Origin of the sequence: Streptomyces sp. ISL-10, assembly GCF_018614575.1 — a bacterium.
Taxonomy (GTDB): domain Bacteria; phylum Actinomycetota; class Actinomycetes; order Streptomycetales; family Streptomycetaceae; genus Streptomyces.
This window is the reverse complement of record NZ_JAGGOJ010000021.1, coordinates 1-230,686: the sequence shown is the minus strand read 5'-3', so window position 1 is coordinate 230,686 and position 230,686 is coordinate 1. Positions and strand designations below refer to the sequence as shown.

At 71.0% G+C, this 230,686-nt stretch carries 183 protein-coding genes, 2 pseudogenes and 1 riboswitch (1 of these 186 cut by a window edge); of the genes and pseudogenes, 126 read left to right on the top strand and 59 right to left on the bottom strand.

Features of this window, described 5'->3' with window-relative positions; translation table 11 throughout:
- The 24 genes from nrtL to J7E88_RS25565 all read left to right on the top strand — a co-directional run.
- Positions 1-35, top strand: the 3' end of a protein-coding gene (gene nrtL, locus J7E88_RS25680; RefSeq protein ID WP_215185065.1) for an ArgS-related anticodon-binding protein NrtL. 901 nt of this gene lie to the left of the window's left edge; the window shows 35 of its 936 coding nt (coding positions 902-936); its start codon lies off the left edge, out of view; its stop codon occupies positions 33-35.
- A 14-nt stretch (positions 36-49) separates the two neighbouring features.
- On the top strand, positions 50-1,441 hold the full coding sequence (lysA, locus tag J7E88_RS25675; RefSeq protein ID WP_215185064.1) for a diaminopimelate decarboxylase: 1,392 nt from the start codon (positions 50-52) through the stop codon (positions 1,439-1,441).
- A gap of 98 nt (positions 1,442-1,539) precedes the next feature.
- Entirely contained in the window at positions 1,540-2,829 is a 1,290-nt protein-coding gene (locus J7E88_RS25670; protein ID WP_215185101.1) for a homoserine dehydrogenase, read from the top strand.
- Positions 2,830-2,836: 7 nt separating this feature from the next.
- Entirely contained in the window at positions 2,837-3,907 is a 1,071-nt protein-coding gene (thrC, locus tag J7E88_RS25665) for a threonine synthase (protein WP_215185062.1), read from the top strand.
- Between the two features lie 294 nt (positions 3,908-4,201).
- Positions 4,202-5,122 carry a homoserine kinase gene (thrB, locus tag J7E88_RS25660; protein ID WP_215185060.1) on the top strand — a complete coding sequence of 307 codons (921 nt, stop codon included), beginning with the start codon at positions 4,202-4,204 and terminating at the stop codon, positions 5,120-5,122.
- 391 nt (positions 5,123-5,513) lie between these two features.
- Entirely contained in the window at positions 5,514-7,541 is a 2,028-nt protein-coding gene (rho, locus tag J7E88_RS25655; protein ID WP_215185058.1) for a transcription termination factor Rho, read from the top strand.
- 200 nt (positions 7,542-7,741) lie between these two features.
- On the top strand, positions 7,742-8,878 hold the full coding sequence (locus J7E88_RS25650; protein ID WP_215185056.1) for an LCP family protein: 1,137 nt from the start codon (positions 7,742-7,744) through the stop codon (positions 8,876-8,878).
- A gap of 206 nt (positions 8,879-9,084) precedes the next feature.
- Positions 9,085-9,309, top strand: a complete 225-nt coding sequence (gene rpmE, locus J7E88_RS25645) for a 50S ribosomal protein L31 (RefSeq protein ID WP_187811819.1) — start codon at positions 9,085-9,087, stop codon at positions 9,307-9,309.
- A gap of 104 nt (positions 9,310-9,413) precedes the next feature.
- Positions 9,414-10,493: a peptide chain release factor 1 gene (gene prfA, locus J7E88_RS25640; RefSeq protein WP_215185054.1), complete on the top strand. Its 1,080-nt coding sequence runs from the start codon at positions 9,414-9,416 to the stop codon at positions 10,491-10,493.
- A gap of 41 nt (positions 10,494-10,534) precedes the next feature.
- The gene (prmC, locus tag J7E88_RS25635; RefSeq protein WP_215185052.1) at positions 10,535-11,380 is read left to right on the top strand and encodes a peptide chain release factor N(5)-glutamine methyltransferase; all 846 of its coding nucleotides are present in this window, start codon (positions 10,535-10,537) and stop codon (positions 11,378-11,380) included.
- Positions 11,381-11,639: 259 nt separating this feature from the next.
- Complete coding sequence (locus J7E88_RS25630) at positions 11,640-12,287, top strand: L-threonylcarbamoyladenylate synthase (protein WP_215185050.1); 648 nt, start codon at positions 11,640-11,642, stop codon at positions 12,285-12,287.
- A 28-nt stretch (positions 12,288-12,315) separates the two neighbouring features.
- Positions 12,316-12,966 carry a protein-tyrosine-phosphatase gene (locus J7E88_RS25625; RefSeq protein ID WP_215185048.1) on the top strand — a complete coding sequence of 217 codons (651 nt, stop codon included), beginning with the start codon at positions 12,316-12,318 and terminating at the stop codon, positions 12,964-12,966.
- Positions 12,967-13,083: 117 nt separating this feature from the next.
- Complete coding sequence (glyA, locus tag J7E88_RS25620; protein WP_251023167.1) at positions 13,084-14,343, top strand: serine hydroxymethyltransferase; 1,260 nt, start codon at positions 13,084-13,086, stop codon at positions 14,341-14,343.
- 101 nt (positions 14,344-14,444) lie between these two features.
- Positions 14,445-15,782, top strand: coding sequence for an MraY family glycosyltransferase (locus J7E88_RS25615; protein ID WP_215185046.1), 1,338 nt, complete (start codon positions 14,445-14,447; stop codon positions 15,780-15,782).
- A gap of 355 nt (positions 15,783-16,137) precedes the next feature.
- Positions 16,138-16,575, top strand: a complete 438-nt coding sequence (locus J7E88_RS25610; protein ID WP_215185044.1) for a hypothetical protein — start codon at positions 16,138-16,140, stop codon at positions 16,573-16,575.
- A 275-nt stretch (positions 16,576-16,850) separates the two neighbouring features.
- The gene (gene atpB, locus J7E88_RS25605; RefSeq protein WP_215185097.1) at positions 16,851-17,621 is read left to right on the top strand and encodes a F0F1 ATP synthase subunit A; all 771 of its coding nucleotides are present in this window, start codon (positions 16,851-16,853) and stop codon (positions 17,619-17,621) included.
- A 73-nt stretch (positions 17,622-17,694) separates the two neighbouring features.
- Positions 17,695-17,931, top strand: a complete 237-nt coding sequence (gene atpE, locus J7E88_RS25600; RefSeq protein ID WP_215185042.1) for an ATP synthase F0 subunit C — start codon at positions 17,695-17,697, stop codon at positions 17,929-17,931.
- Positions 17,932-17,972: 41 nt separating this feature from the next.
- Positions 17,973-18,521 carry a F0F1 ATP synthase subunit B gene (locus J7E88_RS25595; RefSeq protein WP_215185040.1) on the top strand — a complete coding sequence of 183 codons (549 nt, stop codon included), beginning with the start codon at positions 17,973-17,975 and terminating at the stop codon, positions 18,519-18,521.
- The gene (locus tag J7E88_RS25590) at positions 18,518-19,333 is read left to right on the top strand and encodes a F0F1 ATP synthase subunit delta (protein ID WP_215185038.1); all 816 of its coding nucleotides are present in this window, start codon (positions 18,518-18,520) and stop codon (positions 19,331-19,333) included. The genes J7E88_RS25595 and J7E88_RS25590 overlap by 4 nt, the downstream gene beginning before the upstream one ends.
- A 137-nt stretch (positions 19,334-19,470) precedes the next feature.
- Positions 19,471-21,069 (top strand): F0F1 ATP synthase subunit alpha, encoded by a 1,599-nt coding sequence (gene atpA, locus J7E88_RS25585; RefSeq protein WP_215185036.1) that lies wholly within the window; start codon positions 19,471-19,473, stop codon positions 21,067-21,069.
- 20 nt (positions 21,070-21,089) lie between these two features.
- Positions 21,090-22,007, top strand: a complete 918-nt coding sequence (locus tag J7E88_RS25580; RefSeq protein WP_215185034.1) for a F0F1 ATP synthase subunit gamma — start codon at positions 21,090-21,092, stop codon at positions 22,005-22,007.
- Positions 22,007-23,449 carry a F0F1 ATP synthase subunit beta gene (gene atpD / locus J7E88_RS25575; RefSeq protein WP_215185032.1) on the top strand — a complete coding sequence of 481 codons (1,443 nt, stop codon included), beginning with the start codon at positions 22,007-22,009 and terminating at the stop codon, positions 23,447-23,449. Before J7E88_RS25580 ends, atpD begins: the two co-directional genes overlap by 1 nt.
- Before the next feature lie 196 nt (positions 23,450-23,645).
- Entirely contained in the window at positions 23,646-24,020 is a 375-nt protein-coding gene (locus tag J7E88_RS25570; protein ID WP_215185030.1) for a F0F1 ATP synthase subunit epsilon, read from the top strand.
- 130 nt (positions 24,021-24,150) lie between these two features.
- The gene (locus J7E88_RS25565; protein WP_215185028.1) at positions 24,151-24,597 is read left to right on the top strand and encodes a DUF2550 domain-containing protein; all 447 of its coding nucleotides are present in this window, start codon (positions 24,151-24,153) and stop codon (positions 24,595-24,597) included.
- A gap of 98 nt (positions 24,598-24,695) precedes the next feature.
- Here J7E88_RS25565 and J7E88_RS25560 read toward each other — a convergent pair whose 3' ends face one another.
- The 3 genes from J7E88_RS25560 to J7E88_RS25550 form a co-directional block, all read right to left on the bottom strand.
- On the bottom strand, positions 24,696-26,462 hold the full coding sequence (locus J7E88_RS25560) for a glycoside hydrolase family 18 chitinase (RefSeq protein ID WP_215185095.1): 1,767 nt from the start codon (positions 26,460-26,462) through the stop codon (positions 24,696-24,698).
- Between the two features lie 252 nt (positions 26,463-26,714).
- Positions 26,715-27,359 (bottom strand): response regulator transcription factor, encoded by a 645-nt coding sequence (locus tag J7E88_RS25555; RefSeq protein WP_215185093.1) that lies wholly within the window; start codon positions 27,357-27,359, stop codon positions 26,715-26,717.
- Positions 27,360-27,490: 131 nt separating this feature from the next.
- Positions 27,491-28,696, bottom strand: coding sequence for a histidine kinase (locus J7E88_RS25550; RefSeq protein ID WP_215185026.1), 1,206 nt, complete (start codon positions 28,694-28,696; stop codon positions 27,491-27,493).
- 152 nt (positions 28,697-28,848) lie between these two features.
- On the opposite strand from J7E88_RS25550, the gene J7E88_RS25545 reads away from it, so the two are divergent.
- Complete coding sequence (locus J7E88_RS25545) at positions 28,849-29,445, top strand: hypothetical protein (RefSeq protein ID WP_215185019.1); 597 nt, start codon at positions 28,849-28,851, stop codon at positions 29,443-29,445.
- A gap of 40 nt (positions 29,446-29,485) precedes the next feature.
- Here J7E88_RS25545 and J7E88_RS25540 read toward each other — a convergent pair whose 3' ends face one another.
- Complete coding sequence (locus tag J7E88_RS25540; protein WP_215185017.1) at positions 29,486-30,058, bottom strand: cob(I)yrinic acid a,c-diamide adenosyltransferase; 573 nt, start codon at positions 30,056-30,058, stop codon at positions 29,486-29,488.
- A 275-nt stretch (positions 30,059-30,333) separates the two neighbouring features.
- On the opposite strand from J7E88_RS25540, the gene J7E88_RS25535 reads away from it, so the two are divergent.
- The 3 genes from J7E88_RS25535 (at position 30,334) to J7E88_RS25525 (ending at position 34,348) form a co-directional block, all read left to right on the top strand.
- Complete coding sequence (locus J7E88_RS25535) at positions 30,334-31,182, top strand: 3-hydroxyacyl-CoA dehydrogenase family protein (RefSeq protein ID WP_215185015.1); 849 nt, start codon at positions 30,334-30,336, stop codon at positions 31,180-31,182.
- A 148-nt stretch (positions 31,183-31,330) separates the two neighbouring features.
- Positions 31,331-31,654 carry an STAS domain-containing protein gene (locus tag J7E88_RS25530; RefSeq protein WP_215185013.1) on the top strand — a complete coding sequence of 108 codons (324 nt, stop codon included), beginning with the start codon at positions 31,331-31,333 and terminating at the stop codon, positions 31,652-31,654.
- Positions 31,655-31,918: 264 nt separating this feature from the next.
- A complete protein-coding gene (locus J7E88_RS25525) occupies positions 31,919-34,348 on the top strand; it encodes an ATP-binding protein (protein ID WP_251023165.1) in 2,430 nt (809 codons plus the stop codon).
- A gap of 694 nt (positions 34,349-35,042) precedes the next feature.
- On the opposite strand, the gene nucS is transcribed toward J7E88_RS25525, so the two are convergent.
- Positions 35,043-35,705: an endonuclease NucS gene (nucS, locus tag J7E88_RS25520; RefSeq protein ID WP_215185011.1), complete on the bottom strand. Its 663-nt coding sequence runs from the start codon at positions 35,703-35,705 to the stop codon at positions 35,043-35,045.
- Between the two features lie 242 nt (positions 35,706-35,947).
- Between nucS and J7E88_RS25515 the strand changes: the two genes are divergently transcribed.
- Positions 35,948-36,340: an SCO5389 family protein gene (locus tag J7E88_RS25515; protein WP_215185009.1), complete on the top strand. Its 393-nt coding sequence runs from the start codon at positions 35,948-35,950 to the stop codon at positions 36,338-36,340.
- A gap of 135 nt (positions 36,341-36,475) precedes the next feature.
- On the opposite strand, the gene J7E88_RS25510 is transcribed toward J7E88_RS25515, so the two are convergent.
- On the bottom strand, positions 36,476-37,507 hold the full coding sequence (locus J7E88_RS25510) for an LLM class flavin-dependent oxidoreductase (RefSeq protein ID WP_215185007.1): 1,032 nt from the start codon (positions 37,505-37,507) through the stop codon (positions 36,476-36,478).
- 214 nt (positions 37,508-37,721) lie between these two features.
- Between J7E88_RS25510 and J7E88_RS25505 the strand changes: the two genes are divergently transcribed.
- Positions 37,722-38,051 (top strand): ATP/GTP-binding protein, encoded by a 330-nt coding sequence (locus J7E88_RS25505; RefSeq protein ID WP_215185005.1) that lies wholly within the window; start codon positions 37,722-37,724, stop codon positions 38,049-38,051.
- Positions 38,052-38,066: 15 nt separating this feature from the next.
- Here J7E88_RS25505 and J7E88_RS25500 read toward each other — a convergent pair whose 3' ends face one another.
- The 7 genes from J7E88_RS25500 to mce form a co-directional block, all read right to left on the bottom strand.
- The gene (locus J7E88_RS25500) at positions 38,067-38,900 is read right to left on the bottom strand and encodes an ABC transporter permease (RefSeq protein WP_215185003.1); all 834 of its coding nucleotides are present in this window, start codon (positions 38,898-38,900) and stop codon (positions 38,067-38,069) included.
- The gene (locus J7E88_RS25495; protein WP_215185001.1) at positions 38,897-40,054 is read right to left on the bottom strand and encodes an ABC transporter ATP-binding protein; all 1,158 of its coding nucleotides are present in this window, start codon (positions 40,052-40,054) and stop codon (positions 38,897-38,899) included. Before J7E88_RS25495 ends, J7E88_RS25500 begins: the two co-directional genes overlap by 4 nt.
- A 138-nt stretch (positions 40,055-40,192) precedes the next feature.
- Positions 40,193-40,972 (bottom strand): ABC transporter permease, encoded by a 780-nt coding sequence (locus tag J7E88_RS25490; RefSeq protein WP_215184999.1) that lies wholly within the window; start codon positions 40,970-40,972, stop codon positions 40,193-40,195.
- A gap of 3 nt (positions 40,973-40,975) precedes the next feature.
- The gene (locus J7E88_RS25485; RefSeq protein WP_215184997.1) at positions 40,976-41,959 is read right to left on the bottom strand and encodes an ABC transporter ATP-binding protein; all 984 of its coding nucleotides are present in this window, start codon (positions 41,957-41,959) and stop codon (positions 40,976-40,978) included.
- Positions 41,960-42,102: 143 nt separating this feature from the next.
- On the bottom strand, positions 42,103-43,041 hold the full coding sequence (locus tag J7E88_RS25480; RefSeq protein WP_215184995.1) for a cellulose-binding protein: 939 nt from the start codon (positions 43,039-43,041) through the stop codon (positions 42,103-42,105).
- A gap of 113 nt (positions 43,042-43,154) precedes the next feature.
- Entirely contained in the window at positions 43,155-47,195 is a 4,041-nt protein-coding gene (scy, locus tag J7E88_RS25475) for a polarized growth protein Scy (protein WP_215184993.1), read from the bottom strand.
- Between the two features lie 167 nt (positions 47,196-47,362).
- Complete coding sequence (mce, locus tag J7E88_RS25470) at positions 47,363-47,791, bottom strand: methylmalonyl-CoA epimerase (protein ID WP_215184991.1); 429 nt, start codon at positions 47,789-47,791, stop codon at positions 47,363-47,365.
- Positions 47,792-47,934: 143 nt separating this feature from the next.
- On the opposite strand from mce, the gene J7E88_RS25465 reads away from it, so the two are divergent.
- Both J7E88_RS25465 and meaB read left to right on the top strand, forming a co-directional pair.
- Positions 47,935-49,137: an acetyl-CoA C-acetyltransferase gene (locus J7E88_RS25465; protein WP_215184989.1), complete on the top strand. Its 1,203-nt coding sequence runs from the start codon at positions 47,935-47,937 to the stop codon at positions 49,135-49,137.
- Positions 49,138-49,162: 25 nt separating this feature from the next.
- A complete protein-coding gene (gene meaB, locus J7E88_RS25460) occupies positions 49,163-50,119 on the top strand; it encodes a methylmalonyl Co-A mutase-associated GTPase MeaB (RefSeq protein WP_215184987.1) in 957 nt (318 codons plus the stop codon).
- A 455-nt stretch (positions 50,120-50,574) separates the two neighbouring features.
- Here the strand turns inward: meaB and J7E88_RS25455 are convergent, their stop codons facing one another.
- Complete coding sequence (locus J7E88_RS25455; RefSeq protein WP_215184985.1) at positions 50,575-51,213, bottom strand: PepSY domain-containing protein; 639 nt, start codon at positions 51,211-51,213, stop codon at positions 50,575-50,577.
- 120 nt (positions 51,214-51,333) lie between these two features.
- On the opposite strand from J7E88_RS25455, the gene J7E88_RS25450 reads away from it, so the two are divergent.
- Together J7E88_RS25450 and J7E88_RS25445 are read left to right on the top strand one after the other, a co-directional pair.
- The gene (locus tag J7E88_RS25450) at positions 51,334-51,999 is read left to right on the top strand and encodes a response regulator transcription factor (RefSeq protein WP_215184984.1); all 666 of its coding nucleotides are present in this window, start codon (positions 51,334-51,336) and stop codon (positions 51,997-51,999) included.
- On the top strand, positions 51,996-53,456 hold the full coding sequence (locus J7E88_RS25445; protein WP_215184982.1) for a HAMP domain-containing sensor histidine kinase: 1,461 nt from the start codon (positions 51,996-51,998) through the stop codon (positions 53,454-53,456). The genes J7E88_RS25450 and J7E88_RS25445 overlap by 4 nt, the downstream gene beginning before the upstream one ends.
- A 49-nt stretch (positions 53,457-53,505) precedes the next feature.
- On the opposite strand, the gene J7E88_RS25440 is transcribed toward J7E88_RS25445, so the two are convergent.
- The 4 genes from J7E88_RS25440 to J7E88_RS25425 form a co-directional block, all read right to left on the bottom strand.
- Entirely contained in the window at positions 53,506-53,982 is a 477-nt protein-coding gene (locus J7E88_RS25440; protein WP_215184980.1) for a MarR family winged helix-turn-helix transcriptional regulator, read from the bottom strand.
- Positions 53,983-54,107: 125 nt separating this feature from the next.
- Positions 54,108-54,890 (bottom strand): AIM24 family protein, encoded by a 783-nt coding sequence (locus J7E88_RS25435; protein ID WP_215184979.1) that lies wholly within the window; start codon positions 54,888-54,890, stop codon positions 54,108-54,110.
- Positions 54,887-55,537: an AIM24 family protein gene (locus J7E88_RS25430; protein ID WP_215184977.1), complete on the bottom strand. Its 651-nt coding sequence runs from the start codon at positions 55,535-55,537 to the stop codon at positions 54,887-54,889. Before J7E88_RS25430 ends, J7E88_RS25435 begins: the two co-directional genes overlap by 4 nt.
- Position 55,538: 1 nt before the next feature.
- Complete coding sequence (locus tag J7E88_RS25425) at positions 55,539-56,177, bottom strand: AIM24 family protein (protein WP_215184975.1); 639 nt, start codon at positions 56,175-56,177, stop codon at positions 55,539-55,541.
- Positions 56,178-56,344: 167 nt separating this feature from the next.
- Here J7E88_RS25425 and J7E88_RS25420 point away from each other — a divergent pair, with 167 nt between their 5' ends.
- The 5 genes from J7E88_RS25420 to J7E88_RS25400 all read left to right on the top strand — a co-directional run bounded on the left by J7E88_RS25420 (position 56,345) and on the right by J7E88_RS25400 (position 60,031).
- The gene (locus J7E88_RS25420; RefSeq protein WP_215184973.1) at positions 56,345-56,689 is read left to right on the top strand and encodes a DUF3817 domain-containing protein; all 345 of its coding nucleotides are present in this window, start codon (positions 56,345-56,347) and stop codon (positions 56,687-56,689) included.
- Positions 56,686-56,979 carry an MTH1187 family thiamine-binding protein gene (locus J7E88_RS25415; protein WP_215184971.1) on the top strand — a complete coding sequence of 98 codons (294 nt, stop codon included), beginning with the start codon at positions 56,686-56,688 and terminating at the stop codon, positions 56,977-56,979. Before J7E88_RS25420 ends, J7E88_RS25415 begins: the two co-directional genes overlap by 4 nt.
- Before the next feature lie 380 nt (positions 56,980-57,359).
- Positions 57,360-57,869, top strand: a complete 510-nt coding sequence (locus J7E88_RS25410; RefSeq protein ID WP_215184969.1) for a MarR family winged helix-turn-helix transcriptional regulator — start codon at positions 57,360-57,362, stop codon at positions 57,867-57,869.
- 53 nt (positions 57,870-57,922) lie between these two features.
- Positions 57,923-58,252, top strand: a complete 330-nt coding sequence (locus J7E88_RS25405) for a DUF3817 domain-containing protein (RefSeq protein ID WP_215184967.1) — start codon at positions 57,923-57,925, stop codon at positions 58,250-58,252.
- Between the two features lie 78 nt (positions 58,253-58,330).
- Positions 58,331-60,031 carry a methylmalonyl-CoA mutase gene (locus J7E88_RS25400; protein WP_215184965.1) on the top strand — a complete coding sequence of 567 codons (1,701 nt, stop codon included), beginning with the start codon at positions 58,331-58,333 and terminating at the stop codon, positions 60,029-60,031.
- Between the two features lie 66 nt (positions 60,032-60,097).
- Here the strand turns inward: J7E88_RS25400 and J7E88_RS25395 are convergent, their stop codons facing one another.
- The gene (locus J7E88_RS25395; protein ID WP_215185089.1) at positions 60,098-60,745 is read right to left on the bottom strand and encodes a TetR/AcrR family transcriptional regulator; all 648 of its coding nucleotides are present in this window, start codon (positions 60,743-60,745) and stop codon (positions 60,098-60,100) included.
- Between the two features lie 217 nt (positions 60,746-60,962).
- Here J7E88_RS25395 and J7E88_RS25390 point away from each other — a divergent pair, with 217 nt between their 5' ends.
- The 4 genes from J7E88_RS25390 (at position 60,963) to J7E88_RS25375 (ending at position 65,199) form a co-directional block, all read left to right on the top strand.
- On the top strand, positions 60,963-61,931 hold the full coding sequence (locus tag J7E88_RS25390) for a tetratricopeptide repeat protein (RefSeq protein WP_215184963.1): 969 nt from the start codon (positions 60,963-60,965) through the stop codon (positions 61,929-61,931).
- 650 nt (positions 61,932-62,581) lie between these two features.
- Positions 62,582-63,238, top strand: coding sequence for a DUF6230 family protein (locus tag J7E88_RS25385; RefSeq protein ID WP_215184961.1), 657 nt, complete (start codon positions 62,582-62,584; stop codon positions 63,236-63,238).
- Between the two features lie 97 nt (positions 63,239-63,335).
- Positions 63,336-63,884, top strand: a complete 549-nt coding sequence (locus J7E88_RS25380) for a DUF6114 domain-containing protein (RefSeq protein WP_215184959.1) — start codon at positions 63,336-63,338, stop codon at positions 63,882-63,884.
- 1 nt (position 63,885) lies between these two features.
- Positions 63,886-65,199 (top strand): hypothetical protein, encoded by a 1,314-nt coding sequence (locus tag J7E88_RS25375; RefSeq protein ID WP_308307602.1) that lies wholly within the window; start codon positions 63,886-63,888, stop codon positions 65,197-65,199.
- A 105-nt stretch (positions 65,200-65,304) separates the two neighbouring features.
- On the opposite strand, the gene pyk is transcribed toward J7E88_RS25375, so the two are convergent.
- From pyk to pta, 3 genes are all read right to left on the bottom strand, one after another.
- On the bottom strand, positions 65,305-66,735 hold the full coding sequence (pyk, locus tag J7E88_RS25370; RefSeq protein WP_215184955.1) for a pyruvate kinase: 1,431 nt from the start codon (positions 66,733-66,735) through the stop codon (positions 65,305-65,307).
- Positions 66,736-66,809: 74 nt separating this feature from the next.
- Positions 66,810-68,027, bottom strand: coding sequence for an acetate kinase (locus J7E88_RS25365; RefSeq protein ID WP_215184953.1), 1,218 nt, complete (start codon positions 68,025-68,027; stop codon positions 66,810-66,812).
- Positions 68,024-70,150: a phosphate acetyltransferase gene (gene pta, locus J7E88_RS25360; protein WP_215184951.1), complete on the bottom strand. Its 2,127-nt coding sequence runs from the start codon at positions 70,148-70,150 to the stop codon at positions 68,024-68,026. The genes J7E88_RS25365 and pta overlap by 4 nt, the downstream gene beginning before the upstream one ends.
- Before the next feature lie 251 nt (positions 70,151-70,401).
- Between pta and J7E88_RS25355 the strand changes: the two genes are divergently transcribed.
- The 4 genes from J7E88_RS25355 to J7E88_RS25340 all read left to right on the top strand — a co-directional run bounded on the left by J7E88_RS25355 (position 70,402) and on the right by J7E88_RS25340 (position 75,994).
- Entirely contained in the window at positions 70,402-71,427 is a 1,026-nt protein-coding gene (locus tag J7E88_RS25355) for an ATP-dependent 6-phosphofructokinase (RefSeq protein ID WP_215184949.1), read from the top strand.
- 270 nt (positions 71,428-71,697) lie between these two features.
- Positions 71,698-72,798: a helix-turn-helix domain-containing protein gene (locus tag J7E88_RS25350; RefSeq protein ID WP_215184947.1), complete on the top strand. Its 1,101-nt coding sequence runs from the start codon at positions 71,698-71,700 to the stop codon at positions 72,796-72,798.
- A gap of 478 nt (positions 72,799-73,276) precedes the next feature.
- Complete coding sequence (locus tag J7E88_RS25345) at positions 73,277-74,827, top strand: M4 family metallopeptidase (RefSeq protein WP_215185087.1); 1,551 nt, start codon at positions 73,277-73,279, stop codon at positions 74,825-74,827.
- 192 nt (positions 74,828-75,019) lie between these two features.
- Complete coding sequence (locus tag J7E88_RS25340; RefSeq protein ID WP_215184944.1) at positions 75,020-75,994, top strand: helix-turn-helix transcriptional regulator; 975 nt, start codon at positions 75,020-75,022, stop codon at positions 75,992-75,994.
- A 21-nt stretch (positions 75,995-76,015) separates the two neighbouring features.
- Here the strand turns inward: J7E88_RS25340 and J7E88_RS25335 are convergent, their stop codons facing one another.
- The 3 genes from J7E88_RS25335 to J7E88_RS25325 form a co-directional block, all read right to left on the bottom strand.
- Positions 76,016-76,627, bottom strand: coding sequence for a helix-turn-helix domain-containing protein (locus J7E88_RS25335; protein ID WP_215185085.1), 612 nt, complete (start codon positions 76,625-76,627; stop codon positions 76,016-76,018).
- Between the two features lie 535 nt (positions 76,628-77,162).
- The gene (locus tag J7E88_RS25330) at positions 77,163-77,843 is read right to left on the bottom strand and encodes a response regulator (RefSeq protein ID WP_215184942.1); all 681 of its coding nucleotides are present in this window, start codon (positions 77,841-77,843) and stop codon (positions 77,163-77,165) included.
- 601 nt (positions 77,844-78,444) lie between these two features.
- Entirely contained in the window at positions 78,445-80,127 is a 1,683-nt protein-coding gene (locus tag J7E88_RS25325; protein WP_215184940.1) for an ATP-binding protein, read from the bottom strand.
- 96 nt (positions 80,128-80,223) lie between these two features.
- Here J7E88_RS25325 and J7E88_RS25320 point away from each other — a divergent pair, with 96 nt between their 5' ends.
- Positions 80,224-81,627, top strand: a complete 1,404-nt coding sequence (locus tag J7E88_RS25320; RefSeq protein ID WP_251023162.1) for a cation:dicarboxylate symporter family transporter — start codon at positions 80,224-80,226, stop codon at positions 81,625-81,627.
- 148 nt (positions 81,628-81,775) lie between these two features.
- On the opposite strand, the gene J7E88_RS25315 is transcribed toward J7E88_RS25320, so the two are convergent.
- Positions 81,776-82,654: an aldo/keto reductase gene (locus J7E88_RS25315; protein ID WP_215184938.1), complete on the bottom strand. Its 879-nt coding sequence runs from the start codon at positions 82,652-82,654 to the stop codon at positions 81,776-81,778.
- Positions 82,651-83,571, bottom strand: coding sequence for an NAD-dependent epimerase/dehydratase family protein (locus tag J7E88_RS25310; protein ID WP_215184936.1), 921 nt, complete (start codon positions 83,569-83,571; stop codon positions 82,651-82,653). Before J7E88_RS25310 ends, J7E88_RS25315 begins: the two co-directional genes overlap by 4 nt.
- Before the next feature lie 85 nt (positions 83,572-83,656).
- On the opposite strand from J7E88_RS25310, the gene J7E88_RS25305 reads away from it, so the two are divergent.
- Genes J7E88_RS25305 through trxA form a run of 3 tightly spaced genes read left to right on the top strand, consistent with a single transcriptional unit; the run spans position 83,657 to position 84,967 of the window.
- The gene (locus J7E88_RS25305) at positions 83,657-84,178 is read left to right on the top strand and encodes an Lrp/AsnC family transcriptional regulator (RefSeq protein WP_215184935.1); all 522 of its coding nucleotides are present in this window, start codon (positions 83,657-83,659) and stop codon (positions 84,176-84,178) included.
- Between the two features lie 54 nt (positions 84,179-84,232).
- The gene (locus J7E88_RS25300; RefSeq protein WP_215184933.1) at positions 84,233-84,625 is read left to right on the top strand and encodes a MerR family transcriptional regulator; all 393 of its coding nucleotides are present in this window, start codon (positions 84,233-84,235) and stop codon (positions 84,623-84,625) included.
- 3 nt (positions 84,626-84,628) lie between these two features.
- Positions 84,629-84,967 (top strand): thioredoxin, encoded by a 339-nt coding sequence (gene trxA / locus J7E88_RS25295; protein WP_251023161.1) that lies wholly within the window; start codon positions 84,629-84,631, stop codon positions 84,965-84,967.
- 9 nt (positions 84,968-84,976) lie between these two features.
- Here trxA and J7E88_RS25290 read toward each other — a convergent pair whose 3' ends face one another.
- Positions 84,977-85,141, bottom strand: coding sequence for a hypothetical protein (locus J7E88_RS25290; RefSeq protein WP_215184931.1), 165 nt, complete (start codon positions 85,139-85,141; stop codon positions 84,977-84,979).
- A gap of 158 nt (positions 85,142-85,299) precedes the next feature.
- Between J7E88_RS25290 and J7E88_RS25285 the strand changes: the two are divergent.
- Positions 85,300-87,551, top strand: a pseudogene (locus J7E88_RS25285) (ATP-binding domain-containing protein).
- A gap of 49 nt (positions 87,552-87,600) precedes the next feature.
- Here the strand turns inward: J7E88_RS25285 and glgB are convergent.
- From glgB to J7E88_RS25260, 5 genes are all read right to left on the bottom strand, one after another.
- Positions 87,601-90,297, bottom strand: a complete 2,697-nt coding sequence (gene glgB, locus J7E88_RS25280) for a 1,4-alpha-glucan branching enzyme (RefSeq protein WP_308307601.1) — start codon at positions 90,295-90,297, stop codon at positions 87,601-87,603.
- Between the two features lie 845 nt (positions 90,298-91,142).
- A complete protein-coding gene (locus J7E88_RS25275; RefSeq protein WP_215184927.1) occupies positions 91,143-92,507 on the bottom strand; it encodes a phosphotransferase in 1,365 nt (454 codons plus the stop codon).
- 177 nt (positions 92,508-92,684) lie between these two features.
- A complete protein-coding gene (gene treS, locus J7E88_RS25270; RefSeq protein WP_215184925.1) occupies positions 92,685-94,457 on the bottom strand; it encodes a maltose alpha-D-glucosyltransferase in 1,773 nt (590 codons plus the stop codon).
- On the bottom strand, positions 94,454-96,451 hold the full coding sequence (locus tag J7E88_RS25265; RefSeq protein WP_308307600.1) for an alpha-1,4-glucan--maltose-1-phosphate maltosyltransferase: 1,998 nt from the start codon (positions 96,449-96,451) through the stop codon (positions 94,454-94,456). The genes treS and J7E88_RS25265 overlap by 4 nt, the downstream gene beginning before the upstream one ends.
- Positions 96,452-96,796: 345 nt before the next feature.
- Positions 96,797-97,744 (bottom strand): SDR family oxidoreductase, encoded by a 948-nt coding sequence (locus J7E88_RS25260; protein WP_215184921.1) that lies wholly within the window; start codon positions 97,742-97,744, stop codon positions 96,797-96,799.
- Between the two features lie 118 nt (positions 97,745-97,862).
- Between J7E88_RS25260 and J7E88_RS25255 the strand changes: the two genes are divergently transcribed.
- The 11 genes from J7E88_RS25255 to J7E88_RS25205 all read left to right on the top strand — a co-directional run bounded on the left by J7E88_RS25255 (position 97,863) and on the right by J7E88_RS25205 (position 122,624).
- Entirely contained in the window at positions 97,863-98,828 is a 966-nt protein-coding gene (locus J7E88_RS25255; RefSeq protein ID WP_215184919.1) for an AraC family transcriptional regulator, read from the top strand.
- Between the two features lie 148 nt (positions 98,829-98,976).
- The gene (locus tag J7E88_RS25250; protein ID WP_215184917.1) at positions 98,977-100,437 is read left to right on the top strand and encodes a 4-hydroxyphenylacetate 3-hydroxylase family protein; all 1,461 of its coding nucleotides are present in this window, start codon (positions 98,977-98,979) and stop codon (positions 100,435-100,437) included.
- A complete protein-coding gene (locus tag J7E88_RS25245; RefSeq protein WP_308307599.1) occupies positions 100,434-101,894 on the top strand; it encodes an MFS transporter in 1,461 nt (486 codons plus the stop codon). The genes J7E88_RS25250 and J7E88_RS25245 overlap by 4 nt, the downstream gene beginning before the upstream one ends.
- Positions 101,895-102,012: 118 nt before the next feature.
- Positions 102,013-103,134 carry a monodechloroaminopyrrolnitrin synthase PrnB family protein gene (locus J7E88_RS25240; RefSeq protein ID WP_215184915.1) on the top strand — a complete coding sequence of 374 codons (1,122 nt, stop codon included), beginning with the start codon at positions 102,013-102,015 and terminating at the stop codon, positions 103,132-103,134.
- Positions 103,135-103,179: 45 nt separating this feature from the next.
- Positions 103,180-104,469, top strand: coding sequence for a flavin-dependent oxidoreductase (locus tag J7E88_RS25235; protein WP_215184913.1), 1,290 nt, complete (start codon positions 103,180-103,182; stop codon positions 104,467-104,469).
- A gap of 325 nt (positions 104,470-104,794) precedes the next feature.
- Positions 104,795-107,464, top strand: coding sequence for an alpha-glucan family phosphorylase (glgP, locus tag J7E88_RS25230; protein ID WP_215184911.1), 2,670 nt, complete (start codon positions 104,795-104,797; stop codon positions 107,462-107,464).
- A 541-nt stretch (positions 107,465-108,005) separates the two neighbouring features.
- Positions 108,006-109,541: a VCBS repeat-containing protein gene (locus J7E88_RS25225; RefSeq protein ID WP_308307598.1), complete on the top strand. Its 1,536-nt coding sequence runs from the start codon at positions 108,006-108,008 to the stop codon at positions 109,539-109,541.
- A 432-nt stretch (positions 109,542-109,973) separates the two neighbouring features.
- On the top strand, positions 109,974-111,524 hold the full coding sequence (locus tag J7E88_RS25220; protein ID WP_308307597.1) for a VCBS repeat-containing protein: 1,551 nt from the start codon (positions 109,974-109,976) through the stop codon (positions 111,522-111,524).
- A 23-nt stretch (positions 111,525-111,547) separates the two neighbouring features.
- Positions 111,548-115,198: a LamG domain-containing protein gene (locus tag J7E88_RS37150; RefSeq protein ID WP_215184907.1), complete on the top strand. Its 3,651-nt coding sequence runs from the start codon at positions 111,548-111,550 to the stop codon at positions 115,196-115,198.
- Between the two features lie 155 nt (positions 115,199-115,353).
- Positions 115,354-122,208 (top strand): polymorphic toxin-type HINT domain-containing protein, encoded by a 6,855-nt coding sequence (locus J7E88_RS25210; protein WP_215184905.1) that lies wholly within the window; start codon positions 115,354-115,356, stop codon positions 122,206-122,208.
- Between the two features lie 23 nt (positions 122,209-122,231).
- A complete protein-coding gene (locus J7E88_RS25205; protein WP_215184903.1) occupies positions 122,232-122,624 on the top strand; it encodes a hypothetical protein in 393 nt (130 codons plus the stop codon).
- 94 nt (positions 122,625-122,718) lie between these two features.
- On the opposite strand, the gene J7E88_RS25200 is transcribed toward J7E88_RS25205, so the two are convergent.
- Together J7E88_RS25200 and J7E88_RS25195 are read right to left on the bottom strand one after the other, a co-directional pair.
- On the bottom strand, positions 122,719-123,465 hold the full coding sequence (locus tag J7E88_RS25200) for a Clp protease N-terminal domain-containing protein (RefSeq protein WP_215184900.1): 747 nt from the start codon (positions 123,463-123,465) through the stop codon (positions 122,719-122,721).
- A gap of 204 nt (positions 123,466-123,669) precedes the next feature.
- Entirely contained in the window at positions 123,670-125,700 is a 2,031-nt protein-coding gene (locus tag J7E88_RS25195) for a M4 family metallopeptidase (RefSeq protein ID WP_215184898.1), read from the bottom strand.
- Between the two features lie 297 nt (positions 125,701-125,997).
- Here J7E88_RS25195 and polX point away from each other — a divergent pair, with 297 nt between their 5' ends.
- A complete protein-coding gene (gene polX, locus J7E88_RS25190; protein ID WP_215184896.1) occupies positions 125,998-127,725 on the top strand; it encodes a DNA polymerase/3'-5' exonuclease PolX in 1,728 nt (575 codons plus the stop codon).
- 17 nt (positions 127,726-127,742) lie between these two features.
- Here polX and J7E88_RS25185 read toward each other — a convergent pair whose 3' ends face one another.
- From J7E88_RS25185 to glgX, 3 genes are all read right to left on the bottom strand, one after another.
- Complete coding sequence (locus J7E88_RS25185) at positions 127,743-129,554, bottom strand: ABC transporter ATP-binding protein (RefSeq protein WP_215185075.1); 1,812 nt, start codon at positions 129,552-129,554, stop codon at positions 127,743-127,745.
- Between the two features lie 380 nt (positions 129,555-129,934).
- Positions 129,935-131,860, bottom strand: a complete 1,926-nt coding sequence (locus tag J7E88_RS25180) for an ABC transporter ATP-binding protein (protein ID WP_215184894.1) — start codon at positions 131,858-131,860, stop codon at positions 129,935-129,937.
- 116 nt (positions 131,861-131,976) lie between these two features.
- The gene (glgX, locus tag J7E88_RS25175; RefSeq protein ID WP_215184892.1) at positions 131,977-134,256 is read right to left on the bottom strand and encodes a glycogen debranching protein GlgX; all 2,280 of its coding nucleotides are present in this window, start codon (positions 134,254-134,256) and stop codon (positions 131,977-131,979) included.
- Positions 134,257-134,472: 216 nt separating this feature from the next.
- Here glgX and J7E88_RS25170 point away from each other — a divergent pair, with 216 nt between their 5' ends.
- From J7E88_RS25170 to J7E88_RS25140, 7 genes are all read left to right on the top strand, one after another.
- Complete coding sequence (locus tag J7E88_RS25170; protein WP_215184890.1) at positions 134,473-135,699, top strand: Ig-like domain-containing protein; 1,227 nt, start codon at positions 134,473-134,475, stop codon at positions 135,697-135,699.
- A 331-nt stretch (positions 135,700-136,030) separates the two neighbouring features.
- A complete protein-coding gene (locus J7E88_RS25165) occupies positions 136,031-137,284 on the top strand; it encodes an Ig-like domain-containing protein (protein ID WP_215184888.1) in 1,254 nt (417 codons plus the stop codon).
- A 93-nt stretch (positions 137,285-137,377) separates the two neighbouring features.
- Positions 137,378-138,145, top strand: a complete 768-nt coding sequence (locus J7E88_RS25160; RefSeq protein WP_215184886.1) for an enoyl-CoA hydratase/isomerase family protein — start codon at positions 137,378-137,380, stop codon at positions 138,143-138,145.
- Between the two features lie 273 nt (positions 138,146-138,418).
- Positions 138,419-138,922 (top strand): ATP-binding protein, encoded by a 504-nt coding sequence (locus tag J7E88_RS25155; protein ID WP_215184884.1) that lies wholly within the window; start codon positions 138,419-138,421, stop codon positions 138,920-138,922.
- A gap of 381 nt (positions 138,923-139,303) precedes the next feature.
- The gene (locus J7E88_RS25150; protein WP_215184882.1) at positions 139,304-140,083 is read left to right on the top strand and encodes a polysaccharide deacetylase family protein; all 780 of its coding nucleotides are present in this window, start codon (positions 139,304-139,306) and stop codon (positions 140,081-140,083) included.
- On the top strand, positions 140,083-141,276 hold the full coding sequence (locus tag J7E88_RS25145; protein ID WP_215184880.1) for a YncE family protein: 1,194 nt from the start codon (positions 140,083-140,085) through the stop codon (positions 141,274-141,276). Before J7E88_RS25150 ends, J7E88_RS25145 begins: the two co-directional genes overlap by 1 nt.
- Before the next feature lie 73 nt (positions 141,277-141,349).
- Positions 141,350-141,967, top strand: coding sequence for an ADP-ribosyltransferase (locus J7E88_RS25140; RefSeq protein ID WP_215184878.1), 618 nt, complete (start codon positions 141,350-141,352; stop codon positions 141,965-141,967).
- 100 nt (positions 141,968-142,067) lie between these two features.
- Here J7E88_RS25140 and J7E88_RS25135 read toward each other — a convergent pair whose 3' ends face one another.
- Positions 142,068-142,706 (bottom strand): GNAT family N-acetyltransferase, encoded by a 639-nt coding sequence (locus tag J7E88_RS25135; RefSeq protein WP_215184876.1) that lies wholly within the window; start codon positions 142,704-142,706, stop codon positions 142,068-142,070.
- Between the two features lie 99 nt (positions 142,707-142,805).
- On the opposite strand from J7E88_RS25135, the gene J7E88_RS25130 reads away from it, so the two are divergent.
- Positions 142,806-143,021 carry an EF-hand domain-containing protein gene (locus J7E88_RS25130; protein WP_215184874.1) on the top strand — a complete coding sequence of 72 codons (216 nt, stop codon included), beginning with the start codon at positions 142,806-142,808 and terminating at the stop codon, positions 143,019-143,021.
- Positions 143,022-143,090: 69 nt separating this feature from the next.
- On the opposite strand, the gene J7E88_RS25125 is transcribed toward J7E88_RS25130, so the two are convergent.
- The 4 genes from J7E88_RS25125 to gcvT form a co-directional block, all read right to left on the bottom strand.
- A complete protein-coding gene (locus J7E88_RS25125) occupies positions 143,091-144,458 on the bottom strand; it encodes an L-serine ammonia-lyase (protein ID WP_215184872.1) in 1,368 nt (455 codons plus the stop codon).
- Positions 144,459-144,614: 156 nt separating this feature from the next.
- Positions 144,615-145,874 (bottom strand): serine hydroxymethyltransferase, encoded by a 1,260-nt coding sequence (glyA, locus tag J7E88_RS25120; RefSeq protein ID WP_215184870.1) that lies wholly within the window; start codon positions 145,872-145,874, stop codon positions 144,615-144,617.
- A 23-nt stretch (positions 145,875-145,897) separates the two neighbouring features.
- Complete coding sequence (gene gcvH, locus J7E88_RS25115; protein ID WP_215184868.1) at positions 145,898-146,272, bottom strand: glycine cleavage system protein GcvH; 375 nt, start codon at positions 146,270-146,272, stop codon at positions 145,898-145,900.
- Between the two features lie 58 nt (positions 146,273-146,330).
- A complete protein-coding gene (gene gcvT, locus J7E88_RS25110; RefSeq protein ID WP_215184866.1) occupies positions 146,331-147,446 on the bottom strand; it encodes a glycine cleavage system aminomethyltransferase GcvT in 1,116 nt (371 codons plus the stop codon).
- A 146-nt stretch (positions 147,447-147,592) separates the two neighbouring features.
- Positions 147,593-147,689, bottom strand: a riboswitch (glycine riboswitch).
- A 147-nt stretch (positions 147,690-147,836) separates the two neighbouring features.
- Here gcvT and J7E88_RS25105 point away from each other — a divergent pair.
- The 10 genes from J7E88_RS25105 to J7E88_RS25060 all read left to right on the top strand — a co-directional run bounded on the left by J7E88_RS25105 (position 147,837) and on the right by J7E88_RS25060 (position 159,530).
- Positions 147,837-148,508, top strand: a complete 672-nt coding sequence (locus J7E88_RS25105) for an AAA family ATPase (RefSeq protein WP_215184864.1) — start codon at positions 147,837-147,839, stop codon at positions 148,506-148,508.
- A 700-nt stretch (positions 148,509-149,208) separates the two neighbouring features.
- Positions 149,209-149,988 (top strand): enhanced serine sensitivity protein SseB, encoded by a 780-nt coding sequence (locus J7E88_RS25100; protein ID WP_215184862.1) that lies wholly within the window; start codon positions 149,209-149,211, stop codon positions 149,986-149,988.
- Between the two features lie 120 nt (positions 149,989-150,108).
- The gene (locus tag J7E88_RS25095) at positions 150,109-150,900 is read left to right on the top strand and encodes an enhanced serine sensitivity protein SseB C-terminal domain-containing protein (protein ID WP_215184860.1); all 792 of its coding nucleotides are present in this window, start codon (positions 150,109-150,111) and stop codon (positions 150,898-150,900) included.
- A gap of 413 nt (positions 150,901-151,313) precedes the next feature.
- Positions 151,314-152,318, top strand: coding sequence for an ABC transporter permease (locus J7E88_RS25090; protein ID WP_215184858.1), 1,005 nt, complete (start codon positions 151,314-151,316; stop codon positions 152,316-152,318).
- Between the two features lie 131 nt (positions 152,319-152,449).
- Entirely contained in the window at positions 152,450-154,225 is a 1,776-nt protein-coding gene (locus J7E88_RS25085; protein ID WP_215184856.1) for an ABC transporter substrate-binding protein, read from the top strand.
- 131 nt (positions 154,226-154,356) lie between these two features.
- Complete coding sequence (locus J7E88_RS25080; RefSeq protein WP_215184854.1) at positions 154,357-155,355, top strand: ABC transporter permease; 999 nt, start codon at positions 154,357-154,359, stop codon at positions 155,353-155,355.
- Positions 155,352-156,476 carry an ABC transporter ATP-binding protein gene (locus J7E88_RS25075; protein WP_215184852.1) on the top strand — a complete coding sequence of 375 codons (1,125 nt, stop codon included), beginning with the start codon at positions 155,352-155,354 and terminating at the stop codon, positions 156,474-156,476. Before J7E88_RS25080 ends, J7E88_RS25075 begins: the two co-directional genes overlap by 4 nt.
- A gap of 17 nt (positions 156,477-156,493) precedes the next feature.
- On the top strand, positions 156,494-157,939 hold the full coding sequence (locus J7E88_RS25070; protein WP_308307603.1) for a dipeptide ABC transporter ATP-binding protein: 1,446 nt from the start codon (positions 156,494-156,496) through the stop codon (positions 157,937-157,939).
- A gap of 42 nt (positions 157,940-157,981) precedes the next feature.
- Positions 157,982-158,653: a trimeric intracellular cation channel family protein gene (locus J7E88_RS25065; protein ID WP_215184848.1), complete on the top strand. Its 672-nt coding sequence runs from the start codon at positions 157,982-157,984 to the stop codon at positions 158,651-158,653.
- A gap of 22 nt (positions 158,654-158,675) precedes the next feature.
- Positions 158,676-159,530: a thioesterase family protein gene (locus J7E88_RS25060; protein WP_215184846.1), complete on the top strand. Its 855-nt coding sequence runs from the start codon at positions 158,676-158,678 to the stop codon at positions 159,528-159,530.
- Positions 159,531-159,680: 150 nt separating this feature from the next.
- Here J7E88_RS25060 and J7E88_RS25055 read toward each other — a convergent pair whose 3' ends face one another.
- A complete protein-coding gene (locus J7E88_RS25055) occupies positions 159,681-160,295 on the bottom strand; it encodes a TetR family transcriptional regulator (protein ID WP_215184845.1) in 615 nt (204 codons plus the stop codon).
- Between the two features lie 94 nt (positions 160,296-160,389).
- Here J7E88_RS25055 and J7E88_RS25050 point away from each other — a divergent pair, with 94 nt between their 5' ends.
- The 3 genes from J7E88_RS25050 (at position 160,390) to J7E88_RS25040 (ending at position 162,123) form a co-directional block, all read left to right on the top strand.
- The gene (locus J7E88_RS25050; protein WP_215184843.1) at positions 160,390-160,542 is read left to right on the top strand and encodes a hypothetical protein; all 153 of its coding nucleotides are present in this window, start codon (positions 160,390-160,392) and stop codon (positions 160,540-160,542) included.
- Positions 160,543-160,574: 32 nt separating this feature from the next.
- Positions 160,575-160,847 carry a DUF4190 domain-containing protein gene (locus J7E88_RS25045; RefSeq protein WP_215184841.1) on the top strand — a complete coding sequence of 91 codons (273 nt, stop codon included), beginning with the start codon at positions 160,575-160,577 and terminating at the stop codon, positions 160,845-160,847.
- Positions 160,848-160,959: 112 nt separating this feature from the next.
- Positions 160,960-162,123, top strand: a complete 1,164-nt coding sequence (locus J7E88_RS25040) for a cysteine desulfurase family protein (RefSeq protein WP_215184839.1) — start codon at positions 160,960-160,962, stop codon at positions 162,121-162,123.
- Positions 162,124-162,157: 34 nt separating this feature from the next.
- Here the strand turns inward: J7E88_RS25040 and J7E88_RS25035 are convergent, their stop codons facing one another.
- Entirely contained in the window at positions 162,158-162,829 is a 672-nt protein-coding gene (locus J7E88_RS25035) for an N-acetylmuramoyl-L-alanine amidase (protein WP_215184837.1), read from the bottom strand.
- 60 nt (positions 162,830-162,889) lie between these two features.
- Here J7E88_RS25035 and mnmA point away from each other — a divergent pair, with 60 nt between their 5' ends.
- Together mnmA and J7E88_RS25025 are read left to right on the top strand one after the other, a co-directional pair.
- Entirely contained in the window at positions 162,890-164,011 is a 1,122-nt protein-coding gene (gene mnmA, locus J7E88_RS25030; RefSeq protein ID WP_215184835.1) for a tRNA 2-thiouridine(34) synthase MnmA, read from the top strand.
- Positions 164,012-164,174: 163 nt separating this feature from the next.
- On the top strand, positions 164,175-164,510 hold the full coding sequence (locus J7E88_RS25025; RefSeq protein ID WP_215184833.1) for a hypothetical protein: 336 nt from the start codon (positions 164,175-164,177) through the stop codon (positions 164,508-164,510).
- An 18-nt stretch (positions 164,511-164,528) separates the two neighbouring features.
- On the opposite strand, the gene J7E88_RS37480 is transcribed toward J7E88_RS25025, so the two are convergent.
- Entirely contained in the window at positions 164,529-165,080 is a 552-nt protein-coding gene (locus tag J7E88_RS37480) for a DUF397 domain-containing protein (RefSeq protein ID WP_251023159.1), read from the bottom strand.
- Between the two features lie 576 nt (positions 165,081-165,656).
- On the opposite strand from J7E88_RS37480, the gene J7E88_RS25015 reads away from it, so the two are divergent.
- Positions 165,657-166,121, top strand: a complete 465-nt coding sequence (locus J7E88_RS25015; protein ID WP_251023158.1) for a hypothetical protein — start codon at positions 165,657-165,659, stop codon at positions 166,119-166,121.
- Positions 166,122-166,560: 439 nt separating this feature from the next.
- On the opposite strand, the gene J7E88_RS37135 is transcribed toward J7E88_RS25015, so the two are convergent.
- Together J7E88_RS37135 and J7E88_RS37130 are read right to left on the bottom strand one after the other, a co-directional pair.
- Positions 166,561-166,734, bottom strand: a complete 174-nt coding sequence (locus J7E88_RS37135) for a hypothetical protein (protein WP_308307596.1) — start codon at positions 166,732-166,734, stop codon at positions 166,561-166,563.
- Positions 166,735-166,771: 37 nt separating this feature from the next.
- A complete protein-coding gene (locus J7E88_RS37130) occupies positions 166,772-167,071 on the bottom strand; it encodes a hypothetical protein (protein WP_308307595.1) in 300 nt (99 codons plus the stop codon).
- Positions 167,072-167,383: 312 nt separating this feature from the next.
- On the opposite strand from J7E88_RS37130, the gene J7E88_RS25005 reads away from it, so the two are divergent.
- The 10 genes from J7E88_RS25005 to J7E88_RS24960 all read left to right on the top strand — a co-directional run bounded on the left by J7E88_RS25005 (position 167,384) and on the right by J7E88_RS24960 (position 179,187).
- Positions 167,384-167,923, top strand: coding sequence for a TIGR00730 family Rossman fold protein (locus J7E88_RS25005; RefSeq protein ID WP_215184829.1), 540 nt, complete (start codon positions 167,384-167,386; stop codon positions 167,921-167,923).
- Between the two features lie 16 nt (positions 167,924-167,939).
- Positions 167,940-168,632 carry an SDR family oxidoreductase gene (locus J7E88_RS25000; RefSeq protein WP_215184827.1) on the top strand — a complete coding sequence of 231 codons (693 nt, stop codon included), beginning with the start codon at positions 167,940-167,942 and terminating at the stop codon, positions 168,630-168,632.
- A gap of 235 nt (positions 168,633-168,867) precedes the next feature.
- Positions 168,868-169,884: a methionine synthase gene (locus J7E88_RS24995; protein WP_215184825.1), complete on the top strand. Its 1,017-nt coding sequence runs from the start codon at positions 168,868-168,870 to the stop codon at positions 169,882-169,884.
- Between the two features lie 66 nt (positions 169,885-169,950).
- Entirely contained in the window at positions 169,951-172,098 is a 2,148-nt protein-coding gene (gene ligA / locus J7E88_RS24990; protein ID WP_251023175.1) for an NAD-dependent DNA ligase LigA, read from the top strand.
- 374 nt (positions 172,099-172,472) lie between these two features.
- The gene (locus tag J7E88_RS24985) at positions 172,473-174,602 is read left to right on the top strand and encodes a bifunctional diguanylate cyclase/phosphodiesterase (protein ID WP_215184821.1); all 2,130 of its coding nucleotides are present in this window, start codon (positions 172,473-172,475) and stop codon (positions 174,600-174,602) included.
- Between the two features lie 231 nt (positions 174,603-174,833).
- Positions 174,834-175,130, top strand: coding sequence for an Asp-tRNA(Asn)/Glu-tRNA(Gln) amidotransferase subunit GatC (gene gatC, locus J7E88_RS24980; protein WP_016642027.1), 297 nt, complete (start codon positions 174,834-174,836; stop codon positions 175,128-175,130).
- Positions 175,131-175,134: 4 nt separating this feature from the next.
- On the top strand, positions 175,135-176,628 hold the full coding sequence (gene gatA / locus J7E88_RS24975; protein WP_215184819.1) for an Asp-tRNA(Asn)/Glu-tRNA(Gln) amidotransferase subunit GatA: 1,494 nt from the start codon (positions 175,135-175,137) through the stop codon (positions 176,626-176,628).
- A 5-nt stretch (positions 176,629-176,633) separates the two neighbouring features.
- On the top strand, positions 176,634-176,867 hold the full coding sequence (locus J7E88_RS24970) for a hypothetical protein (RefSeq protein ID WP_215185071.1): 234 nt from the start codon (positions 176,634-176,636) through the stop codon (positions 176,865-176,867).
- 16 nt (positions 176,868-176,883) lie between these two features.
- Positions 176,884-178,395: an Asp-tRNA(Asn)/Glu-tRNA(Gln) amidotransferase subunit GatB gene (gatB, locus tag J7E88_RS24965; protein ID WP_215184817.1), complete on the top strand. Its 1,512-nt coding sequence runs from the start codon at positions 176,884-176,886 to the stop codon at positions 178,393-178,395.
- Between the two features lie 507 nt (positions 178,396-178,902).
- Positions 178,903-179,187 (top strand): hypothetical protein, encoded by a 285-nt coding sequence (locus tag J7E88_RS24960; protein WP_215184815.1) that lies wholly within the window; start codon positions 178,903-178,905, stop codon positions 179,185-179,187.
- A 16-nt stretch (positions 179,188-179,203) separates the two neighbouring features.
- On the opposite strand, the gene J7E88_RS24955 is transcribed toward J7E88_RS24960, so the two are convergent.
- A complete protein-coding gene (locus tag J7E88_RS24955; protein WP_215184813.1) occupies positions 179,204-180,112 on the bottom strand; it encodes a hypothetical protein in 909 nt (302 codons plus the stop codon).
- A 526-nt stretch (positions 180,113-180,638) separates the two neighbouring features.
- Between J7E88_RS24955 and J7E88_RS24950 the strand changes: the two genes are divergently transcribed.
- The 5 genes from J7E88_RS24950 (at position 180,639) to J7E88_RS24930 (ending at position 188,244) form a co-directional block, all read left to right on the top strand.
- Positions 180,639-182,849, top strand: a complete 2,211-nt coding sequence (locus J7E88_RS24950) for an MMPL family transporter (RefSeq protein WP_215184811.1) — start codon at positions 180,639-180,641, stop codon at positions 182,847-182,849.
- A 15-nt stretch (positions 182,850-182,864) separates the two neighbouring features.
- Positions 182,865-183,428 (top strand): GNAT family N-acetyltransferase, encoded by a 564-nt coding sequence (locus tag J7E88_RS24945; RefSeq protein WP_215184809.1) that lies wholly within the window; start codon positions 182,865-182,867, stop codon positions 183,426-183,428.
- A 174-nt stretch (positions 183,429-183,602) separates the two neighbouring features.
- A complete protein-coding gene (locus J7E88_RS24940; RefSeq protein ID WP_215184807.1) occupies positions 183,603-184,382 on the top strand; it encodes a GNAT family N-acetyltransferase in 780 nt (259 codons plus the stop codon).
- A gap of 463 nt (positions 184,383-184,845) precedes the next feature.
- Positions 184,846-185,022, top strand: coding sequence for a hypothetical protein (locus J7E88_RS24935; protein WP_215185103.1), 177 nt, complete (start codon positions 184,846-184,848; stop codon positions 185,020-185,022).
- A 54-nt stretch (positions 185,023-185,076) separates the two neighbouring features.
- Positions 185,077-188,244 carry a helix-turn-helix transcriptional regulator gene (locus J7E88_RS24930; protein WP_215184805.1) on the top strand — a complete coding sequence of 1,056 codons (3,168 nt, stop codon included), beginning with the start codon at positions 185,077-185,079 and terminating at the stop codon, positions 188,242-188,244.
- Here the strand turns inward: J7E88_RS24930 and J7E88_RS36160 are convergent.
- From J7E88_RS36160 to J7E88_RS24920, 3 genes are all read right to left on the bottom strand, one after another.
- A complete protein-coding gene (locus tag J7E88_RS36160) occupies positions 188,174-188,383 on the bottom strand; it encodes a DUF6191 domain-containing protein (protein ID WP_308307594.1) in 210 nt (69 codons plus the stop codon). The two genes, J7E88_RS24930 and J7E88_RS36160, sit on opposite strands and share 71 nt — an antisense overlap.
- Before the next feature lie 14 nt (positions 188,384-188,397).
- Positions 188,398-189,540 carry a sorbosone dehydrogenase family protein gene (locus J7E88_RS24925; protein WP_215185069.1) on the bottom strand — a complete coding sequence of 381 codons (1,143 nt, stop codon included), beginning with the start codon at positions 189,538-189,540 and terminating at the stop codon, positions 188,398-188,400.
- A gap of 244 nt (positions 189,541-189,784) precedes the next feature.
- Positions 189,785-190,783 (bottom strand): aldo/keto reductase, encoded by a 999-nt coding sequence (locus J7E88_RS24920; protein WP_215184803.1) that lies wholly within the window; start codon positions 190,781-190,783, stop codon positions 189,785-189,787.
- Between the two features lie 84 nt (positions 190,784-190,867).
- Between J7E88_RS24920 and J7E88_RS24915 the strand changes: the two genes are divergently transcribed.
- The 6 genes from J7E88_RS24915 to serA all read left to right on the top strand — a co-directional run bounded on the left by J7E88_RS24915 (position 190,868) and on the right by serA (position 200,575).
- Entirely contained in the window at positions 190,868-191,821 is a 954-nt protein-coding gene (locus tag J7E88_RS24915) for a 2-hydroxyacid dehydrogenase (RefSeq protein WP_215184801.1), read from the top strand.
- Positions 191,822-192,213: 392 nt separating this feature from the next.
- Positions 192,214-195,033 carry a bifunctional diguanylate cyclase/phosphodiesterase gene (locus J7E88_RS24910; protein ID WP_215185067.1) on the top strand — a complete coding sequence of 940 codons (2,820 nt, stop codon included), beginning with the start codon at positions 192,214-192,216 and terminating at the stop codon, positions 195,031-195,033.
- A gap of 223 nt (positions 195,034-195,256) precedes the next feature.
- On the top strand, positions 195,257-197,110 hold the full coding sequence (locus tag J7E88_RS24905) for an acetolactate synthase large subunit (RefSeq protein ID WP_215184799.1): 1,854 nt from the start codon (positions 195,257-195,259) through the stop codon (positions 197,108-197,110).
- Positions 197,111-197,136: 26 nt separating this feature from the next.
- Positions 197,137-197,661 (top strand): acetolactate synthase small subunit, encoded by a 525-nt coding sequence (gene ilvN / locus J7E88_RS24900; protein WP_215184797.1) that lies wholly within the window; start codon positions 197,137-197,139, stop codon positions 197,659-197,661.
- Positions 197,662-197,753: 92 nt separating this feature from the next.
- On the top strand, positions 197,754-198,755 hold the full coding sequence (gene ilvC, locus J7E88_RS24895; protein WP_215184795.1) for a ketol-acid reductoisomerase: 1,002 nt from the start codon (positions 197,754-197,756) through the stop codon (positions 198,753-198,755).
- A gap of 227 nt (positions 198,756-198,982) precedes the next feature.
- Entirely contained in the window at positions 198,983-200,575 is a 1,593-nt protein-coding gene (serA, locus tag J7E88_RS24890) for a phosphoglycerate dehydrogenase (RefSeq protein WP_215184793.1), read from the top strand.
- A 335-nt stretch (positions 200,576-200,910) separates the two neighbouring features.
- Here the strand turns inward: serA and J7E88_RS24885 are convergent, their stop codons facing one another.
- Positions 200,911-202,476 (bottom strand): MFS transporter, encoded by a 1,566-nt coding sequence (locus tag J7E88_RS24885; RefSeq protein ID WP_215184791.1) that lies wholly within the window; start codon positions 202,474-202,476, stop codon positions 200,911-200,913.
- Positions 202,477-202,585: 109 nt separating this feature from the next.
- On the opposite strand from J7E88_RS24885, the gene J7E88_RS24880 reads away from it, so the two are divergent.
- On the top strand, positions 202,586-203,176 hold the full coding sequence (locus J7E88_RS24880) for a TetR/AcrR family transcriptional regulator (RefSeq protein ID WP_215184789.1): 591 nt from the start codon (positions 202,586-202,588) through the stop codon (positions 203,174-203,176).
- Here the strand turns inward: J7E88_RS24880 and J7E88_RS24875 are convergent.
- Positions 203,165-204,421: a CdaR family transcriptional regulator gene (locus J7E88_RS24875; RefSeq protein WP_215184787.1), complete on the bottom strand. Its 1,257-nt coding sequence runs from the start codon at positions 204,419-204,421 to the stop codon at positions 203,165-203,167. The genes J7E88_RS24880 and J7E88_RS24875 overlap by 12 nt on opposite strands.
- Before the next feature lie 184 nt (positions 204,422-204,605).
- Here J7E88_RS24875 and J7E88_RS24870 point away from each other — a divergent pair, with 184 nt between their 5' ends.
- Positions 204,606-205,583 (top strand): proline dehydrogenase family protein, encoded by a 978-nt coding sequence (locus J7E88_RS24870; protein WP_215184785.1) that lies wholly within the window; start codon positions 204,606-204,608, stop codon positions 205,581-205,583.
- A 59-nt stretch (positions 205,584-205,642) separates the two neighbouring features.
- The gene (pruA, locus tag J7E88_RS24865) at positions 205,643-207,274 is read left to right on the top strand and encodes an L-glutamate gamma-semialdehyde dehydrogenase (protein WP_215184783.1); all 1,632 of its coding nucleotides are present in this window, start codon (positions 205,643-205,645) and stop codon (positions 207,272-207,274) included.
- Between the two features lie 153 nt (positions 207,275-207,427).
- Here pruA and J7E88_RS24860 read toward each other — a convergent pair whose 3' ends face one another.
- Positions 207,428-208,261 (bottom strand): DUF1206 domain-containing protein, encoded by an 834-nt coding sequence (locus tag J7E88_RS24860; RefSeq protein ID WP_215184781.1) that lies wholly within the window; start codon positions 208,259-208,261, stop codon positions 207,428-207,430.
- 115 nt (positions 208,262-208,376) lie between these two features.
- On the opposite strand from J7E88_RS24860, the gene J7E88_RS24855 reads away from it, so the two are divergent.
- Positions 208,377-208,781: a hypothetical protein gene (locus J7E88_RS24855; RefSeq protein WP_215184779.1), complete on the top strand. Its 405-nt coding sequence runs from the start codon at positions 208,377-208,379 to the stop codon at positions 208,779-208,781.
- A gap of 186 nt (positions 208,782-208,967) precedes the next feature.
- Here the strand turns inward: J7E88_RS24855 and J7E88_RS24850 are convergent, their stop codons facing one another.
- Together J7E88_RS24850 and J7E88_RS24845 are read right to left on the bottom strand one after the other, a co-directional pair.
- Complete coding sequence (locus J7E88_RS24850) at positions 208,968-209,690, bottom strand: hypothetical protein (RefSeq protein ID WP_215184777.1); 723 nt, start codon at positions 209,688-209,690, stop codon at positions 208,968-208,970.
- Positions 209,687-209,890: pseudogene (locus J7E88_RS24845) on the bottom strand (PadR family transcriptional regulator); the annotation flags it as partial. The pseudogene J7E88_RS24845 and the gene J7E88_RS24850, both read right to left, overlap by 4 nt.
- A 267-nt stretch (positions 209,891-210,157) precedes the next feature.
- On the opposite strand from J7E88_RS24845, the gene J7E88_RS36825 reads away from it, so the two are divergent.
- From J7E88_RS36825 to J7E88_RS24835, 3 genes are all read left to right on the top strand, one after another.
- A complete protein-coding gene (locus J7E88_RS36825) occupies positions 210,158-210,286 on the top strand; it encodes a hypothetical protein (RefSeq protein WP_285427585.1) in 129 nt (42 codons plus the stop codon).
- An 84-nt stretch (positions 210,287-210,370) separates the two neighbouring features.
- Positions 210,371-211,414, top strand: coding sequence for a 3-isopropylmalate dehydrogenase (locus J7E88_RS24840; protein ID WP_215184775.1), 1,044 nt, complete (start codon positions 210,371-210,373; stop codon positions 211,412-211,414).
- 259 nt (positions 211,415-211,673) lie between these two features.
- Positions 211,674-212,762 (top strand): branched-chain amino acid aminotransferase, encoded by a 1,089-nt coding sequence (locus J7E88_RS24835; RefSeq protein ID WP_215184773.1) that lies wholly within the window; start codon positions 211,674-211,676, stop codon positions 212,760-212,762.
- 112 nt (positions 212,763-212,874) lie between these two features.
- Here J7E88_RS24835 and J7E88_RS24830 read toward each other — a convergent pair whose 3' ends face one another.
- Entirely contained in the window at positions 212,875-214,296 is a 1,422-nt protein-coding gene (locus tag J7E88_RS24830) for a cytosine permease (RefSeq protein WP_215184771.1), read from the bottom strand.
- 142 nt (positions 214,297-214,438) lie between these two features.
- Here J7E88_RS24830 and ureA point away from each other — a divergent pair, with 142 nt between their 5' ends.
- The 7 genes from ureA to J7E88_RS24795 all read left to right on the top strand — a co-directional run bounded on the left by ureA (position 214,439) and on the right by J7E88_RS24795 (position 222,632).
- Positions 214,439-215,125, top strand: coding sequence for an urease subunit gamma (gene ureA, locus J7E88_RS24825; RefSeq protein WP_215184769.1), 687 nt, complete (start codon positions 214,439-214,441; stop codon positions 215,123-215,125).
- On the top strand, positions 215,125-216,807 hold the full coding sequence (locus tag J7E88_RS24820) for an urease subunit alpha (protein WP_215184767.1): 1,683 nt from the start codon (positions 215,125-215,127) through the stop codon (positions 216,805-216,807). Before ureA ends, J7E88_RS24820 begins: the two co-directional genes overlap by 1 nt.
- An 8-nt stretch (positions 216,808-216,815) precedes the next feature.
- Positions 216,816-217,832 (top strand): agmatine/peptidylarginine deiminase, encoded by a 1,017-nt coding sequence (locus J7E88_RS24815; protein WP_215184765.1) that lies wholly within the window; start codon positions 216,816-216,818, stop codon positions 217,830-217,832.
- A gap of 93 nt (positions 217,833-217,925) precedes the next feature.
- On the top strand, positions 217,926-218,528 hold the full coding sequence (locus J7E88_RS24810) for a TetR/AcrR family transcriptional regulator (RefSeq protein WP_215184763.1): 603 nt from the start codon (positions 217,926-217,928) through the stop codon (positions 218,526-218,528).
- A 463-nt stretch (positions 218,529-218,991) separates the two neighbouring features.
- Positions 218,992-220,605 (top strand): citramalate synthase, encoded by a 1,614-nt coding sequence (gene cimA, locus J7E88_RS24805; RefSeq protein WP_215184761.1) that lies wholly within the window; start codon positions 218,992-218,994, stop codon positions 220,603-220,605.
- A 45-nt stretch (positions 220,606-220,650) separates the two neighbouring features.
- Positions 220,651-220,839 (top strand): hypothetical protein, encoded by a 189-nt coding sequence (locus J7E88_RS24800; protein ID WP_215184759.1) that lies wholly within the window; start codon positions 220,651-220,653, stop codon positions 220,837-220,839.
- 431 nt (positions 220,840-221,270) lie between these two features.
- On the top strand, positions 221,271-222,632 hold the full coding sequence (locus tag J7E88_RS24795) for a hypothetical protein (RefSeq protein WP_215184757.1): 1,362 nt from the start codon (positions 221,271-221,273) through the stop codon (positions 222,630-222,632).
- Between the two features lie 319 nt (positions 222,633-222,951).
- Here the strand turns inward: J7E88_RS24795 and J7E88_RS24790 are convergent, their stop codons facing one another.
- A complete protein-coding gene (locus J7E88_RS24790; protein ID WP_215184756.1) occupies positions 222,952-223,578 on the bottom strand; it encodes a YceI family protein in 627 nt (208 codons plus the stop codon).
- A gap of 262 nt (positions 223,579-223,840) precedes the next feature.
- Between J7E88_RS24790 and J7E88_RS24785 the strand changes: the two genes are divergently transcribed.
- The 3 genes from J7E88_RS24785 to J7E88_RS24775 all read left to right on the top strand — a co-directional run bounded on the left by J7E88_RS24785 (position 223,841) and on the right by J7E88_RS24775 (position 229,840).
- Positions 223,841-227,683, top strand: coding sequence for an endo-alpha-N-acetylgalactosaminidase family protein (locus tag J7E88_RS24785; RefSeq protein WP_215184754.1), 3,843 nt, complete (start codon positions 223,841-223,843; stop codon positions 227,681-227,683).
- Between the two features lie 318 nt (positions 227,684-228,001).
- A complete protein-coding gene (locus J7E88_RS24780; protein WP_215184752.1) occupies positions 228,002-229,603 on the top strand; it encodes an acyl-CoA carboxylase subunit beta in 1,602 nt (533 codons plus the stop codon).
- Between the two features lie 27 nt (positions 229,604-229,630).
- Positions 229,631-229,840, top strand: coding sequence for an acyl-CoA carboxylase subunit epsilon (locus J7E88_RS24775; RefSeq protein WP_215184750.1), 210 nt, complete (start codon positions 229,631-229,633; stop codon positions 229,838-229,840).
- The last annotated feature ends 846 nt before the right edge of the window (positions 229,841-230,686 follow it).

The following is a 230,686-nucleotide window of genomic DNA, read 5'->3' as shown; positions in this document are numbered from 1 at the left end:
CCCTGCTCGGCATCAGCGCACCCGAATACTTGTGAGATGTGAGAGACAGATGAGCCGATCCGCCCACCCCGCCGGGCCCCGTCACGCCGACGTCCTTCCCGAGGGTCACTACAGCGCCCCGCCCACCGACCTCAATGCCCTCGACGGCAAGGTGTGGTCCAGCACGGTCACCCGTGACACGGACGGTGTCGTGACCGTCGGCGGGATCGATGTCGCCCGGCTCGCCGAGGAGTTCGGCACGCCCGCCTACTTCCTGGACGAGGCCGACTTCCGCGCCCGCTGCCGTGCCTGGGCCGAGGCGTTCGGCAAGGACGCCGATGTCTTCTACGCGGGGAAGGCGTTCCTCAGCCGCGCCGTCGTGCGCTGGCTGAAGGAGGAAGGGCTCAATCTGGACGTGTGCTCCGGGGGCGAGCTGGCGACCGCCCTCGATGCCGGGATGCCCGCCGAGCGCATCGCCTTCCACGGCAACAACAAGTCCGAGGCCGAGATCGAGCGCGCCGTGCGCGCCGGCGTCGGGCGCATCGTGCTCGACTCCTTCCAGGAGATCGTCCGCGTCGCGCACATCGCGCAGGGCCTGGGCAAGCGGCAGCCGGTCCAGATCCGGGTGACCGTCGGCGTCGAGGCGCACACGCACGAGTTCATCGCCACGGCCCACGAGGACCAGAAGTTCGGGATCGCGCTCGCGGGCGGGCAGGCTGCCGAGGCGGTGCGCCGCGCGCTGAAGCTCGACGGGCTGGAGCTCATCGGCATCCACTCCCACATCGGGTCGCAGATCTTCGACATGGCCGGCTTCGAGGTCTCCGCCCGGCGCGTGGTGCAGCTGCTGGCCGAGGTACGCGACGAGCACGGCGTCGAGCTGCCCGAGATCGACCTCGGCGGCGGCCTCGGCATCGCGTACACCCCCGACGACGACCCGCGCGAGCCGCACGAGATCGCGAAGGCCCTCGGCGAGATCGTCACCCGCGAGTGTGAGGCCGCCGGGCTGCGCACCCCCCGCATCTCCGTCGAGCCGGGCCGCGCCATCGTCGGGCCGACGGTCTTCACGCTGTACGAGGTGGGTACGGTCAAGCCCCTGGAGGGTCTGCGGACCTACGTCAGCGTCGACGGCGGCATGTCGGACAACATCCGCACCGCCCTGTACGACGCCGAGTACAGCGTCGTCCTGGTGTCCCGCACCAGCGAAGCCGCGCCGATGCTCAGCCGAGTCGTCGGCAAGCACTGCGAGAGCGGCGACATCGTGGTCAAGGACGCGTTCCTGCCCGCCGACCTGGCGCCCGGCGACCTGATCGCCGTGCCGGCCACCGGCGCGTACTGCCGCTCCATGGCCAGCAACTACAACCACGCACTTCGCCCGCCCGTCGTCGCCGTCAGGGACGGTGAGGCGCGGGTGATCGTCCGGCGTGAGACGGAGGAAGATCTCCTGCGTCTCGATGTCGGTTAATTGAGATAGGTGTCTCGTATTCCGGACGAGGGATAGAAACTTCGGTCCGGTGGGTGAGACTGGTCCAACCGTAGAAGTAAACGAAACGAGGTCGGATGATGCGTACGCGTCCGCTGAAGGTGGCGCTGCTGGGCTGTGGAGTGGTCGGCTCAGAGGTGGCGCGCATCATGACGACGCACGCCGACGACCTCGCCGCGCGCATCGGCGCCCCGGTGGAGCTCGCCGGGGTCGCCGTGCGCCGCCCCTCCAAGATCCGCGAGGGCATCGACCCCTCCCTGATCACCACCGATGCCACCGCGCTGGTCAAACGCGGCGACATCGACGTCGCCATCGAGGTCATCGGCGGCATCGAGCCCGCCCGCACCCTCATCACCACGGCGTTCGAGCACGGCGCGTCGGTCGTCTCCGCCAACAAGGCGCTCCTCGCCGAGGACGGCGCGACGCTGTACGCCGCCGCCGAGCAGCACGGCCGCGACCTCTACTTCGAGGCGGCGGTCGCGGGCGCCATCCCGCTTATCAGGCCGCTGCGCGAGTCCCTGGCGGGCGACAAGGTCAACCGCGTGCTCGGCATCGTCAACGGCACGACGAACTTCATCCTGGACAAGATGGACACGTCCGGGGCGGGCTACTCCGAGGCGCTCGACGAGGCGACCGCCCTCGGGTACGCCGAGGCCGACCCGACCGCCGACGTCGAGGGCTTCGACGCCGCCGCCAAGGCCGCCATCCTGGCCGGGATCGCCTTCCACACGCGCGTACGGCTCGACGACGTCTACCGCGAGGGCATGACCGAGGTCACCGCCGCGGACTTCGCCTCCGCCAAGCGCATGGGCTGCACCATCAAGCTGCTCGCCATCTGCGAGCGGGCGGCGGACGGGCAGTCGGTGACGGCCCGCGTGCATCCGGCGATGATTCCGCTCAGCCACCCGTTGGCGTCGGTCCGCGAGGCGTACAACGCGGTGTTCGTCGAGGCCGAGGCCGCAGGCCGCCTGATGTTCTACGGCCCCGGCGCCGGCGGCTCGCCCACCGCCTCCGCGGTCCTCGGCGACCTCGTCGCCGTCTGCCGCAACAAGCTCGCCGAGGCGACCGGTCCCGGCGAATCCGCGTACACCCAGCTGCCCGTGAGCTCCATGGGCGAGGTCGTGACGCGGTACCACATCAGCCTCGACGTGGCCGACAAGCCGGGCGTTCTCGCCCAGGTCGCGACGGTCTTCGCCGAGCACGGCGTGTCGATCGACACGGTCCGTCAGCAGGGGAAGGACGGCGAGGCATCGCTCGTCGTCGTCACCCACCGCGCGCCCGACGCCGCCCTGTCCGGGACCGTCGAGGCGCTGCGCAAGCTCGACACCGTGCGCGGTGTCGCCAGCATCATGCGTGTTGAAGGGGAGTAAGGGACCCATGACCACCAACGGCACCCACCAGTGGCGCGGCATCATCGAGGAGTACCGGGACCGCCTTCCGGTCACGGACACGACGCCGGTCGTCACGCTCCGTGAGGGTGGCACGCCGCTCGTCCCGGCGCAGGTCCTCTCCGAGCGCACGGGCTGCGAGGTGCACCTCAAGGTCGAGGGCGCCAACCCCACCGGGTCCTTCAAGGACCGCGGTATGACGATGGCCATCACCCGGGCCAAGGAGGAGGGCGCGCAGGCCGTCATCTGCGCCTCCACCGGCAATACCTCCGCCTCCGCCGCCGCGTACGCGGTACGCGCCGGGATGGTCTGCGCGGTCCTCGTGCCGCAGGGCAAGATCGCGCTCGGTAAGATGGGCCAGGCGCTGGTCTACGGCTCGAAGATCCTCCAGGTCGACGGCAACTTCGACGACTGCCTCAACCTGGCCCGCAGCCTGTCCGAGAACTACCCGGTGGCGCTGGTCAATTCGGTGAACCCGTACCGTATCGAGGGCCAGAAGACCGCGTCCTTCGAGATCGTCGACGCGCTCGGCGACGCCCCCGACATCCATGTGCTGCCCGTCGGCAACGCCGGCAACATCACGGCGTACTGGAAGGGCTACAAGGAGTACGCCGCGGACGGCATGTCCTCCCGCACTCCCCGGATGTGGGGTTTCCAGGCGTCCGGTTCCGCGCCGATCGTGCGGGGCGAGGTCGTCAAGGACCCGTCGACGATCGCCACCGCGATCCGGATCGGGAACCCGGCCTCCTGGACGCAGGCGCTGGCCGCGCGTGAGGAGTCCGGCGGCTTCATCGACGAGGTGACGGACCGTGAGATCCTGCGCGCCTACCGGCTGTTGGCGTCGCAGGAGGGTGTCTTCGTCGAGCCGGCGTCGGCCGCTTCCGTCGCCGGTCTGCTCAAGGCCGCCGAGCAGGGCAAGGTCGACCCGGGCCAGAAGATCGTGTGCACGGTCACCGGAAACGGTCTGAAGGACCCCGACTGGGCCGTCGCCGGCGCACCCCAGCCGGTCACCGTCCCGGTGGACGCCTCGGCCGCTGCCGAGCGCCTCGGCCTCGCGTAGCGGGCCGGCCCCGCCTCCGGGATCCGGCCCAACGTCCTCTTGCGGCCGCCTGGTTGCCCTGCGGGAACGCAGGGCAACCAGGACAACGGCACCCGCAGGGGCACAGGGCGCCCGCGACACGCATCGTGCGCCTCCTGTGCGCCCTATGTCGCAGGTGAACTTTCCTTCGATAGGCTGTACCCGAACCCGCCCCGCCGCATATGCCGCGGTGTTGTTGCCATTGAGGCCATCGGGTGTTCGTCCTCTCGAACAAATCTCATCTCACAGTTCAGAACCAAGGAGAGTCGTCGAGCGATGGCCGGTCCAGCGTTCCGCGCCGCCGCCGTCCGGGTGCGCGTCCCTGCCACCAGCGCCAACCTCGGTCCGGGCTTCGATGCCCTCGGGCTGTCGCTCGGTCTGTACGACGACGTCGTCGTCCGGGTCGCGGATTCCGGTCTGCACATCGACATCGCGGGTGAGGGCGCCACGACGCTGCCCCGCGACGAGAGCCACCTGCTCGTGCGCTCCCTGCGCACCGCCTTCGACCTGCTCGGCGGGCAGCCGCGCGGCCTGGAGGTCGTCTGCGCCAACCGCATTCCGCACGGCCGAGGTCTCGGCTCCTCCTCGGCCGCCATCTGCGCCGGCATCGTCGCCGCCCGGGCGGTCACCATAGGCGGTGACGCCAAGCTCGACGACGCGGCCCTGCTGGAACTCGCCACCGAGATCGAGGGCCACCCCGACAATGTGGCCGCCTGTCTGCTCGGCGGCTTCACCCTGGCCTGGACCGAGGCCGGAGCGGCAAGGGCGATCAGGATGGACCCCTCCGATTCCGTCGTTCCGGTGGTTTTCGTCCCCGGGAAGCCGGTGCTCACCGAGACGGCCCGCGGACTGCTGCCGCGCAGCGTCCCGCATGTCGACGCCGCGACGAACGCGGGCCGTGCGGCGCTGCTGGTCGAGGCACTGACCCGGCGTCCCGAGCTGCTGCTCCCCGCGACCGAGGACCGGCTGCACCAGGAGTACCGGGCGCCGGCCATGCCGGAGAGCATCGAGCTGGTGAACCGACTGCGCGCCGACGGCGTCCCCGCAGTCATCTCCGGCGCGGGCCCCACGGTGCTTGCGCTGGCCGAGAACGGTGTGGCCGACAAGGTCGCACTGCTGGCGGGCGAGGGATGGGCGGCCAACCGGCTCGCCTTCGACACCGCGGGAGCGAGCGTTCTGCCGCTCGCACCCCAGTGACACGCGATTGCCGGTGACAGAGAGGGGGAATGTTTGTTGGAGCCGGTAGTGTTAACCTCAAGTCTGCAACCGTCGTCGTCGAGACGCGGTGCTGCGTGTCCCTCATCGGGACCACCATTCTTCCGAGAGCCTCCCACACTGCCTGAGCAGCCTGCCTGAGCAGTTTCGAGCACGCTCCGGAACCGGCACGACACCCCTCGCTTTTCCAGGAGTGGGCCGAGCGGGGGGACCTCGGGCCGGGCCCTGCACGTATGCATGTATATCTCTCCGCCGTTGATTTGCACCGGCGGGACCACCGCTCCGACACGATCCGCTGCGACGGACCGATGCCGGACAGCACAACCGGTCGCCGAGCCAGAAGGCCGACGTCCGCTCCAGGGAAGGACCCTTCGTGAGCGACACCACCGATCTGATGGGCGTGACTGCCGACAAGAACGTCGACACCGCCGCGCCCGCCGCAGGTGCTGCCTCCGGCACCACCGCACGGCGCCGCCGCTCCGGCACCGGCCTCGACGGCATGGTCCTGGCCGAGCTGCAGCAGGTCGCGTCCGGCCTCGGCATCAGGGGCACTGCGCGGATGCGCAAGAGCCAGCTGATCGAGGTCATCAAGGAGGCGCAGGCCGGCTCCGGGGCCTCCCCGGCGAAGAGCGCCGACGCCGCGTCCACCGAGGCGCCGGCGAAGCCGAAGCGCCGTGCCACCGCCAAGACGCGTACGGGTGACGACGCCGCCCCGGCCGAGGAGAAGGCGGACAAGGCGGACAAGACCGAGAAGGCTGTCGCCCAGCAGCAGATCGAGATCCCCGGTCAGCCGGCCAGCGACGACCAGCCGGCCGGTGAGCGCCGGCGTCGCCGTGCCACCGCGCAGGCGGGCACCCCGGAGACGCGTACCGAGGCGCGCGGTGACACCGCCGTCGAGGTCAGGACCGACGTCAGGACGGACGCACAGCCCGAGCCCAAGGCCGAGTCCGCCGTGGACACCGCCGAAGGCCGCCGCGACCGCCAGGACCGCGGCCAGCGCGGCGAGCGCGGCGGTGAGCGCGGTGAGCGCCGTGACCGGCAGCGTGACCGTCGGGGCAAGGGGGACGACCAGCAGGGCGGCCAGCGCACGCAGCGCCAGGGCGGCCAGCAGGGTCCGAGCCCGCAGGGCGGCGGCCCGCAGGACGACTTCGACGAGGACGGCAGCGGCCGGCGCGGACGCCGTGGCCGCTACCGCGACCGCCGTGGCCGCCGTGGCCGTGACGACTTCGCGAGCGGCGAGCCGCAGGTCTCCGAGGACGACGTCCTGATCCCCGTCGCGGGCATCCTGGACATCCTCGACAACTACGCGTTCATCCGGACCTCCGGCTACCTGCCCGGCCCGAACGACGTGTACGTCTCCCTCGCCCAGGTCCGCAAGAACGGCCTGCGCAAGGGCGACCACGTCACCGGTGCCGTGCGCCAGCCCAAGGAGGGCGAGCGCCGCGAGAAGTTCAACGCGCTGGTCCGCCTCGACTCGGTCAACGGCATGGCGCCCGAATCGGGCCGCGGCCGCCCCGAGTTCAACAAGCTGACCCCGCTCTACCCGCAGGACCGCCTCCGTCTGGAGACGGACCCGGGAGTGCTGACGACCCGCATCATCGACCTCGTCGCGCCGATCGGCAAGGGCCAGCGCGGTCTGATCGTGGCCCCGCCGAAGACCGGCAAGACCATGATCATGCAGGCGATCGCCAACGCGATCACGCACAACAACCCCGAGTGCCACCTGATGGTCGTCCTGGTCGACGAGCGTCCGGAAGAGGTCACCGACATGCAGCGGTCGGTCAAGGGCGAGGTCATCTCCTCGACCTTCGACCGTCCGGCCGAGGACCACACCACCGTTGCCGAGCTGGCCATCGAGCGCGCCAAGCGCCTCGTCGAGCTGGGTCACGACGTGGTCGTCCTGCTGGACTCGATCACCCGCCTCGGCCGCGCGTACAACCTCGCGGCCCCGGCCTCCGGACGCATCCTGTCCGGTGGTGTCGACTCGACCGCGCTGTACCCGCCGAAGCGCTTCTTCGGTGCCGCGCGCAACATCGAGGACGGCGGATCTCTGACCATCCTCGCGACCGCCCTGGTCGACACGGGTTCGCGCATGGACGAGGTGATCTTCGAAGAGTTCAAGGGCACCGGCAACGCGGAGCTCAAGCTCGACCGGAAGCTCGCCGACAAGCGCATCTTCCCGGCTGTGGACGTCGACGCGTCCGGCACCCGCAAGGAAGAGATCCTGCTCGGCAGCGACGAGCTCGCCGTCACCTGGAAGCTGCGCCGTGTGCTGCACGCGCTGGACCAGCAGCAGGCGATCGAGCTGCTGCTCGACAAGATGAAGCAGACCAAGTCGAACGGCGAGTTCCTGCTCCAGATCCAGAAGACCACTCCCGGCATCGCCAACGGCAACGACTGAGAGATCTTCGACACGGCAGCGGGGTCCGGCCACGGGTCCCGGCGCTGAACGGCCGCTGTGCCCACCGTGCTGCGATGCGCGGTGGGCACACGTCGTTCCGGCGGACGTTCTCACGGACTTCTCGGACGGCCGTGCAACCCTTCACGACGCTTCACCGTCTGTCATCCCAGGGGCAACGGTCCGACAGAGTCGAGGAGACCATGACCGACACGAGCAGCGGCGGCGGCGACATACTCCCCCTACGCCCAGGGGGCGTGGGGGGACCCCCGAGCGGCAAGCGCCGCAGGCAGCCCGCGACGGGCCGCAGGCTGTGGACGGCCGCCGCATGGTCCGCCGCGGCCCTCGTCCTCGCCGGCGGCTCCGGCCTCGGCTACGTCTACTTCACGGTCAACGGAAACCTCGACGGCGTCGACATCAACCAGGCCCTCGGCACCGACCGGCCGAAGAACATCGACAACGGCTCCATGGACATCCTGGTCCTGGGCTCGGACTCCCGCTCCGGCGCGAACGCCGAGTACGGCACCGACGAAGGCGCAGCCCGCTCCGACACCGCGATGGTCGTGCACGTCTACCAGGGCCGCAAGAAGGCCAGCGTGGTCTCCATACCCCGCGACACCCTCATAAAGCGGCCGGACTGCACCGACGGCAAGGGCCCCGCCGTCCCCGGCGCCTCCCGCGCGATGTTCAACACCGCGTACGAGGTCGGCGGCCCGGCCTGCGCCGTCAAGACCGTCGAGGCGATGTCCGGCATCCGCATGGATCACTACATCGAGGTCGACTTCACCGGCTTCAAGAACCTGATCGACGAGCTGGGCGGCGTGGAGATCACCACGACGCGGCCCATCGACGACCCCAAGAGCCACCTCAGCCTCCCGCCCGGCACCCACACGCTCGACGGCGAGCAGTCGCTCGGACTCGTCCGCACCCGCAAGAGTGTCGGCGACGGCAGCGACCTCGGGCGCATTCAGCTCCAGCAGGCGTTCATCAAGGCGTTCATCGACCAGGTCAAGGACGTCGGGGTCTTCGGCAACCCGAAGAGGCTTCTCGACCTCGCCGACGCCGGCAGCAAGGCCATCACCCCCGACTCCGAGCTCGACTCCGTGAACGAGCTGCTCGGCTTCGCCCGCGGCCTGAGCTCGCTCGGCGCCGAGGACGTCCACATGGTCACCATGCCCGTCCGCTACGACCCCCTCGACCCCAACCGGGTCGTCCCGGTCGAGACGGGCGCCGCGCAGGTGTGGCGGGCGCTCAAGCAGGACCGGCCGATCCCTGCCGCCGCGCTCGAGGACTCCGCGGGCGACAAGGGCGAGGCCGCCGACGTGGTGAGCAGCCAGTAGCCCCGGGGCGATGCGTTCGGTAGCCGCTGCGGTACGGCGCGTGGCGGTAAAAGCCACCCATACCAGCGGACGAGGCCCGGAATACCTGGGGCCCCACCCCGGTTTGGGAGATACGGCCAGTCCTGGCAGACTGGTACGTCGGCCCCGGTTCACGTACGAGCAATCCGCACGTACGACCCGGCGCCCTCCCGAAACTAGGAGACACCTTGAAGCGCGACATCCACCCCGAGTACGTCGAGACCCAGGTCAGCTGCACCTGCGGTGCGTCGTTCACCACCCGCAGCACGATCTCCAGCGGCAACATCCGCGCCGAGGTCTGCTCCGAGTGCCACCCGTTCTACACGGGCAAGCAGAAGATCCTCGACACCGGTGGCCGTGTGGCCCGCTTCGAGGCCCGCTTCGGCAAGGCTGCCGGCTCCGCCAAGAAGTAGCGAGCCACTGCGCCGGTCGCCGGCTGCCCTCTTTGGGGCGGCCGGGACCGGCGCTTTGTCCGTTCTGAGCAGCCACCCCACATGTATGAACCAGGAGCCCGAAGATGTTCGAGGCGGTCGAGGAACTGATCGGCGAGCACGCCGATCTCGAGAAGAAGCTCGCGGACCCGTCGGTCCACGCCGACCAGGCGAACGCGCGCAAGCTGAACAAGCGCTACGCCGAGCTGACCCCGATCGTCGGCACGTACCGCTCCTGGAAGCAGACCGGTGACGACATCGAGACGGCCCGGGAATTCGCCCAGGACGACCCCGACTTCGCCGCCGAGGTGAAGGACCTGGAGAGGCAGCGCGAGGCGCTCACCGAGAAGCTGCGGCTGCTGCTCGTCCCGCGCGACCCCAGCGATGACAAGGACGTCATCCTCGAGGTCAAGGCGGGCGCGGGCGGCGACGAGTCCGCCCTCTTCGCCGGTGACCTGCTGCGCATGTACCTGCGCTACGCGGAGCGCGTCGGCTGGAAGACCGAGATCATCGACGCCACCGAGTCAGAGCTGGGCGGCTACAAGGACGTCCAGGTCGCGGTGAAGACCAAGGGCGGCCAGGGGGCGACCGAGCCCGGCCAGGGCGTCTGGGCGCGGCTGAAGTACGAGGGCGGGGTGCACCGCGTGCAGCGCGTGCCCGCCACCGAGTCCCAGGGCCGTATCCACACCTCCGCGGCCGGTGTGCTCGTCACGCCCGAGGCGGAGGAGATCGACGTCGAGATCCACGCCAACGACCTGCGGATCGACGTCTACCGCTCCTCCGGTCCCGGCGGCCAGTCCGTCAACACGACCGACTCGGCCGTGCGCATCACGCACCTGCCGACCGGCATCGTCGCCTCCTGCCAGAACGAGAAGAGCCAGCTCCAGAACAAGGAGCAGGCGATGCGTATCCTGCGTTCCAGGCTGCTCGCAGCCGCGCAGGAGGAGGCCGAGAAGGAAGCGGCGGACGCCCGCCGCAGCCAGGTCCGTACCGTCGACCGGTCCGAGAAGATCCGGACGTACAACTTCCCGGAAAACCGGATCTCGGACCACCGCGTCGGGTTCAAGGCGTACAACTTGGACCAGGTGCTCGACGGCGACCTCGACGCCGTCATCCAGGCGTGCGTCGACGCGGACTCCGCGGCCAAGCTCGCAGCCGCGCAGTAACCCGCGATCAGTCCCACGAGCGTCACAGGAAGGGTGGGCGCGTGAACCTGCTGCTTGCCGAGGTGGCCCAGGCCACCCAGCGGCTGGCCGACGCCGGCGTGCCGTCGCCACGCTTCGACGCGGAGGAGCTGGCCGCTTACGTCCACGGGGTGAAGCGCGGAGAGCTCCACAACGTCAAGGACGCGGACTTCGACGCCCGTTACTGGGAGGCCGTCGCGCGCCGTGAGGCCCGCGAGCCGCTGCAGCACATCACCGGTCGGGCCTTCTTCCGCTACCTGGAGCTCCAGGTGGGGCCAGGCGTCTTCGTGCCCAGACCCGAGACCGAGTCGGTCGTCGGCTGGGCCATAGAGGCCGTACGGGCCATGGACGTCGTGGAGCCGCTGATCGTCGACCTGTGCGCCGGCTCGGGCGCGATCGCGCTGGCCATGGCGCAGGAGGTGCCCCGTTCGCGCGTGCACGCCGTGGAGCTGTCCGAGGACGCCCTGACGTGGACCCGCAAGAACGCCGAGGGATCCCGGGTCACCGTCCACCAGGGCGACGCGCTCTCCGCCCTGCCCGAGCTCGACGGCCAGGTGGACCTGGTCATCTCCAATCCGCCGTACATCCCGCTCACCGAGTGGGAGTACGTCGCCCCCGAGGCGCGCGACCACGATCCGCAGATGGCCCTGTTCTCCGGCGAGGACGGCCTGGACACCATCCGCGGTATCGAGCGCACCGCGCACCGGCTGCTGCGGCCGGGCGGCCTCGTCGTCATCGAGCACGCCGACACCCAGGGCGGCCAGGTGCCGTGGATCTTCAGCGAGGAATCCGGCTGGGCCGACGCCGCCGACCACCCCGACCTGAACAAGCGGCCGCGCTTCGCGACCGCACGCAAGGCGATGCCATGACGGCGTCGACCCCGAGGGCGCCGAAGGCCCCTGGAGCGAGTGTGTCGAAGGGGCGCGGCGCCGCCGAAAGGGAGTGGGGGCATTCCCGGACGAACTCCCCGGGGGCGCGCAGGGCGCGAGGGCTGTGCCGCACATGCGGCTGCCGCCACGTGAGCGACCGTGCACGGTCGGCCGTCGGCGGAGTCTTCAGTGCTCCGTGGGGGTGTCCCCGCCACAGGTTGGGGGAGAACCGAGTGACCATGAAAAGGGAGGCCCGCTGATGGCTCGGCGATACGACTGCAACGACGCGACGGACCGCACCACCGGGCTGCGCGAAGCCGCCTCCGCGGTCCGCCGCGGCGAGCTCGTCGTGCTGCCCACCGACACCGTGTACGGGATCGGGGCCGACGCCTTCACCTCCGAGGCCGTGGCCGACCTCCTCCAGGCCAAGGGCCGCGGCCGCAACATGCCCACGCCCGTCCTCATCGGTTCCCCGAACACCCTGCACGGCCTCGTCACCGACTTCTCCGAGCAGGCGTGGGAGCTTGTCGACGCCTTCTGGCCGGGCGCGCTGACGCTGGTAGCCAAGCACCAGCCGTCGCTGCAGTGGGACCTCGGCGACACCCGGGGGACCGTCGCGATCCGTATGCCGCTGCACCCGGTCGCCATCGAACTGCTCACCGAGGTGGGCCCGATGGCGGTCTCCAGCGCCAACCTCACGGGACACCCCGCGCCGGAGGACTGCGACGCCGCCCAGGAGATGCTCGGCGACTCCGTCTCCGTCTACCTGGACGGCGGTCCGACCCCGGGCAACGTGCCGTCCTCCATCGTCGACGTCACCGGCAAGGTCCCCGTCCTGCTGCGCGAGGGTGCCCTCTCGGCGGACGAGCTGCGCAAGGTCGTACCCGACCTCGAGGTGGCTCCGTGAGCCGAGCGAACATCCGAGGACAGGCCCAGTGACGGCCCCTGAGGGGCGTGGCATAGCGGAATCCGGCAGAGCGGCCTCGACCTTCCGCATCCTCCACGTCAGCACCGGCAACGTCTGCCGCTCGCCCATCACCGAGCGGCTGACCCGCCATGCCCTGAGCGACCGCCTCGGCGATCCCCTCACGGGCGGCCTCATCGTGGAGAGCGCCGGCACCTGGGGCCACGAGGGAGCCCCCATGGAGGCCAACGCCGAGGTCGTCCTCGCGGACTTCGGCGCGGACGCGAGCGGTTTCGTGGGCCGCGAACTGCTCGACGAGCACGTCATCCGCGCGGACCTGGTCCTCACCGCGACGCGGGACCACCGCGCCCAGGTGATCTCGATGGGGCACTCGGCGGGCCTGCGGACCTTCACGCTCAAGGAGTTCACCCGCCTGGTGCGGGCGATCGACCCGGCCACGCTGCCCGACCCGCGGGAGGACGGCGTGGTCGAGCGCGCCCGTGCGCTGGTGCGTGCGGCCGCCGCTCTACGCGGGTGGCTGCTGGCGCCGAGCCCCGACGCGGACGAGGTCTTCGACCCGTACGGCGCGCCGATCACGTTCTTCCGCTCGATCGGCGACGAGATCCACCAGGCGCTCGATCCGGTGGTCACTGCGCTGACCGGCGTCCGGGCCCGTTCCTGAACGGGGGCGGCCGCCGGCCGCACCCGCTCACGGACTCCGGCGTACACCGCGCGGCCGAGGCGGCCCGGTCCTACATTGGAGGTGCCGCAGCGCTCCCCCCGAGGACCCGGAGCCGTCATGTCCGTCACTCCCGAAGTGCGTTCCGTACCGGCCGTCTACGACAGCCCGGCCTTCGAGGCGCTGCGCCGTCAGGACCCGCAGGCCGCAGACATCCTCTACAGCGAGGCCCGGCGGCAGGCCACCACGCTGCAGCTCATCGCGGCGGAGAACTTCACCTCGCCCGCCGTCCTCGCGGCCCTCGGCTCGCCGCTCGCCAACAAGTACGCCGAGGGCTATCCCGGTGCCCGCCACCACGGCGGCTGCGAACTCGTGGACGCCGCCGAACGACTCGCCGTCGAGCGCGCCATGGCTCTGTTCGGCGCCGAACACGCCAATGTCCAGCCGCACTCGGGGTCCTCGGCGGTCCTCGCGGCGTACGCGGCGCTGCTGAGGCCCGGCGACACCGTACTCGCGATGGGGCTGCCGTACGGCGGGCACCTCACGCACGGCTCGCGTGCGAACTTCTCCGGCCGCTGGTTCGACTTCGTCGCCTACGGCGTGGATGCCGAGACCGGCCTGATCGACTACCACCAGGTACGCCACCTCGCCCTTCAGCACCGGCCGAAGGCGATCGTCTGCGGCTCGATCTCCTACCCCCGCCATCCGGACTACGCGGCCTTCCGGGAGATCGCCGACGAGGTGGGCGCGTATCTGATCGCCGACGCGGCGCACCCCATCGGTCTGGTCGCGGGTGGCGCGGCGCCCAGCCCCGTCCCGTACGCCGATGTTGTTTGCGCCACCACGCACAAGGTCCTGCGCGGTCCGCGCGGCGGGATGATCCTGTGCGGGGCCGAGTTGGCGGACCGCATCGACCGGGCGGTGTTCCCCTTCACGCAGGGCGGCGCGCAGATGCACACGATCGCGGCCAAGGCCGTCGCCTTCGGCGAGGCGGCCACCCCGGCCTTCACGGCGTACGCCCATCAGGTGGTCGCCAACGCACGGGCGCTCGCCGAGGGCCTCGCCGACGAGGGCTTCGCGGTGCTGACGGGCGGAACGGACACGCACATCGTCGGCGCGGACCCGGCCGGCCTCGGTGTCGACGGCCGGACCGCCCGCGGCCGGCTCGCCGCCGCCGGAATGGTCCTCGACACATGCGCCCTGCCGTACGGGGACGGCCGGGGCATCCGGCTGGGGACCGCCGCGGTCACCACCCAGGGCATGGGCCGCCCGGAGATGACGCGGATAGCGGCGCTGTTCGCGGCGGCTGTTCAGCAGGACGGGCGGGTGCTCGACCGGGTACGGGAGCTGGCCGGCCGCTTCCCGCCGTACCCGCGCTGACGGCGTGGAGGGCCGGGGAGGGGAGTGCAACTGTCGGGCGTGCCCGGTCGTCCTATGTCTTAGGGTGTGGAGCGGCGCGTCGTCCAACACATGGGGAATCAGTGCGCGAGTACCTGCTGACGCTCTGTGTCACGGTCGCAGTGACTTATCTGCTGACCGGACCGGTGCGGAAGTTCGCCATCGCCGCCGGCGCGATGCCGGAGATCCGTGCGCGTGACGTGCACCGGGAACCGACACCGCGGCTCGGCGGTATCGCCATGTTCGGCGGCCTGTGCGCGGGGCTGCTCTTCGCGGACCACCTGGCGAACCTGAACGACGTCTTCGAACTGTCGAACGAGCCGCGGGCCCTGCTCTCGGGTGCCGCCCTGATCTGGCTGATCGGTGTCCTCGACGACAAGTTCGAGATCGATGCCCTGATCAAGCTCGGCGGACAGATGATCGCCGCCGGAGTGATGGTCGTGCAGGGTCTGACCATCCTGTGGATCCCGGTGCCCGGAGTCGGCACCGTTTCGCTCACCGCCTGGCAGGGCAATCTGCTGACGGTCGCGCTGGTGGTCCTCACGATCAATGCGGTCAACTTCGTGGACGGCCTGGACGGACTCGCGGCCGGCATGGTGTGCATCACCTCCGGCGCGTTCTTCATGTACGCCTACCGCCTCTGGTACGGGTACGGGATCGAGTCCGCCGCCCCCGCGACCCTGTTCGCCGCGATCCTGATGGGCATGTGCCTCGGCTTCCTGCCGCACAACATGCATCCTGCGCGGATCTTCATGGGCGACTCGGGCTCGATGCTCATCGGTCTGGTGCTCGCGGCCGGCGCGATTTCCATCACGGGCCAGGTCGACCCCGACCGGCTGGGCATCTTCGTGGGCGGCGAACGCGCGGCGACGCACGCGATGCTCCCGGTCTTCATCCCGCTGCTGCTGCCGCTGACGATCACCGCGCTGCCGGTGGCGGACCTGCTGCTGGCGATCGTGCGCCGTACCTGGCGAGGCCAGTCGCCGTTCGCGGCGGACCGCGGGCACCTCCACCACCGCCTGCTGGAAATCGGCCACTCCCACAGCCGCGCGGTGCTGATCATGTATTTCTGGTCGGCCCTGATCGCCTTCGGCACAGTGGCCTATTCGGTGCATTCGGCGTCGATGTGGATCGTGCTGGTGATCGTGGCGCTGAGCGCGGTGGGCCTGGTGCTGCTGCTGCTGCCCCGCTTCACACCGAGGGCGCCGCGGTGGGCGGAGGCCTTCGTCCCGCCGCGCTACCGCCGCCGCAAGCCGGCGAGGACGCCCGCCTTCGCGACGTCGCCCGGCGCCTCGTCCCCGTCGTACGAGGACGAGGCGAGGGTCCCGGTGGGCGTGGGCGTGAGCGGCGCCAACGGGGCGACCGCCATCGGAGGCCGCTCCCGCTTCCGCGAACGCGACAACGCGGGCTCCGCCCGCTGATCGGACCGGCCCGCCGCGTCGTGCGCCGTCCTCCCCGCATGTCCCGCCCGGGGCGGGACATGCCCCCTCGTTACGGTGAAAGCCGGCCGGCTGTCTCATGGGCGTGCCCCAATAGCACTCAATGCCATGGTTTGTCGTGCACACACGGGCGCGGTCACTCTCATGTGTGAGAGTTGGCACACCCCTGGGTAAAGACCTCATCAAATAGTTTGTGATACCGTTCACGAGAACCGGAGACAGCGCCGAAGGACCGTAGTGCGACGGTCCGTTGGCCCCCGAGGCCTATCTCGGGACCGGGCCTACGCTCGTCCATGACGACACCACTTTGCCCCCACCAGCAAGCGGAGATGCCGCCATGCCGTCCAACGACGCACGCTCACTCCTTCCCACCGTCCTGCCCACCGCTGCCGCCGGCGTGATCGCCGCTGTCATCAGTGGGGTGGTCGCCGGTGGAAAGGGCGCGCTGGGCGCGGCCGTCGCCGCGCTGGTGGTCATCCTCTTCATGGGGATCGGCGTTCTCGTCCTGCAGCGGACCGCAAAGCAGTTCCCGCAGCTTTTCCAGGCGATGGGCCTGATGCTCTACACGACGCAGTTGCTCGTGCTGTTCATCTTCGTCGCCGTCTTCAAGGACACGACGCTGTTCCACCCCAAGGCCTTCGCTGTGACGCTGGTCGCGGCCACGGTCGTCTGGGTGGCGGCTCAAGCCCGCGCCCACATGAAGGCCAAGATCCTCTACGTCGAGCCCGAATCGTCTGATTCCCGTCAGGGCGAGAAGGCGGGGTCCTCGACGTGACAGGTAGGGCCGGGATAAATGCCCGTTCACGACCCTGCTATCGTCCGATGCCAACTGCGGCACTGCGGGCGCGGGCATCCGAAGCTGACGCCTGCTCGAACGCGAGGCTTTGATGCCTGAGAGCCGCCCCCACATCCGAAACACCAGTCCGGTGCCGACTCGCGGCTGCGCGCCGCTCCGACACAACGAGGTTGCCGAACCCATGCGTCACGCCGAAGGAGCCCGCGGTGAGTGCTGAACAGACCACGCTCGCCTTTGACTGGAGCTGCCGCATTCTGGCCGACAACGGCTGTGGCTTTCCGGCGCCGGGCCTGCACTCCTTCCTCTTCCAGCCGATCTTCACCGTCGGTGGCTTCGAGTTCAACAAGGTGATGCTGCTCGCGCTGATCACCACGTTGGTCGTCGTCACCTTCTTCACGATGGCTTTCGGGAAGGCGAAGGTCGTCCCGGGCAAGCTGCAGATGATCGGTGAGGCGGGTTACGACTTCGTACGCCGCGGCATCGTCTACGAGACGCTGGGCAAGCGTGAGGGCGAGAAGTACGTCCCGCTGATGGTCTCGATCTTCTTCTTCGTCTGGATCATGAACATCTGGTCCGTGATCCCGCTGGCACAGTTCCCGGTGTCGTCGATCATCGCCTACCCGGCCGTGCTCGCCTTGATGGTGTACGTGACCTGGGTGTCTCTGACCTTCAAGCGCCACGGTTTCGTCGGCGGCTGGAAGAACATCACGGGTTACGACAATTCGCTCGGCCCGATCAAGTGGCTCGTCTCGTTCATCGAGTTCTTCTCGAACCTGCTCGTCCGCCCGTTCACACACGCGGTGCGACTCTTCGCCAACATGTTCGCCGGTCACCTGATGCTGGTGATGTTCACCGTCGCCTCCTGGTACCTGCTGAACAGCTACATGATCCCGGCCGCCGGTGTCTCGTTCGTGATGACCATGGCCATGATCGTCTTCGAACTCTTCGTGCAGGCCGTCCAGGCGTACGTCTTCGTTCTCCTGGCCTGCACCTACATTCAGGGTGCTCTCGCCGAGCACCACTGAGCCTCAGCCCGGAACCCGAAAACGTCCGGTGGTCAAACCCCCACCGGTCCGTAGATGAAAAGGAAGAATCAGCATGGCTGCCACTGAGACCCTCGCCCAGGTCACCGGTTCCATCGGCTCCATCGGTTACGGCCTCGCCGCGATCGGCCCCGGCATCGGCGTCGGCATCGTCTTCGGCAACGGCACCCAGGCCCTCGCCCGTCAGCCCGAGGCTGCCGGTCTGATCCGTGCCAACCAGATCCTGGGCTTCGCCTTCTGTGAGGCGCTCGCCCTGATCGGCATCGTTATGCCGTTCGTGTTCGGTGAGTAATCACTTCTCACTGACGACACTTTTCGACGAAAGGCACTGATGTGATCGCCAACATCGTTCAGCTGGCGGCCACGGAGGAGCAGAACCCGCTCCTTCCGCCGGGCCCCGAGCTGCTCGTCGGCCTGATCGCCTTCGCCATCGTCTTCTTCTTCCTCTCGAAGAAGCTCCTCCCGAACATCAATCGTGTTCTCGAAGAGCGTCGCGAGGCCATCGAAGGCGGCATGGAGAAGGCCGACGCGGCCAAGATCGAGGCCGAAAGCGTCCTGGAGCAGTACAAGGCCCAGCTCGCCGAGGCCCGCCACGAGGCCGCACGGCTGCGCCAGGAGGCCACCGAGCAGGGCACCGCGATCATCCAGGAGATGAAGGCGGAAGGCCAGCGGCAGCGTGAGGAGATCATCGCGGCCGGCCACGCCCAGATCGAGGCCGACCGCAAGGCCGCGGCCGCGGCGCTGCGTCAGGACGTGGGCAAGCTCGCCACCGACCTGGCCGGCAAGCTGGTCGGTGAGTCCCTCGAGGACCACGCCCGGCAGAGCCGCACCATCGACCGCTTCCTCGACGAGCTCGACGCGAAGGCCGAGGTCGCACGATGAACGGAGCCAGCCGCGAGGCGCTGGCCGCCGCGCACGAGTCCCTCGACGCGCTGACCGACAACACGTCGGTCGACGCGGCGAAGCTCGCCGGCGAGCTGGCTGCCGTCACCGCGCTGCTCGACCGTGAGGTGTCGCTGCGTCGGGTCCTGACCGACCCGGCGCAGGCCGGCGAGGCCAAGGCCGAGCTGGCGGGCCGTGTGCTCGGCGGCCAGGTGAGCGGCGAGACCGCCGACCTGGTCAAGGGCATGGTCCGGTCCCGCTGGTCGCAGTCGCGCGACCTGGTCGACTCGCTGGAGGAGCTGGCGAACACCGCAGACCTCACGGCGGCGCAGAAGGCCGGTGCGCTCGACAACGTCGAGGACGAGCTGTTCCGGTTCGGCCGGATCCTTTCGTCCAGCACGGAGCTGCGGTCCGCGCTGACCAACCAGTCCGCCACGGCGGCCGCCAAGGGCGAGCTGCTGAGCAGCCTGCTCGGCGGCAAGGCCGAGGCGGTCACCGAGCGCCTGGTCGTCCGTCTCGTCACGCACCCGCGGGGACGTAGCCTGGAGGCGGGACTCGAGTCCCTGTCCAAGCTGGCCGCGGCGCGCCGGGACCGGATGGTCGCCGTGGTCACCTCCGCGGTGCCGCTGACCGACGTGCAGAAGCAGCGCCTCGGCGCCGGCCTTGCGCGGATGTACGGCCGTGAGATGCACCTGAATCTCGAAGTGGACCCCGAGGTCCTCGGCGGGATCTCGGTGCGGGTCGGTGACGAGGTCATCAACGGCAGCATCTCGGAGCGGCTCGACGAGGCCAAGCGTCGGATCGCCGGCTGACACCGCTCAGTCGATCAACTGAATTGGCAACACCAGCGGCCCGGTTGGGCCGTGCAGAGATTGCAGAAGATTCCTGGGGGTCGGCCCCCAGACCCCCAAAGAAACTTCGGGCCCAACAAGGAGAGCAGGGAACCCAGATGGCGGAGCTCACGATCCGGCCGGAGGAGATCCGGGACGCGCTGGAGAACTTTGTCCAGTCGTACCAGCCGGACGCGGCCTCGCGCGAGGAGGTCGGCACGGTCAGCCTGGCCGGCGACGGTATCGCGAAGGTCGAGGGTCTTCCCTCGGCCATGGCGAACGAGCTGCTGAAGTTCGAGGACGGCACCCTCGGTCTCGCCCTCAACCTCGAGGAGCGCGAGATCGGTGCGATCGTCCTCGGTGAGTTCAGCGGTATCGAGGAAGGCCAGTCGGTCACCCGCACCGGCGAGGTCCTGTCCGTCGCCGTCGGCGAGGGCTACCTCGGCCGTGTGGTCGACCCGCTCGGCAACCCGATCGACGGTCTCGGTGAGATCGCGACCTCGGGCCGCCGCGCCCTCGAGCTGCAGGCCCCCACGGTCATGCAGCGCAAGTCGGTCCACGAGCCGATGGAGACGGGCTACAAGGCCGTCGACGCGATGACCCCGATCGGCCGTGGCCAGCGTCAGCTGATCATCGGCGACCGTCAGACGGGCAAGACCGCTCTGGCCGTCGACACGATCATCAACCAGCGCGACAACTGGCGCACCGGCGACCCGAAGAAGCAGGTCCGCTGCATCTACGTCGCCATCGGCCAGAAGGGCTCGACCATCGCGTCCGTGCGCGGCGCCCTGGAAGAGGCCGGCGCGCTCGAGTACACGACGATCGTCGCCGCCCCGGCGTCCGACCCGGCGGGCTTCAAGTACCTTGCCCCGTACACCGGTTCGGCCATCGGTCAGCAGTGGATGTACGAGGGCAAGCACGTCCTCATCATCTTCGACGACCTCTCGAAGCAGGCCGACGCCTACCGCGCCGTGTCCCTGCTGCTGCGCCGCCCGCCGGGCCGCGAGGCCTACCCGGGTGACGTCTTCTACCTGCACTCGCGTCTGCTGGAGCGCTGCGCCAAGCTCTCCGACGAGATGGGCGCCGGTTCGATGACCGGTCTGCCGATCGTCGAGACCAAGGCGAACGACGTGTCGGCGTTCATCCCGACCAACGTCATCTCCATCACCGACGGCCAGTGCTTCCTGGAGTCCGATCTGTTCAACGCCGGTCAGCGTCCGGCCCTGAACGTCGGTATCTCGGTCTCCCGTGTCGGTGGCTCCGCCCAGCACAAGGCCATGAAGCAGGTCTCCGGCCGCCTCCGTGTGGACCTCGCCCAGTTCCGTGAGCTGGAGGCGTTCGCCGCCTTCGGTTCCGACCTGGACGCCGCCTCGAAGGCCTCGCTGGAGCGCGGTAAGCGCATGGTCGAGCTGCTGAAGCAGCCGCAGTACGAGCCGATGTCGACCGAGGACCAGGTCGTCTCCGTCTGGGCCGGCACCACCGGCAAGATGGACGACGTCCCGGTGCAGGACATCCGCCGCTTCGAGCGCGAGCTGCTGGACTACCTCCACCGCGAGGAGGGCGGCCTGATGACCTCGATCCGCGAGGGCGGAAAGCTGTCGGACGACACCCTGACGAAGGTCGCGGACTCCATCGCGGACTTCAAGAAGCAGTTCGAGACCTTCGACGGCAAGCTGCTCGGCGAGGACGCCCCGGCCGCCGTCAACGTCTCCAAGTGACGACGGAAGGGACCTGACTCATGGGAGCGCAGCTCCGGGTCTACAAGCGTCGCATCCGGTCCGTCACCGCGACGAAGAAGATCACCAAGGCGATGGAGATGATCGCCGCCTCGCGCATCGTCAAGGCGCAGCGCAAGGTGGCGGCCTCCACGCCGTACGCGACCGAGCTCACCCGCGCGGTCACGGCGGTGGCGACCGGATCGAACACGAAGCACCCTCTGACCACGGAGGCGGACAACCCGGCCCGCGCCGCGGTTCTGCTCATCACGAGCGACCGCGGTCTGGCCGGCGGCTACTCCTCCAACGCCATCAAGGCGGCCGACCGGCTCACCGAGCGGCTCCGCGGCGAGGGCAAGGAGGTCGACACGTACATCGTCGGCCGTAAGGGTGTCGCCTACTACGGCTTCCGTGAGCGCAAGGTCGCGGACTCGTGGACCGGGTTCACGGACAGCCCGGAATACGCGGACGCCAAGAAGGTCGCCGCCCCGCTCATCGAGGCCGTCCAGCTGGACACCGCGGAGGGCGGCGTCGACGAGCTGCACATCGTCTTCACGGAATTCGTGTCGATGATGACGCAGAACCCCGTCGACAACCGGATGCTGCCGCTCAGCCTTCAGGAGGCCGCGCAGGAGACCGGCGCGAAGGGCGAGATCCTTCCGCTGTTCGACTTCGAGCCGTCGGCGGAGGACGTCCTCGACGCCCTTCTGCCGCGCTACGTCGAGAGCCGTATCTACAACGCCTTGCTGCAGGCCGCTGCCTCCGAGCACGCGGCCCGCCGCCGGGCGATGAAGTCGGCGACCGACAACGCGGGCGAGCTGATCAACACGCTCTCCCGACTTGCCAACGCGGCCCGCCAGGCCGAAATCACCCAGGAAATCAGCGAGATCGTCGGTGGCTCCAGTGCCCTGGCCGACGCGACCGCGGGGAGTGACAAGTAATGACGACCACTGTTGAGACGGCCGCCGCCACGGGCCGCGTCGCCCGGGTCATCGGCCCGGTCGTCGACGTGGAGTTCCCCGTCGACGCGATGCCGGAGATCTACAACGCGCTGCACGTCGAGGTTGCCGACCCGGCCCTCGAGGGTGCCAAGAAGACGCTGACGCTCGAGGTCGCCCAGCACCTCGGTGACGGCATCGTCCGCACCATCTCGATGCAGCCCACCGACGGTCTGGTCCGCCAGGCCCCGGTGACCGACACGGGCGTGGGCATCAGCGTCCCGGTCGGCGACTTCACCAAGGGCAAGGTGTTCAACACCCTCGGTGAGGTGCTGAACCACCCCGAGGAGAACGCCAACGTCGGTGAGCGCTGGCCGATCCACCGCAAGGCCCCCGCCTTCGACCAGCTCGAGTCCAAGACCGAGATGTTCGAGACCGGCCTGAAGGTCGTCGACCTTCTCACCCCGTACGTCAAGGGTGGAAAGATCGGTCTGTTCGGTGGTGCCGGTGTCGGCAAGACCGTGCTGATCCAGGAAATGATCATGCGTGTCGCCAACCTCCACGAGGGCGTTTCCGTCTTCGCGGGTGTCGGTGAGCGTACGCGTGAGGGCAACGACCTCATCGCGGAGATGGAGGAGTCCGGCGTTCTGGACAAGACCGCCCTGGTCTTCGGTCAGATGGACGAGCCCCCGGGCACCCGTCTGCGCGTCGCCCTCGCCGGTCTGACCATGGCGGAGTACTTCCGCGATGTGCAGAAGCAGGACGTGCTGTTCTTCATCGACAACATCTTCCGCTTCACCCAGGCCGGTTCCGAGGTGTCCACCCTGCTCGGCCGTATGCCGTCCGCGGTGGGTTACCAGCCGAACCTGGCCGACGAGATGGGTCTCCTCCAGGAGCGCATCACCTCGACCCGTGGTCACTCGATCACCTCGATGCAGGCGATCTACGTCCCCGCGGACGACCTGACCGACCCGGCGCCGGCGACCACCTTCGCCCACCTCGACGCGACGACGGTTCTCTCCCGTCCGATCTCCGAGAAGGGCATCTACCCCGCGGTGGACCCGCTGGACTCCACGTCCCGCATCCTGGACCCGCGCTACATCGCGCAGGACCACTACGACGCCGCCATGCGCGTCAAGGGCATCCTGCAGAAGTACAAGGACCTCCAGGACATCATCGCGATCCTCGGTATCGACGAGCTGGGCGAGGAGGACAAGCTCGTTGTCCACCGCGCCCGCCGTGTCGAGCGCTTCCTGTCCCAGAACACCCACGCGGCGAAGCAGTTCACCGGTGTGGACGGTTCGGACGTGCCGCTCGACGAGTCGATCGCCGCGTTCAACGCGATCTGCGACGGTGAGTACGACCACTTCCCCGAGCAGGCCTTCTTCATGTGCGGTGGTCTCGAGGACCTGAAGAAGAACGCCAAGGAGCTCGGCGTCTCCTGAGTCCTCGGACTCGCTGAAGGGGGCGGGCGTCGTCCCGCCCCCTTCGTTACGCCCGTGCTGCACCGTCCGGGGGGCGATCCCCGGACACCCGGCCCCTGAGCCGGGGCGGGCCGGGACGCTTCGGCATCCCGAGCCCTACTAGACTTATGACCCAACACCCGGCAGTACCGCCGGGTGGTGACCCGAGGAGCCAACCTTGGCTGCTGAGCTGCACGTCGAGCTGGTCGCCGCGGACCGCAGTGTCTGGTCCGGCGAGGCCACCCTGGTCGTCGCGCGCACCACGTCCGGCGACATCGGCGTCATGCCCGGTCACCAGCCGCTGCTCGGTGTGCTGGAGTCGGGCCCGGTGACCATCCGTACGAGCGAGGGCGGCACTGTCGTCGCCGCCGTTCACGGCGGATTCATCTCCTTCGCCGACAACAAGCTGTCGCTGCTGGCGGAGATCGCCGAGCTGGCGGACGAGATCGATGTCCAGCGCGCCGAGCGTGCGCTGGAGATTGCCAAGTCGGAGACGGACGCCGCCGCCGAGCGTCGTGCCGAGGTCCGGCTGCGCGCGGTGGCGGCGCACTAGCGCACCGTCGAGAAGATTTGTCCCTCAGCCGCGGCCCGGGCTGGAGCTACTCCAGACCGTGCCGCGGCTGAGGCAATGCAGGTGCACGTGGTATTCGGTATTACGGGACGATGCGAGGAGGTCGGTGGAGATGTTCCTCGCTCTTCTTGTGAGCGGCCTGGTCGTCCTACTGGTAGTGGTCGCTCTTTTGGTCTTCGGTCTCCGCAGGCGCCTGATCCAGCGCTCCGGCGGCACATTCGACTGCAGCCTGCGCTGGAACGTCCCCGAGAAGGGCGACCCGTCCAGCAAGGGCTGGGTGTACGGGGTCGCGCGCTACAGCGGTGACCGGATCGAGTGGTTCCGGGTCTTCTCGTACGCCCCCCGGCCGCGGCGCACCCTGGAGCGCGGGGCGATCGAGGTGCTCGCCCGGCGTACGCCGGACAGCGAGGAGGAGCTGGCGCTGCTCTCCGACTCGATCGTCCTGGGCTGCCTGCACCGCGGGACCCGGCTGGAGCTGGCGATGAGCGAGGACGCGCTGACCGGCTTCCTCGCCTGGCTGGAGGCGGCGCCGCCCGGCCAACGAGTCAATGTGGCGTGAATGAGCTGCTCTCCCCCGGACGACGTCCGGGGGAGTCGTGTAGGACGTGAAGCGGGGGCGGTGCACAGGCACCGCCCCCGCTTCGGTGTCCGGCCCGGTTACCCCAGGCCGCTGTTGATCGCGCTCACGAGCTCGCCGTTCGCGGTGTCACCGCTGAACTCCCAGAAGAACGCTCCGCCGAGACCCTGGCCCTTGGCCCAGCTCATCTTGGAGCCGACGGTGGCCGGGGTGTCGTAGCTCCACCAGTTGCTTCCGCAGTGCGCGTACGCCGTGCCCGCGATGGTGCCGGTCGCCGGGCAGGTGCTGCGGAGCACCTTGTAGTCCTCGATGCCCTGCTCGTACGTGCCGGCCGCCGGCCCGGTCGCGGTGCCGCCCGGTGCGGACTGGGTCACTCCCGTCCAGCCGCGGCCGTAGAAGCCGATGCCGAGCAGCAGCTTGGACGAGGGCACGCCCTTCGCCTTGAATTTGGCGATCGCCTCCGCGGAGTTGAAGCCCGCCTGCGGGATGCCCGTGTACGAGGTGAGGGGGGAGTGCGGGGCCGTGGGGCCCTGTGCCGCCCAGGCGCCGAAGAAGTCGTACGTCATCACGTTGTACCAGTTGATGTACTGCGCGGCGCCGCCGTAGTCGGCCGCGTCGATCTTGCCGCCGGAGGACGCGTCGGCCGTGACGGCAGCGGTGACCAGGTTGTTCGTGCCGAACTTGGCGCGCATGGCCTGCATCATGTTCTTGAAGGCCGCCGGTCCGCTGCTGTCGCAGGACAGACCGCAGGCGTTCGGGTACTCCCAGTCCAGGTCGATGCCGTCGAAGACGTCGGCCCAGCGCGGGTCCTCGACCAGGTCGTAGCAGGACTGCGCGAAAGCGGCCGGGTTCGCCGCGGCCTGGCCGAAGCCACCGGACCAGGTCCAGCCGCCGAACGACCACAGCACCTTGATGTGCGGGTACTTCGCCTTCAGCTTGCGCAGCTGGTTGAAGTTGCCGCGCAGCGGCTGGTCCCAGGTGTCGGCGACGCCGTCGACCGACTGGTCGGCGGTGTAGGCCTTGTCGTAGTCGGCGTAGGCGTCACCGATGGTGCACTTGCCGCCCTGGACGTTGCCGAAGGCGTAGTTGATGTGCGTGATCTTCGACGCCGAGCCGGAGGTGACCAGGTTCTTCACGTGGTAGTTGCGCCCGTAGATGCCCCACTCGGTGAAGTAGCCCAGCTTGACCTTGCCGCCGGGGCCGGGGCCCGGGTCGGTGCCGCCGCCGGTGGTGCGCACCGCGCGGGCGCCGCTGACGGGGCCGGTCTGGTCGGCGGTGTCGCGGGCCTGGACGGTGTACGAGTAGTCCGTGCCGGCGGTCAGCCCGGTGTTGGTGTACGTCGTGCCGGTGACCGTGGCGACCCTGGCGCCGTCGCGTAGCACGTCGTAGTTCTTGATGCCCTTGTCGTCGGTCGCGGCGCTCCAGCTGAGCCGGACCGAGGTGTCGGTGATGGTGCCGGCGCTCGGCGTTCCGGGGGCGGAGGGCGGGTTGTCGCCGGGGACGGAGCCGCCGTCGCAGGAAGCGCCGTTGAGCTTGCAGCCGGCCGGGGAGCCGGAGCCCGTGCCGTTGAAGCCGAAGGAGACGGAGGCGCCGGGCGCCAGCGAACCGTTCCAGCTCTTGTTCTTCGCGGTCCAGTGGGTGCCGGAGCCGGTGACGTCCGCGTCCCACGCGGAGGTGACGGAGGTGCCGGAGGGGAAGTCCCATTCGACGGTCCAGGAGCTGAGGGTGGTGGTGCCGGTGTTCTTCACCGTCCACTTGCCCTCGAAGCCGGATCCCCAGTCGGAGACCTTGGTGTACGAGGCCGTGGCCGATGCGGCGGCCTCCGCGGGGGAGGCGAGTCCGACCATGGCGGCGAGGGGGAGGAGAAGCGCGGTCAGGCCCGCGGTGGCTCTGGATCTGAAGCTGCTTCTGGGGCGCGGCGCCCCGCTGACGGAAGTGCTCAAGGAAGCTCCTCGAGTTGCGGACGGACAAGTCGGGGTGGTCCGTGCACTGCGCACGCCGCGAGGCTCACCGCAGCGTGTGTGCCGTGAGAGTAGGAAGGTCTGGACCAATCGTCAATAGGTCCAGACCATAGGTGATGTGGGTGGGGCGGGACGCCGTCAGATCCCCAATTCCTGTGCCAATACCGCCGCTTGCACCCGGCTGCGCAGCTCCAGCTTCCCCAGCAGCCTGCTGACGTGCGTCTTCACCGTCGCCTCCGCCATCGACAGACGGCCGGCGATCTCGGCGTTCGACAGCCCCTCGCCGAGGCACGACAGCACCTCGCGCTCGCGGCGCGTCAGCACGTCGATGACCGAGGGGTCGGCCCCCTGCGCGGGCCGGGCCGCCCGCGGCGCGGCGAACTCGGCGATCAGCCGGCGCGTCACCGCCGGGGCGATCATCCCCTCACCGCGCGCCACCGTGCGCACCGCCTCGATCAGGTCCTTCGCCTCCGTGTTCTTCAGCAGGAAGCCCGCGGCCCCGGCCCGCAGCGCGCCGAAGACGTATTCGTCGAGATCGAACGTCGTCAGCACGAGCACGTCGGCCAGGCCCTCGGCGACCACCTGGCGGGTCGCCGAGACGCCGTCCAGCTTCGGCATCTGCACGTCCATCAGCACCAGATCCGGCCGTAGTTCGCGGGCCAGCCGCACCGCCTCCTCGCCGTCGGCGGCCTCGCCCGCCACGTCGATGTCCGGCGCGCTGCGCAGGATCAGCACGAGACCGGCGCGCACCGCGCTCTGGTCCTCCGCGACGAGCACCCGGATCGTCCGGGGTCCTGGCCCGCCGGATGCCCCCGATGCCCCGTGGACGCCTGGTGCGTCCGAGGTCGCCCGGGTGCCGGATGCCTCCGAGGCCCCCGGGGCGCCGGTGGCGTTCGACGGTCCCGCTGCGAACGTCATGCCGAAGGCTCCTTGTCGTCCGGTACGGGCAGCTCCGCCCGTACCCGCCAGATCTTTCCTGCCCCCTGCCCGGGGCTCGCGGCCGGACCGGCCTCGAACGTCCCGTCCAGCAGGGCCACCCGCTCCTGCATCCCCACCAGCCCCGCACCGGATCCGGGGGCCCGCGGCCCGGGCCGCCGCCCGAACGCGCTCGTCACCGTCACCAGCAGCGAGCGCCCCCCGCCGGCGCTCACCTCCACCAGGACCTCGCCCTCATCGGCGTGCTTGATGGCGTTGGTCAGCGACTCCTGCACGATCCTGTAGGCGGCCAGCTCCACCGGTGCGGGCAGCCGGGCGCCGGCGTCCCGTGTCTCGTGCAGCATGAACGTGAGCCCGCTCGACGCCCCGTTCGCCCGCGCCTGTTCCACCAGGGCGTCCAGACCCGCCAGGGTGGGGGCGGCGGCCGGTTCCGGGTCACCGCTGCTGTCCCGCAGCAGCCCGATCAGCCGGCGCATCTCCGCCAGCCCCTCGACGCTGTTCTCCCGGATGACGGTCAGGGCCTGCCGGGTGGTCGCGGCATCGTCGAGCGAGAGGGCGGCCGTGGAGTGGATGGCGATGGCCGAGAGATGGTTGGCGACCATGTCGTGCAGCTCCCGGGCCATCCGCGCGCGCTCGGCGACGACCGCCTGTGCCCGGTCCATCTCGGCCAGCAGCGCGGTCTGCTCGGCGCGCAGCCGGGCCGCCTCCGCGGCCTCCCGGTGGTTGCGGACGATCGCACCGGTGGTGGCGGGCCCGTACGAGACCAGACCGGTGACCAGGCCGATCAGCAGGGCTGCGGGGTCACGCCACCAGGCCAGGAAGCCGATCGTCACCGCGAGCGTGATCATTCCGGTGGTGACCGGGATACGGCGGGCAGAGGCGGGGGTGCCGTAGACGACGGCCGCGTAGACGATGTCCGCGAACATCAGGAGCGACACGATGCTGCCAGGCGTGAACGGGTCCATCACGACCGCGGCCGTACCGGCGTTCAGCGCTGTGCGCGGCATGGTGCGGCGCAGCAGCTCAAGCACGGCCAGCGCCCCCAGCGGCACCAGCGTCACCCAGGGCGGCAGCAGCGCGTGGTTGCCCTGGGAGTACAGACCCAGCGACCACAGCAGCAGCCCGCCGAGCAGGCCGGCGACCGCGATGAAGACGTCCTCACGGTGCGGGCGGGGAACGGTCACGGCCCTTATCCAACACGCACCGGGCCCCCGGTGCCTCACCGCGTGGTCGGAGCCGCGACTACATCGAACGATGCAGTCGCCGCTCGTCACTCACGACGACGAATCCGCGGTCCCCGGCGGACACGCTGGAACCGTACGAAAGGAGAGCCGTCGTGATCGTCACGCTGATCGTGGTCTGCGAGGTCGGTTTCTGGGTACTGCTGGCCGCAGGACTCGCCACCCGCTATCTGCTCAAGATGCCGCGCACCGGGGCCGCGCTGCTGCTGTGCGAACCGCTGCTGGAGGTCGTCCTCCTCGTCGCCACGGCCGTCGACCTCGAGAACGGCGCCGAACCGAGCTGGAAACACGGCCTGGCTGCGCTCTACATCGGCTACACGGTCGGCCACGGCCACCGCACGGTCCGATGGCTCGACGGCCATGGCGCCCACCGCTTCGGCGGCGCCCCGCCCCCCGTCAAGCCGCCGCGCTACGGCATGGCGCGCGCCAAGCACGAGGGCCGCGTCTGGCTCGGCACGTTGATCGCCGCCGGCGTCACCACCGTGCTGCTGCAGATCGCCATCTGGTACGTGGGCGAGGCGAGCCGGACCGGCTCCCTGGAGAGCTGGATGAGGACCGCGTGGCGGACGGCCGGCATCCACGGACTGATCGCCCTGTCGTACACCCTCTGGCCGCCGAAGGCGCCAAAGGCGACGAAGGGCGAGCCGGAACGCGAAACCGAACGCGAACCGGTCCGCGCCGAACGGAACTGACAGAGCTGAGCGAACCGACTGACGGCAGCGCGTCGCCGGTTCAGCGGTCTCCGCCGGGCACCCACAGCACGTCGCCGACCTCCTTGTTCGCCGTCCTGGCGAGAATGAACAGGAGGTCGGACAGGCGGTTCAGATACGTCGCCGTCAACGCGTTCATCGTCTCGCCGTGCGCCTCCAGCGCCGCCCATGTCGAGCGCTCGGCCCGCCGTACGACCGTGCACGCCTGGTGCAGCAGCGCCGCCCCCGGCGTGCCGCCGGGCAGGATGAAGCTGCGGAGCTTCTCCAGGTCCTCGAGGAAGCGGTCGCAGTCCGCCTCCAGCTTGTCGATGTACGACTGCTCGACCCGCAGCGGCGGGTACTTGGGGTTCTCGACCACCGGGGTCGACAGGTCCGCGCCCACGTCGAACAGGTCGTTCTGCACGCGGACGAGGACCTTCACCACGTCCTCGCCCAGCTGTCCGAGGGCGATGGCCGTGCCGATGACGGCATTGGCCTCATTGGCGTCTGCGTACGCGGCGATGCGCAGATCGGTCTTGGCGGTGCGGCTCATGTCGCCCAGAGCGGTGGTGCCCTGGTCGCCGGTACGGGTGTAGATGCGCGTCAGATTGACCATACGGCCAGCGTAGTGAGGCTCCGCCGCCACGGAGAGCACGTGTGCCGACCGTCACGGCGCGCCGCGAGCGGCTTTCGCGCGAAGCCCTTGTCCTCGTCGACGAAATGAGCGCCCAGGGCCCCGGCCGAGCCGTCCGCGGCGGTCGGCGACCGGCCCTCGGTGTGATGTCCGTCATTCGAGACGTGACGCGCATCTCTTCGCGGCCACACGGCACCTCACGGGCGCTAACCTCCGCCAGAGAGCGCATAGGTAAACAGCTGTTAAGGGGTGCCGCAGTGGCCAGGAAGCTCGCCGTCATCGGGGCCGGACTCATGGGGTCCGGAATCGCGCAGGTCTCGGCCCAGGCAGGCTGGGACGTCGTACTCCGCGATGTCACCGACGAAGCCCTGACGCGCGGCCGGGACGGCATCAAGGCGTCGTACGACAAGTTCGTCTCCAAGGGCAAGCTCGAAGCCGCCGACGCCGAGGCCGCGTTGGCCCGCATCACCACCACGACCGACCTGGACGCCCTCGCCGACGCGGACATCGTCGTCGAGGCCGTCTTCGAGAAGCTCGAGGTCAAGCACGAGATCTTCCGTACGCTCGACAAGCTCGTACGGGACGATGCCGTCCTCGCCTCCAACACCTCCGCCATCCCGATCACCAAGATCGCGGCCGTGACGGAGCGTCCGGAGCGGGTCGTGGGCACGCACTTCTTCTCGCCGGTGCCCATGATGCAGCTGTGCGAGCTGGTGCGCGGCTACAAGACCAGTGACGAAACCCTCGCCACCGCACGCGAGTTCGCCGAGTCCGTCGGCAAGACCTGCATCGTCGTCAATCGTGACGTAGCCGGCTTCGTCACCACCCGCCTGATCTCGGCACTCGTCGTCGAGGCCGCGAAGCTGTACGAGTCGGGCGTCGCCAGCGCCGAGGACATCGACATCGCCTGCAAGCTCGGCTTCGGCCACGCCATGGGACCGCTGGCCACCGCCGACCTGACGGGCGTCGACATCCTGCTGCACGCCACCAGCAACATCTACACCGAGTCCCAGGACGAGAAGTTCGCGCCGCCGGAGCTGATGCGCCGGATGGTGGACGCGGGTGACATCGGCCGCAAGAGCGGGCAGGGCTTCTACAAGCACTGACCTTATGGACCGATTCGGTATCGCCCGCCAGGGTGAATTCGGTATCGGTTCGCTTACAAGCAGCAACCCCTCCGTGTGTCGGGCAGTCAGTTGCTCTAGACGGAGAAGTACGGGTTTCGGGGTAACGCAGAGTTCTCGGGGAGCGCATATGCACATCAGGGGCGACCACGCCGAGCTGGTCGTCGGGGGCCGCCTCGACGTCCGCAGCGCGGCGGACGCCCGTACGGTCCTGCACTCGGCCGTCGACGACGGCGACGGCGACCTGGTGCTCGACCTGACGCATCTCGACTCCTGGGACGCCACCGGGCTCGGGGTCATCATGGGCGCGCACCGGCGGGCCGGCCGGTGCGGCCGCCGCCTGGTGCTGCGCGGCGTCCCGCCGCAGATGCAGAGACTTCTCGTCGCGACCCGGCTGCACCGCATCCTGGCGATCGAGGGCGGCATCGCCGCCGAATCGCTTCCCCGGGTCTGACTCGGGCGCGACCGCACGAGCTGGGCAAATCTCCCGAGACCGTGACGTCCCAGGCGGCGCGGGACCCCGCCGGTTCCGCGACGCCGACGGAGCGTCTAGGGTTCCATCGCCCACCCTTTGAAGGACCCATCAGGTGGGCACCGGACCGAAGCGACGGCGAGCGTGCGAGACAAGGCCGGGAGGGCATCCGCACGCGGCTCGGACCCCAAGATCAAGGATCTTGGCGGAGCGAGGCCGGGCGAACCGTATCTGGGGGCTTTCACCATGAACAACGACAGCTTCGGCGAGGGCGGCTTCGGCGACGGCGGCAGCTTCGGCAACGATGCCGGCTCGGGCAGCGACGGCAGCTCGGGCGGCGACGGCGGCTTCGGCAACGGCCCGGCCCGTCCGCCGCGCGACGCCATCACACCCGCGGGGCAGTCCGCCCCGGCACAGCTGCGCACCGTCAAGCTCGTATCGGGCGACTTCCTGCTCACCGTCAACCCCCTCGACGGCAGTGAGATCGAACCCTGCCCGCCCGGGGAGCAGCCCGAAAGGCCGGCCCGGCGCACCGCGGCCGAACGTGTCGAATTGCAGCGCGCCGCACTGCCGCCCGTACCGCCGGGCCCGGCGTCGCCGCGGCTGCCGCTGCTGGAACGGGGCGAGGAGCGCGAGCGGCTCGTCCGGCTGCTCGGCCAGGGCCGTTCCGTACGGCTCACGGGCCCCGCGGGCTCCGGGCGCAGTACGCTCCTCGACGCCGTCGCCGAGGACTGCGCGGACCTCGCCCCCGACGGTGTCGTTCGCCTGAACGGCCGTCACCGGGCACCCGGAGAGCTGCTCCGGGACCTCTTCGCCGTCGTCTTCTCCGCGCCGCGGCACCGGCCCGACCGCAACGCGCTCGCCGGATTCATCCGCGACATCGGAGCCGTCGTCGTCCTCGACGACCTGGAGTTCGGCGGCACGGCGCTCGACGAGCTGCTCGACGCCGCCCCCGAGTGCGCCTTCCTGCTCGCCGCGACGCCCGACGTCCCCGCGCCCTCCGCTGATTCGCCCCTCGAAGAGGTCTTCCTCGGCGGCCTCGGCCCCGCGACCGCGCTGGAACTGCTCTCGCACATCGTCGAGCGGCCGCTCACGGAGGAGGAGACCAACTGGGCGGGCGACCTCTGGTTCGAGTCCGAGGGTCTGCCCCTGCGCTTCGTCCAGGCTGGTGCGCTGGTGAGGCAGTGCGACGAGCTGCGCGGCGACCCGGACGAGTTCGCAGCGTTCGACGCCACGCGGAGCAGGGACGTATCGCTGCCGACGCTGGCGGAGGGGGCCGCGCCCGCGCCGCTGCTCGCCTCACGGCTCAGCGAGTCCGCGCGCCAGACCCTGCGGTTCGCCGTCGCCCTCGGCGGTGAGGTGCCGCACCAGGCCCATCTGCCGGCGCTCATCGGCGACACCCACGCGGACGCGGCGCTCGGCGAGCTGATGCACTGCGGGCTGCTGTCGCCCGTCGGCACGCGCTACCGCCTGGCGGCCGGAGTGCTCGCCCAGCTGCGGGAGAAGGGCTACGACGAGGACTCCGTCACCCACGCCCACACCGCCGCGCAGCACTACGCCTGGTGGTCGGGCCACCCCTCGGTCACACCCGAGCGCGCGATCGCCGAGGCGGACGCCGTGCTCACCTCGCTGAGCGCGCTGGTGCCCGGCCGGGACGCGGCACACCTCGGCACGGCGGTGCTGCTCGCCCGCAGCGCCGCGCCCGTGTTCGCCGCGGGGCTGCACTGGAACGCCTGGGAGCGGGCCCTGCGGGTCGGCTCGGAGGCTGCCCGCATCGCGGGCAAGGTCGCCGAAGAGGCGTACTTCCACCACGAGTTGGGCGTCCTCGCACTCTGCACCGGCAACCTCGGACGGGCCAGGGCCGAGCTGGAGGCCTCCATCGGCATGCGTGGCGCGCTCGCCGACAAGCGCGGCACGGTCGCGGGGCGGCGGGCGCTGGCGCTCGTCGAGGACCGTACGGCGGGGCTCGCGCCGAAGCCGGAGGCGCTGACCATACGCACGGAGGGGGCGGCGCCGCCCGTGCCGCCGCTGTCGTCGCCGTTCACGACCACGACGCCGCAGCTTCCGCGTACGGGGCCGGCGCAGGAGCCCACGACGCTGATCACCGCCACCGCCCCGCCGGCCCGGCGGGACCTGGCCTTCCTCGGCGGCAACCGCCGCAACGTGGTCGCGGCGGGGGCGGGCGCGCTGCTCGCGGTCGTCCTGGGCACGGTGGTGACGCTCGGGGCCACCTCGGACAAGGAGGACCCGCCGACGGACAAGGTCAGGAACGGGCAGCAGACGGAGGACGACGACCTCCCGGACGACTGGGACGCGCCCGAGGGCCCGGCGGACGACATGTCGGAGGGGCCGGACGACAAGGGCGCGACGAAGAGCCCGTCGTCGACGGCGCGGCCGGGCGCTTCGACGTACCCGGACGCGCCGCCGAGGCCCGGCACGAGCCCCTCGTCGGTCCCGTCCGAACCGGGGAGCCCGTCGGAGACGGAGAAGCCGCCGAGGCCGACGCCGACGCGGTCGACGCCGAAGCCGCCGTCGTCGCCGACGCCGAGCGAGTCGGAACCGCCGTCGCAGTCCCCGTCACCGTCGCCGTCCGGCTCGGAATCGACGTTGCCCGGCGAAGAGACGTCGGCGAGCGGCCCGACGGCGACGGAGAGCTCCTCCGCGCCGTTGATGTGACGAACCCCGGGCCTTTTCCGGCCCGGGGCAACGCGAGGCTCCCTGGCGCGCGGACTCACGCGTCGCGTTTCGGCGACTCCGGGTCTGCGGGCGCGGGCTGGGTTTCCGTGCGCGAGGCGTGCGCCCTGGTCCGTGGGACCAGCCGCCTGGGGTCGGCGCGCGTGCTGCGGAGATGTGGTGGTGGCGTCGGCGGCGGGTGGGGGATCCACGGCGTCGTCGTTGCCCGGCTGCTTGTCACGGGCTGGTGGCGCTGAGGGAGTGGAGTGTGCCGCGCATGCCCGGGTCGGCGCGTCGCCCCGCGGACTCACGCGGGCGCGGGCTGGGTTTCCGTGCGCGAGGCGTGCGCCCTGGTCCGTGGGACCAGCCGCCTGGGGTCGGCGCGCGTGTCGCGGAGATGTGGTGGTGGCGTCGGCGGCGGGTGGGGGATCCACGGCGTCGTCGTTGCCCGGCTGCTTGTCACGGGCTGGTGGCGCTGAGGGAGTGGAGTGTGCCGCGCATGCCCGGGTCGGCGCGTCGCCCCGCGGACTCACGCGGGCGCGGGCTGGGTTTCCGTGCGCGAGGCGCGCCCTGGTCCGCGGGGTGAGGTGCCCCGGGCCGGAGGCAGCACCTGTTGGCCCCTGATGCGCGGCCTCCGGCATGAAGCCGGCGCCGGCCTGCGGGCGTGGCCCGGACGGGCCGTCGGCCCCCAGGGGCGTCAGAACAGGCGGAGCTTGTCGTCCTCGATGCCGCGCAGCGCGTTGTAGTCCAGCACCACGCAGCCGATTCCCCGGTCCGTCGCCAGCACGCGTGCCTGGGGCTTGATCTCCTGCGCCGCGAACAGGCCCTTCACCGGGGCCAGATGCGGGTCGCGGTTCAGCAGTTCCAGGTAGCGGGTCAGCTGCTCCACGCCGTCGATCTCACCGCGGCGCTTGATCTCCACCGCCACCGTCCCGCCGTCCGCGTCGCGGCAGAGGATGTCCACGGGGCCGATCGCCGTAGGGTATTCGCGGCGGATCAGACTGTATCCCTCGCCAAGTGTCTCGATTCGGTCGGCCAGAAGCTCCTGTAGGTGCGCTTCCACGCCGTCCTTGATGAGGCCGGGGTCCACCCCGAGCTCGTGCGAGGAGTCGTGGAGGATTTCTTCCATCGTGATGATCAGTTTCTCGCCCGCTTTGTTCACCACGGTCCACACCTTGTCGTCGCCCTCCTTCAACGTGCAGGGAGGCGACATCCAGTTCAGCGGTTTGTAGGCCCTGTCGTCTGCGTGGATGGACACACTGCCGTCCGCCTTGACCAGGATCAATCGGGGGGCGGAGGGCAGATGGGCGGTGAGCCGGCCCGCGTAGTCCACGGAGCAGCGGGCGATGACGAGACGCATGGTCGGCAACGCTACTCGACCGACGCAGCCCCGCGCGATTCGCCCCGGAAGCCCCCTTCTTATTTGGCCGGTTGTGTTCCCAATCTCCTGGTGCCCTCAAGACACCGCACTTACCGTGGAAGCAGGAGGTTGCCGCTCGTGCACTCTGCGTCGTCCTACATCGTTCGTATGCCGCCGTTTCGTCGGCTACCTCCTTCCCTGCCCGTAAGGCCCCGTTCACCGGGGCCGCGAGAGGAGAACCCATGTCGCTCGACGTCTCACCGGTGCTGTTGGAACAGGCCGAGCGAGGCGAGGTCGACGAAGCAGCTTTCGTCGACTGCGTCCGGACCTCCCTGCCCTACGCATGGGAGATGATCAGTTCTCTGGTGGCTCAGCTGAAGGTGGACGGCGGCGACTTCGCCGACAACCAGACGCCCCCGCCGGACGAGCAGGCACGTGGTCAGCTGCTGCGCGCACTCGCGAGTGACGCCATTCGCGGTGCGCTCCAGCGGCACTTCGGTGTGCGTCTGGCCTTCCAGAACTGCCACCGCGTCGCGGTGTTCCCGCTGGACTCCTCGGTGGACGAGCGGCTGGCCCGCTTCACTTCCGTGCGGGCCCAGCTGCTCAATCAGTCGCCCGAACTGCGCGACTGCTGAGATCTTCCGCTGCCGCCCCGCACCGTGGGGCGCTGTCGTCCCCGCCGGAGCGGCGGCACTGCATGTGTGCACGTGTGCATGCGTACGACTCCGGCCGGGACGACGGGCCCGGTCGGAGACCGCACACGGGCCCGGTCAGGCGAGCTGGGGGAGCACTTCCGCGCCCAGGCGCCGTACGTTCTCCTCGGTGGCCGCCAGATCGCCCGAGCCCTCGGCCAGCAGCGCGAAGCGCCTGATGCCGGTCCGCTCCGCCGTCGCGGCGAGCCGGTCGGCGGCCAGCCGCGGCGTGCCCACCGGGTGCAGCGCGCACAGCAGCTCCGTGTAGGCCACCGGGTCGCGCATCGTGCGCTGCCGGCCGTCGATCGTGACATGCGCCTCCAGGCCCTGCCTGAGCCAGCCCGGCATCGCCTTCACCAGGGTCTCGGTCGCGTCCGCCGCCCGGTCGGCGATCTGGACGACGCCCGCCGACACATGCCCCGCCTCCGCGACCTCGTCGGGGGAGTGGCCCGTGTGGAGCGCATGCGAGCGCCACAGGGCGACCATCTCCGCCTTCTCCTCGTCCCCGCAGTGCATCCCGAGCAGCATCGGCAGCCCGCGCTCGGCGGCGAGCTTCACACTTTTCGGCGACGTACACGCGACGACGACCTCGGGGCCGCCGGGCGGGCCGCCGATCAGCTCGTCGGCACGCGGGACGACCGCGACCTCACGGAAGGAGAACTGCTCCCCGTCCGCGCCGACCCGCGGCTCGCGCAGCCACCGCATCAGCAGATCGAGCGATTCCGGAAACCCGCTCTCGTGCGCCGCGAGTCCCGCGCCGAACACCTCCAGGTCGACCCACGGCCCGCCTCGCCCCACACCGAGCATGAACCGCCCACCGGAGGTGAGGTGCAGCAACGCCGCCTGCTCCCCCAGCGCCACGGGATGGACGCTCGGCAGCACGCTCACGGCCGTGCCGACCCCGATCCGGCGTGTGCGGCCGAGGAGCAGCGCCGCGAGGGTCACCGCCGACGGACACACCCCGTACGGTACGAAGTGGTGCTCCGCCAACCACACGGAGTCCAGCCCGGCTTCCTCCGCCACCTCGGCGGACCGCACCGCGCGGTGCAGCGCCTCCCCCTGCCCCTGCCCCGGGAACTGGGCCGCCAGTACGAAAGTCCCAACGCGCATCGCCTATAGCCTCCTTGCGGCCGACGCGTCACTCCCCCTACCGGCAACAACGTCTGACACGTGCCAAAGGCACGGCCGTGCGTGAAGTTGTTGCGATTGTCCGGTAACCGGCCGCTGTCAGTGGTCACGGTGTCATGGTCGGAAGGGCGAGTGCCCCGGTTCTCGGCCCGTACGCTGGAAAGGATCCGTTCCTCAAAGTCCCGTGAGGTGTCACGTGTCCCCGCGCCGCAACCGCCCCCGAGGCGGCGAGAAGCCGACCGAGCGAGCAGCAGGCGGCGGCGACCGGTACGGCGGGTTCGGGCGCAGCGAGTCGTGGCAGGGCGAGGACTGGTCGGTGCGCCATGTCGCGGGCGCGAGTGCCGCAGGCAAGACGTACCGCTGCCCGGGCTGCGACCAGGAGATCCCTTCCGGCCTCCCGCACGTGGTGGCCTGGCCCGAGCACGGGGGCGTCGAGGACCGGCGCCACTGGCACAAGGCGTGCTGGAACGCGAAGGACCGCCGCACCACGCGGGTGCAGCGGTCCCGTAACGCGCCCAGGTACTGACGCCTTCCGCGACGACTACACGTCGCGGCTGTTGATGACGGCGAACGCGCCGCCCAGCGTCACGGCGGTGATGCCGAGCATGATCCACACCGGCTCCCAGCCGACCGGACCCGTGGAGCCGCCGGCCGCGGCCTCGCCGTAGATGCTGATGAGCTGGCTCGGGATCGCGTAGTCCAGCAGGAACTCCTGCACGTCCGCGAGCGACTCCGAGAACATGAACATGGCCGCGACGAGCGGCAGCAGCATCAGGCCGATCATGATCGTGATCGCGCCGGCCGAGTGCCGGATCATGGTGCCGACGGCCAGCGACAGCAGGCCGATCGAGGCGACGAACAGCGCCACGCCGACCGTTGCGCGCAGCCACTCGTCCCCGGTGGGCTCGGCGGTGTCCACCATGCCCACCTGGATGAGGGCGACGAGCGCGGCGAAGACCACCGTGATGGTGAAGACGAGGAGGAAGAAGACGATCGCCTTGGCGGCCAGCACCCGCGTGCGGCTGGGGCAGGCCGTCAGGGTCGTACGGATCATGCCCGTGCCGTACTCGGAGGCGATCGTCAGCACGCCCAGCGTCATCACGCAGATCGTGCCGAGCAGCACGCCGAAGAAGCCGAAGCCGAGCGCCGACTCGCCCTGCAGGTCGACATCGCTGGCGGCCACGATCGCGGCGACGGCCAGACCGATTCCGAGCATCAGCACGATCATCACGCCGAGCGTCCACATCGTGGAGCGCACCGAGCGGATCTTGGTCCACTCGGAGGCGAGGGCGTCCCCGAGGTGCGCGCCGCGGACCGGGATCGGGGATGCGTACGTGGGGGCCGCGGCCCCCGGCTGCTGGTAGGGGGTGGTCATCGGGCGTCCTCGGGCTTGTTCGGGTCGGCGGGGGCGGCGGCAGGAGGAGCAACGGGCGGAGCGGCCGGCGGCGCGGGCTGCACGGGCGCGCCCGGTGCCACCGCCGCGTACGGGTTCTGCCCGGCTCCGGGCGGCGGCGGGGCGTACCAGCCCTGCTGCGGGACCTCGGGGATCTGCGGCTGCTGCGGCGGCAGGTAGCCCATCGGCTGCTGCTGCATCAGCCCCGCCTTCTGGTCATCGGTGGAGCGGTAGTCGACGGCACCCTGCGTCATCCGCATGTACGCCTCCTCCAGCGATGCCTGGTGCGGCGAGAGCTCCCACAGCCGGACGTCCGCCTCATGGGCCACGTCGCTGATCCTCGGCAGCGCCAGCCCGGTGACGCGCAGGGCGCCGTCCGGCTCGGACATGACCTGTCCGCCCGCCTCGGTCAGCGCCGCCGACAGCTTCTCCCGCTGCTGCGCGTCGGTCTGCGGCGTGCGCACGCGGGCGAAATCGGCCGAGTTGTGGGAGATGAAGTCCTTGACGCTCATGTCCGCGAGCAGCTGGCCCCGGCCGATGACGATCAACTGGTCGGCCGTGAGGGCCATTTCGCTCATCAGGTGCGAGGAGACGAAGACCGTGCGGCCCTCGGCGGCCAGCTGCTTCATCAGATTGCGCACCCAGAGGATGCCTTCGGGGTCGAGTCCGTTGACCGGCTCGTCGAAGAGCAGCACCTGCGGGTCGCCTAGCAGCGCCGCGGCGATGCCGAGCCGCTGCCCCATGCCGAGCGAGAAGCCCTTGGAGCGGCGCTTGGCGACGTCCTGGAGACCGACGACGCCGAGCACCTCGTCCACCCGGCGGGCCGGGATGCCGGACAGCTGTGCCAGCGACAGCAGGTGGCTGCGCGCGCTGCGCCCGCCGTGCACGGCCTTGGCGTCCAGCAGCGCACCGACCTGCCGCGGCGCGTTCGGCAGCTGCCGGTACGGCCGGCCGCTGATGGTGACCTGCCCCGAGGTCGGCTTGTCGAGTCCGAGGATCATGCGCATGGTCGTGGACTTGCCGGCGCCGTTGGGCCCGAGGAACCCGGTGACGGCGCCGGGCCGCACCTGGAAGGAAAGGTTGTACACGGCTGTCTTGGCGCCGTAGCGCTTCGTCAGGCCGACTGCCTCGATCATTCTCCAGCCCCATCGACATTCGGGTCGTCGGGGCACAGGCCTTGCATGCCGTACGCCCCCGTAAGAGTTAGGAGGATATCCGTGCCTTGACGGTTCCGTTCAAGCCTGTGCCATTGCCCCGCCTCGTGAGCGCGCCGCCTACGCGTCCCGCTTCTTCAGCACCAGGAAGCCGCCGATCAGCGCCGCCACCACCCACAGCAGCATGATGCCCAGGCCGCCCCAGGGGCCGTAGGAAGAGTCCCCGCTGTTCATCGCACCCGGGACCACCTGCATGATCTTGGCGCCGGCCTGGTCGGGGAAGTAGCGCGCCACGTCCCTCGCGCCCGGGACCGCGGAGAGGATCTGGGACACCAGGAAGAAGAAGGGCATCAGGATGCCCAGCGACAGCATCGAGCTGCGCAGCATCGCCGCGACCCCCATCGAGAAGATCGCCATCAGGCCCATGTAGATGCCGCCGCCGACCACAGCGCGCAGCACGTTTTCCTCGCCGATCGTCGTGCGGTGCTCGCCCAGCAGCGCCTGGCCGAGGAAGAAGGTGAGGAAGCTCGTCGCCATCCCCACCGCCAGCGCCAGCAGTCCGGCCACCGCGATCTTGCTGTAGAGGAAGGTGGCGCGTTGCGGCACGGCCGCGAGCGAGGTGCGGATCATGCCGGAGCTGTACTCCGTGCCGACCACCAGGACGCCGAAGACCACCATCGCGAGCTGGCCGAGCACCATCCCCGAGAAGCTGATGAGCGTCGGGTCGAAGGTCAGCCGCTCGGCCTCGGGCAGATCGTCGAAGGTGGAGTTCATCAGCGCGCAGAGCGCGGCGCTCAGGGCGACCGTGACCGCGAGCGCGCAGATCAGGGTCCAGCGCGTCGAGGAGACCGTACGGATCTTGGTCCACTCGGACTGGAGAACGGCGGGTACGGATGCCATCGGTCAGGCTCCCTCGTTGCGCGGGGCCCACTGCGGGGCGGCGGTGCTGGTGGCGGCCGGTGCGGGGGGCGGTCCGGCCTGGCCGGTGGAATGCGCGTGGTACTCCACGGCGCCGGCCGTCATCTGCATGAACGCCTCCTCCAGCGAGGCCCGTTGGGCGCTGAGCTCGTGCAGCACGATCCCGTGCTCCGCGGCCAGCTCGCCCAGCTGTTCCGTGGAGGCCCCGTCGATCTCGAGTGCGCTGCCCGACTCGACGGCGATCAAGCCGGCCGTTTGCAGCGCGTCCAGCAGCTTCTCGCGCTGGGGAGTGCGGAGCCTGACATAACTGCGGGAGTTCTCATGAATGAAATCGGCCATCGATGTATCGGCGAGCAGCCTGCCCTGGCCGATGACGATCAAGTGGTCGGCGGTCAGCGCCATTTCACTCATCAGATGGGAGGAGACGAAGATCGTCCGGCCTTCGGCGGCAAGGGCCTTCATCAGATTGCGGATCCAGTGAATTCCCTCGGGGTCCAGACCATTGACCGGTTCGTCGAACATCAGGATCTCCGGATCGCCGAGCAGTGCAGAAGCGATTCCGAGCCGTTGGCCCATACCGAGCGAGAAGCCCTTGGTCTTCTTGCGTGCCACCGACGTCAGCCCCACCACGTCGAGGACCTCGGCCACGCGGCTCGCCGGGATCCGGTTCGCCTGCGCCAGGCAGAGCAGGTTGTTGTAGGCGCTGCGGCCGCCGTGCATCGCCTTGGCGTCCAGCAGCGCGCCGATGTACTTGAGCGGTTCGTCCAGATCCCGGTAGTGCTTGCCGTCGATCCGGACGGTGCCACTGGTGGGGTTGTCCAGATCGAGCATCATGCGCATCGTCGTCGACTTGCCCGCGCCGTTGGGACCGAGGAAACCGGTCACCATTCCGGGGCGGACGCTGAAGGACAGATGGTCGACGGCGACCTTCGTACCGAAGTGCTTGGTGAGGCCCTTGAGCTCGATCATGCGTTCACGCTACGGGGGCGTGGCGGCCCACGCCACCGGGTTCGCCCAACGGACAAGGCCGTTTCGCGCAGGGGCCGGCGACGCGCGAGTGCCCGGTGCCGAAGCGGCACCGGGCACTCGTCGGATCCGGCCTGCGGAAGGCGTCAGCGGGTCTGCTGCGCCGGAACCCCGCGGGAGATCGGCTCGTCGTCCGCCGGCGTACCCGCCGCGGCGACGGCCGCACCGGTCAGCGTCGCCAGCATCTCGCGGACGTTGGTCAGCTGGGCGTTGATCGAGTCGCGGCGGTTCGTCAGCGCCGCCAGCTCGCGCTCCGATTCGCTGCGGATACGGTCGGCCTTGGCGTTCGCGTCGGCCACGATGTCCTCGGCCTGACGCTGCGCGGTCTCCACCGTCTGACGGGCCCTGCGCTCCGCGTCCGTGCGCAGCTTCTCGGCCTCCAGGCGCAGCTGCTCGGCGCGGTGCTCGATCTCCGCCAGGCGCTTCTCCGCCTTCGCCTGACGCGAGGCCAGGTCGCGCTCCGACTGCTCGCGGCGCTTGGCCAGGTTCGTCTCGAAGTCCGCGGCGGCCTGGGCGGCCTTGGCGCGGGTCTCCTCGAAGAGCGCGTCCGCCTCCTCGCGCTTGGACTGCGCGTCCTTCTGCGCCTCGGCGCGCAGCGTGTTCGCCTCGCCCTGGGCCTTCTCGACGATGCGGACGCCCTCGTCCTCGGCCTTGGCCTTGCGCTCGGCGGCGAACGACTCGGCGTCGTTGCGCACCTGCTGGGCGGCGGACTCCGCCAGCTCACGGTGCTGATCGGCCGCGCGACGGGCCTCCTCGCGCAGGTCCTTCGCCTCCTCCTCCGCGAGGCGGAGGATCTTCTCGACACGGGCGCCGAGCCCGGCGTACGACGGCTCGGCGTCGTTGACCTGGGCCTGGGCGTTCTGCGTCTCGAGGTGGAGCTCCTCGATGCGCTTTTCCAGAGAGGTGATTCGGGCCAGAGCACTATCACGGTCGGCGACGAGTTTGGTAATGCGGTCGTCCACCTGACCGCGGTCGTAACCACGCCGCACGAGCTCGAAGCCGAAGGGGGAGGAAGTGTCGCTCATGGGGTTCCTGTCAATGAGACCGGTGAGGTGTTAGGGGGAATCCTAGGGGCCGAAGCGGCGTGTCATCGAGCGGATGCCGGTTTGATCTGGAGAATGTCCAGCCTTTTGAGTGGCTAGCCGTCGGACGACTTGCCACTCGAACGTGTAACCCCCGCTGACGCACCCGCCTTGACGGTCCCGCCACCCGAGCCGCCATTGCCCGAAGCCTTACCCCCCGGCGCCTCGAAAGACTCCAACGCCTCAAGAACGTCCTGGACGCGCGAAATCTCGGCCTGGATGTCCTCGCGCCTGCGCACCAGCACATCGAGCTCGCGCTTGCCCTCGGCGATCGTGCGCTCGGCCTCGCGGTCCGCCTCGGCCTTCACGCGCTCGGCCTCCCGGATCAGTTCGGCCTTCTTGGTCCCGGCCTCCTTCAGCAGGGCCTCCGCCCTCTTCACGGCGGCGATCCTGACCTTGCCGGCTTCCGAATCGGCATCCGACACCAGCTGCTTGGCCTTGGCCTCCGCCTCGGCCCGCTGCTCCTCGGCCGCCTTGACCAGCTTGTCGACGCGCTCGCCCGCCGTCCTCAGCTGCTCCGCGGTCTCCCGGCGGGCCCGCTCGTGGAGTTCCTCGATCTCGCTCTCGATCCGGGCCCGCAGCTCCTCGGCGCGGTCCCTTATCGCCGTGGCGTCCCGGCGGGCGCCGACCAGCAGCTCGTCGGCGTCCGTACGCGCCTTCTCCACCCGCGAGTTGCCCTCGACGGTCGCCTCGACGACGATCCGCTCGGCCTCCTTGCGCGCTGCGCCGACCATCGTGTCGGCCTGCTCCTCCGCCTCGGTGGCCGCGCGGAGCGCCTCCTCCTGCACCTTCGCCATCAGCTGGTCGGCCTGCTCGGCGGCGTCCGCGCGACGCTTCGCCGCCGCCTCGCGCGCCTCGTCCAGCAGCCGGTCCGCCTCGGCCCGCGCCTCGCCGCGCACCTGCTCGGCGGTGGCCTCCGTCTCGGCGCGGTGCCGCTCGGCCTCCACCCGCATCCGCTCGGCGGCCTGCTGCGCGGAGCCCACCGTCTCGGCGGCCTCGGCGCGCATCCGCTCGGCGTCGCCGGCGGCTTCGGCCCGCACCCGCTCCGCCTCCGCGGCCGTCTTCGCTGCGATCCGCTCGGCTTCGCCCGTCGCCTCGGCGATCAGCTGGTCGGCCTGCGCCGCCGCGTCGGCACGGCGCTTGTCCGCCGCCTGCCGCGCCTCGTCGAGCACCTGCTCACGGTCGCTACGCACGGCCGCGCGCATCTGCTCGACCTCGGCCTCGCCGTCCACCTTGATCTGTTCGGCCTCGGTGAGCAGCCGTGTCGCGTCCGCCTCCGCGGCGGCCAGCACCTCGGCGGCCTCCGTGCGCATCCGCTCGGCTTCGCTGGTCGCCTCGCCGACCAGCAGATCCGCCTGGGCGGCCGCCTCCGAACGGATCCGGTTCGCGTCCTCGCGCGCCTCCGCGCGCGCCCGCGCCGCGTCCTGCTCGGCGGCGGCGAGCGAGTCCGACGCCTCGGTGCGCATCCGCTGCGCGTACTCCGAGGAGTCCGCCCGCAGGCGCTCCGCCTCGGCCATCGCCTCGGCCACGGTCCGCTCGGACAGCGCCTGCGCCGCTTCGGTCTCCTCCTGGGCCCGCTCCCGTAGCCTCGCCGCGTCCTCGGAGGCACGCTCCCGCTCCGCGTACGCGTCGGCGCGGACCCGGTCCGCCTCCTCCTGCGCCTCGCCCCGGGTGCGCTCCGCCGCGTGCTCGGCGGCGCTGCGCAGCCCGGCGATCTCCTGCTCGGCCTGCTCCTGGAGCCCGTTGACGGAGTCCCGTACCTGCTGGGCGGTCTGCTCGGCGGCCGAGACCATCTCGGTGGCCCGCCGGTCCGCCTCCTCCACCAGCCGCTGCGCCTCGGCCTGGGCCTGCTCGACCCGCTTGCGGGCGGACGCCAGCAGCTCCTCGCTCTGCTCGCGGGCGTGCTCACGCTCCTGGCCGGCCTCGGCGCGCGCGGAGTCGAGGGTCTCCTCGGCCTCCCGGCGCCGACGGGCCGCCTCCTCCTGCGCGGCCGCCAGCGCCTCGGCGGCCTCCGCGCCGACCCGCTCCGCGGCCGCCGCCGCCTCCGCCCGCACCCGGTCGGCGGTGTCCTGGGCCTCGGTGCGCAGCCGCTCCGCCTCGGTCGCCGCGTCGCTGGTGAGCCGTACGGCGACGGCCTCGGCCTCCGCGCGGGCGGCCGACGCGTCGGCCGCGGCCTCGGTGCGCAGCCGCTCCGCCTCCTGCTCGGCCTGCGCCTGGAGGGTGCGCAGCCGCTCCGCGGCCTCGGTGCGCAGCCGCTCGGTCTCCTCCGCCGCCTCGCGGCGGATCCGCTCGCCCTCCGCACGGGCTCCGGCGAGGTTCTCCTCGGCGCTCGCGAGCCTGGCCTCGGCCTCGTTGTGCAGGCGCGTCAGCTCCTCGGCCGCATCGGCCTGCCGGGCCGCGATGCCGCGCTCGGTCTCCGCACGCAGCTGCTCGGCGGCGGACTCGGCCGCCGCACGCACGCCGTCCGCCTGCTCCTCGGCCTCCGCGCGCAGCCGGTCCGCCTCGGCGCGGGTGCGCTCCAGCGTCTCCTCGGCCTGCTTGCGCAGTGAGGTGGCGCGCTCGATCGCCTCGGTGCGCACCTTCTCGGAGTCGCCCGCCGCCTTCGCCCGCAACTCGTCCGCGTCCGTACGCGCCTTGGTCAGCAGCTCCTCGGCGGTCCTGGCCGCCTCCTCGATCTGCTGGACGGCCTCGCGCCGCGCCTCGCCGCGGATCCGCTCGCCCTCGGCGACCGCCTCGGCGCGCAGCTGCTCGGCCTCGCCGCGCAGCCGGCGCGCCTCCTCCTGCAGCTCGACCGTCTTGGCCCGGTACTCCTTGGTGTCGTCCTTGGCCGCGCCCTTGAGCTGGTCGGCCTGCTCGGCCGCCTCGCCGCGCAGCCGGTCCGCCTCCGCCTCGGCCTCGCGCCTGATCCGCTCGGCCTCCTCGCTCGCCGCGCGGGTGGTGGCCCTGGCGTCCTCGGACGCCTTGGTCAGCACCTCCTCCGCAGTGCGGGCGGCCTTGGCGAGCTGGGCGGCGGAGTCCTCGGCGGCGGCCGTACGGGCCTTCTCGGTGGCGTCCGCGAGCAGCTTCTCCGCCTCGGCGCGGGCGTCCGCGAGCGCCTGCTCCGCGTCCGTCTTGAGCGCCTCGGACTCCTTGGTGGCCTCGGCGACGAGGCGGGCGATCTCCGCCTTGGCCGTGCGGGTGCGCTGCTCGTTGACCGACTCGGCCGACGACAGCTGCTTGGCCGCGGACTCCTTGGCCTCGGTGACCAGCTTCTCGGCCTCCGCCCGCGCCTCGCGGAGCTTCTCCTCGGCCTCGTGCATCCGCGCCTCGGCGGTGCGGCTGAGCTCCGCGGCCTGCTGGCGGGCCTGGTCGGACTCGGCGGTGGTCGACGAACGCAGCTGCTCGGCGTGGGAGGTCGCCTCCTGCGCCTGGTTGGAGGCCGCGGTCAGCAGCCGCTCGGCGTCCTTGCGGGCACGCAACAGGATCGCTTCGGCCTCGGCGCGGGCCGTCTCGGCCTCGCTGCCGAGCCGCCGGCGGGCCTCCTCGCTGATCCTGGCGGCCTCGGCACGCGCCGCGGCGAGGGACTGCTCGGCCTCGGCGCGGGACTGTTCCAGCAGCCGCTGGGCCTGCGACTCGGTGCGGGCACGCAGCTGCTCGGCCCAGGCGACGTTCTCGTTGACATGCGACTCGACGGTCTGGCGGCGCTCGGCCAGCTCCTGGTCAAGACGCTGCCTGCGCTGCACCGCCTCGGCGTGCAGCTCGGCCTGCAGGCGTGCCTGGTGCTCGGCGTGCTCCTGAAGAATGCGCTGGGTCTGGGCGCGTGCCTCGCGCAGCTCCCGCTCGGCGTCCGAGCGCAGCTGGTCCGCCTGGATCTGGGCATTACGGAGCAATTGCTCGGCCTGGTAGCCGAGGTCGGCGCTGTCATAGGCAGGGCGGGAGGCGAGAGTGCGGCGCGCCTCATGGAGTTTGGCGCGCAACACCTCGACTTGGTAGCCGAGGTCCTCGGCATGCTGGACGGCCTTCTCCCGCTCGGTCTTCAGCCGGTCCATCTCGGCTTCGAACCGCGAGAGGTGGTCGTCGTCAGCTCGGTGGCTCTCCTGGCGTTCGTAGCCCCGCACTGCGCGGTCCCATCCGTCCCCTGGTCGCAACTGTCTCCACACGAGCACCGTTCGCCGGCGAACGGCCCCCCGGGGAATGGTGACAGATCAAAGACGGAGACGCGGCACGGCCCCGACCCGGCCCCGGCCCGGAACGGCTCACTCTACCGGGCCGGGAAACGTGTCGGTCAGTGCTCCGTTGCAGAGGTGACGAGTTCGGTGAGAACGCCGTGGCAGTCCTTGGGGTGCAGGAAGGTGATACGCGATCCCATGGAGCCGATACGCGGTTCGTCGTACAGCACGCGTACACCCTTGTCCCGGATGTCCTGCGCGTCGCCGTCCACGTCGGCGGTGCCGAAGGCGATGTGGTGCACCCCCTCGCCGTTCTTCGCCAGCCACTTGCCCACCGCGGAGTCCTCCCGGGTGGGCTCCAGGAGCTGGAGGTAGGAGGCGCCGCCGTCGGACGTCTCGTTGATCTTGAGCATGGCCTCCCGTACGCCCTGCTCTTCGTTGACCTCGGAGTGGAAGACCTCGAAGCCGTAGGTGGCACGGTAGAACTCGACAGTCCTGTCCAGGTCGAAACAGGCGATCCCGATGTGGTCGATTCGCGTCAGCATTGCTCCAGTGCAGCCCCCGGCGGCCGGTTACGCAACGTGCGCGCGATCACACCGGCCGACCGGTGACCGGCGACGGTACCGCTCAGTACATTTGAGTAAACCCTCGTTCACTCCTCAGCTGCGGCTGAAAGGGGATCCTGCACATGTCTGGAACGACAGGTACCACCTCCGTGATCGTCGCGGGTGCCCGTACGCCCATGGGCCGCCTGCTCGGCTCGCTCAAGTCCTTCTCCGGCGCCGACCTCGGCGGCTTCGCCATCAAGGCCGCCCTCGACCGCGCGGGCATCGGCGGCGACCAGGTGCAGTACGTGATCATGGGTCAGGTGCTCCAGGCGGGCGCCGGCCAGATCCCCGCCCGCCAGGCCGCCGTCAAGGCCGGCATCCCGATGAACGTCCCGGCTCTCACCGTCAACAAGGTGTGTCTGTCCGGTCTGGACGCCATCGCGCTCGCCGACCAGCTGATCCGCGCCGGCGAATTCGACGTGGTCGTCGCCGGCGGCCAGGAGTCGATGACCAACGCGCCGCACCTGCTGCCGAAGTCCCGTGAGGGCTACAAGTACGGCGCGATCGAGATGCTCGACGCCATGGCGTACGACGGCCTCACCGACGCCTTCGAGAACGTCGCCATGGGCGAGTCCACCGAGAAGCACAACACCCGCCTCGGCATCCCGCGCGAGGTGCAGGACGAGATCGCGGCGCTCTCCCACCAGCGGGCCGCCGCCGCGCAGAAGAACGGCCTCTTCGAGGCGGAGATCACGCCCGTCGAGATCCCGCAGCGCAAGGGCGACCCGATCCTGTTCTCCAAGGACGAGGGCATCCGCGCCGAGACGACCGCCGAGTCGCTGGGCAAGCTGCGCCCGGCGTTCGCGAAGGACGGCACGATCACCGCGGGCACGTCCTCGCAGATCTCGGACGGCGCCGCGGCCGTCGTCGTGATGAGCAAGGCCAAGGCCCAGGAGCTGGGCCTGGAGTGGATCGCCGAGATCGGCGCCCACGGCAATGTGGCCGGCCCCGACAACTCCCTGCAGTCGCAGCCGTCCAACGCCATCCGGCACGCCCTGAAGAAGGAGGGCCTGGAGGTCGAGGACCTCGACCTCATCGAGATCAACGAGGCGTTCGCCGCCGTCGCCCACCAGTCAATGAAGGACCTCGGCGTGACGCCGGAAATGGTGAACGTGAACGGTGGCGCGATCGCGCTCGGCCACCCCATCGGCATGTCCGGCGCGCGCGTGGTGCTCCACCTGGCGCTCGAGCTCAAGCGCCGTGGCGGCGGCGTCGGTGCGGCGGCGCTGTGCGGTGGCGGCGGTCAGGGCGATGCGCTGATCGTCCGCGTACCGGCCAAGTAACCCGCCAGGCAAGGAGCGATACGTGATGGTGGACGTCCCCCAGTTGGTCGCCCAGGCGAGGGAGGGCCGGCCGCGTGCGGTGGCCCGGCTGATCTCACTCGTGGAGGGGGCGTCCCCGCAGCTGCGCGAGGTGATGGCGACGCTGGCTCCGCTGACCGGCGGGGCTTACGTGGTGGGCCTGACGGGCTCGCCGGGCGTCGGCAAGTCGACCTCCACGTCCGCGCTGGTCTCCGCCTACCGGCGGGCCGGGAAGCGGGTCGGCGTCCTGGCCGTCGACCCGTCCTCGCCCTTCTCCGGCGGAGCGCTGCTGGGCGACCGGGTCCGGATGTCGGACCACGCCTCCGACCCGGGCGTCTACATCCGCTCGATGGCCACCCGCGGCCATCTGGGCGGCCTGGCGTGGGCCGCGCCGCAGGCGATCCGCGTCCTGGACGCGGCCGGCTGCGACGTGATCCTGGTGGAGACGGTGGGCGTCGGCCAGTCCGAGGTGGAGATCGCCTCCCAGGCAGACACCTCCGTGGTGCTGCTCGCGCCCGGCATGGGCGACGGCATCCAGGCGGCGAAGGCCGGAATCCTGGAGATCGGCGACGTGTACGTCGTCAACAAGGCCGACCGGGACGGCGCGGACGCGACGGCCCGGGAGCTGAACCACATGCTGGGCCTCGGCGAGGCCCGCGGCCCGGGCGACTGGCGGCCTCCGATCGTGAAGACGGTCGCGTCGCGGGGCGAGGGCGTGGACGAGGTCGTCGAGGCGCTGGAGAAACACCGCGCCTGGATGGAGGAGCACGGCGTGCTCGCGGAACGCCGGGCCCGCCGGGCAGCGACCGAGGTCGAGACGATCGCGGTCACGGCGCTGCGCGAACGCATCGGCGACCTCCATGGCGACCGCCGCCTGGGCGCGCTGGCGGCGCGCATCGTGGCGGGCGAGCTGGACCCCTACGGAGCGGCGGACGAACTGGTGGCGGGCCTGACACAGTCGTAGGCGGGCTGACGCGCAGGAGCAGGCCGGGGGTTCTTCTTCCGGCCCACCCCGGGGCTGCGCCCGGGACTCCGGGCCGGGCCTCGGCGGGCGGGTTCGGAGGGCTTCGGTCCTGGCCGGTACGGCATGCGGGCGTGGTGTCGGATTTGCCTGCGGCCTGACGGCCGCGTGTCCCGGCCCGGGCCCCCGCTCCGCTTTCCGTGACCGGGGGCAGGCCCGGGGCCGGCCTGACGCCGGCCGGGCGGAGTTCGGGGGCTTCGGCCCTGGCCTCGGTACGGGCGCGCTGCCGGCCGGGCCGCCTTGTTCCGCGGGCTTCGCGGCTCCGCCACGCCCCCAACGCCCCGACGGCCGTTCGGCGGTGGGCGCGCAGCGAATGCGGCCGTCGGCGCTTGAGGCGCTGGGCCCCTGCCGGGCGCCAGGCCGTAGGGGACGAGCCCCCGGGGCAGCGCCCCCGCGCGTCAGTCGTCCGAGGCGTCGTCGTCCTGGGGGTGCGACACCTTCCCCGTCCTCGCGTCGACCCTCGCCTCGGTCTCGTCGTCGGCCTTGCCGTCGTGGAGTTCGACCTCCCAGTGGGCGCCTCCGTCGTCGTCGAAGTCGACCGACGTCACCGTTGCGCCCGGGTGGGCCCTGAGCGCCGCCGACACCGCCTCGTTGGCGTCCACCGACGCGGACCGCAGCGCCGCGCGGTCGTGGCGGTCATCTGCGTCGTCATCCCCGTCGTCCCCGTCGACCACCCGCGCCGTGCCGTTCGAGCTGTCGACCCTCAGTTCATGCGTCCGGTCGTCCTTGCCGAGCACGTCGACCTCCCAGTGGCCGTCGCCGTCGTCGGCCAGGTCGACGGAGTCCACCGTGCCCGGCGTCTGCTTCAGGGCCGCGGCAACGGCCTCCGACAGCGTGACCGACCCGGCGGGGGCTGCCAGCTCCTCGTCGTGGTCGTCGTCATCCCGAACGGCCGTCGTCGTGCTCGTCGACGCCGACGCCGACGCCGACGCCGACGACGATGTCGACGCGTCGGCCGACACCGCCACGGCCGTGTACGCGCCGCCACCCACCAGTACCGCCGCTGCCACCGTCGCGATCACCAGGTTGCGCTTCATCAGGGGGCTCTCCCAGTCGTGTTGTCGTTCAGCAACGGGACCCACTGTCGCCGCGGCATGCTGAAGCGGGCCTGAAGCCACCTGAAGAGATCTTCAGCCTCGGTTTGCGACCCTGAGCGCATGAGGTTGTTGATCGTGGAGGACGAGAAGCGGCTCGCCCTGTCCCTCGCCGCGGGACTGACGGCCGAGGGATACGCCGTGGACGTCGTCCACGACGGTCTGGAGGGCCTGCACCGTGCCGCCGAGGGCGTGTACGACCTGGTCGTGCTCGACATCATGCTCCCCGGCATGAACGGCTACCGTGTCTGCGCCGCTCTCCGGGCCGCCGGGCACGACGTGCCGATCCTGATGCTCACCGCCAAGGACGGCGAGTACGACGAGGCCGAGGGGCTCGACACCGGCGCGGACGACTACCTCACCAAGCCCTTCTCGTACGTCGTCCTCGTCGCCCGTGTGAAGGCTCTGCTGCGCCGCCGCGGCCGTGCCGGCGGCTCGCCCGTGCTGGCGGTCGGCGACCTGCGCGTGGACACCGCCGCCCGCCGGGTGTTCTGCGGGGAGGACGAAGTGACGCTGACCGCCAAGGAGTTCGCGGTGCTCGAGCAGCTCGCGACGCGTGCCGGAGAGGTGGTCGGCAAGCCCGGGATCCTCGACCACGTCTGGGATTTCGCCTACCAGGGCGATCCGAACATCGTCGAGGTCTACATCAGCGCACTGCGCCGCAAGCTCGGCGCCGCCCGTATCCAGACCGTGCGCGGCGCCGGCTACCGCCTGGTGGCGGCGTCATGAGGTCGGTACGGGCACGGGCCGCGCTCGGCGCCACCCTCGTCGTCGCCGTCGCGCTGATCGCCGCGGGCGCGGCCGTCCTGCTGGCGCTGCGCTCCAGCCTCATCGACCGGACGGACCTTCAGGCCGAGGTCGTGGCCCGCGAGGTGGCCTCGCAGATCGCCCTCGACACGCCGCTCGACCGGTTGGAACTGCCGGACGACGAGGAACGGCCCGTGCAGATCGTCGAGGAGGGCGGACGGGTGGCGGCCGTCAGCGAGGGCCTGGAGGCGATCTCCGGGACGTCGCGCACCGCCGTCGCGCCCCAGCCATCGGCGCCGGCGCCGCCCGGCGGTGACGACGACGATGACGATGACGACGACCCCGCCCGCGGCGAGGTGTCGAACGACGCGCCGTGGTTCACCTCCGGCACGGCCACGGTCGACGGTGAACCCGGCGACTACCGATTCGCCGCCGTCGAGGTGACCTCCGGCCGGGAGCAGCGCACCTACACCGTGCACGCCGGGGCACCGCTGGCGACCGAGCAGGACGCCGTCGGCACGGTCCGCGAGGCGATGCTCGTCGGCCTGCCGCTGCTGCTCGCCGTGGTCGGCTCCGTGACCTGGCTGGTCACCCGGCGTGCGCTGAGGCCCGTGGAGGGCATCAGGAGCGAGATGGCGGCCATCACCGCGTCCGAGGACCTCTCCCGCCGCGTCCCCGAGCCCGCCTCCCGCGACGAGGTGGCCCGGCTGGCCCGTACGACCAACGAGACGCTGGCGGCGCTCGAGGCATCGGTCGAGCGGCAACGCCGTTTCGTCGCGGACGCCTCGCACGAGCTGCGCAGCCCCATCGCCTCGCTGCGCACCCAGCTCGAAGTGGGGGCGGCGCACCCCGAGGTGCTGGACGTGCCGGGGGCGGTGGAGGACACCGTACGGCTTCAGCAGCTCGCAGCGGACCTGCTGCTGCTCGCGCGGCTGGACGCGGGGGAGCGGCCGGGGCTGACGCGCCTCGACGCGGCACTGCTGCTGCGCGAGGAGGTGGCTCTGGGGGCGCCTCCTGGTCCCGAAGGGCCCGGGGGGAGGACGGGTGACCGGATCCCGGTCGAGGTGAGGGCGGAGGACGGGCTCGAAGTGGTGGGCTCTAGGGGTCAGCTGGCCCGGGTGCTGAGAAATCTGCTGGACAACGCGCAGCGGCACGCGGCAGCTTCGGTCACCGCGTCCGTACGGGAGGACCGCGGCCGGGTCGTGTTCGCGGTCGGTGACGACGGGTCGGGCGTGCCCGAGGAGCAGCGGGAGCGGATCTTCGAGCGGTTCGTGCGCCTGGACGACGCCCGCAGCCGGGACGAGGGCGGGGCCGGTCTGGGGCTCGCCATCGCCCGTGATGTGGCGCGGCACCACGACGGGACGCTCACGGTGAGCCGTTCCCCGGCGGGCGGAGCGCTGTTCGAGCTGCGCCTGCCGCGCGCGGCGGAGCCCTCGTAGGGCGGGCGCGGGCCGGGGTGGCGGCCCCGGGACCCTCGGCCCGGGGGTTTCAGAGTTTGCCGCGCCGCCCGCGCAGGTGGTCCGCGACCGGGGACAGGGCCTCCCGCAGGTCGGAGAGCGCCTCGGGCGTCAGCAGATCGATGAAGTGCTTGCGCACGGAGGCGACGTGGTGCGGGGCGACCTTCTGCATCGTCGCGATGCCGTCGTCGGTCAGCACCGCGTACAGGCCGCGCCGGTCCGACTCGCAGTTCTCCCGTCGGACGAGCCCGGCGTTCTCCATACGGGTGATCTGGTGCGAGAGGCGGCTCTTGGACTGCAGCGTGGCGGCGGCGAGGTCGCTCATCCGCATACGCCGTTCCGCCGACTCGGAGAGGTTGACCAGGATCTCGTAGTCGTTGTTGGTCAGGCCGAACGGCTGGAGGTCCTTCTCGAGCTGATGCATCAGGAGTTTGTTGACCTCCAGGTGCGTGCGCCACGTGCACTGCTCGTCATCGGTCAGCCAGCGAGTGGCCGTCTCGGTCTCCATATAAGCATTCTACCTAAGAAGTTGAAAAGCGGACGAAGTTGGGGGGTGTGACGTCCGGCACCTGTGCCACCCGAAGGCCGCACAGGGTGCGCAGACGTTCGACGTCACACTCCGCAGACTACCGCTCACAGCCCGAAGCGACGCTGGAGGTCCCCGAGCTGGCCGGGAAGGCGCGGTGCGGATCCGGGTTGACCGGCACCTCCACCGAGAGGACGACCGCCAGGAACGCCCGGTTCCGCCCCTACGGCGCCCGTCGGCTGCTCCGGCATCAGCACCTCGCTCGACTGCAGCAGCACCGTACCCGCACCGACGAACTCGAACTGGTGCTCCTCGCCCGAGGCCCCGCCGATCCCGGTGAGCGCCCGCAGTCCGCCCATCACGCCCGTCATATAGCCGTGATCGTAGTGGTGGCAGGGGGAGGGGCAGTCCGCCCACCCCACCAGCGCCTGCGGATCCACCCTGATCGGCGGCTCCATGAACACCACAGGGCCGTTGGAGGCCGCCACGAACTTCCCCGTCCCGATCAGGGTCAGGAAGCCCGGCACGATCGACTGTTTCAGCGCCAGCGACGGCTGGTAGGCGAGCAGGTTCCCCGACCGGATCGTCAGATTGCCGTCCTCGAGGTCGTAGGAGTTGACGTCGAAGGCACGGTCGGCGAGCAGCATCTTGCCGCTGCCCTCGGCCACCACCCAGTCGCCGGCGTGCAGCGGCGAATGGAAGGACGTCCGCAGCAGCCGGTCGAACCGGCCGTGGCCGATTCCGTTGAAGTCGATGCGCCCGTAGTAGGCGATCATCTTGCCCTTCTGCAGGAACCACTGGCTGCCCTTGAGTTCCACACAGAAGGTGTACGCGTCGACGTTGTCGTCGCTCGGAAGGGTCGTCGGGTCGTGGATGACGGGCGTGCTCACAGCTTCTCCTCCGACGCCTGGACGTACACCGCACCACTGCCGCTGAGCTCCAGCTGGAACGCCTCGCCCGAGCCGCGCCCCACCATGTCGCGCCAGCCGAGCGCCGTGGAGAGCTTGTTGCGCACGTCACCGTGGTGCGCGACGTACGCCTGGGGGTCGACATGGACAGCGCGGCCCGGAGTGATCGGCAGCTCGATCATCCCTCCGTGCGCCATCACCGCGACCGCGCCGTGGCCCGCCAGGGTCGTGGTGAACAGCCCCTGCCCGCTGACCTGACCGCGCACCATGCCCATGACCCCGCCCTGCGAGCCCATGAACATCGTGCCCTGCTGAAGGCTGCCGTCGAAGGCGAGCAGCCGGTCGGCCTCGACGTACAGGGTGTCGCCGGTCAGCTGGATCACCTGGATGTGGTGGCCGCCGTGGCCGAACATCACCGTGCCGTTGCCCTCGACGGTCATCAGCGGCGTCGCCTCGCCCGCCACTCGCCGGCCGATCATGGACATCAGGCCGCCCTGGCCGCCCTGGACGTTCGGGGTGAAGGAGACGTCCCCCTTGTAGGCGAGCATCGCGCCGCGCTGGGAGTACAGCGTCTGACCGGGCGACACGGTCGCCTCGACCATCTTCGAGTTGATCTCACGGAACGGCATCTCAGACGTCCCCTCCCACCGTGTCGCGCTCGCTCGGCTGGACGTAGACCAGTCCGTCGCCCTCGAAGCGGATCTGGAACGCCTCGCCGCCGCCCTCGCCCATGAACGTCCGGAACGTCACGCCGGACTGGAAGTCCTGGCGCAGGTTGCCCTGGTGGGCGATGTACGCGCCGGGATCGACGGTGAGCGGGTACTGCGGGGTCACCCGGAGGATCACCGCCGTGCCGTCGGACATGAGCGCGGCCTGGCCCGTGCCCTCGACGGTGGTCGTGAACAGGCCGTTGCCCTGGGAGGCGCCACGCAGGCCGGTGAAGCTCGTGCCGGTGCGCAGTCCGCCGTCGGTGCACAGCAGATTGCTCGCCTCGACGTAGAGCTTGTCCCCGTGCAGCCGCACCAGGTTGATCTCGCTCGCCCGGTCGGCGAAATAGCAGGTGCCCTGCCCCTTCACCTCCATGATTTCCATCTGCTCGCCGGTGAGCCGGCGGGTGACCATCCCGCGGATGCCCTCACCGCCGCCGGACATCTTCTTGAAGGCCATCTGGCCGTCGTACGCGACCATCGAGCCGTTCTTCGCTTTGACGGCGTCGCCGGTCATGTCGACGGCGAGCACCTTGCTGCCTTGGAGTCGGAACGTTGCCACGCAGTGACGTTATCCGGTGGTCTGTGCCCCGGACAGGCCCTCAAGGAGGATCCGGACCCTGACAAAGGCGTGGCAAAGGGAGCTGCCACAATGGGGCCGGCGTTTGTGCATTCATTCACAAGATCGCCTGCCCGGCCATGCCCGCTCCGACGTCGAAGGTGCCTTCCGTGGACATCAAGACCGCCTCCTCCCTCCACCGCCTCCGCCTGGTCTCCACGCCGGAGGCCGTGTCGTTCCTCCTGCTGCTCGTCTGCTCAGTGCTCAAGCGGACGACGGACTTCAACGCGGTCCCGGTCACGGGTGCGATCCACGGCGTGCTCTTCATCCTCTACGTCCTGTTCTGGCTGGACGCCTGGAACCGCACCAAGTGGAACCTGAAGACGGCCGCGCTCTACTTCGTGCTCTCGGTCCTGCCCTTCGGCGGCTTCTTCGCCGAGCGCAAGCTCAGGCGTGCGGCCGAGGATGCGGTCGTCGCCTCCCGCGCCCGTCAGGAAGGCACGGTCAAAGCATGATCGTCTCGTTCTCCGTCACGCCCCTCGGCGTCGGTGAGGACGTCGGTGAGTATGTCGCCGACGCCGTCCGCGTGGTGCGCGAGTCGGGCCTGCCCAACCGTACGGACGCGATGTTCACCTCGATCGAGGGCGACTGGGACGAGGTGATGGACGTCGTCAGGCGCGCCGTCGCCGCGGTCGAGGCCCGTGCCCCACGCGTCTCCGTCGTTCTGAAGGCCGACATCCGCCCCGGCGTCACCGACGGTCTGACCTCCAAGGTCGACACTGTGGAACGGCATCTGCGGGCCTGATCAGCCGCCTCTTCGTGAACCCCCGTTCCTGCGGCCGGGGGTTTCTCATGTCCTGGGGCTCTGGGCCCTGGGCCCTGGTGTCCTGGGGACCAGGCCGCCTTCCCGGCTGATGCCGCCCGCCGCTCCCGGATCGCGCTCCCGCTCGCCGCGGCCGGCCTGGCGCCCGTGGTCGGCTGCGCGGGGCTGCCAGGCCTCGCCTGGGCGCTGGTCCTGCTGGTGCGGACGGGCGTGAGCGCGGCCTACCCCCTCGGGGCGCCGCAGCGGGGGAGCGGGCCCGGCGCCGGGCCGGTATGCCGCCGGAGCGGCAGCGTCACCAGCAGTTCCGACCGAAGAGCGAGACGGGGCTGACCACGATATGACCAGTCGGTAAGGTCGGTGCCGTGCCGAAGCCGCTCAGTCTTCCCTTCGATCCCATCGCCCGCGCCGACGAGCTCTGGCAGCAGCGATGGGGGCCCGTGCCCTCGATGGCAGCGATCACCTCCATCATGCGCGCGCACCAGATCCTGCTCGCCGAGGTCGACGCCGTCGTCAAGCCGTACGAGCTGACCTTCGCCCGCTACGAGGCGCTGGTGCTCCTGACCTTCTCCAAGGCGGGCGAGCTGCCCATGTCGAAGATCGGCGAGCGTCTGATGGTTCACCCGACCTCCGTGACGAACACCGTCGACCGCCTGGTGCGGTCCGGCCTGGTCGACAAGCGGCCCAATCCCAACGACGGGCGCGGCACACTCGCCTCCATCACCGACAAGGGCCGCGAGGTGGTCGAGGCCGCCACCCGAGAGCTGATGGCGATGGACTTCGGACTCGGCGTGTACGACGACGAGGAGTGCGCCGAGATCTTCGCGATCCTGCGGCCACTGCGGGTGGCGGCGAGCGACTTCGAGGAGAAGTAGCCCCGGGCAACCCCGGCGAGGATCGCCCCTTGCGCCCGGTTACGCTCGATGCCATGAAAGCGAATGTGCTGACCCGCTACCGGGTGATGGCCTACATCACCGCCGTGTGGCTGCTCGTGTTCACCGGCGCCATCGCCTTGAAGTACGGGTTCGACACCGGCGACACCATGCTGATCTCGCAGATCCACGGTGTGCTGTTCATCATCTACGTCGTCTTCGCCTTCGACCTCGGCTCCAAGGCGAAGTGGCCCTTCGGCAAGCTGCTGTGGGTGCTGGCCGCCGGCTGCATCCCGTTCGCCTCCTTCTTCGTCGAGCCGAAGGTCACCCGCGAGGCCCGCGCCCTGATCACGGACGGCGCGGCCCCGGTCGAGGCCGAGGCGTAACACCGTGTGACGGCCGCGAGCAAGGCTCGTGGCCGTCAGCCGTCGACATTTACTAGGACGTCCTAGTAAATTCGAAGCATGGACGCTGACGCGATCGAGGAAGGCCGCCGACGCTGGCAGGCCCGTTACGACAAGGCCCGCAAGCGGGACGCCGACTTCACCACGCTCTCCGGGGACCCGGTCGAGCCGGTCTACGGGCCGAGGCCCGGGGACACCTACGAGGGTTTCGAGCGCATCGGCTGGCCCGGCGAGTACCCCTTCACCCGCGGCCTGCACGCCACCGGCTACCGCGGCCGGACGTGGACCATCCGCCAGTTCGCCGGCTTCGGCAACGCCGAGCAGACCAACGAGCGCTACAAGATGATCCTGGCGAACGGTGGCGGCGGCCTCTCCGTCGCCTTCGACATGCCGACGCTCATGGGCCGCGACTCCGACGACCCCCGCTCGCTCGGCGAGGTCGGCCACTGCGGCGTCGCCATCGACTCGGCCGCCGACATGGAGGTCCTCTTCAAGGACATCCCGCTCGGCGACGTCACGACCTCCATGACGATCAGCGGCCCGGCCGTGCCCGTCTTCTGCATGTACCTGGTCGCCGCCGAACGCCAGGGCATCGACCCGTCCGTCCTCAACGGCACGCTCCAGACGGACATCTTCAAGGAGTACATCGCCCAGAAGGAATGGCTCTTCCAGCCCGAGCCCCATCTGCGCCTCATCGGCGACCTGATGGAGCACTGCGCGGAGAAGATCCCCGCGTACAAGCCGCTGTCCGTCTCCGGCTACCACATCCGCGAGGCCGGCGCGACGGCCTCGCAGGAGCTCGCGTACACCCTCGCCGACGGCTTCGGATACGTGGAGCTGGGCCTGTCCCGCGGCCTGGACGTCGACACTTTCGCGCCCGGCCTGTCCTTCTTCTTCGACGCGCACCTCGACTTCTTCGAGGAGATCGCCAAGTTCCGCGCGGCACGCCGGATCTGGGCGCGCTGGATGAAGGAGGTCTACGGAGCGCGGACCGACAAGGCCCAGTGGTTGCGGTTCCACACCCAGACCGCCGGTGTCTCCCTCACCGCGCAGCAGCCGTACAACAATGTCGTGCGCACCGCTGTGGAGGCGCTCTCCGCGGTCCTCGGCGGCACCAACTCCCTGCACACCAATGCTCTCGACGAGACCCTCGCCCTTCCCAGCGAGCAGGCCGCCGAGATCGCCCTGCGCACCCAGCAGGTGCTGATGGAGGAGACCGGCGTCGCGGGCGTCGCCGACCCGCTGGGCGGTTCGTGGTACGTCGAGCAGCTCACCGACCGGATCGAGGCCGACGCCGAGAAGATCTTCGAGCAGATCAAGGAGCGCGGCCGTCGCGCCCACCCGGACGGCCGGCACCCCATCGGCCCGATGACGTCCGGCATCCTGCGCGGTATCGAGGACGGCTGGTTCACCGGCGAGATCGCCGAGTCCGCCTTCCGCTACCAGCAGGCCCTGGAGAAGGGCGAGAAGAAGGTCGTGGGCGTCAACGTCCACCACGGCTCGGTCACCGGCGACCTGGAGATCCTGCGGGTCAGCCACGAGGTCGAGTGGGAGCAGGTCCGCGTGCTCGGCGAGCGCAAGGACCGGCGGGACGAGGCCGCGGTGCGCGCCGCGCTGGACGCGATGCTCGCCGCCGCACGCGACGGCTCCAACATGATCGGCCCGATGCTCGACGCCGTCCGCGCGGAGGCGACCCTCGGCGAGATCTGCGGGGTGCTGCGCGACGAGTGGGGCGTCTACACGGAGCCGCCGGGCTTCTGAGCAGGACCGGTCGGGGCGCGGCCGGGCTTCTGCAGCAGCGGGCCGGGCCCGTGCCCCGGCCGGCCGTCACACGGAGAGCGCGCCGAGCCCGGACACCAGCAGTGCGGTGAACCGGCGCGCCCACTCCGCGTCCACGGGCTCCGCGCTCACCAGCGCCCTGTGGACGACGGCGCCCGCCACCACGTCGAAGATCAGGTCCGTGTTGCGGGCCTCCGTCTCGGGATCGGCCTCGTACGGAAGCTCGCCGCGGTCCTGAGCGCGTTTCCGGCCCTCCACCACCAGCCGCTTCTGCCGGTCGACGATCGCCTCACGGATCCGGCCCCGCAGCGCGTCGTCGCACGTGGACTCCGCGACGACGCCCATGAGCGCGGTCTTGGTCTCCGGCCGGCCGAGCAGGTCGGCGAACTGCAGGACCACGCCCTCCACATCGGCGACGAGGCTGCCGCGGTCGGGAAGTTCGAGCTCGTCGAAGAGCACGGCCACGGCGTCGACGACGAGCTCGTTCTTGTTCGTCCAGCGGCGGTAGAGCGTGGTCTTGGCGACTCCCGCGCGGCCGGCCACCTCGCCCATGGTCAGCTTCGACCAGCCCAGCTCGACGAGCGAGGCGCGGGTGGCGGCCAGGATCGCGGCATCGGTCTCCGCGCTGCGGGGCCGTCCCGTACGACCCTTACGTACAGGTTCGGGGTGGGCGCTGCTGGACATGTCCGAGACCATACCGGCCGGTAAGCGCAACTCTGTGAGGCAGTTCACCGGGGAAATCTCACACGGGTGACCTCGATGGAGATACGCTACGACTCGTAGCGAAAGCCCGGTCCGAAGTGACGGGGCGGGAGCGACGACCACAGGCGCCGAGGTGGGGACCCGGCGCCGACCCAGCCGGATCGCACGGCCGGCTTTTCACATGTGCGCGCGGAAGGGGGAGGATGTACGCATGCAGCCTAGGAACATGTCCATGAGCGGCGTCGTCGACCTCGCCGCGGTGAAGGCGGCCGGAGAGGCCAAGGCGAAGGCGGAGCAGGCCCGCGCGCAGGCCGCCCGGCAGGGCGGCGGCGGTGCCGAGTCGCCCTCCGCCCTGGTGATCGAAACCGACGAGGCCCGCTTCGAGAACGATGTCCTGCAGCGTTCCGCCGAGGTCCCGGTCGTCATCGACTTCTGGGCCGAGTGGTGCGAGCCGTGCAAGCAGCTCAGCCCGCTCCTGGACCGTCTCGCGAAGGAGTACAACGGCCGGTTCGTCCTCGCCAAGATCGACGTGGACGCCAATCAGATGCTCATGCAGCAGTTCGGCGTCCAGGGCATCCCGGCGGTTTTCGCCGTGGTGGCGGGCCAGGCGCTGCCCCTCTTCCAGGGGGCGGCACCCGAGGCACAGATCCGCCAGACCCTGGACCAGCTGATCCAGGTCGCCGAGGAGCGTTTCGGCCTGACCGGCATCATCGTGGACCAGGACGCGTCGGGCGAGGCGGCCGAGGCTCCCGTTCCGGCCGGCCCGTACGACGCCCTGCTGGGCGCGGCCATGGACGCGCTGGACGCGGGCGACTTCGGCGGCGCGATCCAGGCGTACAAGAACGTGCTGGCGGACGACCCGGCCAACAGCGAGGCCAAGCTGGGCCTCGCCCAGGCCGAACTGCTGGGCCGCGTCAAGGACATGGACCCGCAGCAGGTCCGCAAGGGCGCCGCCGACAATCCCGGCGACGTGCAGGCCCAGATCGCCGCGGCCGATCTCGACCTTGTCGGCGGCCACGTCGAGGACGCCTTCGGCCGGCTCGTCGAGACCGTCCGGCGCACCGCGGGCGCGGACCGCGACGCGGCGCGGGTGCGCCTGCTCGAACTCTTCGAGGTCGTCGGTCCGGATGATCCGCGGGTGACGGCATCGCGCCAGGCACTCGCACGGGTGCTGTTCTGAGATCGCGTTGACAGCCATTCTGACAACGGTGCCCTGAGTGTGCCGATCTGGCAGTTTTGCGGCGGTGGTGCCGGGCACGGTGCCACCGCCGTTTTGGCGACACGGCGACAATTTGCGACACCGCTTTACCAAAACTTGGTAATGCGAGCAGCTGTTACTCCGAGTACATCAACCCGCTGGTTCTGTCCGTTTATTGACGGCAATCTCCCGCTCTGCTCCCACCGTCGGTGGCACCCTGTGTGCTCGGTCGACGTCAGGCGGTCGTGGGGTGGTTATCAGGCCGTTACTAGCGAGTAACGAACCACTTGTGTCCGCGCCGTGAATGGACCAGCATCGGCGACGCTCGGTCCAATACCGCACCAGCCCGGCCTCCAGCCGTGCCGCGGTCCGTTGGGTCCCCACCGGGCCGGTCGGCGGCAGTGGCGCCGGCCGCGGACAGGGGGGTTCCTGCCGGAACGGCAGGGCCTGTCCGACCGGTTGCGCGAGAGTGCGGCCAGTGGTTGTCGCTCGGGGGTGATCGCCGGTGTTTCGGACGCAGTCAGCGCCTGAAAGTACAGGCGCTCTCCTTCCCGAGGACGTAGCGCTTCTCCCATCCCAGGACGGGCCCGAGGGCCCGTACCGGAGATGTACGTCCGAGAAGGAGGAAAGTCATGGAGTCTTTGGCTCGTGGCGGAACCAGATGGAAGCGGTTCGCCCTTGTCATGGTGCCAAGCGTGGCCGCGACGGCCGCGATAGGCATCGGCCTGGCACAGGGGGCGCTCGCCGCGTCCTTCGCCGTGTCCGGCCAGGAGTTCAAGGTCAAGGCCGGATACCTCGACGGCACTGGGTTCGCCCAGTACGGCGGCGTCGACATGGGGTACAAGGACCTCAAGGGTGACGAGAAGGTTGCGCACCCCGTCGCCATCTCGACGTTCAAGAACGCCTCGATCGAGGACATGTGCCAGTCGGTCGTCACCGACGTGCCGTTCGTCGGCAAGGTCACGCTGCGCCTGACCGCAGGTGACAAGGGCACGGCGGTCAAGGCGAAGAACCTGTACCTGGACGTGTCCGAGCTGGACGCGAACGCCAAGTTCACGAACATCGACATCGGCGTCGCGGCCAAGGACACGGACAACCCCGGTGTGGGCAAGGGTCCCGCGGTCAAGGACAAGTCGATCCTTGAGAACGGGTTCGCCCAGCAGGCCGACCGGGCGCAGCTGACCGGTGTCACTCAGAAGGCGTGGGCGACCACCGCCGGCACCTTCGAACTGAGTGGCCTGAGCATGCGCCTGCACAAGGGCGACGGCCCCAAGGTCGAGTGCTACTGACGGTCATCCCGTCCGGGCGGGCGGGTGAAACTCTGGCAGCTTCGCCCGCCCGTCACCCTCTTCACACAGCAACGCCAGTACCAGGGAGCTGTTTTCCATGAGCGCCGAGTCTGCAGTGTCACCGGGGCGGGACGAGAACCACATCCGCGCCATTCGGCGGAACTTCCGCATCTGGCGGGGACAACGGCCCTTCTGGGCAGGCCTGTTCACCGTGCTCGGCGGAATCCCGATCGCCTACTTCCCGTACGCGAGCCTCAAGCTCGGCCATATGACGCTCTCGATGGCGACGACGGCGGGCGCGGGCTCTCTCATCATCGGCGTACTGCTGGTCACGCTGGGTCTGACGATGTGGTTCCACCACATCGTCCGGGTATTCGCAGGCGTCGCCACCATTCTCCTGGCGCTCATCTCCATCCCGATCGCCAACCTCGGCGGCTTCGTCGTCGGCTTCCTGTTCTCGCTCGTCGGCGGCGCGCTCGCGCTGTCGTGGGCGCCGGCGAAGCCCGCGGTTGCCCCGGCCAAGGAGGCGCCGGCCCCGGCGAGCGACGTGCAGGTCTCTGCCGTACCGGAGCAGTGGGACGGCCCCGGCGCGGACGCGCACGAGACAACCATCGAAGGCAACGGCGGGAGGAACAGTGCCGGGTGACGTGACACCACCGCTGGCCGCGGGGGCGGGCGGCGACGGTTCGCGCGAGAGGCGAGGGCCGCGGCACGCCGCACCCAAGAAGTCGCTGCTGACCAGGATCCAGATGCCGGCGAGCAAGGCGATAGCCCTGGCCGCGATGCCCACCGCCGTCTTCGTGGGCATGGGTCTCACCCCCAAGCTGGCACTCGCCGACGACAAGGACATTCCCTTCGCCCCCGGGCCGTGCGTGACGCGCTCGGACGAGCCGGCGGAGTCCGAGTCCCCCTCTCCGTCCGAGTCGGCGAAGCCGTCCCTGACGCCGTCGCCTTCCGACAGCGCGAAGCCGGCACCGACGCCGAGTGACACGTCGGTCACGGACGTCCTGGAGCCGAAGCCGTCCGAGAGTCCGTCCGCGGACACGGCCGACAAGGCGGACACGGCCGACAAGACCGCGGAGGCGGCGTCGCCGGAGGCGACCCCGAGCGAGACCGAGAACCCGCTCGACCCGCTGGGCGTGGGTGACGCGCTCAACGACCTGTTCGACGGCCCCGACAAGGAGCCGGAGGCCAGTCCCACGCCGACACCGACGCCTACCGACAGCAGCACGCCGTCGGACGAGCCGAGCGAGTCTGCCGAGGAGCCCGCGGAGGAGCCCACGGAGAAGCCGGCCGAGAAGCCCGCCGACACGGTCGACGACACGGTGGACGACACGGTGGACAAGACCAAGGACGCGATCAAGGATGCGGCGGACAAGGCCGGCGCCACGGTCGAAGAGCTGGACGAGGACGTCAAGGGACTCGACCCCAAGCAGGACGAGGACATCCCGGACGGCGCCAAGCCGCGCTTCCCATGCCCGACGGCCGACCCCGAGGCGCTGGCCGACGCCCAGACGGAGCCCGGCCTCCCGCTGCTCCCTGACGACCCGTGGGTCCTGGAGAGTTCGCGGCTGACGCTCAACGGCCTGGACTACAAGGGCATCGTCGAGGTGAAGACGGGCAGCGGAAAGACCAAGAAGGTGCTGAAGTTCACCGCGACGGGCGTGGACATCAAGGACCTGCACCAGCTGGTTGTCGGTCCGAACGGCACGACCGCGCACGTCGAGGCGTCGAAGGGCTCCACGTCGACGATCCGCGACGGTGAGGTGACGATGTACACGGAGGAGCTGAAGGGCAACCTCTTCGGCATCATCCCGGTCACGTTCACCCCGGAGACACCGCCGCCGCTGAACGTCCCGTTCGCCTTCTTCACCGACGTGAAGGTGACCCAGGCCGGCCAGTTCGGCGGGACGCTGACGGTCCCCGGCCTGCACAACTACTTCACGGGCGGAAATTCCTGATTTTCCAGGAGGCCACCGGGAGCCGCGAAAGACTGTGGGCCGCACCCCCTCGGGAGTGCGGCCCACAGGCGTGTGCCTGTCAGTCTCGGTGGACGCGGACGCGCGTCAGGACTTCGTCTCGCCGCCCAGGTGGTGCACCCGAACCATGTTCGTCGTGCCCGGGACGCCCGGAGGGGAGCCCGCGGTGATGACCATCGTGTCGCCCGCGTTGTAGCGCTGGAGCTTCAGCAGCGCCGCGTCCACCAGCTCCACCATCGCGTCCGTCGTCTCCACGAACGGTGCCAGGAAGGACTCCACGCCCCAGCTCAGCGCCAGCTGGTTGCGGGTGGACTCGTCCGTCGTGAAGGCCAGGATCGGCTGGGAGGCGCGGTAGCGGGACAGGCGGCGGGCCGTGTCGCCGGACTTGGTGAAGGCGACCAGCGCCTTGCCGTCCAGGAAGTCGGCGATCTCGGCGGCCGCCCGGGCCACCGAACCGCCCTGGGTGCGCGGCTTCTTGCCCGGGACCAGCGGCTGCAGGCCCTTGGACAGCAGCTCCTCCTCCGCCGCGACGACGATCTTCGACATCGTCTTGACCGTCTCGATCGGATACGCGCCGACCGAGGACTCCGCGGAGAGCATGACTGCGTCCGCGCCGTCCAGGATCGCGTTGGCGACGTCGGACGCCTCGGCGCGCGTGGGGCGCGAGTTGGTGATCATCGACTCCATCATCTGGGTCGCCACGATCACCGGCTTGGCGTTGCGGCGGCACATCTCGATGAGCCGCTTCTGCACCATCGGGACCCGCTCCAGGGGGTACTCGACGGCCAGGTCGCCGCGCGCCACCATCACGCCGTCGAACGCCATCACGACGTCCTGCATGTTGGCGACCGCCTGCGGCTTCTCCACCTTGGCGATGACCGGGACCCGGCGGCCCTCCTCGTCCATCACCTTGTGGACGTCCTTGACGTCGCTCGCGTCGCGGACGAAGGAGAGCGCCACCAGGTCGCAGCCCATGCGGAGTGCGAAGCGCAGGTCGTCGACGTCCTTCTCGGACAGGGCCGGGACGTTGACCGCCGCGCCGGGCAGGTTGATGCCCTTGTGGTCGGAGATCACGCCGCCCTCGACGACGATCGTCTTGACCCGCTGTCCGTCGACCTCGACGACGCGCAGCTCGACGTTGCCGTCGTTGATCAGGATCTGGTCGCCCTTGGAGACGTCGCCGGGCAGGCCCTTGTAGGTGGTGCCGCAAATGGACTTGTCACCGGGGACGTCCTCGGTGGTGATGGTGAACTCGTCGCCGCGGACCAGTTCGACCGGCCCCTCGGCGAAGGTCTCCAGGCGGATCTTGGGACCCTGGAGGTCGGCCAGCACGCCGATGGCGCGCCCCGTGTCCTCGCACGCCTGACGCAGGCGGTGATACCGCTCCTCGTGCTCAGCGTGGGTCCCGTGGCTCATGTTGAAACGGGCCACGTTCATGCCGGCCTCGATGAGCGCTTTCAGCTGCTCGTAGGAGTCGACGGCGGGGCCCAGTGTGCAGACGATTTTGGAACGGCGCATAAGGCGGATCCTATCGGTTTGTTTCCCTGCGGAATATTCCGTCTGGTGGAATGTACAAATGGGCGCCGGCCCGCTCAGGCGTTCACCATGTTTTTCACAAGCTCGTAGCTCTGCCTGGCGATCTCCAGCTCCTCGTCGGTCGGAACCACGGCCACCGCGACCCGTGCGGAAGCCGGCGAGATCAGCCGTGCCTCGCCCGAGCGGACGGCGTTGAGCTCCGCGTCCACCACCGGGCCCAGCCCCTCCAGGCCGGCGATCGCCGCCTCACGCACCGGCGCGGCGTTCTCGCCGACCCCGGCGGTGAAAGCGATCGCGTCCACCCGGCCGAGCACGGCGCAGTACGCCCCGATGTACTTCTTCAGCCGGTGGACGTAAATGTCGAACGCCAGCGCCGCCCGCTCGTCACCCGCGTCGACACGGCGCCGGATCTCCCGCATGTCGTTGTCGCCGCACAGGCCCACCAGACCGCTCTTCTTGTTGAGAAGGACGTCGACATCGTCGGCCGACATCCCCGCCACCCGCATCAGGTGGAAGGTCACCGCCGGATCGATGTCACCGGAGCGCGTACCCATCACGAGCCCCTCCAAGGGCGTCAGCCCCATCGAGGTGTCCACGCAGCGGCCGCCCCGCACCGCGGACGCGGAGGCGCCGTTCCCCAGGTGCAGCACGATGACGTTCACCTCGGACGGGTCCTTGCCCAGCAGGGCCGCCGTCGTCCGCGACACATATGCGTGCGAGGTGCCGTGGAAGCCGTAACGGCGGATGCGGTGGGCGTCGGCCGTCTTGACGTCGATGGCGTACCGGGCGGCCGGCTCCGGCATCGTCGTGTGGAAGGCCGTGTCGAACACCGCGATCTGCGGCAGGTCCGGCCGCAGCGCCTGCGCGGTACGGATCCCCGTGATGTTCGCCGGGTTGTGCAGCGGCGCGACCGGCACCAGCCGCTCGATCTCCGCCAGCACCTCGTCCGTGATCACGGTCGGCTCGGTGAACCGCAGGCCGCCGTGCACCACCCGGTGGCCGATGGCCGCCAGCTCGGGGGAGTCCAGGCCGAGCCCGTCGCGCGCCAGTTCGTCGGCGACCGCCTTCAGCGCGGCCGAGTGGTCGGCGATCGCTCCCGTATGCTCGCGCCGCTCGCCGTCGCCGGCCAGCGGGGTGTGCACCAGGCGCGAGGTGGACTCGCCGATCCGCTCGACCAGGCCGACCGCCAGCCGCGCGCTGTCGCGCATGTCCAGCAACTGGTACTTCACCGACGACGAGCCGGAGTTGAGGACGAGTACACGGGTGGCCGTCATGCCGGGAGCTCCTGAGCCTGGGACTGGATCGCGGTGATCGCGACCGTGTTGACGATGTCGCTGACGAGTGCGCCGCGCGAGAGGTCGTTGACCGGCTTGCGCAGGCCCTGGAGCACCGGGCCGACCGCCACCGCGCCCGCGGAGCGCTGCACCGCCTTGTACGTGTTGTTGCCGGTGTTCAGGTCCGGGAAGATCAGGACCGTCGCCCGGCCGGCCACCTCGGAATCGGGCAGTTTCGTCGCCGCGACGGACGGCTCGACCGCCGCGTCGTACTGGATCGGGCCCTCGATGCGCAGGTCGGGCCGGGACTCCCGGACCAGCTTGGTCGCCTCCCGCACCTTGTCCACGTCCGCGCCCGTGCCCGATGTGCCCGTGGAGTACGACAGCATCGCGATCCGCGGCTCCACACCGAAGCGGGCGGCCGTCGCGGCCGACTGGATCGCGATGTCCGCGAGCTGCGCGGCGTCCGGGTCCGGATTGACCGCGCAGTCGCCGTAGACGAGCACCCGGTCGGCCAGGCACATGAAGAAGACGGACGAGACGATCGACGCCATGGGCTTGGTCTTGATGATCTCGAAGGCGGGGCGGATCGTCGCCGCGGTGGAGTGCACCGAGCCCGACACCATGCCGTCGGCCAGGCCCTCGTCGACCATCAGCGTCCCGAAGTAGTTGACGTCCGCGACGACGTCGTACGCCAGCTCCACCGTCACGCCCTTGTGCGCGCGCAGTCCGGCGTACCGCTCGGCGAAGGTCTGGCGCAGCTCCGAGGTCTGCGGGTCGATCAGCTGCGCCGCCGAGAGGTCGATGCCGAGGTCGGCGGCCTTCTTGCGGATCTGCTCGGTGTCGCCGAGCAGCGTCAGGTCGCACACGTCGCGGCGGATCAGCACATCGGCGGCGCGCAGCACCCGCTCCACCGTGCCCTCGGGCAGCACCACGCGGCGGCGGTCGGCACGGGCCTGCTCCAGCAGCTCGTGCTCGAACATCATCGGCGTCACCCGGCCGCTGCGGGCGACCGCGAGCCGGGCCAGCAGGTCGGCGGTGTCCGCATGGCGCTCGAACAGGCCCAGCGCGGTCTCCGCCTTGCGGGGCGTGGAGGCGTTCAACTTGCCCTCCATCGCGAACAGTTCTCCGGCCGTCGGGAAGCTGTTGCCCGGGACCGAGATCACCGGCGTGCCGGGGGCGAGGCGTGAGGCGAGGGTGAGGATCTGCTCGCTGGGGCGCTCGTTCAGCGTCAGCAGTACGCCCGCGATGGGCGGGGTGCCCGCGGAGTGCGCGGCGAGCGCTCCCACGACCAGGTCGGCGCGGTCGCCGGGCGTGACCACCATGCAGCCGGGCGTCAGGGCACCCAGGAAGTTCGGCAGCATCGCGCCACCGAAGACGAAGTCCAGGGCGTCGCGCGCGAGGCCGGAGTCGTCGCCGAGGAGCACGGTGCCCCCGAGGGCGTGCGTGATCTGGGCGACCGTGGGCGCGGCCAGCGCGGGCTCGTCGGGCAGCACATAGCAGGGGACGGGGAGGCGGGCCGCGAGCCGCTCGGCTATCGCGGTGCGGTCGGCGGGCGCGACCCGGTTGGCCACCATCGCGAGGACGTTGCAGCCCAGGCCCTCGTACGCCCGGTAGGCGTTGCGGGTCTCCGCCCGGACGGACTGAGGCGTCTGGCCCTTGCCGCCGACCACCGCGATCACCGAGGCGCCGAACTCGTTCGCGAGCCGGGCGTTGAGGGCCAGCTCGTCCGGGAGCTGCGTGCCCGCGTAGTCCGTGCCGAGGACGAGGACGACCTCGTAGTCCCTTGCCACCCGCAGGAAGCGCTCGACCAGGGCGGCGACCAGCTCGTCAGTGCCCTTCTCGGCCTGCAGAGCCGCCGCCTCGTGGTAGTCGATGCCGTACACGGACGCGGGGTCCTGGGACAGCCGGTAGCGCGCCCTCAGCAGCTCGAAGAGCCGGTCCGGCCCGTCGTGGACGAGCGGGCGGAAGACACCGACCCGGTCCACCTGGCGGGTCAGGAGCTCCATGACCCCCAGCTCGACCACCTGCCGTCCGTCTCCGCGGTCGATCCCGGTCACGTACACTCCCCCTGCCTTCGGCGGGTGGTGCCCCCTGCTCGTCACGCGTGCTCTCCCGTCCATTGCGTCGTTTCGGTACGTCGTGCAGGCCGTGCCGCGGGCGGGCGGCCGACTGTGGGCGTGCAGAAAAACCGCCCGGGGCGGCATCGCCCTCTTGACAATACCCCTGGGGGTAGATAAAGCGCCCGTCGGGCACGATGGGGCGCCGACCGTCCGCGGACCGTCCGGTGAGGCTGGGAGCGCGGGCGGTTCGGGCACCGTGGGACAATCGGACCGGGCTCACAGGTATCACGACGGGCAGGAGACACGGCACGATGCGCATCGGAGTTCTCACCGCAGGCGGCGACTGTCCCGGCCTCAACGCAGTGATCCGGTCGGTCGTGCACCGGGCCCTGACCGGTCACGGCGACGAGGTCATCGGCTTCGAGGACGGCTTCCGGGGCCTGCTCGACGGCCACTACCGTCCCCTCGACCTCAATGCGGTGGGCGGCATCCTCGCCCGCGGCGGCACCATCCTCGGCTCCACCCGCCTGGAGCGCGGCCGACTGCGCGAAGCGGCGGAGAACGCGGCCGAGTTGGCGAAGCAGTACGGCATCGACGCGCTCATCCCCATCGGCGGCGAGGGCACGCTGACCGCGTCCCGCATGCTGTCCGAGGCCGGGATGCCCGTCGTCGGCGTCCCCAAGACGATCGACAACGACATCTCCTCCACCGACCGCACCTTCGGCTTCGATACGGCCGTCATGGTCGCCACCGAGGCCATCGACCGCCTGAAGACGACCGCCGAGTCGCACCAGCGGGTGATGGTCGTCGAGGTCATGGGCCGGCACGCGGGCTGGATCGCCCTGGAGTCGGGCATGGCGGGCGGTGCGCACGGCATCTGCCTGCCCGAGCGGCCCTTCGAGGTCGACGACCTGGTGAAGATGGTCGAGGAGCGTTTCGCGCGGGGCAAGAAGTTCGCGGTCATCTGCGTCGCCGAGGGCGCGCACCCGGCCGAAGGATCGATGGAGTACGCCAAGGGCGAGATCGACCAGTACGGGCACGAGCGCTTCCAGGGCATCGGCAACCGGCTGGCCGCGGAGCTGGAGCGGCGCCTCGGCAAGGAGGCCAAGCCGGTCATTCTCGGCCATGTGCAGCGCGGCGGCACGCCCACCGCGTACGACCGTGTGCTCGCGACCCGGTTCGGGTGGCACGCGGTGGAGGCGGCGCACCGCGGCGACTTCGGCAGGATGACGGCCCTGCGCGGCACGGACGTGGTGATGGTGCCGCTGGCCGAGGCGGTCACCCAGTTGAAGACCGTGCCGGCGAACCGGATGTTCGAGGCGGAATCCGTGTTCTGAGCGGGTCCTCCTCGCCGGTCCTGCCCGACGTTCTGCCCGAGTGGCCTTGGCCGCCCCCCGTGGACGGTCAAGGCCACTCGTTCTTCCCCCGTCGCCCCCCTCGGTGATCCCCCGTGCCCCCGTCGCCCCCGGCCCGCCCGCGTCTGGATGGAGCGGGAATCCGGTTGGCGCAGATCACTCTTGAGTTCCGCGGCGCTCCTCGCAAGGCTGTTGCCCGTCCGGGACATGTCCCACCCTGTCCCGCCTGGTGAGACGGCAGAAGGAGAGCGGATGGCGGGGGCCAGGAGCGGTGCTCCGGATCCGCAACGGGCGGGCGGCGCAGCCGAGTTCGTGGCAGCTCTGCAGGCGCTCAAGGACTGGTCGGGGCTGACGTACCGGGAACTGTCCTCCCGCGCCGAGGCCATCGGTGATGTGCTCCCGCGCTCCACGGTCGCCAACATGCTCGGCCGCGGCACGGTGCCGCGCGAGGAGCTGGTCGCCGCCTTCGTCCGGGCCTGCGGATGCGATCCGGGCGAGCTGGACACCTGGCTGCGGGTGCGCAAGGAACTGGCGCGCGGTGAACGGCAGCCCGGGGAGTCACCGGACGCCACATCGGCGGCCGATGGGGCAGCGGGGGAGTCACCGGACGCCGTCACGGCCGCGGCCGACCGGGCCGTCGGTGGGCCCACCGGCGCGGCGGCGCACGCTCCGGTGCCCGCACCACCCGCACCGGCCCCCGGCTCCCCGGTGCCCCGGTCGCGCCGCCGGACATGGGGGGTGCCGGCCGTCGCCGGAGTCCTGCTCGTCGCCGCTGCCGTGGCCGCCGCCGTCACCCTCTCCGGCGGCGGAGGCGGCGACGGACGCGGCGACGGACGCGGCGACGGACGCGGGGAGAAGCCCACGCCCCTGCCCGTCGAGTCCGGGCCGGGGCCAGCGCCCGCGCCCGGAGCCGTGTCGATCAGAGCCGTCCACTCCGGGCTGTGCCTCGCGGAGAACGGCGGCCAGAACGGCCAGCTGTTCCAGCGCACCTGTGCACCGGACGCCATCCCGCGCTTCTCGCTGGAGCGGATCGACGGCGGCTGGCGGCTGGTGACGTTCCATCAGAGGTTCGGGGAGGGCTGCACCGGTGTGCGGGACAGGTCGGCGGCAGCCGGCGCCCCGGTCGAGGACCAGGAGTGCGGCAAGCGCGGCCCGGCCGAGGCGTTCCGCCTGGAGCCGGTCGGCTCACCCGTACGCGGCTACCGGCTGCGGCCGCTCCACAGCGACCTGTGTGTCGGCGTGGCGGGCGGCGTCGCGCGGGCGGGGGAGCCGGTACGGCAGCTGGAGTGCGCCGGTGACGCGAAGGGGCAGCTCTTCGCCTTCGACCGCAGGACACCTGCCGCGGCGGGATGAACCGGCGCCCGCCCGCCGAAGAGGGAAGGTCCGTCGTGCCCGCCCCGGAGGAAACGCACCTTCGCGCTGACGCGGTCATATCGCCCGCAATGCGCGCGAACGGCCTTTCGGTGGGGCGCCTCGGGCGGGCAAAGCGGACGTAGTCGCTGACGCGATTCGGCATGTCGGGTATACGACAGCCCTTCATTTGTCTGACCTCTGTCATTCAGTCACCGGTTGCTGGCAGTCTCGGCCGGGTTCCACCGGGCATGCCGAACACCCCCGCCCCATCCGGCACTTGTTCCCCACGATGTCCGCCGGCGTCCGGCGTCGGCCTGCCCGCGAGCTCCTGACACCGCATCAGGGCGGCCTCACCCCGCCGCTCACCCCCCGCCGGGCCGCGGACACCGCGCGGCCCCCTGCCAAGGAGACTTGAGTGACACGCAGCACCACCCGCAGGGCGACCACCCGAGCCGCTGTTCTCGCGGCCTCGGCCGCGATGGTCGTCGTCGGTATGCAGACCGGTCCGGCCACCGCCCAGGCCGACCGTGCGGACGGCGCGGCGGCGACCGCGCAGGCGTCCGCCGACCGGGCCACTGCCGTCAGGGCGGCGCAGGCCCGGGCCGGTGCCGAGGCGAAGGCGCTCGGCCTCGGGGACAAGGAGAAGCTTGTCGTCCGCGATGTCATCAGGGACGCCGACGGCACCGTGCACACGCGTTACGAGCGCACCTACGCCGGACTGCCGGTCCTCGGCGGCGACCTCGTCGTCCACGAGAGGGAGAACGGCAAGCGCGCTGTCACCAAGGCGACCGCCGCCCGTATATCCGTGTCCGGCACCGAAGCGAAGGTGTCCGCGTCGGCCGCAGAGAAGTCCGCGCTGAAGGCCGCCGCGGCCGGGGAGACCGACAGGGCCGCGACCGAGGGAGCCCCGCGCAAGGTCGTCTGGGCGGCGTCCGGCAAGCCCGTACTGGCCTGGGAGACCGTCGTCACCGGCGTGCAGCACGACGGCACGCCCAGCGAGCTGCGTGTCGTCACCGACGCGGCCACCGGCGCCGAGCTGTACGCGTACGAGACGGTGCACACCGGCACCGGCACCGGCGACCACAACGGCACGGTCGCGCTCACCACCACGCCCAACGGCAGCACCTTCGACCTCAAGGACGGGGCCCGCGGCGGTCACCGCACCCTCGACATGTTCCAGTCCACCAGCGGCTCGGGCACCCTCTTCAACGACGCCGACGACCTCTGGGGCGGCGGCCGGCAGAACGCCGCTGTCGACGCCCACTACGGCGCCGCGGTCACCTGGGACTACTACAAGAACGTCCACGGCCGCAGCGGCATCAAGAACGACGGCGTAGCCGCGTACTCCCGCGTCCACTACGGCAACGCGTACGTCAACGCCTTCTGGTCCGACTCCTGCTTCTGCATGACCTACGGCGACGGTGCGAACAACGCCAAGCCGCTCACCTCGCTGGACGTCGCCGCCCACGAGATGACCCACGGCGTCACGTCCAACACCGCGAGGCTCGTCTACCGCGGGGAGTCCGGTGGCCTCAACGAGGCCACGTCCGACATCTTCGGCGCCGCCGCCGAGTTCAACGCCTCGAACACGGCCGACCCCGGCGACTACCTCATCGGGGAGAAGATCGACATCCGCGGCAACGGCACCCCGCTGCGCTACATGGACAAGCCCAGCAGGGACGGCAACTCCAAGGACTACTGGTACAGGGGCCTCGGACGCGTCGACGTCCACTACTCCTCGGGCCCGGCGAACCACTTCTTCTACCTGCTCTCCGAGGGCAGCGGCGCCAAGACGATCAACGGCGTGAGCTACGACAGCCCGACCTACGACGGCGGAGCCGTCGGCGGCATCGGCCGGGTCAAGGCCGAGCGGATCTGGTACAAGGCGCTGACCGCGTACATGACCTCCACCACCGACTACGCGGGCGCCCGCACCGCCACCCTGTCCGCCGCGACCGACCTGTACGGCGCGAGCAGCGCCGAGTACCAGGCGGTGAACGCCGCCTGGGCCGCGGTCAACGTCAAGTGACGACCCGCTGAGTCGCCGGGACGCCCCGTCGTCCCCGGGCCGTGCCGTACCGCCGCTGCACCGGGCGGCACGGCACGGCCTCACGTTTCGCAAGGTTCCCGCAAAGACTGTGGTCCCCCTCACCGCACCCCCGCCGGGCCTCTGACATCATCCCTTGCGCCGTACGCAACAGGCCGAGGGGAGCGAGCAGTCATGGCGGAGCGGACAAGAGGCAAGGGCCGCGTCCTCCCGGTCGACGACCCCGTCCTGGAGAGGGTCTACGCCGAGCTCGCCCGCGCGCCCTGGCTCGATCTCGGGGAACTCGCCGCCCTGGCCTCCCTCACCGAGCGCGAGACCCGTGAGGCGCTGGACCGCCTGGTCGACCTCGGGGCCGCCCAGCCCGCCGCCGGGCTGCCGCTCGAGGTGGCGCTCCTGCCGCCGAGCGCGGTGGCCGCCGAGTGGGTGCGGCGCCTTGAGGACCAGGTGATCCAGTCGCACCAGGCCGTCGAATCACTCACCCAGGAGTACCTCGCCGCCCGCGGTGCGGGCAGCGCGTCGCGGATCCGGGCCGTTTCCGCCGAGGAGATGCTGCACCTCTTCGAGACCGGTCAGGAGAACTGCCGCGCCGGCGTGCGGGGCATAGCCGCGCCGCCCTTCGCGGCGGTGATCGGCACCAACGACCAGCGCCAACTGCGGCGGATGCGCGACGGCATCTCGTACCGGACGATCTACGCCGCCGAGGCGCTGAACCACCCCGCCGCCCGCGCGAGCATGTTGCACACCCTCGCGCACGGGGAGGAGGGACGCTTCATCGCCCGCACCCCGATGAAGCTGGTCATCTTCGACGAGGATCTCGCCCTGGTGCCGGTGGTGTCGCGGACCCGGACCTCCGAATCGCTGGTGATCGGCCGGTCCGACCTGCTCGACGGCTTCCTCAGCCTCTTCGAGACCGTGTGGGAGATGGCGATGCCGCTCGGTGTCGAAGGCACGCTCGACACCGCTCTCGGCGACGAGGACCGGGAGCTGCTGTGCCTGATGGCCGCGGGCTCGACCGATCTGCGCATCGCCCGCCACTTCGGGGTCTCCTCCCGCACCGTCGAGCGCAGGATCAAGACCGTGCTCGAACGGCTGGGTGCCACGAGCAGGTTCCAGGCCGGAGCGCTCGCCGCCCGCCGCGGCTGGCTGTGAAACGCCGCGACCCGGCGCGGGTCAGACGTCGGCCAGGTCCCAGAAGTGGTCCACGATGCGCTCCAGGAAGTCGCGGCCTGCCCCGCCCGTGTCCCTGGACGCCTCGCCCCAGCTGAGGGTCGCCACCATCCGGGACTGGTAGTCGGCGTGCAACTGCTGGAGCACGTCCTCCAGTCGGCCGCGGTCCAGCGGGAGCATCTTGCCCGCCGGGCGGACGTACGCCTGCCAGCGCGCGGTCACCGCGCTGCGCAGCAGCTCGGCCAACTCCTCGTCGCGGCCCGTCGCCTGCAGCAGCTCACGCGGGGCCAGGCCGAGGGTGTCGGCGAGCGCGGCGGTCTGGCGCTCGTTGCCGCGCCAGCGGCCCGAGTCCTCCATCCGCCGGTACGCGGCCGCGTCGAGACCGACGCGGCGGGCGACGTCCTCGACCGCCATGCCGCGCGCGATGCGGTGCTCGCGCAGGGTCGTCGCGGCGGCGAGCAGTTCGCCTGGGGAGCACCACAGCACACCCGCGAGCGCGGTCAGTTCACGGGAGCCGGGTGCGGCGAGCCCGCGTTCCCATGCCATGACCGTGTCCGGTGTGACCTGGAGGCCGTACTGGGCGCGCAGGCCGTACGCGACATGGCCGGGCGCCATCCCCAGGGCCTGGCGCAGTCGGCGCGCGGCGGGGGCGTTGAAGGGTGGGGAGGGGATGTGCTGCACGCGCTCAAGGTAAGGCCACACCTGCCCTGGCGACTACAGTGCGTTTCCCTCAAGTTACATGTCGTAGGAATCTCCGAGCTGATCAACAGTGGTCGACGTAGGCGGGGGCTACCGAAGGGTACTGGCAGGGAGGGGGTTGATCGTCCCCTGATCTCCCCTTGATCACCCTTTGGCCGCCCCGCCGAGGGTGAACCCGCCGCCGAGCCGGCGCGCACCGTCACCACAGTCAGGCCAGGGCCCATTGGCAGCAGTACCACTCGGGGCCGTACGGCGCTGGGGAGTTGGCCAGTGGCGAGGAACAGCGCCGTGCTTGGGCGGCGCACGGGCACGACCTCCTCCGAGCCGGGGAGCCGGGCACCGGGCAGAGCTGGGGTGCGAGGCTACAGGCTGCTGCCCGTGACCGTACGACCCGTCAGGTGACCAGAGCAATCCCCGTACAAGGCATAGGGATTGGCTGCGCGACGCGGGTTCAGCGCCGGGTGCTGACCCAGCGGTACTGGAGCTCGGGGCGGCCGATCTGGCCGTACTGCGGGCTGCGGACGGCTCGGCCGCCGGTGACCAGATGCTCCAGGTAACGGCGTGCCGTGATCCGCGAGATGCCGACGGCGGCGGCGGCCTCGGCGGCGGTCAGCCCTTCGGGGGACTCGCGCAGAGTGCGGGTGACCGCCTCCAGGGTGGGCCCGCTCAGGCCCTTGGGGAGCGTCGTCGCCGTACGCGGTGCCCGCAGCGCGCCGAGGGCGCGGTCGACCTCCTCCTGCCCGCTGGCCTCTCCGGCGGCGGCCCGGAACTCGGCGTAGCGGCTGAGGCGGTCGCGGAGCGTGGCGAACGTGAACGGCTTCAGCACGTACTGCACGACCCCGAGCGAGACGCCCTCCCGGACGATGGCGAGATCACGGGCGGAGGTGACGGCGATGACGTCGGCGGAGCGCCCGGCGGCGCGCAGCGACCGCACCAGATGCAGACCGTGCCCGTCGGGGAGGTACAGGTCGAGCAGCAGCAGGTCGACGCCCCCGCGCTCCAGCGCCCGCACCGCCTCGGCGCGCGAGTGCGCGACCCCGACGACGGCGAAGCCGGGCACGCGCCCGACGTAGAGCGCGTGCGCGTCGGCGGCGACGGGGTCGTCTTCGACGACGAGGACCCGGATGGTCATGAGCGTGCCTCCGGGGCGCGGGGCACGTCCGCCGGAGGTCGCGGCACGGGGGCGGGCGGCCCGTAGGGCGCGGGGTCCCGGCCCGGCTGCGCGAGGACGTGCGGTGCGGGGGCGGGGCGTGGCTTCCGTCCGGGGGCCGTTCCATACGGACGGGGCGCCCGGCCCGTCCGTGGGGCGGGGATGGAGCGAGTCCGCGGTCCGCGGTCCGGGCCGACGGGCCGTGGCTGCGTCGCCGGACCGGTCTCGGGCCGATGGCTGCGGTACGGGGCTGGGGAGGCCGGCGCCCCGGATGCGGGCTGTCCGGGGGCATGGGCCGCGTAGCCGGCCTGGTGAGCCGCGGAGGTGGCCGGGCACGCGGGGAGCTGCCGGCCGTGGCCGGGCTGTGCCGCCGGGCCGGCCGCCGGCCTGCGGCCGTGGGGCGCGGTCAGGGGGCTCGCTTGCGGGGCCCGGACCGCCCCGTCGGATGCGGGCCGTCCAGGGGCATGGGCCCATCGGCCCGGGTTGTGGGGCGCGGCGGCCGGGCGCGCGTGGGGCACGGTCAGGGGGCGCGCCTGCCGGTCCGGGGTCGGGCCGTGGCCCGATGGGCGGCCGTGAGGGAGTGTCATTCGCGGGCCTCCGTGTTCAGGGGGAGTCGGACCGTGAACTCGGCGCCGCCGTCAGGGCCGCTGGTGAGTGTGATCGTGCCGTGTCCACGGTGCACCGCCTGGCGGACGAGCGCCAGCCCGATGCCGCGCCCGGGGCCGTGGGTGGACCAGCCGCGGCGGAAGACGTCCTCGACGGACCCGGGGTCGACCCCGGGTCCGGTGTCGGCGACCCGCAGCAGCAGCTCCTCCCGTTCGGCCCGCGCCGTCACGGTGACACGCGCCCGGGCTCCGCCCGGCGGGGGCGGAACGACCCGCAGATCCGCGGGAACCGGCCCGGTGCCGTCGACGTCCGCCGGCACCAGGGCCGCCTCCTCCGTCCCGACGCCGCCCGCGGCGTCCACCGCGTTGTCGATCAGGTTGCCCAGGATCGTCACCAGGTCCCTCGACGGCAGCGACGAGGGCAGCACGCCGTCGTCGATGCTGCTGTCCTCCACGAGCACCAGCTCCACACCGCGTTCGTTCGCCTGCGCCGCCTTCCCCAACAGCAGCGCCGCGAGGACCGGTTCGCCGACCGCGCCCACCACACGGTCGGTCAGGGCCTGCGCCAGTTCCAGCTCCACGGTGGCGAAGTCGACCGCCTCGTCCTCGCGGCCCAACTCGATCAGCGACACCACCGTGTGCAGCCGGTTCGCCGCCTCGTGGGCCTGTGAGCGCAGGGCCTGGGAGAACCCGCGCTCGGAGTCGAGCTCGCCCGACAGCGACTGGAGCTCCGTGTGGTCGCGCAGGGTCACCACCGTGCCGCGCTTCTCGCCCCCGACGACCGGCTGCGTGTTCACCACGACCACCCGGTCCGCCGTCAGGTGCACCTCGTCGACCCGTGGCTCGGACGCCAGCAGTGCACCCATGAGCGGGGCCGGCAGGCCGAGCTCCGCGACCGGGCGGCCGACGGCGTCCTCGCCCAGTCCCAGCAGCTCCCGGGCCCCGTCGTTGACCAGCGCGATGCGCCGCGAGCCGTCGAGCATGACCAGGCCCTCGCGGACGGCGTGCAGCGCGGCCTGGTGGTAGTCGTGCATCCGGCCCAGCTCGGCGGCGTTCATGCCGTGCGTGTGCCGGCGCAGCCTGGCGTTGATCACGTACGTGCCGATGCCTCCCAGTGCGAGCGCCCCGCCCGCCATGCCGAGCAGCGCCGTGAGCTGCTTCGCGACCTGCTCGCTGATCTCCTCGATCGTGATGCCGGCGCTGACGAGCGCGACGACCTGCCCGCCGTCACGCACCGGCGCCACGGTGCGTACGGACCGACCGAGCGTGCCCGTGTACTGCTCGCTGTAGATCTCGCCGCGCAGAGCGGGCTCGATGTGACCGAGATACGTCCGCCCTATCTGGCCGGGCTCCGGATGGCTCCAGCGCCGGCCCTGCGGGTCCATGATCACCACGAAATCCATGCCCGCGTCCTTGCGCAGTGCCTCCGCGTACGGCTGGAGTTTCGCCGAGGGGTCGCCGGAGCGGACCGCCTCGACGACCGACGGGGAGCGGGCGGCGGCGGACGCGGTGGCGCTGGTCTGCAGCCGGGCCGACTCCTCGGCCTGGGAGCGGCCGATGAGGTACGCGAAGAGCGCGCAGCCCGCCACGACGGCGGCGACCAGCACGACCTGCATCGCGAAGAGCTGGCCCGCGAGGCTGCGGGGACGGGGAATGCGCATGGGTTCAGTCTGCCTGGGCGGTTTTGTGTGAACGAAACGAACGCAAGGGTGACCGGGGTCACAGGGCTGGTGGATATTCACGACATCCATCGGGACATGGACGCAACGGAAAACGAGGAGGACCCCGTGGCCACAGGAGCCGTCAGGCGGGACCGTACCCACTATCTCTATATCGCCGTGATCATCGCGGTGGCGCTCGGTATCGCCGTCGGCCTGGTCGCTCCCGACTTCGCCGTCGAGCTCAAGCCGATCGGGACCGGGTTCGTGAACCTGATCAAGATGATGATCTCGCCGATCATCTTCTGCACGATCGTGCTGGGCATCGGCTCGGTGCGCAAGGCCGCCAAGGTAGGCGCGGTCGGCGGTATCGCGCTCGGCTACTTCGTGGTGATGTCGCTGGTCGCCCTGGGGATCGGCCTGGTCGTCGGCAACATCCTGGACCCCGGTTCGAGCCTCGCGGTGACCGACGCGGTCAAGGAGGCGGGCCAGGAGCAGGTCACTGCCGAGGCCAAGGACACGACCGAGTTCCTGCTCGGGATCATCCCGACCACGATCGTCTCCGCCTTCACCGGCGGCGAGGTCCTGCAGACTCTCCTCGTCGCCCTGTTCGCGGGCTTCGCGCTCCAGGCCATGGGCCCGGCCGGCCGGCCGGTGCTGCGCGGCATCGAGCACATCCAGCGCCTCGTCTTCCGCATTCTCGGCATGGTGATGTGGGCGGCCCCGATCGGCGCGTTCGGCGCGATCGCCGCGGTGACCGGTTCGGCCGGTCTCGACGCGCTCAAGAGCCTCGCCGTGCTGATGCTCGGCTTCTACGTGACCTGCTTCCTCTTCGTGGTCATCGTGCTCGGCGCGCTCCTGCGGATCGTCGCGGGCCTCAACATCCTCTCCCTCTTCAAGTACCTGGGCCGGGAGTTCCTGCTGATCCTCTCCACCTCCTCCTCCGAGTCCGCCCTGCCGCGGCTCATCGCGAAGATGGAGCACCTGGGCGTGAGCAAGCCGGTCGTCGGCATCACCGTCCCGACCGGATACTCCTTCAACCTCGACGGCACCATGATCTACATGACCATGGCCTCGCTCTTCATCGCCGACGCCATGGGCAACCCGATGTCGATCGGGGAGCAGATCGCGCTCCTGCTGTTCCTCTTCGTCGCATCCAAGGGTGCGGCGGGCGTCACGGGAGCCGGCCTGGCGACGCTCGCGGGCGGCCTGCAGTCGCACCGGCCGGAGATGGTCGACGGTGTGGGCCTGATCGTCGGCATCGACCGCTTCATGAGCGAGGCGCGGGCCCTGACGAACTTCGCGGGCAACGCCGTCGCGACGGTGCTGATCGGCACCTGGACCAAGGAGATCGACAAGGGGCAGGTGCGGGAGGTCCTCGCGGGACGTCTGCCGTTCGACGAGAAGACGCTGCTGGACGACCACGCACCGCACGAGGCCGCGGACACGGTGACCGGCGTTCCGCATCCGCGGGACGACGAGCGCGAGCCCGTGAAGGTCTGATCCTCACTGCCACCGGAGTGCGCCGGGCCCCACCCCCTCGGGCCCGGCGCACACCGCTGTCCAGCGCCCGGCGTCGCGGTCCGGGGCCACCCCGGGGATCTCCGGGACTCCGTACCTCCGGGACCTCCGGGGCGGTCCGTGCGGACGCTCATGCGTCCAGCGCCGCCAACTCCGCCTCCGTCAGCACCAGATCCGCCGCCGCGGCGGAGTCGATGACACTGCCCGGGCGGCTCGCCCCGGGAATCGGCACGACCGTGGGCGACTTCGCCAGGAGCCAGGCGAGCGCGATCCTCTGGGGGCTGACGCCCCGCTCACGCGCCACCGAGTGGAAGGCCGCGTACGGCCCGGCCGCGGCGAGCGCCGACGGCCCGTCCAGGGAACTGCGCGAGATCCCGCCGAGCGGGCTCCACGGCAGGAACGCCGTCCCCAGCTCCGCGCACAGCCGCAGTTCGGGCTCGCTGGAGCGCACCTCGGGCGAGTAGCGGTTCTGTACGGACACCAACCGGTCGCCCAGCATGTCGTGTGCCAGCGCGATCTGGTCCCTGTCGGCGTTGGAGATCCCCGCGTAGCGGATCGTCCCCTCCTCCAGCAGGTCCCGCAGCGCGCCGACCGAGTCGGCGTACGGGACCGCCGGGTCCGGCTTGTGGAGCTGGTACAGCCCGATCGCGGCGCCGCCCAGCCGGGCGAGCGAAGCCCGCGCGGCCCGCTTGATGTACCGCGGGTCGCCGTCGACCGTCCAGCCGCCGTCGGCCGCGCGGCCCCGGCCGCCCTTGGTGGCGACGAGCACGGTGTCGGTGTCCCCGCCGTACGAGGCGAGCGCGCGGGCCACGAGCCGTTCGCCTGCCCCCGGTTCACCGCCGGGCACGTGGTACGAGTCGGCCGTGTCGATCAGGGTGACGCCCGCGTCCAGCGCGGCGTGGACGGTGGCGACGGCCTGCCGTTCGTCCGGATGCCCCTCGATGGACAGGGGCATCGCCCCGTATCCGATCGCCCCGACGCGTATGTCACCGAGCATGCGGTACCTCATCGCCGGGCCTCCGCGTCCACCGTGTGCGCGCCGAGCGTCTCGGCCGCGGCCCGGTCGAGCCAGTCGGAGGTGTGCCCGAACGTGAAGCCCAGTGCGGTGGCCCGGGTGTTGTCCATGCCGTAGGAGCGGGCGAACGAGAACGGCGACGTCTCACCCACCTCCACCGTGGTGAATTGCGCTTCGGTGCCCGTCCGGCGGCCGATGGCCGCGCAGATGTCGGCGGTTGTGAGCGGGCCGTGCGAATTCGCGTTCACCGGGCCCGTGAAGTCCTGACCGGCCGTCCAGAAAAGGAAGTCGGCGATCTCCTCCACATGAATGTACGTCGCGGGGTGATTCCTCACCGGCACCGCGACGGGGCTGCCGGTGCGCATCCGGGTCGCGTAGTGCTCCAGCCGGCCCGTGAAGTCGTCGTCACCGCCCAGCACATGGGCGACCCGCACCGAGACCCAGTCGAACGCCGTGCCCGCCGCGAAGACCGCCTCCGCCTGCCGCTTCCCCTCGCCGTAGTGCTCGTCGAGGTAGCCGGCGTCGTCCCAGGGCGCGGCGAGGTCGACGGGTACGGTGAGCGGGTCGACCGCCTCCTCGCGGACCGGCGCGGCCGAGTCCTCGTACTCGTACACCTCGACGGTGGACGTCATGACATGACGGCCGGTGCGGCCGGCGAACACCCGGCGGGCGATGTCCGCCTGGCGCGGCGTGTAGCAGACCTGGTCGATCACCACGTCGAAGGTGCGCGTGCCGAGCGCCGACCGCAGCGCGGGCTCATCGGAACGGTCGGCGGTCAGTCGGGTCACGCCCGCGGGTGGGGCCGACGAACCGCGATTGAGGACGGTGACCCGGTCGCCGGAATCCAGCAGCCGGGATATCAGCCGCTTTCCGAAATACCGATTTCCTCCGATGACCAGTACGTCTCTCATCCGCCCCGGATCCTCATTTCCTGCCGCCGATTTCCTTACGATGCACCAGTGTTATGTTTGCGGGCCGCGGCATGAAGGGGGAGTCATGGGAGATCGGGCCGCTGCGCCGAAAGAACCACGGCAACCGAGGTCCGCTGCCGACGAAACGTCGGTGGCCGCTCTGGACGCCGTCGACCGGCACATCCTTCAGATCCTCCAGAGCGACGGTCGCGTCAAGCTCAGCGAGCTCGGGCGCCGGGTCCGGCTCAGTCCGGCGGCGGTCACCGAACGCGTGCGCAGGCTGGAGGCGTCCGGGGTGATCACGGGTTACGGGGCGCATGTCTCGCCCACCCGGCTCGGTCACGGAATCCAGGCCTTCATCCGGGTCAATCCGCACGGCGGATACAACTTCAAGCACCCGAGGACGCTGGAGCTGCTGGAACGCCCCGAGGTGATCGAGGCGCACCACGTCGTGGGGGAGGACTGCTGGATCCTCAAGGTCGCCGTGACCGACACGGTCCACCTGGAGGACGTGCTGGAACAGGTGTCGGCGCTCGGCCGCACCACGACGTCGATCGTGCTGACCTCACCTCTGGAGCGCAAGCCGCTGCTGCCGCGCCGCGGTTGAGCGGCGGCCCGCGCCGTTGCCTTCACGTCGGCGTCAAGGATTACGGTCGGGGACATGCGAATCGGCGAGCTTGCGGAGCGGGCCGGCACCACCACCCGCACCCTGCGCTACTACGAGTCCCGCGGGCTCCTGCCAGCCCGGCGCGCGGTGAACGGCTACCGCACCTACGACGAGGACGATCTGCGGTTGCTCCAGCAGATCCGGACCCTGCAGGACTTCGGGTTCGACCTGGAGGAGACGCGGCCGTTCGTCGAATGCCTGCGCGCCGGGCACCCGGCCGGAGACTCCTGCCCCGCCTCGCTCGCCGTGTACCGGGCCAAGCTCGCCGAGCTGGACGCGCTCATCGACCGGTTGCGATCGGTGCGTGCGCACGTCGGCGCGCAACTGCTGCGCGCCGAGGCGGAGCTGCGGGACGGTCCGGAACCCAGATGCGAATTCGGAGGCTGAGTGATGATTCTGGCCAAGGACGTGGCCGTGGTGACCGATGCGGACTTCGACGGCGAGGTGCTGGGCGCCGACCGCCCGGTCCTGGTGGAGTTCGGCGCGGACTGGTGCGGCCCGTGCCGCCAGCTCGCGCCCGTGCTGAGCGCGGTCTCCCGCGAGGAGACCGACCGGCTGAAGGTCGTGCAGATCGACGCGGACGCGAACCCGGAGACGGTGACCCGGTACGGGGTGCTGTCGCTGCCGACGCTGCTGGTCTTCGACGGCGGCGAGCCGGTCCGTTCGATGGTCGGCGCCCGCCCCAAGCGCAGGCTCCTGGAGGAACTCCAGGACGTGCTCGCGCGCTGACGAACACCCCTACCGGGCGAGCGTGAGGCGCACCCGGTGCCGTACGACGCCGACCCCGGCGATCAGGACGTCGACCTCGTCCCCCGCACGCAGTGCGCGCCCGGCGAGGTCGTCGTCGTGCAGCAGCGCCGTCGCCGGGACAATGCCCGGCGATATCTCCGCCGATGTGTCCATGCGCAGAAAAATACCCCGGAACCGAATTGACGGCCGGGGTCTTGCTCTGCGTATATTAATTGTTTCCGTGTTCGTCGACTTCACGGTACGGCGATAAACGCGGAGAAGTTCATTGGCGACACCATATCGCGGCAGGAGCTGAATTGTCAACCGAGGAATTGCAGAACGAGCAGCAATTCATCACCGGGCTCTACGAGCGTCTCGACGCGCTCCGCGAGGAGGCCGAAGGCGCCATCGCGACCACGTTGAGGCAGGCCAGCACCGGTCTCGCCCAGTCGCGTGTCGAACGGGACGTGGCGTCGCCGAACACGGTGCGCACCTCTCCGCGCTCAATGCGGTCGACAACGGTCTGTGTTTCGGCCGCATCGATCTCAAGGACGGCACACGCCATCACATCGGCCGAATCGGAATGCGCAGGGACGATCCGCAGCGCACCCCGCTGCTCATCGACTGGCGCGCACCCGTCGCCCGGCCCTTCTACCTCGCAACCGGGCACGAATCGATGGGCCTGAGCCGCCGGCGGCACATCAGCACCGCAGGCCGGACCGTCACCGCGCTCCACGACGAGATCCTCGACCTCGCGGACACCACCCGCACCGGGTACGAGGCGCACGACGCCGACGAGGTGCTGCTCGCCGCGCTCGGCGCCGCCCGTACCGGGCGCATGGCCGACATCGTGCAGACCATCCAGGCCGAACAGGACCGCATCATCCGCGCCCCGCGCCACGGCGTGCTCGTCGTCGAGGGCGGACCGGGCACGGGCAAGACCGCGGTGGCGCTGCACCGCGCGGCCTACCTCCTGTACGCCCACCGCGAGCAGCTCGCCCGCCGCGCCGTCCTGATCGTCGGCCCCAACCCCGCGTTCCTCGGCTACATCGGAGAAGTCCTGCCCTCCCTCGGCGAGACCGGCGTCCTGCTGTCCACCATGGGCGAGCTGTTTCCCGGCGTGCACGCCACCGGCACCGACACCCCGCGCGCCGCGGCCGTCAAGGGCGCGGCCACGATGGCGGACGTCCTGGCCCGCGTCGTCGCCGACCGGCAGACACTCCCCGAGACACTGCCGGCCTCCACGGGCGAGGAGGGCGGCACACTGCCCGAACCGGCCCTGGAGATCGACCACGCCGAGTACGGGACGCTGCTGCTGCACCGCGAGATGGCGTACGAGGCCCGCGACCGGGCCCGCGCCACAGGTCTGCCGCACAACCTGGCACGCCCGCACTTCGCGTTCCGCGTCATCGACGCCCTGACCGAGCAGCTCGCCGACCGGCTCGGCGCCGACCCGTACGGCGGCGGGAACCTGCTGGGGCCCGACGACATCGCCCAGCTCGGCAAGGAGATCGCCACCAGCGCCGAGGTCCACGCCGCCATCGACGCGCTGTGGCCCCCGCTCACCCCGCAGCAGGTCGTCGCCGGTCTCCTCGCCGAGCCGGAGCCGTACCTCGACCCCGAGGACGCGGACGCGGTCCGGCGCACCACGGGTCCCTGGACACCCGCCGACGTACCGCTTCTCGACGAGGCCGCCGAGCTCCTCGGCGTCGACGACAGCGCGGAGCGGGCCGCGGCCGAGGCCGAGCGCCAGGACCGGATCGCCTACGCGCAGGGCGTGCTGGAGCTGTCGCACGGATCGCAGACGTACGAGTTCGAGGACGAGGAGTCCGAGGTGCTCGCCGCGCACGACATCATCGACGCCGAGCGCATGGCCGAACGCCAGGAGGAGGCCGACCACCGCAGCGCGGCCGCCCGCGCCGCCGCCGACCGCACCTGGGCGTTCGGGCACATCATCGTCGACGAGGCGCAGGAGTTGTCCGCGATGGCCTGGCGGCTGCTGATGCGCCGCTGCCCGACCCGGTCGATGACCCTCGTCGGCGACCCGGCGCAGACGGGGGACGCGGCGGGCAGCGGATCGTGGCAGGAGATCCTCCAGCCGTACGTAGGCGACCGTTTCGCGCACACCCGGCTGGGCGTCAACTACCGCACGCCCGCCGAGATCATGGCGCTCGCGGCCGAGGTGCGGCGCAGCGAGGACCCGGCGTTCGAGCCGCCGCGCTCCGTGCGCTCGACCGGCGTGGCACCCCGCCAGGTCGCCGTCGCCCGGGACGACCTCGCCCGCACGGTGGCGGCGGAGGTCGCCCAGGCGCCGCACGAGGGGCGGCTCGCGGTGATCGCGCCCACCGCGCTGCTCCCGGCGCTCGCGGCCGAGCTGCCGGAGGCGGCCGCGGGCGTGGAGCCGGACCTGACCAGGCCCGTCGTGCTGCTCGACCCGAAGGCGGCGAAGGGACTGGAGTTCGACACGGTGATCGTGGTCGAGCCCGAGCTGATCCGCTCCGGCTCCCCGCGCGGCGTGAATGACCTCTACGTGGCCTGCACCCGCGCCACCCAGCGGCTCGGCCTGGTGCGCACCGACGCCTAGACCGTGCCCCGTGCCCCGCCGCCGCGCCGGCAGCGGGGCACGCGGCCCGTCAGGTGGGGCGCAGCCAGATCGTCGCCAGCGGCGGCAGCGTCGGCGCGATCGACGTCCGCCGGCCGTGCGACTCGACCTGCTCCGGCTTCATCGGGTCCGCGTTGCGCACGCCCGAGCCGCCGAACCGCTCCTCGTCCGTGTTCAGCACCTCCGCCCACGCGGACACCGACCCGGGCACCCCCAGCCGGAAGTCGTGCCGCACCACCGGTGAGAAGTTGCTCACCGCGAGCAGCGGCGTGCCGTTCCTGCCGAACCGCAGGAACGCGAAGACGTTGTCCTCGGCCGCCCCGCCGTCCACCCAGGCGAAGCCCTCCGGCACCGTGTCGAGCTGCCACAGCTCGGGCGCGTCGCCGTAGACCGCGTTCAGTTCGCGCACCAGGTCGCGTACGCCCCGGTGGTCGGGCTCCGCCGAGTACGACGGGTCCAGCAGCCACCAGTCAGGCCCATGGCCCTCGGACCACTCCGCTCCCTGGGCGAACTCCTGTCCCATGAAGAGGAGTTGTTTGCCAGGGTGGGCCCACATGAAGCCGAGGTACGCACGGTGGTTGGCCCGCTGCTGCCACCAGTCGCCCGGCATCTTGCTCACCAGCGCGCGCTTGCCGTGCACCACCTCGTCGTGCGAGATCGGCAGCACGTAGTTCTCGCTGTACGCGTACACCATCGAGAACGTCATCTCGTTGTGGTGGAACTTGCGGTGCACCGGCTCCTTCGACACGTACTGCAGCGAGTCGTGCATCCATCCCATGTTCCACTTCAGGCCGAAGCCCAGACCGCCGTGGTCGGTGGGCCGGGTCACGCCGTTCCACGCCGTGGACTCCTCGGCGATCGTGACGACGCCCGGATTGCGCCGGTAGACGGTGGCGTTCATCTCCTGCAGGAACGAGACCGCGTCCAGGTTCTCCCGGCCGCCGTGCTCGTTGGGCGACCACTGGCCGTCCTCGCGGGAGTAGTCGAGGTAGAGCATCGACGCGACGGCGTCCACGCGCAGCCCGTCGATGTGGAACTCCTCGCACCAGTAGGTGGCGTTCGCGACCAGGAAGTTGCGCACCTCCTTGCGGCCGTAGTCGAACTCGAGGGTGCCCCAGTCCGGGTGCGCGGCCCGCGTCGGGTCGCTGTGCTCGTACAGCGGGCGCCCGTCGAACTGGGCGAGCGCCCAGTCGTCCCGCGGGAAGTGCGCCGGCACCCAGTCCACCAGGACGCCGATCCCGGCCCGGTGCAGGCTGTCGACGAGGAAGCGGAAGTCGTCCGGGGTGCCCATCCGGGAGGTCGGCGCGTAGAAACCGGTGACCTGGTAGCCCCACGAACCGCCGAAGGGGTGCTCGGCGACCGGCATGAACTCCACATGCGTGAAACCGAGATCCTTCACATACCGAGGCAGCTGCTCGGCGAGCTGCCGGTACGTCAGGCCGGGCCGCCAGGACGGCAGATGCACCTCGTACACCGAGAACGGCGCCTCGTGGACCGGGCGGTCGCCGCGGTGGGCCATCCACTCGCCGTCCTGCCACACATGCTGCGACGCGGTCACGACCGAGGCGTTCGCGGGCGGCACCTCGGTGCGCCGGGCCATCGGGTCGGCCCGCTGGGTGTGCCAGCCGTCCGGGCGGGTGATCTCGAACTTGTACAGCGTGCCCTCGGCGACCCCCGGCAGGAACAGCTCCCACACGCCCGTCGCACCGAGTGAACGCATGGGGTGGCCGGTGCCGTCCCAGAAGTTGAAGTCACCGACGACGCGGACGCCCTGAGCATCGGGCGCCCAGACCGTGAACCGGGTACCGGTCACACCCTGGTGCGTCATCAGGTGCGCGCCGAGCGCCTTCCACAGCTCCTCGTGCCTGCCCTCGCCGATGAGATGCAGGTCGAGGTCGCCCAGCGCGGGCAGGAAGCGGTACGGGTCCTCGACCTCGAAGCCGTCCTCGTGGCCCTCGTAGGTCACCAGCAGCCGGTACTGGGGAACGGCGCGTTGGGGAAGCACGCCGGAGAAGAAGCCGTCGCCGTCGCTGTTCAGCTCGGCACGCAGCCCCTTGGCGACGACGGTGACGGACAGCGCGTGCGGGCGCAGGACGCGCAGCTGGATACCGCCGCGGACAGGGTGGGCGCCGAGGATCGCGTGCGGGTCGTGGTGACTTCCGGACAGCAGCCGGCCGCGGTCGTCGTCCCCGAGCGGCTTGGCGGCGCGCACACCGCCGGCCCGCGGGCGCGGAGTGCCCCCGCCGCCCCGGCCGCCGCTGCCCGTGCCCTTCGCGGGCCCGCGGCCCGAGCTCTTGGCGGGCGCGCCCGTCGTCCCGGCCTCCACGGCCCGCGCCGTGGACCCGCCCACCGCCAACGGCTCGCGGACGCCGTCCTCTTCCGCGGCGTCGGCCTTGCGCGCGGCGGTGACGCGCCGCTGGTCGGGTGCGTCGCCCCCGGCCTTGCGGGCGGAGGCCACGCGTCGCGCGGTGGGCGCGGTGCCGCCGGGCGTGGGGGCGTCTGTCTGTTCGTCGGCTTCGGCCTTGCGGGCGGAGGCCACGCGTCGCGCGGTGGGCGCCGTGCCGCCGGTTGCAGGGGCGTCGTCCGCCACGTCGTTGCGGACATCGGAACCGGCCGTGTCGGCCTGTGCCGGGGCATCGGCGGTCCGGCGGGCGGGCTCGCCGGTGGAGGGTGGTGCGGCGACCGCGGGCCGGCGCGCCGGGGCCGGTGCCGCCTGGGCGTCGGACACCGGTCGCGGTGTGCCCGTCATGTCGGCGGACCTGCGGGTCCGGCTCCGCCCGCCCGGGGCGGGCTTCCGTTGCGCCCCACCGGTCGGCTCCGGCGTGGGCGTCTCCTCGCGAGCGCCGGCGCTGTGCCTCTCGGTCAGTGAGGTCCCGGGCGCGTCCGAGACCACCGGCGCGGCCCCGTCAGCAGGTTCGGACACGGCCCGGGACGTCCCGGACGCGCTGTCCCCGCCCGTCCCGGCCGCCGCCGGCGCGGGCCTGGTCCCGCCGGCGGCGTCGCGCTCCTCGGGCGCGTCCGCGCGCGGCTTCCGGCCGACGCCGGACACGGACCCGGGCCCGGCGACTGTGTTCCGCCCCTCGGGCGCGGGTCCGCCCGGCCCCGTGGTCGTCGTCGACGCGTCCCCGGTGTGTGCCGCGCCGGGCTCGCGGCCCTCGGCCGGGGACGTCCCGGGCGCGGGCCCGCCCGTCGGCTCGGCGCCCGGTGCGGATGCCCCGCCCGGCTCCCGGCCGCCGTCGGACACAGCCCAGGGCCCGGCCGCCGCCGGTGCGTCCCCGGACCCGGCGACTGTGTTCCGCTCCCCGGGCGCGGGTCCGGCCGGTGCCGTGGTCGTCGTCGGCGCGTCCCCGGTCGGCCCCGTGGTCGCGGCCGGCCCGGGTGTGTCCGCGGGGGCCGCCTCGGGGTCCGGCGCGGCTGTCCGTTCCGACGGCTGCGGGGCGGTTGCTCCCGTGCCGCCGGGCGCGGTCGGCGCGTCGCCGGGGGGCGGGGGAGTGACGTCGGTCGTGGGGCGGTGGGAGCGACGGGGGGTCACGGGGGTCGGCCTCCTGGGCGCGAGTAAGGGAGCGGGGAGAGTCAGTCGAGCGTCGCGAGGCGGTCGATCGCGGCCATCGGCACCGGCAGCCAGTCCGGCCGGTGCCTGGCCTCGTACACGACCTCGTACACGGCCTTGTCGGTCTCGTAGGCGCGCAGCAGTTCGGGCTCGGCGCGCGGATCGGCGCCGCACGCCTCCGCGTAGCCCGAGCAGTACGCGTCGCGGCACGCCTCCGCCCAGGACGGGTTCCACGGCCGGTGCGTACGGGCCGCATAGTCGAAGGAGCGGAGCATCCCGGCGACGTCGCGCACCACCGGCTGCGGTCTGCAGCGCTCGGTGAGCGGCCGGGCCGGCTCCCCCTCGAAGTCGATGACGGACCAGGGTGTGGCGACCGGGCCGCGCAGTATCTGGCCCAGATGCAGATCGCCGTGCACCCGCTGAGCCGCCCAGATGCGTCCGCGCCGCCCGAGCAGCGAGACCGCCTCGAACGCCTTCCGCAGCCGGGGCGTGTACGAGTCCAGCGCGGGCACCGTGCGGACGGCGGCCTCCAGCCGCCGGATCATCGCGGCGGCCAGCTCCTCGCTCTGCGCGCCGCTCAGCTTCACGCTGGGCAGTGCCCGGGCCAGCGCCGTGTGCACCTCGGCGGTGACCTGCCCGAGCTCGCGGGCCTCGGCCCGGAAGGAACGGCCTTCGGCCAGGGCCTCCAGGGCGAGCACCCAGCCGTCGCGCGAACCGCGCAGGAACGGCTGCAGCACTCCGAGGGTGAAAGGTTCCGGCGTGGCCGACTCGTACCAGGCGATCGGGGTGGGCACCCGCTCGCATCCGGCGCGGGCCAGCGCGAGCGGCAGTTCCAGATCGGGGTTGGGTCCCGGGTGGAGGCGGCGGAAGAGCTTGAGAATGTACGCGTCGCCGTACACGAGCGAGGAGTTGGACTGCTCGGCGCCGAGCGGCCGGGGTGCCAGACCGCCGGGAATCGCCGGCGAGCCGTCGTACCGCTGGAAGCGCAGCGGCCCCAGCGACCCGGGCGTGCGCAGCCGCTCCAGGAGCAGGGCGGCGAGCCTGGGGTCGTGGGTGCCCTCGTACACCGTGCGCCCGGCGAGCGGACCGTCGGCGAGGTGGCCGATGAGCGCGGGGGCGAGGGCGGTCGGCAGGGTCTCACGTACACCGATGAGCAGTTGGTAGCAGTCACCCGGTGAACCGGGCTGCTCGACCCGTGCGAGCAGGTGCAGCAGACCCGGCCCCGGACTCCGCAGCGGCAGCAACTCGGTTGCCGACACGAGGGAGAAGCCGGTGACCGGCGTTCCCTTGCCCGCGAACCAGCGCTGCCGGGGCAGCCATTGGTGCAGCAGGGGGGCGAGTGACGGAAGCAGAGCGAGCGGGATCCGGGTGGAAGCAGCCTCCGACATGGGCATCGCGTCCTTTCCCCGGGTACACCACGAATGCGCAAAGTGTCCCGGATTGCAGCTGTGGCTGTCCGGCGGCGCGCGGGGATGAGGGGGAGAGTGCCCGGTGCGGGGCGGCAGAAACCGCCCCGCCGGCGCAGGGGGCGCCTTTCGGACCCCTGACTTCCCCCCTCTGGGCCGTCAGGCCGGAGTGGTGCCCGTCCCGGTTCCCGGCTTGGCGCCCGGGGCCGCCGCCGGTGCGGCGTCCTTGCGCAGCCGGAACCAGTAGAAGCCGTGGCCCGCCAGCGTCAGCAGATACGGCCACTGGCCGATGGCCGGGAACCGCACACCGCCGATCAGTTCCACCGGGTGCCGGCCGCTGAATGCCCGCAGATCGAGCTCGGTCGGCTGTGCGAACCGCGAGAAGTTGTGCACACAGAGAACGAGATCGTCGCCTCCGTCCTCCGTCGAGGGGGCCTCGCGCAGGAACGCGAGCACCGCCGGGTTCGACGACGGCAGTTCCGTATAGGACCCCAGTCCGAAGGCAGGATTCTGCTTACGGATCTCGATCATCCGCCGGGTCCAGTGCAGCAGCGACGACGGCGAGGACATCGACGCCTCGACGTTGGTGACCTGGTAGCCGTAGACCGGGTCCATGATGGTCGGCAGGTACAGCCTGCCCGGGTCGCACGAGGAGAAGCCCGCGTTGCGGTCGGGGGTCCACTGCATCGGCGTGCGCACCGCGTCCCGGTCGCCGAGCCAGATGTTGTCGCCCATGCCGATCTCGTCGCCGTAGTAGAGGATCGGCGAGCCGGGCAGGGACAGCAGCAGCGCGGTGAACAGCTCGATCTGGTTGCGGTCGTTGTCCAGCAGCGGCGCGAGACGGCGGCGGATGCCGATGTTGGCCCGCATCCGCGGGTCCTTGGCGTACTCCGCGTACATGTAGTCGCGCTCTTCGTCCGTGACCATCTCGAGCGTGAGCTCGTCGTGGTTGCGCAGGAAGATGCCCCACTGGCAGTTCTTCGGGATGGCCGGTGTCTTGGCCAGGATCTCCGACACCGGGTAGCGGGACTCGCGCCGCACGGCCATGAAGATCCGCGGCATCACCGGGAAGTGGAACGCCATGTGGCACTCGTCGCCGCCCGCCGCGTAGTCGCCGAAGTAGTCGACGACGTCCTCGGGCCACTGGTTGGCCTCGGCGAGGAGCACCGTGTCCGGGTAGTGCGCGTCGATCTCCTTGCGCACCCGCTTGAGGAAGGAGTGGGTGCGCGGAAGGTTCTCGCAGTTGGTGCCCTCCTCCTGGTAGAGGTACGGCACGGCGTCGAGCCGGAATCCGTCGATGCCCAGGTCGAGCCAGAACCGCAGCGCGGAGATGATCTCCTCCTGCACAGCGGGGTTCTCGTAGTTGAGGTCGGGCTGGTGGGAGAAGAACCGGTGCCAGTAGTACTGCTTGCGTACCGGGTCGAAGGTCCAGTTCGACGATTCGGTGTCGACGAAGATGATGCGGGCGTCCTGGTACTGCTTGTCGTCGTCGGCCCAGATGTAGTAGTCGCCGTACGGCCCGTCGGGGTTGGCTCGGGACTCCTGGAACCACGGGTGCTGGTCGCTGGTGTGGTTCACCACGAAGTCGATGATGACGCGCATGCCGCGCTGGTGGGCGGCGTCCACGAACTCCACGAAGTCGGCCAGGTCACCGAAGTCCGGCAGCACCGACGTGTAGTCCGCGACGTCGTAACCACCGTCCTTCAGCGGGGACTTGAAGAACGGCGGCAGCCACAGGCAGTCGACGCCCAGCCATTGCAGATAGTCCAGTTTGGCGGTGATTCCCTTGAGGTCGCCGATGCCGTCGCCGTTGCTGTCCTGGAAGGAGCGGACGAGGACCTCGTAGAAGACGGCCCGCTTGAACCAGTCGGGGTCGCGGTCACGAGCGGGGGTGTCCTCGAAGGTGTCGGGGACGGGTTCATTGACGATCATGATGTGGGTGACCCTCCGGTCTGCGGGGACGGTCGCAGGGTGACGATGTGCGCGGGCGTGGTGCCCGGCTCGAGGCGCACATAGTTCGCCCTGCCCCAGTGATAGGTCTCACCGGTGAGCTCGTCGCGCACCGGTACGGTCTCGTGTTCTGCGAGTCCGAGCCGCGGCATGTCCAACGAGACCGTGGCCTCCTGGGTGTGGTGGGGGTCGAGGTTGGCGACGACGAGCACGACGTCCTGGCCCGAGCGCTTGGAGTAGACGATCACCGCCTCGTTGTCGGCGTGGTGGAAGTGGACGTCGCGCAGCTGCTGAAGCGCCGGGTGGCGGCGCCTGAGCCGGTTGAGCAGGGTGATGAGCGGGGTGATCGTGCGGCCCTCGCGTTCGGCCGACTCCCAGTCTCTGGGCCGCAGTTGGTACTTCTCCGAGCAGCGGTACTCCTCGCTGCCGACGCGCAGCGGGACGTTCTCGCACAGCTCGTACCCGGCGTACACGCCCCACGACGGGGACAGCGTCGCCGCCAGCACCGCCCGCACCTCGAACGCGGGCCGGCCGCCCTCCTGGAGGTAGACGTGCAGGATGTCGGGGGTGTTCACGAAGAAGTTCGGCCGCATGTACGAGGCGGGCTCGCCGGACAGCTCGGTGACGTACTCGGTGAGTTCGTGCTTGGCGGTGCGCCAGGTGAAGTAGGTGTACGACTGCTGGAAGCCGATCGCGGCCAGCGTGTGCATCATGGCCGGCCTGGTGAACGCCTCCGCGAGGAAGATGACGTCCGGGTCCTTGCCGTTGATCTCGGCGATCACCTGCTCCCAGAAGACGACCGGCTTGGTGTGCGGGTTGTCGACGCGGAAGATGCGCACCCCGCGGTCCATCCAGAAGCGCAGCAGCCGTACCGTCTCACGAACCAGACCGGGCATGTCCGCGTCGAACGCGACCGGATAGATGTCCTGGTACTTCTTCGGCGGGTTCTCGGCGTACGCGATGGATCCGTCGGGCCGGTGACGGAACCACTCGGGGTGCTCCTTCACCCAGGGGTGGTCGGGCGAGCACTGGAGCGCGAAGTCCAGCGCGACCTCCATGCGCAGCGAGCGGGCCGCCCGGACGAAGTGGTCGAAGTCCGTGAGCGTGCCGAGATCGGGGTGGATCGCGTCGTGACCGCCCTCCGCCGAACCGATCGCCCACGGCACGCCCACGTCATGCGGATGGGGCGTCAGAGAGTTGTCGCGGCCCTTGCGGTGAGTGGTGCCGATGGGGTGGACCGGTGGCAGGTACACCACGTCGAAGCCCATCGCGGCGATGGCGGGCAGCCGCTCGGCCGCGGTCCGCAGCGTCCCCGAGACGGGCGGCTCGCCCTCCTTGACCACCGCGCCCTCGGAGCGCGGGAACATCTCGTACCAGGAGCCGTACAGCGCGCGCCGGCGCTCGACCTTCAGCGGCAGCGGCGGTGCGGAGCTGACCAGTTCACGCAGCGGATGACGGGACAGCGCGGCGGCGGCGTCGGCGCAGCGGGCGGCATCGAGTCGTGCGGCGGCGAGCCGCGCGGTGTCGCGCAGCGCGTCGACGACGGCGAGAACCGCCTCCCGGCCGTCCTTCTTGGGCACCCCGGCCGCGGCGCGCTCGTACAACTCGGCGCCTTCCGCGAGAACCAGCTCGGTGTCGATGCCGGCCGGGATCTTGATCTCGGCGTGGTGCCGCCAGGTGGCGACCGGATCGCTCCACGCCTCCACCGTGTAGGTCCACTCCCCCTCACAGTCGGGCGTGACCTCGGCGCCCCAGCGGTCGGTGCCCGGGGCGAGCTCCCGCATGGGGGTGAAGGGCCCCGGGCGGCCCTTCGGATCGTGCAGCACGACATTGGCGGCGACCGCGTCATGGCCCTCGCGGAAGACCGTGGCGGTGACCCGGAAGGTCTCACCCGCCACGGCTTTCGCCGGCCTTCTGCCGCAGTCGACGAGCGGGCGTACGTCCAGGACGGGAATGCGGCCAATGAGCGAGTTCACAACATCACCTGAGGGCTGTGCGGGCAGGTCGGGTCGAGCATGTAGATGTGATTTGCGCAGTGTGTGTCTTCTTTGTAACTGCTCGGTCGGTGACTGGCCGGGTGCGGGCATGTCGGCTCCTGTCCGCGTTCACTCGGGTGGACGGAAAGGATGCGATTCGAAGGGTGCGCTCGCGTGCGTACCGGATGAGCCTTCCCACGCCTTCGGGGAGGCCAATCCGGCGATGTGTTAACTACTAGGACGTAGCGGGACGCGCAAGACGCACGAAAAAGGACCGGACCCGTCACCTGGACGGAACCGGTCCTTCCTGTCGCCCTCTGTATACGGCCCCCTGCCGACGAGCCGTCAGGCGGTCTCGGCGGACTCGGCCGTACGGCCCGACCACATCTGCCACGGCTGCCGGGTGACCCACTCGTTCACCGCAGCGGCCGTGAAGCCCAGCTCGCGCGCCGAGCCGCCGCCGTCGCCCGCCATCAGCGCCGGCTCCACCCCGCTCGCCATGAAGTGGTAGATACCCGCCACCCCGCCCGCCGTCCGCGGGCCCACGATCTGCGCGAGCCCCTGCTCGAAGACGTGCGGCTCCAGAGCCGTGTAGCGCACGGGATGCCCCAGCCCGCGGGTGAACTCCTCGGCCAATTGGGGCCCGGTGAGGGTCTGTGCGCCGCCGATGTCGAACGTACGGCCGGCCACCCCGTCCGCCCGCAGGGCCGCGTACACGGCCTGCGCCAGGTCGCGGTGGGAGATCCATGCCGTGGGGACGTCGGCGGGCAGCGGGTAGGCGAGCACACCCTCGTCGACCAGCGCCGGGCCGTTCCACGGGCTGAAGAGGTTGTCCAGGTACACAGGGGGGCGCACGACGACCAGTTCCACGCCGCTCTCGGCGAGGCCCTCGCGCAGCACGGTCTCCACCAGGCGGCGCGTCTCGAACGCCGCGATGTTCGTCGTCCGCCGCGGGACACGCGTGTTGGCGTTGTACACGATCCGGTGCACCTTGCTGTCCCGCGCCGCCTTCGCGATGTGCTGGGCGTAGCGCATGACCTTCTCGGCCTCGTAGACCAGCGGCATCGTCACCGCGGCATGGGTCGCGCCATGGAAGAGCTGCCGTACGTCCTCCTGCCGCCCCAGGTCACCGCTCGCGACGGAGACCCCGGGCAGCTTCGGGCGGTCCTCCTCGGGCTTACGGCTCAGGGTGCGGACCCGGTGGCCGCGTTCGGCCAGCAGACGGGCCGTCGCACCACCCTGGAAACCGGTCGCCCCCACCACGGCCACGCGCATCGGAATGTGATCGGACATGTCTCAGAAGGGCCCTTCGATAGGGTGTCACTGCTGCCGTGAACGGCTCCTCAAGGCTCGCGGCGACGGCTTCGGCCGATCAATTAACAATCCGGGGCGGGGGTTGAAGGATCGTCCAATGGAACGACCACTGAAACCAACCCAGAGCGAACGCGACGACCTGCTGAGCGAGCTGCTGAAGCCGCTGAGGCTCACCGGGGTCTTCGACAGCCGTTGGCATCTGCGCGCGCCATGGGCCATCGAGGGGGACGCGGAACAGAGCTGCGCCGTACTGCACTTCATCACCGAGGGGGGCTGCTGGATCACCGGCGAGGACCAGACGCCGATCGAGCTGCGTGCGGGAGACCTCGCCGTCTTCCCCACCGGAACCGCGCACCGGCTCGCCGACCGCCCCGACCGGCGGGGCGTCTCGCTCGCCGCGGTGCTGCCCGAGCGGCAGCCCGGCACCTCCGGCGAGATCCGCATCGAGGGGGAGGGGCCCGTCAGCAGACTGCTGTGCGCCGGACTGCACTACGACGCCAGTGCGGCGACCGGCCTGTACGAGGCGCTGCCCTGGGCCCTGGTGCTCGACGGCTCGCAGGTCGACCAGGAGCCGCTGCTGCGCGACACCCTGCGGCTGCTCGCCACGACGGACCGGCCCGTGGGGCCGGGGGACCGGCTGATCACCCTGCGCGCCTTCGAGATGGCGCTCGTGCTCGCGCTGCGGCCGCTGCTGCGGGAGCTGGCCGGGAACCCGTCCGTGCTGCCCGTCCTCCGGCATCCCGGCATCAGCAAGGCCATGGTGATCATCGCGACCCGGTTCGCCGAACCGTGGACCATCGAGTCGCTCGCCCGCGAGGTCGGCATGTCCCGTTCCGCCTTCACCGCGGCCTTCCGGGACCTGGTCGGCGAGGCGCCCGCACGGCATCTGACGGGCCGCCGGATGCAGGAGGCGGCCCGGCTGCTCGGCGAGACCTCGCTCCCGCAGTCCGCCGTGCCCGAACGGGTCGGCTACCTCAGTGCGGTCGGCTTCCACCTGGCCTTTCGCAAGTGGTACGGGATGACGCCCGGCGAGTACCGCAGCAAAGGCGCCTCAGCCGCATGATTGGCCGGTTCTTAAGGACCGCTGGACGGTCGTTCATTGCCCTGTGTCCTCGGCGGGGGACAGGCTCGGCTGAAACCAGCCGCCGCCCGGCCGGCTCCAGCGCGGCCGGCGGCGGTCCGTCCATCCGCAGCCCCTTCGAGGAGAGACGTTGACCAGGTCCGGCCAGGAGTACCTCGCATCGCTGCGTGACGGGCGCGAGGTGTGGCTCGACGGCGAGCGCGTCGCCGACGTCACCCGCCATGCCGCCTTCCGCAACACCGCGGCCTCGCTCGCGCGGCTGTACGACCTGGCACACGATCCGCAGTACGCGTCGGTGCTCACCGCGGACGGCGCGCATCGCGCGTACAGGGTCCCGCAGACCTACGAGGACCTGGTCGCCCGGCGGCGCGCCTACAAGGTGTGGGCCGAGTCGAGTTTCGGTTTTCTCGGGCGGACCCCGGACTACATGGCGGGCGGGGCGGCCGGATTCGCGGCGGCTCCGGGACTGTTCACCACCGACGACTTCGACGGCGCGGACAACGCGCTGGCCTACCACCGCAGACTGGCCGAGGGCGACCTCTACCCGACCTTCACCATCACCAACCCGCAGATCGACCGCACCAAGGGGGCCTCGCAGCAGGAGGAGGACGACCTGGTCGTCCGGGTCGTCGCGGAGAAGGACGGCGGGGTCGTGGTGCGCGGAGCCAAGATGATCGGCACGGCGGCCGTCTTCGGCAACGAGGTGATCGTCGGCACCATCGAACCGCTCGCACCCGAGGATGTCGACCACGCCCTGTGCTTCTCGCTGCCGATCGACACACCCGGACTGAAGTTCCTCTCCCGCACCTCCTACGAGGCGCAGGCCCGCAGCGTCTTCGACAACCCGCTCTCGTCGCGGTTCGACGAGAACGACGCGCTGCTGGTGTGCGACGACGTGTTCGTGCCCTGGGAGCGGATGCTGACCTACCGCAACGTCGACGCGACGTTCGGCATGTGGTGGCGGACACCCGCGTACGTGAACTTCGTTCACCAGGCCGCCACGCGCTTCTGGACCAAACTGGAGTTCCTCACCGGCATCGCGATCCTCCTCACCAAGGCGAACAACACCTACCGGCTGCCGCCGGTCACCCAGGCGATCGGCCGGCTCATGGGCAGGGTGGCTCAGGCGAAGGCGTTCGTGCTGGCGGCGGAGGCGTCGTACGAGGAGGTCGAGGGTGGACGCGGCGGGGTGATGCCCGGCAAGGACATCTCCTACGCGCAGCGGATCATGGCGGGGGAGCTGTACCCGGCGGCCGTGCAAGAGATCAAGATGCTGGCGGGCGGCGGGGTCATCCAGCTCCCCGCGTCGGCCGACGACCTGCTCCACCCCGAGCTGGGCCCTCTGGTGAGGAAGTACATCCGCTCGCCCGGCCACCCGGCGGAGGACCGCATCAAGCTGCTCAAGCTGGCGTGGGACGCGCTGGGTTCGGAGTTCGCCTCCCGCCACGAGCAGTACGAGCGCTTCTACCACGGCGCGCCGCACGTCTATCTGATGCAGCAGGTGTGGGAGGGCGACACGGACAGCTGCGAGTCGCTGGCGCGGGCGTGCCTGTCGGGGTACGCGCTCGACGAGAGGACCGCACAGCGGTGACCCACGACCGCACCACGGACGCTGCCCCCGCCGATCGGGCCGCGTCCGGGGCCGGCCCCGCGCTCCCGCTCCTCGCCGCCACCCAGCTGCTCCTCATCATGGACACCGCGATCGTCAACGTCGCCCTGCCCTCCGTCGGCGACGACCTCGGGTCCGGGTCCGCCGGGTTGTCGTGGGTGGCCAACGCCTACCTCATCACCTTCGGCGGGCTGCTGCTGCTCGGCGGGCGGACCGCCGACCTCTTCGGGCACCGGCGGCTCTACCTCGCCGGGCTCGGGCTGCTCGCCGCCGCGTCCGCCGCGGGCGGCGTCGCGGGCGGCATCGGGCTGCTCGTCGCCGCGCGGGCCGCGCAGGGCATCGGCGCCGCACTCGCCGCGGCCGCCGCCTTCGCCCTGCTGCTCACCCTCTTTCCCGACGGGCCCGCCCGGCACAGGGCGCTCGGCGTGTTCGCCGCGATGGGCGGCCTCGGTGGCGTGCTCGGCACCGTGCTCGGGGGCGTACTGACCGATCTCCTCGGCTGGCGCTCCACGTTCTGGCTCAACGTCCTCGTCTCGCTCGCGCTCGCCGCAGCGGCGCTGCGGCTGCTCGCCCCGGGCGTCCGCAGCCGCGACACGGGCTTCGACCTCGGCGGTGCGCTCACGGCGACCGGTGGGCTCGGACTCCTCGCCTACGCCCTCGTCGGCGCGGGCGAGGCGGGCTGGACCGGCGCGCGGACCCTCGTGAGCGGGGCCGGGGGACTCGTCCTGCTCGCCGCCTTCGCCCTGCTGGAGCGGCGCATCGCCCGGCCGCTCGTACCGCCCGCCGTGCTGCGCCGTCCTGCCCTGCGACGGGCCAACGTCCTCAGCGCACTGGCCCAGATGGCGTTGTTCCCGATGTTCTTCCTGGTCAGCATCTACCTGCAGAAGGTGCTCGGACACTCCCCGCTCACCGGCGGACTGGGCCTGCTGCCGCTGTCCCTCGTCGTCGTTGCCGTCGCCCCGCAGACCGGCCGGCTCATCGGCCGGCTCGGGCTGCGCCCCGCCATGACCCTCGGCTTCGGGCTGCTCCTTTCCGGCATGGTCTGGCTCGCGCTCGCCCTCGATGCCGACGGAACCTTCCTCACCACCGTCCTCGCCCCGAGCCTCGTCCTGGGCGCCGCCCTTCCGCTGGTGATGGTCACCACCAACGTGGCCGCCACGGCCGAGGCCTCGCCCGAGGAGACGGGACTAGCCTCCGGACTGGTCAACACCAGCCAGCAGTTCGGCTCGGTCCTCGGGCTCGCGGTCCTCGTCGCCGTCGCCACCGCGGGAACCGCGGTGGCCGGCGACGCCGCGGCCGAGACAGCGGGCTTCAGGTCCGCCCTTCTGGCCGGAGCCGCGTTCGCGGCCCTGGCCACCCTGCTCTCCTCCCGGCTGCGGCTGCCCGCGCCCGCCATGGCGCCGCCACGCCAGGACCGGGTCGGCGGCGCCGTGGAGTGACCGGGGGCGGGGACGGTGCCGGGCGCACGCCGTGCGCCCATCACGGCACGGGGGTGCCCGCGCACCGCCCGCCCCACATCCCACCAGTGAACCGTTTTCTGTCCGAAGGGACATTCCGTTGACCCTGTACGACCTTGTCGCGCCCGGTCTCGATGTGCTCGGCGAACCGCGTTACCGGATAGCGGAGATACGTGCGGCCGATCCGCTCGGTGCCGACGCGCTGCTCGCCGCGCTCCCGGCCATGAACGCGGACGCGGACGTGCCCGCGCTCACCGTCGCCCTGCGCGCGCTCGTACCCGACGAGAACCGGGTCGCCTCGCTCGGCATCGTCGACGCACTCGCCGCGATGCGCGACCTCGGCATCCTCCTCGGTTCGCTGAAGCGGCACGGCACACAGCCGCTCGCCGCCGTTCCGGAGGCCCTGCCCGTCCTGGAGGAGCTGGGCCGCCGCACGGACATGGTCCCCCGGGACACCGTGCACCACTACACGACCTGGAACCCCTCGGGACAGCGCCGGCGGATGTACACGGGCGACCCCATGGAGGGCAACCTCCAGGACGCCGTCCGCATGGTCTTCCCCAGCCTCGTCGCCTCGCTCGACACCTGCGCGGAGCTCGCCCGACTGGAGCCGTACGACCCGGGGTTCGCCCTCGCCCTCGACCGCACCGCCCAGCACGTGCAGTCCATGGTCGACTCGATCGACTTCACCGTCGCCCGCGTCTCCCCCGTTTTCTTCGCCCGCGAACTGCGCTCCTACTTCGAGGAGGTCGACGTCGCCGGCCGCGACTACCTCGGCCCCGCCGCCGCCCAGGTCCCGCTGTGGCTCGTCGACCTGACGCTCTGGCAGTGCGACCGCGGCAACGAACGCTACGACACCTTCCTCGAGGAGTCCGTCCAGTACAGTCTGCCGTCCTGGCGCGCGCACTACGCGGCCCACCGGGGCGGCGTCTCCGCCGTCTCCAAGCTCTCCGCCGCCTTCAGCTGGGAGGGTGGGGGCCGCGTGCCCGCCACGCTCACCGCGTCGGCGGTCTCCCTCGCCCGCGTGCTGCGCATCCTCAAGACCTTCCGCGCCCGCCACCTCACCATCGCCCGCAAGGCATACAGCGAGGAGGTACGGCTCTACGACGCCGGCAGCGGCGGCGCCCCGGTCGCCCTCCTGCGCTCCGTCCTCGATCTGACCCGCGAGAACGAGACGCTGGTGCGCCGCTCGGTGGAGCCGCCGGACACCAGCGCCCGCTGACCGCCACAGGAGAGCCACAGGAGAGTTCGAGGAGATTTCGTCCCCATGACCCACATCATGATCGTCGGCGGCGGCATCGCCGGCCTCACCGCCGCGCTCGCACTGCACACGGCCGGGTTCGAACGGATCACGGTGGTCGAGGCCGCCCCGGAGATCCGCCCGGTCGGCGCGGGCCTGAACATCATGCCCAACGCGGTGCGCGAACTCGACGCGCTCGGCGTGCTGGACCGTATCGAGGAACACGCCGTACGCACCCGGGAACTGCGCTACTACCACCGCAGCGGCTGCCTGATCTCCCGCGATCCGCGCGGACTCGCCGCCGGGTACAACTGGCCCCAGCTGTCCGTCCACCGCGGCGCGCTGCAGCTCACGCTCGCCGAGGCCGTACGGGACAGGCTCGGCGAGAGCGCTCTGCTCAGCGGTGTACGTGTGACGCGCGTCGACCGGCTAGACGGCGGCCGCCCCCGCGTCACCCTGGAACACAGCGACGGCGCACGCCGCGGTCGGGCCTCGCTGGAACCGGACCTGCTCATCGGCGCGGACGGCATCCGCTCCGCGGTACGCGCCGCGCTCCGTCCCGGCGAGGGCGAGCCGCCGTGGAACGGGATGCTCGTCTGGCGCGGGATCTCGCGCGTGCCCGCCCATCGCGCGGGCGATTTCATGCTCATCGCCGGGGACGACCGGCTGCGGGCCGTCGTCTATCCGATCTCCGAGCCCGCCGACGGCGGTGACGTCCTCGTCAACTGGGCGCTCGCCGCGCCCTCCGAGACGGCCGGGGACACCTTCCGCGGCGACTGGAACCGGTCCGTCGCCGTGGCCGCGTTCGCCGGCCGCTTCGCGGGCTGGGAGTTCGACGGGGTCAGCGTCCCGGAGATCCTCCACGCCGCCGACGCGGCGTACGAGTACCCGATGGTGGACCGCGATCCGCTGCCCCTGTGGTCCCGGGGCCGTACGACGCTGATCGGCGACGCGGCACATGCGATGTACCCGATCGGCTCCAACGGGGCGACCCAGTCCATCGTCGACGGCCGGGCCCTCGCCCACGCGCTGGCCGGCCACCGCGACCCGGTGGCCGCGCTCACCGCCTACGAGGCGGACCGCCGGCCCGCCATGACCCGACTGCAGCTGTCCAACCGGCAGAAGGGACCCGAGGTGGTCATCGACCTGGCCCACCGGCGTGCACCCGGCGGATTCACCGACATCCGCGACGTGATCCCGGAGGCCGAACTCACCGGCATCGCGGCACGGTACGCGGCCACCGGCGCGTTCGACCCGCAAAGCGTCAACCAGGGCTCCCCGTACGGAGGAACGGTGGGCGGCCGGGGGCGTGGCTGAACCGGGCCGGTGCCTCGGGAGGCGGGAGGCGTGGCTGACCGGGGCAGCGGCCGTTGGTGGTTGCTGCCGGTAGTGGGCTTGCTCGGGGCCGACGGGAGGTCGTGAGCGGGGGTCGACGGGAGGTCCTGAGCGGGCCTGATTCGCCGCGCGGCGGGGGCGAGACCGGGGCGGGCGGCCGATGCGACCGGCAGAGGTGTGCGCCCCCTGGCGAACCGTGCGCCGTGGTGGGCGAGGACGGGGTGCGACTAACGTCGCACCGACGGAAAAGGGCGCACACCGCCGTGCGTCCGCTCGGATGCGTACATCCCCTGCGAAGGTGGGACCTGTGAAGGCCATTCGTCGATTCACCGTCCGCCCCGTCCTCCCCGAACCACTGCAACCGCTCAGCGGCTTGGCGCGCAATCTGCGCTGGTCCTGGCACACCGAGACCCAAGAGCTGTTCCGTTCCGTCGATCCCGAGAGGTGGCAGGCCGTCGCCGGCGATCCCGTGCGGCTCCTCGGGAACGTGTCCGCCGCCCGGATGGCGGACCTGGCCAAGGACCGGCGCTTCCTGCGCCGGCTCGCCGCGGCCGCCGACGACCTGGACGACTATCTGCACGGCCGCAGGTGGTACCAGTCCGGCGACGGCGGCCCCGACACCACCGAATTCCCCGCCGCCGTCGCCTACTTCTCGCCGGAGTTCGGCGTCACCGCCGCCCTGCCGCAGTATTCGGGCGGCCTCGGCATCCTCGCCGGCGACCACCTCAAGGCCGCCAGCGATCTCGGCGTGCCGCTGATCGGCGTCGGCCTGCTCTACCGGCACGGCTACTTCCGCCAGTCGCTCTCCCGCGACGGCTGGCAGCAGGAGCACTATCCCGTGCTCGATCCCAACGAACTGCCGCTCGATCTGCTGCGGGAGGCCGACGGCACCCCGGCCGGGGTGTCCCTGGCCCTGCCGGGGGGCCGCCTGCTGCACGCCCACATCTGGGTCGCCCAGGTCGGCCGAGTCCCGCTGCTGATGCTCGACTCCGACGTCGAGGGCAACGGACCGGGCGCCCGCGACGTCACCGACCGGCTCTACGGCGGCGGCAGCGAGCACCGGCTGCTCCAGGAGATGCTGCTCGGCATCGGCGGCGTACGGGCGGTCCGTGCGTACTGCAGGGTCACCGGGCACCATGCGCCCGAGGTGTTCCACACCAACGAGGGCCATGCCGGCTTCCTCGGCCTCGAACGCATCCGTGAACTGGGCGAGTCCCCCGACAAGGGCGGCAGCGGCCTCGGATTCGACGCGGCCCTCGAAGCCGTGCGCGCGGGCACGGTGTTCACCACTCACACCCCGGTGCCCGCTGGGATCGACCGCTTCGACCGCGACCTCGTCGCCCGCCACTTCGCGGACGACGCCGAACTGCCCGGAGTCCCCGTCGACCAGGTGCTCCAGCTGGGCACCGAGAGCTATCCCGGCGGTGACCGGGGCCTGTTCAACATGGCGGTGATGGGACTGCGGCTCGCCCAGCGCGCCAACGGCGTGTCCCGGCTGCACGGGGCCGTCAGCCGCGAGATGTTCTCCGGCCTGTGGCCCGGCTTCGACGCCGTCGAGGTGCCGATCACCTCGATCACCAACGGGGTGCACGCGCCGACCTGGGTCGCACCCGAGGTCTTCCGGCTGGGAGCGCGCCAGATCGGCCCGGGGCGCGCGGAGGACGCCCTGTCGGTCGGCGGGTCCTCGCGCTGGGACGCCGTGGCGAACATCCCGGACGCGGAGATCTGGGAACTGCGCCGCTCGCTACGCGAACAGCTGGTGCTGGAGGTCCGCGAGAGACTGCGCGCCTCCTGGCGCCAGCGCGGTGCGGGCGCGGCCGAACTGGGCTGGATCGACGGGGTGCTCGACCCCGACGTGCTCACCATCGGGTTCGCCCGGCGGGTGCCCTCGTACAAGCGGCTCACGCTGATGCTCCGCGACCGCCGCCGGCTGACCGAGCTGCTGCTGCACCCCACCCAGCCGATCCAGATCGTCGTCGCGGGCAAGGCCCATCCGGCCGACGACGGGGGCAAGCGTCTCGTCCGCGAGCTGGTGCGCTTCGCCGATGACCCGAAGGTGCGCCACCGCCTGGTCTTCCTGCCCGACTACGGCATGGCGATGGCGAAGAAGCTCTACCCGGGCTGCGACGTCTGGCTCAACAACCCGCTGCGTCCGCTGGAGGCCTGCGGCACGAGCGGCATGAAGGCGGCGCTGAACGGCTCCCTCAACCTGTCGGTGCTCGACGGCTGGTGGGACGAGTGGTACGAGCCGGACTTCGGCTGGGCGATCCCCACCGCCGACGGCGCGGCCACCGACGATGACCGCCGCGACGAACTGGAGGCGGCGGCGCTGTACGCGCTGATCGAGGACCGTGTCGCGCCCCGCTTCTACGACCGGGGGACCGGCGGACTGCCCGACCGCTGGATCGAGATGGTCCGCCGCACTCTGACCACGCTCGGACCCAAGGTGCTGGCGGGCCGCATGGTGCGCGAGTACGTCGAGCGGCTGTACACCCCCGCCGCGAGGGCCCACCGGGCGTTGGACGCCTCGGCCGCCGAGGAGTTGGCGGGCTTCAAGGCGCGGGTCCGCGCGGGCTGGCCACAGGTCGCGATCGACCATGTGGAGGCTGTGGACCAGGACGCGGGTGCGGGGGCCGCGGCGACGGCAGGACTGGGCTCCACGCTGACGCTGCGGGTCCAGGCCAGGCTCGGTGAGCTGCGGCCGGACGATGTGGAGGTGCAGGCGGTGGCGGGCCGGGTCGACGCCGACGACGCGATCCGCGACGCCCAGACCTTCCCGCTGAAACCGTCGAGCGGCCCGGATCTGGAGGGCCGCTGGGTGTACGAGGGCCCGATGGCGCTGGACCGCACGGGACCGTTCGGCTACACGGTGCGGGTGCTGCCCGCCCACCGGCTGATCCCGGCGGGCGCTGACATGGGTCTGGTGGCCCTGCCGTCGGAGGCGGTGGGTCAGGACGCGGGCATGCTGATGCGCTGAGTCGGGCCGTCGTTCGGGGCGCGGTCCTTCCCTGTCCGGGGAGGACCGCGCCCGCTTTGCCGCCCGGAGCCGACGCGGCCGCACCGCTGAGTGTGGCCGCGGAGCGGCGTCCCGGTCGGGTCGAGTGCGCCCGGTTCGTGACCGTTCCATGACGCCCTGGTGCAGCAGATGTGATCAATACGTGATGATCGCCGATGAGGTGATGTCGGATATGTGATCTTGTAAGGTTGCTCCGTTCATGTCATAGTCCCGTTCCGCTTCTGCTGGTCGCGGGGGGCTGGAACGAGGATGTGACGCGGGGTCGGCGGAGCAGGAAGGCTCCGTTCGGCATTTGGCCGGATCGGCACCGACGTGCTGTGCCGGCGGTGTCCCCCACCTCCGCCCCGGGCCGGCAGAGGCACGAGGCTGCCCGTCACGACCGATTCGGGCTGCCTCGTGGACACGTCACATGGATGCCGTGCTGCTCGTTGCTCGAGGACGCCACACGGCACAGCGGGTGGGGGGAAGAATGCCGCGTGTCGGCACACGTACGGCCCGGGGGGTGACGGCGCTCGCGCTGGGCGCCGCGGTCACCCTGCTCGGGCAGGGCGCGGCACCGGTGCCGCAGGCCGCCGCAGCCGCGGGCTGCGCCGGAGCGCAGAACGACTTCAACGGTGACGGCATCCGCGACATGGCCTTCGCGGACCCGGAGGCCACCGTCTCCGGCAAGGAGCGCGCCGGGCAGATCCACATCGTCTACGGCGGCGGCAAGGGCACGTTCGCTCTGTCGCAGGACTCGCCGAACGTGTCGGACGGAGCCGAGACCGGCGACCAGTTCGGCTTCTCGTTCGCCGTCTACGACGCCAACAACGACGGGTGCAGCGACATCGCCGTCGGCATCCCGTTCGAGGACATCAACCTGACCGACCGGACCGTCAAGGACGCCGGCCTCGTTCACCTGATCTACGGCTCGCCCACCGGCGTCGCCTCGGCCGGACTCGGCACCTACGGCTTCCGGCAGGGAGCCGACGGGAAACTCGGCGGTGGTTACGAGGCCGAGGACTGGGTCGGATACGCCGTCGCCGCGGGCAGGTCGGCCACCAACATCCCCTTCCTCGTGATCGGCGTCCCGGGCGAGGACGGTGCCGAGGGCAAGGACATGGGGATGTTCCACTACGTCTACGGCACCGGCTACAACGTGGCGCACGTCGCCCAGGACAGCGCCGGCGTGTGGGAGGATCCCGAGCCCAACGACCGCTTCGGCGCGTCGATCGCCGCCACCGACCGCCACTTCGTCGTCGGTGCTCCCGGTGAGTCCACGGCCACCACCACGCAGAACATGGAGTTCGCCGGTGCCGTGATCGCCTTCCGGCCGTCGATCAACACCGACGGGATCCCGGACCCGCTGTTCGGCATGGGGCAGGGCCGCAGCGGCACCGGTGACACCACCGCGCAGGCCGGAGACCAGTACGGCTCCGCCCTGGCGATGGCGCCCTACCGCCCTGCCGGTGCCACCGCGAACAACGACTCGCTCCTCGCGGTCGGCGTGCCCGGCGAGGACCTGGCGACCACCGTCGATGCCGGCGCCGTGCACACCTACCACCTCAAGGCCGACGGCACCGTCCAGCACCTCAAGTGGATCGACCAGAACCAGCCGGGCGTGGAGGGCGAGGCCGAGGCGGGAGACTTCTTCGGCCAGCGGCTCGCCGCGGTCAACACCTCCCCGACCGTGACGGGCACCGCGGCGACGATGCGGCTCGCCGTAGGGGCCCCGGGCGAGGAGTCGACCGAGGAGTATCCGGAGGAGGGCGGGGTGCAGATCCTGCCCCTGCTCGGTGACCCCGGAACCGGTGACAGCTGGATCTCGCCCGGGAACGGCATCCCCGCGACCCGTGCGCCCCGCATGCTCACCGGCATGGGCCTCGGGTCGAGCCCCGGCGCACTGTACGTCGGCGTCCCGTACGGGCCCGTGGCGAACAGGGCCGTACACGCCTTCCCCTGGAACACCCCCAACGGCGGTGCGCCCACGCAGAGCTGGCGGCCGGGTGAGGGTGGCATCCCGGTGGACAACGTCGCGTTCGGGGCGTTCCTGAGCTGATCGACCGGGCGCCGCCGCCCCGTCGGCGGCAGACGCGGCCCGCGGACAACCCGCGGGCCGCACCCAATGCCTGCGACCGATGCAGCAGGCCGTGCCCTGCCCGCCGCAGGCGCCGACGGCACGATCCCGTGCGGGCGAGGACGACCCGGAACAGCCCCTGCCTGCCAGGGCCATCCCGGACAGGGCCGTTCTCACCCGTGCCGTGCCGGACCCGCGGTGCTCCCGCCACCCCGCCGACCGGCATACCCCGCACGGCGCTTCGGCCCAGCCCACCCCCCCGCTCGCGGTGGGCGGCCGGGCCCGGCACGCGTGGAGGGCGGGTCGGCCGACAGCGGCGGGGATCGGAGCAGGGCGTTGGCCACGAGCCCGGACGGGCGTGGCACAGAGACCGCCGGCGGAAGCAGCCGGCTGCGTAGGGGAGGACCCATTTCAGTGAGCAGTCCAACACGCCCGCGACCGCGGGCAATCCGACGACGAGGCGCGCTCGCCGCGAGCGCGCTCGTCCTGACCGTCTCCGCCCTCGGACTCGCTCCGGCGTCGACCGCCGCGGTTGCCGCCGGCTGTTCCGGTGTGGAGTCGGACTTCAACGGCGACGGCATCCGTGACACGGCGATCGCCGATCCGGAGGCGACCGTCGCGGGTCACGCCGAGGCGGGGCTCGTGAGGATCGTCTACGGCGGAGGCAAGGGCACCCTCGAACTCGTCCAGGGAACCGGCGGGATCCCCGGCGGCCCTGAGCGGGGCGACCAGTACGGCTTCGCGCTCGCCGTGTACGACGCCGACGCCGACGGCTGCGCCGACCTCGCGATCGGCAGCCCGTACGAGGACCTGTCCACCACCGCCGACGCCGGCTGGGTACACATCGTCTACGGCTCGTCCGCGGGCCTGAACGCCGGCAAGGCCGTCAAGGAGCACACCCAGGGCGGGACTCTGGGCGGTGCGAAGGAGGCCGGTGACTGGGTGGGGTACGCCCTCACCGCGGGCAAGACGTCCGCGGGTGCGCCGTATCTGATCGTCGGCATACCCGGCGAGTCCATCGGCACGGCCGAGGACGCCGGCGGCTTCGTCTATATCCACGGGACCGCGCAGACGGTCGTCAGCGTCAACCAGGACGTCGACACGGGCGGAGCGGTGCCCGGTACCGCGGAACGGGACGACCGCTTCGGCGGATCGCTCGCGTCCACGCCCACGCACTTCGCCGTCGGCACGCCCGGCGAGGCCATCGGCACCGTGCCGTTCGCCGGCGGCGCGGCGGTCTTCAGCCACACGCTGTCGTCCGGCCATCCCAAGCCGCTGTTCGGTCTCGGGCAGGACCAGGACATCGTCGACGGCGCCGAGGAGCCCGGCGACGGCTTCGGGACGGCGCTCGCCATGGTGCCCCACCGCCCGTCCGGGGCGACCACCACGAACGAGTCGCTGCTCGCCGTCGGTGTGCCCGGTGAGGACCTGCACACCACGGTGGACGCGGGCGCCGTACAGATCTTCAGGGTCACCGCGGCCGGCACCCTCGCCAAGCACATGTGGCTCGACCAGAACTCCGCCGACGTTGAGCAGGCGAGCGAGCCGGGCGACTTCTTCGGGCAGCGCCTGGCCGCCGTCAACACCGCTCCGAGCAGCACCAGTTCGGGGACGAACACCCGGCTCGCCATCGGCGTCCCCGGTGAGGAGTCGACCGAGGAGCACCGCGAGAAGGGCGGCGTCCACATCGTGCCCATGGTTGGCGCGCCCGGCGCGTCCGACTCCTGGATCGACCCGGGCTGGGGCATCCCCGGCGAGCCGGCGCCGCTCCAGCTCGCGGGACTCAGCCTGGCGGCGGCCCCGGGCGGGCTGTACGTCGGTATGCCGTACGGCCCGCAGGCCGGTCACGCCGTCCACCTCTTCCCGTGGAACACGGCGAACGGCGGCGCCCCCACCCAGACCTTCAAGCCCGGCGAAGGCGGCATCCCCGCGGGCGACACCGCCTTCGGTGCGGCGGTCCGCTGATGAACCACAAGGAGAACGGACACGTGTCCAGACGTATACGACGCGGCCTCGTGCTGCGCGGCGCGATCGCCGCGGTGGCGGCCGGCGCCGTACTGACCGGCGGCTTCAACGCGCTGCCGGACAACCCGGACGGCGCCGACGTCGCACCGAAGCAGTCCGCCGTCGGCACGGGGACCCCCGTGCAGACGGAGGCCGAGGCCCTCGCGGTCGCGAAGAAGAGCAACAAGAAGATCGAGATCCTCGGTATGCGCACCGCGCGCCGGGAGATCTACGCCGAGCCCAACGGGACGTTCACGGCACGGGAGTACACCGATCCGGTCCGCACCTTCCAGGACGGCTCCTGGGTCGACATCGACAAGACCCTTGTGCGCCGGTCCGACGGCAGCGTGGCCCCGAAGGCCACCGCCGTGGCCCTGTCGTTCTCGGACGGCACGGCCGGCAAGCCGTTCGTCACGATGAACCAGGCGGGCCGCGAGCTGTCCCTGGCCTGGCCGTACGGCAAGCTGCCCGCGCCGGTCCTCGACGGCGAGACCGCCACCTACAAGGACGCGCTGCCCGGCGTGGACCTCGCGGTGCGCGCGGAGGCCGACGGCTTCGGCCACCTGCTGATCGTCAAGACCCCCGAGGCCGCCGCCGATCCGAAGCTCGCCCGGCTGGACCTGGGCCTCACGACCGACGGGCTGAAGGTCACCGAGGACGCCACCGGCGCGCTCAAGGCCGAGGACGCCGCCGTCGGCGGCACCGTCTTCGAGGCCGGCAAGCCCGTCATGTGGGACTCGGCCGCCGTCAAGGAGGCCGCCGCCAGGAAGCAGGGCCCGCGGGCCGTCTCCAAGGCGCTCGCCGCCGCGTCCGCCAACGCGGCTCCCGCCCCGGCCGTCGCCCCGGAGCCCGCGCTCACGGGACCCGGCGGTGGAGGAAAGACCTCGCCGCTCGGCATCGAGGTCGGCAAGGGGAAGCTGTCCCTGGTGCCCGATCAGAAGCTGCTCAAGGGCAAGGACACCGTCTTCCCGGTCGTCATCGACCCGATCCAGCGCACCACCTCGCGCACCGCGTGGACCGGCGTGATGTCGGGCATGCCGAGCGAGCAGGACTGGAAGTACTCCGGCAGCGCCGGTGTGGGCAAGTGCCCGACGGACTACAGCCCGGTGTCCTGCAACGGCGTGGGGGTCCGGCGGCTGCTGTTCACCATGCCGATGTCGTTCTACAAGGGCAAGCAGATCCTCGGCGCCTCGTTCTCCGCCCGTGTCGAGCACATCTACAGCGCCTCGCCGACCGCCGAGCCGATCCGGCTCTACCGCATCGGCGGCAAGAACTACAGCATCACCTCCTCCTCCAGCTGGTCCAACACCTCGGACGACTGGCTGGACCACATCGGCACGGTCGACAAGGCGATTTCCCCCACCAGCTGCTCCAGCCAGGCCAACCTGCACTTCGAGGCCGGCGCCACTGGTGAGCTGACCAGCGAGGTGAAGACCGCCGCGGCCGAGGGCTGGTCCTCGATGACGCTCGGCCTGCGCGCCGCCGACGAGACCCGGCTGCCGGAGTGGAAGCGGATCTGCGGCAACGCCTACCTCTCCATCAGCTACAACAACCTGCCCCGCAAGATCACTTCGCTGTCGCAGAACCCCGGCGGCGTGTGCACCTCCGGTACCGGCCGTCCCTACGCCGAGGTCCCGCCGCAGCTCCAGGCCATCGCCAGCGACCCGGACCACACGAGCACCAGCACCGACAAGGTGAAGGTCGAGTTCAAGGTCGACTGGACCGACCCGGTCACCAAGGAGGCCAAGAGCTACACCTCCCTCACCCCGACCTGGCTGGCGCCCACCTCCGGCACCAAGTTCACCCACACCGTCAGGTCGACGATCCCGCAGAACACGGTCATCTACTGGAGCGCCCGCGCCTACGACGGTGACGGCTACGGCCCGTGGAGCTCCGACGGCGAGTCGGTCCGCTGCGAGTTCATCTACGACGCGACACTGCCTGGCAAGCCGAACGTGCTGTCCAAGCAGTACCCGTCCGACAGCGTCTACCACGACGGCGTCGGCACCTACGGCTCGTTCACCTTCTCGCCCAACCCGAACGACTCCGTGCCCGACACGGACATCGTCAAGTACCGGTACGCGTTCGACAGCACCGCCACCCCGGCCACCACGGTCCCCGCCACCACGGCCGGCGGTCCCGCGACCGTGAGCTGGATGCCGACGCGTTCCGGACGCCACTGGGTCGACGTCATCGCCGTCGACAAGGCGGAGAACCCCAGCACCAAGGCCCACTACGAGTTCCTCGTGACCGAGGGCACCCCCGTCACCGCCCAGTGGAACCTCGCCGACGCGCCGACCAGCACCGAGGCGCACGACGAGACCGGAGCCTTCTCGGCGAACGCGGGCACGGGCGTCACCTTCGGTGTGGAGGGCCCCGGCGGCAAGGTCGACGCGGCCGCCCGCTTCGACGGCACCTCCGCCGCCTACGCCGACGTCAACGAGACGGTCCTCGACTCCTCGAAGAGCTTCAGCGTCAGCGCCTGGGTCCGCCCGAAGGGCACCCCGACCCGTGACATGGCCGTCGTCAGCCAGGACGGCACCGGCGAGCCCGGCTTCACCCTCGGCTACGACCACACCGCCGGCACCTGGGCGTTCTCCGTCCCGGTGACCGACGTCGACTCGCTCGGCGAGTGGAAGGCCGTCGCCACCGGCGTCAGCGTGCTCCCCGACCAGTGGGTCCTGCTGACCGGCGTCTACGACGCGACCAAGTCCGAACTGCGGCTCTACGTCAACAAGGACTCCAAGGGCGTCGCCTCCCGCCGCTCGGTGTGGCGGTCCTACGGCCCGCTGCAGCTCGGCCGCACCACGGCGAAGAGCGGCTACCGCGACAACCTCGACGGCGACCTCGCCGAGGTCCGCGTCTTCGACCGCGTCCTGCCCGCCGCGCAGGTGGCGGAGATGATGACGGTCAAGCCCGTGCGCAAGAACTACTGGCAGCTGGACTCGGCCACCTCGGGCTCCTCCCCGGACACGGGGACGGGGCAGGCGCTGACGCTGGCGGGCAACGCGTCGGTCTACAACGCGCCGTCGGACGACCCGTACTTCGAAGGCCCCTTCCCGATGGTCGGTGCCGGTCATCTCGTGCTCGACGGCGACGGTGACTACGCGTCGACCGGGACGGCACCGGTCACCGGCGCCGCGAGCTTCACGGTCTCGGCACGGGTGAAGCTCACCACGCTCGACCCGGAGAAGGCGCAGACCGTGCTCTCGCTGCCGGGCGCTGCGGCCAACCGCCTCTCCGTCCGCTACCGGCCGGGACAGGACGCCTCGACCCCCTCGATGTGGGAGCTCGCGGTCGCCGAGTCCGACTCGGCCACGGCGACGGTGAAGTCGTTCACCGACGACCAGGAGCTCCCGGACACCGACCCGGCCGGCCAGCACCTGGCCGTCGTGTACGACGCGTTCGCCAACGAGATCCGGCTGTACGTGAACGGCCAGCTCGCCGACATCGCGCACGGGTCCGACGACACCCTGTGGGCCGCCAGCGGCGCCCTCCAGGTCGGCCGTTCGGCTCTCGGCGGCGGCAGCGAGTACTTCGCCGGCGCGATCGACGAGGTCCGCGTCTACGGCGGTGCCGCGGACAAGACCGCGATCCAGCTGATGTCCAACCCGATGGCTCTGCCGGACATGTGATCCCCGACGGGCGGGTGGTCCGGCCTCCCGGGGCCGGCCCGCCCGCCCGCTCGCCTTCCATCCCTTTCTACGTGTGGAGACACGTGATGCCATTTCGTGGCCGGTTGCTGAACCGGCGCATACCCGGGCGGCTGCTCGCAGCGACCGCCTTGGGGGTGACCATCGCCTTGACCGGCGGTACGGCCCAAGCGATGCCGCTCACCCCGCAGGAGCAGGGCAGGGGCAGACCAGGCGTGCAGGACTTCGGTGACCCCGTCGAGGGCAAGGACGCCAAGGCCGCACCACGCCCGGCCGATCCGGCGAAGAAGGCCGCGGTCACGACGCTCGACAAGGCGGTCTGGCCCGGCGGCGGCAGCGCCGAGCTCGCCGTCGCGTCCGGCGCGCTGAAGGCGACGGCGATCGGCGGCCTGCCGGTCGCCGTCTCCTCGGTGCCGGCCAAGGCGGCGAAGCCGGCTCGCACGGCATCCGCCCAGGATGCCCCCGTCAAGGTCACCGTCGACGTCCTGCCCGCCAAGCGGGCCGCCGACCTCGGTGCCGGGGCACTCCTGCGCGTCGAGCGCGCCGACGACCGGGCGAAGGACGCCACGGTGCGTCTGACCGTCGACTACTCCTCCTTCGCCGAGGGTTACGGCGGCTCGTACGCCTCCCGTCTGCACCTGGTGCGACTGCCCGCCTGTGCGGCCGTCGCGACGCCCGGCAGCAAGGCGTGCCCCGAGCTGCCGAAGCCGCTGCCGACCGTGAACGATCCCGAGGACCGCACGGTCTCCGCCTCCGTCGTCGCGGCTCCGGCGCCGCAGTCCGGCCCGTCGACCATGGCGGTCGAGGGCACCTCGCTCGTGGCGCTCGCCGCCGGGCCGTCCTCGGCCCAGGGCTCGTACAAGGCGACCCCGCTCTCCCCCTCGGCGAGCTGGAGCGTCGCGAACTCGTCGGGCGGTTTCAGCTGGAACTACCCGATGCGGACGGTCCCCACGCCGGGCGGCCTCTCGCCGACCATCGGCCTCGGCTACTCGTCGCAGTCAGCGGACGGCCGCACCTCCACGACCAACAACCAGGGTTCGTGGATCGGCGAGGGCTTCTCCTACGACCCCGGCTACATCGAGCGCCGCTACAAGCCGTGTGCCGACGACGGCCACTCGACCTCCGGTGAGCAGTGCTGGGCGTTCGACAACGCCTCGATCATGCTCAACGGCAGCTCCAGCGAGCTGATCAAGGACGACAAGACCGGCGCCTGGAAGTTCTCGTCCGACGACGGCACCAAGGTCGAGAAGCTGACCGGTGCGACGAACGGCGACAACGACGGCGAGCACTGGAAGGTCACGACCGCCGACGGCACCCAGTACTGGTTCGGCCTCAACCGCCTGCCCGGCTGGGCCACCGGCAACGAGACCACCGGCTCGGCCTGGACCGTCCCCGTCTTCGGCGACGACTCCGGCGAGCCCTGCTACAACGCCACGTTCACCAGCGCCCACTGCAAGCAGGCGTGGCGCTGGAGCCTGGACTACGTCAAGGACGCCCACGGCAACGTGATGTCCTACTTCTACGCTCCCGAGACGAACCACTACGCCCTCAACGGCAAGACGGACGTCAACGGCACCGCGTACCACCGCGGCGGCTACCTGAAGCGGATCGACTACGGCCAGCGCGACGGCTCCGTCTACGCGGCCAAGGCGCCCGCACGGGTCGTCTTCGGCGTCGCCGAGCGCTGCCTGCCCACCGCGGACTTCGACTGCGCCGAGTCCAAGCGCACCAAGGCGAACGCGGCGCACTGGCCGGACACGCCGGTCGACCAGGAGTGCAAGGCCGACACCAAGTGCACCGTCGGCCAGACCTTCTGGACGACGAAGCGTCTGACGAGCATCACCACGCAGATGCGCAAGAGCACCACCGAGTACCAGGACGTGGACGCGTGGGCCTACACGCATGTGTTCACCGACAACGGTGACGACTCCAAGACCCTGTGGCTGTCGAAGCTCGACCACGAGGGCCGGGTCGGCACCGCGGCGAAGCTGCCCAGCCTGGAGCTGTACGGCGAGCAGCTGGCCAACCGGGTCGACGCGATCGGCGACAACGTCGCGCCGTTCCACCGCTACCGCCTCGCGGCCGTCCTGAGCGAGACCGGGGCCCAGCTCGACGTCAACTACGCGCCGACCGAGTGCACCAAGGACGCGCTGCCCAAGCCGGGTGAATCGACCAAGCGCTGCTACCCCGTCAAGTGGGCCCCGCCGGGCACCATCGAGCCGATCACGGACTGGTTCCACAAGTACGTCGTCGCCGAGATCGTCGAGACCGACCGCACCGGCGGCGGCGACTCGCTCGTCACGCGCTACGACTACAACGGCCCCGCAGCCTGGCGGAAGGCCGTGCCGGACGGCATCACCGAGGACAAGTACCTCACCTGGGGCGGCTGGCAGGGCTACGGCAAGGTCACCGTCACCTCGGGCAGCGCCGACCGGCAGACCTCGCGGGTCGACTACACGTACCTGCAGGGCATGGACGGCGACAAGGACCCGGCCGGCGGCACCCGTTCGGTGAAGGTCACCGACTCGACGGGCGTCGAGTACACCGACTCCGAGGAGTTCACCGGCCACCAGCTGGAGGCGCACACCTACGACGGGACCAAGCTCGTCTCCAAGGTGGTCAGCGAGCCCTGGAAGGCCGTCACCGCCACGCAGACCCGCCGCTGGGGAACCTCGCACTCGGTCATCGTCCGTTCCGACACGGAACGCGGCTACAGCCTGCTGTCCGACGACACGTGGCGCCAGACGAAGGCCACCACCAAGTACGACACGGTCAACGGAACCGGTCGCGTGGTGGAGGTCGACGACCAGGGTGACGTCTCCACCACGGCCGACGACACCTGCACCCGCACCTGGTACGCCGACAACGTGGGCGCGAACCTCCTCTCCCTGCCGTCGCGCAGCGAGGCGGTGGGCGTGAGGTGCTCGGTCACGCCCGACCGGAAGACGCAGGTCCACGCCGACGAGCGCACCTCGTACGACGGCAAGGCGTTCGGCGAGGCACCCACCAAGGGCGATGCCACCACCACGGAGCGCCTGACCTCCCACAACGGCACGACCGGCACCTACCAGGTCACCGGCACGACCACCTACGACGCCTTCGGCCGCCCGCTGTCCCAGACGGACGCCTCGGGCGCCGTGACCAAGACGGCGTACACGGACGTCAATGGCCTGATCTCGCAGACGAAGAACACCAACGCCCTCGGTCACATCACGACCACCGACTACGTCCCGGCCTGGGGCATGTCGGCCGGCCAGACCGACCCGAACGGCAAGCGCACCGACCTGGCCTACGACGGCCTGGGCCGCCTCACCTCGGTCTGGCTGCCCGACCGTGTGAAGACCCAGACCCCGAGCATCAAGTACTCGTACAACGTCCGCCGCGACCAGGTCACGGCGATCCGGACGGAGAAGATAGAGAACAGCGGCTCGTACGGCTCGGAGTACCAGCTGTACGACAGCCTGCTGCGCCCGCGCCAGCTTCAGACCGAAGGTCCGGGCGGCACGCGCATGGTCGCGGACTCGTTCTACGACGGCACGGGCAAGGTCAAGAAGACCCACGCCACGTACAACGCCGCCGGCGCGCCCTCCGACGAGCTGCTGATCGTCCGCAACGGCGAGGTCGGCCGGCAGAGCCTGATGGAGTACGACGGCCTCGGCCGCATGACTGCCCAGATCCTGGCCGTTTCCGGTGTCGAGCAGTGGCGGACCACCACCGCGTACGACGGTGAGCGCACCACGGTCGACCCGCCGAAGGGCGGCGTGCCCACCACCACGATCACGGACTTCGCGGGCAACACCAAGGAGATCTGGCACTACCGGGGCGACTCCCCGAACCCGCTGTCCGGTTACGACGTCACCAAGTACACGTACACGCCCAAGAACCAGCTCGAGACGGTCACGGACGCCCAGGGCAACGTGTGGCGTTACGAGTACGACCTGCTGGGCCGCAAGACGAAGAGCGTCGACCCGGACGCGGGGACGTCGACGACGGCGTACGACGCCCTCGACCGCGCGGTCTCGACCACGGACAGCCGGGGCAAGAAGGTCTCCACTGTCTACGACAAGCTGGGTCGCACCCTGTCCACCTGGCAGGGCGAACCGACCACCGGTACCAGGATCACGGAGACCCGGTACGACAAGGCGGGCCTGCTGGGGCATGCCTGGGCCGACATCAGCTACATCTCACCGACCGAGTCGTTCGGCACGGTCATTCAGACGTGGGACGACTTCTACCGTCCGCTGAAGACGAACTACGTGGTGCCCGCGTCTCAGGGGGCACTTGCCGGTACGTACACCTTCACGGCGGCGTACAACCGCGACGGCACCCTGCAGTCGACCGGTGTCCCCGCTGTGGGCGACCTGCCGGCCGAGGTGCTGGTCAACGGCTACGACGACCTGCAGCGTCCGACGACGCTGACGGGCTCCACGTCGTACGTCACCAACACCGTCCACTCCAACAAGAGCCACGTCCAGCAGCTTGAGCTGTCCACCGGGAGCGGCAAGAAGGTCTGGCAGACCTTCGACTACGAGACCGGCACGGACCGGCTGACGCGCATGGTGGTTGACGTCTACGGTGCGGCAGCGCCGGCCAAGGAGGCGAACTACTCCTACGACCAGGCGGGCAACGTCCTGTCCATCTCGGACACGGCGAACGCCGCCTCGCCGGACGTCCAGTGCTTCGGCTACGACACGCGCAAGCGTCTCGCCGAGGCGTGGAGCCCCGCGTCCACTGTGGCCGACGCCTCCGGCAACGGCACGGTCGGCTCCGTGGCTCCCGTCGAGGGATCCGGACCGACGGCCTGCCAGGCCGCCCCGGGAGTGAACCCGCTGGGCGGACCCTCTCCGTACTGGAAGTCGTACGTCACGGACGCCATCGGCAACCGGACGTCCGAGACCGTCCACGACACCGGCCTCAACCCGGTGCAGAACATCACCCGTACGTACACCTACGGCGGAGCGGGAGCTCTCGGCGACGGTCCGCACCAGCTGACCAAGGTCGTGGAGAGCACGCCGACCGGTGACAAGCAGTCGACCTACGAGTACGACAACACCGGCAACACCACGAAGCGCACCGTCGGCGGCGACGCCCAGGTGCTGGAGTGGACCGATACGGGCAAGCTGGCCAAGGCCAAGGAGGCCGACGGCTCCGAGACGACCTACCTCTACGACAGCGGTGGCAATCGGGTCCAGCGCAAGGACCCGACGGGCACGACGGTCTACCTGCCCGGCACGGAGGTGAAGCTCTCCGTCGACGGAACGAAGAAGGAAGCCACCCGCTACTACTCGCACGTCGGCCAGACGGTCGCGGTCCGCACGAACGACGGCAAGGTGTCGTTCCTGGCCTCCGACCACCACGGCACGGGCGAGCTCGCCATCGACGCCGCGACAGGTTCCGTCTCGCAGCGCCGCTTCGACCCCTTCGGTGTCGAGCGGGGCGAGGCCACCGGTACGTGGCCGGGTGAGAAGGGCTATGTCGGCGGCACGATCGACAAGTCGACCGGGCTGACCCATCTGGGCGCGCGCGAGTACGACGCGGTCATCGGCAAGTTCATCTCCGTCGACCCGATCATCGACCACACGCAGCCGCAGCAGATCAACGGCTACAGCTACGCCAACAACTCCCCGGTCACCCACGCCGACCCGAGCGGCATGATCCTCGCGGAGTGCTGGCAGGGCCTCATCGAGTGCGAGGGCGGCAAGCCCGTCACGGACAAGGTCAAGCAGGCCGAGCACACCGTCACCCAGGCGACGAACGATCTCGGCGGAGCGCAGGGTCAGCAGAGTGCGGCCAAGCAGCGCATCAAGTCTGCGGGCAAGGCCCTCGTCAAGATCGTCCGGGACATCTTGGGTGTGGACGCCGCGCTCGACTGCGTCTCCAGCGGAGACATGGGCGCCTGCGGCGAGACGCTGCTCAACATCGCCGGCAGCTTCGCCGGTGGTCTCGCGGGCAAGATCCTGGCCAAGTACGGCGCACCGTGGAACTGGGCCAAGGGAGCCAAGCTCGCCAAGCGCGTGGTCGGCCTGGTCGGCGACCTGATCGGCGGAGTCAAGGACCTGTGGAAGGCCAACAAGGCCGTCGACAAGGCGAAGGACGGGCTGTCCAAGGCGAAGGACGCGTTGGCCGCGGCCAAGAAGAAGGCCGCGGAAGCTCTCAAGAAGAAGAAAACCGAGTGCCACAGCTTCCTGCCCGGCACGAAGGTTCTTCTGGCCGACGGCACGACCAAGCCGATCGAGGACGTCGCGCTCGGCGACAAGGTCACCGTCACCGACTCCGAGACCGGCGAGACGACCGTCCGCGAGGTCGCGGGGACGATCGTCACCGAGGACGACAAGCACTTCGTCGACCTCACGATCACCGGTGAGGCCGGCACGCCCGAGGCGTTGATCGCCACCACGACCCACCCGTTCTGGGTGGTCTCCGAGGGCGAGTGGATCAAGGCGGGCGACCTCCGCCCCGGCATGACCCTGCGCACCCCGTCGGGTGACACGGTCGAGGTCACGGACACGCGCCACTTCGACAAGCGGCAGCAGACCCACGACCTCACGGTGACGGGTATCCACGCGTACTACGTGCTCGCGGACACGACGCCTCTCCTTGTGCACAACTGTGGAGAGATCACGCTGCACAAGTGGGCCCCGGAGACGGAGGGAGACTCCCCGCACTTCAGCATCGAAGTCTCCGACGGGAAGACCTCGCTGCACACGGAGCAGATCATCACCGCCGACGACTACAGCAGCACGGAGATCGTCAAGTTCCAGCCCGGTCTGAAGAAGGTCAGTTCCACCACCATCCGGTTGCCGAACCCCCAGCAGGCGATGAACTTCCAGCGGCAGCTCATGAGAGCTGGTGACCTCGGCAAGTACGACAAGATTGGCAACAGCTGCATTTCGCACTGCATGGTGGTCGGCAAAGCCGGTGGCCTGGAGGTCGATGGGCTTCGGGACTTCGCCGGGATGTTCGGTCTCGGAGTCAGAGATTTGATCCGGTGACACAGGAGGAAGGAGAGATGACCATGACTGCGCCGACCGGAACCAGCTTCTTGGCTGACGTCCTGGCGAGCGGATACTGCGACTCGAGTGTGCAACGTGAGCTCGGACGCGTGCTGATGTCGTCGAGTGGCTCGGATTTCGGCTCGCCATCCGTTCAAGGGGACGAGGACAGGCTCGTGGAGAGCCTCATCCGAGTCGACGAGGCGTGGTCCCGCGTGCGCCGGACCTGGTCGCGGGTCGTCGAGCTGGGCACCGCGCTCGACGCGGAGAGAGCAGCTGTGCAGCAGACGCCGCACGAGAGCCGCGCGGCACGTCTCGCGGCACTGGAATCGCTGCCGGCCGAGGCGGCGTTCCGAGCCGCACGGTCCGAGTTCGCAGAGGCACTGTCGGAACTCGCTGACGCTTACGGGTCCTGACCGCACCGGTACGCTCGTATGAGGGCCGTCCCCGCATCCGCGGGGGCGGCCCTCCTCGTTGTCCACGTCCGTCGCCACCGCAAGCGGTGGAGGGCTACTGCTCCTTGGGGGCCTTGGCGGCCAGGAACGGGGCCAGTGCCTCCGTCACGTACGCCTCGACGGCTCCCTTGTCGACGCCGAGTGCCGAGAGCGGGCCGGTGCCGTCCTCCGCCTCCAGCAGGGCCAACAGGATGTGCTCGGTGCCGATGTAGTTGTGGCCCAGCCGCAGGGCCTCGCGGAAGGTGAGTTCCAGGACCTTGCGCGCCCGGGCGTCGTACGGCGCGACCTCGGGGAGGTCGTCGGCGGCCGGGGGCAGCGCCGCCGTCACCGACGCGCGGACCTGGTCGGCGCCGGTGCCCTGCGCGGTGAGCGCCTTGGCGGCGAGACCCTCGGGCTCGGCGAGCAGACCTAGCGTCAGGTGCTCGGTGCCGACGTGCGTGTTGCGGGCCTCGCGGGCTTCGTTGGCGGCCGCCGTGATGACGTTCCTGGCCCGCGGGGTGAACCGGTTGAAGCCCTGGCTCGGGTCCAGGTCGAGCGGCTGGTCGGACCCCTTGGTCACGAAGCGCTTCTGGGCGGCCTGCTTGGTGACGCCCATGGACGTGCCGATCTCGGTCCACGAGGCGCCGGAGCGGCGGGCCTGGTCGACGAAGTGGCCGATGAGGTGGTCGGCGATGTCGCCGAGGTGGTCCGCCGCGATGACCGCGTCGGACAGCTGGTCGAGGGGCTGGGAGTGGGCCTTCTTGATGGCTTCGATCAGATCGTCGAGCCGTACGGGATGGGTCAGACGGATAGGATCGGTCATGCGACAACCTTAGGTTGACGCTCGGTTGCTCGTCAACCCTTAGTTGACGATATGCCGTACGTCGGCCATCGGCCCGCCTCGTGCATCGCGATCGCCAGGGGGCCTCGTCGTCCGCCGGCTGCACCCTGATCGTCCGCCCTGCGACGCAGCCGCCCGGCGTGCGGTGCACCCCGGGCGGCAGTGGGACAGCGGTGCGGCGCCGGCTCAGAAGGTGAGCTTCCAGCTGTTGATGTAGCCCGTGTCGTAGCGCGCCACGTCCTGCACCCGCAGCTTCCACGTGCCGTTCGCCGCCTCGCTTGAGGCGTTGACCGTGTACGTGGTCTGGACGTTGTCCGCCGAGTCCGAACCGCTCGAGTTCTTCAGGCGGTACGCGGTCCCGTCCGGGGCCAGCAGGTCGATGACCAGGTCACCGCGCCAGGTGTGGATGATGTCCACGCCGACCTTGAGGGTCGTGGGCGCGTTGCCCGTGCGGCCGGTGACGTTGATCGAGGAGGTCACGGCCGCGCCCGGGGAGTCCGGGATGGACACATCGGCCGTGTTCTCGAAGACGGTGCCCGGCTCTCCGGGGTCGCCGCCGGGACGGGAGCCGACGTTGATGCCGGCCCAGGCGTCGGTGACCGACTTGACCTCGGCGCTGGTCGCGCCGTACAGCTCCGTCGCCACGGCGATGGTGCCGGTGCGGGCCCCCGCGTAGTCCGTGCGGGAGTTGAACTTCGTGGTGAGCGCCTTGAACCAGATCAGCGCGGCCTTGTCGCGGCCGATGCCGGTCACCGGCAGGCCGTCGGAGGTCGGCGAGTCGTAGTTCACGCCGTTGACGGTCTTGGCCCCGCTGCCCTCGGAGAGCAGGTAGAACCAGTGGTTCGCCGGGCCCGAGGAGTAGTGGACGTCGATGTTGCCGATGCCGGAGTACCAGGAGTCCTTGGACGAGCCGTCCTTGCTGGGCTTGTCCATGTAGCGCAGCGGGGTGCCGTTGCCGCGGATGTCGATCTTCTCTCCGACGAGGTAGTCGCCGACGTCCTGGGAGTTGTTGGCGTAGAACTCGACGGCCGCGGCGAAGATGTCGGAGGTCGCCTCGTTGAGGCCGCCGGACTCGCCGCTGTAGACCAGGCCGGCCGTGTTGGACGTGAGGCCGTGCGTCATCTCGTGCGCGGCCACGTCGATCGACGTGAGCGGCTTGGTGTTGTTCGCGCCGTCGCCGTAGGTCATGCAGAAGCACGAGTCGGACCAGAAGGCGTTGACGTACGCGTTGCCGTAGTGGACGCGGGAGTACGCGCCGACGCCGTCGCCGCGGATGCCGCTGCGGCCGTACACGTTCTTGAGGTAGTCCCAGGTGAGCGCCGCGCCGTAGTGCGCGTCGGCGCCGGCGGTCTCGGCGTTCTGCGGGGTGCCGTCGCCCCAGATGTCGTCCGCGCCGGAGAACAGCGTGCCGGTGCCGGACGTACCCCGGTTGAGGTTGTACGTCTTGTGGTTGCCGCGCCCGGTGTCGGTCAGCGAGTACGACGGCGCGGTGCCGAGCGTGACCTGGCCGCCGTACTGGGTGTTGCCCGTGCCGTTGTGGACGGCCTGGCGCTCGAAGAGCTTCTCGCCCGTGGTGGCGTCGGTGATCACGTGCAGCTCGTTGGGCGTACCGTCGTGCTGGAGCCCGCCGACGACCGTCTCGTACGCGAGCGTCGGCCTGCCGTCCGCCAGCCAGATCACCTTGCGCGGCGCGCGGTCGGCCTTCGTCCTGGCGGACCCCTCCGCCCTGGCCGCGCTCACCGCCTGCTTCTCGGCCGTGGCGGGAGCGATGTCGGCGCTGGTGTCGACGTTCTTCAGGGCAGACCTCGACGCCTTGGTGACGGACTCGGTGGCGCCGGCCGCGCTCTGCGCGACCACGAGGTCGCCGCCGAGGACCGGCAGGCCCGCGTAGGTGCGCTCGTAACGGGTGTGTGTGGTGCCGTCCCGGTCCTGGACGACGTCCCGGACGACGAGCTTCTCCTGGGCCCCGAGGCCGAGTTCCTTCGCGGTGGCGGCCGTGGTCGCGGTCGCCTCGCGGATCAGCTCCGCACGCTGGGCGGGGGAGAGGTTCTTGGGCAGGGCACCGGGGTCGGCCTTGCCCGCGGCCTGCGCCTTGGGGGCGGACGTGCCTGCGGGGTCGGCTCCGGCGGAACCGGTCTGCATGCCCACGGCGAGCATGGCGGCGGCGGCGATCAGAGCACCCGACGCGGTGGCGCGACGGCTTGGCGTGGATCTCACGCGGACTCCTTTTGCGAGGGGGGTACCGGCCGCCGGGTATGCGGCCGGGCAGAGCAAACAGAGCTGGCGGAGCGAAGAGTGCCGGCAGAGCAAACAGAGCCGGCGGAGCGAAGTGAGCTGGCGGGCACGGTGCGCGCGGAACGGGGGAAGAGTGGCATTGGCGCGGGCTTTATGACAGGGGCGCGTCAAGAGTTGGCCAGAAATCGTCCGTTGCCCGAAAAGTCGTGTTCGTTAAGCGGACGTTTCGATGGGTCATCGCCCATGCGTGGCAGTCGGCCCCGGGGGCACCCGGCGGATATGACCAGGGCCAATGAGGAGGTCGAGGCGCTGCTCCAGGAGTACGCCGACCTCATCACGATCACCGGCGGCGACGCCTTCAAGGCACGTGCCTACGAAAAGGCGGCCCGTGCCATCGGAGGCTTCCCCGCCGACATCTCGAAGCTCGACATCCAAGGGCTGAAGGAGATCCCCAACGTGGGGAAGTCGATCGCCGAGAAGGTCGTCGAGTACCTCCGGACCGGTCAGGTCTCCACCGTCGAGGAGGCCAGGGCCTCGATCCCGGCCGGGGTGCGCGAGCTGATCACCATCCCCACGCTCGGCCCCAAGAAGGCGATGGTCCTCTACGAGGAACTGGACATCTCCTCGGTGGACCAGCTACTCGAGGCCATCCACCAGGAGCGACTGCGTGACCTGCGCGGATTCGGCGAGAAGACCGAGGAGAACGTCCTTCACGGCATAGAACTCATGCAGAAGGCCGGCCGGAGCGGCCGCATCCTGATCAACGCCGCGATGGACGTCGCCGAACAGATCGTCGCCGAGCTGTCCGCGGTCACCGGCTGCTCAGGGTGCACCTACGCAGGGTCGCTGCGCCGTATGAAGGAGACCATCGGGGACATCGACATCCTGGTGGCCGCCGAACGGTCGGCACCCTTCATGGAGGCCTTCGGCCGCATGCCGCACACGGCCGAGGTCATCGCCGGCGGGGAGAAGAAGACCTCTGTCCGGACCACCAAGGGACTCCAGGTCGACCTGCGGGTCCTGCCGCCCGACTCATGGGGAGCGGGACTGCAGTACTTCACCGGCTCCAAGGCCCACAACATCCGCACCCGCGAGATCGCGGTGCGGCACAAGCTCAAGCTCTCCGAGTACGGGCTCTTCCACGCCAAGAGCGGCAAGAAGATCACCTCGGAGAACGAGGAGGACATCTACGCCCGGCTCGGCCTGCCCTGGATCCCACCGCCCCTGCGCGAGGACCGCGGAGAGATCGCGGCCGGACTGCGCGACGAACTCCCCGAGCTGCTGACCGACCGCGACATCCGGGGCGACCTCCACACCCACACCGACCTCACCGACGGACTCGCCCCGCTGGAGGACATGATCGCCGCCGCCGCGGACCTCGGCTACGCCTACTTCGCGATCACCGACCACGCCCCCAACCTCGCCATGCAGCGGATGACCGACGAGAAGATGCTCGCGCAGCGCGAGCGCGTACGGGAACTGGACCGGAAGCACCATGGGATGCGGCTGCTGCACGGCACCGAACTCAACATCGGGCCGGAGGGCGAAGTGGACTGGCCCGACGAGTTCCTGGCCGGGTTCGACCTGTGCGTGGCCTCGGTCCACTCGCACTTCAACCAGAACCGCCGCGAGCTCACCCGGCGGCTGCTGCGCGCCTGCGAGAACCCGCACGTCGCCATCATCGGCCACCCCACCACCCGGCTGCTCGGCAAACGGCCCGGCATCGACGCCGACTTCGACGCCGTATTCGAAGCCTGCGCCCGAACGGGCACCGCCCTGGAGATCAACTCACACCCGGAACGGCTCGATCTCTGCGACGAGGAGATCCTGCGCGCCAAGCGGTACGGGGTGAAGTTCGCGGTCGACTCCGACGCGCACTCCACCACGCACCTGCCCTACATGCGCTACGGCGTCGGCACGGCACAGCGCGGCTGGCTCACCAAGGACGACGTCATCAACACATGGCCGCTGACGAAGCTGCGCCGCTTCCTGCGCGGCGGGGCCTGAGCTCTCCCGGCACGGCGTCAGCCGACCACACTCTCGCGCCACGCCTTGTGCAGACCCGCGAAACGGCCCTCGCCGCAGATCAGTTCGGCAGGCGCTCCGTCCTCGACGATCCGCCCCCGCTCCATCACCAGCACCCGGTCCGCGATCTCCACCGTCGACAGCCGGTGCGCGATCACCACGGCCGTACGCCCCTCCAGCACGGTGGCCATCGCCCGCTGCACCGCCCGCTCCCCGGGGATGTCCAGCGAACTCGTCGCCTCGTCCAGGATCAGCACCGCCGGGTCGGCGAGCAGCGCACGTGCGAAAGCGACCAACTGGCGCTGACCCGCGGAGATGCGCCCGCCCCGCTTGCGCACATCGGTGTCGTAGCCCTCGGGCAGCGCGGCGACGAAGTCGTGCGCCCCGATGGCCTTCGCCGCCTGCTCGATCTCCGCGCGGCCGGCGTCGGGCCGGCCGATCGCGATGTTCTCCGCGACCGTGCCGGAGAAAAGGAACGCCTCCTGTGTCACCATCACCACCCCGCGCCGCAGCTCCGGCACGGCCAGGTCCCGCAGATCCGTCCCGTCGAGGAGCACCCGGCCGTGCGTCGGGTCGTAGAACCGGGCCAGCAGCTTGGCCAGGGTCGACTTGCCCGCGCCCGTCGAGCCGACGACGGCGACCGTCTGCCCGGCCGGGATCGTCAGATCGAAGGGCGGCAGCACCTCACCGCCCGTGCGGTAGCCGAAGCCGACCCGCTCGAAGACGACCTCCCGGCCGGGACGACCGCCCTTGAGCACCGGCAGCTCACGCGGCCGCGCCGGCTCCGGCACGGACGGGACCTGCGCCAGCAGCCCGGCGATCTTCTCCAGTGAGGCGGCCGCCGACTGGTAGGAGTTGAGAAACATCCCGAGCCGGTCGATCGGGTCGTACAGCCGCCGCAGGTACAGCACCGCCGCCGCCAGCACACCCAGCGCCAGCGTCCCGGACGCGACCCGGTACGCGCCCCACAGCACGATCCCGGCCACCGCCGTGTTGGCCACGAGCCGCGAACCGACCACATAGCGGGCCACCTCCAGCAGGGCGTCGCCGTTGCGGCGCGCATGGCGGTCGTTCAGCACGCGGAAGGCGTCGTCGTTGGCCCGCTCCCGGCGGAAGGCGCGCACGGGACGGATGCCGTTCATCGTCTCGGCGAACTTCACGATGACCGCGGCGATCGCCGTCGACCGCGCCATGAACACCGACTTCGCACGCCGCTGGTAGAGCCGCACCAGCAGGTACAGCGGCACGAACGAGAGCACCGCGATCCCGCCGAGCCCCACGTCCAGCCAGAGCAGCATGGCCGAGATGAAGACGAACGCGAGAACGACGCCGATGAGTTCCTGCAGCCCCTCGCTCAGCAGCTCCCGCAGGGACTCGACGTCCGTGGTCGACCGGGAGATCAGGCGGCCGGAGGTGTAGCGCTCGTGGAAGTCCACGCTCAGCGCCTGGGCATGGCGGAAGATACGGCCCCGCAGGTCGAGCAGCACGTCCTGGTTGACACGGGCGGACGCGCGGATGAAGGCGTACTGGAGGAAGCCGGCCGCAAGCGCGCACAGTGCGTATCCGGCGCCGACAGCGATCAGCGGTCCGTGGTCGTCCGCCCTGAAGGCGGGCACGCCGTGGTCGATGGCGTACGCGACGAGCAGCGGACCCGCCTGGACGGTCGCCTGCTGGAGCAGCAGAAGCACCGCGGCGAGCACCACGCGCGCCCGGCGGGGCGCGAGCAGCGAACGCAGCAGGGCCCCGGTCGCGCCGTTGGACGCGGGCAGGGCGTCCCGGTCGAAGGGGTCGTCCAGCCTGACGGGCCGCACCGGCTTCCCGTCGGTCCCGGAGCCGCGCCCCGCGCCGTCGCCGCTGCCGGCGGCGGTGGCGCCCGGGGCGGCCCCGTCGGCGGGCCCGCCCGCCGGGAGCGCCGCCGGATCGGCCGTCCGGCCGAGGGTCGGACCCACGGCCGGACCAGCGACCGGACTCAGGGCGGGACCGGCGGATGGGTCGCGCGGTGGCCCCGCGGCCGGGTCCCCGGCCAGGTCGGCTGTGGGATCGGCCGTCCGGTGCTGGGCGGGGCCGACCCGTGGGGCGTGCGCCGGGCCCGCCGCCGGGTCGGTCATCGGACCGGTCACGGAACCGGTCGCCGGGGTCGGGCCCGGGCCCGGCGCCGGGTCCTCGGTCGGGCCCGTTGTCGAACCCGTCGTCACCGGGCCCTCCCTTCCGCGCCTGCGGCGCTTCTCCGGGCCGGTGCGCCCGCCCCGGCTGTCGTCTCCGGAGCGTTCGGCTTCCCCGCGTCCTCCGCGTCCCTCGCGCCCCCTGCGTCCTCCGCGTCCTCCGCGTCCTCCGCGCCGTCGGACCTCCCCGTGCCCGACATCAGCCAGGCGTACTCCGCGTTGGTCCGCAGCAGTTCGTGGTGCGTGCCCACCGCCGCGATCCGGCCGCCGGACAGCAGCGCCACCCGGTCGGCGAGCATGACCGTCGACGGGCGGTGCGCCACCACCAGGGCCGTGGTGTCCTGAAGGACGCGGCGCAGCGCCGCCTCCACCAGCGTCTCGGTGTGCACGTCGAGTGCCGAGAGGGGGTCGTCGAGCACCAGGAAGCGGGGCCGCCCGACGACCGCGCGCGCCAGCGCCAGCCGCTGGCGCTGACCGCCGGACAGGCTCAGACCCTGCTCGCCGACTTGCGTGCGGGCGCCGTGCGGCAGGTCGTCGACGAAGCCCGCCTGTGCGATGTCCAGGGAGCGCCGCAGGTTGGCGTCCGTCGCGTCATGGGCGCCCATCAGCACGTTTTCCCCGACGCTCGCCGAGAACAGCGTCGGCTCCTCGAAGGCCACGGACACCAGCTCGCGCAGCCGTTCCCGGGGCAGCGTGGTGATGTCCCGGTCGTCGAGCGTGATGCGTCCGGCGGTGACGTCGTAGAGCCGCGGCACCAGTGCCGTGAGCGTGGTCTTGCCGCTGCCGGTGCCGCCGACGAGCGCCATCGTCTCGCCTGGACGCACATGCAGGTCCACCCGGGCGAGGACGGGGGCGACGTCCTCAGGGGCGTCCGGGTAGCGGAACTCGACGCCCTCGAAGCGCAGTCCCCCCTCCCCGGACGCGGGGCTCCGCGCGTCGTCGGCCGGCTCCCGCTCCTCGGGAGTGTCCAGCACCTCGAAGTACCGGTCGGCCGCCGTGGCCGCCTCCTGGCTCATCGCCAGCAGGAAGCCGATCGACTCCACCGGCCAGCGCAGCGCCAGCGCGGTCGACAGGAAGGCCACCAGCGTGCCCGCCGACAGCCCGCCGTCCGCGACCTGGACCGTGCCCAGCACGAGGGCCGCGCCGATCGCCAGTTCCGGGACGACCGTGATGAGCGCCCAGATGCCGCCGAGCAGCCGGGCCTTGCCCAGCTCCGTGCCGCGCAGCCGGTCCGACAGCGCCCGGAACGCCTCGGCCTGACTGCGGTGCCGGCCGAAGCCCTTGACGACACGGATGCCGAGGACGCTCTCCTCCACGACCGTCGTCAGGTCGCCGACCTGGTCCTGCGCCCGGCGGGCGACCAGCGAATACCTCGTCTGGAAGAGGTTGCACGCGACGACGAGCGGCACCACGGGCGCGAGCAGCACCAGACCGAGCATCCACTCCTGGTCCAGCAGGAGCACGAAACCGACCAGGATCGTCGCCCCGTTGACGAGCAGGAACGTCAGCGGGAAGGCCAGGAACATCCGCAGCAGCATCAGGTCCGTCGTGCCCCGGGAGAGCAGCTGCCCCGAGGCCCACCGGTCGTGGAAGGCGACGGGCAGGCGCTGGAGATGCCGGAAGAGATCGGCGCGCATCGCCGCTTCCACCCCGGCGAGCGGCCGGGCCACCAGCCACCGCCGGAAGCCGAACAGCGCGGCCTCCGCGACGCCGAGGAGCAGCAGCATCAGCGCCCCGAGCCACACCCCGCCCGGATCGCTGCCCGCCACCGGGCCGTCCACGATCCACTTGAGGACCAGGGGGATGACAAGGCTCAGACAGGAGGCCAGAATCGCGACGAACGCCGCGCTGAACAGGCGGGTGCGTACGGGCCGCACATACGGCCACAGCCGCAGCAGCGAGCGCACGGCGGATCGCTCGGACGAAGGACCGGGGGCGACGGGTGAGGTGGGCATCAGGTGCGAGCCTACGGTTCACCACTGACAGCCCTCATGTGGTTTTCCGGCCACCGGGGGAGCACCCGGGAGACGTTCACCCGAAGGCCGGTATGCGGCGGGTACGAGGCCGGTAGTCAGGTCCGCACACGCAGCAGCAGTACGCAGCGGGCGGGCACCCGGACCACGGCACCCCCCTCGTGCACCGTCCCGGGCGCCTGCGCCTGCTCCTCCCGCGAGGTGTCCACCACCAGCTCGTACGCCTGGGCCCACGGCGGCCCCGGCAGGTGGAAGTCCACCGGCTCCGCCGCCGCGTGCAGGATCGTCAGGAAACTGTCGTCCGTCACCTGTGCCCCCCGCGCGTCCCGCCCGGGGATGTCGCGACCGGACAGGTAGAGCGCGAGCGTCGCGGACGGCGCGTACCAGTCGCCCTCGCTCATCTCCGTGCCCTGCGGGGTGAACCACGCCAGGTCCCGCAGCCCGTCCGGCGCCTGCGGCCGGCCCGAGAAGAAGGCGCGCCGGCGCAGCACCGGATGGGTGTGGCGCAGCGCGAGCAGCCGCCGGGTCAGCTCCAGCAGCCCGCGCCCGGTCTCCTGCTCCGGCAGCGACCAGTCCACCCAGCTGACTTCGTTGTCCTGGCAGTAGGCGTTGTTGCTGCCGCCCTGTGTGCGGCCCATCTCGTCGCCCGCCACCAGCATCGGCACCCCGGTCGACAGCAGCAGCGTGGTGAGCAGGTTGCGCATCTGCCTGCGGCGCAGCGCGTTGATCTCCGGGTCGTCCGTCTCGCCCTCGGCGCCGCAGTTCCACGAGCGGTTGTCGTTGGTGCCGTCCCGGTTGCCCTCGCCGTTGGCCTCGTTGTGCTTGTGCTCGTAACTGACCAGGTCGCGCAGGGTGAAACCGTCGTGCGCGGTGACGAAGTTGATCGACGCGTACGGGCGGCGGCCGCCCCAGGCGTACAGATCGCTGGAGCCGGACAGCCGGTAGCCGAGATCCCGCACATCGGGCAGCGTCCCGCGCCAGAAGTCCCTCACGGCATCGCGGTAGCGGTCGTTCCACTCCGTCCACAGCGGGGGGAAGGCACCCACCTGATAGCCGCCGTTGCCGACGTCCCACGGCTCGGCGATCAGCTTCACCCGCCGTAGCACCGGGTCCTGGGCGATGACGGCGAGGAAGGGGGACAGCATGTCGACGTCGTGCATGGAGCGGGCGAGGGCCGCCGCCAGGTCGAAGCGGAAGCCGTCGACGCCCATCTCGGTGACCCAGTACCGCAGCGAGTCGGTGATCAGCCGCAGCACATGGGGCTGCACCACATGCAGGGTGTTGCCGCATCCGGTGTAGTCCGCATATCGCCGGGCGTCCGCCTGGAGGCGGTAGTAGCCGCGGTTGTCGATGCCGCGCAGCGACAGCATCGGCCCCAGCTCGCCCGCCTCCGCCGTGTGGTTGTAGACCACGTCGAGAATGACCTCGATCCCGGCGGCGTGCAGGGCGCGCACCATCCGCTTGAACTCACCGACCTGCTGACCGGCCGTGCCGGACGCCGCATACGCGCCGTGCGGGGCGAAGTAGCCGATGGAGTTGTAGCCCCAGTAGTTGACGAGTCCCCGCCGCAGCAGGTGGTCCTCGTGCGCGAACTGATGCACCGGCAGCAGCTCCACCGCCGTCACCCCGAGCCCCACGAGATGCTCGATCGCGGCGGGGTGCGCGAGGCCCGCGTACGTACCCCGCAGCTCCTCGGGAATGCCGGGGTGCAGCCGGGTGAAGCCACGCACGTGCACCTCGTAGATGACCGAGTCCGCCCACGGGGTCTTCGGCCTGCGGTCGTCCATCCACTCGTCGCCGTCGGCGTCGTCGTGGACCACGACGCCCTTGGGTACGAACGGCGCCGAATCGCGGTCGTCGCGCACCGTGTCGGCGACATGCTGCTGCGGCCAGTCCCGGACGTGCCCGTACACCTCGGGCGGCAGTCCGAGGTCGGCGTAGTCCCCGTCCACCGCACGGGCGTACGGATCGAGCAGCAGCTTCGCGGGATTCCAGCGTGCTCCGGTCCACGGGTCCCAGCGGCCGTGCACCCGGTAGCCGTAACGCGTGCCGGGCCCCGCGCCCGGCACGAAGCCGTGCCAGATCTCGTGCGTCAGCTCGGTCAGCGGCACCCGCGTCTCGGCGGCCGAGGGGCCGAGGCCGTCGAACAGGCACAGCTCGACCGCCTCGGCCCCGCCCGCCCACAGCGCGAAGTTGGTCCCCGCGACACCGTCGGGCCCCACGCGGTAGCGCGCCCCCAGCGGGGTCGGCGTCCCCGGCCACGCGGGCGCGGCACGCACCGCCGGACGGCGGCCCTGCGTGCCCGCCGCCGACGGCGCTCTCGGCGACGCCCCCCGCACTCCTTCGTCCACCGTCTCCTGCTCGGCTGCGCTCGACACCTGTCGGCCTCCCGCGGCTCGTCGGGCCTGCCGGAAGGGTTCCTCCCGGCGAGCGGCCGTCCGGCGGACCACGCCCGGACAGCCCACCAGGCCGCCCCGGCGTCCCTTCCACGGCGGCCCGTATGGTCCTTTCACCATTTCTGCCCGCCCGGCACTCGTCCCAACATCGCCCCGCCCCCACGTTGCCCACACAGGGGGCCGGTCGTTGGGCGGTACGTGAGACATGTACTGAAGCGTGCAGGGCGGTGCGCGGTCCTCGCCGTGGCCGGGGCAGGACTCGTCGCGGGGCTCGCCGCCTGCACCGGCGGGACCTTCGACATCGACAGCAAACCGCGGGCGCCCGAGGACACGATCCGGGTGACGCCCGAGGACGGAGCCCGGGGCGTCAGTCCCGACGCCCGGCTGGTGGTCAAGCTGCCCAGCGGCCGGCTGGAGCGGGTGAAGGTCACGCAGGTCGAGGCCGCGGGCCCCACCGAGGTGCCCGGCTCGGTCTCGCAGGACGGTCTGCGCTGGACCCCGGCCGAGGGGATCCGGCTGGGCCTCGCCGCCAAGTACAGCGTCGACGTCGTCGCCGTGGACGGGCGCGGGCGCCGCACGGCACGCCACACCACGTTCACCACAGCGGTCCCCGAGCACCGCTTCATCGGGTACGTGAAACCGGAGAACCGTTCGACCGTGGGCACCGGAATGATCGTCTCCTTCACCTTCAACCGGGTGATCGAGAACCGCGCCGCCGTCGAGCGGGCCATCAGTGTCACCTCGGACCCCCCGGTCGAGGTCGCCGGACACTGGTTCGGCAAGGAGCGGCTCGACTTCCGGCCTCGTGAGTACTGGAAGCCCGGCACGAAGGTCACCGTCCGCATGCGGCTGCGGGACGTGGAGGCCGCGCCCGGCGTGTACGGCATCCAGCACAAGACGATCGCCTTCACCGTGGGCCGTTCCCAGGTCTCCACGGTCGACGCGGCGGCGCACACCATGAGGGTCGTGCGGGACGGAGCGCTGCTGGCGACCGTGCCGATCACGGCGGGCGCGCCGAAGACGACGACGTACAACGGGAAGATGGTCGTCACCGAGATGTTCGACGTGACGCGGATGAACGGCGCGACGGTCGGCTTCACCACGAAGGACGGCAAGGGCGAGTACGACATCAAGGACGTGCCGCACGCGATCCGTCTGACGACCTCCGGCACGTTCCTGCACGGCAACTACTGGGCCTCGCCTGACACGTTCGGCTCGGCGAACGTCAGCCACGGCTGTGTGGGCCTGCGCGACGACAAGGGTGGCAGCAGTCAGTCCCCGGCGGGCTGGTTCTTCGACCGCACCCTGATCGGCGACGTGGTCGAGGTGGTCAACTCCAAGGACAGGACGGTCGCTCCCGACAACGGCCTCGGCGGCTGGAACCTCGACTGGGAGCAATGGCGGGCGGGTTCCGCCCTGAACTGATCTCCTTATCCCTCCCACGGCACCGATCCGGCACCCACGGCCCGGTCCGCCCTCGGCCCGGTCCGCCCTCGGCCCGGTCCGCCCTCGGCCTGGTCCCCCGCTCGGGCCGATCCGCCCCAGGGCTGATCCGCCCCCTCCGACCGGTACGCCGCCCGCCACCCCTGCCAGCCGTATTTCCACCCCCTTCGATGGACACGTTGGGACTGAACGGTGACATTCACAGGGACATTTGGTGACCTGCGGTGTGATTTTCTGGCTTCGTGCGTGCGTGAGGTGCGCGGGGGTGCGCGGCTGCGGCGGGGCCAGGCCGTGCTGAGGGGAGAACAACACAATGAACGGGCAGCCGATATCGGGGGCATCGGCCGGAGCAGGCCGGCGACAGTACGGTCGCGGGGGCGCCCGGATGTGCGCGCTGGCGCTGGGTGCGTTGCTGGCGCTGACGGCCTGCGGGGGCGGGGGCTCCGGCAAGGGCGGCGAGGCCGGTCCCGGCAACAAGGGCGGCGGGACGGTCGACAACGCGGCGTCGAAGGCCGTGGTGACCATCGCACCCAAGGACGGCGCGGACGCTGTCGCCACGAGCGGAGCGCTCAAGGTCACCGCCTCCGGCGGCAAGCTGACCACGGTCACCGTGCAGGACGACAAGGGCACGAGGATCGACGGCAAGATCTCCGGCGACGGCGCGAGCTGGGAGCCGATGCAGCACCTGGCGGGCTCGACCAAGTACAAGGTGCACGCGGTCGCCAAGGACGCCGACGGCCGTGAGTCGGCCAAGGACACCACCTTCACCACACTCGTTCCGCAGAACACCTTCATCGGCCACTACACGCCGGAGGACGGTTCGACCGTCGGCGTCGGCATGCCGGTGTCCATCAACTTCACCCGGGGCATCACCGACCCGGAGGCCGTGGAGAAGGCCGTCAAGGTCACCGCCGAGCCGTCCGTGCCGATCGAGGGCCACTGGTTCGGCAACGACCGCCTCGACTTCCGCCCGGAGAAGTACTGGGCCGCGGGGACCAAGGTGACCGTGAAGCTCAACCTGGACGGCGTCGAGGGCCGGCCGGGTGTGTACGGCAAGCAGGCCAAGACGTTCTCGTTCACCGTGGGCCGCTCGCAGGTCTCCACGGTCGACGCGGCCGCGCACACCATGAGGGTCGTGCGTGACGGCAAGGAGATCAAGAACATCCCGATCACCGCGGGTGCGCCGTCGACCACCACGTACAACGGGCAGATGGTCATCAGCGAGAAGTACAAGGTGACCCGGATGAACGGCGCCACCGTCGGCTTCGGCGGCGAGTACGACATCAAGGACGTGCCGCACGCGATGCGCCTGTCCACCTCGGGCACGTTCCTTCACGGCAACTACTGGGCCTCTGCGGGCACATTCGGCTCGGCGAACGTCAGCCACGGCTGTGTCGGCCTGCGTGATGTGCGCGGCGCGTACGACAACGGCACCCCGGCCGCCTGGCTGTACAACAACTCGATCATCGGCGACGTGGTGATCGTGAAGAACTCCAAGGACAAGCAGATCGCCCCGGAGAACGGGCTGAACGGCTGGAACATGCCCTGGTCCGAGTGGATCAAGTAACACGCTTCCTCAAGTAACACGCGTCCCAGGGGCCCGGTGCTGTGAGCAACAGCACCGGGTCCCCTGTCGTTAACGGCGGCTAACCTTCCCTCCATGACCGTTTCCCTCGAAGTCTCCGAAGGCGTCGGCACCATCCGCCTGGACCGCCCCCCGATGAACGCCCTCGACATCGCCGTGCAGGACCGCCTGCGCGAGCTCGCCGAAGAGGCGACCCGGCGCGAGGACGTCCGAGCCGTGATCCTCTACGGCGGCGAGAAGGTGTTCGCGGCGGGCGCGGACATCAAGGAGATGCAGGTGATGGACCACACGGCGATGATCGTGCGCTCCCGCGGCCTGCAGGAGTCCTTCACCGCCGTCGCCCGTATCCCCAAGCCCGTCGTCGCCGCTGTCGCCGGTTACGCCCTCGGCGGCGGCTGCGAGCTCGCGCTCTGCGCCGACTACCGGATCGCGGCAGAGAACGCCAAGCTCGGCCAGCCCGAGATCCTGCTCGGTCTGATCCCGGGCGCCGGCGGCACGCAGCGGCTGTCCCGGCTGATCGGCCCGTCCCGCGCCAAGGACCTGATCTTCACCGGCCGGATGGTCGCCGCGGAGGAAGCCCTCACCTTGGGCCTGGTCGACCGGGTCGTCCCGGCCGCCGAGGTCTATGAGCAGGCTCGCGCCTGGGCGGCGAAGCTCGCCAAGGGCCCGGCGCTGGCGCTGCGTGCGGCGAAGGAGTCGGTGGACGCGGGCCTGGAGACGGACATCGAGACGGGCCTCGCGATCGAACGGAACTGGTTCGCCGGCCTGTTCGCCACCGAGGACCGCGAGCGCGGCATGCGCAGCTTCGTCGAGGAGGGTCCGGGGAAGGCCAAGTTCCTCTGATCGACGGATAGTTGGGGCGGAGGGAGCGGCTCCGCGGCGCGCGTCAATCGCGTGCGCCGAATCGCCCCCGCCGGGCGACGATTGCGGACGGATCGTCCTCCATCGCACCCAAGGGCATCCCTGCGAGTGGCATCGATGCAGCTCAGATGGGGTGCTGGTGACCGCACCAGGTCAGAGGCATATGCCGAACGGCTCCCCCGGAAGGAAGAATTCCGGGGGGCCTATTCCCGTGGAACGGCCACGGGGGCGGCCCTTTGCGGCCATGATGGAGGCATGGCGGGCCTGGAGGGTGTGGGACAACCGCGGCAGCGCGCAGGTGCGAGCGCCGCTCGATGGATCCCGGCCGTGGACGACGAACAGGCGCTCAAAGCACTGGAGTTGTACGGGAATCCGGCGGAGGAGGAGGTCCGGCTGCCGTCCCGGCCCGAATCCGCGGGCACCGCGCGACGGCTCACCCAGTGTGTGGTGCTGCGCCACTGGGCGCTGCCGGCCCAGACCTGTGAGCACGCGGTGCTGCTCGTCTCGGAACTGGTGGGCAACGCGGTGCGTCACACGGGGGCGCGCGTCTTCGGTCTGCGGATGCTGCGCCGCCGCGGCTGGATCCGGGTGGAGGTCCGCGATCCCTCGCGCGGTCTGCCCTGTCTGATGCCGGTGCGGGAGATGGACACCAGCGGACGCGGTCTGTTCCTCGTCGACACGCTCTCCGACCGCTGGGGCGTCGACCTGCTGCCGCGCGGCAAGACCACCTGGTTCGAAATGCGCGTCGTCGACCGCTGAGGCGACGCACAGAAGCCCCCATGCGCCGTGGTGCGGCGCCTTGGGGGCTTCTGCGCGGAGCGCCGTGGATCGGGGGGGTGTATCCACGGCAGTTGACGACGACCTGGCCCGGGTCAATGGGGTCGTGTCCTCGACTATGACAGGCGGACGCCCCATTTCCAAAAGTCCATATGTGGACAAGATCAGGCAGAGAGGATTTTACGCTCCTGAATCCTAGGTGGAATCGCGCATCAGCCTGGTAATCGCTGAATATATATCAGCTAGGGTGAGTGATTCGTCGGTTGGTCGTGGCGCTGGGGTGTTCGGGCCGGGCGACCCGCAGGCGAAGCAAGTCGGGTCAATCGTTATCTTTCGCGCTTTCCGCCCCTACTGTGCATTCCCGTGACCCCGATCGACCGCCGCAGCGTTCTGCGCGCCGGGGCGGGTGCGGCCGCCTGCGGAACCCTCGCCGCGGGATGCGCCGACGACGCCGGTCCCCCGACCGGCCCCGCCGCGGACACACCACGCCCCGCCCCCACACCGCGGCGCTTCCCCGGCCGTCCCGCCGAGATCACCCACGGCCCCCGCGACGGCGACCGGGTGGCCCTCATCTTCCACGACCAGGGCGTCCCGGCCCTGACCGAAGCCGTCCTCGCCGAGGCCGAACGCGCCGGCGCCCGCCTGACAGTTCTCGAGGTGGGCTCATGGCTGGACGGAAATCCCCGCCTCGCCCGCAGGAGCCTCGGCGGCGGACACGACCTCGGCAACCACACCCAGCGCCATCTGAGCATCTCGGAGATGACCGAACAGGAGGCGTACGCCGAGATCACCGGCTGTGCCGAGCGGGAGATCACCGGCTGTGCCGAGCGGCTGCGCCGGCTCACCGGCTCCATCGGCACCTGGTTCCGCCCCTCCCGTGCCCGGCGCGCCACCCCGCTCGTCACCTCCCTCGTCCGCCGTGCCGGCTTTTCCCACGTCCTCTGCTACGACGTCGGCTCCCTCGACGTCACCTCGCCCGGCGCCTCGGCCGTCACCCGCCATGTCACCGGGCGGATCCGGCGCGGACCGGAGGTGAGCCTGCACCTCGGGCACGCGGACACCGTCGCCGCCATGCCCGCCCTTCTCGACGAACTCGACCGCCGCGGAATGCGTGCGGTGACCACCACGGAGCTGCTGAGCTGATGCATCCGACGACCTCCCTCACCCAGCGGACCACGGCGCTCCTCGCGGGCGTCCTCATCGTCCTCCTCGCCGGCTGCGGCTCGGGCGGAGACAAGACCGGGGCGCGCGGCACCGAGCAGGCCGCCCCGTCCCGCCAGCCGAAGAAGATCGCGGCCACCTCCGCCGGACTGCCCGGCATGCCGCCCGTCCAGGATCCGAAGGACATCTACGCGGCCGACCGGCCGGGCAAGTTCTCGCCGGTCGTCAAGGACTTCCCGTCCCGGGTCTACGTGCCCAACACCAACTCCAACACCGTCTCGGTCATCGACCCCAAGACGTACAAGGTCATCGACACCATTCCGGTCGGCGTGCAGCCGCAGCACGTCGTCCCGTCCTGGGACCTCAAGACGCTCTGGGTCAACAACAACCGGGGCCACACCCTCACCCCGATCGACCCGGCCACCGGCAAGGCGGGCAAGCCGGTCGATGTCCACGACCCGTACAACCTCTACTTCACGCCCAACGGCAAGTACGCCGTCGTCATGGCCAGTCTCGACCGCGAGCTGGTCTTCCGCGACCCGCACACCATGGAGCGCAAGCACACCGAGCCCGTCTCCTGCTACGGCGTCAACCACACCGACTTCTCCGCCGACGGCAGGTACTTCATCGTCTCCTGCGAGTTCTCCGCCGAACTGCTCAAGGTCGACACGGAGAAGATGAAGGTCGTCGGCCGGCAGCGGTTGCCGTTCAAGGGCGCCATGCCGCAGGACGTGAAGCTCTCCCCGGACGGCAAGACCTTCTACATCGCCGACATGATCGCGCACGGCGTGTGGGTGCTCGACGGCGAGAAGTTCACCGAGCCCAAGCTGATGCCCACCGGCAAGGGAGCCCACGGTCTCTACATCAGCCGGGACTCCGAGGAGATGTACATCCCCAACCGCGGCGAGGGATCGATCTCCGTCTTCGACTTCGCCCGCAACAAGCTGACCAAGAAGTGGTGGTTGCCGGACGGCGGCAGCCCGGACATGGGCGGCGTCTCCGCCGACGGCAAGGTGCTGTGGCTGTCCGGGCGTTACGACGCCGAGGTGTACGCCATCGACACGCAGACCGGCAAGCAGCTCGCCCGTATCCCGGTCGGCAGCGGCCCCCACGGGCTCGCGGTCTATCCCCAGCCGGGCCGCTACTCCCTCGGCCACACCGGCGTCTTCCGGTAGAACGGCGCACAACTCGCCCCAGAGCGGGTGACATTGCACGGCCCGCTGCCGCGAGGACGGGAAGCTGATCTTTATGATCACCTCTCGTCTGCGGCGTCGGGCCGCTGTCGTCGCCCTGTCGTTCACCGCCGCCCTCGCCCCAGCGGCCGCCTCCACCGCCGCATCCCCGGCCCCCGCACCCGCGGCCGCCGCCCTCGCCGCCGCCATGTGTCCGGTCGTCGAGGACAAACTCTTCGCCGCCGCCGACCGCAGCGTCGACACCGACCGGATCACGCCCGAACCGCCTGCCTACCGCACGAGCTGCGAGCAGCTCTACCGGGCGGACAACCGCGGCCCCCAGATCGTCTTCGAGCAGGGCTTCCACCCCAAGGCGCCGCTGTACGGCCAGTACGACATCGCGAAGTACGTCCTGGTCAACCAGCCCTCCCCGTTCGTCTCCACGACCTACGACCATGACCTGTACAAGCAGTGGAAGAGCGCCTGGAACTACTACATCGACGCCCCGGGCGGCATCGACGTCAACAAGACCATCGGCGACACCCACACCTGGGCCGACCAGGTCGAGGTGGCCTTCCCCGGCGGAGTCGCCCGCCGGTTCATCGTCGGCGGCTGCCCAGTCGACAAGCAGACCAGGACCGAGATCATGAACGAGTGCCTGGACAACCCGCACTACCGGCCCTGGCGCGGCTGAGCCTGCGCCCGACCCGCCCGCCCCGGTGCCGCCAAGCCCGGGGCGGAGGCCTGTGTGTCCTCGGTGCGCGGTGAGCAACGCCTGCTGGCCCTGCGTGCGTTCAGTGGGCCGTGAGCAACGCCTCCGAGCCGACCGGCCGGTACCCGGCCGCCTGGAACGCCCGTACGCTGCGGGCGTTGCCCGGCGCTTGCTGCGACCACACCACCGGCCCCGGCACCAGATGCCGGGCCGCACGCGCCAGCGCCTGGCCGAGGCCCCGCCCGCGCGCCTCCTCGTCGACCTCGACCGCCGTCTCCCAGCGGCCCGCCAGTCCGCGGCCGAGGACGAGCACCCCTCCGTCCGCGGCCCACACCCGCACATCGTCGCGGTGCTTGAGGGCCCGCGCCACGCGGGGATGCTCCGGATCCGCCAGCTCCCTCAGGCGCAGGGCCGGTTCACCGGGCAGGGCTCCCGCTACGGTCACCAGGTCGATGGTGTCCATGGCGCGGCCCGTGCGGGCCATCAGGGCGCACAGGAACCCCGGGTTCATCGCGGTAGCCAGCGGGTCGGCCGCCGCCCGGGCCAACTGCTCCCGCACCCAGGCCGGTTCCTCGTCCGTGAAGACCACCGAGTGCGCGGTGAAGGCCACCACGCCCGCGTCCCGGGCGACCGGCTGCCCGACCACCGTCACGCAGCCGTTCGGCGGCGGGAACCGCCCCTCGGCCGCTGCTGTGAGGATCTCCGCCAGTGTTCCGCTCAACGCTCGCCCCCCGCCCGCCGTCCGGGCTCCCGTCCATGATCCGCCATGTGGGCCGATAATCTGACCCCCGTCAGTAATGCACCAAGAAGGGGTGGACCGGTGGCGGACATCGAGGCAGCACGCAAGGCGTTCGATCGGTACGACGCGGACGGCGACGGCTTCATCACTGCGGCCGAGTACAAGACGGCGATGGCTCAGATGGGTGACTGGAACGTCACCGAGGCAGTCGCCGAGGCCGTGATCGCCGCGCAGGACACCGACAAGGACAAGCTCCTGTCGTTCGACGAGTTCTGGTCCCACCTGAACAAGGCCTGACGCAGCGGGACATACGGGCGGCCCCCGGCGGGAAACGCCGGGGGCCGCCCGTATGCCATGGTTGATCGCTCAGCACTCGATGATGTTCACCGCGAGCCCGCCGCGCGCGGTCTCCTTGTACTTCACCGACATGTCCGCCCCGGTGTCCTTCATGGTCTTGATGACCTTGTCGAGGGAGACCTTGTGGGTGCCGTCGCCGCGCATCGCCATGCGGGCCGCGGTGACCGCCTTGACCGCGGCCATGCCGTTGCGCTCGATGCACGGGATCTGGACGAGGCCGCCGACCGGGTCGCAGGTGAGACCCAGGTTGTGCTCCATGCCGATCTCCGCGGCGTTCTCGACCTGCTCCGGGGAGCCCCCGAGGACCTCGGCGAGCGCGCCCGCCGCCATCGAGCAGGCGGAGCCGACCTCGCCCTGGCAGCCGACCTCGGCGCCGGAGATCGAGGCGTTCTCCTTGAAGAGCATGCCGATCGCGCCGGCCGCGAGCAGGAAGTCGACGATCCCCTCTTCGTCGGCGCCGGGGACGAAGTTCACGTAGTAGTGCAGCACCGCCGGGATGATCCCCGCCGCGCCGTTGGTCGGCGCGGTGACGACGCGGCCGCCCGCGGCGTTCTCCTCGTTCACGGCCATCGCGTAGAGCGTGATCCACTCCATCGCGAGCGCCTGCGGGTCGCCCTCGGAGCGCAGCTTGCGGGCAGTGGTGGCCGCGCGGCGGCGGACCTTCAGTCCGCCGGGCAGGATGCCCTCGCGGGACATGCCGCGGGACACGCACGCCTGCATCACCCGCCAGATCTCCAGCAGGCCCTCGCGGATCTCCTCCTCGGTGCGCCAGGCCTTCTCGTTCTCCAGCATCAGCGCGGAGATCGACAGACCGGTTTCCCGGGTGAGGCGCAGCAGCTCGTCGCCGGTGCGGAAGGGGTGCTTCAGTACGGTGTCGTCGAGCTTGATCCGGTCCTCGCCGACCGCGTCCTCGTCGACGACGAAGCCGCCGCCGACCGAGTAGTACGTCTTCTCCAACAGGGCGGTGCCGTCGGCGTCGTACGCCCACAGCGTCATGCCGTTGGCGTGGTAGGGCAGCGCCTTGCGGCGGTGCAGGACCAGGTCCGTATCGAAGTCGAAGCCGATCTCGTGCATGCCGAGCAGGCTGATGCGCTTCTCCGCCTTGATCTGCTCGACCTGGTCGTCGGCGCTCTCGACGTCGACCGTGCGCGGAGAGTTGCCCGCCAGGCCGAGCAGCACCGCCTTCGGGGTGCCGTGGCCGTGGCCGGTCGCGCCGAGCGAGCCGTACAGCTCGGCCCGTATCGAGGCGGTGTGGGCCAGCATGCCCTCGTTCTTCAGCCGCCGGGCGAACATCCGGGCGGCGCGCATCGGGCCCACCGTGTGGGAGCTGGACGGGCCGATACCGATCGAGAACAGGTCGAAGACCGAGAGGGCCACGGAGAACTCCTTGTGGGTGGTAGACGCCGTTGTCTGCCGGGTGGTGCAGAGGCAATGCGTGCAAACGTGCTGCTTACGTGGTGCGGGGCACCGCGCTCACGGTCCAGTGTGCGCGGTGCCCCTTTTGTTTTGCTCCGGGCTGTTACGGGAGATCCGTCACAGTCCGGGGTAGAGCGGGTGCTTCTCGGCCAGGGCGGTCACCCGTGCGCGCAGCGCCGTCACGTCGTACGACGGCTTCAGCGCCTCGGCGATGATGTCGGCGACCTCGGTGAAGTCCTCGGTGGTGAAGCCGCGGGTGGCGAGGGCCGGGGTGCCGATCCGCAGACCCGAGGTGACCATCGGCGGCCGCGGGTCGTTGGGGATGGCGTTGCGGTTGACGGTGATGCCGACCTCGTGGAGGCGGTCCTCGGCCTGCTGACCGTCGAGCTCGCTGTTGCGCAGGTCGACCAGGACGAGGTGGACGTCGGTGCCGCCGGACAGGACGGAGACGCCGTGGGCGGTGACGTCCGGCTGGACGAGGCGCTCGGCGAGGATGCGGGCGCCGTCCAGGGTGCGCTGCTGGCGCTCCTTGAACTCCTCGGAGGCGGCGATCTTGAAGGAGACCGCCTTGGCCGCGATGACGTGCTCCAGGGGTCCGCCCTGCTGGCCGGGGAAGACCGCGGAGTTGATCTTCTTGGCGAGCTCGGCCGTGGACAGGATCACGCCGCCGCGCGGACCGCCGAGGGTCTTGTGCGTGGTGGTGGTGACCACGTGGGCGTGCGGCACCGGGTTGGGGTGCAGGCCCGCGGCGACGAGGCCCGCGAAGTGGGCCATGTCGACCATCAGGTAGGCGCCGACCTCGTCCGCGATGCGGCGGAAGGCGGCGAAGTCCAGCTGGCGGGGGTAGGCGGACCAGCCGGCCACGATGAGCTTCGGCTTGAACTCCTTGGCGAGCTTTTCGACCTCGGCCATGTCGACCTGGCCGGTGGCGTCGTCGACGTGGTAGGCGACCACGTTGTAGAGCTTGCCGGAGAAGTTGATCTTCATGCCGTGGGTCAGGTGACCGCCGTGGGCGAGGTTGAGGCCCATGATGGTGTCGCCCGGCTTGAGCAGCGCGAACATCGCGGCCGCGTTGGCCTGCGCGCCCGAGTGGGGCTGCACGTTGGCGTGCTCCGCGCCGAACAGCGCCTTGATGCGGTCGATCGCGATCTGCTCGACCACGTCGACGTGCTCGCAGCCGCCGTAGTAGCGGCGGCCGGGGTAGCCCTCGGCGTACTTGTTGGTCAGGACGGAGCCCTGGGCCTCCATGACCGCGACGGGGGCGAAGTTCTCCGACGCGATCATCTCGAGGGTGGACTGCTGGCGGTGGAGCTCGGCGTCGACCGTGGCGGCGACATCCGGGTCCAGCTCATGAAGAGGGGTGTTGAGAAGCGACATCACTCGGTCCCTAAGGTCTTGGGTCAGCCCGCGAAATCGGTGTACTCGTCGGCGGAGAGCAGGTCCTTCGGCTCCTCGGCGACGCGCACCTTGAACAGCCAACCGCCCTCGAAGGGCGCGGAGTTCACCAGCGACGGGTCGTTGACGACGTCCTCGTTGGTCGCGGTGACCTCACCGCTGACCGGGGAGTACAGATCGCTGACCGACTTGGTGGACTCCAGCTCGCCGCAGGTCTCGCCCGCGGTCACCGTGTCACCGACCTCGGGAAGCTGGACGTACACCACGTCGCCGAGCGCGTTGGCCGCGTGCTCCGTGATGCCGACCGTCGACACGCCGTCCTCGGCGGCCGACAGCCACTCGTGCTCCTTGCTGTACCGCAGCTGCTGGGGGTTGCTCATGACCAGAATTCTCCTGTACGCGGGGGAGTGGTGGTGAACGAAGAGAGGGTGCGGGCGATCACTTCTGGCGCTTGTAGAACGGCAGCGCCACGACCTCGTACGGCTCGTGCGTGCCGCGGATGTCGACGCCGACGCCCGGCGTGCCCGGCGTGGCATGGGCGGCGTCCACATACGCCATGGCGATCGGCTTGCCGAGGGTCGGGCTCGGCGCGCCCGACGTGACCGTGCCGATGACCTGGCCGCCGACGACCACGTCCATTCCGGCGCGCGGGACGCGGCGGCCCTCGGCGATCAGCCCGACGAGCTTGCGCGGCGGCGCCGTCTCGGCGCGCTCGGCCGCGGCCCGCAGCGCATCGCGGCCGACGAAGTCGCCGTCCTTCTCGAACTTCACGACCCGGCCGAGACCCGCGTCGAACGGGGTGAGCGCGGTGGTCAGCTCGTGCCCGTACAGCGGCATGCCCGCCTCCAGGCGCAGCGTGTCGCGGCAGGACAGGCCGCACGGGATCAGGCCGACCGGGGCGCCCGCCTCGGTGAGCGCCTGCCACAGCTTCTCGGCGTACTGCGGCTCGACGAACAGTTCGAAACCGTCCTCGCCGGTGTAGCCCGTACGGGCGATCAGGGCCGGGACGCCCGCGACGGTGCCCGGCAGGCCCGCGTAGTACTTCAGGCCGTCGAGGTCGGCGTCGGTGAGCGACGCGAGGATGCCGGGGGACTCGGGGCCCTGCACCGCGATCAGCGCGTACGCGTCACGGTCGTCGCGCACCTCCGCGTCGAAACCGGCCGCACGCCCGGTGAGCGCGTCCAGGACGATCTGCGCGTTGCCCGCGTTGGCGACGACCATGTACTCGGTCTCGTCCAGGCGGTAGACGATCAGGTCGTCGACGATGCCGCCGTCCTCCTGGCAGATCATCGTGTAGCGGGCCCGGCCGAGGCCCACGGTGCCGATGTTGCCGACGAGCGCGTAATCGAGGACGTCCACGGCCTGCGGGCCGGTGACGGTGATCTCGCCCATGTGCGAGAGGTCGAAGAGGCCGGCCGTCGTACGCACGGCGTTGTGCTCGTCACGCTCACTGGCGTAACGCAGCGGCATGTCCCAGCCGGCGAAGTCGGTCATGGTCGCGTCCAGCGAACGATGCAGGGCATCGAGGGCTGTACGGCGGGGGGCATTGCTCATAGGTATGGCTCCCAGGGCATGGCTGCGAGGACAATCCTCCCCATCTGTCATCGGAACCTGAGAGGTTCGCCGCGACCGTGCGTATGGATGGTCGTGGTTTGCACCTTGGGTGGAGCCGTTCGAGCGACTCGCTTTTCAGATCTGCCTCATCGCACGCGGTACGGGGCCTGAGAGATTCAAGGGAGGAACTTGCTCCTTCGGCGCCCGTCACACCAGGTGACAGGACTCTCCCGCGCGGATTCAAGCGGCCGGTATGCAGTTGGCGCGCACATCATTGCATGCCTGCGGCGGCTGTGGGGCGCGCGGACCGTGGCAAAGTCGGTTGTCCCGTATTACCAGTTCTTTACACTTCATGGGAAAGGGTGGGGTGACCCGACTTGGGGGAGGGTGATGATGTTGCAGCGGTCCGGCGCATACGCCGCCACGGCCGCGGGGATGCCCGTCCAGCAGGGCGTCCCCGTCCGTGATCTGCTCGGGGTGCCCGCGCCCGTGCTGCGAGACCTGCGGGACCGGGCGGGCAGCAGCCCGCGGGCCCTGGTGTTCGCGGCCGGTGACGTGGTCGTCGTCTCAGGGCTGCCGGGAAGCGGCAAGACCACGCTGATAAAGCGTGCGGTGACCGGCCGCGGGATCGACTCGCAGGACACCCGCGACCTGTGGGACGCGCGCACGCCCCGCCTCCTGCCGTACGCCGTCTACCGCCCCTTCGTGCGGGTCGCGCACTACGTGCGCCTGTGGCGCGCCCTGCGCTCCGGGGAGAGCGTCGTCGTGCACGACTGCGGCACGCAGGCGTGGGTACGGCGCTGGCTCGCGCGGGAGGCGCGGCGACGGAGTGCGTCGCTCCATCTGGTGCTGCTGGACGTGCCGCCCCGGGTGGCACGAGAGGGCCAGCGCGAGCGGGGCCGCGGCGTCTCGGGCTACGCCTTCGCCCGCCATCGTCGGGCAGTGGGCCGCCTGATCGCCGACGCGGAATCGGGCCGTCTACCACGGGGCTGCGCCTCGGCGGTCCTGCTGGACCGAGATGCTGCGGGGACGCTGCGGGTGCTGGGCTTCACGGCGAGCTGACCCGAGGCCCGGGCCGTCGACGCCGCGCCTGCCGGAGCGTCGGCCGCCTGTGCCGCGCCGTCGTGAGCCTGGGCGCGCCGGCCGGAGGTGCCCGTCGCCTGTGCCCGCAGTCTCGTGAGGGTGGACGTACTCGCCGGAGGCGTCGGCTGACTGCGCCCCGGTCCCGTGAGGGGGCGCGCCGACTGGAGGGGCCGTCTGTCTGTGCCGCGCTGTCGTGAGCGTGGGGGCGCCGGCCGGAGGTGCCCGTCGCCTGTGCCCGCAGTCTCGTGAGGGTGGACGTACTCGCCGGAGGCGTCGGCTGACTGCGCCCGGTCCCGTGAGGGGGCGCGCCGACTGGAGGGGCCGTCTGTCTGTGCCGCGCTGTCGTGAGGATCGGCGCGCTGCCCGGGCCTCGCGCCTCATACGCCGGCGGGGCTCGTTGTGGTCCGCCGAACCGGTTGCGCGAAGTGCTGCCCGGGCCCCGATCGGCACGGGTCCCTCCGGTCGGGTTGAGCCGGGCTGCCCGGCTGCGGGCGGCTGCCGCAGCGCCGCCCGGCCGGCGGCCCCGCGACCGTCCGGAGGGCGGTCGAAGGGGGCCGGGGCCGAGCCCCCGCTCCGGGGAAGAGCCCCCGCGCCGCGGCCTGCCTCCGCCACCACTAGAGTCGTCGCCGCGACCACGCAAGGTGCCGGGGCCCCGCCCCGGGGAGGAAGAGACGAGCGCATGGAGAATCCGTACCGCGGCTGGCCCGGCAACGAGCTGGAGGAGACCCTCGCCGCCTCCGTCGGCGCCCCCTCCGCCGGAGCCCGCCTCGTCGAGGTGCTCGGGCGCAGCCACGTCTGGGTCCCCCTGCCCAACGGCGGCGGGCCCGACAGCGCGAGCCTCGATCTCCCCACCATGGACATCGACGGCGCCCCCTACGTCCCCGTCTTCAGCTCCGAGCAGCAGTTCCTCGCCATCGTGGGCTCCCACATGTCCTTCACCGTCGCCCCCGCGCGGGAATTCGCCCGGGGCCTGCCGCCGCAGCTCGGCATCGCCGTCAACCCGGGCGGCACCGTCGGCGCCCCGCTCCCGCCGCCCGCGGTCGCCGAACTGTGCCGCGTCGGTCGCATGCCGCATGGGGGCACCTCCCATGCCGAAGGCCATGAGGGAAGGCCCGCCTCCGGCGGCCGGGTCCGGCTCTTCGAGCCGGACTGGCAGGAGGAGCCCGTCGACTTTCTCGCGGCGGCGGCCGGGGAGTTCGAGGCCGTCGGCATCGTGGCCACCGCACGCCGGGCCCTCGCCTCCGTCGAGGGCGAGCCGCCGGCCCTGTTCATCGGTGTCCAGCTCTCCCCGTGGGAGGCCGCCGACCGCAACGCGCCCATGGACGCGCTCGGCCGCGCGCTCGGCCGCGTCCAGGTTCCCTGGCCGGTCAATCTCGTCCTCCTGGACGTCGCGCAGGACCCCGTGGGCGACTGGATGCTGGAGCGCGTACGGCCCTTCTACCAACGACATCACCTGTAGAAGTCAAGTCGGTGCCAGGACTCCCGTTTAAGCTGGTTTGATGACCTGGCCAGAGGTCCCCTGACACGGGGGGCGGACCACTCGGGCACGGGTACGGATCGAACGAGGGGCGGAATCCAGGTGAGCGCGTCAGGCACCGCGGCGACCGGGCAGGTCGAGCACATGCTGCGCCAGGTGACTCCGGGGCGCTACGACGCGTACGAGGCACTGCTGCACGCCCTCGCCGACCCGGCCGGTGGACGGATCTGGATGCTGCTGTGGCACGGGCAGCCCGGCGCACCCGACGCCCAGTACGGGAACATGGAGGTCGACGGCGTCGGCTACGCGCCCTGTGTGACCTCCGCGCAGGAGCTCGCCGTCTCCGGCTGGAGCCGTGCGCACGAGGTCGTCACCGGCCGTGACATCGCCCGCGCCCTGTATCCCGAGCGCTGGGGGATCTGGCTCAATCCGCACGCCCCGGGCGGCGGCGTCGGCATCCCGTGGCTCGATCTGCGCCGTATCGCCACCGGACTCGACCGGATGCCCGCGGGACCGCTGCGGCTGTCGGACCCGGCGGTGGAGATTCCCCAGTTCTACGCACTGCTCACGCAGAACGCGCACCGCACGCCGGCCGTCCGCTCCCTGCGCCGCGCCTGGGTGCAGCCGGCGGTCGGACCCGCGTACCTCGCCATCGGCCTCGACCTGTACGACACCGGGCGCCAGGCGGTCGACGCGGCGCGGGCGATGATGCAGCAGTCCATCGGCGCCGTCCCCGACGGACTGCCGGTCTCCACGGTCGCGATGTCCGACGAGTACGACCCGGTGACGATGTGGATGCGGGCGAACGCCCGGCCCTTCTACGACCGTGAGGCGCACGGCGGGGCCCAGGCTCCGGGCGGCGGCTACGGTTACCCGCCTCCGGGTGTCCAGTGACCTTTTTCGGCCCCAATACAACGGTGCAGCACGGGATATCGCCTGTGAATCCACGGGCGTAATCCCTCATCGCCCCCTTCGGCCGTTTGCAGTGGCGTTGTCCACCTGATGAAACTCTTTCAACTTTTGTCCACTACAAGGCAGATGGCGTTCCGCTGAGCCGTCGGCACTGTCCGTATAACGGAACCCTCTGTCACGCATCACGTTTGAGCAACCATTCCCCGCCGGGTCTGGCGGGTGATCGCGACGGCGTTGAAGACTCCCGCAGCAAGGGGAGATTCGCCCCCGTGTACGGCGCGCTTCATGCGTACTTCTCGTACCAAAAGCACCACGTGCACCACATGTTGTGAAAAATGCCGCTACAGCGGCGGGTACGGGCCGGTCACCTCCGGCCGAGAGGGGTCCCCACCACGATGACGGCACCATTGCACGACACCGCCACGGACGCGGACGAGGTCGCGACCGACGGTGTCGCGGCGGATGTAGTCAAGAAGTCGGTCGAGGGTCGGTCACTGCGACAGATCGCCTGGTCCCGTCTCAAGCGGGACAAGCTGGCGCTGGCCGGCGGCGTCGTGGTCGTCTTCCTCGTACTGGTGGCGATCTTCGCGCCGTTGATCGTCGGCCTGCTGGGCCACCCCCCGAACGAGTTCCACCAGGACGAGATCGACCCGCTGTTCGGCACGCCCAAGGACGCCTTCGGAGGCATCAGTTCCGAATTCCTCCTGGGAGTCGAGCCCGGCAACGGCCGCGACGTCTTCAGCCGGATCGTCTACGGCGCCCGGATCTCCCTGCTCGTCGCGTTCCTCGCCGCACTCGTCGCGGTCATGCTCGGCACCGTCTTCGGCATCGTCGCCGGCTACTTCGGCGGCTGGATCGACTCGATCATCAGCCGGGTGATGGACATGCTGCTGGCCTTCCCGCAGCTGCTCTTCATCATCTCCCTGGTCTCGGTGCTCCCCAACGACCTGCTCGGACTGACCGGCAGCAACGTCCGCATCGCGATCCTCGTCGCCGTCATCGGCTTCTTCGGCTGGCCCTATGTCGGCCGCATCGTGCGCGGACAGACCCTGTCCCTGCGCGAGAAGGAGTACGTGGAGGCCGCCCGCAGTCTCGGGGCCGGCCGGCGGTACGTGCTGTTCAAGGAGCTGCTGCCCAACCTGGTCGCCCCGATCACCGTCTACACCACCCTCATGATCCCCACGAACATCCTCACCGAGGCGGCGCTCAGCTTCCTCGGGGCAGGTGTGAAGCCGCCGACCGCCTCCTGGGGGCAGATGCTCTCCACGGCCGTGGACACCTACCAGTCGGACCCGACCTTCATGGTCGTGCCCGGTCTGGCGATCTTCGTGACGGTGCTGGCCTTCAACCTCTTCGGGGACGGCGTGCGGGACGCGTTGGACCCCAAGGGCACCCGTTGACCGCCACCGACCCCGCGGCGCCGTCCGGCCGCAGACAACCGAACGTGCCCCTGCCACAGAGGTCAGGCGGCTCCCCGATGGTTCCCCGGCGTTCCGCCAAGAACCGCGCTTATCCGGAGGTTGCAGGAACAATGACTCCCCTTCGTTCGTCGAGGACCCGGCGGATCGCCGGCGCGGCGCTGGTAGTCGCCGCTCTCACGGCCACCGCGGCGTGCGGTGGCGGTGGTTCCAAGGACAAGGACAACGGTGGCAAGGCCGCCGGCTACAACGCCGCGGTCAAGGGCATCGCCAACGCGTCCGCCAAGAAGGGCGGCACGCTGAAGTTCATCGGCAAGCAGGACTTCGACTCCACCGACCCGCAGCGCCAGTACTACGGCATGGCCTGGGACTTCTCCCGCTTCTACGCGCGCCAGCTGGTCTCCTACGCGCCGAAGCCGGGCGCGGCCGGCGCCGAGCTGGTCCCCGACCTCGCCAAGGCGAACGGCAAGGTCACGGACGACGGCAAGACCTACACCTACGAGCTGCGCGACGGGATCACCTGGGAGGACGGCACGCCGATCACCTCCAAGGACATCAAGTACGGCATCGAGCGCATCTGGGCCACGGACGTCATCACCGGCGGCCCGTCCTACCTGCGCCAGGTCCTCGACCCCAAGAACGAGTACAAGGGCCCGTACAAGGACAAGTCCCCGGACAAGCTCGGCCTGAAGGCCATCGAGACCCCGGACGACAAGACCATCGTCTTCAAACTGGCGACGCCCAACGGTGACTTCGAGCAGATGCTCGCCATGCCGGCCGGCTCCCCGGTGAAGCAGGAGAAGGACACGGGAGCCAAGTACCAGCTCAAGCCGTTCTCCTCCGGTCCGTACAAGTTCGAGTCGTACACGCCCAAGAAGGGCGCCGTCCTCGTCCGCAACGACAAGTGGCAGAAGTCCTCGGACCCGATCCGCGCCGCCCTGCCGGACAAGATCACGGTCACGATCAACTCCAACATCGAGGCGATCGACCAGCTGCTCATCAAGGGCGAGTACGACCTCGACCTGAACGCCACGGGTATGTCCCAGTCGGGCCGCACCACGGCGCTCAAGCAGCACAAGGACAACGTCGACAACATCGAGACCAGCTTCATCCGGTACGTCGACATCGCCACCAAGGTCAAGCCGTTCGACAACGTCGACTGCCGCAAGGCCGTCATCTACGCCGCCGACTACAAGTCGATGCAGACTGTCCGCGGTGGCCCGGCCGCCGGTGGCGAGATCGCCACGAACATGCTGCCCAAGTCCATCAAGGGCGCGGACGACTACGACCCGTACGGCATCCTCGCCCGCGGCGGCAAGCCGGACGTCACCAAGGCCAAGGAAGCGCTGAAGAAGTGCGGCAAGCCCGAGGGCTTCTCGACCGTCATCAGCGCCCGCAGCAACAACCCGGGTGAGGTCCAGACGGCCGAGGCCCTCCAGCAGTCGCTGCAAGCGGTCGGCATCAAGGCGGAGGTCGAGCCGATCGACGGCGCCGAGTCCTCCTCCATCACCGGTTCGCCGGCCGTCGTCAAGAAGCGCGGTCTGGGTCTCGTGATGACGGGCTGGGGCCCGGACTTCCCGACCGGCCAGGGCTTCTCCCAGCCGCTGGTCGACGGCCGGTTCATCGCCCCGAACGGCAACTACAACGTCTCCGAGACGAACGACCCGAAGATCAACAAGTTCTTCGACGACGCTCTGAAGGAGACGGACCCCGAGAAGGCCGGTGAGATCTACAAGCAGATGAACCACGCGGTCGCGGACCTCGCCGTCCAGATGCCGTTCATCTACGAGAAGAACTTCACCTGGCGCAGCTCGCGGCTGACGAACGCCTACTCCACCGCGGCGTACAACGGCCGTTACGACTACGTCTCCCTGGGCGTCGTCAAGTAACCAGTCCTCGTGACAGGTCACACCCCACCATCGCCCAACCCGCCAGTCCCGAAGGGCAGGTGATGGCCTCGGGCGGCGGCCCGGGGACCCCGTAATCCGGGGACCTCCGGGCCGCCGCCGGGCCGCGCACAGTGCTTGCATACGTCATCCGGCGATTGTTCGCCGTCGCCATGATGCTGTTGGTCGTGACCCTGACGACCTTCGTCATCTTCTTCGTGCTCCCGAAGTGGGCCGGCTCGGACCCCGCGTACCTCTTCGCGGGCAAGCAGACCGACCCCGCATCGATCGAGGGCATCCGCCAGAAGCTGGGGCTCAGCGACCCGGTGCTGGTGCAGTTCTGGCACTTCGTGCAAGGCCTGTTCGCCGGTCGGGACTACACCAACGGCGCGGACGTCACCCACTGCCCGGCCCCGTGTTTCGGCTACTCCTTCCGCACCGAGCAGGAGGTGTGGCCGCTGCTGTCCGAGGCGATCCCGGTCACCCTGTCGCTCGCCGCGGGCGCGTGCCTGCTGTGGATCGTCGGCGGTGTCTCGGCGGGTGTCGTCTCCGCACTGCGCCGGGGCAGCATCTGGGACCGCGGCGCGATGACCGTCGCACTGGCCGGCGTCTCGCTCCCCATCTACTTCACGGGTCTGCTCTCGCTCGCGATCTTCAGCTACCAGCTCGACTGGGTCAGCGGCGAGTTCGCGCCGCTGGACGAGGACCCGGCCCAGTGGTTCCAGACGCTGATCCTGCCGTGGATCACCCTGGCCTTCCTCTACGCGGCGATGTACGCCCGGCTGACGCGGGCCACCATGCTCGAGATCATGGGCGAGGACTACATCCGTACGGCCCGTGCCAAGGGCCTGAAGGAGAAGACCGTCATCGGGCGGCACGCGATGCGGTCGACGTGGACCCCGGTGCTGACCCTGCTGGGCCTGGACCTCGGCGCACTGCTGGGCGGAGCGGTGCTCACCGAGACCACGTACAACCTGCCGGGACTCGGCCACCTCGCGATCGAGTCCATCAGCTCCAAGGACCTTCCCCTCATTCTCGGCGTCACGCTGTTCGCGGCGCTGTTCATCTGCGTCGCGAATCTCCTCGTCGACCTTCTGTACGCCGTCGTCGACCCGCGAGTGAGGATCGGATGACCGACCTGACCAAGCCCAGCAACGAGGACCTCGTCGCGACGGGCACCGCACTGGGGGAGCCGGCCGCCGCCGGCTCGCCCACCCCCACCGCCTTCCTCGAAGTACGCGACCTCAAGGTCCACTTCCCCACCGACGACGGTCTGGTCAAGTCCGTCGACGGCCTCAGCTTCCAGCTGGAGAAGGGCAAGACGCTCGGCATCGTCGGCGAGTCCGGCTCCGGCAAGTCCGTCACCTCACTCGGCATCCTCGGCCTCCACACGGCGGGCCAGTACGGTCGGCGCCGGGCGCAGATCTCCGGCGAGGTGTGGCTGGACGGCACGGAGCTGCTGAGCGCGGACCCCGACGAAGTGCGCAAGCTGCGCGGCCGCGACATGGCGATGATCTTCCAGGACCCGTTGTCCGCCCTGCACCCGTACTACACGATCGGGCGCCAGATCACCGAGGCGTACCTGGTCCACCACGACGTCGACAAGAAGACCGCCCGCCGGCGGGCGGTCGAGATGCTCGACCGGGTCGGCATCCCGCAGCCGGACAAGCGCGTCGACAGCTACCCGCACGAGTTCTCCGGCGGTATGCGCCAGCGCGCGATGATCGCCATGGCCCTCGTCAACAACCCCGAGCTGCTGATCGCCGACGAGCCGACGACCGCCCTGGACGTCACCGTCCAGGCCCAGATCCTCGACCTCATCAGGGACCTGCAGAAGGAGTTCGGCTCCGCGGTCATCATCATCACCCACGACCTGGGCGTCGTCGCCGAGCTCGCCGACGACATCCTGGTGATGTACGGCGGCCGGTGCGTCGAGCGCGGCCCCGCCGAGCAGGTCTTCTACGAGCCCCAGCATCCCTACACCTGGGGCCTGCTGGGCTCGATGCCGCGCATAGACCGGGACCAGACCGATCGGCTCATCCCGGTCAAGGGCTCCCCGCCGAGCCTCATCAACGTCCCCGACGGCTGCGCCTTCAACCCGCGCTGTCCGTACGCCGATGTGCCCAAGGACAACCTGACGCGCACCGTCCGCCCCGAACTCAGCGAGGTGGGCAGCCGGCACTTCTCGGCCTGCCACATGTCGCAGGAGGAGCGGACGCGGATCTGGACCGAAGAGATTGCGCCCAAGCTGTGAGTGAGAACGACGTGACGATCCCGGAGCAGACGGCCACCGCGCCTTCCTCACCTGCCGTACCGTCCTCGCCCGAGGCGCTGCTCAAGGTCGAGGGCCTGGTCAAGCACTTCCCCATCAGGAAGGGGCTGCTGCGGCGCCAGGCGGGGGCCGTCCAGGCCGTCGACGGGCTGAGCTTCGACGTCCGGCCGGGCGAGACCCTGGGTGTCGTCGGCGAGTCCGGCTGCGGCAAGTCGACCATGGGGCGGCTCATCACACGGCTGCTGGAACCGACCGGTGGACGGATCGAGTTCCAGGGGCACGACATCACGCACCTGGGCGTCGGGAAGATGCGCCCGCTGCGCCGCGACGTGCAGATGATCTTCCAGGACCCGTACTCCTCGCTGAACCCGCGCCACACGATCGGCACGATCGTCTCGGCCCCCTTCACGCTCCAGGGCGTACGGCCCGAGGGCGGCGTCAAGAAGGAGGTCCAGCGGCTGCTGGAGCTCGTGGGCCTGAACCCCGAGCACTACAACCGCTATCCGCACGAGTTCTCCGGCGGCCAGCGCCAGCGCATCGGCATCGCCCGCGCGCTCGCGCTCAAGCCGAAGCTGGTCGTCGCGGACGAGCCCGTCTCCGCGCTGGACGTGTCGATCCAGGCGCAGGTGGTCAACCTGCTGGACGACCTCCAGGACGAACTGGGTCTCACGTACGTGATCATCGCCCACGACCTGTCGGTGATCCGGCACGTCTCGGACCGCATCGCGGTGATGTACCTCGGCAAGATCGTCGAGCTGGCGGACCGCAAGTCGCTGTACGAGATGCCGATGCACCCGTACACCAAGGCGCTGCTGTCCGCGGTGCCGGTGCCGGACCCGCGCCGCCGCGGCGTGAAGAGCGAGCGCATCCTGCTCAAGGGCGACGTCCCGTCCCCGATCTCGCCACCGACCGGCTGTCGTTTCCACACGCGGTGCTGGAAGGCGACGGAGATCTGCACCACGCAGGAACCGCCGTTCCTCACGCTTGAGCCGGGTCGGCAGGTGGCGTGCCACCACCCGGAGAACGCGGAGGACCAGGTGCCGCAGGACGTGGCCCTGGCGTCGGCGCGCGAGGCGGTCGCGATAGTGACGGCGACGCCGAAGTCGGTGGAGACGGTCTCGTCCGAGGAGACACCCTCGAAGCCCTCGAAGCCCTCGAAGGAGGAGGCTGCCCAGGAGGGCGAGGCGGTGCGGGACGAGCCGGCGCGGGAGAAGGCCGAGAGCTCGACCGACTCGGCCTCGGCGGACACCGCTGAGGCTCCGACCGAGGCGGAGGCCGACGCCGTCGCCGACGCTTCGACCGACGCCGGAGGCGAGGTCTCGGAGGAGACCGCTGAGGCGCCTGCGGACGGCGGATCCGCCGACGCGGCTCCCGAAGCCGCCGACGCGCCCTCGGCCGCCGAGGGCGACGGGCCCGAGAGGTCGGAGGGCGTCCGCAAGGAATAGCGCCGCGCAGCACGTGGTCGCCGGACACGACACAATCGTGCGGTGTTCCAAGAACTGTTCACCCCCTCCGTCCAGCATGCGCTCGACCTCGCCGGGATCTTCGTCTTCGCGATCTCCGGCGCGCTGCTCGCCGTGCGCAAGAACTTCGACGTGTTCGGCATCGCCGTGCTCGCCGAGGTCACGGCGCTGGGCGGAGGGCTGCTGCGCGACCTGATCATCGGGGCCGTACCGCCCGCGGCCTTCACCGATCTCGGGTACTTCCTCATGCCCCTGGTGGCCACGGGCCTGGTCTTCTTCCTGCACCCGCACGTGGAGCGCATCCAGAGCGGCGTCAACGTCTTCGACGCGGCGGGTCTGGGGCTGTTCTGCGTGACCGGCACGACCAAGGCGTACGAGTACGGGCTGGGGCTCACCTTCTCCGCCGCGCTCGGGCTGGCCACGGCGGTCGGCGGCGGTGTGCTGCGCGACGTGCTGGCCAACGAGGTGCCGTCGCTGCTGCGCTGGGACCGCGACCTGTACGCCGTGCCCGCGATCGTGGGTGCCTCGATGGTGGTGCTGTGCATTCGGTTCGACGTGCTGAACGCGGCGACGAGCGGGCTGGCCGTGGTGACCGCGTTCGTGCTGCGACTGCTGGCGATGCGCTACCACTGGCGGGCGCCGCGCGCCTGGAACCGGCGGTCGGAGGCGACCGAGGAAAAAGCTACCGCTCAGTAGTTGTTTGTTGTACGGTACCGGCATGGCAGAGGCAGCGCAGACGGCACGGGCGACCGTCGGGGACAGTGAGTTCGACCGCGACACCGCGGTCACCCTGCGCGAGACCGGCGTCTACGACGCGGAGCTCTCGGCGGGCTGGACGATCATCCAAGCCGTCAACGGCGGCTATCTGCTGGCGATGCTGGGTCGTGCGCTCGGGGACGCGCTTCCGCACCCCGATCCGTTCACGGTCTCGGCGCACTACCTCACGGCCTCCCGGCCGGGCCCCGCGGTGATCCGTACCGAGGTCGTCCGCACCGGCCGTACGCTGTCCACCGGGCAGGCGTCCCTCCTCCAGTTCGAGGAGGACGGCACGGAGGTGGAGCGCATCCGGGTGCTCGCCTCCTACGGCGACCTGGACGCGCTCCCGGACGATGTGCGCACGTCGGCGAAGCCGCCCGAGATCCCGCCGCTGGAGCACTGCCTCGGCCCCTCGGACGGGCCGGCGCCCATTCCCGGCAGCTCGGCGATCACCGAGCGCCTGGACATCAAGCTGGACCCGGCGACGGTCGGCTGGGCCGTCGGCGCGCCGTCCGGCAAGGGTGAGATGCGGGGCTGGTTCGCGCTGGCGGACGGGCGCGACGCGGACCCGCTGTCGCTTCTGCTGACGGTGGACGCGCTGCCTCCCACGTCGTTCGAGCTGGGCCTGACGGGCTGGACGCCGACCGTGGAGCTGACGACGCACGTGCGCTGCCGCCCGGCTCCGGGCCCGCTGCGGGTGTCGATCACGACGCGCAACCTGGCGGGCGGCTTCCTGGAGGAGGACGCGGAGGTCTGGGACTCCGCGGACCGCCTGGTGGCCCAGTCCCGCCAACTGGCGAAGGCCCCGCGCGCCTGACGCCCCGGGGCGCTGCCCCCATGGACCCCGTGGCGCCCGGTGCATGGCACGTCGCACCCGTGCCGCCGTGCCGGGCTTTCCGCACGCCCGCATACCCCGCAGGCCCGTCGACGCGAGGGCCTCACTCCCCGCTGAGCGCCGCCCCGCGCCTCAGTCCAGCCAGTGCCTGCGCCCCAGGGCGATCAGCCTCAGTTGGCGTCGGGCCACGCTCGTCACCCGGCCCTCGCCCTCCGGGCCCGCCTCCAGGAGGGACGAGGCCGTCATCACCATGTGATCGACGCACATGCCCGCGAGCATGTGCAGATCGTCCTCGCTCCAGCCCTTGGATCCCGGGTCCCGCGCGAACACCGCTGCCACCTCGTCCGCGAACCGCCCCAGCTGTTCGGCTATCGCCTCCCGTACCGGCGCGACCCCGCCATGGCGTTCACGTGCGACGAAGCGCACCTGCGCGGGCGACGTGCGCACCAGGTCGGCGATGAGCGCCACCGTGCGGTCGATGCGCACGGAGTCGGCCGAGTCGGTGAGCGCCTCGCCGATCGTCGCGTGGAGGCTGCCGAGCGTCTCCTCGACGAGCGCGACGCCGAGGTCGGCCATGTCCCGGAAATGCCGGTAGAACGCGGTCGGCGCGACGCCCACCGTCCGGGTCACCTCGCGCAGTCCCAGGCTGCTCAGGCTCTGCTCCTCCAGCAGCCGCAGCGCCGCGTCGAGGAGTGCCTGACGGGTCTTCCGCTTCTGGGCCTGCCGGATGCCGACGGTGTGACTCATGACATTCAGTAAACAACCGTTCTCGGGGAAACCGAAGAATAGACTGATGAGTCAGTGAACAGTCGTACTCTGAAAGTTCACCGAAAGGACGACCGTGTTAGTCCTCGTCGCAGCACTCCTCCTCATGGGCGTGATGCTGGGCGCCGTGGTCCAACTCCCCGCTCCCGTCTCCCTCGTGGCCGGCGCCGTCATCGGCTGCTGGCTGCTGGTCTTCGCCGTGCGCGAGTTCCGCGCCCGGCGCAACTGACCCCGCACCGACCCCCGAAGGAGAAAAACCTCATGCAACTCGCCATGCCCGTACGCGGGGGCGAGCGGCGCAAGGACGCCGACGGCATGGCCGTCGCCGCCTTCGTACTCGGCCTCACAGGGCTGCTGGTGATGAACATCGTGCTCGGCCCCACGGCCGTCGTGCTCGCCGTACTCGCCCTGCGGCGCGGCACCGTGCGCCGCGGGCGCGCGCTCCTCGGGCTCGCGCTCGGCATCGCCGACCTCGTGGTCCTCGCCGTCCTTGTCACGGTGAACGGATCCGTTGTCTGGAGCTTCGGCGGCTGAGCCGTCACCGGGGGAGAGCCGCCCCCGCACCTGCCGGGGACGCACGCAGGACGACCGTGCACCCCTGCGCCGCAGCCGCGCCCCCACCGTGCCTCGTAGAATCGAGGCCACCATGGCATACCTCGACCACGCCGCGACCACTCCGATGCTTCCGGAGGCGGTCGAGGCGATGACCGCCCAGCTCGCCGTCACCGGCAACGCCTCCGCGCTGCACGCCGCCGGGCGCCGGGCCCGCCGTACCGTCGAGGAGGCCCGCGAGACGCTCGCCGAGGCCCTCGGCGCACGGCCCAGCGAAGTCGTCTTCACCTCCGGCGGCACCGAGGCGGACAACCTCGCCGTCAAGGGCCTGTACTGGTCGAGGCGTGACGCCGACCCCGCCAGGACCCGCGTCCTCGCCAGCCCCGTCGAGCACCACGCCGTCCTCGACGCCGTCGACTGGCTGGCCGAGCACGAGGGCGCGTCCGTCGAGTACCTGCCGGTCGACGCGTACGGCAGGGTCCACCCGGAGACCCTGCGCGAGGCGATCGAGCGCAACCCCGACGATGTCGCGCTGGCCACCGTCATGTGGGCCAACAACGAGATCGGCACGATCTTCCCGGTCCGTGAACTGGCCGCGGTGGCACGGGAGTTCGATGTTCCGCTGCATGCCGACGCCGTCCAGGCCGTAGGCCAGCTCGAGGTCGACTTCGCCGCTTCGGGGCTCGCCGCGATGACCGTCTCCGGTCACAAGATCGGTGGCCCGTACGGCATCGGCGCGCTGCTGCTCGGCCGCGAGTACAGCCCGGTGCCCGTACTGCACGGCGGCGGCCAGGAGCGGCACGTGCGCTCCGGCACGCTGGACGCCCCCGCGATCGCGTCCTTCGCCGTCGCCGCACGGATTGCGGCCGAGCGCCGCGAGGACTTCGCCCGTGACATCGGTGCGCTGCGCGACGAGTTGGTCCGCGCGGTACACGATGCCGTGCCCGACGCCATCCTCGGCGGCGACCCGGTCGACCGGCTCCCCGCCAACGCCCACTTCACCTTCCCCGGCTGCGAGGGCGACTCGCTGCTCCTGCTGCTGGACGCGCAGGGCATCGAGTGCTCCACCGGCTCCGCCTGCACGGCGGGCATCGCCCAGCCCAGCCATGTCCTGCTCGCCGCCGGCACCGATCCGGACCTGGCCCGCGGGACCCTGCGCTTCAGTCTCGGCCACACCTCCACGAAGGCCGACGTGGACGCGGTGGCCCGCGCCATCGGGCCAGCCGTCGAACGGGCCCGTACGGCAGGACTCAGCTGAGACCTGTCACAGGGCCCCGGCCCGCCCGCACGGCTCAGGCCGCCTCCTCGGCGGCGGCCGCCTCCCGCACCAGCTTCATATAGCGCTTCCAGTCCCAGTGCGGCCCCGGATCCGTGTGGTCCGTGCCCGGGACCTCGACGTGGCCGATGATGTGCTCACGGTCGACGGATATCGCGTACCTCGCGCAGATGCCCGCCGTCAGCTTCGCCGACGCGCGGTACATCGCGTCCGTGAAATCCTGCGGGCGGTCCACGAAGCCCTCGTGCTCGATGCCGATGCTGCGCTCGTTGAACGAGCGGTTGCCCGCGTGGAAGGCGACGTCCAGCTCGCGGATCATCTGCGCCACATGACCGTCCTTGCGGACCACGTAATGCGTCGCCGCGCCGTGGCCCGGGTCCTTGAAGACCTTCAGCGCCGTGGGGTAGCTGCCCTGGACGACATGGATGATCACGCGGTCGATGCCGTAGTCCTCGGGCCGGTCGGCCAGGCGCCAGTTCCCCCGGGACGCGGCTGTCCACTCGGCGCCGGCGTGGTCGATCTCGCCGGCCTTGCGCGGCTTGGCCATGCCCGGCAGCCGCCACCAGGCACGCCGCAGCTCGTCCTGAGCCACGACACCGCCGCCCACGAGCACGGCACCGGTGCCGATCAGAACGGCGCGCCGGCTCGGACCGGACCTGCCCTTGCCGTGCTTCTTGTCACTCCCCATGCCGATCACAACGCATACGCGCGAGCCTTCGGTTCCCCGGCCCCGTACCCTGGTAGCGCTATGACTGAGACTTCCCCGCGCCCCCTCCGTGTGCTCGCCGCCATGTCCGGTGGTGTGGACTCCGCCGTCGCCGCCGCGCGCGCCGCCGAGGCCGGGCACGATGTCACCGGTGTCCACCTCGCGCTCTCCGCGAACCCGCAGTCGTTCCGTACGGGCGCCCGCGGTTGCTGCACCATCGAGGACTCCCGCGACGCGCGCCGCGCCGCGGACGTGATCGGCATCCCGTTCTACGTGTGGGACCTCGCCGAGCGCTTCCGCGAGGACGTGGTCGAGGACTTCATCGCCGAGTACGAGGCCGGCCGCACGCCCAACCCGTGCCTGCGCTGCAACGAGAAGATCAAGTTCGCCGCGCTGCTGGACAAGGCGCTCGCGCTCGGCTTCGACGCGGTGTGCACCGGCCACTACGCCACCGTCGTCCTCAAGGAGGACGGCACCCGCGAGCTGCACCGCGCCAGCGACATGGCCAAGGACCAGTCGTACGTCCTCGGCGTCCTGGACGAGAAGCAGCTGGCCCACGCGATGTTCCCGCTCGGCGACACGCTCACCACCAAGGACGAGATCCGGGCCGAGGCCGAGCGGCGCGGGCTCGCGGTCGCGAAGAAGCCCGACAGCCACGACATCTGCTTCATCGCCGACGGCGACACCCAGGGCTTCCTGGCGGACCGTCTCGGTGCGGCGGAGGGCGACATCGTCGACGAGGCCGGCAACAGGCTGGGCAGCCACGACGGCGCGTTCGGCTTCACGATCGGCCAGCGCAAGGGCCTGCGCATCGGGCACCCCGCCCCGGACGGCAAGCCGCGCTACGTACTGGACATCTCCCCGGTGAACAACACGGTGACCGTCGGCCCGGCCGAGGCCCTGGACGTCACCGCCCTGACCGCGATCAAGCCCCGCTGGTGCGGCGCGGCCCCTTCCGGCCCCGGCGCTTACACGGCGCAGCTGCGCGCCCACGGGGGCGAGACCGGGGCGACGGCGGAGCTGGTGGACGGGGAGCTGCACGTCACCTTCACCGAGCCGGTCCGCGCGGTCGCGCCCGGCCAGGCGATCGTGCTCTACGACGGCACACGCGTGGTGGGCTCGGCGACGATCGCGACGACGCGGCGGGCGGCGGCTGTCGCCTGACGCCGCTGCCGGGCTGGGCCGGGGCGGTCGCCCGACGGCGGCGGTCAGACTGAGCCTGGCGTCAGGCGCCGCGCTCGTGACGGAGACCCCTGAGTACCTTGGGCGCCGCGGTTGAGTACGCGGACCAGTGTGCCGGGGCAGGCGGCGCGTTTGGATCAGGGACATGAACCGGACTGATCCCCTCCCACTGCCCGAGGCCGCCAGGGCTACGGACCACATTCGCATGTGGTCGGTGCTGGCTGCCGTCCTCTTCCTGCCCGCCACGCTGACGGCCGGAGTGCTGACGCTCGCCTCCGACCGGGCATCTCGCTGTCTGACGTACGGGGAGCAGTGCGGCACGTCGCTGCCGGGCTGGTTGTTCGGGTGGGGCGTCGGGCTGGGGCTTGCGGCGTGGGTCGTCGCGCTGGCGGCACCCGCGGTGTGGGTGCGACGGGTGGCGTTCGCCGTGCAGCTCCTGGCGGAGTGCGCGGCGCTGGTGGTGATCCTCAGCCACGCGTGACGCCTGGGATTCGCGAGGTCAGAGCGCCCCGTGGACCCCCGGCGGCCCGGCCCCGGGCCGCGCCGCCCCGCCGCTATCGCCTGACAGTCCCCGTCGGCCCGGCTGGGCAGTGGCGTCAGGCGCCGGGGAGGGCACCGGGTGGCCGCTGAGCCGCGCTCCCGCGACGAAGGCCGCGAACGCGCGGCGGTCGACCGCGAACGTCCGGTGCGGGAACACGCTGTCCCGGACGGCTATGTCTCCGTCGGAGACGGCGACCTCGACGCAGTTGTTGCCGCCGCCACCGCAGTACGATGAGCGCCTCCAGTCAAGTGGCCCGTTCCCCGCAGTCGTCTCACAGCTTGCTTGCGATGGACCGGATGAGCTCCTGGGAATCATCGGAGGGAGGGCCGACTCCTCCATCATGTCCAGCCGGGAACGATAGTTGGCGAGTGGTGTCGGCGCATCCACGAAGTTCGCGCCGAGTGCGGTGTCCAACTGCACGGTGTCGAGCTGTGGGACGGCACCTTCCACGAAGAGGACCGACTGTCCTGCGCCGTGGAACCCACCGACGCTGAACGGGATGACGAGCAACGTGATGTGGGGATGTTTCGCGGCGCCCGCAAGACGCTCCAGCTGGGCGCGGGCTCTTGATCCTCGACAGGGTCGCCGATCATTGGGGTGGCTGCTGCCTGCACGAGACGCTGTTCGGAGAAGGCGGCAAGGTCATCTGGTTCGAGCTGTGTCTGGGGGCAGGCCCGCCTCCGCCGGGTGCAGCCACGCTCGCGGCTTGAAACCCCGCCGCCCCCGCCGCGGCTGGCGACGATGTTCGCCCCTTCCCTGCCCAGGCGGGGGAGGGGGGCCGGCTGCCGGGCTCTGCCAGGCAATTTGGCTCAATTCGCGTGTAATTGCCGCCGTTGCTTCTGTGAACTCTCGCCGGCCCTCGGCTTAGAATGGCTGTTGGCGTTTCGGCTGTACGGGGAGGGCGCTGTGGCGCACGGGGGAGACGGGGCGGCGGCGTTCGCCGGACACGGGGAAGTCGTTCGACAGCCTGTACGCGGTGAACCCGCAGCAGGCGTTGGCCCACCGAGGCTCCTCGCATTGAAGACCACTCTGAGCGCACAAGCGCTCCTCGTGTCCCTCGCTCTCACTACCCTCACGGGATGCAGCATGACTGGCACCAAAGACTCCGACGAGATCCCCTCTGCGGGCACCAGCACCTCGCAGGACGCCGCCGATGAAGCAAAGAAAGTCTCCAGCGAGCTCTACGGCCTGATCGGCATCAAGGGAGAGGCGTCCAACACCGGCCCCGGCGTCAAGGAATGCGGAAACAAGGATCCGGAGAAGTACTTCCAGATCTTTCACCCGTGGAGCCTTACCCCGGCATCGGCCGACCAGCTTGGTGGTGTGATGGAGCGGCTCAAGGAGGAACTTCCCAAGCACGGCTGGAAGGTCGTCGATTATGGGCCCGACACAAGCAAGAACAAGAACCTCAACCTCACTGCCGACAACGACAAGAAGAGGCACAGCGTCAACATCGTCCATCGCGCCAAGGCCAAACCGCCACACCTGAGTCTGATGGTCGTGTCCGGCTGTTACCAGGTGCCGGACGGTCAGAAGGTCGACCGGTTCTGAACCTCCTGCTTCCGTGACGCGCAGGCGCGGGATGGCACGGTCCGCCGCCCGCGCCCGTGCCGTGGACCCGGTTCTGCCCGCTTTGCCTGATCGTGCCTGTCGGGGTCTGTGCGGTCGCCTCCGGCACCGACATCCTCGCGACATGCGGGAACAGGTGGGGCGACCGCCGCCGCGCGGGCCGGAATCGTTCCCGGCTCGGTGGCCATCGTCGTGCCGGACGCCGTCATCGCGTGGGCCTGCTCGGTGCTCAGCGAAACACTCGGTGCTCAGCGAAACATACGGATAACCGAGCGAGACTCCCGAGCGCCATCGGTGCATCCGCACCACTTCCGGACCGGGGTGGTTCCTTGCGCGAGCCACTGTCTCCGAAAGCGGTCGCTGAGTGCCGCAATGGACTCTGCGACCGCGTTTTACGGGCCGAGTCGGGAGGGCCGGGCCTTCAAGAGGCCGCCCCGGTCAGCATCGGCGCCAGCACATGCGTCGCCACCTCGCGCGTCTGGCCCGTCAGCGTCCGGTGCCGGCCGCGGGGGAGCGCCGCCGCCACCGCGTGCGCCGCCTCCCGCACCCCGGCAGGGCTCGCCCCGCCGTCGACGACCAGCACGCGCTCGGTCACCGCCGCCGGCTCGCCGCCGGAAGGCTGCCGTGCCCCATCACCGCGTGGTCGTACGCGAGAGTGTGGCCAGCGCCTTCATGTCCGCCCAGACCGGGAGCTGCCGCAGTCGCAACAGCGCCTCGGGTGGCATCCCCACCGCCCCCAGGAACTCCGTCAGCGCAGCGCCCCGGCGGTCCTTGGCCAGCAGGGCGCGCATCCGGGCCTCGTAGTCGGCCCCCTCCTGCAGCTCGGAGCCCGTCTCGAACGGCGACTCGTAGACCGACAGCCTGGTGATCGGCAGCCCGGCGGACACTGTCCGCAGCGCCAGTGCGGCACCCGAGGAGATGCCGTGGACCATGGCGCTCCCGTCCGCCTGGCGCGATCACTGCGGCGAGATTCTCGATCTCCTGCTCCACCGCGTACGTAGCGGTGTCACCGCTGCTTCCCCGGCCGCGCCGGTAGTAGATGATCACGCTGAAGTGTTCCGCGAGCAGCTCCGTCGGCGGCGCGTGCGTAGCGCCGGTGTGCAGCACATCGCCGAGCAGCGCCAACGCCTCTCCCTCGCCGCGCCATTCGTAGACGATGCGTGTACCGTCCGCCGATTTCGCCCTGTTGAGCGTCGTGCCCGAGAAAGATTTCACGGCGGGCTTCCGGCCCGTACGGTTGCCCCATGAACATCTGCGTCTTCCTTTCCGCCGCCGACCTCGACGAGCGCTACACCCGCCCCGCCCGTGAATTCGCGGAGCTCATCGGCAAGGGCGGTCACACCCTGGTCTGGGGCGGCTCCGACGTCGGGCTGATGAAGGTCGTCGCGGACGGCGTGGCGGAGGCCGGCGGCAGGCTGGTCGGGGTGTCCGTGGAGTTCCTCCAGTCCAAGGCGCGGGCCACCGCCGACGAGATGGTCGTGGCCCGGGACCTCGCCGAGCGCAAGGCGCTGCTCCTCGCCAAATCCGACGCGGTCGTCATCATGGTCGGCGGCACCGGCACGCTGGACGAGGCCACCGAGATCATGGAGCTGAAGAAGCACGGCCACCACATCAAGCCGGTGGTCCTGCTCAATGCCGCCGGCTTCTACGACGGGCTGAAGGAGCAGTTCCAGCGGATGGAGAAGGAGGGCTTCCTGCCGCTGCCCCTGACCGACCTGGTGTTCTTCGCCGAGGACGGCGCGGCCGCCATGGCCTACCTGGAGGAGAGTGCCGGCATCCAGTAGTGCGAGCATGTCCGGCATGGCTACCCATCTGATCACCGGCGCAGGCTCCGGCATCGGCGCGGCGGTCGCCCGCCGTCTGCACGAGCGGGGCGACGACATCGTCCTCGTGGCACGTGACGCGGGCCGCGCCAAGGAGTTCACCGCGCGGTTCCCCGGCGCCCGTACGCTCGTCGCCGACCTCGCCGCACCCGACCGCATCTCGTGGGCGCTCGGCCACCAGACCGTGCCGGACCGCGTCGACTCGCTGCTGCACATCGCGGGCATTGTCGACCTCGGCCCGGTCGGTGAACTGACGCCGAAGATCTGGCACCAGCAACTCGACGTGAACCTGATTGCGCCCGCCGAGCTCACCCGGCTCTTCCTGCTCCAACTGCGCGCCGCCCGGGGCCACGTGGTCTTCGTCAACTCGGGCGCCGGTCTCAATGCCCATGCCGAATGGGGCGCCTACGCGGCCTCCAAGCACGGCCTCAAGGCGCTGGCCGACTCGCTGAGGCACGAGGAGCACGCGGCCGGGGTACGGGTGACATCGGTGTACCCGGGCCGGACGGCGAGCCCGATGCAGGCCAAGGTGCACGCCCAGGAGGGCAAGGAGTTCGACCCGTCGCGCTGGATCGACCCCGAGTCGGTCGCCACGATGATCATCACCGCGCTCGATCTGCCGCGAGACGCCGAGATCAACGACGTGACGGTGCGGCCGGGGCGAGGCTGACCCGGACGTACGCGGGGGGCGCTGACCCTTCCGGCATGCGGCGGTGCGCTGACCGGGACGTGCGCGGCGGGCTGCTGACCCCACCCGGCGCGGCGGGCCGCCGACCGTCGGGCACGCTTGGAGGCGCTGACCCGGAGTTACGTGGCGAGGCGTGACTCCGACAAGCGCCTGCGGGCCCGCGCCGCCGGCAGCAGCCCCACGCTCCCCCCGCCGCCCCGCCGCGTACGCTTCCCGCGTGAGCGAGAAAGAGCACTTCACCTGGGGAACGGCGGCGACCGGTGTCGGATCCATGCCCGGCGGGGACGCCCGGGAGAGCGCGAGGACCGTCACCGGGTCCGTCGAGGACTTCCCCCACCTCGCCGAGCTGCCCGCCCGCGGGCCCGGCGCGGACATGATCGGGCGGACCATCGGGCTGCTCGTCGAGATGTACGCCCATGTCGAGCCCAGCGGCTGGCGGGTCAGCGACCGGCCGGGGCGCGACACGCGCCGCGCGCACTCCTGGCTCGGGGAGGACCTGGACGCGCTGGAGGAGTTCACGCAGGGGTACCAAGGGCCGCTGAAGGTCCAGGCGGTCGGTCCCTGGACGCTCGCCGCCTCCCTGGAACTCCGCGGCGGCGAGGCCGCGCTCGGTGACCCCGGCGCCTGCCGGGACATCACCGCCTCTCTCGCCGAGGGCCTGCGCGGCCATCTGGCCGACGTACGCCGCCGGGTCCCCGGCGCGCAGGTCGTGCTCCAGCTCGACGAGCCCTCCCTCACCGCCGTGCTGCGCGGGCAGATCCGCACGGCCAGCGGCTACCGCACCCACCGCGCGGTGGACCGCCAGGTCGTCGAGAGCGGGCTGCGGGACATCGTCGCGGTCAGCGACGATCCGGTGGTCGTGCACTCCTGCGCGCCCGAGGTGCCGTTCGCGCTGCTGCGCCGCGCCGGAGCCCAGGGGATCTCGTTCGATTTCGGGTTGCTCACCGAGCGTGAGGAGGAGGCGATCGGCGAGGCCGTCGAGGGCGGCACCAAGCTCTTCATGGGCGTCGTCCCCTCCACCGACACCGCATCGGCCGGATTGTCGGTGGGCGCCGATATCGTCAAGGGTGTACGGACACTTTGGCGCAGGCTGGGGCTGAATCCGGGGACTCTGTCCGAGTCGGTCGTGATCACCCCGGCCTGCGGCCTCGCAGGCGCCTCGCCCGCGTACGCGCGCGCGGCACTCGCCCACTGCGTCCGCGCAGCGAGATCCCTCGCGGACAACCCTGAGTAACGGGTGCACGGCAGACGGAAGGACGAAACGGTGGCTGGCGAACAGCAGACGGCACTGCCCGCCGATATGCGGGAGCAGCACGCCCAACTCGCCGAGCAGATCGAGGAGCACCGCTTCCGGTACTACGTGAAGGACGCCCCGATCGTCAGCGACGCGGAGTTCGACAGGCTCATGCGCCAGCTGGAGGCGATCGAGGAGGAGTACCCGGCGCTGCGCACCCCCGAGTCGCCGACCCAGAAGGTCTCCGGGGACTACGAGACCGAGCTCACCAAGGTCGAGCACCGCGAGCGCATGCTCTCCCTGGACAACGCCTTCGACGACGCCGGGCTCGCCGCCTGGGCCGAGCGCGTCGCCCGCGACGTCGGCGCGCCCGGCTACCACTTCCTGTGCGAGCTCAAGGTCGACGGACTCGCGGTCAACCTCACGTACGAGAAGGGCCGCCTGACCCGGGCGGCCACCCGGGGCGACGGCCGCATCGGCGAGGACATCACACCGAATGTGCGCACCATCGCCGAGATCCCCGACCGGCTGCGCGGCGACCGTGTCCCCGACCTCGTGGAGATCCGCGGCGAGGTCTACTTCCCGATGGAGAAGTTCCAGGAGCTCAACGAACGCCGCGTGGCGGCGGGCGAGCAGCCGTACGCCAACCCGCGCAACTCCGCCTCCGGTTCGCTGCGCCAGAAGGACCCCAGGGTCACCGCCAAGCTCCCGCTCCACATGGTGGTCCACGGCATCGGCGCCCGCGAGGGCTTCGACATCGACCGGCTGTCCGAGGCGTACGACCTGATGCGCGCCTGGGGTCTGCCGGTCGCCCGGCACAGCGAGGTCGTGGGCTCCCTCGACGAGGTGCGGCAGTTCATCGCCCACTTCGGCGAGAACCGGCACTCCGTGGAGCACGAGATCGACGGCGTCGTCGTCAAGCTCGACGAGATCCGGCTCCAGGGACGGCTCGGCTCCACCGCGCGCGCCCCGCGCTGGGCCATCGCCTGGAAGTACGCGCCGGAGGAGGTCAACACCAAGCTGGTCAACATCCGGGTCGGCGTGGGCCGCACCGGCCGGGTCACTCCCTACGCGCAGGTGGAGCCGGTCACGGTGGCGGGCTCCGAGGTCGAGTTCGCGACCCTGCACAACCAGGACGTGGTCAAGGCCAAGGGCGTCCTCATCGGCGACACCGTGGTGCTGCGCAAGGCGGGCGAGGTCATCCCGGAGATCCTCGGGCCCGTCGTGGACCTGCGGGACGGCACCGAGCGCGAGTTCGTGATGCCGGCCGAGTGCCCCGAGTGCGGGACGCCGCTGCGGGCCATGAAGGAGGGCGACGTCGACATCCGCTGTCCCAACGCCCGGTCCTGCCCGGCCCAGTTGCGCGAGCGCCTGTTCTATCTCGCGGGCCGCGAGTGCCTGGACATCGAGGCGTTCGGCAAGGTGGCCGCCGCCGCGCTGACGCGGCCGCTTGAGCCGGCCGACCCGCCGCTGAAGGACGAGGGGGACCTGTTCGACCTCACCGTCGAGCAGCTGCTGCCCATCAAGGCGTATGTCCTCGACCAGGACAGCGGACTGCCCAAGCGGGACCCGAAGACGGGCGAGGACAAGGTCGTCACCGTCTTCGCGAACAAGGAGGGCGGCCCCAGGAAGAACGCCCTGGTGATGCTGGACAACATCGAGGCGGCCAAGCAGCGCCCGTTCGCCCGCTTCCTCAACGGGCTGTCCATCCGCCATGTCGGACCGGTCGCCGCTGCCGCCCTGGCCCGGGAGTTCCCCTCCATCGAGCGGATCGAGCAGGCCACGGAGGCCGAGCTCGCCGCGACCGACGGCGTGGGGCCGATCATCGCCGCCTCCCTCAAGGAGTGGTTCGAGGAGGACTGGCACCGCGAGATCCTGCGCAAGTGGCGTGCGGCCGGGGTCCCGCTGAGAGCGGAGACGACAGGGGAGCCCGAAGGGCCGCGCCCGCTGGAGGGGTTGACGGTCGTCGTCACCGGCACCCTGGAGAAGTACACCAGAGATGGCGCAAAAGAGGCGCTCCAGAGCCTTGGAGCGAAAGTGGCCGGTTCCGTTTCCAAGAAGACCAGCTTTGTCGTGGTCGGGGACAACCCCGGTTCGAAGTACGACAAGGCCATGCAGTTGAAGGTGCCGGTGCTGGACGAAGCGGGCTTCGCGGTCCTCCTGGAGCAGGGCCCCGACGCGGCTCGTGAGGCGGCTGTGACCGAAGAGGCGTGACACGTACGGAAAGTGGTGTTTCCGCGGGGGCGCACGGGGAGCCCGGAGGGGGCGCGCGGGGGCCGGAAAGCGACGCGCGGGGCGCCGGTGGAACGGCCGGTACAGGTCACCCGTTCAGCGCATAACAGATGGATGAGGATGGCTGGGTCGCATTCGGGCAAGAGCTGTAGAGCGCTGCCCGTCCGAGCCTCCTGCGGCCTACTGTTGAGACGTGCGCCTGTCGTGCACGGCTGCGTGGTGGGATTTCAGTCGTGGTGGCATGACGAACGGGAGCCATCGCACGGTCCCGTTCTGTTCGGTCAGGCCCGGGATCAGGCCCGGAGGATCGACAGGGCAGGGCCGCATCGGCACCGCCGGCTGTGAGAGGGACGGGAATGAAACCGACCGAGAGCGCCGCCCCGGTCCCGCGGCCGCGTGCACTCGCGGCCCTGGTGGGCCGGACCCCCGGGCTGCCCGCGGCCGTTGTCGCGGGCGCCGCGCTCGTGCTCGTGACCGGAGTCGTCACCACCGTACGCGAAGGGCACGCCCTGTTCCCCGGCTCCAGCGAGGGCTGGTCGCTCGCGCTGCTCACCGGGATCATCGTCGGCCATCTCGTCGCCCTCGGCCGCGACCGCTGGTGGGGCGGGACCGGCTCCGGCGCCGCCCTCACGCTGGCCGTCCTGCTCCTTTTCGGCTGGGTGCCCGCCGGGCTCGTCTCTCTCTCCGTCGTCGCCCTCGTCGGCGCCGCCTGCCGGGGCAGGTGGCGCCAGGGCCTGCTCCACGGTGCCATCGACGTCCTGGGCATCGGCGCTGCCGCGCTCGCGCTCGCCGCCTTCGGAGTCGTACCGACCGTCGAACACCCGTGGGACCCGCTGCGCTGGGGGATCGAGGCGGCCCCCGAGGTCATCGTCGCCGCCACCGCCTATCTCGCCGTCACCCGGCTGCTGTTGTGGTACGTCCTCGCCCCCCAGGGCGGCGGGCTGCCCACCGTCGCCCGCACCGCCCTGCTCCGGCAGGGCCTCGTCGCCCTCGCCCTCGTCGGCATCGCCCCGCTCATCAGCGTCGTCACCGTCGCCATGCCCGTGCTGCTGCCGCTGTTCGCCGTTCCCCTGATCGCTCTCGACTCCACACTCTGGATCGCCAGGGCCCGCGCCGAGGAGCAACTGCGCGACCCGCTGACCGGGCTGCCCAACCGGCAGTGGCTGCTGGAGCGCACCTGGTCCGCGCTGGAGGACGCCGAGAGCACCGGAGCGCGCTCGGCGCTGGTCCTCATCGACCTCGACCGCTTCCGCGCCGTCAACGACACCCTCGGCCATCTCGCGGGGGACCGGCTGCTGCTCCAGATCGCGGAGCGGCTGCGGCTGGCACTGCCGCGCGGGGCCGAGGCGGCGCGGCTCGGCGGCGACGAGTTCGCCGTCCTGCTGCCCACCGCTGACTCGACGACCAGCGCCCAGCGCGTCGCCCGTCATCTCGTTGCCGAACTGTCCTCGCCGCTCGACCTGGACGGGCTCACCCTCGTCCTGGAGGCCAGCGCCGGACTCGCGGTCTTCCCCGACCACGCGCTCGACGCCGAGGGGCTGCTGCGCCGCGCGGACGTGGCGATGTACCAGGCCAAGCGGGACCGTACGGGCGTCGAGGTGTACGAGTCCAAGCGGGACAGCAACACCCCGGACCGGCTCGGTCTGCTCGGTGACCTGCGCCGGGCGCTGGACGCGGGCGACGTCGAGCTGCACTACCAGCCCAAGGTCCGCTTCGACGGGCACGTCTCGGGGCTCGAGGCTCTCGTCCGCTGGGTGCACCCCGAGCGCGGACGGGTCCCCCCGGACGAGTTCATCGCCATCGCCGAGACGTCCGGGCTGATGCCGCATCTGACGGAGTACGTGCTGGAAACGGCGCTCGCACAGGTCGCCCGGTGGCGCGCGCAGGGGCTCACGGTCCCGGTCGCCGTCAACGTCTCGCCGCGCGACGTCCACACCCCCGGCTTCGCCGGAGCCGTCGCCGCGAGGCTCGCCCGGCACGGGGTCCCGCCGGCCGCGCTCCAGCTGGAGATCACGGAACACGTGCTCCTGGAGGACCCGCAGCGGGCCGCCGACACGCTGGCGGGGCTCGCCGACCACGGCGTGAAGATGTCCCTCGACGACTTCGGCACGGGCTACTCCTCCCTGGTCCACCTGCGCCGGCTCCCGGTCAGCGAGCTCAAGATCGACCGGTCCTTCGTGGCGCGGCTCGCCATCGACGCCGAGGACGCGGAGATCGTCCGGTGCACGGTCGACCTGGCCCACTCGCTCGGCCTCCTCGTCGTCGCGGAGGGCGTGGAGGACGACGAGACCTGGGAGCGGCTGCGGGACCTGGGCTGCGACGCGGTGCAGGGATGGCTGGTGGCGGCGGCGATGCCGCCCCAGGAGACGACGGCGTGGCTGCTGGCCAGGGGCGAGCGCGGCTGGCACCGCCCGGCGCTCCCGGCGGGAGAGCGCCCGCCGACCCCGAACAGCGCGGGCCACACACGGGGGCACGCGGTGCCGTAACGGTGTGGGCGTGCCTTACCCCGACGTCTCCGGCGCGCCGGGGTCCGGCGGGGCCCCTTCAATCAATCCCACGTCCGCGTCGGCGGCGCGGGATTCGCGCCCGGGGCACGGGGCCCTGGCCCCGGTTTCGGGAAGGGGCGGAGAGGGGGAGAGCAAACCGTTTCACGGTCACCCCGCCCCGCCCCATAGGATTGGGCCAAAACCATCACACTCACCCCTGAGGATCGCTGCATGCCTGGCATCACGCGCGAGGAGGTCGCCCACCTCGCCCGGCTGGCGCGTCTGGAGCTGAAGGACGAAGAGCTCGACCACTTCGCCGGACAGCTCGACGACATCATCGGCGCGGTCGCCCGCGTCTCCGAGGTCGCCGACCAAGACGTACCCCCGACCTCCCACCCGCTGCCGCTGACCAATGTCATGCGCGCGGACGAGGTCCGTCCGTCGCTCACCCCCGAGCAGGCGCTCTCCGGCGCCCCGGCCCAGGAGCAGCAGCGTTTCAAGGTGCCGCAGATCCTGGGGGAGGACTAATCACATGACGGACATCATCAGGCTCACCGCAGCCGAGACCGCCGAGAAGATCGCCGCGGGCGAGCTGACGGCCGTCGAGGTCACCGAGGCCCACCTGGCCCGTATCGACGCCGTCGACGAGAAGGTCAACGCCTTCCTCCACGTCGACCGCGAGGGAGCCCTCGCCCAGGCCCGTGCCGTGGACGAGAAGCGCGCGAAGGGCGAGAAGCTCGGCCCGCTCGCCGGCGTGCCGCTCGCGCTGAAGGACATCTTCACCACCGAGGGCATCCCGACGACCGTCGGCTCCAAGATCCTCGAGGGCTGGATCCCGCCCTACGACGCGACCCTGACCAAGAAGCTCAAGGCCGCCGACGTCGTCATCCTCGGCAAGACCAACATGGACGAGTTCGCCATGGGGTCCTCGACCGAGAACAGCGCGTACGGCCCCACGGGCAACCCCTGGGACCTGACCCGTATCCCCGGCGGTTCCGGCGGCGGCTCGTCCGCCGCGCTCGCCTCCTTCCAGGCCCCGCTCGCCATCGGCACGGACACCGGCGGATCGATCCGCCAGCCCGCCGCCGTCACCGCGACCGTCGGCGTCAAGCCGACCTACGGAGGCGTGTCCCGCTACGGCATGGTGGCGTTCTCCTCCTCCCTCGACCAGGGCGGCCCCTGCGCCCGTACGGTCCTCGACGCGGCTCTGCTGCACGAGGTCATCGCCGGGCACGACCCGCTCGACTCGACGTCCATCGACGCCCCGGTCCCGCCGGTCGTCGAGGCCGCCCGCAACGGGTCCGTCCAGGGCATGCGTGTCGGTGTCGTCAAGCAGTTCCGCGGCGAGGGCTACCAGGCCGGTGTCCTGCAGCGCTTCGACGAGTCCGTCGAGCTGCTGAAGGAGCTCGGCGCCGAGATCGTCGAGCTGGACTGCCCGTCCTTCGACCTGGCACTCGCCGCGTACTACCTCATCGCGCCGTCCGAGGCCTCCTCGAACCTGGCCCGCTTCGACGCCATGCGCTACGGCCTGCGCGTCGGCGACGACGGCACGAAGTCCGCCGAGGACGTCACCGCGCTCACCCGCGAGGCCGGCTTCGGCCCCGAGGTCAAGCGCCGCATCATGCTCGGCACGTACGCGCTCAGCTCCGGCTACTACGACGCGTACTACGGCTCGGCGCAGAAGGTCCGCACGCTGATCACGCGCGACTTCGAGAAGGCTTTCGGGCAGGTTGACGTCATCGTTTCCCCGACGACGCCGACCACCGCCTTCCCGATCGGCGAGCGCGCCGACGACCCGATGGCGATGTACCTCGCGGACCTGTGCACGATTCCCACCAACCTGGCCGGCAACGCGGCGATGTCCCTGCCGTGCGGTCTCGCGCCCGAGGACGGCCTGCCCGTCGGCCTGCAGATCATCGCCCCCGCCATGAAGGACGACCGGCTGTACAAGGTCGGTGCCGCCGTTGAGGCCGCCTTCGTGGAACGCTGGGGTCACCCGCTGCTGGAGGAGGCTCCGTCGCTGTGAGTGCCATGGCAAAGAAGGCCAAGAACTTCAAGAAGTCCAAGACCGGGCTGTACGTGTCGCTGGGCACCACCGCCTTCGGTGCGATCAGCGTCGCCAAACAGGCCAAGCTGGCCCGCGAGGACGGTGACCTCCTGCGGCTGGTCGACGCCGCGGTGTCCGCCGCCGCCATCGTCACCGGCCTGGCCATCCTCTACCGCGAGCTGAAGCGGCTCGGCGACGACGACGTACTGCTGGGCTGAGAGGGAAAGTTTCATCGTGACCGTCACTGAACTGGTGTCGTACGAGGACGCCCTCGCGTCCTACGACCCCGTCATGGGCCTGGAGGTCCATGTCGAGCTCGGCACCAAGACCAAGATGTTCTGCGGGTGCTCCACGGAGCTGGGCGCCGAGCCCAACTCGCAGACCTGCCCGACCTGCCTCGGCATGCCCGGCTCCCTCCCGGTCGTCAACGCGATCGCGGTCGAGTCGGCCGTCAAGATCGGCCTCGCGCTGAACTGCGAGATCGCCGAGTGGTGCCGCTTCGCCCGGAAGAACTACTTCTATCCGGACATGCCGAAGAACTTCCAGACCTCGCAGTACGACGAGCCGATCGCCTTCAACGGCTATCTGGACGTCCAGCTGGAGGACGGCGAGGTCTTCCGCGTCGAGATCGAGCGCGCCCACATGGAGGAGGACACCGGCAAGTCGACGCACGTCGGCGGTGCCACGGGCCGCATCCATGGCGCGTCCCACTCCCTACTGGACTACAACCGCGCCGGCATCCCGCTGATCGAGATCGTCACCAAGCCGATCGTCGGCGCCGGTGAGCGCGCTCCTGAGGTGGCCAAGGCGTACGTCGCCGAGCTGCGCGAACTCATCAGGGCGCTCGACGTCTCCGAGGCCCGTATGGAGATGGGCCAGATGCGGTGCGACGTGAACCTGTCGCTGCGGCCGAACGGCACCGAGAAGTTCGGCACCCGCAGCGAGACGAAGAACGTCAACTCGCTGCGCAGCGTGGAGCGTGCGGCCCGGTTCGAGATCCAGCGGCACGCCGCGGTGCTCTCGTCCGGCGGCACGATTGTCCAGGAGACCCGTCACTTCCACGAGGACGACGGCTCCACCACGTCGGGCCGTGTGAAGGAAGAGGCGGAGGATTACCGCTACTTCCCCGAGCCGGACCTGGTGCCCGTGGCCCCGGCCCGCGAGTGGGTCGAAAAGCTCCGTGCGGGTCTGCCCGAACTGCCCCGGGTGCGGCGCAACCGGCTGCGCGAGGAATGGGGCATCTCCGAGCACGACATGCAGTCGATGCTCAACGCGGGCGCGGTCGACCTGATCGCCGCCACGATCGAGGCGGGCGCGGACGCGGCCGCGGCCCGCAAGTGGTGGATGGGCGAGCTGGCGCGCAACGCCAACGAGTCCGGCAAGGCTCTGGACGCGCTGCCGATCACCCCGGCGCAGGTCGCCCGTGTGACGGCGCTGGTCGCGGCCGGCGACCTCAACGACAAGCTGGCCCGCCAGGTCATCGAGGGCGTGCTCGCCGGCGAGGGCGACCCGGACCAGGTCGTCGAGAAGCGCGGCCTGAAGGTCGTCTCGGACGAGGGTGCGCTCGGCGCGGCCGTCGACGAGGCGATCGCGGGCAACGCGGCGATCGCGGACAAGATCCGCGGTGGCAAGGTCGCGGCGGTGGGCGCGCTTGTGGGCGCGGTCATGAAGACGACCCGTGGCCAGGCGGACGCGGCACGCGTCAAGGAGCTGATCCTGGAGAAGCTGGGCGTCTCGGGGTCCTGACAACACCCTGTGGGGAGGGCGGCACGCAAGCACCGGGCGCGCCGCCCTCCGGCACGTCCGCGCCGACGGGCCCGCGTGGTTGTGGCTGCCTTGTTTCGGGGGCGGGTGGTCACGCCGTCCTGCGGGCGGTGGAGCGCGAGCAGGTGAGTGTGCCGTCCTCCGGCACGTCCGCGCGCCGACGGGCCCGCCCCCAGTAGGCGGCACCGCCCTGCGGCGGCTATGCGGCATCGCCCTGCACGCGGCACTCAAGGAGCCTGGTGGACCATGTGCCGCTCAGGCGAGCGTTGTTCGGGGCCGGCGGATGGTCCAGGTGAGCCCCGGTGGTCGCAGCGCCGCCCTGCGGCGGTCGGCGCGGTGGCCCCGATCAACCGGGCGCCGGGCCCGGCCTCCCCGCCGCGGCGTAGCGCAGGTGTGAGCAGCACATGAGCCGCCAGGCCGTGGCGTACCACTCGGGTGAGCGGCGCGGTGGGGCCGTGACCGATGATCCGTCGTCGCGTTGCTCACGGCATGACCACCGCACACCGCGTATTCGCCGCCCTCGCCCTTGCCACCGGTGCCTCCGCGCTCGCCGCGCCGTCGGCGGGCGCCGCCCCCGTCGAGGCCCCGCAGATCCCCTCGGTGATGAACGAACTCGACACCCTCTCCGCCGACTCGGTCGGACCCGAGCACCGCGAGAACGTGCCCGCCCCCTCCGAGCAGCTCGCCGGGCTCAACCGCCTCGCCGGAGTGCCGAACGACCTGGACCCGCTCACCGGCCAGCTCGCGCCGGTCACCGGACTCGTCGGCGCCTAGGGGCGACGCCCGCGCGTCAGTGGCGTATGCCGAGCCCCGGCAGCCACATCTCGCCGCGGTCCTTGCAGCTGACGTCCCGGGCCCGCAACTCCTCCGGCTCTCTCGTACCGCGGGCCCGCAGCTCGGTGATCACCAGGTGCGCCAGCGCCGCCGCGTGCTCCCGCTCCGGCGCGGTGAACTCGGTCTGCCACCAGCCACGGTCGCGGGACTGCCAGCCGCGGGCGCGCATCTGCAGGGCCCGCTCCTCGCCGTCCTCCCCGTCGCGGTCGTCCACCGACGCGTACAGCCCGTCCTCGATGCTGTACGACACAAGGATGCGACGGCCGCGATCGGCGGAGCTGGTCACGCAGAAGCTGGCCCAGTCGGTGCCCACCTGCACCGGCAGCTGCTCCACCCAGGCCGCGAGAAGCACTTCGAGACCGGTCCGGAAGTCCTCCAGGCTCGTGGCGAGCCGGCCCCCGGGGCGCGCCTGGGGGCGCTCTCCCGGGCCGCTGCGGTCCAACTGCCATACGTAGGGCAGGAAGTCCAGGTCGTGAGGCTCGTCGCCGGACCAGGTGCCTCCCCACTCGAACGTCCGCTGCTCCTCACCCTCCAGCGTCCCCGTGTCGTGGACCGACAGTCCCACCTGCCGGTGGTCCCCGGCGAGCAGCACCAGCCGGCGGCTGTCGCGCCAGCGGACACTGGGGCCCTGTGACGACCCGCCGTAGAGCGTCGGCTCACCGATCCGCGCCGTGATCGCCTCGTACATCCCGCGGAACGCCTCGCGGCGCTCCGCGAGCGGGGCACCGGGCCCGTGCACGAGCACCGGGACGGGGGCACGGCCCAGATGAGGGCCGGGCGCGTCGTGGAGCATGCGGGCGAATTCCGCCGCGTCCGCGGGCGTCAGTGCCGTCTGATCGATCCCCCTGTATTCCATGTCGGCCATCGTGCCAGGGGACACCGACAATTCCGGCCGTCTTGTGGACCGAGACCGATTTCCGCCGCCTACGGGCACCTGACGCCCCGAGCAGTCCTCATGGACCGTATGCCGGTGGCCGGATCTCGATTGGACTGCCGACGCGGCTTCTTGGACGTTCACCACAGGGTCGTCACCAGGTCTTCTCGGCGACATGCGGCGAGAGCGGCCTGGAGGGACGGCGGCAGGAGCGAGCCGACGGCGGCGGCGCCGGCTCATGGGCCACTTCGAGCACCGGGTGCGTCTTCGGCTGACCCGGCCGGGCCTGCGGGCGGCGAGCCCCGTACGCGGCTCCAGCCGGTCCGCGCGGACACGCGCACGCTCACCCGGTGCGCGGGAGCGGGAAGAAATGACCACCCCGCTTCCGTGCATCTGTGTGAGGAACCCCACGAAACGGTCAAAAGATCGCTATTGCCTGCGACAGTATTTCTTGCATGTCATGAGTTCTTTGCGGGCTGTTCCCGGTCAAAGATCCACGAACCAGGGAGCGGGTCCGGTGGCAGCTATTGCCCGGTGGTGCGTCAGGCACCGTCTCGTCGTCGTCCTGCTCTGGCTCCTCGCCCTCGGCGGCACCACGGCGGCAGCGAGCGTCGCCGGGTCCGCGTACTCCAGCAACTACGACGTACCGGGCACGGAGTCCGGCCGGGCGACCGCCCTCCTGGAAGAGGGCTTCGACGGCCGCGTCGGCGACGGCGACACCGTTGTCTGGCACACCGATGACGGCAGCGTCCGCTCCCCGGCCGTCGAGCAGCGCGTGTCCGAGATGCTGGACCGCGTCGCCGGCCTCGACAGCATCGCCTCCGTCGCCAGCCCCTACGGCAGCCACGGCGCCCTGCAGATCAGCGCCGACGGGCGCACCGCGTACGCCGTCGTCACCTTCGACGCGCAGGCCGACGACGTCCCCGAGTCCCAGGCGCGGGCACTGGTGGACACCGCCAAGGCGGCCGAGGAGGGCGACCTGCGGGTCGAGCTCGGCGGCAGCGCCGTCGCCCTGACCGAGGCGCCCGGCGGACACACCGCGGAGATCGTCGGCGTGGCCGTCGCCGCCGTCGTCCTCTTCCTCGCCTTCGGCTCCCTCGCCGCCAGTGTGCTGCCCATCGCCACGGCGCTCGTCTCGGTCGGCACCGCGTACGCGGGCACCGTGCTCCTCGGCCACGCCATGTCGGTGGCGGACTTCGCGCCCATGCTCGGCATGCTCATCGGCCTCGGCGTCGGCATCGACTACGCGCTGTTCATCGTCACCAGACACCGCAAGGGCCTCAAACGCGGACTCACGATCGCCGAGGCGGCGCGCGAGGCCGTGGCCACCACCGGCCGCGCGGTCGTCTTCGCCGGTGCCACCGTCTGCATCGCACTTCTCGGCATGCTGATCCTGCGTCTCGGCTTCCTCAACGGCGTCGCGATCGCCGCGTCCCTGACCGTCGTCCTCACGGTCGCCGCGTCGGTGACCCTGCTGCCCGCCCTGCTCTCCTTCATCGGAATGCGCGCCCTGACCCGACGCGAGCGCCGCCGGCTCGCCAGGCGCGGCCCCCGGCCCGAACTGCCCACCGGCCTCGCCGCCCGTTGGTCCGCGTTCGTCGAGCGCCACCCCAAGCGGCTCGCCGCCGTCGCCGCCGTCGTGATGCTCGTGCTCGCCCTGCCGACCCTCTCGCTCCGCCTCGGCACCTCCGACCAGGGCAACGGTCCTGCGACGGCCACCACCCGCCAGGCGTACGACCTGCTCGCAGACGGCTTCGGCCCGGGCGTCAACGGGCCCCTGACCGTCGTCGCCGCACTCGACGGCGCCGACGACGAGCTCGCGATGGACCGGCTGGCCGAGACCCTGCGCACCACCGACGGCATCGCGTCCACCGGCCCCGTCGCCTACAACGGCAGCGGGGACACCGCGATCCTCACCGTCGTACCGGACACCTCCCCGCAGTCCCGGGAGACCAGCGAACTCGTCGACCGGCTGCGCGACGAGATCCTGCCCGCCGCCGGAAAGGGCAGCTCCCTGACAGCTCATGTCGGCGGCATCACCGCGGGATACGACGACTTCGCGGACGTCGTCGTCGGCAAGCTGCCTCTGTTCGTCGGCGTCGTCATCACGCTCGGCTGCCTGCTCCTGCTGCTCGCCTTCCGCTCCCTCGGCATCCCGCTCAAGGCTGCCCTGATGAACGTCGCCGCCGTCGCCTCCGCCTTCGGAGTCGTCGTCGCGATCTTCCAATGGGGCTGGGGCAGCGAACTGCTGGGCCTCGGCCGGGCGGGACCGATAGAGCCGTTCCTGCCCGTGATCATGGTCTCGGTGCTCTTCGGACTCTCCATGGACTACCAGGTGTTCCTGGTCGGCCGGATGTACGAGGAGTGGCTGGAGACCGGGGACAACCGGCGTGCCGTACGGGTCGGTCTCGCCGAGACCTCCCGCGTCATCAACTCCGCCGCCGTGATCATGATCTCGGTCTTCCTCGCCTTCGTCCTCAGCGGCGACCGCGTCATCGCCATGTTCGGCATCGGGCTCGCCGTCGCCGTCGCCCTGGACGCCTTCGTCCTGCGCACTCTGCTCGTCCCTGCCCTCATGCACATGCTCGGCGGGATGAACTGGTGGCTGCCGCGCCGGCTCGACCACTGGCTGCCGCGCATCAGCATCGAAAAGCCCGAGTGCCGTGAGGCGGCGCGTGCGAAGATCCCCGTGCAGCGTGCGGGCGATCGAGGGGAGCTCGTGCCGTGACCCACAAGGAGCACAGTGTTCGCGAGGAGCCTCGGCGACGACAGAGCCGAACTGCGTCCACTGGAGCCATGGCAGGCCGAGGAATTCTTGGCCCACATCGAGCGGGGCCGTGAGTACATAGGCCGGTACATCGGGCTGCCCGATGCCGCCACGGACGTGGCCGCCGCCCGCGCGTTCCTCCAGAGCTACGCGGACAAGGCCGCCGCCGACACCGGACGCATCTACGGCATCTGGCTGGAGGGCACCCTCGTCGGCGGCGTGCTCTTCCGCACGATGGACATCGCCATGGGCACCTGCGAGGCGGGTTGCTGGCTGGAGCCCTCGGCGGCGGGCCGCGGGCTCGTCACCCGCGCCACGCGCGAGATCATCGACTGGGCGGTGGAACAGCGCGGCATGCACCGCATCGAGTGGCAGGTCTCCACCGCCAACAAGGCCAGCATCGCCGTCGCCGAGCGGCTGGGGATGACGCACGAGGGCGTGCTGCGCGGCAGCCACCTCTACCGCGGCGTACGGCACGACATGGAGGTCTGGTCGGCGCTGGCGCCGGAGTGGCGGCGGGTGCGGGCCTCGGTCTCGTAGGCGGCGCCGTGGTCGGCGGCCGTTCGCTCGGCTCGGTTTCGTAGCGCGGCCCGAGTCGTGGGACCGCGCCTCGGTCTCGTGGCGGCGCCGGAGTGGCGGCGACCGCGCGGCTCGGTCTCGTGGCGGCCGCAAAACCGCTGGTTGTCAAAGACGTACGAGTGCTCCAATGCGCGGATGGACGACACAGCCGTGCTCGCGCTCTTCGACCACCAGATGCGCCGCCGCATCACGACGCCCGACACCGCCGGGCCCCTGACCGAACGCGCCGGTCGCGTCGTCCGGCAGACCGGTGCCGACGGCGACTGGAGCGGTGTCCTCTTCTCGGAGCTGACGGCGGACACGGCGGACGCCGAAATCGCCGAGCAGGTGCGGTACTTCACCGAGCGCGGCCTCGCCTTCGAATGGAAGCTCTACAGCCACGACGAACCGCAGGACCTCGGCGCCCGGCTCCTCGCGGCCGGGTTCACGCCCGAGCCGGAGGAGACCGTGCTCGTCGCCGAGGCGGGCGACCTGCCGTCCGTCCCCGAACTCCCCGACGGCGTACGGCTGGAGCCGGTCACCGGGGCCGCGGGCGTCGAGCTGACGATGCGGGTCCACGACCAGGCGTTCGGCACGGACGGCTCCCGGCTGCGGCAGCAGCTCCTCGCCCAGCTCGCGCAGGCGCCGGACAGGGTGCTCATGACCGTCGCGATGGCCGGTGACCTGCCGGTGTGCGCGGCCCGCGTCGAGTTCACGCCCGGCACGGACTTCGCCGGGCTGTGGGGCGGCGGGACCCATCCCGACTGGCGCGGCCGCGGCATCTACCGCTCCCTGGTCGCCCACCGGGCCGAGGCCGCGGCGCGGCGGGGCGTGCGGTACCTCCAGGTGGACGCGTCCGACGACAGCCGCCCCATCCTGGAGCGCCTCGGCTTCACGGCCCTGGCGACGACGACGCCGTACGTGTACGAGCCGTAGGCATCCCGGAACACCGGGTCCAGGGCTCGCGGGTATCAGGCCGGATCAGTGAGTGGTCCGCCACGCCCGAAGGCGTGGGGAGAGGTTCTGGTGCCGGTGGCACCGCCGGTGCCCGCAGGGCTACGGGAGAGAGCGCAGGGCGGAGGACGGGGGCGACCTCCCGGCCGAAGGCCCGGGGGAGAACCATGGCGGAACCATGGCGACTGACGGCAACGCGGCGTGGGGGCACCTCCCGTGCCCGCAGGGCTCTGCCCGGGGTTGGTGCCCTTCCCGCGCCGCAGGCCGTGGGCAACCGTGCCGGGGCACGTGAGTCCGGCGCGATCCACACGTGAGGCCCTAAGGCCCCCGGCCCCCGGAACATGCGGCAATCGCCCGATGCGGAACAGCCGCCTGGGAGACGAGAGTCGAGGTCATCGACCAAAGCCGTGCACCAGCCCGGCACCTCGTCCCGAAGGAGCACCCCGTGCTGCACTACGCGTTCCTGGAACAGCACCGCGCCGAACTGATCCGCCAGGCCGACGCCCAGCGCCTCGTCCGGCAGGCCCTGGCCGGCCGCCGGGCCGGCCGACGGCATGCTCGCCGCAAGAAGCGGGACCCGTCCGGCGCGGCCGACAGCAGCCACTACACCCGAGCCGCCTGATCCTCGATGGCGAGCACGGCGATACGCCGTCCCGAGGGTCCGGACGGCTGTGCGATGCTCAGCGCTGTGGAGACCAGGTCCGTCAGCCCCGTCTTCGTCGGCCGCGCCGGCGAACTGGCACTGCTCACCGATGCACTCACCCGCGCGGCCGGCGGCGGCCGTCCGCAGGACGGGAGCCCTGGGGGAGAGCCGCAGGCGCTCCTCATCGGCGGCGAGGCGGGCGTCGGCAAGACCCGTCTCGTCGAGGAGTTGCTGAGCGAGGCGTGCCGCAGGTGCGCGGTCGTCGCCGTGGGCGGCTGTGTGGAGATCGGCGCCGACGGGTTGCCGTTCGCCGCCTTCTCCACCGCCCTGCGCGCCCTGCACCGGCGCCTGCCCGACGAGTTCGCCGAGGCAGCCGCCGGTCAGGAGGGCGAACTGGCCCGGCTCGTGCCCGAACTGGGCGCTGCCGCAGGGCTTGACGCCGCCCGGCACGACGAGGAGGGCATGGCCCGCCTCTTCGAACTCACCGCGCGCCTGCTGGAGCGCCTCGCCCGCGAACACACCGTCGTCCTGGTCCTCGAGGACCTGCACTGGGCCGATGCATCCACCCGCCATCTGCTCGGGTATCTGTTCCGCACCCTGCGGCGAGGACGCCTCCTGCTGATGGCCACCTACCGTTCGGACGATGTCCACCGGCGCCACCCGCTGCGCCCCTTCCTCGCCGAACTCGACCGTGCCCGCACCGTCCAGCGCGTCGAGCTCACCCGCTTCAACCGCGCCGAGGTCGGCCGCCAGATGGCCGGCATCCTCGCCGAGGAACCGGCCCCTGCCCTCGTCGACCGCGTCTTCGAACGCTCCGACGGCAACGCCTTCTTCGTCGAGGAACTGGCCGCCAGCATCAGCGACGACTCCTGCTCCGGACTCCCCGACTCCCTGCGCGACATCCTCCTCGTCCGCATCGAGGCCCTCACCGAGGACACCCAGCGCGTCGTCCGCATCCTGGCCGAGGGCGGCTCCACCGTCGAGCACGGACTGCTTAACGCCGTCGCCGGGCTGCCAGACGACGACCTCGACCAGGCGCTGCGCGCCGCCGTCGGCGCGAACATCGTTCTTTCCGCACCCGACGGCGACGGCTACCGGTTCCGCCACTCCCTGGCGCGCGAGGCCGTCAGCGACGACCTGCTGCCCGGCGAACGCTCCCGGCTCAACCGCCGCTACGCCGAGGCCCTGGAGGCCGATCCGGCGCTCGTACGCGAGGAGGAGCGTGCCACGCGGCTTGCCACCTACTGGTACCGGGCGAACGACGCGGCCAAGGCACTGCCCGCCGTGCTCGCCGCCTCCGTCGCCGCCCGTCGCCGCCACGCCTACGCCGAGCAACTGCGCCTGTTGGAGCGGGCCATGGAGCTGTGGGACGACGCGCCCCAGGAGGTGCGTGACCGGCTGCGGCCCGTCGACCACGCAGAGGTCTACCCCCCGTGCGGCTGCGACCCGGCCACCACGCCCCTGCGCTACCTCGACCTGATGGCTGAGGCCTCCGTCGGCGGCCGGCTGTGCGGCGAACGCGAACGCGCACTGAAGATCGCCAAGCGCGGGCAGCGCCTCGCGGAGGCCGAGGGCGACCCGCTCCGCGCCGCCTGGTTCTCCGTGCAGCGGTCGCGGCTGATATCGGGCCTCGGCCGTGGGGACGGCTGGGCCGAACTCGGCGCCGCACAGGAACTCGTCCGCGGACTGCCGCCGTCCGCCGTCCATGCCGAGGTGCTCGCCGAGGCGGCCCGCTGGGGCATGACCCACGATCCGGGGCCCGCCAGCCTCGCAACCGCCGAACGCGCCGTCGCCTACGCCCGCATGGTCGGCGAGGAGGACATCGCACTGCGTGCCCGGCTCACTCTGGGCTGCCTCCTGGCCGACTCCGGCGACATCGAGGGCGGGCTCGCCGAGTTGTACGCGGTCAGGGAACGCGCCGCCGCCCTCGACGTCTCCCACATCGGCCGCATCCATGTGAACCTGCCCTCCGTGCTGGAGGGCCTGGGCCGCTCCGGCGAGGCTGTCGCGATCATGCTGGAGGGCATCGGCATCACCCAGCGGTACGGCCTGCTGGACAGCGAGGCATGGATCCGCCAGAACCTCGCCGAGTCCTACGAGACGCTCGGACGCTGGGACGAGGCGGCGGAGGAGGCCCGGCAGACCCTGCGGATCGCTCCGAGCCCCCAGCCCCGTGGATCGGCCTCCCTGCGCCTCGCCTTCCTCGCCGTCGGGCGCGGCGACACCGCCGCCGCGGCGGAGCATCTGCGCAATGCACACGACCACTTCGGCCCGCACGACCCCGTACCCCAGACGACTCTGCCGCTCGCCACCGCCGCGCTGCAGATCGCCGCGGCCGAGGGGCGGCTCACGGACGCGAGGGCAGAACTCGCCCGCGCCGCCGCCGGTGGATTCCCGCCCGGCACCCAGCGCTACGCCTGGCCGCTGCTGAGAGCCGCCGCCACGGCAGAGGCCGACACCCGCGGTCTGCCGTCGGCGGAGCCGGGCCGCGAGGACGCCCTGCGGCGCATCCGCGAGGCCGCCCGCTCCTTGGCGAGCGCCGTCCCCCTCTGGTCCGCACACGAGCGGTGGGTGCGGGCCGAACTGTTCCGTGCCGAGGGACAGGACAGCGCCGAGTACTGGGCCGAGGCGGGGCGTGCCTTCGAACCGCTGGAACGTCCCTACGACCTCGCCCGCGTACGCCACCGCTGGGCCGAGGCCCTGCTGGCCGCGGCCGGGGCCGGCTCCGGGGCGGGCTCCGGGGCGGGCTCCTCCGGGTCGGGCGACGAGCGCCGCGCCCGCGCGACCGAGCTGCTGCGCCGAGTCGGCGAAACGGCGGCCGGACTCGGCGCCCGCCTGCTGGCCGAGGACGTCGAACTCCTCGCCCGGCGCGCCCGTATTTCCCTCGCCGACACCGTCCCCGACGCCTCCGCGGCCCCGCACGCCGCGCCGTCGCCCCCGCCCCTCGGCCTGACACCCCGGGAGCAGGACGTGCTGCGCCTGGTCGCGGTCGGGCACAGCAACCGACGCATCGCCGAGGAGCTCTACATCTCACCGAAGACGGCGAGCGTCCATGTCTCCAACATCCTGGCCAAGCTGGGTGTCTCGGGCCGGGGCGAGGCGGCGGCGATGGCGCACCGCCTGCGGCTGTTCACCGATTTGCTGGACGGGACGGAGCATCCGGCGCAGGAGTCGGCGGTTCCTGCGCAACCCGGATCGTGACCCTGCCCGATGCGAGGTCTATCGGGCCGCTGCCGGGGTCGCTGTCCCCGACGTCGGTCCGGGTCAGCGCCAGGCGGTGGCGCTCCTCGTCGGTATGTCTGCGGCCAGGGGCGAAGAACTCCTCGAAGGTGTTGAACACGGACCGGCCGCCTCCTACCTCACCTCCAACCGGAGGATCCTGTCGTCACCCGGCTCGGGCGTGCCCCGGGTGTCCGTCTCGCTGGTGACGAGCCAGACCTGGTCGCCGCCCACCGACAGCACGGTGCGCAGACGGCCGTACTCCTCTTCGAGGAACGCCTGGGGCTCCGCCGAAGGTTCCGCGCCGGACAGCGGAATCCGCCACAGGCGCTCGCCGCGCAGCCCGGCCATCCAGATCGACCCCTCGGCGTAGGCGATACCGCTCGGCGAGGCGTCAGCCGTCCGCCACTGCGCCACCGGGTCGGTGAAGCCCGCCTTGCCGGCCTTGCCCTCCGCCGCCGGCCAGCCGTAGTTCTTCCCCGGCTCGACGAGATTCAGCTCGTCCCAGGTGTTCTGCCCGAACTCGGCCGCCCACAGCCGTTTCTCGGCGTCCCAGGCGAGGCCCTGCACATTGCGGTGCCCGTACGAATACACCACCGAGTCGGCCTCGGGATTGCCGTGCACCGGCTCGCCGTCCGGGGTCATCCGCAGGATCTTGCCGCCCAGCGACTTCTTGTCCTGCGCGAGCCCCGTGTCACCCGTCTCCCCTGTGCCCGCGTAGAGCATCTTGTCCGGACCGAAGGCGATCCGCCCGCCGTTGTGGATGACCCCCTTGGGGATGCCCCGCAGCACCGTGTCCGGCGCGCCCAACTGCTGCCCGGACGGCTTCTGGTCGTCGTACAGCATGCGGGCGATGCGGTTGTCCGAGGCGGTGGTGAAGTACGCGTAGATCTGGCCGTCCGAGGCGAAGGACGGGGAGACAGCGAGGCCCAGCAGACCACCCTCCCCGCCGGGGGCGACGCCCGGCACGGAACCGATCTCCGTCTTCTTGCCGCCGTCCGCCGCGACACGGGTGATCGTGCCCTTGTCGCGTGAGGCGACCAGCAGGTCCCCGCCGGGCAGAGCCGCAACGCCCCAGGGGGATTCCAGCCCCTCCGTCAGGGTCGAGACGACCTTCACGGAGCCTTTGGCCGGCGGTCCCGAGGGAGCGGGGGAGGTGCCGGCGGAGCCGCCGGTGGGAGAGGCCGCGGCATCCGAGGACGGCCCGGCACGACCCGCCGAATCCCTCCCGTCGCCCGAGGAGCACCCGCCCGTGAGAACGAGCACGGCGGCGGCCATGACGGCCGTCAATGCAGGACGGTGCACGGTGGTGATCCCTTCGACGGCTGCTTGCGCTGCCCGGCGAGCCGGGTGAACTGCCTGACTACTGTTCTTACACCGCAACCGGCCCAGAGGTTCCCGATCTTCGACAGAACGCTTCGTCCGCCCTGCGCGGGCCCCGGCCCGCCCGCCGCTCCCGCTGCACCCTCCACCGGACGGGCACGCCCCGCCGCGCCGCCGGCCCGTCCCGCCCCGGCCCACCTCAGTCCCAGGACCCTCGCGCCGGTGGGAGTGCGGCGATCTCGGACAGGTCCCGCGCGGTCAGCTCCAGATCCGCCGCGGTCGCGTTCTCCACCGCCCACCGCGGCCGCTTCGTCCCCGGCAGCGGCACCACGTGCCGCCCCTGCCGGAGCACCCAGGCCAGCGCCACGCGCGCGGGCGTCGTGCCCGGGCCGTGCCGCTCCGCGATCCGCCGGAGGCCTGCCACCACCGGCTGGTTGGCCGCCATCATCTCCGCCGTGAACCGCGGATGCCGTGCCCGTGCGTCGTCCGCCTCGAAGCCCTGCCCGGGCGTCAGCGTCCCCGTGAGGAAACCGTTCCCCAGCGGCATCGCCGCCAGGAACCCGATCCCGCGCGCCTCGCACCACGGCAGCAGCCGATCCAGCGCCTCCGGCGACCACACCGACAGCTCCGCCTCGACCGCGCTCACCGGGAACACCTGCTGCACCCGCTCCAGCTGCCGAATCGTTTGCTCATGTGGGTCCGCCCCCGAACGGCGTCCGGCACGCGCCCCTACCGCGCACAGGCCGAGCGCCCGCACCTTGCCCGCCGACACCAGCTCCGCCATCGCACCCCAGGTCTCCTCCACGGGCACCTCGGGATCCGCCCGGTGCAGTTGGTAGAGGTCGATCACATCGGTCTGCAGGCGGCGCAGCGACGCGTCGCAGGCCCGCTTCACATATCCGGGGCGCCCGTTGGCGACGATGTGCTGGTCCCCCACCAGCAGACCCGCCTTCGTCGACACGAAGGCCTCCGGGCGCCGTTCCTTGAGTGCCCTGCCGAGCAGCAGTTCGTTGGTGAACGGCCCGTACATGTCGGCCGTGTCGAGCAGGGTGGCACCGGCGTCCAGCGCGGCGTGGACGGCACGCAGCGAGCGCTCCCCGCGTTGCTCGGAGCTGGTGTAGGCCCAGCTCATCGGCATGCAGCCGAGGCCGACGGCGCCCACTTCGAGGGCCGCCGCACCGATTGTCCTGCGCTCCAACTCCCCGTACCTTCCCGTCGGGCCGCATGGCCGTCCTCAAAACTAACCAATGCTGTCCGGATCCCTTCGCATAGCCTCCTGACCATGACTGCTGATGTGTGGCTGCCCATCCCGGCCGACGAGATCGACGGCCTGCCCGCGCCCGCCCGCTCGGGGCTCACGTACCGGTTCTGGGACGGTGGACCCGACTTCCCGGCCGACCCCGCCCACTGCGTCTACTACGTCGTCCCGTACATGAAGGGCATGGAGGTCGCCATACGCCCCCTGGCGGCGATGCGGTCCGTGCGCGTCGTGCAGACCCTCTCCGCCGGTATCGACCATGTGGAGCCGGGGCTTTCGTCGTTGCCGGAGGGTGTACGCCTGTGCAACGCCCGCGGGGTGCACGAGGCGTCGACCGCCGAGCTCACGCTCGCGCTGATCCTCGCCTCGCTGCGCGGCATTCCCGGTTTCGTGCGGGGGCAGGACGCCGAGGAGTGGCGGGCGGGCTTCTATCCGGCGCTCGCCGACAAATCGGTCCTCATCGTCGGTTACGGCTCCATCGGCGCGGCCATCGAGGACCGGCTCGCGCCCTTCGAGTGCGCGCGGGTGGCGCGCGTCGCGCGCTCCGCCCGGGCAACGGAGCGCGGCGAAGTGCGCGCACTCGCCGACCTGCCGGAGCTGCTGCCGGCCGCGGACGTCGTGATTGTCTCCACGCCGCTCACGGAGCAGACGAAGGGCCTGGTGGGGGCCGACTTCCTGGCCCGGATGAAGGACGGCGCGCTCCTTGTGAACGTCGCCCGCGGACCCGTCGTCGACACAAAGGCGCTGCTCGCAGAGGTGGAGAGCGGACGGATCACCGCGGCGCTGGATGTCACCGACCCCGAGCCGCTGCCCGCGGGGCATCCGCTCTGGCACGCGCCCGGCGTCCTGATCAGTCCCCATGTCGGTGGCTCGACCACGGCGTTTATGCCCCGGGCAAAGCGTCTGCTGGCCGATCAGCTCACCCGGTTCACCGCGGAGGAGCCCCTGCGGAACGTGGTGATGACCACCGGCTCCTGACCGCTGCGCGACGGCTCGCGAACACTCTGCGAAGTCAACCGAATGCGCGGCGTGCCGCAATCGCCGCAGGTCGTCACGGAGAGTAGAGGACCTATGTCCCTGAGTGACGATATTGGTGTATCGTCCCGACCTGGGGGCTGCACCGGGCGCGAGGGGCGGTGCTGCTACGCGAGGTGATGGCTTCAGACCTGAGGGGGGCGACGGGCGATGCAGGGTCGATGGACCGACGAACCGACGCGGCGGGGCCGCCGACGGCGGCTGCTGTGCTCTCCGCCGTGCAGGCGCCACCGGGCAGTGCGTACTCCGATGCGCCGGCCGTGCTCGGCGCACCCGCCGATCATCCACCCGGCGAGGCCCCAGCCGCCGACCACGCACCCGAGGGCGGCGGCGCGGTGAGCGCCCCGGGAGCGGTGATAGCCCGGGACGCCGTCTCGGGCGGTGGTGCGCTGCTTCCGCAGCTCACCCTGGCCGCCGTCTGCGCCGGGTACGGCGTGGGCGCGGCCCTGGGCTGGGGCTCGCGAGAACTGGCGCTGATCATGGGCGACTTCGGGCTCAGCGCTGCCGCGCTCGTCGCCGCGGTCTCGTGCCATTTCTACGCGCGCACACCCGAGTGCCGCCTCCGCCCCGCCTGGCTGCTGTTCTCGCTCTCCTCGCTGATGGCATCGGCCGGCAACGCCGTCTGGGGCTGGTACGAGGTGGTGCTCGGGCGCGAGGTGCCGAGCCCGTCGGTCGCCGACCTGTTCTTCCTGTGCTTCGCGCCCCCGGCCGTCGTCGGCCTCCTGGTGCTCGCCAAGCGCCCGGTGACCAGGGCCGGCTGGGTCTGCCTGGGTCTCGACGCCTGGCTGATCGGCGGCTCGCTGCTCACCCTGTCGTGGAGCCTCGCCCTCGCCCACACCGCGCATGCCCAGGGCGAGAGCGTGGCGCCGGCGGCGCTGTCCCTTGCCTATCCACTGCTGGACATCGTGCTGGTCAGCATGGTGCTCGCGCTCCACTTCCGGCGTTCACCGGCCAACCGCTCCGCCGTCAACACGGCGATCGCGGGGCTCGCCCTGACCGTGCTGTGTGACGCCCTGTTCACCCTGCCGCTGCTGCGCGAGAGTTACCAGTCGGGCCGGCTGCTCGACGCGGGCTGGTTCGCCGGATCACTGCTGCTCGCGTACGCACCCTGGGGCGCGCGCCGTGCCACCGAGGCCGGCGGACCGCCGCGCGGGCCCCGGCAGACCGGACGGCCCCTCGCGAGCTCGCTCGCCGCCCTCACGCCGTATCTCGCCGCGGCGGTGTGCACGCTCGGGATCCTGTACAGCGTCACCGAAGACCGCCGTGTCGACCGCGTGGTCGTGATCACCGGCTGCACGGTCGTCCTCGCCCTCGTCGTCCGGCAGGGCATCATGCTCTTGGACAACATCGCGCTCACCCATGAACTGGCCCAGAAGGAGAACCACTTCCGCTCCCTGGTCCAGGGCTCCAGCGACGTCATCATGATCGCCGCGCCCACGGGTGTCCTGCGTTACGTCTCGCCCGCGGCCACGAAGGTCTACGGGCGTGATGCCGAGGAGCTGGTCGGCTCCGAGCTGGCCTCGCTCATCCACCCCGAGGACCTCGGCCGTGTCGTCCACGAGGTGCGCCGGTTCCTCGCCGCCTCCGCTTCCGCTTCCGCCGCTGACGAGCCGACGACCCGCATCGAGTGCCGCTTCAGGTCGGGTACGGGCGAGTGGCTCAATGTGGAGTCCACGGTCAGCCGCCACCAGGGCGGGCTGATCTTCAACAGCCGGGACGTCACCGAGCGGGTGCGCCTGCAGGCCCAGCTCCAGCACAACGCCGAGCACGACCCGCTGACCGACCTGCCCAACCGCGCCCTGTTCGCCGAGCAGGTCCGCCGCGCCCTGACCGGCCGCAGGTCCGGCGACCCGGGCACCGCCGTGCTCTTCATCGACCTCGACGGCTTCAAGGGCGTCAACGACCGTCTCGGCCATCAGGCGGGCGACGAGCTGCTGATCCAGGCGGCCCGCCGGCTGGCCGATTCCGTACGGGCCGGGGACACCGCAGCGCGGCTCGGCGGCGACGAGTTCGCGGCGCTCATCGTCGGCGACGGCACCCACGACCGGACCGCCCGCGAGCTCCAGGTGCACGAGATCGCCGACCGGCTGCGGCTCATGCTCTCCCAGCCGTACCGCATCGACGGCACCGAGGTACGGGTGGCCGCCTCCATCGGCGTGGCCTTCGCCGAACCGGGCATCAGCCCCACCGACCTCATGCGCAACGCGGATCTCGCCATGTACCGCGCCAAGGCCGCCGGCAAGGACCGCGTCGAGTTGTACGCGCCCCAGATGCAGGCCGACGTGGTGCGCCGCACCGAGCTGGCCGCCAGGCTGCGCAGTGCCCTGCACGACGGCGAGTTCGCCCTCCTGCACCAGCCCGTGGTGAGCCTGACCACCGGACGGATCGCCGCCGTGTCCGCGCAGGCCCGATGGCGTTCGGCGCAGGGCATACTGTTCACCCCCGCCGAGTTCCTGCGGGTCGCCGACGAGGGCACCCGCACCGCCGAGCTCGGCCGCTGGCTGCTCGAGGAGGCCGTGGAACAGGCCGCCGAGCGCGGCAGGCTCGGCCATCCGACCCCCGTCGCGGTACGGCTGTCGGCCCGGCTGCTGCTGGACAGGTCCCTGCCGCTGGGTTCGATCGAGGCGCTGCTCACCCGCCACCAGCTGCCCTCCGGGGCGCTGGTCATCGAGCTCGCGGACAGCGACCCGCGGATCTCCTTCGACGAGTTGGAGCAGCGGCTGGTCGCCCTGCGCAGGCTCGGCGTACGGATCGCCCTGGACGGCTTCGGCAGCGGCTACGCGGCCATCAACGCCCTGCGGCGCCTGCCCGTGGACGTGCTGAAGCTCGACCGCGGCCTGGTCGAGGGCGTCGTCGAGTCCGCCCGTTTGCACAAGATCACCAGCGGGCTGCTGCGCATCGCCCGAGATCTCGGCATGCAGTCCGTCGCGGACGGAGTGGACATGCCGGAGCAGGTGCTCGCGCTGCGGGCCATGGGCTGCACGCACGGGCAGGGCATGGCCTTCGCGGGGCCGCTGGACGAGTACCGGCTGCGCCGTGCCCTGGTCAGGGACCAGTACCCGGTCCCGGCGGGGATGCCGATGCCGGTTCTGACCGTGGGCATTCCGCCTGCGCGAAATGGCTCAAATAGTGAGACGCGTGTCCCACCCACTTGACAGTGACGGCGCGGCGGGGAGAGGGTCAGTGCCATGCGCACCCGAATTCTCGTACTTGGAAAGCGCGTCGGCTGAGCAGAGCCGCACCGATCAGGCTCTGCGGACACCTCCCGACGCGCTCCCCTCGCTTGCCTCACGGCACGAGGGGTTTTTTGTTGCACCGGCACGTACCGAACCCGTACCAAACCCTCGCAAAAACCCTCAGCATCGAGAAGAGAAGCCGATGACCGAGCAGGCCACCGGGGCCCACCATCCTCAGCCGCGGGCCCGTAGCGGCGGACAGCCGTCCGCCACCGTCGAACACGTCACGGGTGCGCAGTCCCTCATTCGCTCTCTCGAGGAAGTAGGGGCCGACACGGTCTTCGGTATTCCGGGCGGCGCCATCCTCCCGGCGTACGACCCGATGATGGACTCCACCAAGGTCCGGCACGTCCTGGTCCGCCACGAGCAGGGCGCCGGCCACGCGGCCACCGGCTACGCGCAGGCCACCGGCAGGGTCGGCGTCTGCATGGCCACGTCGGGCCCCGGCGCCACCAACCTGGTCACCCCGATCGCCGACGCGCACATGGACTCCGTGCCGCTCGTCGCGATCACCGGCCAGGTCTCCTCCAAGGCGATCGGCACGGACGCCTTCCAGGAGGCGGACATCTGCGGCATCACGATGCCGATCACCAAGCACAACTTCCTGGTCACCAAGGCCGAGGACATCCCACGCACCATCGCCGAGGCGTTCCACATCGCCTCGACCGGCCGGCCCGGCCCCGTCCTGGTCGACATCGCCAAGGACGCCCTCCAGGCACGGACCACCTTCAGCTGGCCGCCGCAGACCGACCTGCCCGGTTACCGGCCGGTCACCAAGCCGCACGCCAAGCAGATCCGCGAGGCAGCCAAGCTCATCACCGCCGCCAAGCGCCCGGTGCTGTACGTCGGCGGCGGCGTCCTCAAGGCCGGCGCGACCGCCGAGCTGAAGGTCCTCGCCGAGCTCACCGGAGCCCCCGTCACCACCACCCTGATGGCGCTGGGCGCGTTCCCCGACAGCCACCCCCTGCACGTGGGAATGCCGGGCATGCACGGTGCGGTCACCGCCGTCACCGCGCTGCAGAAGGCCGACCTGATCGTCGCCCTCGGAGCCCGCTTCGACGACCGCGTCACCGGCAAGCTGGACAGCTTCGCCCCGTACGCCAAGGTCGTCCACGCCGACATCGACCCGGCCGAGATCGGCAAGAACCGCACCGCCGACGTCCCGATCGTCGGCGACGCCCGCGAGGTCATCGCCGACCTGGTGCAGGCGGTCCAGGCCGAGCACAACGAGGGCAACACCGGTGACTACAGCGCCTGGTGGAAGGACCTCAACCGCTGGCGCGAGACCTACCCGCTGGGCTACGAGCAGCCCGACGACGGCAGCCTCGCCCCGCAGCAGGTCATCCAGCGCATCGGCGAACTCGCGCCCGAGGGCACGATCTTCGCCGCGGGCGTCGGCCAGCACCAGATGTGGGCCGCCCACTTCATCGACTACGAGCAGCCCGCCACCTGGCTCAACTCCGGCGGCGCCGGGACGATGGGCTACGCGGTCCCGGCCGCGATGGGCGCCAAGGCCGGCGCCCCCGACCGCACGGTCTGGGCGATCGACGGCGACGGCTGCTTCCAGATGACGAATCAGGAGCTCACCACCTGCGCCCTGAACAACATCCCGATCAAGGTCGCGATCATCAACAACGGCGCCCTCGGGATGGTCCGCCAGTGGCAGACCCTGTTCTACAACCAGCGCTACTCCAACACCGTGCTGCACTCGGGTCCCGATGCCACCGGCATGGAGAAGAGCGCGGGCACCCGCGTCCCGGACTTCGTCAAGCTGTCCGAGGCCATGGGCTGCTACGCGATCCGCTGCGAGTCCCCGGACGATCTGGACAAGGTCATCGCCGAGGCGAACGCGATCAACGACCGCCCGGTCGTGATCGACTTCATCGTCCACGAGGACGCCCAGGTGTGGCCGATGGTCGCCGCCGGCACCTCCAACGACGAGGTCATGGCCGCCCGTGGCGTCCGCCCCGACTTCGGCGACAACGAAGACGACTGAGAGCCGTAGGAAGAGGTACGACGCACATGTCCAAGCACACGCTCTCCGTCCTGGTGGAGAACACCCCCGGCATCCTGGCCAGGATCGCCGCCCTGTTCTCCCGCCGCGGCTTCAACATCGACTCGCTCGCCGTCGGAGTCACCGAGCACCCCGACATCTCCCGCATCACGATCGTGGTCAATGTCGAGGACCTGCCGCTGGAGCAGGTGACCAAGCAGCTCAACAAGCTCGTCAACGTCCTGAAGATCGTCGAGCTCGAGCCCGGCAGCGCCATCCAGCGCGAGCTCGTGCTGGTGAAGGTCCGCGCCGACAACGAGACACGCTCCCAGATCGTCGAGATCGTCCAGCTGTTCCGTGCCAAGACCGTCGACGTCTCGCCCGACGCCGTCACCATCGAGGCCACCGGTTCGAGTGACAAGCTGGAAGCGATGCTCAAGATGCTCGAGCAGTTCGGCATCAAGGAGCTCGTCCAGTCGGGCACGATCGCCATAGGGCGCGGCGCCCGGTCCATCACGGACCGTTCGCTGCGGGCCCTGGACCGTTCCGCCTGACACACCTTCTCGCCTGGCGAGACCCCGAAACCTCCCCGTCCCCTCCCGCCGTACGGTGGGACGCAACACCAGCACTCCAAGGAGATATCCCAGTGGCCGAGCTGTTCTACGACGACGATGCCGACCTGTCCATCATCCAGAACCGCAAGGTCGCGGTGATCGGATACGGCAGCCAGGGCCACGCCCACGCGCTGTCGTTGCGCGACTCGGGTGTCGACGTCCGCGTCGGTCTGCATGAGGGCTCCAAGTCCAAGGCCAAGGCCGAGGAGCAGGGCCTGCGCGTGGTGACGCCCGCCGAGGCCGCCACCGAGGCCGACGTCATCATGATCCTCGTCCCGGACCCGATCCAGGCCCAGGTCTACGAGGAGTCCATCGCCCCGCACCTGAAGGACGGCGACGCGCTGTTCTTCGGTCACGGCCTCAACGTCCGCTACGGCTTCATCAAGCCGCCGGCCGGTGTCGACGTCGCCATGGTCGCCCCCAAGGGCCCGGGCCACCTGGTCCGCCGCCAGTATGAGGAGGGCCGCGGCGTTCCCTGCATCGCCGCCGTCGAGCAGGACGCCACCGGCAAGGCCTTCGAGCTGGCGCTGTCGTACGCCAAGGGCATCGGCGGCACCCGCGCGGGCGTCATCAAGACGACGTTCAAGGAAGAGACCGAGACCGACCTGTTCGGCGAGCAGGCCGTGCTGTGCGGTGGCACCGCGGCGCTCGTGAAGGCGGGCTTCGAGACGCTGACCGAGGCCGGCTACCAGCCGGAGATCGCCTACTTCGAGTGCCTGCACGAGCTGAAGCTGATCGTGGACCTCATGTACGAGGGCGGCCTGGAGAAGATGCGCTGGTCGGTCTCCGAGACCGCCGAGTGGGGCGACTACGTCACCGGCCCGCGCATCATCACGGACGCCACCAAGGCCGAGATGAAGAAGGTCCTCGCCGAGATCCAGGACGGCACGTTCGCCAAGAACTGGATGGACGAGTACCACGGCGGTCTGAAGAAGTACAACGAGTACAAGACGCAGGACGAGAACCACCTGCTGGAGACCACGGGCAAGGAGCTGCGCAAGCTCATGAGCTGGGTCGACAACGACGAGGCGTGACCGGCTGGGCGAGGGGGCCGCATCCCGGCCCCCTCGCCCCCGCCACTTCGTCCAGCCACGGACGAGTGATCCTTCCACCGAGGCGTAAGGCGCACCCGGGTGCACCACTACACTCATCACTACATACGCGTCAGGCCCACAGTGTCGTGCGTCTTCCACGCGGCTAGCCCCCTCCACCGCCTGCGGCCGTCGGGACGGCCGTCCGCACTGGACATGTGAGGACTCACGTGAGCTCGAAACCTGTCGTACTCATCGCTGAAGAGCTGTCGCCCGCGACCGTCGACGCGCTCGGTCCGGACTTCGAGATCCGGCACTGCAACGGCGCCGACCGTGCGGAGCTCATCCCCGCGATCGCCGATGTCGACGCCATCCTGGTCCGCTCGGCCACCAAGGTCGACGCCGAGGCCATCGCCGCGGCCCGGAAGCTGCGCGTCGTCGCCCGCGCCGGCGTCGGCCTGGACAACGTCGACGTCTCCGCCGCCACCAAGGCCGGCGTCATGGTCGTCAACGCCCCGACGTCCAACATCGTCACCGCCGCCGAGCTGGCCTGCGGTCTGATCGTCGCCACCGCGCGCAACATCCCCCAGGCCAACACCGCCCTGAAGAACGGCGAGTGGAAGCGCTCGAAGTACACGGGCGTCGAGCTCAGCGAGAAGACCCTCGGCGTCGTCGGCCTCGGCCGCATCGGTGTGCTGGTCGCCCAGCGCATGTCCGCCTTCGGCATGAAGATCGTCGCGTACGACCCCTATGTGCAGCCCGCGCGCGCCGCACAGATGGGCGTCAAGCTCCTCACGCTCGACGAGCTGCTCGAGGCCGCCGACTTCATCACCGTCCACCTCCCCAAGACCCCCGAGACGCTCGGCCTGATCGGCCACGAGGCCCTGCACAAGGTCAAGCCGACCGTCCGGATCGTCAATGCGGCACGCGGTGGCATCGTCGACGAGCCGGCGCTGTACTCGGCGCTGAAGGAGGGCCGCGTCGCCGGCGCCGGCCTCGACGTGTACGCGAAGGAGCCGTGCACCGACTCCCCGCTTTTCGAGCTCGACCAGGTCGTCTGCACCCCGCACCTCGGCGCGTCCACGGACGAGGCCCAGGAGAAGGCCGGTATCGCCGTCGCCCGCTCGGTGCGCCTGGCGCTCGCCGGTGAGCTCGTCCCCGACGCGGTCAACGTCCAGGGCGGTGTCATCGCCGAGGACGTGCGCCCGGGTCTGCCGCTCGCCGAGAAGCTCGGCCGCATCTTCACCGCACTCGCGGGCGAGGTCGCGGTCCGTCTCGACGTCGAGGTGTACGGCGAGATCACCCAGCACGACGTCAAGGTGCTCGAACTGTCCGCGCTCAAGGGCGTCTTCGAGGACGTGGTGGACGAGACCGTTTCGTACGTCAACGCGCCGCTGTTCGCCCAGGAGCGCGGTGTCGAGGTCCGTCTGACGACGAGCTCGGAGTCCCCGGACCACCGCAACGTGGTGACCGTGCGCGGCACGCTCTCGGGCGGCGAGGAGGTCGCCGTCTCCGGCACCCTGGCCGGCCCCAAGCACCTCCAGAAGATCGTCGCCGTCGGGGACTACGACGTGGACCTCGCGCTCGCGGACCACATGGTCGTCCTGCGGTACGAGGACCGTCCCGGCGTCGTCGGCACGGTCGGCCGCATCCTCGGCGAGGCGGGCCTCAACATCGCGGGCATGCAGGTCTCCCGCGCGGAGGAGGGCGGCGAGGCGCTCGTCGTCCTGACCGTGGACGACACGGTGCCGCAGACGGTGCTCACGGAGATCGCGGAGGAGATCGGCGCGACGTCGGCGCGCTCGGTGAACCTCACGGACTGACCCACTGCCGCACGAGAGAGGGCCCGGAAAACCGGGTCCTTTCTCGTGCGCGAGGGCGGTGGCCGGGGGACGTTTCCCCTACCCGCCCTTTCCGGTAACCGGGACAAGCCCCCGGCCCCGTACCGCGCTTCGCGCGGTGTCCTCAAACGCCGGACGGGCTGCAAAGCAGCCCTGCCGGGGGCACCTCCCACGGCCGCCAGGCCGCAGGGGGAGATTGAGGCGCTGAGGGTCCCCCACGCCCGAAGGGCGGTACGGGTCCGGGTGGAGCCCGGTTTCGGGACGGGGTACCGCCCACGGCCGCCAGGTCGTAGGGGGAGGGCGGGGGCCCCACCTGCCTAACGCCGCGTCAGTGCCTCGGCCAGGGCCCCCGGCCCATCAGTGCGCTCGCACACACGCCCTCGCAGCAGTACGGCGCCGAGCACCGCTGCGGCGATCATCAGGGCGCCGCCCGCCACCGCCGCCCCCTGCATCCCGTGCACGAACGCCTCGCGCGCCGTCGTGAGGAGCGCCGCACCCGTGCCGCCGCCCAGCTCCGCGGCGACAGCACTCGCCCCGGCGAGGGTGTCGCGGACCGTGTCCAGAGCCCCGGGCGGCAGGCCCGCGGGGGCCGAATCGGCGATGTCCCGGCGATAGACGGCGGTGCCGATGCTGCCCAGTACCGCCATGCCGAGCGCGCCACCGAACTCCTGTCCCGTCTCGAGCAGCGATGCGGCCGAACCGGCCTTCTCCGGTGGTGCCGCGGCCAGCGCCATGTCGGACACCAGAGCCATCACGGTGACGATCCCGCAGCCGATGACGGCGGCGCCGCCGAGCACGATCCACAGCGAGTCGGTGCCGGAGAAGAGCAGCAGGGCGAATCCGGCCGCCGCGATCAGGAATCCGGCGGCGATCACGTGGGCACGGTCGGTCTTCTGGGCCACCATGCCGGCCACCGGGGCGGCGACGCCGACGGCGAGCGAGGGCGCGGTGCTCCACAGCGCGGCCTCCATCGGTCCCATGCCGAGCACGGACTGCAGGTACTGCGTGGTGAAGTAGGCGGAGCCCATCATGGCGAACATGGCGACGGAGTTGAGGGCGATGCCCGATCCGAAGCCGCGTGCCCGGAACAGCGCCTTGCCGATCATCGCGTCGTCGCGCAGGCGCTGACGCCGTACGAAGACGTATCCGATCGCGAGCCCGCCCGTGATGCACAGGGCCGCGACGGGGTGGTAGCCGTCGGAGGCGATCTCCTTGAGCCCGTAGACCACGGGCAGCACCGCGCCCATCGACAGCGGGACGCTCAGCAGGTCGAACCGCCCGGGGGCCGGATCCCTGAACTCCGGTACCAGCACCGGCACCAGGACCAGAAGGAGCAGCATCGCGGGCACGTTGACGAGGAACACCGAGCCCCACCAGAAGTGGTCCAGCATCACCCCGCCCATCACCGAGCCGAGCGCGATACCGCCGGCCATCGCACCGGACCAGATGCCGATGGCCTTCGTGCGCTGGCTGTCGTCCCGGAACATGTTCCGCACCAGTGCCATGGTCGAGGGCATCAGGGTCGCGCCGCCGATGCCGAGCAACGCCCTTGCGGCGATGAGCATTTCGGCGCTCTGCGCGTACGCGGCCCCGATCGAGGCGACGCCGAACGCGGTGGCTCCCAGCAGCAGGAGCCTGCGCCGCCCTATGCGGTCGCCGAGCGACCCCATGGTCATCAGCAGACCGGCGAGGGCGAAGGCGTAGCTGTCGAAGATCCACAACTGCTGGGTGCTGCTGGGGTCGAGCTCGCGGCTGATCGCGGGGATGGCGAAGTAGAGGACGGAGACGTCCATCGAGACCAGGAGGAGCGGCAGCAGCAGGACCACGAAGGCGGTCCATTCGCGGCGCCCGGCGTGGACCGGTGATGCGGCGGGTTGCGTCATGCATAGCAATGTACGGACGTACTAAACGACTGTCTAGAACAAATGTATAGGACAGTCGTATGGGACGAGCGTATGGGACGGTCGTATGGGGCGGCGATAGGCTGCGGGCATGGGACATCGAGAGGATCTGCTCGAAGGCGCCAAGCGCTGCCTGCTGGAACGGGGCTTCGTGCGCACCACCGCGCGGGACATCGTCAAGGAGTCGGGGACCAACCTGGCGTCGATCGGGTACCACTACGGTTCGAAGGACGCGCTCCTCGCCCAGGCGTACATCGCGCTGGTCGAGGGCGTCTCCGACGACTTCGACGCCGGCGAGCGCGCCACGACCGGGACCCGGCCGGGATCACTGGAGCGGTTCGAGGAGGTCTGGTCGAACATCATCGGTACCATGCAGGGCCCCGACTCGCTGTGGCGGCTCAGTATGGAGATCGTGGTCATGGGCGACCAGGTGCCCGCCGTCCGCGACCACCTGGCCCGCGCCCAGCGCGAAGGCGCACGGGGAATCATCCCGATGCTGATGGGCGGCGAGGAGCCCGACGTCGACGACGAACAGGTCGACACGGTCGGCAAGTTCTACATGACGCTCATGATGGGGCTCATCGCCCAGTGGACGTTCGACCCGCAGACGGCAACCCGCGCGGAGGAACTCACCGAAGGGCTGCGGCGCGTGATCGACGCCGCCCGGACGTCACCGTCGTAGACGGGCGCTCTTGAGCGCCATGTGCAGCAGCAGCCGGTGCTCGCCGTCGTCCAGGTCCAGTCCCGTGAGCGCCTTCACGCGTGACAGGCGGTAGTAGAGCGTCTGCCGGTGGATGCCGAGGGTCGCGGCCGTACGCCCCGCCTGGCCCGCGCTGTCGAGGAACACCTCGGCCGTGCGGGCCAGTTCGGCGTGCGCGGGCGCCAGCAGGTCCCGTACGGCCGGGTCATCGGCCGCGTCCTGGGGCAGGGCCGTCAGCATCCGGTACGGGCCGAGGTCCGACCAGTGGGCGACCGGGCCGAGCCGGGGCTCGGCCAGCACCGCCCGGGCCGCCGAGGTGGCCTCCCGCCAGGCCGCGTCGAGCTCACCGAGCCCGCGCCGCGCCGCGGCCACGCCGGCCGCGGCGCCCCCGGCGCCTGCGGCTCCCGCGCCGGCCGAGGCATGGCCGGCCGCCGGCCCGGGGGGCGGCCCCGCCGTGTCGCGGAGCCGGGAGGCCACCCCCAGCGCCGGAGCCGCGTTGTCCGCCGAGCGCAGCCGCACCAGCGCGGCGACGGCCATGTCCGCCGTCGGCCGGTCGGCGGTGTGCGTCGCCGTCGCGGACGCCGCACCCGCTTGCAGGGGCACCGTGCACAGCGCCGCCGCGCCCGGCAGCGCGCGGACCGACGGCGCGTCCTGCGCGGGCCACGGCGTCACACACACCACCGTGTGCGCCCCGTCGGCGTCCTGGCCCAGCGCGGTGCGCAGCGCCGCCAGCGCCATGTCGTACTGCCAGCCGCGGTCGGCGGCCAGCACCGCCCGCAGCTCACGCGACAGGTCCGATCCGGCGCGCTCCTCGTCCGCCATGAGGGTGCCGATCCGCTCGGCCACCTCCATGGCAGCGGCGAGCTGCTCCGCGGTCGGGCCGGGATCGGCGTCGAGCAGCCACACGTATCCGAGGACGACGCCCCGGTGTCTCACCGGCAGGCAGATGCGGTCACGGAAGACGCCCGCGTCCGGGGCGGCGGGGATGCGGACCGGGCCGATCGCACGCGCGATGCCGAAGCCCTCGAACCAGGCGCGGACCGCCGGTGTGGACTTCCGGGTCAGGATCGACCGGGTGCGCACCGGGTCGATCGTGGTTTCGTCGAAGGAGCTGTCGCTGTCGTGGGCGCCGAAGGCGATCAGTCCGAAGTCCCGGTTCTCCAGCGTCGCGGGCATGGCGATCAGCGCGGAGATCTCGTCGACCAGGTCCTGGTAATCGCCCTTCATTCCGACATTCTCGCATCCCTTCAGACATATGTCTGAGATCCGGGACACGGATGCGTGACAGCTGTCGATGGCTCGGAAACAGAGCGATCCTTAAGTTTCACGGTGGTTCTTCGTGCTGTTCCCGACGCGTACGCCAGCAGTCGGTGCCGGCCCCCTTCAACACCTGTTTCCGTGGAGGTGCCCCGTGCTGGGTCCTGTGATCCTCGCCGCGTCCCGCAGCGACAAGATGCGCCGCTTCGTGTCGGCCGCCCCGGGGACGAAGCAGGTCGTCGCCCGGTTCATCGCCGGCGAGACGGTCGACCAGGTCATCCCGGTGGTCCGGGACGCCGCCGCCGCGGGCCTGGAGGTCACGCTCGACGTCGTCGGCGAGGACATCACCACCACGGAGCAGGCCGCCGCCGCGCGGGACGCCTACCTGGAGCTCATCGAGCACCTCAAGGAGCTGGAGCTCGGTGCCCGGGCCGAGATGTCCGTCAAGTTGTCGATGTTCGGCCTGTCCCTCCCCTTGCCGACCACCCTCGACCAAGGGTCCTTTGGGCCCGCGGCCGCGTTCCCGGGCGGCCACGACCTCGCCCTCGCCAATGTCCGCCCGGTCGTCGAGGCCGCGGCGGCGATCGGCACCACGGTCACGCTCGACGCCGAGGACCACACCACCCTCGACGCGATGTTCGCCATCCACGAGGAGCTGCGGAAGGACTTCCCACAGACCGGCTGCGTCATCCAGGCGTACCTCTACCGCACCGAGGACGACGCCCGCCGGCTCGCCGCCAACGGCAGCCGGGTGCGCCTGGTGAAGGGCGCGTACAAGGAGCCCGCCTCCGTCGCGATGCAGGACAAGGGTGAGATCGACAAGGCGTACGTCCGCATCCTGCGGATCCTGATGGAGGGCAGCGGGTACCCGATGATCGGGTCCCACGACCCGCGCCTGATCGCCATCGGCCAGGAGCTCGCCCGCAGCGCCGGGCGCAAACTGGACGAGTACGAGTTCCAGATGCTGTACGGGATCCGCAGCGACGAGCAGGTCCGGCTCGCCGCCGAGGGACACCGGATGCGCGTCTACACCGCGTACGGCACCGACTGGTACGGCTACTTCATGCGCCGCCTCGCGGAGAAGCCGGCCAACCTGCTGTTCTTCGTGCGCTCCCTGATCACCAAGAACTGACCCCGGAACCGATTCGAGGGCCGAGCCCTCCCCACCCTCGCAAAGGAGTCACCGAACTCATGGACGCTGTCACCCAGGTCCCCGCGCCGGTCAACGAGCCGGTGCACGGCTACGCCCCCGGTTCCCCCGAGCGCGCCCGCCTCGAGGCCAAGCTCAAGGAGCTCGCCGAGAACCCGATCGAGCTGTCGATGACCATCGGCGGCGTCAAGCGGCTCGGCGGCGGTGAGCGCTTCGACGTCGTGCAGCCGCACAACCACAAGGCCGTCATCGGCACCGGCGCGCACGCCACCCAGCAGGACGCGCAGGACGCGATCGACGCCGCGCTCGCCGCCGCCCCGGCCTGGCGCGCGATGTCGTTCGACGACCGCGCCGCGATCATCCTGCGCGCCGCCGAGCTGCTGGCCGGCCCGTGGCGCGAGACGCTCGCCGCCTCCACCATGCTCGGTCAGTCCAAGACCGCGCAGCAGGCCGAGATCGACACCCCCTGCGAGCTGATCGACTTCTGGCGCTTCAACGTCAAGTACGCCCGGGACCTGCTCGCCGAGCAGCCCCCGGCGAACTCGCCGGGCGTGTGGAACCGCCTCGACCACCGCCCGCTCGAGGGCTTCGTCTACGCGATCACCCCGTTCAACTTCACCGCCATCGCCGGCAACCTGCCGACCGCGCCCGCGCTCATGGGCAACGTCGTCGTCTGGAAGCCGTCCCCGACCCAGACCCATGCCGCCGTTCTGCTGATGCAGCTGCTGGAGGAGGCCGGTCTGCCCAAGGGCGTCATCAACCTGGTGACGGGCGACGGCATCGCCGTCTCGGAGGTGGCCCTGCACCACCCGATGCTCGCCGGTATCCACTTCACCGGCTCGACCAAGACCTTCCAGCACCTGTGGAAGACGGTCGGCAGCAACATCGAGAAGTACCGCTCCTACCCGCGCATCGTCGGGGAGACGGGCGGCAAGGACTTCGTCGTCGCGCACCCGAGCGCCGACCGCGCCGTCCTGAAGACCGCGCTCACCCGCGGCTCGTTCGAGTTCCAGGGCCAGAAGTGCTCCGCGTCCTCGCGTGCGTACGTCCCCGCCTCGATCTGGAACTCCGGCTTCAAGGAGGAGTTCGCAGCCGAGGTCGACGGCATCAGGATGGGTGACGTCACCGACCTGACGAACTTCATCGGCGCCGTGATCGACGAGCGCGCGTTCGCCAAGAACAAGGCGGCGATCGACCGCGCCACGTCCGACCCGTCCTGCACCATCGTCGCGGGCGGCACCTACGACGACTCGGTCGGCTACTTCGTCCGCCCGACGGTCATCGAGTGCGCGGACCCCGAGAACGAGGTCTTCACGACCGAGTACTTCGGCCCCATCCTCGCCGTCCACGTCTACGAGGACGACAAGTACGAGGAGATGCTGGAGCAGATGGAGTCGGTGTCGGCGTACGCGCTGACCGGCTCGATCATCGCCGGTGACCGGGCCGCCGCGGCCGACGCGATGGACAAGCTCCGCTACGCGGCGGGCAACTTCTACATCAACGACAAGTCGACCGGCGCCGTCGTCGGCCAGCAGCCCTTCGGCGGCGGCCGCGCCTCCGGCACCAACGACAAGGCCGGCGCCCCGCAGAACCTGATGCGCTGGACGCTGACCCGTGCGATCAAGGAGACCCTGGTCCCGCCGACGGACTATTCCTACCCGCACATGGGCTGACTGACCGGTCGCCCCAAGGCTCCGCCCCCGTCCCGGCCCCCACGCCGGAACGGGGGCGGCTTCCATGTGACCACCGCACTGTGACCACCGCACTGCGGAGCCTCGCGCACTCGGCCTGCCTCGCCCGTCCCGGGCGCCGACGTGCTGCCTCGCTCAGACCCGGCGCCAGCGCGCCATGCCGAACGAGAAGAAGCCGAACAGCACCAGACCGGCGGCCACCAGCACCAGCAGCCACGGACCGGCCGGGGTCCCGGCGAACGAGCGCAGCGTGTCGTCGAAGCCCTTCGCCCGGTCCGGCTCATAGGCGATCGCGGCACGCACCAGGAACACGCCGACAGCCGCGAACAGCAAGCCACGTGCCACGCCGCCGCCGACACCCGTCACGTCGACGAACTGCCGTGCCCGGCGGGACATGGCGCCCCGCTTGAGATGCTTGCCGTACTTGCGCAGCGCCGCGCGCACGGCCACCCAGGCACCGGCGACGACTATGCCGGCACCGGCCACGCCGACGATCCACTGCCCGGCCGGCAGTTCCAGCGCCCGGGCCGTCACGTCCTGGGACTGCTTGTCGCTCGAGCCGCTCCCGCTCTCGCCCGCGGCGAACGCCAGGACCGAGTAGGCGACGAACGCGTAGAAGAGGCAACGCCCCGCCGACAGCAGTCGCTTGCCGGTCCTGTGGCCATCGGCTCCGCCCGCTGCGAACAGCGCCTCCGACAGTCGCCACAGCGCCATGCCGACCAGTCCGGCCCCCAGCGTCCACAGCAGCAGGGAGCCGAACGGCTGCTCGGACAGTTCGGCGAGAGCACCGCCCCGGTCGGCCTGCCGGCCGCCGTCGCCGAAGGCGATGTGCAGGGCGAGCACCCCGACGAGCAGGTAGATAACTCCCCGCGCCACGAACCCCCAACGCGCGGCAGATTCGACGACGGAACTGTTCGCCACCCGGCGGGCACCCGCCCGGCCGTGGATCGTCATCGTACGTGCGTTCATGGGCCACCTCCGGTACGCGGATGCCCGGGCCGTCACGGCGAAAACGGGCGTGGGGCCTCGACGCTCCGTGACGGCGGCTCAGTTTGCGGACGGCGAGGGCGGATACCCGAACGGCATGGCTGAGACCGAGAAGAAGACGACACAGGCACGTACGACGAAGAAGGCGACCGCCGCCGCGCAGAGAGGGGCCCGGGCCGCTGCCGACGCTCCGGCCACGACGTCCGCCAAGGCGCAGGACGCCGCTCGCCGTACCGGGGAAGTCGCCCAGGGCATCGGCGGCGCGGCCACCGAGAAGGCCGCATCGGCGGCCCGGACCGTCCAGCACGCAGCCTCCGCCGTGGTGGGCGCGACCGTCGGCAAGGCCGGGACGGTGTGGACCCTCGTCAAGGCGCGCAAGGCCATAGTGGCCGGGGCGGGTACGGGTGTCGCCACCGCGGTGGCCGGCTCGTACGCGCTCGGCCGCCGGGCCGGGCTGCGCCGGCGCGGCCCCCTCTCCCGCCTCACCGGCGGCAGGCTCTGACGCGGCCGCGCCGCGGGGGCGGGGTGGCGGGGCCGCTGCGCGGAGCCGGCCCCCTCCCCGCCCCCTTCCCGCCCCGGACTCCCTCCCCCTGCGCCGGCGCGTGAAGGCGGGCCCCCGCGGCTGTATCGAGCTTGGCGCGGTGTCCTCGCCCCCGCTCCAGGAAGCGGTGAGGGAGGGAGGCGCCGGTCAGGTCGCCGCGTCGCTGCTCCTGGCGACCGTGCGCCTGACCCAGTACGTCATGCCGAACGTCCCCGCCAGCAACACCGGGAACGCGACCGCGAAGTCCACGTGGCGGCTGTAGTACGCGACCAGGATCACCACCACGGCCACCAGCCAACCCGCACTGACGGCCCACCCCTTGACGCCGATGTACCACGACCGCGCCGGCCGCGTCGGCAGTGTGTCGAGTGTGGCGGCCGGGCCGGCGCTCGCCGCCTCGGGGCGTTTGAAATACGCGTAGAAGAACCACTCGCCGCACGGCTCCCAGCCCTCCGGAACGAGTCGGCCGAGCACCTCCTCGCGCCGGCCGCCCACGATCTCGCGGCGGTACTCCCAGCGGAGCGCGGTGCCGGGGGTGCGCCGGCACACGAACCGGCCGAGTGCGTCCAGGCGTTCCACCTCCCAGCCCTGGTCGCCGTGGAGCGCGAGCAGCCGGCGGTCGTTGTAGACGTCGGCCGTCCATGTCCAGGTCTCCGCCTCGCCGGGCGGCCCGGTCACCGCGGGTGTGGCGGTGCCCAGTTGTGCGGCGAAGGCCGCTGCCGGGCCGAACTCCTCTTCGGGCGCGGTGCCCGTCTCCGCCAGATAGGCGGTCAGGTCCGCGACGGTCACGGCGGTCCGCTCCTCAGGGACCTGCGCCGCGCGCAGCGCGGAGGCGAGTTCCTCGAAGTAGCCGGTGTGGTCGGTGGTCATGGTGTTCCCCCTGCGGACAGCTTGTCCCTGACAGCCGTGTGGAAGTCGAGCCAGGCCCCGCTCTCGGCGGCCAGACGTCCCCGCCCCTGGTCGGTGAGGCGGTAGTAGCGGCGTCCGGGCCCGCGCTCCGCGGCCCTGAACTCGCCCACCACGAGCCCGGCTTGCTCGAGCCGGTTGAGCACCGGGTACAGCGTCCCGCCACCAGCTAGATAGGTATACAACCTAGGTGGCTGAGCTACCCGACCTTCACCGCGTCCGACGATGATCACGTCTCAGATAGTAGGAAGTCCGAGTAATTGTGGAGACAGGAGCGCGTGGCTGGCCTAGCTTTGTAGGAGCCGAACGTCTCGCTCGATCCAGCGAATGGCGGCCATGAGCCCGTGCCTGAGGCAGGCAACCCCTGCGGCACGCTCCCCGCCCCTTCCGGCGCCTTCGAAATCTCTTCTGATTCCAAGGAGTCGATCACCATGCCCGCTGAGACCGTCCGCCGCGTCCGCCACTCCTCCCGCACCAGCGAGACCGACCGCAGGAACGCCGCCGCGGCCCTGCAGCGCGCCCTCGACCGCCGGGACAACGGCGGCTCGACCGGCCACTGATCGCCGTAACGTCTCCGGCCGACACGGGGGTCCACATCGTGGACGCGGCGTGTCAAGCAATGGGACCGGGAGTAGGGTGCCGACATGTCTCGCAGCATCAATCTCGCAGTAGTCCCCGGTGACGGCATCGGCCAGGAAGTCGTGGCACAGGGCCTGAAGGTCCTCGCCGCCGTCCTCCCGCAGGATGTGAAGCTGGAGACCAAGGAGTACGACCTCGGCGCCCGCCGCTGGCACCGCACGGGGGAGACGCTCCCCGATGCGGAGCTCGACTCCCTCAAGGGTCACGACGCGATCCTGCTCGGCGCCATCGGCGACCCTTCGGTGCCGTCCGGCGTGCTGGAGCGCGGCCTGCTGCTGAAGCTGCGGTTCGCCTTCGACCACTACATCAACCTGCGTCCGTCGAAGCTCTTCCCGAACACGCCGACCCCGCTCGCCGGCCGCCCGGACATCGACTTCGTCGTCGTCCGTGAAGGCACCGAGGGCCCCTACACGGGCAACGGCGGCTCCCTGCGCACCGGCACGGAGCACGAGGTCGCCACCGAGGTCAGCCTCAACACCGCCCACGGCGTCGAGCGTGTCGTCCGTGACGCGTACGAGCGGGCGAACGCCCGCCCCCGCAAGAAGCTGACGCTCGTCCACAAGAACAACGTCCTGGTGTACGCGGGCCACATGTGGAAGAACATCTTCGACAAGGTCGGCCAGGAGTATCCCGAGGTCACCACCGACTATCTGCACGTCGACGCCGCGACGATCTTCTTCGTCACCCAGCCGGAGCGCTTCGACGTCATCGTCACCGACAACCTCTTCGGTGACATCCTCACCGACCTCGCCGCTGCCGTGACCGGCGGCATCGGCCTGGCAGCCTCCGGCAACATCAACCCGACGGGCGCGTTCCCGTCGATGTTCGAGCCCGTCCACGGCTCGGCGCCCGACATCGCGGGCACCGGCAAGGCGGACCCGACGGCCACCATCCTGTCCGTCGCCCTGCTGCTGCGGCACCTGGGCTACGAGAAGGAGGCAGTCCGCGTCGAGGACGCGGTAGCCGCCGACCTGGCCGAGCGCACCTCCGGCACGGTCCGCACGACGGACGAGATCGGCGACGCGCTCGCGGTACGAGTAGCGAGCTGACCCGCCGGACCACCTTCATCCGGGGAGTCCCCGGACCCCCCAGAAGCCGCCGGGTCGCATTCCCACTGCGCCCGGCGGCTTTTCCTGTGCGGCCACCGGGTGCCACCATCGAACCCTGGGCCGCACCCACGCCGTTCCCTGACCGGTCCCACGCACGCGATAATCGAACGTGGGCCGCGTCAGCCGGCGACTGCTCGGACGTCCAAGCAGTCGGCGTGAGCGCGGTCCATCACAACAACCGGTGAAGGACACTGCACTCATGACGACGCCCACGATCGAGCTCAAGCCCTCCTCGCACCCCCTGACCGACGCGGAGCGCGAGGCGATCCTGGCCAATCCGGGATTCGGCCGCCACTTCACCGACCACATGGTGACGATCAAGTGGACCGAGGGCCGCGGCTGGCACGACGCCGAGCTCGTCCCGTACGCGCCGCTCTCCATCGACCCGGCCAACATGACCCTGCACTACGCGCAGGAGATCTTCGAGGGCCTCAAGGCCTACCGCCGCCCCGACGGCTCGGTCGTCACCTTCCGCCCCGAGGCCAACGCCAGGCGCTTCCAGTCATCGGCCCGCCGCCTGGCCATGCCCGAGCTGCCCGTCGACCTGTTCATCGCGGCCTGTGACGCGCTCGTCGAGCAGGACAAGGCGTGGGTGCCGGCGCACGGCGGCGAGGAGTCGCTCTACCTGCGCCCGTTCATGATCGCCACCGAGGTCGGGCTCGGCGTCCGCCCGTCCAACGAGTACCTCTTCATCGTCATCGCCTCGCCTGCGGGCGCGTACTTCCCCGGCGGCGTGAAGCCCGTCTCGATCTGGCTCTCCGAGGACCGCGTGCGCGCCGTCCCCGGCGGCATGGGCGACGCCAAGACCGGCGGCAACTACGCCGCCTCCCTCCTCGCCCAGGCCGAAGCGGCCGCCAAGGGCTGCGACCAGGTCGCCTACCTCGACGCCGTCGAGCACAAGTGGGTCGAGGAGCTGGGCGGCATGAACCTGTACTTCGTGTACGGCGACAGGATCGTCACGCCCGAGCTCACCGGCTCCCTGCTCGCGGGCATCACCCGTGACTCGCTCCTCCAGCTCGCCAAGGACCTCGGCTACACGTCCGAGGAGGGCCGGGTCTCCATCGACCAGTGGCGGACCGACACCGAGAACGGCACGCTCACCGAGGTCTTCGCCTGCGGCACCGCCGCGGTCATCACACCCGTCGGCAGGGTGAAGTCCGCGGGCGGCGAGTGGACGCAGTCCGGCGGCGAGCCGGGCGAGGTCACGATGAAGCTCCGCAAGGCACTGCTGGACATCCAGACGGGCAGGGCCGAGGACGTCCACGGCTGGACCCACGAGCTCGGCTGAGTCCGGATCCCATCGGATCCCACGCGCTCGGCTGAGTCCGGATCCCATCGGATCCCACGCGCTCGGCTGAGTCCGGACCCACCGGACCCCACGAGCACGGCTGACGCACGGCTCATGCCCCGGGCCCCGCACTCTGCACCGCAGGCTGCGGGGCCTGCTGCGTACGGGTGCCCAGTGCGGCGTACGCGACGCCGCCGACCAGGCCGGACAGGATGAAGCTGCAGTCCACACCGCCGGTCAGGGGCAGCAGCGGACCCTCGTACAGCGGGGTGGAGACGGAGAACAGGCCGACCAGCGCGCCCAGCGCCCAGGACGCCGTGGCGCGCGGGTGCCAGCCGGCGCGAAACCAGTAGACGCCGCCGCGCGCACGCCGGTTGTAGACCTGGAGCGCCTCCGCGTCGTACTCGCCGCCGCAGCGGACGTGGGTCATCAGCGTGATGACCGCCCAGGGGGTGCCGATCGCGGTCAGCAGCAGCACGAACGATGTCATCGCGGACTGCGCGTCCCACACGAAGTGACCGGCGAAGACGAACCCCGTCGCGACGGCGGCGACGACGAGCGTGGCCCGGGTGCGCGTCGCCTTCGGCAGGATCGCGTCCAGGTCGAGGCCCATGGAGTACAGCATCAGACCGGCGTTGCCGACCGACCCGGCCGCCGCGGCGATCAGCAGCGGAATGACGTACCAGGCGGGGGAGGCGGCGACCAGCGGCCCCGCGTAGTCCAGCCCGGCGCGGGCGGCGAGCGCGGTGTACGTACCGAACAGCTGCGGCACGAGCAGGCCGGCCGTCAGGCCCACACACGTCGCCCGCAGGACCGTGCGCGGGTTGTGCCGTTCGGGCGAGATGTAGCGGGTGTAGTCGCCGAGCAGGGTGATGAAGGCGATGGGGCCGCTCAGGCCGGCGGCGACGGCGGACAGCAGCCAGGTCGGCCAGAACGAGCCGAGCAGGTAGGGGGTGTCCGGCGGGGCGGCGGTGGTCAGATCGGGGGCGTAGGCCACCAGGCCGAGGAGCAGCAGCACCGTCATGCCGACCGCGAGGATCCGGCTCAGGCGCAGCAGCAGCCGGTAGCCGTACACCGCACCGACCACCGTGCAGGCGGCGAGCAGCGCGTAGACCACGGTGTGGGCGACGCCGCCGGTGGACACCCCGGCGATCCGGGCAAGCGTCCCGAGCATCACGTCGCCGCCGATCCACAGCGTCAGGGCCGTGTATCCGAGCGAGAGCAGCAGGCCGACGACGGAGCCGACGAGGCGGCCGCGGACGCCGAAGGCCGCGCCACTGGATGTGGAGAGATTGGTCGCCGTCCGCAGGGACACGAGGGCGAGCGGGGCGGTGACCGCGACGCCCACGATGGTGCCCGCCACCACGGAGGTGACCGCGGGCCACAGGCCGAGGCCGAAGGAGACGGGCAGCCAGCCGAAGACGATCACCCCCAGGCAGAGGTTGGATCCCAGCAGGATCGATATGAGGTCCCTGGGGGTGCTGGTGCGCTCCGACTCCGGAATGGTGTCGACTCCACGCTGTTCCACCGGCATACGGCTCGCCTCTCTGCTCTCGGTTTGAGTGCTGCTCTAATTGAATGCTGCTCAATGTGAGCGATACCAAGGTGTAAGTCAATGGTTTCGTTCGATAGCAGCTGCTTGTTAGAGTGTCACTCAAACTTGGAGGTGTGGTGACGTGAGACTGACCCCGACCGAGCGGGACCGGCTGCTGCTGTTCGGTGCCGCCGAGCTGGCCCGTGCGCGCCGTGCCCGCGGACTGCGGCTCAACGTCCCCGAGGCGACCGCGCTCATAGCCGACACCGTCTGCGAGGCGGCCCGCGACGGCCGGCGGCTCGCCGAGGCGATCGAGGCGGCCCGCTCGGTGCTCGGCCCCGACGACGTCCTGCCAGGCGTCGCGGACGTCGTCACCGAGGTCCACGTCGAGGCCGTCTTCGACGACGGCTCCCGGCTCGCGGTCGTCTCCGATCCCATCGGGGCGCCCGCCGGCGGCGAGCAGGCCCCCGGCGCGCTGTTGCCGGGCCCCGCATACGACGAGCGCGAGCCGGCCCTGCGGCTGACGGTGCGCAACACCGCGACCGTGCCCGTCAGCGTCACCTCGCACTTCCACTTCTTCGAGGCGAACCCGCGCCTGCGCTTCGACCGGGCCGCAGCCTTCGGCATGCGGCTCGCCGTCCCGGCCGGCTCGTCGGTCCGCTTCGACCCCGGCGGCGAGGCCGAGGTCGGCCTGGTGCCCATCGGCGGCGACCGCATCGCCATCGGCTTCGCGGGCCTGGTCGACGGCCCGCTGGACGCGCCCGGCGCGAAGGACGAGGCCCTGCGGCGTGCGGCGGCCTGCGGCTACCTGGGAACGGAGGCCCCCTGATGGACCCCTACGAGTACGCATCGGTGCACGGGCCGCGCGCCGGGGACCGGGTCGTCCTCGGCGACTCGGGACTGGTCGTGCGCGTCGAGTCGGACGCGCAGAAGCCCGGCGACGAGTTCCTGGCCGGCTTCGGCAAGACCGCCCGCGACGGACTGCACCTCAAGGCCGCCGCCGTACGCGAGACCTGCGACGTCGTCATCAGCAACGTTCTTGTGATCGACGCCGTGCAGGGCATCCGCAAGGTCTCGATCGGCATCCGCGAGGGCCGTATCCACGCGATCGGGCGAGCCGGCAACCCGGACACGCTCGACGGCGTGGACGTCGTCGTCGGCACCGGCACGTCGATCGTCTCCGGCGAGGGCATGATCGCGACCGCGGGCGCCGTCGACACCCACGTCCATCTGCTCTCCCCGCGGATCATGGAGGCCTCGCTCGCCTCCGGTGTCACCACCGTCATCGGCCAGGAGTTCGGCCCGGTGTGGGGCGTGGGCGTCAACTCGCCCTGGGCGCTGAAGCACGCCTTCAACGCCTTCGACGTCTGGCCCGTGAACATCGGCTTCCTGGCGCGCGGTTCCTCCTCCGACCCGGCACCGCTGGTGGAGGCCCTGGCCGAGGGCGGCGCGTCCGGTTTCAAGGTCCATGAGGACATGGGCGCCCACACCCGGGCGTTGGACACGGCGCTGCGCGTGGCCGAGGAGCACGATGTGCAGGTCGCCCTGCACAGTGACGGCCTGAACGAATGCCTGTCGGTCGAGGACACCCTGCGCGTCCTCGACGGCCGGACGATCCACGCCTTCCACATCGAGGGCTGCGGCGGCGGACACGTACCCAACGTCCTGAAGATGGCGGGCGTGCCGAACGTCATCGGTTCCTCCACCAACCCCACGCTGCCCTTCGGCCGGGACGCGGTCGCCGAGCACTACGGCATGATCGTCTCCGTTCACGACCTGAAGACCGACCTGCCCGGGGACGCGGCGATGGCCCGCGACCGGATCAGGGCAGGGACGATGGGCGCGGAGGACGTGCTGCACGACGTCGGCGCCATCGGCATCACGTCCTCGGACGCGCAGGGCATGGGCCGCGCGGGCGAGACGGTGCGCCGCACCTTCGCCATGGCCGGCAAGATGAAGGCCGAGCTCGGGCCGATGGACGGCGACGGGGCGCACGACGACAACGCCCGCGTCCTGCGCTACATGGCCAAGCTGACCATCAACCCCGCGATCGCCCACGGTCTCGCGCACGAGATCGGCTCCATCGAGGTCGGCAAGATGGCCGACATCGTGCTGTGGCGGCCGGAGTTCTTCGGCGCCAAGCCGCAGCTGGTCCTCAAGTCCGGATTTCCGGCCTACGGCGTCACCGGTGACCCCAACGCCGCCACCGACACCTGCGAACCGCTCGTGCTCGGCCCGCAGTTCGGCGCGTACGGGGCCACCCCGGCCGAGATCTCGGTGGCGTTCGTCGCCCAGGCGGCCGTCGCTCTCGGGGGCGACGGGATGCCGACCCGCCGGCGCCGGGTGGCCGTACGCGGCACGCGCGGCATAGGGCCTAGCGACCTGCTGCTCAACTCCCGTGTCGGAGACGTCTCGGTGGACGGCGGGACCGGACTGGTCTCGCTGGACGGCGAGCCGATCCGCTCCGAACCCGCTGAATCCATTTCCCTCAACCGCCTCTACTTCCTCTAGGACGTGACGTGACCTTCCGCATGCCGGCCGAATGGGCCCCCCACGAGCGCACCTGGATGGCCTGGCCCGGCCCCAACCCCACGTTCAGAGAGGACGGGGAGCTGACCGAGGCCCGGGCCGCCTGGGCCGCCGTGGCCAAAGCCGTACGCCGCTTCGAACCGGTCACCGTGATCGCGGGCACCGGCCAGTCGTCCTTTGCCCGAGATCTGCTCGGCCCGGAGATCGAGGTCGTCGAACGGGACCTGGACGACGCCTGGATGCGCGACATCGGCCCCACGTTCGTCAGCGACGGCACGCGACTCGCCGCGGTGGACTGGGTGTTCAACGGCTGGGGCGCGGCGGACTGGGCGCGCTGGGAGCACGACTCCAAGATCGCCCGCCATGTGTCCGATCTCGTGGACGTCCCCGTCCACGCCTCCCCGCTGGTCAACGAGGGCGGCGCGATCCACGTCGACGGCGAGGGCACCGTCCTGCTCACCGACACGGTCCAGCTCGGTGTCGAACGCAACCCCGGCTGGACCCGGCAGCAGGTGGAGAACGAGATCCACGCCCGCCTCGGCACGACAAAGGCGATATGGCTGCCGCGCGGCCTCACAGGCGACTACGGCATGTACGGCACCCGCGGCCATGTCGACATCGTGGCGGCGTTCGCCGGCCCGGGCATCGTGGTCGCCCACACCCAGCCCGACCCGGCGCACCCCGACCATGAGCTCTGCAAGGCGAACGTCGAGCTCCTGAAGGCGCAGACGGACGCGAAGGGGCGCCGGATCGAGGTCGTGGAGGTTCCTGCGCCCACGGTCCTGCGCGACGAGGACGGCGAGTGGGTCGACTACTCGTACATCAACCACTACGTCTGCAACGGGGGAGTGGTGCTGTGCGCCTTCGACGACCCGCGGGACGAGAGCGCGGCGGGCATCTTCCGCCGGCTCTACCCGGGCCGGACGGTGACGCTGGTGGACGCGCGGACGATCTTCGCGGGCGGCGGCGGCATCCACTGCATCACGCAGCAGCAGCCGAAGGTCTGAGACCGGCGGGACGCTGTGGGACCGAATGGCCGGGCGGCGGCGGACGATCAGGTAGAACGTACGAGTGAACGCATCCTTCCCGGCGGTCGCCGTATGACTCCCGCATCCCGCCGCCGCAATGTGGCGCCCCCGCGCGAGGCCCTGCTCGCCGCCGCCATGGACACCATCGCCGAGCGCGGCCTCGAAGGGCTCACCATGGCCGGGCTCGGGCGCGAGGTCGGAATGAGCAGCGGCCACCTCCTCTACTACTTCCGCACCAAGGACGAACTCCTGCTCCAGACCCTGGAGTGGAGCGAGGGCCGGCTCGGCGCCGAGCGCAGCGCGTTGCTGTCCCGGCAGGCGCCGTCACGCGAGCGGCTCGACGCCTACGTCGACCTGTATGTGCCCGACGGACCGCGCGACCCGCACTGGACGCTGTGGCTGGAGGTCTGGAACCGCTCCCAGAGCGCCGACGCCGACGCCCGCGGCCGGCAGGCGGCCATCGAGGGCGCCTGGCACCGGGACCTGGTCGCCCTCGTCGCGGAGGGCGTCTCACGCGGCGAGTTCCGCGCGGTGGATGCCGACCGGTTCGCGGCGCGGCTGCGGGCGCTGCTCGACGGGTTCAGCGTCCATGTCGCCGTGGGGATACCCGGCACCGGGCGCGAGCAGGTGCTCGCGCATGTGCGGGAGTTCATCGAGGACGCGCTCATGAGCTGAGTCCGGCCACGCCGGCGTAAGACGCAACCGGGGGCCGGGGCGAGCTTCCGACGGGGCCGCCTCCGACGGGCGGAGCGGCGGACCGCGAGGGAGCCCGGACGGAGGCGTGGGAGCGAGATAGTGCCCGGACGGGGGCCTGGGAGCGGGAGAGAGCCCGGACCGGGCGACCGCATCGTGAGACTCCTGTCCGGCCCCGCCCTCACCTGTGGCACACTGCCACCGTGCTCTCGTTCGCCATGATTATCGGCAACAGCGCGCCGGTCCGCAGTGACCGCTGACCCGTGGACAGCAATCCCGCGGCAGGCGGCACCGTGCCCCAGACCCGCGCGCAGACCTCTCGCACCCGCGAGGGGTTTTTTCGTTTTTCGGCCTCACCCATGGCCGGGAACGAGGCGCACGCGATGATGGGGGCAAGTGGAGCCAGACATTCCGGAGCCACTCATCCGACAGGAGTCAGGACAGCATGACCACCAACGCCCAGGACACCCAGGTCGACGACAGTTTCCATGTCTTCGACACGACGCTGCGCGACGGTGCCCAGCGCGAGGGCATCAACCTCACGGTCGCGGACAAGCTGACCATCGCCCGGCACCTGGACGACTTCGGCGTGGGCTTCATCGAGGGCGGCTGGCCGGGGGCCAACCCCCGCGACACCGAGTTCTTCTCCCGCGCCCAGAAGGAGATCACCTTCCGGCACGCCCAGCTCGTCGCCTTCGGCGCCACCCGCCGCGCCGGGTCGACCGCTGCCGACGACCCGCAGGTGAAGGCGCTCCTCGACTCCGGTGCCCCCGTGATCACCCTGGTCGCCAAGTCGCACGACCGCCATGTCGAGCTGGCGCTGCGCACCACACTGGACGAGAACCTGGAGATGGTCCGCGACACGGTCTCGTACCTGCGCGAGCAGGGGCGCCGGGTGTTCGTGGACTGCGAGCACTTCTTCGACGGCTACCGCGCGAACCCCGAGTACGCCAAGGCCGTCGTGCGGACCGCGCACGACGCCGGCGCCGACGTCGTCATCCTGTGCGACACCAACGGCGGCATGCTGCCCGCCCAGATCCAGGCCGTCGTCTCCACCGTCCTCGCGGACACCGGCGCCCGGCTGGGCATCCACGCCCAGGACGACACCGGCTGCGCGGTGGCCAACACGCTCGCCGCGGTCGACGCCGGGGCCACGCACGTGCAGTGCACCGCCAACGGCTACGGCGAGCGCGTGGGCAACGCCAACCTGTTCCCGGTCGTGGCTGCGCTGGAGCTCAAGTACGGCAAGAAGGTCCTCCCCGAGGGCGCGCTCGCCGATATGACCCGCGTTTCGCACGCGATCGCCGAGGTCGTCAACCTGACGCCCACGACCCACCAGCCCTATGTGGGGGTATCGGCCTTCGCGCACAAGGCCGGACTCCACGCCTCCGCGATCAAGGTCGACCCGGACCTGTACCAGCACATCGACCCCGAGCTGGTCGGCAACACCATGCGCATGCTGGTGTCCGACATGGCCGGACGCGCCTCGATCGAGCTGAAGGGCAAGGAGCTCGGCATCGACCTCGGCGGCGACCGCGACCTGGTCGGCCGGGTCGTGGAGCGCGTCAAGGAGCGTGAGCTCCAGGGCTACACGTACGAGGCCGCCGACGCGTCCTTCGAGCTGCTGTTGCGCGAGGAGGCGGAGGGCCGCGCCCGGCGCTACTTCCGCACCGAGTCCTGGCGCGTGATCGTCGAGGACCGCCCCGACGGCAGCCACGCCAACGAGGCCACGGTCAAGCTGTGGGCCAAGGGCGAGCGCATCGTCGCCACGGCCGAGGGCAACGGCCCGGTCAACGCCCTCGACCAGGCGCTCCGGGTCGGGCTGGAGAAGATCTACCCGCAGCTGGCGAAGCTGGAGCTGATCGACTACAAGGTCCGCATCCTGGAGGGCCGTCACGGCACGGGATCGACGACCCGCGTCCTGATCTCCACGGGCGACGGCACCGGCGACTGGTCCACGGTCGGCGTGGGGGACAACATCATCGCGGCGTCGTGGCAGGCCCTGGAGGACGCGTACACCTACGGTCTGCTGCGCGCGGGCGTCGAGCCGACGCAGTAGTACGCAAGGGGGGCGGCCCGGTGCGCCGGGCCACCCGCCGCGCTCGTGGGCGCTCGGCCCTGCGCCGAGGGCGGCGGCATCGCGGATGTCCTGTACGACAAGCGGCCGTTCACCGGGCAGCTCCCCGTTCACCGGGCAGCTCCCGTGACGTGGCTCAGGTCCGAGGAGAAGCTGCCGGTCAACGTGGGGGACGCGTCGTACGACCCGCATTTCCGTACGGCCGGGGGCACATGACCCGGGGCTCGCCGGGCGGCGGCGGGCACACGCTCAAGGCCATCGGTATCGCGGCGAAGGTCCCTCCCGGCGGCCGGGGGCGGGACCGCAGAGGCCGGGGAGCTGGACGGCAGGGCACGGCTGATCGTCCAGCAGAGATCGGCTCCGGCATCACCGAGGCGTCGGCGAAGCCGTTCGCCGAGGGGGACCATCTGCTGCCGACCGGTGACCTCACGGGTGCGGTCGCCAAGCAGACCCCCGGGCCGCGGCCTACCGGATCACCTGACCGCGGCCGCCGACGAGGGTATCCGGGGGATGCCGCCGCCGGCGCCTCGGCCCCGCGCCGGTCTGCGCGCCCGTGGACCGGCGCTGCTACTGCCGGTCTCCGGGCCCGGGGAACCGGGGACCTGGGGGCTATGTCTCCTTCGCCCCTGTTCGGGTAGCTTCGATGTATGAGGACACGGCCGTTCACCCTTGTGTCGGCCCTCGCGGGGCTGACGCTCATGCTGCTCCTGATCCTGGTCCCGGCCTCCGTCGCCAGGGCCGCAGGCTTGTCCGACGCCGCCGCCGCCCTGAAGCAGGGGCCCGTCTACGTCCACCCGGCCATGAGCGGCCAGGTCTCGCAGTCCGAGGCCGCCGCGCTCGCCGAGAAGATCGAGAAGGCGGACAAGCCCGTCTTCGTCGCGGTCCTCCCCGCCACCGCGGAGTTCCCGCCGGACGACCTGCTGGTCAACCTGCGCACCGAGACCGGCATCACCGGCCTCTACGGGGTCCGGCTCGGCGACGGCTTCGATGCAGGGGCCGACCGGAGCGTGATGTCCGTCCAGGCCGTCGACAATCTCGCCGCAGCGGTGCGAGCCGGCGGATCCACCGACGCGTCCGCGCACCTGGAGAGCTTCGTCGATCAGGCCCTGACCCAGGTGCGCGGCAGCGCGCCGGCCTCCTGGGACCCGGGTGCCGTGGACGACGGCGTCAACGCCGGCGCCCTGATCGCCCTGGGTGCCATCGTCGCCGCGGGCGGCGCGGGCGCCTACGCGGTCGCGCGCACCAAGCGCCGCCGCAAGGCCGAGGAGGAGCGTGCCGCACTCGACAAGCTCCGCGTGGTCGTCGACGAGGACATCACCGCCTTCGGCGAGGAGCTCGACCGGCTGGACTTCCACCCCTCCGAGAAGGGCGCGGACGACGCCATGCGCGCCGACTACGAGCGCTCCCTCGACGCGTACGACACGGCGAAGTCGCGCATGGGAGCGGCCGGGCACCCGGGTGACGTCCGCGGGGTCACCGAGGCCCTGAACGACGGCCGCCACTCCCTCGCCGTCCTCACGGCCCGCCGTGAAGGGCGACCCCTCCCCGAACGCCGCCCGCCGTGCTTCTTCGATCCGCGCCACGGCCCCTCGGTCAAGGACATCTCGTGGATGCCCGCGAGCGGCGCCGCGGCCCGGGACGTCCCCGTGTGCGCCGCCGACGCGGCCCGGCTCGAGGAGGGCATGGAGCCGATGTCCCGCACCGTGGAGACCGGATACGGCCGCCGCCCCTACTGGGAGGCGGGCCCGGCCTACGGCCCCTGGGCGGGCGGCTACTTCGGCGGCGGCATCCTGCCCGGCCTGCTGCTGGGCACGATGCTCGGCAACATGCTCGCCACACCGGCGTACGCGGCCGACTATGGAGCCGGCGAGTTCAGCGGCGGTGAGTACGGCGGCGGCGACTTCTCCGGAGCCGACTTCGACGCCTCGGACTTCGGCGGCGGGGACTTCGGCAGCGGAGGCGGTTTCGACGGCGGTGGCTTCGGCGGTTTCGACGGCGGTGGCTTCTAGCGCGGCGCCCTGGCCCCTGCGCGCGGTGCCCTGCTTGCGCGCGGTGCCCTGCCCCCACGGGAGCGGCGCGCTTCGGGAGCGCGCAACGGCACAGGGCGGCAGCACGTACGGAATGCACGCCGACTGGCTGACCGACCGGTCCCCAAGGCCCTGCCGGCCGGGCGTCGGCTCGCCCAGCCGACGGCTGTACGCAGGTGGCCTGTGACCTCGTCGCCCACGACCGAGCGCCCGCCGTGCCGAGGCGGTCGGCAGGGCGGGCGCGCTCGTGGGTCGGGCCAGAGGTGCTGCGGGGGTCAGGCGGCCTGCGGTGCTGCGGGGGTCAGGCGGCCTGCGGTGCGTTCTTGATCGCGGAGATGTCGAACGTCAGCTTGACCTTGTCGCTGACCATCACGCCGCCGGCCTCCAGCGCCGCGTTCCACGTCAGGCCCCAGTCGGAGCGCAGGATCTCGGTGGACCCCTCGAAGCCGGCACGCTCGTTGCCGTAGACGTCGGTGGCGGAGCCCTGGAAGTCCAGGTCGATGGAGAGCGGCCGCGTCACGTCCTTGATGGTCAGGTCGCCGGTGATCCGGTACCTGTCGCCGCCCACCTGCTCGGCGGCGGTGGAGCGGAAGGTCATCTTCGGGAAGTTCTCGGCGTCGAAGAAGTCGCCGCCGCGCAGGTGGCCGTCGCGGTCGGCGATACCGGTGTCGACGCTGGCGATGTCGACGTCGATGGCCGCCGAGGAGCGCGAGGGGTCGGTGCCGTCGAGGCTGAGCGCGCCCTCGTAGGAGCCGAAGCTGCCGCGGACGTTGGTCACCATCGCATGCCGCACGGTGAAGCCGATGCTGCTGTGGGCGGGGTCGATCGTGTAGTCACCGCTGAGGGCGGCGAGCGCGGGGTCGACGGTGGCGACCGCGGTGGCGGTGGCGGTTGCGGAGTCGTTGTTCCTGCGGGTGAAGAGGCCCATGACTGCTCCTTGGGGACGGACGCCGGAGGGGCTCCGGCATGTTGTTTAAGCTTCAATGAAATCGACTGTAGACCTATTCCGTTCAATATTCAACATCTTCGGGTAAGTCGTTCCCGCCCCTGCGGTCGGCGCGGCCCCGCGGGAGAAACGTCCCCCGTGTCACCAGCCGACTTGGACTCACCGACGGGGGTTGTTGGACTGCGGCGTCCCTCGGCGCCCCGGTTCGTTGACGCCCCCGAGGGCCGGGGCTACTCAGGTCCCCATGCCTCAAAGATTCCGCGCGGCCTGTGCCACGGCCGCCGCCTCCTGCGCCGTGCTCGTCCTGGCCGGGACCTTCCAGCCGGCCGCGGCCCGAGCCGACGGACCCGCCGCCGTGACCCCGGCCGGCACCGGGCCGGTCATCACCTCCGGCCCACTCGCGGTCACCGTCGCCGACGACTTCCCCCGCGTGCTCTCGTACACCGACCGCGCTTCCGGAGCGTCGCTGCTCGGCAGCACCCGCCCCGTCACCGAGATCACCCTCAACGGCAAGCCGTACCCGGTCCGCCCGGCGGGGGCGCCCCGTGTCGATGCCGCCGCGGTGCGGCACACGCTCGTCTTCCCCGACCTGCCCGGCGTCGAGATCGACACCGTCGTGTCGGTGTCCGGCCGCGCCGTCACCTTCAAGATCACCGCCGTCCGCGACACCGACGCCTTCCGCGTCGGCACCCTCGACATACCCGGCCACGACCTCGTTTCCGTCGGCAGTACGGAGGAGGGGGCGGCCACCGCGTTCACCCGGCTCGACCCCGACTCCACCCGGACCGCCGACGTGTTCGCCGAGGTCACCGCGGCCACCCCCGCCGAGGCGGCCCCCGTCGGCGCCACGTACGCCATCGTCAACACCGCCTCGCTCGCCGCCGCCGTCGAGTCCAACTCCTCGTACGACAGGCCGAGCGGCGCCACCGGCGGCGACGACGCGCGCCTGTGGCACCAGGCCCGCAAGGACACCGACGCCTCGGTGCGCGTCGGCGTCTCCTCCGGCCAGTGGACCTACCGCGGCGACGGAGCGCCCGCACCCGAGAGCGGCGAGAACCTGCCCTGGGCGAAGGTCGTCGTCACCCCCGACGCCAACGGCGACCGGCAGGTCGACTGGCAGGACGGCGCCGTCGCCTTCCGCTCGATCGGCATCACGGCGCCCGGCAGCGAGGACACCCCGGACCGGGTCGTCACCCACATCCCGTTCAACTTCGCGAGCCAGGCGACGCACCCGTTCCTGCGCACCCTCGACGACGTCAAGCGCGTCTCCCTGGCCACCGACGGCCTCGGTCAGCTCGCCGTGCTCAAGGGCTACGGCTCCGAGGGACACGATTCCGCGCACCCCGACTACGGCGGCAACCACAACAAGCGCGCCGGCGGTCTGACGGACCTCAACACGCTCCTGAAGTCGGGCAGGAAGTGGGGCGCGACCTTCGGCGTGCACGTGAACGCCACCGAGTCCTACCCCGAGGCGAACCACTTCAGCGAGACCCTCGTCGACAAGACGAAGCCCGGCTGGAACTGGCTCAACCAGAGCTACTACATCGACCAGCGCCGCGACCTCAACAGCGGTGATCTCGCCCGCCGCTTCCGGCAGTTGCGCGACGAGACCGACGCCAACCTGAACTTCCTCTACATCGACGTCTACTACACACACGGCTGGATCGCCGACAAGACCATCGAGGCCGTGCAGAAGCAGGGTTGGAACGTCGGCACCGAGTGGGCGGACAAGTTCGAGCGGGCCTCGCTCTGGTCCCACTGGGCCAACGACCTCGACTACGGCGGCGCCACCAACAAGGGCCTCAACTCCCAGATCATCCGCTTCATCCGCAACGGCGAGAAGGACATCTGGAACAGCCACCCGGTCCTCGGCCAGACGGTCCTGGAGGAATTCGAAGGCTGGACCGGCGAGACCGACTGGAGCGCCTTCTACGACAACGTGTGGCAGCGCAATCTGCCCGCCAAGTACCTCCAGCAGGAGCGGATCACCCGCTGGGAGGGCAATGACATCACCTTCACCGGCGGGCTGCGCGGCACCGTGGAGGACGGCCGCCGCACCTTCTACGACCACGGCCGCAAGGTCCTCGACGGCGACCGCTACCTGTTGCCGTGGGGCGACGGCACCAAGCTCTACCACTACAACCAGGCGGGTGGCACCAGCAGTTGGGCCGTACCGGGGCAGGGTTACTACACCGTCTACAAGCTCACCGACAACGGCCGGGTGAAGACCGGGACCGTGCGCCCAGCGAACGGAAAGGTCACCCTCACCGCGCAGGCGGGGCAGCCGTACGTGCTCTACCCCGACCGCGCGCCTGAACAGCGCGACGCCCGATGGGGCGAGGGCGGCCATGTCGCCGACCCCGGATTCAACGACGCCTCGCTCGGCGCGTGGACCAAGCGGGGCACGGTCACCCGCGACACCGACGGCCAGGGCCGCAACAGCGCCGCGCTGACCGGCGAGGCCGCCGCCTCGCTCTCCCAGCGGATCGACGGCCTCGAAGCCGGCAAGCGGTACACCGCGTCCGCCTGGATCGAGGTCGAGCCGGGCAGCTCCCGCCGCACGATGCTGTCCGCCGGCGGCACGTCCGTCGTCGTCGAGCGCTCCACGGTGAAGAACACGATCGCCGCGTCCGACCGGCACGGCACCTCCTTCCAGCGCGCCAAGGTCACCTTCACCGCACCCGCCGACGCCACCACACTGCGCGTCGGGACCGCCGCGGGCAGCACGGCCCGTGTCCGCGTCGACGACGTCCGGGTGGTCGCGAACGCGCCCGCCGGCAAGCAGGGTGCGCTCGTCCACGAGGACTTCGAGGCCGTCGACCAGGGCTGGGGCCCGTTCCTCAAGGGCGACGCGGGCGGCGCCAATGATCCGCGCACCCACATCAGCCAACTGCACGCCCCGTACACGCAGGCCGGGTGGAACGGGAAGCCGATCGACGACGTCCTCGGCGGCAAGGAGTCCCTCAAGTCGCACGACGAGAACAGCGGACTCGTCTACCGGACGGCGCCGTGGACCGTGCCGATGAAGCACGGCCGCACCTACCGCGTGGAGTACGACTACCAGTCGAGTCACGCCGGGGCCTACGAGTGGGTGACCGGGTACGACCGGGCCATCGGGGGCTCCGTGGAGCGGCGCCGCACGCCGATCGGCGCCCGGAGCACCACGGGGCACTTCTCCGAGACGGCCACCGCGGGCTGTGGCGACACCTGGACGGGCCTGCGCAAGCGCGCGGACGCCCCGGACGGCGCGGACTTCGTGCTGGACGGCTTCACGGTCACCGACCTGGGCCCCGCCACTGAACGGGCCGCCTGCGGCACCCTCGCGGTGACCGCTCCCGAGACCCTCGCACCGGGCAGGAAGAACGAGGTCAGGGCCGCGTTCGGCAATGACGAGGCGACCGCCGCAGGCGACGTGGCGCTGGCGCTCGCGCTGCCCGAGGGCTGGACGGCCGAGCCCGTGGGGCCGGTGACCTTCGCATCGGTCGCGCCGGGCGGCAAGGTCACCGGTACGTGGCAGGTGACGCCGCCGGCGGACGCCGCGTACCGGACGTATCCGGTCGGCGCGACGGCCGCGTACACGGTCGGCGGCACGAACCGGAAGCTGACCGCCACCACGTCCGTGCGCACCCTTCCGCCGCCGCCCACCGCCGACACCTGGGCGAGCGACCTGGACTGGGCATCCGCCCAGAACGGCTGGGGACCCGTCGAGCGCGACCGGTCCAACGGCGAGACCGGCGCGGGTGACGGAGGCCCGCTGCGGATCGGGGGAGTGACCTACGACAAGGGCCTCGGCAGCCACGCCCCCGCCAGGATCCGCTACTACCTGGGCGGCCGGTGCGCCTCCTTCACCGCCGCGGTGGGGGTGGACGACGTCCAGACCACGCGCGGCACCGTCCGGTTCAGCGTGCTCGCGGACGGCGCCGAGAAGGCCGCCTCGCCCGTGCTGAAGGCAGCCGATCCGGCCTGGTCCCTGACCGCGGACGTGACCGGCGCCGACTACGTCCAGCTGGTCGTCGGCGACGGCGGCGACGGAAACGGCAACGACCACGCGGACTGGGGGGCCGCCCGCTTCCACTGCGACGGCTGACCCTCCCTGCCTCCGGCCCCACGTCCCCGTCCGTCCGCAGCGCGGACGGACGGGGACTGCCCTCTTCCGGCCCCCGGTACGGTGGGTCCGCCGCCGGCCTCGCCCCGGAAATTAACCCGACCAGCGCAGGCGCGACACCTTCCTGTGAGTCGACTCACCCCGGTCGGTGTTGTTGGACCCGCACAATCAAAGACCGCACCGAGCTGGTGGTTGGCGCTCTGCACGAAATGGTTCTGTCAGAGGCCCACAGGAGAACGGTCGCGAGACTGTACAGAGTCGACGGCACGGTTTTCTTGGCTCCCTCCGTAGGGTCGAGGCATGACCGTTTTGGACCAGACCACCAGCGAGCCGACCGACGCCGGCGAGCCGGCCGACGCGCGTGGCCGCGTGGCCGAGCTGCACGCCCTGCGCGAGCAGGCGCTGCGCGGCCCGAGTGACCGGGCGACCGAGGCGCAGCACGCCAAGGGCAAGCTGACCGCCCGTGAGCGCATCGAGCTGCTGCTGGACGAGGGCTCGTTCAAGGAGGTCGAGCAGCTGCGCCGACACCGGGCGAGCGGGTTCGGCCTGGAGGCCAAGAAGCCGTACACCGACGGTGTCGTCACCGGCTGGGGCACGGTCGAGGGCCGGACGGTCTTCGTCTACGCGCACGACTTCCGGATCTTCGGCGGCGCGCTGGGCGAGGCCCATGCCACCAAGATCCACAAGATCATGGACATGGCGATCTCGGCGGGTGCGCCGCTGGTGTCGCTGAACGACGGTGCCGGAGCGCGCATCCAGGAGGGCGTGTCCGCCCTCGCCGGGTACGGCGGCATCTTCCAGCGCAACACGCGCGCCTCGGGAGTCATCCCGCAGATCTCGGTGATGCTCGGCCCCTGCGCCGGTGGCGCGGCGTACTCGCCCGCGCTGACCGACTTCGTGTTCATGGTCCGCGAGACCTCACAGATGTTCATCACCGGCCCCGACGTCGTCAAGGCTGTCACCGGCGAGGAGATCACCCAGAACGGCCTGGGCGGCGCGGACGTCCACGCGGAGACCTCGGGCGTCGCGCACTTCGCGTACGACGACGAGGAGACGTGCATCGCGGAGGTCCGCTACCTGCTGTCGATGCTCCCGCAGAACAACCGCGAGAACCCGCCGGCCGTCGCCTCCGAAGACCCGGCCGACCGCCGCTCGGACGTGCTGCTGGACCTGGTCCCGGCGGACGGCAACCGTCCTTACGACATGCACAAGGTGATCGAGGAGCTCGTCGACGACGGCGACTACCTGGAGATCCACGAGCGCTGGGCGCGCAACATCATCTGCGCCCTGGCCCGGCTGGACGGCCAGGTCGTCGGCATCGTCGCCAACCAGCCGCAGTCGCTGGCCGGCGTCCTCGACATCGAGGCGTCCGAGAAGGCCGCGCGCTTCGTGCAGATGTGCGACGCTTTCAACATCCCGATCGTCACGCTGCTGGACGTGCCCGGCTTCCTGCCGGGCGTCGACCAGGAGCACGGCGGCATCATCCGCCACGGCGCCAAGCTCCTGTACGCGTACTGCAACGCCACCGTCCCGCGGATCTCGCTCATCCTGCGCAAGGCGTACGGCGGCGCGTACATCGTCATGGACTCGCAGTCCATCGGCGCCGACCTGACCTACGCCTGGCCCACCAACGAGATCGCCGTGATGGGCGCCGAGGGCGCGGCCAACGTCATCTTCCGCAAGCAGATCGCCGAGGCCGAGGACTCCGAGGCCATGCGCGCGCGCATGGTCAAGGAGTACAAGGCCGAGCTCATGCACCCCTACTACGCCGCGGAGCGCGGCCTGGTCGACGACGTGATCGACCCGGCCGAGACGCGCGAGGTGCTCATCCGCTCCCTCGCCATGCTCCGCACGAAGCACGCCGACCTGCCGTCCCGCAAGCACGGCAACCCCCCGCAGTAACCCTGCGACAGGACTGGAGCCCGACCCATGAGCACTCCTACCGACCCCTCGTCCGTCGTCCGCGTCGAGAAGGGCCACGCCGAGCCCGAGGAGCTGGCGGCGATCACCGCGGTGCTGATGGCCCGCGCCGCGTCCCAGCCGACGGCGGCGCCGACCCACCGCGGCCGCACGACGGCGGGCTGGCGCCGCCTGGAGCGCCAGCGCGGCTTCCAGCCGTCCCACAGCTGGCAGGGCTGACGCCCTGACCCGGAAGGCCCCGCACACCTGTGGTGTGCGGGGCCTTCCGCCGTGTCCGACGCGCGGCGAATCCCCCACGGGGGTTGAGGCGCTTCCACAGACCGGACTCCGCCCGGACCGGTAGCGCCTGAGTGGGGCTACCCCCGGGCCACCGGGCGTACGAGGAGTGCCTCGATCCCCCTGGGCTTCGCAAGGGGACGCCCGGCGGGCTTGGAGTCCCTGAGGTGTGGGTCGGGGCGGCGGGCCGTGGCCGGGCCGCTCCCCTGCGGGCCGGGGCGGGTGTCGTCGGATGGGCTGAATTTCCGAGCTGCAGCGGCGATCGGGGCGTGGGGCCGTGCGGTGGCCGTTCCCTTGCGGGCCTGCGGGCAGGGGCGGTCGGATGGGCTGGATGCGCGAACTCGCAGAGGGGTGATCAGGGCGGGGCCGTGCCTCTGCGGGCCTGCGGGGCGGGGCGGGTGTCGTCGGACGGGGTGGGTTCTTCAGCCGCAGCCGGCGATCCGGGCGGCGGGCCGTGCGGTGGCCCCCAGTCTCCTCCTGGGTTCGCTGGGTTCGCCCGGGGGAACGCCCGGACGGGCCGGCTGTGGCACATGCAGCCCCGCCGGCGATTGAGGCGCGGGGGCCCGGGGGCGGAGCCCCCGGCTAAGGGAGCGGCGGGGGAGGGGACAAGCCCGCCGCAGGCGCCCCCCGCCGCGCCCCCGCACGCACACAGCCCGGTGGCCGGGACGTCCGCACACGGGAACGGCCCCCTCGGCTCCGACAAGGAGCCGAGGGGGCCGTTCCTCAGGGCGCGTACAGGGACCGCCGGGGACCGGCTAGCGCAGGCGGGCCATGAGGGCGTGTTCGACG

Bases quoted from the DNA above. Each gene is read 5' to 3' on its own strand.
- nucS (WP_215185011.1), bottom strand. From the start codon at position 35,705: ATGCGTCTCGTCATCGCCCGCTGCTCCGTGGACTACGCGGGCCGGCTC.
- J7E88_RS25530 (WP_215185013.1), top strand. From the start codon at position 31,331: ATGCACATCAGGGGCGACCACGCCGAGCTGGTCGTCGGGGGCCGCCTC.
- J7E88_RS25140 (WP_215184878.1), top strand. From the start codon at position 141,350: ATGATCACCTCTCGTCTGCGGCGTCGGGCCGCTGTCGTCGCCCTGTCG.
- J7E88_RS25165 (WP_215184888.1), top strand. From the start codon at position 136,031: ATGAACGGGCAGCCGATATCGGGGGCATCGGCCGGAGCAGGCCGGCGA.
- trxA (WP_251023161.1), top strand. From the start codon at position 84,629: ATGATTCTGGCCAAGGACGTGGCCGTGGTGACCGATGCGGACTTCGAC.
- J7E88_RS25155 (WP_215184884.1), top strand. From the start codon at position 138,419: ATGGCGGGCCTGGAGGGTGTGGGACAACCGCGGCAGCGCGCAGGTGCG.
- J7E88_RS24795 (WP_215184757.1), top strand. From the start codon at position 221,271: ATGAGGACACGGCCGTTCACCCTTGTGTCGGCCCTCGCGGGGCTGACG.
- J7E88_RS24860 (WP_215184781.1), bottom strand. From the start codon at position 208,261: ATGAACGCACGTACGATGACGATCCACGGCCGGGCGGGTGCCCGCCGG.
- J7E88_RS24940 (WP_215184807.1), top strand. From the start codon at position 183,603: ATGGACGACACAGCCGTGCTCGCGCTCTTCGACCACCAGATGCGCCGC.
- J7E88_RS25060 (WP_215184846.1), top strand. From the start codon at position 158,676: ATGGCAGAGGCAGCGCAGACGGCACGGGCGACCGTCGGGGACAGTGAG.
- J7E88_RS24970 (WP_215185071.1), top strand. From the start codon at position 176,634: ATGGCAAAGAAGGCCAAGAACTTCAAGAAGTCCAAGACCGGGCTGTAC.
- gcvT (WP_215184866.1), bottom strand. From the start codon at position 147,446: ATGAGCAATGCCCCCCGCCGTACAGCCCTCGATGCCCTGCATCGTTCG.
- J7E88_RS25340 (WP_215184944.1), top strand. From the start codon at position 75,020: ATGGCGGAGCGGACAAGAGGCAAGGGCCGCGTCCTCCCGGTCGACGAC.
- J7E88_RS25275 (WP_215184927.1), bottom strand. From the start codon at position 92,507: ATGTCGGAGGCTGCTTCCACCCGGATCCCGCTCGCTCTGCTTCCGTCA.
- J7E88_RS25090 (WP_215184858.1), top strand. From the start codon at position 151,314: ATGACGGCACCATTGCACGACACCGCCACGGACGCGGACGAGGTCGCG.
- J7E88_RS25330 (WP_215184942.1), bottom strand. From the start codon at position 77,843: ATGACCATCCGGGTCCTCGTCGTCGAAGACGACCCCGTCGCCGCCGAC.
- J7E88_RS25105 (WP_215184864.1), top strand. From the start codon at position 147,837: ATGATGTTGCAGCGGTCCGGCGCATACGCCGCCACGGCCGCGGGGATG.
- J7E88_RS25365 (WP_215184953.1), bottom strand. From the start codon at position 68,027: ATGACGGCCACCCGTGTACTCGTCCTCAACTCCGGCTCGTCGTCGGTG.
- J7E88_RS25495 (WP_215185001.1), bottom strand. From the start codon at position 40,054: ATGATCGAGGCAGTCGGCCTGACGAAGCGCTACGGCGCCAAGACAGCC.
- J7E88_RS25480 (WP_215184995.1), bottom strand. From the start codon at position 43,041: ATGAGCGACACTTCCTCCCCCTTCGGCTTCGAGCTCGTGCGGCGTGGT.
- J7E88_RS25305 (WP_215184935.1), top strand. From the start codon at position 83,657: ATGGGAGATCGGGCCGCTGCGCCGAAAGAACCACGGCAACCGAGGTCC.
- J7E88_RS25415 (WP_215184971.1), top strand. From the start codon at position 56,686: ATGATCGTCTCGTTCTCCGTCACGCCCCTCGGCGTCGGTGAGGACGTC.
- J7E88_RS25350 (WP_215184947.1), top strand. From the start codon at position 71,698: ATGGCGGGGGCCAGGAGCGGTGCTCCGGATCCGCAACGGGCGGGCGGC.
- J7E88_RS25315 (WP_215184938.1), bottom strand. From the start codon at position 82,654: ATGAGGTACCGCATGCTCGGTGACATACGCGTCGGGGCGATCGGATAC.
- J7E88_RS25000 (WP_215184827.1), top strand. From the start codon at position 167,940: ATGGCTACCCATCTGATCACCGGCGCAGGCTCCGGCATCGGCGCGGCG.
- gcvH (WP_215184868.1), bottom strand. From the start codon at position 146,272: ATGAGCAACCCCCAGCAGCTGCGGTACAGCAAGGAGCACGAGTGGCTG.
- J7E88_RS37130 (WP_308307595.1), bottom strand. From the start codon at position 167,071: ATGGTCCACGGCATCTCCTCGGGTGCCGCACTGGCGCTGCGGACAGTG.
- J7E88_RS24925 (WP_215185069.1), bottom strand. From the start codon at position 189,540: ATGGCCGCCGCCGTGCTCGTTCTCACGGGCGGGTGCTCCTCGGGCGAC.
- J7E88_RS25085 (WP_215184856.1), top strand. From the start codon at position 152,450: ATGACTCCCCTTCGTTCGTCGAGGACCCGGCGGATCGCCGGCGCGGCG.
- J7E88_RS24985 (WP_215184821.1), top strand. From the start codon at position 172,473: ATGAAACCGACCGAGAGCGCCGCCCCGGTCCCGCGGCCGCGTGCACTC.
- J7E88_RS25345 (WP_215185087.1), top strand. From the start codon at position 73,277: ATGGTCGTCGTCGGTATGCAGACCGGTCCGGCCACCGCCCAGGCCGAC.
- J7E88_RS25540 (WP_215185017.1), bottom strand. From the start codon at position 30,058: ATGGTCAATCTGACGCGCATCTACACCCGTACCGGCGACCAGGGCACC.
- atpE (WP_215185042.1), top strand. From the start codon at position 17,695: ATGGCTGCCACTGAGACCCTCGCCCAGGTCACCGGTTCCATCGGCTCC.
- J7E88_RS25515 (WP_215185009.1), top strand. From the start codon at position 35,948: ATGTCGCTCGACGTCTCACCGGTGCTGTTGGAACAGGCCGAGCGAGGC.
- J7E88_RS25385 (WP_215184961.1), top strand. From the start codon at position 62,582: ATGGAGTCTTTGGCTCGTGGCGGAACCAGATGGAAGCGGTTCGCCCTT.
- J7E88_RS24875 (WP_215184787.1), bottom strand. From the start codon at position 204,421: ATGAAGGGCGATTACCAGGACCTGGTCGACGAGATCTCCGCGCTGATC.
- J7E88_RS25025 (WP_215184833.1), top strand. From the start codon at position 164,175: ATGAACCGGACTGATCCCCTCCCACTGCCCGAGGCCGCCAGGGCTACG.
- glyA (WP_251023167.1), top strand. From the start codon at position 13,084: ATGTCCGTCACTCCCGAAGTGCGTTCCGTACCGGCCGTCTACGACAGC.
- J7E88_RS25455 (WP_215184985.1), bottom strand. From the start codon at position 51,213: ATGAAGCGCAACCTGGTGATCGCGACGGTGGCAGCGGCGGTACTGGTG.
- J7E88_RS25015 (WP_251023158.1), top strand. From the start codon at position 165,657: ATGACTGGCACCAAAGACTCCGACGAGATCCCCTCTGCGGGCACCAGC.
- J7E88_RS24850 (WP_215184777.1), bottom strand. From the start codon at position 209,690: ATGACCACCGACCACACCGGCTACTTCGAGGAACTCGCCTCCGCGCTG.
- J7E88_RS24855 (WP_215184779.1), top strand. From the start codon at position 208,377: ATGGCTGAGACCGAGAAGAAGACGACACAGGCACGTACGACGAAGAAG.
- J7E88_RS25650 (WP_215185056.1), top strand. From the start codon at position 7,742: ATGACCGACACGAGCAGCGGCGGCGGCGACATACTCCCCCTACGCCCA.
- J7E88_RS25450 (WP_215184984.1), top strand. From the start codon at position 51,334: ATGAGGTTGTTGATCGTGGAGGACGAGAAGCGGCTCGCCCTGTCCCTC.
- J7E88_RS25235 (WP_215184913.1), top strand. From the start codon at position 103,180: ATGACCCACATCATGATCGTCGGCGGCGGCATCGCCGGCCTCACCGCC.
- cimA (WP_215184761.1), top strand. From the start codon at position 218,992: ATGACCACCAACGCCCAGGACACCCAGGTCGACGACAGTTTCCATGTC.
- gatA (WP_215184819.1), top strand. From the start codon at position 175,135: ATGACGGACATCATCAGGCTCACCGCAGCCGAGACCGCCGAGAAGATC.
- J7E88_RS24780 (WP_215184752.1), top strand. From the start codon at position 228,002: ATGACCGTTTTGGACCAGACCACCAGCGAGCCGACCGACGCCGGCGAG.
- J7E88_RS25180 (WP_215184894.1), bottom strand. From the start codon at position 131,860: ATGCCCACCTCACCCGTCGCCCCCGGTCCTTCGTCCGAGCGATCCGCC.
- J7E88_RS24790 (WP_215184756.1), bottom strand. From the start codon at position 223,578: ATGGGCCTCTTCACCCGCAGGAACAACGACTCCGCAACCGCCACCGCC.
- J7E88_RS25005 (WP_215184829.1), top strand. From the start codon at position 167,384: ATGAACATCTGCGTCTTCCTTTCCGCCGCCGACCTCGACGAGCGCTAC.
- J7E88_RS24955 (WP_215184813.1), bottom strand. From the start codon at position 180,112: ATGGCCGACATGGAATACAGGGGGATCGATCAGACGGCACTGACGCCC.
- glyA (WP_215184870.1), bottom strand. From the start codon at position 145,874: ATGTCGCTTCTCAACACCCCTCTTCATGAGCTGGACCCGGATGTCGCC.
- J7E88_RS24915 (WP_215184801.1), top strand. From the start codon at position 190,868: ATGACTGCTGATGTGTGGCTGCCCATCCCGGCCGACGAGATCGACGGC.
- J7E88_RS25590 (WP_215185038.1), top strand. From the start codon at position 18,518: ATGAACGGAGCCAGCCGCGAGGCGCTGGCCGCCGCGCACGAGTCCCTC.
- J7E88_RS25145 (WP_215184880.1), top strand. From the start codon at position 140,083: ATGCATCCGACGACCTCCCTCACCCAGCGGACCACGGCGCTCCTCGCG.
- J7E88_RS24885 (WP_215184791.1), bottom strand. From the start codon at position 202,476: ATGACGCAACCCGCCGCATCACCGGTCCACGCCGGGCGCCGCGAATGG.
- J7E88_RS25200 (WP_215184900.1), bottom strand. From the start codon at position 123,465: ATGACCGATCCTATCCGTCTGACCCATCCCGTACGGCTCGACGATCTG.
- J7E88_RS25260 (WP_215184921.1), bottom strand. From the start codon at position 97,744: ATGTCCGATCACATTCCGATGCGCGTGGCCGTGGTGGGGGCGACCGGT.
- pruA (WP_215184783.1), top strand. From the start codon at position 205,643: ATGGACGCTGTCACCCAGGTCCCCGCGCCGGTCAACGAGCCGGTGCAC.
- J7E88_RS25355 (WP_215184949.1), top strand. From the start codon at position 70,402: ATGCGCATCGGAGTTCTCACCGCAGGCGGCGACTGTCCCGGCCTCAAC.
- J7E88_RS25565 (WP_215185028.1), top strand. From the start codon at position 24,151: ATGTTCCTCGCTCTTCTTGTGAGCGGCCTGGTCGTCCTACTGGTAGTG.
- polX (WP_215184896.1), top strand. From the start codon at position 125,998: ATGACCAGGGCCAATGAGGAGGTCGAGGCGCTGCTCCAGGAGTACGCC.
- J7E88_RS25485 (WP_215184997.1), bottom strand. From the start codon at position 41,959: ATGATCGAGCTCAAGGGCCTCACCAAGCACTTCGGTACGAAGGTCGCC.
- J7E88_RS24905 (WP_215184799.1), top strand. From the start codon at position 195,257: ATGACCGAGCAGGCCACCGGGGCCCACCATCCTCAGCCGCGGGCCCGT.
- J7E88_RS25395 (WP_215185089.1), bottom strand. From the start codon at position 60,745: ATGGTCTCGGACATGTCCAGCAGCGCCCACCCCGAACCTGTACGTAAG.
- J7E88_RS24785 (WP_215184754.1), top strand. From the start codon at position 223,841: ATGCCTCAAAGATTCCGCGCGGCCTGTGCCACGGCCGCCGCCTCCTGC.
- J7E88_RS36825 (WP_285427585.1), top strand. From the start codon at position 210,158: ATGCCCGCTGAGACCGTCCGCCGCGTCCGCCACTCCTCCCGCACCAGC.
- J7E88_RS25045 (WP_215184841.1), top strand. From the start codon at position 160,575: ATGCAACTCGCCATGCCCGTACGCGGGGGCGAGCGGCGCAAGGACGCC.
- ligA (WP_251023175.1), top strand. From the start codon at position 169,951: ATGCGGGAGCAGCACGCCCAACTCGCCGAGCAGATCGAGGAGCACCGC.
- J7E88_RS24930 (WP_215184805.1), top strand. From the start codon at position 185,077: ATGCTCAGCGCTGTGGAGACCAGGTCCGTCAGCCCCGTCTTCGTCGGC.
- J7E88_RS25300 (WP_215184933.1), top strand. From the start codon at position 84,233: ATGCGAATCGGCGAGCTTGCGGAGCGGGCCGGCACCACCACCCGCACC.
- J7E88_RS25055 (WP_215184845.1), bottom strand. From the start codon at position 160,295: ATGAGTCACACCGTCGGCATCCGGCAGGCCCAGAAGCGGAAGACCCGT.
- J7E88_RS24880 (WP_215184789.1), top strand. From the start codon at position 202,586: ATGGGACATCGAGAGGATCTGCTCGAAGGCGCCAAGCGCTGCCTGCTG.
- gatC (WP_016642027.1), top strand. From the start codon at position 174,834: ATGCCTGGCATCACGCGCGAGGAGGTCGCCCACCTCGCCCGGCTGGCG.
- J7E88_RS24775 (WP_215184750.1), top strand. From the start codon at position 229,631: ATGAGCACTCCTACCGACCCCTCGTCCGTCGTCCGCGTCGAGAAGGGC.
- J7E88_RS24835 (WP_215184773.1), top strand. From the start codon at position 211,674: ATGACGACGCCCACGATCGAGCTCAAGCCCTCCTCGCACCCCCTGACC.
- J7E88_RS25040 (WP_215184839.1), top strand. From the start codon at position 160,960: ATGGCATACCTCGACCACGCCGCGACCACTCCGATGCTTCCGGAGGCG.
- J7E88_RS25255 (WP_215184919.1), top strand. From the start codon at position 97,863: ATGGAACGACCACTGAAACCAACCCAGAGCGAACGCGACGACCTGCTG.
- J7E88_RS25465 (WP_215184989.1), top strand. From the start codon at position 47,935: ATGTCTGGAACGACAGGTACCACCTCCGTGATCGTCGCGGGTGCCCGT.
- J7E88_RS25430 (WP_215184977.1), bottom strand. From the start codon at position 55,537: ATGCCGTTCCGTGAGATCAACTCGAAGATGGTCGAGGCGACCGTGTCG.
- prfA (WP_215185054.1), top strand. From the start codon at position 9,414: ATGTTCGAGGCGGTCGAGGAACTGATCGGCGAGCACGCCGATCTCGAG.
- J7E88_RS25400 (WP_215184965.1), top strand. From the start codon at position 58,331: ATGGACGCTGACGCGATCGAGGAAGGCCGCCGACGCTGGCAGGCCCGT.
- meaB (WP_215184987.1), top strand. From the start codon at position 49,163: ATGGTGGACGTCCCCCAGTTGGTCGCCCAGGCGAGGGAGGGCCGGCCG.
- J7E88_RS25510 (WP_215185007.1), bottom strand. From the start codon at position 37,507: ATGCGCGTTGGGACTTTCGTACTGGCGGCCCAGTTCCCGGGGCAGGGG.
- pta (WP_215184951.1), bottom strand. From the start codon at position 70,150: ATGGACGGGAGAGCACGCGTGACGAGCAGGGGGCACCACCCGCCGAAG.
- J7E88_RS25205 (WP_215184903.1), top strand. From the start codon at position 122,232: ATGACTGCGCCGACCGGAACCAGCTTCTTGGCTGACGTCCTGGCGAGC.
- J7E88_RS25445 (WP_215184982.1), top strand. From the start codon at position 51,996: ATGAGGTCGGTACGGGCACGGGCCGCGCTCGGCGCCACCCTCGTCGTC.
- J7E88_RS25325 (WP_215184940.1), bottom strand. From the start codon at position 80,127: ATGCGCATTCCCCGTCCCCGCAGCCTCGCGGGCCAGCTCTTCGCGATG.
- J7E88_RS25310 (WP_215184936.1), bottom strand. From the start codon at position 83,571: ATGAGAGACGTACTGGTCATCGGAGGAAATCGGTATTTCGGAAAGCGG.
- thrC (WP_215185062.1), top strand. From the start codon at position 2,837: ATGACCACCAACGGCACCCACCAGTGGCGCGGCATCATCGAGGAGTAC.
- J7E88_RS25630 (WP_215185050.1), top strand. From the start codon at position 11,640: ATGGCTCGGCGATACGACTGCAACGACGCGACGGACCGCACCACCGGG.
- J7E88_RS24830 (WP_215184771.1), bottom strand. From the start codon at position 214,296: ATGCCGGTGGAACAGCGTGGAGTCGACACCATTCCGGAGTCGGAGCGC.
- J7E88_RS25320 (WP_251023162.1), top strand. From the start codon at position 80,224: ATGGACGCAACGGAAAACGAGGAGGACCCCGTGGCCACAGGAGCCGTC.
- J7E88_RS24960 (WP_215184815.1), top strand. From the start codon at position 178,903: ATGACCACCGCACACCGCGTATTCGCCGCCCTCGCCCTTGCCACCGGT.
- treS (WP_215184925.1), bottom strand. From the start codon at position 94,457: ATGATCGTCAATGAACCCGTCCCCGACACCTTCGAGGACACCCCCGCT.
- J7E88_RS25610 (WP_215185044.1), top strand. From the start codon at position 16,138: ATGCCGTCCAACGACGCACGCTCACTCCTTCCCACCGTCCTGCCCACC.
- J7E88_RS24820 (WP_215184767.1), top strand. From the start codon at position 215,125: ATGGACCCCTACGAGTACGCATCGGTGCACGGGCCGCGCGCCGGGGAC.
- J7E88_RS25075 (WP_215184852.1), top strand. From the start codon at position 155,352: ATGACCGACCTGACCAAGCCCAGCAACGAGGACCTCGTCGCGACGGGC.
- atpD (WP_215185032.1), top strand. From the start codon at position 22,007: ATGACGACCACTGTTGAGACGGCCGCCGCCACGGGCCGCGTCGCCCGG.
- J7E88_RS25440 (WP_215184980.1), bottom strand. From the start codon at position 53,982: ATGGAGACCGAGACGGCCACTCGCTGGCTGACCGATGACGAGCAGTGC.
- J7E88_RS25335 (WP_215185085.1), bottom strand. From the start codon at position 76,627: ATGGCGCCCGGCCATGTCGCGTACGGCCTGCGCGCCCAGTACGGCCTC.
- J7E88_RS25405 (WP_215184967.1), top strand. From the start codon at position 57,923: ATGAAAGCGAATGTGCTGACCCGCTACCGGGTGATGGCCTACATCACC.
- ilvN (WP_215184797.1), top strand. From the start codon at position 197,137: ATGTCCAAGCACACGCTCTCCGTCCTGGTGGAGAACACCCCCGGCATC.
- lysA (WP_215185064.1), top strand. From the start codon at position 50: ATGAGCCGATCCGCCCACCCCGCCGGGCCCCGTCACGCCGACGTCCTT.
- J7E88_RS25160 (WP_215184886.1), top strand. From the start codon at position 137,378: ATGACCGTTTCCCTCGAAGTCTCCGAAGGCGTCGGCACCATCCGCCTG.
- J7E88_RS24810 (WP_215184763.1), top strand. From the start codon at position 217,926: ATGACTCCCGCATCCCGCCGCCGCAATGTGGCGCCCCCGCGCGAGGCC.
- J7E88_RS25035 (WP_215184837.1), bottom strand. From the start codon at position 162,829: ATGGGGAGTGACAAGAAGCACGGCAAGGGCAGGTCCGGTCCGAGCCGG.
- J7E88_RS24840 (WP_215184775.1), top strand. From the start codon at position 210,371: ATGTCTCGCAGCATCAATCTCGCAGTAGTCCCCGGTGACGGCATCGGC.
- thrB (WP_215185060.1), top strand. From the start codon at position 4,202: ATGGCCGGTCCAGCGTTCCGCGCCGCCGCCGTCCGGGTGCGCGTCCCT.
- J7E88_RS25670 (WP_215185101.1), top strand. From the start codon at position 1,540: ATGCGTACGCGTCCGCTGAAGGTGGCGCTGCTGGGCTGTGGAGTGGTC.
- J7E88_RS25580 (WP_215185034.1), top strand. From the start codon at position 21,090: ATGGGAGCGCAGCTCCGGGTCTACAAGCGTCGCATCCGGTCCGTCACC.
- J7E88_RS25100 (WP_215184862.1), top strand. From the start codon at position 149,209: ATGGAGAATCCGTACCGCGGCTGGCCCGGCAACGAGCTGGAGGAGACC.
- J7E88_RS25390 (WP_215184963.1), top strand. From the start codon at position 60,963: ATGCAGCCTAGGAACATGTCCATGAGCGGCGTCGTCGACCTCGCCGCG.
- J7E88_RS25380 (WP_215184959.1), top strand. From the start codon at position 63,336: ATGAGCGCCGAGTCTGCAGTGTCACCGGGGCGGGACGAGAACCACATC.
- J7E88_RS25525 (WP_251023165.1), top strand. From the start codon at position 31,919: ATGAACAACGACAGCTTCGGCGAGGGCGGCTTCGGCGACGGCGGCAGC.
- J7E88_RS25490 (WP_215184999.1), bottom strand. From the start codon at position 40,972: ATGGCATCCGTACCCGCCGTTCTCCAGTCCGAGTGGACCAAGATCCGT.
- mnmA (WP_215184835.1), top strand. From the start codon at position 162,890: ATGACTGAGACTTCCCCGCGCCCCCTCCGTGTGCTCGCCGCCATGTCC.
- atpA (WP_215185036.1), top strand. From the start codon at position 19,471: ATGGCGGAGCTCACGATCCGGCCGGAGGAGATCCGGGACGCGCTGGAG.
- mce (WP_215184991.1), bottom strand. From the start codon at position 47,791: ATGCTGACGCGAATCGACCACATCGGGATCGCCTGTTTCGACCTGGAC.
- J7E88_RS25500 (WP_215185003.1), bottom strand. From the start codon at position 38,900: ATGACCACCCCCTACCAGCAGCCGGGGGCCGCGGCCCCCACGTACGCA.
- J7E88_RS25290 (WP_215184931.1), bottom strand. From the start codon at position 85,141: ATGGACACATCGGCGGAGATATCGCCGGGCATTGTCCCGGCGACGGCG.
- pyk (WP_215184955.1), bottom strand. From the start codon at position 66,735: ATGCGCCGTTCCAAAATCGTCTGCACACTGGGCCCCGCCGTCGACTCC.
- J7E88_RS25560 (WP_215185095.1), bottom strand. From the start codon at position 26,462: ATGGTCGGACTCGCCTCCCCCGCGGAGGCCGCCGCATCGGCCACGGCC.